We start from the raw sequence: 228,762 nt of genomic DNA on the forward strand, positions 1-228,762 counted from the left end.
TGAGGTCAAGGAACCCATGTTCGCCAATGTGCGGGGCTTTCAACTGGCAGGGCAGAACTATGCGCGGACGGTGATGGTCGCATCACGGGCCGATCAAGGTGCGACGCTATCGGGGAGCAAGCAATGAACGGCAACGCCAAGGTCAGTGGGGAACCGATCCGACTGGTGTTTGAACTGGCGCGTGCTGATCACCCCAGGCTGTACGACGATCTGATCCAGTTCCCCAAAGGAACCAAGAGGATCAATCGACTGCGGGTGCTTGCTTATGATGGCTTGCTCATTCAGAGCGGGCACATCGTCTCCATGGTGGCGTCTCACCCGGGTGGTGATCAACAAGGGGAGGAGGTAGGTCGCGGCGGACAGATCACCAATGATTTGTTTGGGCCGTCCATCGCGGACTGATCAGAAAGCTGTCGAAGAGGTTTCTCCGATGGGCGGCACGCAGCGCGTCAGGCGTTCTTCCTGAGGTGGTCGGCGTAGCTTGAAAATGAAGGTCTGCCTTTGCTGGTGTTCAGCTTGGCCAGACTTGTCTTGCTGATCCGCTGCTGAAGGTAGCTACATACCTCGTCGAACCTATCAACAGATAGGAGCCGCCAGGGCGCGCCGAGTTTGTGTTCAATGTTCTTGGAAATCACGCTGGGATTGAACGCTGTGGCGCGCCTTGGATCTGAGCCCGCGAACTCGTTGTAGCGGGAGATCAGGTACTGAACGTAGCGGCTGAGTTGCGCATCGGCACCAACAGTGTTTGGCGGAGGCGTGACCGCGACTGATTTGCGTGTGGTCTTGAGAACGACAGTGCCCGCTTGAATCGCTCCAGGGCTGTTGATCGCAACGTTGCCAGAGTTGTTGACCACCTCAATGCGATCCATATGGTTCAGAAGGATCTTGGCATAGACGCCATCAGTCGGTTGCTCGGGCCGACCTGCTGCACCTTCGTGAACAAACTTCATCTCCCTGAGGACGTCGGCAGAGTAAATGTCTGGCTGGGAATCAATGACTTTGTGGTGAGGGCCACACATCAAAATCAGGTTGTTGAAAGCCTGCCGTTCTTTCTCTGTCTGATCTGGGGCGAACCTCGGCCCGCCGCTTCGCCTTGCGTGGATGTGGCATATCTCGCCGGTGACGACGCCAGTGCCCTCGACCATGGGTAGCGAGCAACCGGGGAAGGCGCACAGGTTGCCAGACAGGGCGAATAAGCGCTTGACGGTTTGTTCGGTGGGTTTGCTCATCGGACACATTGGATCATGCGAGTCTTGGTGCGCTCACTCGCGTCGGGATAATGACTACCAAGTGGCCGAAGTATCTCTGAAAATCCACTTTGACCGGGCATCAGCACATTCACGCTCAATCCAATATGGAAGAGGATCGCAATCAATGAGCACATGGCAAATTGACCGTAGCGGCTCGGCAAGTAAGGATGCTGGTGCGGATGCGTCTGCGGTGCCGTTGAAGTGGGCGCACGACGCAAAAACTGGTCAGCCGCGCTACATACATGACTCGGACGTCGTCAGTCGGACCGCTGCCTGCATCTGCCCAGCTTGTGATTTGCCTCTCACTCCGGTTATGGCGGGTCAGCCCTTGCGGGTGAGACCAACGGCTCATTTCCGGCATCCTGATGGCGCGCACAAAGACGACTGTTCACTCGTTGCTGCCCGCGTAGCGGCAACTCGGCACTTGTTGGAGTTGGGGGTGCTGGTGTTGCCTAGGCGACGGATGAGTCGAACGGCACTTGGTTTTCTCGGGCATGGGTATGAGGTCTGGGTGGAACAACCCTCCGAGTTCATTTCAATCGTTAACGCGACGATGCACGACCACGCCACGGCGCTGCTGACCTTGGATGACGGGCGGCAGTTGCTGGTTGATCTGACGGGGGTGCGTGAGCCTGGGGCTGATGGACTGGGGCATGCCGTCGTGACTCTTTCGCTCTCAGATCCATCTCTTGCGATGATGGACCCGGAAGAGATCCGCGCGAGACTGCGAATCCTTCCTGATATGCACTGGTGTTCACACTGGAATGACGCCAGTCTGGCTGTTGAAGGTGATGCAGTCGCGGCCAAAGCTGCAAAGGATGCACTCGACAGTTGGGATGCGGCAGACGAAGCTGAATTTCTGGCACGGTTGCCGAAAGACGTGGAGCCAAGCCTCATTCCTGGTTTGAGGCGCGAGACGGTGCTGCACCGCGAGGTGAAAGCCATCCTTGAAAGTGCATCGTCCATTGCAACCCCGGGCCTGGAGGTTGTGGTGGAGCGGGATCCGCCAGATGAGTTCGCCGGAGAGTGGGAGACGGCCAGCATCCGCAAGATGTGGATGACAGGGCCTCGTCAACTCGACTTTGGCGATGTTCGTCTTGAAAAAAAGGTGGCGAGCATCGTTCCCGATGTCATTGCAGATCTGAATCCAGGCAAGGTTCACGGTTGGGGCGGGACCATGACTTGGGTTGCCGGGGACTTCGACGAAGACGAAGAAGACACGTACCCCTTCACTTGGCCTGCAGCCATCCTGGTCGAGGTGACTGTGACGCATGGCATCGACGACGAGAAGTTGCGGCGGATTCGGGATCTGGACATGCCGACACTGGAGATTGACATTGGCTCGCTGGGCGGGACGGTGACACGCGAGAATTTGCGTGACTTGGTGGTCAACCAGTTGCTCGGGAAGCGGTGGGTGCACCACCCCGTCCTGCGGGCCAAGCGCCGGGTGCTTGAATCAGCGATTGATGAACACCCTGTGACCTTGCGCTACCGCGAGCGACTCTTGGAGTTGCGCCGCCCCGCCTACCTTGCTCAACCCGCAGCGTACTGGGCCGCCAGGTACATCTCTGCGATGACGTCGTTTCACGACGCCAACGTCGGTATCAAGAGGGCAGGGCGAAAGCACGTGGGCAATGGCCCCAAGCCCCAATTCTTGGGCAGCGACAGCGAACTTTGGCAGCAAGTGGAGGAAGCTTCTGAGGCGCTTGCTGCGCATGGACTGCCAGGCGCTCTTGATCGGATGATGGTGGACGAATCCGGGATGGTTACCCGCATCCTGTCGATCCAGCAGAACCGAGGCGTGGGGTATGACATGAACACGGGTTACCAAGTGCTCAACGCCATCATGCAGAGCGGGCCTGACAACAAGCGTTGGCACACCATCTACACGATGGCTGTGAAGGCCTATGGTCTAGAGGCGCATTTCACAAAGGCACAGGCTGATAGCTATGCCAGATGGAGGCAATCCATCATTGATGGGGTCGACCTTCAAGACGTGACTTACCTGCGTCCGAGCACCTACGACAAGGTGCTCGGCGTTTTGTTTCCTGAGATGGCGCGGGGCATTGCGAAGAAATATGGGTTGCAACCGGAACCTTTGTAAGTGCATCAAGCCACGCGCCGTATAGGTTGCACATTCCAGGGGCGGCCAGTTTCGCAAGCCTCGATGAAGGCCGCCCATTTTTCCAAGGCTTGACGGCGCTCGGGGATCTCCTCGCGCACATCGTAGACAGCCTCCATGCCTTTGAGCGCGTGATTGAGTGCAATCTCGGTGATGTCGTTGGGGATCCCCATGTTTCGCATATGCCCCTTTGCCGTGCTACGGGTGTCGTGAGGGGTAAAGCGCCGCACGTCGATGTCGCCGCGATCAAAGGCCCGGGTGATTGCCGCCCAAAGCGTCGTTTTTCCCACATGAGTGTCACCCACACGTTTGCGGCGTCGATCCGTTCTGGCAGGCAAAACCCAAGGGGAGTCACCGGAGAGGCACTGGAGACTTTTGAACCACTCTGCAACTGTTGGTGTGATGGGGACCAAAAAGCCTGTGCGCGTTTTGACCGATTCGGCCGGCACCCACCAAGTACCAAGTTCGAAGTCGATGTGCTCCCATCTGGCTTTGGCCAGTTCGATGGACCGAACACAGGTGGCCAGCAAGATGCGGAAGGCCAGGCCGTTTTCAACGCCAATGTCGTTGATGTCCTTCAGGAGCGCACGCAGTTCGTCCTCGGCCAGCATCACGCGCTTGCGAATGGGTGGGCGTGCGCCCATCAAAGCAGTAAGGTCAATGCCCACGCATGGGTTCACATTGATCAGGCGCTTGCCGCACGCGTGTGCGAAAAGCAATTTCGCTGAAGTGAGCAAGCGTTTGCAGATCGTCCAAGAACGTTTGCTTGACTCAATCACGTGCACGATATCAGCAGGGGTGACGTTGCGTACTTCCATGGAGCCCAACTTGGGTCCGATGATCTTGTCCAGATCCCACTTTCGGTAGTAGACAGTTCCCTCCGCCAATGGCGGTGTGGTCAGCTTCTTTTCCTTGTAGTCCGAGATCAACTCCCGCACTGTCCAAGCCATCTGGGTCCTCATTTTCAGGACCTTCTTGTCTGCGGCAGGATCTTTGCCTTGGTCTACATCAACGCGTCGCTCACGAGCAAGCTTTCGGGCTGCTGCGAGTGTCAGGTCCGGATAGTTCCCAAGCGTGATTTCTTTGCGGCGCACACCAGACACTCGGTAGCGCAGAACCCACGTGGCGGTTCCTGCACTCGACAAGGTGAAAGTCAAGCCATCGCCATCAGATCGCGCGATGGCGGCGCCTTTTGCGACCCAGCGTCGAATCTGTACATCGTCCAGCAAATTTCCCCGGCGTGCCATGGCTCGTCCTCCATTGGGTAGCTAGGCGCAATTTTAGTCCGCTAGCTACCCAGCTAGCTACCCATTTTTGTTGTGCTTCAGTGAGACGTGATGGGACGCTATGGGAGGAAAGCTGTTTGTTGACAACAGCTTATGGTCGTTGCGTGGGATGTGTTGAACTCCCTTGAAAGGCTAGTTGAACTCGCAGGTGGCGAATTTCATGGGACAGGAGGGCTTTTGAGCGTGGATGCGTATTGTGCCTACATGGGGTGCCGATGCGTTCAAGGGGTGGTGCCCGCCAGGCACCATGGGGGCACCCACCCGCATGGGGCTTGACGCGAGCTCAGGGCGCAGGGCGGTTGATGAACTCGACAAGCGCCGGGATGGTCTGCTCCGGGGCTTCTTCCATCAGCCAGTGGCCCGAGCCCTTGATGACGCGGCCATCGACCTGCGTGGCCACCAGGCGTCCTTGCTGGATCAGGAACTCGCCAGAGGCCTTTTCACCGGCAAGCACCAGCATGGGCATGGGCAGCTTGGTCTGTGCGAAGCCGGCGAAATCACGGGCGTCTTGCTCGAAAGCCTTGAAGTACTCGAAACCTGCCCGCATGCCACCGGGCTGTGCATAGGCCTTGGCGTAGAACCGGCGATCGGCCTCGGGCACCGAGTGCTTGGGGTCTGCCGCGAAATCGTTCCAGAAGTGCTCGAAGTAGGTGCGCTCGCGGCCCTCGACCAGCTTGAGCGGCACCTCGCCATGGAAGTGGAAGTGCCACAGGTCACGCAGCAGCCAGACGGTGGTCCAGTCGCCCACGCCGGGCAGGAAGGCGTCCATCAGCACGATGCTCTCGACCTCGGCGGGGTACTGGGCCGCGTAGGCATAGGCCACCATCAGGCCGATGTCGTGCCCCACGATCTTCACCTTCTGGTGGCCCAGGCTGTGCACCAGGGCGTGGATGTCCTGCGCCAGGGTCTTCTTGTCGTAGCCGGACGCGGGCTTGGCCGAGCCGCCGGCCCCGCGCAGGTCGGGGGCGATGACCACGCGGCGATCAGCCAGCTGCGTGATCAAGGGGCGCCACATGCGGCTGGTCTCGGCATACCCATGAAGCAGCACGACGGGCGTGTCGCTGCCCTGGCCGGCCTGCAGGTAGTGCAGGGACACGCCGTTGGCGGTGGCGGTGTGGTCCTGGATGGTTGGAGCTTGAGCGGCGGAGCCTGCGGCGGCGTTCGCGTGCAGCGGCGCCACGCTGGCGATGCCGGCCAGCAGGAGCGTGGTCAAGGGCAGGGCGAGGCGGGTGATGAAAGCATTCATGGTGAACTCCTGGTCGAGATCGTGTTGGTGGTTTGCAGGCAGGGCAGATCAGAGCTGGCTCATGCCACCGTCGACGATGATTTCCGTGCCGACGATGAAGGCCGACTCGGGCGAGGACAGGTGAAGCACGGTCGACGCGATCTCTGCCGGGGTGCCGAAGCGGCCCAGGGGGATCTGGCTCTGGATCTGGGCGGCGGTGGCCTCCAGCGTGGCCGTGTCCAGGCCCAGCTTGCCGTACAAGGGCGTGGCGACCGGCCCGGGGCTGAGCACGTTGACGCGCACGCCGCGGGGCAGCAGTTCGGCCGACAGGGTTTTGGCCAGCGAGATCAGCGCGGCCTTGCTGGCGGCATACACCGATGAATTGGGCATGCCGATGTGGGCATTGATCGAACCGTTGAGCACGATGGATGCGCCTCGGTTGAGCACTGGCAGCAGTGCCTGGATCTGGAAGTAGGCACCCTTGACGTTGGTGCCGAAGGTGGCGTCCCACAGGGCTTCGTCCACATCGGGCAGGGCGGCGAAACGGGCCATGCCGGCATTGATGAACACGGCATCCAGCGTGATGCCTTGCTGCACCAGTGTGGCGGCCAGGGCCCTGGCGCCGGCCACATCGGCGGCGTCGTGGCGCAGGGCGATGGTGCCGGGGCCGATCTGGCGGGCGGCGTCGTCCAGGGCGGCCTGGCCGCGACCGGTGATGACGACGCGGGCCCCCTCACTGGCGAAGGCCTGGGCGGCCGCCAGGCCGATGCCACTGCTGCCGCCGGTGACGAGGATGGACTTGGTGTTGAAACGGGTCATGGTGATCTCCTTCGAATCCGGCGACTTGCCGTGGAATCAATATTGATCGGCTATGGCTCATTTGCCGTACCATGGCACCGATGAACTCGTTCGAAAGGATCGAACATGTTGTCCGAGGACGATCTGGCCCTGCTGGAGGCCATCCATCAAAGCGGCAGCCTGTCGCGCGCAGCGGCGCAACTGGGCAAGGCGCCCTCGACCGTCTCGCATGCGGCGCGCCAGCTGGAGGCCAAGTTCGATGCGCTGCTGTTCGATCGGCGTCGCTACCGGCTGCAGCTCACGCCCGCAGGGCAGTTGCTGACCCAGGAGGCCGCCCGCCTGATGCAGGATGTCTCCCGCCTGACCCGCCGCGTCAAGCAGGTGGCCGGTGGCTGGGAAGACCGGCTGTGGATCGTCACCGACGAGATCCTGGAGTTCGACACCCTGCTGCCGGTGATTCAGGCCTTCGACAAGCTCGAATCCGGCGTGAGTTTGCGCATCACGCACGAGGTGCTGGGCGGCACCTGGGAGGCCCTGCGTGACGGGCGCGCCGATCTGGTGGTGGGCGCGACCAATGAGCCGCCCGCCATCCCCAAGCTGCGCTGGGCCGAGTTGGGCGTGATGGAGTGGGTGTTCGCCGTGTCGCCACGCCACCCGCTGGCCAAGGTCGCCGAACCGCTGGAGCGCGAGACCGTGGTGCAGCACCGCAGCATCGTGGTGGCCGATTCATCGCGCCGCCCGGATGTGCGGGGCTATGGCTTGCTGGGGGGGCAGGCGGTGCTGGCCGTGCCCAGCATGCACGCCAAGATCCTGGCTCAGCGCGATGGGCTGGGGGTGGGGTGGCTGCCCAGGCAGCGTGTGGCCGGCTTGCTGGCCAGCGGGGCCTTGGTGGAAAAGCGCATGGCCGATCCGCGGGAGCCCAACACGCTCTATGTGGCCTGGCGAGGTGATCAGTCTGGACGGGCGCTGGCCTGGTGGCTGGAGCAGTTCAAGCAGCCGCGCCTGGCGAAGCGTTTGGTGCAGGGAATGGATCGCTTCGCCTGACAGTCCGGTCGAAGCTTCAGCTAGAATCTTCCCGTCGGGAAAACAGCCTCCCGGCCTGCAAAGACAGACGGTGTCCCGTCCAAGCGCTGGAAGCTCACCTGGAGTTTTTGTGGACACCGCTTTGCCAAAAGATGCCGTTCTGGCACGACCTCATCCCGTTTCCTTCTTCGAGGCCCTGTGCTTCTGGCTCAAGCTGGGCTTCATCAGTTTTGGTGGGCCCGCGGGGCAGATCGCCGTCATGCATGCCGAGCTGGTGGAGCGCCGCCGCTGGATCAGCGAGAAGCGCTTTCTTCACGCCTTGAACTACTGCATGTTGCTGCCCGGGCCGGAGGCTCAGCAGCTTGCGACCTACATCGGCTGGCTCATGCATCGGACCTGGGGAGGCATCGTGGCCGGGGCCTTGTTCGTCTTGCCGTCCCTGTTCATCCTCATCGCCCTGTCCTGGGTTTACCTGCGATTTGGCAGCGTGCCCCTGGTTGCCGGCGTCTTCTACGGCATCAAGCCGGCCGTGACGGCACTGGTGCTGCACGCGGCCCACCGCATCGGGACCCGGGCGCTGAAGAACGCATGGATGTGGGGCATCGCGCTGGCCGCATTCGTCGCCATATTCGCGTTCAACGCGCCGTTCCCTGCCATCGTTCTGGCTGCCGCACTGATTGGGCACTTTGGCGCGCGCAGGGCGCCACAGGTCTTTGCGCTGGGAGGTGGCCATGGGGGCGGCCAACCATCCTACGGCCCCGCGCTCATTGACGACGACACGCCAACGCCATCGCACGCGCGCTTTACGCGGGCCCGCCTGCTCAGGATTCTCCTGGTGGGGCTCGGGCTATGGGCCGCCGGCATGGCTGTCCTGGTTGCGACGCAGGGCGTGCAGGGCACCTTGACCCAGATGGGGTGGTTCTTCACCAAGGCAGCGATGCTGACCTTCGGAGGTGCTTACGCGGTGCTGCCCTATGTGTACCAAGGCGCGGTCGAGCAGCACGGATGGCTGTCGGGCACGCAGATGATGGACGGGCTGGCCTTGGGCGAGACCACGCCGGGGCCGCTCATCATGGTGGTCGCGTTCGTGGGGTTTGTGGGCGGCTGGCTCAAGGAGGTGATGGGCCCGGATGCGGTGTTCGCCGGGGCAGCCCTGGCAGCGAGCATCGTCACCTGGTTCACCTTCCTGCCGTCGTTCATCTTCATCCTTGCTGGCGGGCCCGCCATCGAGGCCACGCACGGCAAGCTTGGGTTCACGGCGCCCTTGTCGGCCATCACGGCCGCGGTGGTGGGGGTGATACTGAACCTCGCGCTGTTTTTTGCGTACCACGTGCTGTGGCCGAAGGGGTTCGATGGACCCTTCGATGCGGTGTCCGCGCTCATCGTGGCCGTGGCCACGGTGGCCCTGTTCCGCTTCAAGGTCGGTGTGATCACCTTGATCGCGGCCTGTGCCGCGCTCGGGCTCGTCATCCAATGCGTTCGCCCGCTGGGGCTTTGACGAGGCTGAACTCCCCGTGGATCAGATGACTGGTCGCCGCCGGTAGGTCACGAAGGCATAGTCGAAGTCGTTGGGCGCGGGCGAGTGATGCACTTCGCGGGCAACTTCTTCGAACGCGGCCTTGTCCCAGGGCGGGAAGAACACATCGCCCTCGAAGTCGCGGCCCACCTCGGTGAGCACCAGCTCGTCGGCATGGGGCAGGGCTTCGGCATAGACCTGCGCGCCACCGATGACGAACACCCGTGGCACATCCGCGACCAGGTGCAGCGCGGCCTCCAGCGAGTGCGCCACCTCGATGCCCGCCGCCAGCCAGCCCGTGTTGCGGGTGATGACGATGTTGCGCCGCCCAGGCAGCGGCTTGCCGATGGAATCGAAGGTCTTGCGGCCCATGATGATCGGGCTGCCGATGGTGGTGCGCTTGAAGAACTGCAGGTCTTCGGGCAGACGCCACAGCAGGGCGTTGTCCTTGCCGATGGCGCCATTGCGGGCCACGGCGGCGATGACGGTGACGATCATGGCCGATCCCCTGTTCAGACGGCCACCGGCGCCTTGATGGCGGGGTGGTGTTCGTACTCCAGCATCTCGAAGTCTTCGTAGGCATAGTCGAAGATCGAATCGGGCTTGCGCTTGATGTTCAGCACGGGGTAGGGGTGTGGCGTGCGGCTGAGCTGCAGCTCGACCTGCTCAGTGTGGTTGCTGTAGATGTGGCAGTCGCCGCCGGTCCAGATGAAGTCGCCCACGTCCAGATCGCATTGTTGCGCCAGCATGTGGGTGAGCAGGGCGTAGCTGGCGATGTTGAAGGGCACGCCCAGGAAGATGTCGGCGCTGCGCTGGTAGAGCTGGCAGCTCAGCTTGCCCTTGCCGCCGGGGGCGGTGGCAGGGGCCACGTAGAACTGGAAGAAGGCATGGCAGGGTGGCAGCGCCATCTGCTCGATCAGGCCCACGTTCCAGGCGCTGACAATGATGCGGCGCGAATCGGGGCTGGCCTTGAGCTGCTGCACGACCTGGCTGATCTGGTCGACATGGCCGCCATCGGGCTTGGGCCAATTGCGCCACTGCACGCCGTAGACAGGCCCGAGCGAGCCGTCTTCACGCGCCCATTCGTCCCATATGGTGACGCCATGGTCCTTCAGGTACTTGACGTTGTCGTCCCCGCGCAGGAACCACAGCAGCTCCACGATGATGGACTTCAGGTGCACCTTCTTGGTCGTGACCAGCGGAAAGCCTTCGGACAAATCGAAGCGCATCTGGTGGCCGAACACGCTGCGCGTGCCGGTGCCGGTGCGGTCGGTCTTGAGCACGCCCGTGGTGTACACGTGACGCATGAAATCTTCGTACTGGCTGCGGACGGGACGGCTCACCGGGTGACCTCTTTGGTAAAGGTGAAATCGGACAGTCGGAAAAAGCGACAGCCCGGATTATCCGGGCTGTGGCGGGCGCTGTCCGGCGAGGGGCCGGACAGCTGAAAGTTATCGCGTGCTATCAGCCGGCGGTGGCCGTGTCGCGCACGAAGATCTCGACGCGGCGGTTCTTGGCGCGGCTGGCTTCATCGCTGTTGCTGGCGATGGGCTCGCGCGAGCCACGGCCGTCGGCTTCCAGACGGTTGGAGGCCACGCCACGGTCCACCAGGAACTCGCGCACGCTGTTGGCACGAGAGACCGACAGGGGGTTGTTGATGGCGTCGCTGCCGGTGCTGTCGGTGTGGCCCACGGCCTTCACCACCAGGGTGGGGTTGTTGCGCAGGCTGGTGGCGAAGGTCTCGAGCACCGTGCGCAGCTCAGGCTTGAGGGCCGCGCTGTTGGTGGCGAACGAGATGTCGTTGGGGATGTTCAGCTTGAGCTGGTTGTCGGCCGTGCGGGTGACTTCGACGCCAGTGCCCTGCGTGGCCTGTTCCATGGCCTGCTTCTGCGATTCCAGGCGCTTGGACCACACGTTGCCGATGACGGCGCCAGCGGCACCGCCAACCACCGCACCGATGGTGCCGCTGTTGCCGGTGGCCTTGCTCAGCACGCCACCCAGCACGGCGCCTGCGGCAGCGCCGCCGGCGGTGCGCTTTTGCGTGTCGTCCATGTTGGCGCAACCGGTGATCAGCGCGGCGCCCAGAAGGGTGCTGGCCAGGAAGGCGTGGCGGCGGTACTGCTTGTTGTTCTGCGTCATGTTGTGTTTCTCCATAAACGGTCGTGCCTTGTGAGGCGATGGCTGCCAGTGTGTCCGGCAGGGTCTGCGGAGGCTATCGGCACTGCCTGATCCCCCTGTCAGCCGATGCTGACGGCGCGAGGGGCCTGTGGTTCGGCATCGAACTGGGCCGATGCCAGCCGCTGATAGAGATCGCATCGTGCCATGAGTTCCGCGTGGGTGCCAATGTCCACGAGCCGGCCCTGGTCCATCACTGCGATGCGGTCCGCATTGACCACGGTGCTCAGGCGGTGGGCGATGACGAGGGTGGTGCGGTCCTTCATGGCCTCCTGCAGGGCCGCCTGCACGGCGCGCTCGCTTTCGGTGTCCAGGGCGCTGGTGGCTTCGTCCAGCAGCAACAGGGGGGCGTTCTTCAGGATGGCCCGGGCGATGCTGATGCGTTGGCGCTGGCCGCCCGACAGGCGTACGCCGCGCTCGCCCAGGAAGGTATTGTAGCCCTCGGGCAGGCGCATCAGGAAGTCATGCGCATGCGCGGCGCGGGCGGCGGCCATCACCTCGTCGTCCGTGGCCTCGGGGCGGCCATAGCGGATGTTCTCCAGCGCGGTGGACGAAAAAGCGGTGCTGTCCTGCGGCACGATGCCCACGTGCTGGCGCAGGTCGTCCAGGCTCAGGCTGGCGATGGGGATGCCGTTCAGCAGCAGGGCACCACCTTGCGGATCGTAATAGCGCAGCAGCAGCTGGAACACGGTGCTCTTGCCGGCACCGCTGGGGCCCACCAGCGCCACGGTTTCGCCGGGGCGCACCTGCAGGCTGACATCGTCGAGTGCCAGCTGGCTCGGGCGCGAAGGGTAGTGGAAGCGCACGTCGCGCAGATCGAGCGCCAGGCCGCCGCGTGTGTCGGGCAGCGGCCGCGCTTGCGCGGGTGACTGGATCTCGGGCCGGGTGTTCAGCAGTTCGATCAGGCGTTCGGTGGCGCCGGCAGCGCGCAGGATCTCGCCATAGACCTCGGACAGGGCCGCCACCGAGCTGATCAGCAAAATCACATAGACCACGGTCTGGCCCATGTGGCCGGCCGTGATGCGCCCGTCGAGCACGGATTGCGTGCCCTGGTACAGCCCCCACAGCAGGGCGGCCGCCGTGGCGCTGATGATGAAGGCCACCAGCACGGCACGCGCGCTGATGCGTCGCTGCGCGGTGCGGAAGGCGTTCTCGGTGGAGTCGCCGAAGCGGATGGCTTCGCGGCCTTCGGCGTTGTAGCTCTGCACCACGGGGATGGCGCCCAGCACTTCGGCCGCGATGGCGCTGGTGTCGGCCACGCGGTCCTGGCTGGCGCGCGACAGGCGCTGCACACGGCGGCCATAGACCACGGCCGGCAGCACCACCAGCACCAGCGCGCCCAGCACCTGGGCCATCACGACGGGGTTGGTGATCACCAGCAGGACCAGGGCGCCCAGGCCCATGATGGTGTTGCGCAGGCCCATGGACAGGCTCGAGCCCACCACGGTCTGGATCAGGGTGGTGTCGGCGGTGAGGCGCGAGAGCACCTCGCCGGTCTGGGTGGTTTCGAAGAACACCGGGCTCTGGCGCAGCATGTGGCTGTAGACAGCGCGCTTGAGGTCGGCGGCCAGGCGTTCGCCCAGCCAGGTGACCGAGTAGTAGCGCAGCGCCGAAAACACCCCCAGCGCCACGCCGACACCGCCCAGTGCAAGGAAGTGCTCGCGCAGCGCCATCACGCGGTCGCCAGGGTCTGGCGACACCATGCCCTGGTCGATCAGGGCCCGCAAGGCGATGGGCAGCACCAGCGTGGTCAGCGCGGCCAGGATCAGAAAGACACCGGCCAGCACGATGCGCCCGCGGTAGGGGCGCAGGAAGGGGGCCAGGGCCCGCAGCGGGGCGGGTGAGCGGGCCGCTGCAGGGGCCTCGGTCTTGGCGACGATGGCGTTCATGGTGTTCGGGTCTTAACGGTGTCTGAATTATGCTGCCTTGACAATGATTGCTTAGGCAAATATATTTTGCGGCATGAGTACACCGACCTTCTATAAGGCGCAGGGCTACTGCAGTGATGACAGCGTGGGCTTCCTCATGCGCCGGATCATGCTGGGCCTGGTGACCGATATCGACCGCCGTCTGGATGTGTTGGGCCTGACCCACGCGCAGTGGACGCCGCTGTTCATGATCGCGCAAGGAAAGGCCGGCACGCTGGCCGAGCTGTCGCGAGAACTGCAGATCGATCCCGGTGCGCTCACGCGCACGCTGGACCGGCTGGAGGCCAAGGGCCTGTGCCGCCGCGTGCGCTCCACGGAAGACCGCCGCGTGGCGCGCCTGGAGCTGACCGACGAAGGCCGCTCGGTGGCCGCCGAGGTGCCCAAGGTGATGTCTGAGGTGCTCAATGCTTACCTGACGGGGTTCAGCCACGACGAGTGGCAGACCCTGTTGTCACTGCTGCGGCGCATGGTGTGCAACGCCGACGCATTCAAGGAAGCACACCAGCCCGGGAGTCAAGCGGGATGATGGACAAGAAGCGTGTGAAGGTGGCCGGTCTGGGCGTCGCCGTGATCGCGGCCCTGGGCGGCTGCGCGTCGCAGGGCGACCTGAAGGCCTCGGTGGCACCGGTCGAGGCCGGCCGCTATGGGCTGGCCGATGGCAAGGACCAGCCTGCCCCGCAGGCCGAATCCTGGTGGAGCCGCCTGGGTGACCCTGCACTGGATGCGTTGATCGGCCAGGCACTCAGCGAGCACCCGGACATGCAGGCCGCCAGTGCGCGCCTGGCCCGGGCCCAGTCTGCCGTGCAGACCCGGGAAGCCGCAGACATGCCGCAGCTGGGTGCCCATGCCGAGGCATCGCGCCAGCGCTTCACCGAGAACGGCCTGGTGCCCGCACCCATTGCCGGCAACACCTGGAGCATCGGCACCTTGCAGTTGCAAGGGCAGTGGGAACTGGACCTGTTCGGCCGCCATGGCGCTGAACTGCGCTCGGCCCTGGGCCAGGCCCGTGCCTCGCAGGCCGATGCACACGCTGCGCGCACCTTGCTGTCGGCCAATGTGGCCCGCGCCTATGTGCAACTGGCCCGCCAACTGGCCCAGCGCGAGGTGGCCGTGCGTTCGTTGGCCCAGCGCGACGAGCTGCTGTCGCTGGTGCGCCAGCGTGTGGACGCAGGGCTGGACACCAATGTCGAGCTGCGCCAGGGCGAGGGCGCCTTGCCCGAGACGCGTCAGCAGATCGAGGCGCTCAATGAGCAGATCGCGCTGTCGCGCCACTTGCTGGCCGCGCTGAGCGCGCAGCCCATGGGGGCCACCGCGAACGTGTCGCCCCAACTGGAGCGCATCAACCTCGATGCGCTGCCCGCCGAGGTGCCCGTGAATCTGCTGGCCCAGCGGGCCGACGTGATGGCGCAGCGCTGGCGTGCCGAGGCGGCCGGTGCCGAGGTCGATGCCGCGCGCACGCTGTTCTATCCCAACATCAACATCACCGGCTTCCTGGGCTTGAACGCCATCGGGCTGGACCGTGTGCTCAAGTCGAGCAGCCAGCAGTACGGCATCACCCCGGCCATCGACCTGCCGCTGTTCGATGCCGGCCGGCGCCAGGCCAACCTGAAGGGCCGCCTGGCCGAGCAGGACCTGGCCGTGTCGGCCTACAACGGCGCGGTGATCGAGGCCGTGCACGACGTGGCAGACCAGCTCACCACCGGCCAGTCGCTGGACCGCCAGGTGGCGCAGCAGGGGCTGGCGCAACGTGCCGCCGAATCTGCCTACGACCTGGCGCTGCAGCGCTACCGCGCGGGCCTGGGCCCTTACCTGACGGTGCTCAGCGCCGAATCGGCGGTGCTCAACCAGCGCCGCCTGGCGGTGGACCTGCGCGCCCGCGCCGTGGACAACCGCGTGTCCTTCATCAAGGCCCTGGGGGGACATTGGCCCGCTCCCACCGCCCTTGCAGGTCAGGACGGCACGCCCGTCGACACCACGGCCAAGCTTTCCCTGAAGTGATGTTCCCATGAGCAACCAGAACAACCCCGCGGCCGCCACGGCGGCCAACCCCAAGCGTCAGAAATCACTCAAGATCATCGGTGGCGTCGTCCTCGTGGCCGGCGTGGCCTGGGGCATCCACTGGTGGCTGGTGAGCAGCCGCATCGAGAGCACCGACAACGCCTATGTGCAGGCCAACGTGGTGCAGATCACGCCGCAGGTGGGCGGCACTGTGCTGGCCATCCAGGCCGATGACACCGACGTGATCAAGGCCGGCCAGTTGCTGGTGCGCCTGGACCCGGCCGATGCCCGCGTGGCCCTGGACCAGGCCGAGGCCCAGCTGGCTCAGACCGTGCGCGAGGTGCGCACCGTGTTCGCCAACAACGCCACGCTGGCGGCCCAGGTGGCCTTGCGCGAGGCCGATGTGGCCAAGGTGCAGAGCGATGTCGCCAAGGCGCAGGACGATGTGAGCCGCCGCGCACCGCTGGTGGCCACGGGTGCCGTGGGCAAGGAAGAGTTCAACCACACGCAGACCCAGCTGGCATCGACCAAAAGTGCCCTGGCGGCCGCGCAATCGGCACTGGCCGCCGCGCGTGAACAGGCCGTGTCCAACCGTGCCCTGACCGACGGCACCACGGTGCAGGATCATCCCAATGTGTTGCGTGCCGCGGCCCGTGTGCGCGAGACCTACCTGGCCCTCAAGCGTGTGGACCTGGTCGCGCCGGTGGATGGCATGGTGGCGCGCCGCAGCGTGCAGGTCGGCCAGCGCGTGCAGGCGGGCTCGCCACTGATGTCGGTGGTCACGCTGGACAAGGTCTGGGTGGACGCCAACTTCAAGGAAAGCCAGTTGCAGCGCATCCGTCTGGGCCAGCCGGTCACGCTCACCGCCGATGTGTATGGCCAGAAGGTCGAGTACCACGGCAAGGTGGCCGGCCTGGGGGCCGGCACCGGCGCCGCCTTCGCGCTGCTGCCTGCCCAGAATGCCACCGGCAATTGGATCAAGGTGGTGCAGCGCGTGCCCGTGCGCATCGCCCTGCAGGCCGAAGAGGTCAAGAAGCACCCGCTGCGCGTGGGCCTGTCGATGGACGCTGCGGTGGACGTGAGCAGCCAGGACGGCCCGCTGCTGGCCGAAGCCGGGCGCCCGCAGCCTGCGCTGCAGACGGCGGTGTTCGATGACGTACAGAAGGACGCCGATGTCATGGTGTCCCGCATCATCGCGGCCAACGCGGGTGCGGCATCGGCAGTGGTCCAGCACAACGTGGCGAGCACACGAACGGCTGCGCCTGAGCGCTCGGCCTCGCCGCAGCGCGCCAGCACCAAGCCTGCCATCGCTCCTGGCGCCTGATCATGAGCGGCGCTTCGTCTCCTGCCTCAGCGGCTCCGGCGCCGCTGACCGGCGGCACGCTGGCCCTGGGCACGCTGGCCCTGTCGCTGGCCACCTTCATGAACGTGCTGGATTCGTCCATCGCGAACGTGTCCTTGCCGGCCATCTCGGGTGATCTGGGTGTGAGCCCTACGCAGGGCACCTGGGTGATCACCAGCTTCGGGGTGGCCAATGCCATCTCGGTGCCTTTGACGGGCTGGCTCACGCAGCGCTTCGGCGCCGTGCGCCTGTTCGTGGCCAGTGTGCTGCTGTTCGTGCTGGCCTCGTGGCTGTGCGGCTTCGCGCCGTCGCTGGAGGCCCTGATCGGCTTTCGCGTGCTGCAGGGCCTGGTCGCCGGGCCGATGATCCCCCTGTCGCAGACCCTGCTGCTGGCCAGCTACCCACCGGCCAAGGCGGGGATGGCGCTGGCCCTGTGGGCCATGACCACGCTCGTGGCGCCGGTGACCGGGCCATTGCTCGGTGGGTGGATCACCGACAACGTGTCCTGGCCGTGGATCTTCTACATCAACGTGCCGGTGGGCCTGCTGGCCGCGGCGCTCAGCTGGCGCATCTACGCCAAGCGCGACACGCCCACGCGCAAGCTGCCAATCGATTCGGTGGGCCTGGGGCTGCTGGTGCTGTGGGTCGGCGCGCTGCAGATCATGCTCGACAAGGGCAAGGAGCTGGAGTGGTTCGAGAGTGGCCAGATCGTGGCACTGGCCGTGGTGGCGGCGGTCGGCTTCGTGGTCTTCGTGGCCTGGGAGCTGACGGAAGAGCACCCCATCGTCAACCTGCGGCTGTTCGCCGGGCGCAACTTCCTGTTGGGCACGCTCACACTGTCGGTGGCCTACATGCTGTTCTTCGGCAACGTGGTGCTGCTGCCGCTGTGGCTGCAGCAGTACATGGGCTACACGGCCACCTGGGCGGGCATTGCGCTGGCGCCGGTGGGGGTGCTGGCCATCATCCTGTCGCCCTTCGTGGGCAAGAACGTGGGCAAGGTCGATCCGCGCCGCCTGGCCACCGTGGCCTTCGTGGTGTTCGGCATCGTGCTGTGGATGCGCTCGAACTTCACCGTGCAGACGGATCTGGGCACGATCATGATCCCGACGATCATCCAGGGCGGTGCGCTGGCCTTCTTCTTCGTGCCGCTGAGCGCGATCACGTTGTCGGGATTGCGGCCGGATCAGATCCCTTCGGCCTCGGGCTTGAGCAACTTTGCGCGGATCACGGCGGGGGCCATGGGCACGTCCATCGTGACCACGCTGTGGGACAACCGCGCCACCATGCACCATGCCCACATGACCGAGAAGCTGGCCAGCACCGACCCGAGCATGGTCGGCGCGATGGACATGCTGACACGATCGGGCCTGAGCTTCGAGCAGGCCGCCGCGCAGATCAACCGCCTGATCGACCAGCAGGCCTTCACGATGGCGGCGGACGACGTCTTTCTGGTGTCGGCCTGGTTGTTCGTGGCGCTGATCCCGCTGCTGTGGCTGGCCCGGCCGGCGAAGGGCGGGGCTTCGGTGGACGCGGGCGGCGCGCATTGAAGGCTGCGCGGGCCGCTTGATGACAAAACGCCTGGCCGTGTGTCAGGCGTTTTTCTTGATGAGGTGCACCAGCGCATCCACGTCGATGCCCTGGTCGCAGGGCAGCACATGGCGCCAGGGCATGGAGCGCAGCCATGTGATCTGCCGCTTGGCCAGTTGGCGCGTGGCGGCGGCGCCGCGCTGGGCCATGTCGGCACGCACCTTGGGGTCGTGAGGGTCCAGGCCCTGGTCCAGCGCCTCCCACACCTGCCGATAGCCCACGCAGCGGATGGACGCCAGGCCCAGGTGAAGGTCGGGCCGCTGGCGCAGGCGCTGCACTTCTTCGATCAGGCCTTGGTCCATCATCTGCGTGAAGCGCAGGTTGATGCGCTCATGCAGCCAGGCACGGTGCGTGGGCTCCAGCGCGAGCAGCAGGCCGGCCGGTGCAGAGGGCTCGGTGCTGTCCGCATCGGCGCGGTGGCGCCGCTGGAAATCCGAGATCGGACGGCCCGCGGTGTGCCACACCTCCAGTGCCCGCTGGATGCGCTGGGCGTCGTTGGGCGGCAGGCGTGCGGCGGTGAGCGGGTCCACGCGGGCCAGTTCGGCGTGCAGGGCAGGCCAGCCTTCGGCCAGCGCGCGGGCGTCCAGCATGGCCCGCACCTCGGGCGAGGCCGACGGAATGTCGTCCAGCCCGTCCAGCAGGGCCTTGATGTACAGCATGGTGCCGCCCACCAGCAGGGGCAGGCGTCCTCGTGCGCGGATCTCTCCGCTCAGGCGCTGCGTGTCGGCCACGAAGCGCGCGGCGTTGTAGCTTTCGGCCGGGTCGATGATGTCGATCAGGTGGTGCGGCACGCGGGCCAGTTCTTCGGCGCTCGGCTTGGCCGTGCCGATGTCCATGCCGCGGTAGACCAGGGCCGAGTCGACACTGATGATCTCGATCGGCAGGTGCTCGGCCAGCGCCAGGGCGAGTGCGGTTTTGCCTGATGCGGTGGGCCCCGCGAGGATCAGGGGCGCGTGGTCGTGCGGTGCGTCGTTCATTGGAAGGGTCTGCGAAGGCGCCATGGTGCTCACGACACCGCGTGCTGTTCGACTGCCGGCCGGCCATGCCGCTGCACCAGGCCCAGGGCCACCCAGGCCGTGATCGCGCCGCCCAGGCCCACGCCCAGCGTCAAGGGGTGCAGCGTGCCGGCCATGCCGGGGGTCTTCATCCACACGGCCAGCACGGCGCTGATGCCAAAGGCGATCCAGCACATGATGAAGCCCGACAGGGCCGAGGCTGCGCCCGCCTGGTGCGGGAAGGACGCCACCACGCCGGCCTGGCTGCAGGGCTGGTGCAGGCCGTGGCCGATGGCGTAGATCCACAGGCCGGGCATCACGGCCCACGGCGAGGGCAGCGTGTCGGTGGCCAGGGTCCAGGCCGAAAGGCCGGCGCACCACAGCCCACCGGTGAGCGAGCACATCGCGCCCACGCGCACCGTGCCCGTCAGGCCGCGGTGGGGCAGCCAGCGGCGGCACAGCAGCGTGCCGCCCAGGTAGAACAGCGACATCGATGCCATCACCATGCCGAACACCGGCCGGCTGACCTGCAGCACCTCGATGAACGCAAAGGACGAAGCCGCCAGGAACACATACAGCCCGCCGTAGGTGGACGAGGTCAGCGTGGTGTAGGCACGGAACATGGGCTGGCGCACGATGCCGTGCCACTGCGCCAGGCGTTGCCGCGCGCTCAGGCCTTGCTGGCGGCGGTGCTGCGGCAGGGTCTCGGGCAAGCGCCGCCAGATGAAGACCAGTGACGCGAGGGCGAACACGCCGAGCAGGGCCAAGGTGGTGCGCCAGCCCAGGCTGGCCGCGGTGATGCCGCCGATGATGGGGCCCACCAGGGCGATCACGCCCAGGCCGCTCAGGCCCTGCGACAGCACGTGCGCACCTTGCTCGGGCGTGTAGAGGTCTCGGATCATGGCGCGGGCGCAGACCAGCGCGGCCGCCAGCCCCACCCCCTGCGCGGCCCGGGCCACCACCAGCACGCCCAGGCCGGGTGCCAGCACGGTGGCCACGCTGGCCAGCACGAACAGCGCGAGCCCGGCCATCAGCACGGGGCGGCGTCCCAGCCGGTCGGACACCGGGCCCCAGAACAGCTGGGCGATGCCGAAGGCCAGCACCAGGACGGACAGCGTCCATTGCACTGCGGCCGCGCTCACGCCCAGCGATGCGGGCATCTGCGGCAAGGCCGGCAGGTACAGGTCGGTGGCAACAGGCTGCAGGCCCAGCAGCAGCGACAGCGCGGTCACCACCACCCAGTGCGGTGGCAGCGCGCTCGCCTCGCGGGGGTCAGAAGCGCTCATGGGGGCCCAGGAAGCGCCACTGGCCCAGCGGCAGCTTGCCCAGCACCACCTGGCCCATGCGCACGCGCTTGAGCCCCACGACCTTCAGGCCGACCTGTTCGCACATGCGGCGGATCTGGCGCTTCTTGCCTTCGCGCAGCACGAAGCGCAGTTGCTGCTCGTTCTGCCACGACACCTTGGCCGGCTTGAGCGGCTTGTCGTCCAGCGACAGGCCGTGGCGCAGCAGTTCGAGCTGGTCTTCGGGCAGCACGGCCGACACGTTCTCGGCGTCGGGCTGCGCCATGCTCTGCACGCGCACCAGGTATTCCTTCTCGACGATGGCGTCCTCGCCGATCAGGTGGCGGGCGATGCGGCCATCCTGCGTGAGCACCAGCAGCCCGGTGGAGTCGATGTCGAGGCGGCCCGCGGGCGCCAGCTTGTGCAGGTGGCCGCGCGTGAGCTGCCAGGGCGTGGTGTCGCCCGACCAGCGGTTCTCGGGGCGCACTAGCACGACGGCCGGGTCGTAGCCATCCTCGGCCTGGCCGCTGACATAGCCGATGGGCTTGTTGAGCAGGATGGTGACGCGCTGCGATTGCTCGACCTTGGCCTGCGAATCGACCGTGATCGTCTGGTGCGGCCACACGCGTGTGCCCAGTTCGGTGACGACCTCGCCATCGACGCTGACCCAGCCCTGCACGATCCAGTCGTCGGCCTCGCGGCGAGAGGACAGGCCTTGCTCGCTCATCAGCTTGGACAGGCGCACACGGCCGTCTTCTGGCGCTTGGCGGGGCGTCTCGATGGGTGCGCGGCCGGCTGGGCGTTCGGGGTAGCGTTGATCGCGGGGGGCTTCGCTTCGGTAGCCGCCCTCATGGCCACGATGGTCGTCTCTGTAGTCGCCACGGGACTCACGCTGGGGTGGGCGCGGGTTCGACCGACCTGCAGGGCGCGCACCCTGCTCGCCACGGAGAGGGGGCCGAGGCGCGTCGTCGCGGGGGCGATCAGCGCGTTCACGGCGGTCACCGCGATCGCTTCGATCACTGCGCGGCGACGCATGGCGTTCTGCCGGCGCCTCCTGCGCAGCGGGTGTCTCGGCCTCGGGTTCGGCCCGGCGCACGCGGTCGCGCACGATGGGGGCATTGGGCCGCACGGGCTTGCGCCCCGTGGGGTTGGCGGCGGCCTCCTTGGCTTCGGGCGTCAGGCTCAGTTTGCGGCGTTCGCTCATGGTGGGGTCGGGAAAAGGCGCTCGTGGTGGGCGCTGGGCGTCATCAAGGGCCGATGAAGGGCGGGGTGCCGCTCAGCGGCCTCTGAGGAACAGGTTGTCGAGCTCGGCCACGGTGATCTGGCGCCAGGTGGGGCGCCCGTGGTTGCACTGGTCGGCGCGGTCGGTGGCTTCCATGTCGCGCAGCAGCGCGTTCATCTCGGCCAGGGTCAAGCGGCGGTTGGCGCGCACGGCGCCATGGCAGGCCATGGTGGCCAGCAGTTCATGCTGGGCGCGCTGCACCACGTGGCTGGCGTCGAAGCCGGACAGTTCTGCCAGCACCGAGCGGGTCAGCTCCACCAGGTCGGCCTGGTCCAGCGCCATGGGGCGTGAGCGCACGGCCAGCGTGTTGGGCCCCAGCGGCCCCACGTCCAGGCCCACGGCGTTCAGGGCGTCGCGGTGGCTTTCGGTGGTGGCCATCTCGGTGGGCGTGGCCGAGAAGGTGACCGGGATCAGCAACGGCTGCGAGGGCAGGGCATCTTGCGCGATCTGGCCCTTGAGCCGCTCATAGACGATGCGCTCGTGGGCGGCATGCATGTCCACGATGACCAGGCCCTTGGCGTTCTCGGCCAGCACGTAGATGCCACCGATCTGCGCGATGGCACGGCCCAGGGGCCAGTCTTCCGGCGCATGCGGGGCCAGCGCCGGTGATGGCTCGGCCGGGGCGCGCGGCGCCGTGTCGGGCACGGTCCGGGGCATCCAGCCCTCCAGCGGCTCGCGCTCGCGCGCCGTGATGGCGGGTTCGTCGTTGCCGGCCGTGTCGTGGCGCCGAGCTTCCGTGCTGGCGGCGCCATCGGCCAGGAAACTGGCAGTCGGCCAGCCGCCCCAGCGTTGCTGAGGCGCGGCGTCGGCGAAGCCGCCGGGCGCACGCCGCACGCCGGTCAGGGCCTGGGTGGTGGGGGCGATGGCACCCCAGGGCAGGCGGTCTTGCTGGCTGTTGGGTAGCGGTTCAACCACCGCAGGCCCGTCGGTGCCGGTGCCCGTGGCGGCATCGAGCTGGGCCACAGGCTCGGCCTGGCTGGTTGGTTCGTTGGCGGGGGGGGCGAGCCCGGCGCGCGACACCGCCAAGGCAGCCTCGACGGCCTTGCGCACGGCCTGGTGCACCTCGCGCCCATCGCGGAAACGCACCTCGATCTTGGTGGGGTGCACGTTGACATCGACCAGTTCGGGCGTGATCTCCACAAACAGGGCGTAGACCGGCTGGCGGTGGCCGTGCAGCACGTCTTCGTAGGCAGCGCGGGCGCCATGCACCAGCAGCTTGTCGCGCACGAACCGGCCATTGACGTAGCAGTACTGCTGGTCGGCGCGGGACCGGGCAGCATCCGGGATGCCGGCGCGGCCGGTCACGCGCACGGGGCCGATCTGCCATTCCACCGGGCGGCTGTCGCGCACGAAGGCCTCGCCCAGCACGTCGCGCAGGCGCTGCTCCTGGTCGCCCGCGCGCCATTGCTCGACCAGCTTGCCTTCGTGCCACACGGTGAAGGCCACGTCCGGCCGGGCCAGGGCATGGCGCCGCACGGCGTCCACGCAATGCGCCAGCTCTGTGTTTTCGGACTTGAGGAACTTGCGCCGGGCCGGCGTGTTGAAAAACAGTTCGCGCACCTCGACGCTGGTGCCCACGCCGCGCGCGGCCGGGGTCAACTCGCCCGAACGGGCGTCCAGCCGGTGGGCGTGCGCGTCGTTCGCGGTGCGGCTGGACAGTGCCATTTCGGCCACCGACGACACCGCGGCCAGCGCTTCGCCCCGGAACCCCATGGTCAGCACGCTTTCCAGGTCGTTCAGCGAGCGGATCTTGCTGGTGGCGTGGCGCTTGAGGGCCAGGGGCAGCTCGTCGATCGGGATGCCGCAGCCATCGTCCTCGATCAGGATCTGGCGGATGCCGCCGGCCAGCAGCTTGACGGTGATCTGGGTGGCGCCGGCGTCCAGGGCGTTGTCGACCAGTTCGCGCACCACGGACGCCGGGCGCTCCACCACCTCGCCGGCGGCGATCTGGCTGATCAGCTCGTCGGGCAGCTCACGGATGCTGACTCGGGGGGGGCGCTCTGGGGTCATGGGCTCGATTGTAAAAGGCGCGGTCATAATGCGGCGCCATGGACATTGCACTTTTCCTGATCGATTTCATCCTGCACGTGGACCAGCACCTGGCCGAGTTCGTGCGTGACTACGGCGTGTGGATCTACGCGTTGCTGTTCCTGATCGTGTTCGTGGAGACCGGTCTGGTGGTGATGCCGTTCCTGCCGGGCGATTCCCTGCTGTTCATGGTGGGGGCACTGGCCGGCACGGGCGTGATGAGCCTGCCGCTGGCGATCGCCGTGCTGCTGGTGGCCGCCATCCTGGGCGACCAGGTCAACTACACCATTGGGCGCACCATCGGGCCGAAGGTGTTCCAGTGGGAAAACTCCCGCTGGTTCAACCGCCGCGCCTTCGATGCGGCCCACAATTTTTACGAGAAGCACGGCGGCATCACCATCATCCTGGCGCGTTTCATGCCTTTCGTCCGCACCTTCGCGCCCTTCGTGGCTGGCGTGGCGCAGATGAACCGCGCTACCTTCACCGCCTTCAACGTGATCGGCGCGCTGATCTGGGTGGTGGGCCTGACGGTGGTGGGCTACCTGTTCGGCAACCTGCCGATCGTGCAGCAGCACCTGAGCAAGATTATCTGGGCGCTGATTCTGATTCCGGGCCTGATCGCCATCTTTGGCGCCTGGAAGGCCCGCCGGGCGCAGGCCGCCGGGGCCTCCTGACGAGGCCGGGAGAGCGTGAGCGTCAGAGGCTCAGAGGGCCTGGCTCACGGCAGCCAGGCGTCCTTCTTCTTGGGCTTCTTGCACAGGATGGTCGGGAAGCTCACCGGCAGCGTGCGCGGATAGTCGCGGCTGAAATGCAGCCCGCGGCTTTCCTGGCGTGACAGCGCCGAGCGCACGATCAGCTCGGCGCAATCGACCAGGTTGCGCAACTCCAGCAGGTCGCGCGTGACCTTGAAATTGGCGTAGTAATCGTCGATCTCGCTGCGCAGCAGCTTGATGCGGTGCAGCGCGCGCTCCAGCCGGCGCGTGGTCCGCACAATGCCCACATAGTTCCACATCACCAGGCGCAGCTCGTCCCAGTTGTGCGAGATGACCACTTCCTCGTCGGCATCGGACACCTGGCTTTCGTCCCAGCCTGGCAGCGTGGGGCGGTTGGCGGGCATGTGCTGCTCGATGTCCTTGGCGCAGGTGCGGCCCAGCACCACGCATTCCAGCAGTGAATTGCTGGCCAGTCGGTTGGCGCCGTGCAGGCCGGTGTAGCTGGTCTCGCCCACGGCGTACAGGCCGGGCAGGTCGGTGCGGCCGCTCAGGTCGGTGACCACGCCGCCGCAGGTGTAGTGCGCCGCCGGCACCACCGGGATGGGCTGGCGGGCGATGTCGATGCCCAATGACAGGCATCGCGCATGGATGGTGGGGAAGTGCTCTTTCAGGAAGGCTTCGCCCAGGTGGGTGGCGTCCAGCAGCACGTAGTCCAGGCCGTGCTTCTTCATCTCGAAGTCGATGGCGCGGGCCACGATGTCGCGCGGAGCCAGTTCGCCCCGTTCGTCGTGCGCGGGCATGAAGCGCGTGCCGTCGGGCAGCTTGAGGTGGGCGCCTTCGCCGCGCATGGCCTCGGTGATCAGGAAGCTGCGCTCTTGCGGGTGGTACAGGCAGGTGGGGTGGAACTGGATGAACTCCATGTTGCCCACGCGGCAGCCGGCCCGCCAGGCCATGGCGATGCCATCGCCCGTGGAGGTGTCCGGATTGCTGGTGTAGCGGTAGACCTTGCCCACGCCACCGGTGGCCAGCACCACGGCCGCGGCCGGCAGGGTCTCGACCCGCTGGCTTTCGATGTCGAGCGCGTACACGCCATGGCAGCGCTGCGCCTCGCCCTGGGCGACCACGCCGCTGCGCTTGAGGTGGCGGTTGGTGATCAGGTCCAGCGCCATCCATTTTTCACGCAGCGTGATGTTGGGATGGCGCTTGACCTCGGCCAGCAGCACGTCGTGGATGGCCTTGCCCGTGGCATCGGCCGCATGCGCGATGCGGCGCACCGCATGGCCACCTTCACGCGTGAGGTGCAGGCCCAGCGGGCCTTGCGGATCGGGCGAGAAGGGCACGCCGCGCGCCACCAGCCATTCGACGGCCTGTGCGCTGTGCTCGGCGATGAACTCGGCGGCGTTCTCGTCGACGAGGCCGGCGCCTGCATCCTGCGTGTCGCGCACGTGGGACGCGATGCTGTCGTCGCTGCCCAGCACGCCCACGATGCCGCCCTGGGCCCAGGCCGTGGCGGCTTCTTCGAGGTGGCGTTTGGCCAGCACGATCACCGGTTGTGTCTCGGCCAGGTGCAGGGCCACCGTCAGGCCGGCCAGGCCGGCTCCGATGATGACGACGGGAAGGGGCGCGGCCCCGTTGGAAGGTTCTCTCACCATATGGGGCGATTCTAGGGCCGCGGCGATGGCCGCGCCGTTCACGCAGCAGGCGCTGCGCTGCTAACATGCCCTGCCGGCCCATCCACCCCATCAGAACAAGGCGCCGGCGGTCTACGAGGAGTGCCCCATGCGCTGGCAAGGTCAACGGCAGAGCGACAACGTGGAAGACCTGCGCGGCGAGGGTTCGTCGGGCGGTGGGCGTGGCATCGGCCTGCCCATTGGCCGGGGGGGCCTCGGTGTGGGAACCATCGTGGTCGCGCTGGTGGCCAGCTATGTGCTGGGCGTGAACCCGCTCACCGTGCTGAGCATGCTCAGTGGCGGCGGGCCCGTGCAGACGCAGTCTCCTTCTCGCCCTGCACAGGCGCCGGGCGGGCAGGTGTCCGGCAAGGACGATCCACAGAAGGCCTTCGTGGCCACGGTGCTGGCCGACACCGAAGACGTGTGGCGTGCGCAGTTCCAGCAGGCGGGACGCGAGTACGAAGACCCGCGCCTGGTGCTGTTCCGCGGTGCCACGCAGACCGCCTGCGGCCAGGGCGAATCGGCCATGGGCCCTTTCTATTGCCCGGCCGACCACAAGGTCTACATCGACCTGGATTTCTACGACACGCTGCGTGACCGCTTGGGTGCGCCTGGTGATTTCGCGCAGGCCTATGTGATCGCCCACGAGGTGGGGCACCACGTACAGAACCTGCTGGGCACCTCGGCCAAGATGGAGCAGGCGCGTGGCCGTGTCAGCCAGGCCCAGTACAACGCGATGAGCGTGCGGCTGGAACTGCAGGCCGACTGCTTTGCCGGCGTGTGGGCGCACCATGCCGAGCGCAGCCGGCAGATCCTGGAGCAGGGCGACATCGAAGAGGCGATGAACGCCGCTGCGCAGATCGGCGACGACACCCTGCAGAAGAAATCGCAGGGGCGCGTGGTGCCGGAGAGCTTCACCCACGGCAGCAGCGAGCAGCGCGTGCGCTGGTTCAAGCGCGGCTTCGAATCAGGCGACACGGCGCAGTGCAACACCTTCACCAAGCAGCCGGTGTGACCCGGGCTGCATTTCCTTTCCCTACAACCTGAACGACGACTGGAGACCCTTCCCATGCAAGCCTGGTTCTGCGAGACCCTGGACGGCCCCGATGCCCTGAACTGGAAAGAAGCGCCCACCCCTGAGCCCGGCAAGGGCGAGGTGCGCGTGGCCATCAAGGCCGCCAGCCTGAACTTCCCGGATCTGCTGATCGTGCAGGGCAAGTACCAGATGAAGCCGCCGCTGCCCTTCGTGCCCGGCGCCGAATTTGCCGGCGTGGTCGAAGCGGTGGGCGAGGGCGTCAAGCACTTGGCCGTGGGCACCGCCGTGGCGGGCTTTGCCGGCACGGGCGGCTTCGGCACGCACACCATTGCGCCGGCCGCCGTGCTGATGCCGCTGCCGCCTGCCTTCAGCTTCGAGGATGGCGCCGCCTTCCTGTGCACGTATGGCACCACCTACCACGGCCTGATCGACCGGGCCCAGCTCAAGGCCGGCGAGACCGTGCTGGTGCTGGGCGCTGCCGGTGGCGTGGGCACGGCAGCCATTCAGATCGCCAAGGCCGCAGGCGCCAAGGTGATCGCCGCCGCCTCGACCGATGAGAAGTGCGCGCTGTGCAAGACCCTGGGCGCCGACGACACCATCAACTACAGCACGCAGAACCTGCGCGACGAACTCAAGACGCTGACCGGTGGCAAGGGCCCCGATGTGGTCTACGACCCCGTGGGCGGTGATTTCACCGAAGCGGCCTTCCGCTCCATCGCCTGGCGCGGCCGCTACCTGGTGGTGGGTTTCGCCAATGGCCAGATCCCGTCGCTGCCCTTGAACCTGACGCTGCTCAAGGGCGCGTCGGTGATGGGCGTGTTCTGGGGTGAGTTCGCCAAGCGCGAGCCGCAGAACAATGCCGCCAGCCTGATGCAGCTGGCCGCCTGGTACATGGAAGGCAAGATCAAGCCGCTGATCGAGCACAAGCTGCCGATGTCGCAGATCAAGGAGGCCTTCACCTTGATGGGGTCTCGCCAGGTGCGCGGCAAGCTGGTGTTGACGAACCAGGGTTGATCAGGCGGGGCGGGTGCTGGCCTCGGGCGTTCGTGACAGCGCCCAGCGCACGTGTTCGCCGACCAGATCGATGTCGGTGCCGTCTGGGGGGGATTGCAGCCAGGCGTGCAAGGCCCCGGTGACGCGCCGCACGCGCTCGTCGTCGCCCGCAACCCCCGCGTCTGACCAGGCCTGCAGCGCATTGCCCATGGCCACGGCGATGTTGCGCTGCCAGCGCGCAAAGCCGATGCGCCGGATCGGGCTGCCCTCGGTCAGCCGCAGGAAGCGCGCCTCGTCCCAGGCCCACAGGTCCAGCAGGCTCGGCCCGTCCAGCGCGGGCCGCACGTCGAAATCCGGCACGCTGGCGCGTTGCGCGAACTTGTTCCAGGGGCAGGTCAGCTGGCAATCGTCGCAACCGTAGATGCGGTTGCCCATCAGCGGGCGCAGCTCCAGCGGGATCGGCCCGCCATGCTCGATGGTCAGGTAGGAGATGCAGCGCCGGGCGTCCACCAGCTTCTCGCCGACGATGGCCTGGGTCGGGCAGATGTCGATGCAGGCCGTGCAGGCGCCACAGTGGGCGGTTTCGGGCTCGGTGATCGGCAAGGGCACGTCCACGAAGATCTCGCCCAGGAAGAACATGGAGCCCGCTTCGCGCGAGAGCAGCAGCGTGTGCTTGCCGCGCCAGCCCAGGCCGCTGCGGCTGGCCAGTTCCACCTCCATCACGGGCGCCGAATCCGTGAAGACACGGTAACCATAAGGCCCGATCAGCAGGGCCAGCTCGTCGGCCAGCTTCTGCAGCCGCGCGCGCAACACCTTGTGGTAATCGCGGCCCCGGGCATAGACGGACACGGTGGCCGCATCGGGCCTGGCCTGGCGTGCCCATTCGATGTTCTGCCATCCGGCGGGGACGCTGGCAGGCAGGTAGTTCATGCGCGCGGTGATCACCCGAACGGTGCCGGGCACCAGCTCTGCAGGGCGCGCGCGCTTGAGCCCATGGCTGGCCATGTAGTGCATGTCGCCGTGGAAGCCGTGAGACAACCAGTTCAGGAAAGCGGGCTCAGCACTTGACAAGTCCACCCCGGCTACGCCAATCTGAGAAAATCCCAGTGTCGCGGCCTTGTGCCGCAGTTGCGCCATCACATTCTGCGCATCCCAGCCAGCCTGAGCAGGCAGGACCTGGCCGGTCGATTGACCAGCCGGGGCAGCGGGGGATGGAGATGGGGCCGAATGCATGTGACGATCGTAGCAAGCCAGACGACCTCCGACTCCACCTTGTTCTCTGTGGTGCCCGATACCGCGGAGGTTGCCAGTGTGCGTCAGCACTGGCCCACGGAAGATGATTGCGCCCATGATGCGCGGACCCTGGCCCATGAACTGGCCCCGCGCCTGGCGCAGGGCGCCGCGGTGCTGATCGAGTTGCGCGGCACCCTGGGGGCCGGCAAGACCACCTTCACCAGGCACCTGCTGCGCGCCCTGGGCGTGCAAGGCCGCATCAAGAGCCCCAGTTACGCCGTGGTCGAGCCGTATGACCCTGATGGCCTGCCCGTGTGGCATTTCGATTTCTACCGCTTCGCCGATCCGCGCGAATGGGAAGACGCAGGCTTTCGCGACATCTTTGCGGCGCCTGGCCTCAAGGTGGTGGAGTGGCCAGACAAGGCGGCGGGTCTGTTGCCGCCTGCTGATCTGCTGATGGACATCGACACCGATGCCCAGGGCGGGCGCCAGGTGGCCTTGCGCACCCGCACGGCGCAGGGCGCCAGCCTGCTGGCCACCCTGCAGGTTTCGGCCCAACCCTCGACGGGAGGTAGCGCATGAGCCTCAAACCACCACGCAAGCCTGCCGAGCCTTCGTCGGGCCAGGGTCTGAGCCGGCGCGACGTGCTCGCCGCTGGCGCACGGGGCTCGCTGCTGCTGGCGCTGGGCCCGTCCCAGCTGGCCTGGGGTGCCGAGGTGCTGGCCGTGCGGGTGTGGCCGGCCAAGTCGTATACCCGCGTGACGCTCGAATCCGATGTGGCGCTCAAAGCCAAGCACTTTCTGATGCCCAACCCACACCGGCTGGTCATCGACATCGAGGGACTGGAGCTCAGCCCCCAGTTGCGTGACCTGGTGCGCAAGGTGCGCGCGGACGATCCCTTCATCGCCCACGTGCGAGTAGGGCAGAACAAGCCCGGCGTGGTGCGCCTGGTGGTGGACCTCAAGCAGGGCATCAAGCCGCAGGTGTTCGGCCTGGCGCCCGTGGCCGCCTACCAGCACCGCATGGTGTTCGATCTGTACCCCATGCAGGAGGCCGATCCGGCCCTGGCCTTGCAGGCAGGTGCCCCTGCTTCGCAACTGGGCACGCCGGAGAGCGGCACGGCCGCGGGGTCTGCCCCATCGAGCCCGGGCACCTTGCCTGGCAAGGGCGCCGCCTCGGCGTCGGTCCAGGCTGATCCCGTGCCCGATGGCAGCGCTGCCAGCGGTGGCGCCCAGCCATCACCGGGCTCCAGCATGGCCTCACGCGAGGCGGCCGAGGCCATGAACGACGCGCTGGGTGATTTCATCACCGACCTGCGCCGCAAGCCAGGTGACAAACCAGCCGACCGTGCGGGTGACAAGGGCCTGGCCAAGGTGGCGCCGCCACGCTCGACCAACAGCAGCACCGAAGCGCAAGAGGATGAAGCCGCTTCGCTGAAGTCAGGCGCCCAGCGCCTGGTGATCGTGGCGCTGGACCCAGGCCATGGCGGCGAAGACCCGGGCGCCATCGGGCCCTCGGGTCTGTACGAAAAGCACGTGGCCCTGGCGATCGCGATGAAGCTGCGCGCACGCATCAACGCGCAGCCTGGCATGCGGGCGATGCTCACGCGCGAGGCCGACTACTTCGTGCCCCTGCAGGATCGGGTGCGCAAGGCCCGGCGTGTGCAGGCGGACCTGTTCGTGTCCATCCACGCCGATGCCTTTCTGAACCCCCAGGCACGGGGGGCGTCGGTGTTCGCGCTTTCTGAAGGCGGTGCCACCAGCGCGGCGGCGCGCTGGATCGCCAACAAGGAAAACGCCTCTGACATGGTTGGTGGCGTCAACGTCAAGTCGAAGGATGCGCAGGTGATGCGCGCCATGCTGGACATGTCCACCACGGCCCAGATCAAGGACAGCCTGAAGCTGGGCAAGTCCGTGCTGGGTCACCTGGGCAAGGTGGGCAAGCTGCACAAGCCGCGTGTGGAGCAGGCCGGGTTTGCGGTGCTCAAGGCGCCGGACATCCCTTCGATCCTGGTCGAGACAGGGTTCATCTCCAATCCGGATGAAGAGCGCAAGCTGCACGATGAGGCCTACCAGAACGAACTGGCCGATGCCCTGGCGACGGGCATCGTGCGCTACTTCGCCCGCAACCCGCCCTTGGCGCGCAACCGCGCGCTCTGAGCGCTGCGTGTCAGGCAGCGTGTTCAGCGGCGGGCGCGCATCGCAAAACGCGCCTGCACAAACTCGAAGGCGTAGCGCACGGCCTCGTCGATCACGCGCTCGTTCTCTGTGCGTTCCTTTTCGGTCAGGTAGAAGGCCAGGTCCACCTCATGCCGGATGTAGCGCGGCGGCAGGCGATTGAGTGCCACGCAGGCCACGTCGGGGTGCTGCTCTTCGGTGAGCATGGGGTAGTTGAGGGCGTGGTCGTTCACGCATTCGATGACCTGGCGCTCGTAGTAGTTGCGCAGGGTATGGAAATCGGCGGGCATGGCTCGGGCAGCAATCCTGATGGCGGGATGCCATCAGTGTGCCCAGCCTTGCAGACGCCTTGCCGTGAAGAATGCGCGTTTTGACCGAAGTTGGCGCCAGCCCATCCAGTCAAGGGGGCATGGCGCTGATGCCACTGCCCTCAGGCGATGCGCTCGAGTACCCGCAATGAGAAATCCACCGCGCGCACGTCCTTGGTCAGCTTGCCGATGGAGATGCGGTCCACGCCCGTGGCGGCGATGCCGCGCAGCTGCTCCAGCATGACGCTGCCGGAGGCTTCCAGCAGGGCTTGCCCGCCCGTCAGCTCCTGGTTGATGGCCACGGCCTGGCGCATCAGGTCGGTGTCGAAGTTGTCCAGCAGGATGCTGGTGGCGCCGGCGCCCAGGGCTTCGCGCAACTGGTCCAGGGTCTCCACTTCGATCTGGATGCCGATCTGGTAACCCTTGGGGGTGGCCTGTTCGGCCACCAGGGCCTGCGCATTGCGCAGGGCGGCGCTCACGCTGCCGGCCGAGGCGATGTGGTTTTCCTTGATCAGGATGCCGTCGTACAGGGCCAGGCGCTGGTTGGCGCCGCCTCCGATGCGCACGGCGTACTTCTGCGCCAGGCGCAGGCCGGGCAGCGTCTTTCGTGTGTCGAGCACACTGCAGCCGCGTGGGTTGGGCGATGCGCCCTCGATGGCGTCCATGTGGCGGCGCGTGAGCGTGGCCACGGCCGACAGGGTCTGCAGGAAGTTCAGCCCGGGGCGCTCGGCGGTGAGCAGGGCGCGGGCGTCGGCCTCGATGGCACACACCGGGGTGTCGGCGGCCATCAGGTCGCCTTCGGCGTAGGACCAGTCGATGCGCGCCTGCGCATCAAGCGCGCGCAGGCAGCCTTCGAACCACTCGCGGCCACACAGCACGGCCTCTTCGCGCACCAGCAGGCGGGCCTTGACGCGCTGGCCGGGTTTGACGAGGGCGGCCGTCCAGTCACACACACCCACGTCTTCAAACAGGGCATCGCGGATGTTGCGGGCGCGGGCTTCGGCCAGGGTTTCGTTGTGGTCGAACATGGGAATCAGCAATTCAATGGCGAAAGAGCGGGCGACGCGGCAAGGCGCTCAGGCTGCGCCCACGTTGGGCACGAAGCCCTGGGCCGGTTTGGCCGTGGCCGAGGGGTTGCGTGCCACGAAATCCAGCATGCGGTCGATGCAGCCATGGGCCTGCACGCGGGTGGCTTCATCCACCTGAATCTCGCCGGTGCCGGCTTCCAGGCAGGACAGCACACCCTGCAACGCGTTCATCGCCATCCACGGGCAGTGCGCGCAGCTCTTGCAGGTGGCGCTGTTGCCGGCGGTGGGCGCCTCGATCAGCGTTTTGGTGGGCGCCAGTTGGCGCATGCGGTGCAGGATGCCGTTGTCGGTGGCCACGATGAAGACGGGTGCGTCCAGTTCGACCACGGCCTTGAGCAGTTGCGATGTCGAGCCGACCACGTCGGCCTGGGCCACGACGCTTTCGGGCGATTCGGGGTGCACCAGCACCTTGGCGCCTGGGTATTGCGCCTTGAGCAGATCCAGTTCCAGGCCCTTGAACTCGTCGTGCACGATGCAGGCGCCGTTCCACATCAGCATGTCTGCGCCGGTCTGCTGCTGGATGTAGCGGCCCAGGTGGCGGTCGGGTGCCCACAGCACCTTCTCGCCCTGGGCCTTCAGGTGGCTGACGATGGCCAGCGCGCAGGAGCTGGTCACCATCCAGTCGGCGCGGGCCTTCACGGCGGCGCTGGTGTTGGCGTAGACCACCACCTTGCGGTCGGGGTGCACATCGCAGAATTTGGCGAAATCGTCGGCCTCGCAGCCCAGGTCGAGCGAGCAGGTGGCGTCCAGATCGGGCATCAGCACGCGCTTTTCGGGGCTGAGGATCTTGGCCGATTCGCCCATGAACTTCACGCCGGCCACGATCAAGGTCTGGGCGGCGTGGTCGCGGCCGAAGCGGGCCATCTCCAGCGAATCGGAGACGCAGCCGCCGGTTTCCAGGGCCAGGTCCTGCAGGTCACCATCCACGTAGTAGTGGGCCACCAGCACGGCGTTCTGCGAGACCAGCAGCGATTTGATGCGGGCCTTGACGGCTGCTTTTTCGTCGGCGGGCAGGGCAGGTGGCACCTTGGCCCAGGCATGGGCGGTGCAACTGGCGCCGGATGCATCCTGGCGCGTGTAGTCAAAGAGAACAGACTCGGAAGACATAGGACGGAACGGGGTACGTCAGGACGCGGTGGGGGCGCGGGGTTGGGCTTGCCGACGCTGGTCGAAGCGCCGCATGCCGAAGGCTACCAGTTCGCACGACAGCCACACGGCGTAGAAGGAAAACACCACGTCGCTCAGGTAGTGGCCACCTTGCATGATGCGGCCCATGCCCACGGCGATGCCGGCGATCAAGCCGATCTGTACCCAGCGGCGACGCCAGGTGCGGCCGGCGAACAGGCCCAGGGTGATCAAGGTGAAACCGGCGGTGGCATGGCCGCTGATGAAGCTGCGGTGGCGCTCTGGTGTGGCACCGCGCTCGAACGCGGCATGGAAGGGCTGGTCGCCGCCGAACTCGATGGTCTGCACCGGGCGCGGACGGCCCATGAGGTTCTTCAGGCCCAGCTCGACGATCAGGCCCGAGCTGAGCACGGCCACGCACACCACGGCAATGGCCGTGCGGCGCCACAGCCCGAGCAACTGGGTGGCGGTGCTTTCGGCCCCGCGACGGCGGGCCAAGCGTGCCAGCCAGGGGGCTGCCACGGCCAGCAGCGCAGCCAGCACGAGCAGGGTGTTGCCCACCACCGGGGTGTACTGGTACAGCGCCTGCACCACCGGGTTGTTGGCCTGGAAGAAGCCGGTTTGCGGTGTGTAGTAGCGCTGTGAGAACAGGATGTCGACGCGTGGGGCCTTGGCGAACACGGCCAGGCTCACGAACAGCCCGGCCCAGATCAGCCGGGTGTCGAAGGTGTTGTCGTCGTCCTGGGCTGAATCATGTGGCGCGGATCGGGAACGGGAAGGACGGCTCACTTGCTGCTTTCCGCTGGCCTCTCGGTGAAGGGCACATCTTCGCCGCGCTCGTCGGCGGTACCGCTCTGGTCGAGGTAGGTCTGGTTGTCGTAGCCCACGAAACCGCGCGCCAGGTACAGGTACAGCGTGATCTGGCGGCCAGGGCCTGCCTGGACCACCGAACGGCCCAATTCGCGCTTGAAGGCAAAGCGGTCGAGGATGTGATCGGGGTTGGGCTTGTCGGTCAGCACCAGCACATCCTGGCCCACCGTGTTGGGCATGCTGTGCTGAAGCTGGTAGTGGTCGGTGTGCTCGCCGCGCGGGTTCCAGGCCATGATGCGCGGCTTGTGATCGCGCCACTGGTAGGCGGCCTGGGTCAGCATCAGGCGCTTGTCGGCCACGACGGGCAGGCCCTGGACACGTGGGTCATTGAGCAGCGAGCCCAGTTGGCCGAAGGCCGCGTCCCAGCCGCGCATGCGCACCAGCACATCGGCCTTGGCGGGCAGCTTGTCGCCCATCACGTCACGGGCATGCAGCACGATGCCCGTCAGCAGCAGGTTGCTGGCCAGCACCACCCAGAACCAGGTCACGGGGCGCGGGGCAGACAGCGGCACCAGCGGCAGGCTCAAGCGTGAGGCCAGCAGCAGGAACAGGCTGATCATGGCCGGCGCCGCCCAGTTCACGTGCGCATCGGCCATCACGGCCTGCACGACCGCGATCAGCAGCAGCGGTGCGCTCAGGGCCACCAGGTAGCGGTAAGACGTGACCGAGGCCAGGTAGTACGCCGAGTTGCGCGTTGATTTGACGCGGGGCTGTTCGCCTTGCGACAGCTGCGAGCTGGCCGGCTGGCTGGACGAGGGGGCCACCTGCGTGCTGGGCGCCCACTGGCTGGGGGGCAGCATCTGGCTGGAGGCCGCCCACTGGCTCTGGCCCGCCACCTCGTTGGTGCCGGCGTGCACGCGGCGGTGCAGCCACAGCCCGGCGATCACGGCCACCGGTCCCAGCATGGCGATCTGCCCCACCAGGAACACCAGCGCCGCCACCGGCCCGCCCGAGCGGCTGGATTTGGTGGTGATGTCGGCCGTGTGCTGCAAGGTGGGGAAGCCCCACTCGGCGTTCCAGGCGATGTTGGGGCTGAGCACCAGCAACGCTGCGGCCACCGCGGCCCAGGGACCGATGCGCAGCAGGCCGCGCTTGGGACCGTGCACGCCCCACAGCGCCCACAGCGCCGTGATGGCGAAGGCCGCCATCGTGTACTTGCTGAGCATGCCCACGCCGCACACCGCGCCGAACAGAAGCCACAGGCCCAGGCGGTTGGTGACCTGGGCGCGCCACAGCGCCCAGGCGGCCAGTGCCCAGCACAGGAGCAGCGGGCCATCGGTGCTGGCGAACATGCCCAGCATGCCGGCCATGGGCGAGGTGAGGAACAACGCCCCCGCGACGATGCCGGTGCGCACGCCGCTGGACGTGGGCCACAGCGCCCGGGCCAGGCCCACCATGGCCACGGCGGTGGCCACATAGGTGAGCATGGTGAGCAGTTTGACCCCCAGCACCCCGTTGCCGAACACGGCCGTGCTGGCCGCGATCAGGCCGGCTATCACCGGGGGCTTGGAGAAGTAGCCCCATTGCAGGTGCCGCGACCAGTCCCAGTACTGGGCCTCGTCGAAGAACAGGGAAATGCCGCTGTAGTGCACGACCCCGGCACGGTAGACCAGCAACACGGCGGCCAGGGCCAGCAGCAGCCACATGCGGCGGCCCCACAGGCGGGGCCAACGATGGGCAGGCCGGGCACCCTGGGTGCGCGCAATCTCGGGGGTGGGTACTGCCGCGGTCGGAGAGGTCGTGTTGGTCATGGCTAGCAGGAGGAAAGATCAGGTCCGGCGATGCCAGCTGTCGGCGTCGGACGTGGGGGCGGTGTGCGATGTGTGGTACGGCGCCACATCGCCACGGTCGTAGTAGATGCGGATGAGCAGCTCGGCCAGCACACCGGTGGTCAGGAACTGCAGGCCACCCAGCACGCAGAAAAAGCCCAGCCACAGCAGCGGGCGGCCACCGATGGATTCGCCCAGCAGCTTGAGCACGCCCAGGTAGGACAGGATCAGCGTGCCCACCAGGCCCACGCCCAGGCCCATGCCACCGAAGAAGTGGCCGGGGCGCCCGGCGAAGCGCAGGAAGAAGTTCACCGCCAGCAGGTCGAGCACCACACGCAGCGTGCGCGAGATGCCGTACTTGGATTCGCCGGCCGTGCGGGCATGGTGGCTGACGGGCACTTCGGACATGCGCGCAGGCGATGTGACCGTGGCCATCCACGCGGGGATGAAACGATGCATCTCGCCATACAGGCGCACGCGCTTGAGCACGTCGGCGCGGTAGGCCTTGAGGCTGCAGCCCAGATCCTGGAACTCCAGTCCGGTGATGCGGCGGATCAGGCGGTTGGCGATGCGCGAGGGGATCTTGCGCAGGATGAACGCGTCCTGGCGGTTCTGGCGCCAGCCGGCCACGAGGTCCAGATCGTCCTTCAGCAGCTTGTCGACCAGCGAAGGGATGTCCTTCGGGTCGTTCTGCAGGTCGCCATCGAGCGTGACGATGACATCGCCGCGCGCCGCGTCGATGCCGGCCTGCATGGCCGCGGTCTGGCGGAAGTTCCGCCACAGGTGGATGGGGCGCACATGAGGGCCGCGCAACTGGGCCTGTTTGTCCAGGGCCTGCTGGGTGCCGTCGCGGCTGCCATCGTTGACGATGATCAGCTCCCAGGGGTGGGGGTAGCTGTCGAGGGCTTCATGCACCGCGGTCACGAACGGCTCGACGTTGTCCACCTCGTTGTACATCGGCACGACGATGGACAGGCGGTGCGAGGGGAAACTGGTTGGAGCGTGGTCCATGGACTCGACAGACATGAGAAGGGGGTTGTAGCAAAAACGCGTGGGGGTCGTCAGTCGGGAAGACGAGGGGACGTCCACGAAGGGGTGGCCCAGGCGATGGCGCCTGCGGCCACGGCGCACAGCAGAAAACAAAGGTGCAGCGCCAATGCGGCGGGCACCGCCTGGCTCAGCCCGACCGATCCGGCCGGCATGCTCAAGGCGAAGCCGGCCCAGACACCGGCCTCATAGGTACCAAAACCTGCAGGACCCTGGATGGGCACCACGGCCGCCAGTTCACCACCCAGGGCGCCGGCCCAGCCTGCGCCCATGCCCGCACGGGTGATGGCCGACAGCAACAGCGCACCGGCCGTCAGCTTGATCGCCCAGTTGGCCCAGGTGAACAGCCAGGCCGTCGGCTGGTGATGATGAGGGTCGAGCAGTGCCGTGTGCAGACGTTGTAGCAGGGCCTTCCACTTGGCGCCAGAGGCCCCGTCCTGTTTATGGGCCGATGCATGCAGGGCATTCAGGGTCTTGATGCCCGCCTGCCAGCCCAGCACCAGCAGCGTCAGGCCGCCGGCACGCCAGGCCAATGGCAGACCAGGCCAGAGCATCAGACCCAGGGCCAGCAGCACAGCCAGGTCTTGCAGGCGCATCCACAGCAGGCTGGCCACGGCCTGCGCCAGCGGCATGCGCAACTGGGTCGAGGCCAGCCACGGAAAGCTCAATTCGCCTGCGCGCATCGGCAGCAGGTTGACGGCGGCGTTGTGCATCAGGATCACGCGCAGGGCATCGAGCCGCAGGCCCAGTGCGGTGCGCGCCGACGGTGCTTGGGGGCTGTCGGCCAGGCCGAGCACGATCTGCAGCCGGGCGGCCCGCATCAGGTAGCTCAGCAGCAGGCCCAGCAGGGTGCCGGCCCATACCCATGGCGAGGGCGCGGCCAGGGCCTCGCGCACCGTGTCCAGCGGCACATGGCTCAGCAACCAAGCCAGCAAACCGAGGCCCACGAGCCACGTCAGCGCCTGCTGCAGCCAGCGTCGCGTCGGGGTGTTGGGGGGCGTGGGGCTCATCAGGCAGCAGGGTGCGGACAGCCTTCCATTGTCCCCCATTCACGCGTCCCGGCCTTTCGAGGCCTTGCGGGCCGGTGACAATAAGCTTTGTAGCTTTACCCGACTTGAATTCCTGGAGCCTGCCATGACCGATTTCGTGACCTGCGACCTGTGCGACGACCACAAGAACGACACCGACGGCGCTTTCCGCGTGCTGCCGCCCGTATTCAAGGATTTTGGCAAGAAGCGCAAGTTCGCCGGCCCTGTCAGCACCGTCAAATGCTTCGAAGACAACTCCCTCGTGAAGGCTGCGGTCGATTCGCCGGGCAATGGCCGGGTGCTGGTGGTCGATGGCGGGGCCTCGCTGCGCCGTGCCCTGGTGGGTGGCAACCTGGGCAAGGCAGCGGCCAAGAACGGCTGGGCCGGCGTGGTGGTCGATGGCTGCGTGCGCGACGTGGCCGAGCTGGCCGAATGCGACACCGGCATCCGGGCTCTGGCCTCGATGCCCCTGCCCACGGAAAAGCGCAACGAAGGCCAGCGCGACGTGGCCGTGCAGATCCAGGGTGTGTGGGTTCGCCCGGGCGACTGGCTTTATGCCGATGAAGACGGGATCGTGGTGATGGCGGAGCCCGCATCGGCCTGATCCTGTCCTCAAATCCCCCCAAGCAGGGGTGTGTCGTGATTCGTCAAATGTCCATGGATCGCCGTACAGTGCCGATCCATGGACCGCACAACAATCGCACTTCAGGGAACACTGGCAGGCTTCATGGCTGAAATGGCCAAAGCCCAGCCCGCAGGGGCTGCCACTTCTTCAACCACACCCCGCCCGGCATCGCTGCTGGATCGGCTCAGCCCTCTGCCGTATGGCTGGGACATGCTGGATGATTTCAGCATCGACACCTTCGCCAAGCAGATCGTGGGCCCCGTGCTCACAAGGGCGCAGGCGCATGACCGGAAGGGGCGCCTGCTGGCCAGCGGCATCAACTTCGCCAGCCAGGACTATCTCTCGCTGGCCTGCCACCCGCAGATCCAGACGGCCGCGGTCGAGGCCATCGCGCGCTATGGCGTGCATTCGGCCGGCAGCCCGGCGCTGATGGGCAACACCACCTTGTCGGTGGAGCTCGAGCAGCGTCTGGCGTCTTTTCTGGGCATGCGCTCGTGCGCGCTGTTCCCCACCGGGTGGGGCGCGGGCTATGGCGCCATCCGCACGCTGGTGCGTGCAACCGACCACGTGGTGATCGACCACCTGTCGCATGCCTGCCTGTGGGAGGGGGCCCGTGGCGCCACCAGGAACGTGCACAGCTTCGCCCACCTCTCGGTCAAGGAGCTTGAAGAAAACCTGGTGCGCATCCGCCAGCAGGATCCGTCCGGCGGTATCCTGGTCGTGACCGAATCGCTGTTCTCGATGGACGCCGATTCACCCGATCTGCAGGCCCACCAGGACCTGGCCCGCCGCTACCACGCGACCCTGCTGGTCGATGTGGCCCATGACCTGGGCAGCATGGGCCCGACCGGCCTGGGCGCCATCGAAACCCAGAACATGGTCGGCAAGATCGACGTGGTCATGGGCAGCTTCTCCAAGACCTTCGCGGCCAACGGCGGCTTCGTGGCCTGCAACGAGCCCGGCCTGAAACTGGCGATCCGTTTCGGCTGTGGCCCCCACACCTTCACCAACGCGATGTCGCCCGTGCAGGCGGCGGTGGTGCTCAAGGCGCTGGACATCGTGCAGTCGCCCGAAGGGCAGGTGCGCCGCCAGAACCTGCTCAACAACGCCCTGCATCTGCGCCAGGTGCTCACGGGCACCGGCCACACGGTGCTGGGCCTGCCATCGGCCGTGGTGCCCCTGGTGGTGGGCGGCATCGGCCATTCGCGCCTGCTGACGCGCTTCATGCTGGCGGGCGGCATGCTGGTCAACCTGGTCGAGCACCCGGCCGTGGCGCGCGATGCGAGCCGCCTGCGCCTGCAGATCATGGCCGACCACACCTTTGAGCAGATCGACCAGTTCGCCGAGGTGCTGGCCGAGGCCACACGCCAGGCGGTCGATGAGCTGGGCCGCATCAACCAGGCGCGGCCAGAGGGCGAGCTGTTGCGCTGACGGCCAGGTGGAGCTTGCGCGTGCTCAGTTCAGCAGTTCGAGCACGCGGTCCAGCCCGCCTTCGTTGATGGCCACCATGGCCTGCTCGCGCACCTTGGGCTTGGCGTGGTAGGCCACGCTCATGCCGGCAGCGCCCATCATCGGCAGGTCATTGGCGCCATCGCCCACCGCAATGGCTTGCGAGGGCTCGCAGCCGATGCGTGCGCACAGGGCCAGCAGGTGCTGCCGCTTGGCTTCGCCGTCGACGATGTCGCCCAGCACCTGGCCGGTCAGTAGGCCGCCTTGCACTTCCAGCACGTTCGAGTGCGCCTCGTGCATGCCCAGGCGTTCGCGCACCCGGTCGGCAAAGAAAGTGAAGCCGCCTGACACCAGCAGCGTCTGCAGGCCGGCAGCCTTGGCCGCGTTGATCAGCTCGGGTGCGCCGGGGTTGAGCTTCAGGCGCTGGTCGTAGACCTGTTGCAGGGCCTCGGCCGGCACGCCCTGCAGCAGGGCCACGCGGCGGCGCAGGCTGTCCTTGAAATCGGTGATCTCGCCGCGCATGGCGGCCTCGGTGATGGCGGCCACCTCGGCCTTCTTGCCCACGGCATCGGCGATCTCGTCGATGCACTCGATGTTGATCAGCGTGGAATCCATGTCGAAAGCGATGGCCTTGAAGGCGCTCAGGCTCAGCGGCGGCGTGAAGCGCTGGACGACCAGACCGGGGGCGAATTCGAAAGGAGCACTCATGGCGAACATCAAAGCAGGGCTTGAAGGAGCCTGGATTATCCCTGGCTTCGGCCTGGGGCCTTCCGGCGAGGGGGAGATGGTCGGCCTGCTTGCCTCGGCTGCGCTGATCATGGATATTGGTGCCCGATCCTTTCAGGCCCCCTGACCATGTCCCGTGCCGCACCCGTGTCCCGCAAGCAGGCTTTTGCCGACCAGGTGGTCGAGCAGATGGATGCCTTCGCCCCCGTACAGGCCAAGCCCATGTTCGGCGGCTTTGGCATCTACCGGGATGGCCTGATGTTCGCGCTCATCGCGAACGACCAGCTGTACTTCAAGGCCGATGACCAGAGCGAAGGCGAATTCACCCGCGAAGGACTGCCACCGTTCACCTATGAATCTAAAGGCAAGACCGCACGCCTGCGCTACCACGAGGCCCCGCCCGAGGTGTTCGATGATCCGCAGCGCATGGCCTGGTGGGCACGGCTGGCCTATGACTGCGCGGTCCGCCAGCGCCCGGCGGCGCGCAAGGCCGCCCGCCTGCGCGACAAGCCTTCGAAAGGGGCATCCCCAGGGCGCGGCACGGGACAGGCTGCGGCCAGCCTGTTGGCCCTGCCCAACCTCGGGCCCAAAACCGTCGACATGCTGGTGGGGGTCGGCATTCGCTCGGAGAGCGTGTTGCGCAAGGCCGGGGCCGTCAAGGCCTTTGCGCGGGTGAAAGCCGCCCGCCCGGACACCACGCTGCACCTGTTGTGGGCACTCGAGGGGGCGCTGAGTGGCGTGCCGTGGCAGGACATCGGTGAATCAGACCGCGCCAGCCTGTTGATGGCCCTGGAGGATGTGACACGGAGCCAGCCGCACGTGCCTTCGCGCTGACATGGTGTCGATCTCGCTGACCCCTTGGGTGCAAGCCGTGGTGAATCACCAATTGGTGCTGGTCGTGGGCTTGATCCTGCTGGAAGGGGCTTGGTCTGCCTGGCATCGGCGGCCCACCCACACTGTGCGCATCACCCTGTCGAGCGGGGCCTTGGCGCTGCTGCATTTCGGGGCCTATGTGCTGACCACGGTGGGGCTGGCGCTGCCGGCGCTGGAGGCCGTGCGGCTGCACTTCAGTGTGTTTCAACTGCCCGCCGATGGGGTGGTGACCTGGCTGCTGTGCCTGCTGGCCACGGATTTCTGCGCCTACTGGCTGCACCGCACCCAGCACCACGTGCGCTGGTTCTGGGTGGGGCACAGCGTGCACCACACGGCGCCCGAGTTCAACCTCACCGTGGGGCCGCGCCTGGGCGTGCTGGACACGCTGGACCGCATCCCGTTCTTCCTGCCGCTGGCGCTGCTGGGTTTTCACGCCGAGATGATCGTGCTGTGCTACGCGCTGATCGAGTTGTGGTCCTTCTGGACGCACACGTCGTGGATTCCCCGGTTGCGCTGGCTGCCGGGCTTCGAATGGCTGTTCAACACGCCAGCCAACCACCGGCTGCACCATGGCCGCAACACCGTCTACCTGGACCGCAACTTCGGTGAGTTCACCATGCTGTGGGACCACGTGTTCCGCACCCATGTGCGGCAGACCGAGCCGGTGGACTACGGCGCCACGGTGATGCCGCCCAGGCAGGACCCGTGGACGGCCAACGTCTTCGAGCTCCGGCGCCTGTGGGCCGACATGCGTGCGGCCCCGACTTGGCGGGCGGCGCTGGCCTTGCCCTGGCGCGGCTTTTGAGTCGGCGGCCCCTTCGGGGGGCTGTGTGCGCCCCAAGAGGGCGTTTTGTGCCCTAAAATTGAGGGTTTCGATCTTTCACCCTCTGTACCGGAGCCACCATGGGCAACAAAATCATCACCGAAGCTTCCCGCCTCGCCACCCCCCGTCCCGTCGCTCCCAATGGCGTGACCCTGACCCGCGGCAAGGGCCAGAAGCGCAGCCTGGAGCGTGGTTCGCACACCCGCAGCAAAAAGAACGCCGGCAAGCGTTGCCACAAGGGCGGCTGATCGGGCCGTTGATTGCTCCTGCGCGTCGTCCATGCTGCGAATCACTGAACTGCGGTTGCCGCTGGACCATGCGCAAGACGCTCTGAGACCAGCCATCATGGCCCGCCTGGGCCTCAAGGCTGGTACCGAGCTCAAGGACTTCACGGTGTTCAAGCGCAGCTACGACGCGCGCAAGAAATCCGCCATCGTCCTGATCTACACGGTGGACTGCGAGCTGGCCGATCCGGCCGCGCAGGCCCGCCTGCTGGACGCCTTCCAGGGTGATCCGCACATCCGGCCCACGCCGGACACCAGCTACCACTTCGTCGGCCATGCGCCGGCCGATGGCAGTGCGGCGCGAACACCTCGCCCTTTGATCGTCGGGTTCGGCCCCTGCGGGCTGTTCGCCGCCTTGATCCTGGCGCAGATGGGCCTGCGCCCCATCGTGCTCGAACGCGGCAAGGAAGTGCGCCAGCGCACCAAGGACACCTGGGGCCTGTGGCGCCAGAGCGAGCTCAACCCCGAATCGAACGTGCAGTTCGGCGAGGGCGGGGCGGGCACCTTCTCCGACGGCAAGCTCTGGAGCCAGATCAGCGATCCGCGCCACCTCACGCGCAAGGTGCTCACCGAGTTCGTCAAGGCCGGCGCCCCTGAAGAGATCCTGTTCGTCAGCAAGCCCCACATCGGCACCTTCCGCCTGGTCAGCATGATCGAGAAGATGCGTGCCCAGATCGAGGCGCTGGGCGGCGAGATCCGCTTTCAGCAACGCGTCACAGGCGTGGAGATCGAAGACGGCCATGTGCGTGGCGTGACCCTGGCCAGCGGCGAGCAATTGCGCGCCGACCACGTCGTGCTGGCGCTGGGCCACAGCGCGCGCGACACCTTCCAGATGCTGCACGAGCGTGGCGTCTACATGGAGGCCAAGCCTTTCTCGATCGGCTACCGCATCGAGCATCCGCAGGGCGTGATCGACCGCGCCCGCTTCGGCCCCAACGCAGGCAACGAGATCCTGGGCGCCGCCGATTACAAACTGGTGCACCACGCCCGCAACGGCCGCTCGGTCTACAGCTTCTGCATGTGCCCTGGCGGCACGGTGGTGGCCGCCACGTCCGAGCCCGAGCGCGTGGTCACCAACGGCATGAGCCAGTACTCGCGCAACGAACGCAACGCCAACGCCGGCATCGTGGTGGGCATCTCGCCGCAGGATTACCGGCAGGATGGCCTGAGCGAGGGCCCCGTGAACCCGCTGGACGGCATGGCCTTCCAGCGCATCTGGGAATCACGCGCCTACGAGCTGGGCGGCGGGGCCTACATGGCGCCGGGCCAACTGGTGGGCGATTTCATCAAGGGCCAGCGCAGCACGGCGCTGGGCGATGTGATGCCGTCCTACAAGCCGGGCGTGCTCATGACGGACCTGGCCCAGAAGGGTCTTGGCAGCCTGCCCGACTATGCCCTGGCAGCCATCCGGGAGGCATTGCCCGCCTTCGAAAAGCAGATCAAGGGCTTCTCGATGCCCGATGCCGTGCTGACGGGTGTCGAGACACGCACCTCTTCGCCGTTGCGCATCACACGCGGCCGCGATTACCAAAGCCTCAATGTCAAGGGCCTGTACCCGGCAGGTGAGGGCGCGGGCTACGCCGGCGGCATCATGTCGGCCGGCGTCGATGGCATCGAGGTGGCCGAGGCGCTGGGCGCCTCGATCCTGGGCGTCAAGGCGCCGGGCATCAAGGACCTGGCCTGATCAGGCCAGTGGCCCTCAGGCCTTGATCGGCTGCCCCAGCGAACGCAGCAGGTCCCGCACGTACTGAGCACGGTCCTTCGGATCGCTCAAGGCCTTCTCGATGCGCAGCTTGTCGTTGCCGGCCAGCTTGATCTGCTTGTTCTTCTGCACCAGCTCGATGATGCGCATCGGCTCGATCGGCGGGTTGGGGCGGAAGGTCACGTTGATGATGCCCGGTGCCGCGTCGATCTTGGCCACGCCATAGGGCCTGGCCTGCACGCGCAGCTTGTGCGTGTCGAACAGCGTCTGCGCCTGTGGCGGCAGCTTGCCGAAGCGGTCCACGATCTCCTCCAGCATGGTCTCGATCTTGTCGAGCGAATCGGCCGTGGCCAGGCGCTTGTACAGGCTCAGGCGCACGTGCACATCGCCGCAGTAGGCGTCGGGCAGCAGCGCGGGGGCGTGCAGGTTGATGTCGGTGTTGCTGTTGCTGCCGAACATGCCCAGCGGCGACAGCAGGTCCGGCTCCTTGCCGTTCTTGAGGGACCGCACGGCCTCGGACAGCATCTCGTTGTAGAGCTGGAAGCCCACCTCCATCATGTTGCCGCTCTGGTTGTCGCCCAGCACCTCGCCGGCGCCGCGGATTTCCAGGTCGTGCATGGCCAGGTAGAAGCCGCTGCCCAGTTCTTCCATGTTCTGGATGGCGTCCAGGCGCTGCGCGGCCTGCTTGGTCAGGCCCTCCACATCGGGCACCAGCAGGTAGGCGTAGGCCTGGTGGTGCGAGCGGCCCACGCGCCCGCGCAACTGGTGCAGCTGCGCCAGGCCGAACTTGTCGGCGCGCGTCATCACGATGGTGTTGGCGCTGGGCACGTCGATGCCGGTCTCGATGATGGTCGAGCACAGCAGCACGTTGTGGCGCTGGGCCACGAAGTCGCGCATCACGCGCTCCAGCTCGCGCTCGGGCATCTGGCCGTGGGCGATGGCGATGCGCGCCTCGGGCAGCAGCTCGACCAGCTTGTCGCGCCGGTTCTCGATGGTCTCGACCTCGTTGTGCAGGAAGTAGACCTGGCCGCCGCGTTTCAGTTCGCGCAGCACGGCCTCGCGGATCACGCTGCTCGATTCGCTGCGCACGAAGGTCTTGATGGCCAGGCGGCGCTGGGGTGCGGTGGCGATCACGCTCAGGTCGCGCAGGCCTTCCATCGCCATGCCCAGGGTGCGCGGGATGGGCGTGGCCGTGAGCGTGAGCACGTCGATGTCGGCGCGCATCGCCTTGATGGCCTCCTTGTGGCGCACGCCGAAGCGGTGTTCTTCGTCGATGATGAGCAAGCCCAGGCGCTTGAACTTGACCGAATCGCTCAGCAGCTTGTGCGTGCCGATGACGATGTCGATGGTGCCGTCTTCCAGGCCCTGCATCGCGGCCTTGATCTCCTTGGCCGAGCGGAAGCGCGACATCTCGGCCACGCGCACCGGCCACTGCGCGAAGCGGTCGGAGATGTTGTTGTAGTGCTGCTCGGCCAGGAGGGTGGTGGGCGCCAGAAGGGCCACCTGCTTGCCGCCCGTCACGGCCACGAAGGCCGCGCGCAGGGCCACCTCGGTCTTGCCGAAGCCCACGTCGCCGCAGACCAGGCGGTCCATCGGGCGCGGGCTGATCATGTCCTGGATCACGGCGTGGATGGCGGCACGCTGGTCGGCGGTTTCCTCGAAGCCGAAACTGGCGGCGAAGGCTTCGTAATCCTGCGCGCTGAAGCGGAAGGCGAAGCCCTCGCGCGCAGCGCGTCGGGCGTACAGGTTCAGCAGCTCGGCGGCGGTGTCGCGCACCTGCTCGGCGGCCTTGCGCTTGGCCTTGTCCCACTGCGGCGAGCCCAGCTTGTGCAGCGGTGCTTCATCCGCACTGACGCCGGTATAGCGGCTGATCAGGTGCAGTTGCGACACGGGCACGTACAGGGTGGCCTTGTCGGCGTATTCCAGGTGCAGGAACTCGGATGGTCCGTCGCCCAGGTCCAGGTTGATCAGGCCCTGGTAGCGGCCGATGCCGTGGTTGCTGTGCACCACCGGATCGCCCACGTTCAGCTCGGACAGGTCCTTGATCAGCGAATCGACGTCGGTGGTCTGCTCGGCCTTCTTGCGCCGGCGCGCCGTGGGGCTGGCGTCGAACAGTTCGGTCTCGGTGATGAACTGCAGGCCGCCATCGGGCTGGTCGGCCTCCTGCCAGATGAAGCCGCCGGCCAGGGGGGCCACCACCATCGCACGGGCGTGGTCGCTCTCGGCGAAGGCCTGCAGCGACTCCACCGCGGGCAGGTCGATGCCGTGGTCGCGTAGCAGCTCCAGCAGGCTCTCGCGGCGGCCGGCGCTCTCGGCCACCACCAGCACGCGCTGGCGGGCGTTCTTGACGTGTGTCTGCAGCTTGCGCAGCGGCTCCTGCGCGCCGCGTTCGGTGGACAGATCGGGCAGCGGGCGGGCCCAATCGACCGGTTCGGTGCCCCGCACGGCCAGTTGCGCGTGCCCATTGGCCAGGGTGAAGAAATCCTCGGGCTTGAGGTAGATGTCTTCGGGTGGCAGCAGCGGGCGCTCCGGATCGTGCTGCAAGAAGCGGTGGCGCTCGCGTGTTTCGGTCCAGAAGCGGCGCAGGGCCTCGTCGATCTCGCCGTGCAGCACCAGCGCGGCGTCGGCGCCCAGGTGTTCGAACAGCGTGGAGGTCTCGTCGAAGAACAGCGGCAGGTAGTACTCGATGCCGGCCGTGGCCACGCCGCTGCCGATGTCCTTGTAGATGCGCGACTTGGTCGGGTCGCCCTCGATGCGTTCGCGCCAGCGGTTGCGGAAGGCGCCGCGCGCGGCGTCGTCCATCGGAAACTCGCGGCCAGGCAGCAGGCGCACCTCGGGCACGGGGTAGAGGCTGCGCTGGCTGTCGGGGTCGAAGGTGCGGATGGAGTCGACCTCGTCGCCGAACAGGTCCACGCGGTAAGGCACCAGCGAGCCCATGGGGAACAGGTCGATCAGGCCGCCGCGCACCGCGTACTCGCCGGGCGAGACCACCTGGCTCACGTGCGTGTAGCCGGCCAGCGTGAGTTGCGACTTCAGCGCGGCCTCATCGAGCTTTTGCTTCTGGCGGAACTGGAAGGTGTAGGCGGCCAGGAAGGAAGGCGGCGCCAGCCGTGTCAGCGCCGTGGTGGCGGGCAGCAGCACCACGTCCACGCCCACATCGCCCTCGGCCTTCACGCCCTGCTGCATGCGCCACAGGGTGGCCAGGCGCTCGGAGATCAGGTCCTGGTGGGGCGAGAAGGTGTCGTAGGGCAGGGTTTCCCAGTCCGGGAAGATGGCGCGGCGCAGCTCGGGCGCGAAGAAGCCGATCTCGTCGATCAGGCGCTGCGCATCGGCCGGGTCGGCCGTGACGATGGCCGTGAGCTGCCCCTGGGCCTTGCGCGCCTGCGCGAACCGCGCCAGCAGCAGGGCGTCGGCCGAGCCCAGCGGACGAGGCACGGTGTAGCGTTTGCCAGGGGCGATGGAGGGCAGGGGCAGGGCAGGCAGCATGGTCCGGAAATGACAAAGCGCCCGAACACGGGTGTGTGCGGGCGTTGAGGATCAGCTGGGGATTTTAGAGCGACGTGGCGGCGGGCCTCAGTGACCGGGTTCCACCACCTTGCAGGGCCAGGTGCTGCTCACCCATTCCAGCAGGGCGCGGGCCTGGGGAAAGACCTCTTCGCCCGCGAACAGGTTGGTGTAGAGCGTGGCCGGCCTGACCTCGAACAGCAGGACATAGGGGTATTTTTTCGGTCCTGCCGGGTCGAAGGTGTCGATGAAGGCCTGCCGTGCATCGTCCGAAGCGAAGACCAGCCAGACCTCTGGGCGCACAGGGTCATTCCACGCCGGGCCGATGCTGCTGATGCGCTGGCCGATGGCCGCGGTGTCGAAGGTGCCGCCCTCGGGGGCCAGCACCACCTCTTCCTGCTCAAGCAGTGCGTCGATGTCGATGGTCATCATGTCGTCTTGTTGATGCTGGGCGCCTTGTGCTCAACAGACAAGGCGCCGCGGCGACAATATCCCGATGTCCATGTCTTTCCAATCCCCTGATTTCAAACCACGTTGTTTTGCCGTTGTGCCCTGTGCCGGCATCGGCGAGCGGGCGGGCGTGGGCGGCCCCAAGCAGTACCACCCGGTGGCGGGCAAGGCCGTGGTGGCCCATACGCTGGCGGCCCTGGGGGCCGTGTCCCGGCTGGATGCCACGCTGGTGGTGCTGTCACCGCAGGACACGCAGTTCGAGCAGCACGCGCCCGGCTTCGAGGGCGAACGCGGCTGGGTGGTCCGCGTGGGCGGCGCATCGCGTGCCGAAAGCGTGGCCAATGGCCTGGACGAGTTGCTGGCACGCGGCGCCCAGCCCCACGATTGGGTGCTGGTGCACGATGCCGCCCGCTGCCTGCTGCGGCCGGAATGGGTCGAGCGCCTGATCCTGGCCTGTGAGGAGGACGAGGTGGGAGGCCTGCTGGCCCTGCCGGTGGCCGACACCCTCAAGGCTGCTCTGCCCGGCGGCGATGGCGAGGCCCGGGTGGCGGCCACGGTCGACCGCGCCGCCAAATGGGCCGCACAGACCCCGCAGATGTTCCGCCTGGGCCTGTTGCGCCCCGCGTTGGTGGGCGCCTTGAGCGATCCGGACCTGGCCGCCCGCATCACCGATGAAGCCAGCGCCATCGAGGCGCTCGGGCATCAACCGAGGTTGGTGCCTGGCGACTTCGAGAACTTCAAGCTCACTTGGCCGGGCGATTTCGCTTTGGCGGCGCGCCTGCTGGCGACGGTGCCACTGTCTTGAGCGACACGGGCGCCGAGCGTTTGGGACGCTCGGCCTTGGCTGCCGGTTTCAGGTCAGCGACGGGCCCGGCCGCAGGGGATACTGCGGCTTTTGCTTTGGGGCCTGTCTGCGGCTCGGGGCTGGCGGCCTGCAGCGACGCCTTCATGGCGGCCATCACCACCGGCTTGGCCCATTCAGGGGTGTCTGCCAACGCAGCCGCATCCTGAGGATGCCGCACGGCGCCGCGGCCAGCCTTGTCGCGCTGCCAGTGCAACAGCAACTGCGGCTTGGGCGCGATGCCCTTGTGCGGATCGGCTTCGGCCGTGTTGTCGTACACGCGCAGCTCGGTCAGCACCGGCAGCAACTGGATCAGCTGCAGACGGCTCTGGTCGAACCGGCGCCGGATGTCGGCCTCGGGGATGTCATGCCCGCCCTTGCGCACGCGGGCCTTCACCCGGGCCAGATGGTGCTCGGCACTGGCCAGGCCCACGTACCACACGCGCACCTCGAAGCCTTTGCTGGCGGCCTCTTCCAGCAGCTTGGCGAAGCTCTTGCCGCCCAGCGTGGTCTCGAAGTTGTAGTCCAGGCCCAGCGCGATGGCGTGCTGCAGGAGGCGCTTGCCCTCGTGCCAGGCCGCGCTGTTGGCCTGCGTGGCGCTCAGGTGCGGCTGCGCGCGCCGGATGGAGGCCGCCGCTTCGTCGGGGTTGAAGTACTGGGCGCCACGCGCCCGGATGGTGGCGCCGCCCACGCTGCTCTTGCCGGCGCCGTTGGTGCCGGCCAGGACGAAAAGGCGAGGGGTGTGGTCGGTGGAAGCCACGGCGTTGTCTCTCTGTCTTGTTTTATCAATAGGCACAGGCGCACCGAAGGGTGCGCCTTTCCGTGGGGATCGACGAGATCCCAGGGGTCGACTCTATAACGTCGGCGAGGGGGCGTGCCCCCAAAGGGCTGAGGTGTCAGCCCTTGACGGCGGCCACGGCCGCCAGACCCAGCTCATCAGGCGATGCATCGAAGGCATCGAGCATCGCGTCGCGGGCCGCAGGCCCCTGCATGCGTTGCAGCAGGGCGTCGAACTCGTGGCTCAGGGTGTCCAGCGGTTGCGCCTGCGCATCCAGCAGGGCCTGGTAGGCATCCAGCGAAAGCACCACGGCCGTGGGCCGGTCGCGCTTGGTGATGGCCACCATGCCTTGGCTGAAGGCCGTGTCCAGCACCTTGCCGAAACTGTTCTTGGCCTCGGTGGCTGAGAATTCAGCCACCGGCACGTCTTCGCCTCGGGCGTTGCGCAGTGTCAGAGCGGTCATGATGGAACATCCGTCGTCAGTGTGTGGTCCATTTTAGCTATTTTGGCCAAAATGTCCAGTTGCTCCTCGGGTCACCATGAGACTTCCTGCTCAGGGCTGGCCTTGATGCGGTGGATGGACAGGTCTGCCCCGTCGAATTCCTCTTCCTGCGACAGGCGCAGCCCCAGCACGCGGTGCAGCAGGCCGTAGACGGTAAACCCTGAGGCCAGCGCGAAGAACACCACGATCACGGTCCCCAGCACCTGCGTGCCCAGGTGCACGCCGCCCGCGCCACCCAGGGCCTGCTGCCCGAAGATGCCGGCTGCGATGCCGCCCCAGGCGCCACACAGGCCATGCAGCGGCCACACGCCCAGCACATCGTCGATCTTCCACTTGTTCTGCGTCAGCGTGAACATGGTGACGAAGATGGCCCCCGCAATGCCGCCGACCACCAGGGCGCCTGCAGGGTGCATCACGTCCGAGCCCGCGCACACGGCCACCAGGCCAGCGAGTGGGCCGTTATAGGCAAAACCCGGGTCGTTGCGGCCCATCAGCACGGCCACCAAGGTGCCACCGGCCAGCGCCATCAACGAGTTCACCGCCACCAGGCCGGAGATCTTGTCGATGGTCTGAGCGCTCATCACGTTGAAGCCGAACCAGCCCACCGCCAGGATCCACGAGCCCAGCGCCAGGAAGGGGATGGAGGAGGGCGGGTGTGCCGACATGGCGCCGTCCTTGCGGTAGCGGTTGCGGCGTGCGCCCAGGATCAGCACCGCCGGCAAGGCGACCCAGCCCCCAAAGGCGTGCACCACCAGCGAGCCTGCGAAGTCATGGAAGGCCCCGCCCGTCACGTGGGTCAGCCAATCGCCGAAGCCGAACTTGTTGCCCCACATGGCCCCCTCGCACAGCGGGTAGAACACCCCGACGATGAGCGCCGTGGCGATCAGTTGTGGCCCGAACTTGGCACGTTCGGCGATGCCGCCGGAGATGATGGCCGGGATGGCCGCGGCAAAGGTGAGCAGGAAGAAGAACTTCACCAGCGCGTAACCGTTGTTTTGCGCCAGGGTGCCCGCGCCGGCATAGAAGTCGACGCCATAGGCCACCGTGTAGCCCACGAAGAAATACACGATGGTGGACACACAGAAATCCACCAGGATCTTGACCAGCGCATTGACCTGGTTCTTGCCGCGCACGGTGCCCAGTTCCAGGAAAGCGAAGCCGGCATGCATGGCCAGCACCATCACGGCGCCCAGCAGGATGAACAGCGCGTCCGTGCCTTGTTTGAGTTGTTCCATCGTCGGTGACTTCTGAAAGAGCGTGCGGCGCACCGTATTGGGTTGAATGCGCCGACTTGGGTTGTTGATGCACCGAAATAAAGCAAAACACATGCCCGAATTTCGCCTTTTAAACGCCGATGTGGCGCGATGTGGCGGCCTTAGGCGCACTTAAAAGGTGCTTTCACACCCGCTTTTGATCAAGATTGGTGCATCCAATCGGGCGGCAACCGTCTGCGATACTTGCTGCATGACGACGTCTTCAACCCCCTCCTGGCCGGCCTTGCGCATCGGCGAAGGCTGGGACACCCATGCCCTGGTCACGGGCCGCCCGCTGGTGCTCGGCGGCGTGACCATCCCGCACACCCATGGCCTGCTGGGCCATTCGGATGCCGATGCCTTGCTGCATGCATTGACCGATGCCCTGCTGGGAGCAGCAGGCCTGGGCGACATCGGCCGCCACTTCCCTGACACCGACCCCACCTTCAAGGGCGCGGACTCCTTCGCATTGCTGGTAGAGGCTTATCGGCGCGTGGCCGAGGCCGGCTGGCAGGTGGTCAACGTGGACAGCACCATCGTGGCCCAGGCGCCGAAGATGGCGCCGCACATCCCGGCCATGCGCGAACGCATGGCCCAGGCCCTGGCTGTGGATGTGGACCGCGTCAATGTCAAGGCCAAGACTGCCGAGAAGATGGGGCCGGTGGGTGAAGGCCGCGCCATCGAGGCACGGGCGGTCTGCCTGCTGGCAGCCAGGGGCTGACAGGCCCAAAGCGGCGGATCAGGGCGCCCGCTTCAGCCTGATGTGCGCCAGCAGCCCGCCGCCGGGCGCATTGGCCAGTTCCAGCGCGCCACCCATGCGTTGCAGCGCCTTGTCCACGATGGCCAGGCCCAGGCCAGCCCCCGAGGCCGCCGTGCGTGCCGCATCCCCGCGGAAGAAAGGCGTGGTCAACTGCACCAGCTTTTCGGGGCTCACGCCCGGTCCGTGGTCGCGCACGCTCAGGATCACCCACGAGCCCGAGCGCGTGTAGTTCACCTCCACATTGGCCACGCCGGTGTAGGTGTTGCGGCCATAGCGCCGCGCATTCTCGAACAGGTTGCTCAGCACCCGCCCCAGTTCGGTCTCGTCGGCCATCACCTTGGTGTCGATGGGCAGCTTGGCCGCGATGCGGATGCGCTTGGTGTCGCGGAACTGGCTGATGGCCTTGTCCACCACGCTGGACACGTGCACCGGCACCAGGCTGACCTCGCCTGGCCGCGCGTAGTCCATGAACTTGTCGATGATGGCGTCGAGCTGGTCCACGTCGGCCGCGATGTTGCGGCGCGCTTCTTCATCGTGCACGCTCATCTCTGCTTCCAGGCGGATGCGCGCCAGCGGTGTGCGCAGATCGTGCGAGATGCCGGCCAGCATCACGGCGCGGTCTTCTTCCACCTTGGCCAGCTCGCGTGCCATGCGGTTGAAGCCCTGGTTCACCTCGCGGATCTCGCGCGTGAGCATGGATTCATCGAGGATCGAGTCGTATTCGCCCTCCCGGATGCGGCTGGCCGCGAAGGACAGTTCCTTGAGCGGCTGGTTGATCAGCCGCGCGATGGTGGCCGAACCCAGCACCGTGGCCACCACGGCAATGCCCACCCAGATGAACCATGTGCGCCCGGTCATGAGCTCCACGCGGGTGGGATCGGCCTGCAGCCAGTAGCGGTCGCCTTCGATCTGGAAGCCCACCCACAGCCCAGGCACCTTGTTCACGCTGCTGGCGATGATGGTGTCAGGCCCCAGCCGCGAGCGCAGCTCCGATGAGATGACCTCGGTGAAGCGGCTGATCTCGAAGCGCTCGTACTGGTCAGCCGGCTCTCGCGGTTTCAGGCTGATCGACTCCTGGTCGAAGATGGTCTTGACCAGCGTGACGCGGTTGATGCGATCGGCATATTGCAGGGCCGTGCGCGACAGGTTCACCAGCGAGGCGATCTGCTGCGCGGCCTGGATGGCCCGCGGCTCGAACTCGAGGGCGCGGAAGGTCTGCACCCACGCGACGATGCCCGCCGTCAGCAGCACGGCGAGCAGGATGAAGGTACGCCAGAACAGACTGAGTGCGAAGCGGTTGCGGGGCATTGGAATCGTTATGGAGAGATGAACAGCTTCACGAAGGCAGGGGCTCAGCGGCCCCCGGCTTCACTCAGCTGCCACCGTCCGGCACGAACACATAGCCCACGCCCCAGACCGTCTGAATGTAGCGCGGTTGCGAGGGATCCGGCTCGATCATCTTGCGCAGTCGCGAGATCTGCACATCCAGGCTGCGGTCGAAGGGCTCGAACTCACGGCCCCGGGCCAGTTGCGCCAGCTTGTCGCGCGACAGCGGTTGGCGTGGGTGGCGCACCAGGGCCTTGAGCATCGAGAACTCGCCGGTGGTCAGGGCGATGGGCTCGCCTTCCTTGCTCAGGCGGCGCAGCGCCAGGTCGAACTCGAAGGGCCCGAACAGCACGGTCTGGGCATCCTTGGCAGGCGCGCCAGGGGCTTCGGGCGATGGACGCCGGCGCAGCACCGCGTGGATGCGGGCCAGCAGTTCGCGCGGGTTGAAGGGCTTGGGCAGGTAGTCGTCGGCGCCCACTTCCAGACCGACGATGCGGTCGACATCCTCGACCTTGGCGGTCAGCATGATGATGGGGGTGACGTCATTGGCGGCACGCAGGCGCCGGCAGATCGACAAGCCGTCTTCGCCAGGGAGCATCAGGTCCAGCACGATCAGGTCGACGGTCTCGCGGGTCAGCAGGCGGTTCAGGGCCTTGGCGTCTTCCGCGAGCAGGACCTCGAAGCCTTCCTGGCTCAGGTAGCGGCGCAGCAGATCCCGGATGCGGGCATCGTCGTCGACCACCAGAACGCGGTCGTGGCGCTGATTGGCATTAAGAGTCATGGTTATGTCCTCAGCGATTTGTAACAGAGACGATTTTGAACAGTTTGTGGTGGGGATTCGTGCCACTCTGACTGCTTGTTACAAATCTTGCCTCCAGGTAAGAAATGCATGCGCTGTCGGCAGGGGCATGCGCTGGCGCGTTAGGCTGAGGTGTTTGTCACAACGAAACAGGACCCACTTGATGACCTCCTCCCACCGTGTTGCCGCCCTGTCCATGACTTCCAGCCCAGCCCGCCGCACGGCGTTTGCTGCTGCCAGCCTTGCGTTGCTGCTGGGTGCCTCGGCCCTCATGGCCACCCAGGCCCAGGCACAAAACGTGACGGCCGAACGGCGCAATGCAGTTTCCTTCACGGCCACCGCCACGCAAGAACTCACCCAGGATCTGCTGAGCGTGACCCTGCAGGCCAACAAGGAGGGCGCCCAGGCTGCCGAGGTGCAGACCGCGCTCAAGCAGCAACTCGATGCCGCGCTGGCCGAGGCCCGCAAGGCCGTGCAGCCCAATGGTGCCCTCGAGGTGCGCACGGGCTCGTTCTCGATCCACCCGCGCTACACCAACCAGGGCAAGACCAACGGTTGGCAAGGGCAGGCGCAACTGGTCATCGAGGGCACGGACATGGCGCGCATCTCGCAAGTCGTGGGACGTTTGAACCAGCTCAACGTCGTGAACGTGCGCTATGACCTCTCGCGCGCGCTGCGCCAGCAATACGAAGCCCAGGTCACCGCACAGGCCATCGCCACCTACCGCGCCAAGGCGGTGGAACTGGCCAAGGCTTTCGGCTACACCAACTACACCCTGGGTGAGGTGACGGTGCAGACAGGGGAGGGCTTCGAAGGTCGCCCCGTGCCCATGATGATGAAGGCGGCTCGCGCCGAAGCGGCTGATTCGGCGCCGCTGCCGGTCGAGCCTGGCAAGGGCACCGTCACGTCCACCGTGTCGGGCGTGGTCATCCTTTCGCCCTGAACGCGCTGATCAGCGTGAGCCGGTCAGCGTGATTTGCTGACCGGTGTCGGGACCGCAGGCGATGGTGCATCGCGGTGGTCCCGCCAGTGGCCTTGCTGCAGGATCTGGTAGGGCTTGAAAGAGGCCTTGTAGGCCATCTTGGGGCTTTGCTCGATCCAGTATCCCAGGTAGGCATAGGGCAGGCTCAATTGCCGTGCCTGCTCGATCTGCCACAGGATGTTGTAGGTGCCATAGCTGGCGTGTGGATCGGGCTCGTAGAAGGTGTAGACGGCCGATAGACCGTCATTGAGGATGTCCAGGATGGACACCATGCGCAAGATGCCGGGCTGGCCAGGCGTTCCGGGATCACGGAACTCCACCAGACGCGAGTTGACCCGGCTCTGGAGCAGAAACTGCGTGTACTGGTCCACCGAGTCCTGGTCCATGCCGCCGCCGCTGTGCCGGCTGGCCTGGTAGTTCAGGTAGAGGCGGTAGTGCTCCGGCGTGAAGCACAGGCGCGACACCCGCGCCTCGAGCCCCTGGTGGGCCTTCCAGGCCCGGCGCTGGCTGCGGCTGGGCTGGAACCGGTCCACTGGCACGCGCAAAGGAATGCAGGCCTGGCAGCCATCGCAATAGGGGCGGTAGGTGAACATGCCGCTGCGCCGAAAGCCGCTGGACACCAGGCCGGAATAGACGTCGGCGTTGATCAGGTGGCTGGGCGTGGCCACCTGCGACCGGGCCGTCTTGTCCCCCAGGTAGCTGCAGGGGTAGGGCGCCGTTGCATAGAACTGCAATGACGCCAGGGGCAGGTCTTTGAGGTGTGTCACGGCGGCGTGGGCAACTCAGGACTCGAAGGGCTCGGGGCTCGAAGAGGAGGCTTGGGCCAGCAGGGCCCATAGAGAATCATCATAGGCCCAAACCGCCGGCCTGGGTTGGTCCACCACCTGTTTCAAGTGCGCTTCGAAGCGTTCCCGTGACCAAGGCACGGCCCCGAGCGAGGCCAGGTGCTCGGTCTGCTGCTGGCAATCGATCACATCGATGCCATTGGCGCGGCAAAAGCAGACCAGTGCGGCCAGCGCAATCTTGGAGGCGTCTGTGCGGTGCGCGAACATCGATTCGCCAAAGAACATGCGGCCCACGTTGACGCCGTACAGGCCTCCCACCAGTTCACCGTCGATCCAGGTTTCGAACGAGTGCACCTGACCGGCGCGGTGCCAATGGGCGTAGGCCTCCTGGATGGGGGGCACGATCCAGGTGCCGTCCTGGCCCTCTCGCGGCTTGTCCGCACAGGCGCGGATCACGGCGGGGAAGTCATGGTCGATGCGCAGTTCCGTGTCAGGCGTGCGGCGAAAGCGGGCGATGGTCTTGCGCAGCGAGCGCGAGAGCTTGAACTGCGATACCGGCAGCACCATGCGGGGGGCGGGAGACCACCACATCACCGGCTGGCCCGGGCCGAACCACGGAAAGATGCCGCGCCGGTAGGCGGCCTGCAGACGTTCGATGCTCAGCTCGCCCCCTGCGGCCAGCAGGCCGGGGGCGTCGGTGTCCGGTCCCAGCGCGCGGTGCGTGTCCGGAAAGGGCGTGTGGGCCTGTAGCCAATCAATCATGGGTGACAAGCATAAACAAGCCTGGGCCAGGCAAAAAAAGGCCCGGTGGCAAGCCACCGGGCCTTAAGGTACCTTGAATGAGGATCGGAGGTACCGAGGAGACAACCTTTCAAGGAGTGCCGCTTGTCCAGAGCGGCATCCGTGGGAGTCAGCAGACTCCCGCAAAGTTCCGCAAGCTGTCGGGACACGGCGACGCCGCATCCCGGTCAGTGCGATCAGGCCGTCTTGCGGGGCTTGACGGCTTGCGAGGCCTTCACGGCGGTGTTGGTGATGGCCTGGAAGTTGGCTTCGGCCACGTCGGCGGCCTGCTTGGCAGCCTTCTGAACCGAATCGAACGCGTTGTTGGCGGCGGCCACGGCCGACTTCACCAGCACGACAGCGTTTTCGGTGCCGGCAGGGGCGTTCTTGACGGCGTTGTCGACCACCGACAGGAACTTCTGCTGGGCTTCAGAGGCTTGCGATTCGGCCAGCTTGCTCACTTCGGAGCTGGTGCTGGCAGCGATGTCATACACATGACGGCTGTAGGCAGCGACCTTCTCGGCATTGGGTTGCAGCAGGGCGGTCTGCAGGGCGACCAGTTCCTGGGCGTCCTTGACGGACAGCACCGCACGGGTGTGGTCAGCCACTTCGTCCAGCGTCGTCTTGGCCGTTTGCAGGTTCAACTCGACCAGCTTTTCCACGCCTTCGAAAGCTTTTTGACCCAGGGTGAACAGGGTTTCGATATTGGCTTTGTGGGTGGCCAGCAGTTGTTCGGCAGTCAGCATCATGATCTCCATCGTCGGTTTGGTGAATTGCCTGGGCGACTAGCGGTCGAGACTTCTGGTAGCCGCTATGTTGCGCTGCAACATGACTAAAGTATTAGGGAAGTTCGGCCACATTGCAAGCTTCTTTTGTGCGCTGCAGCAAACATTAGACCCATTGATCTAAACTGGCTTGGCCTACACTGGCGCCCTTGCGCCACGCGCACCCCCATTCGACGCTTCTTTCATCCAACCATACCGACGCACACCATGAGCCTGCTGAATGTCACTCCAGGGTCCAAGGCCCCCGACGTCTTCAACGTCATCATCGAAATCTCCGCCAATGCCGCCCCCGTCAAGTACGAGGTCGACAAGGACAGCGGCGCCGTGTTCGTGGACCGTTTCATGGGAACGGCCATGCACTACCCCTGCAACTATGGCTATGTTCCGCAGACCCTGGCACCCGATGGCGACCCGGTCGACGTGCTGGTCGTCACGCCGTTCCCGCTGCCCCCGGGCGTGGTGGTGGCCGTGCGTCCCCTCGGCATCCTGAAGATGGAAGACGAGGCCGGTGGCGATTCGAAGCTGGTGGCTGTGCCCACCGAGAAGCTGTGCCCCATGTACAAGAAGATCCAGTCGCTGGAAGACCTGCCTGAGCTGCTGCTGGCACAGATCAAGCACTTCTTCGAGCACTACAAGGACCTGGAGCCCGGCAAGTGGGTGAAGGTGGTCGGCTGGGCCGGAATCGACGAAGCCAAGGAAGAAGTCCGCTCCGGCCTGGAAGCTGTCAAGAAGGCCTGATGGGCGCTCTTTGCTGCCCATGAAGAAACCGCCCCGAGGGGCGGTTTTCTTTTGGGCCCTCGCCGGTCATTCCACCGTGGGGATCACCTCCGCCAGGGTGCTCACGATCTGGTCGATCTGGCTGTCATTGATGATCAGCGGCGGCGAGATGGCGATGTTGTCACCCGCCGCGCGCAGCAGCACGCCCTTGTTCCAGGCGCCCAGGAAGACCTCGAAGGCACGGCGGCCCGGTGCGGCGCCTGGGCGCGGTGCGAACTCCAGCGCGCCCACCAGCCCCGTGTTGCGGATGTCCACCAGGTTGGGCAGGCCCTTGAGGGTGTGCAGGGCCGATTGCAGCTTGCCTTCCATGCGGGCAGCACGGGTGAGGAGCTCTTCTTCGGCATAGGTGTCCAGCGTGGCCAGCGCGGCGGCGCAGGCCATGGGATGGCTGGAATAGGTGTAGCCATGGGCCAGCTCGATGCCCGGCGGGCCTTGCATGAAGGCGTCGTGGATCTCCTGCTTGGCGAAGACCACGCCCATCGGGATGGTGCCGTTGGTCACGCCCTTGGCCGCGGTGATCATGTCGGGCACGACGTCGTAGTGCTGCGCGGCGAAGGGCGAGCCCAGGCGGCCGAACCCGGTGATCACCTCGTCGAAGATCAGCACGATGCCGTGCTTGTCGCAGATCTGGCGCAGGCGCTGCAGGTAGCCCTTGGGCGGCAGCAGCACACCGGTCGATCCTGCCATGGGCTCGACGATCACGGCAGCGATGGTGGACGCGTCGTGCAGCGCCACCAGGCGTTCCAGGTCATCGGCCAGTTCGGCGCCATGCTCGGGCTGGCCTTGCGTGAAGGCGTTGCGCTGCAGGTCGTGCGTGTGCCGCAGGTGGTCCACGCCGGCCACGTGCGTGCCGAACATCTTGCGGTTGGGGCCCATGCCGCCCACGGCCGTGCCCGCAAAGTTCACCCCGTGGTAGCCGCGTTCGCGCCCGATCAGCCGCGTGCGCTGGCCTTCCCCGCGAAGGCGCTGGTAAGCGATCGCGATCTTCAAGGCCGTCTCGACCGATTCGGAGCCCGAGTTGGTGAAGAACACGCGGTTCAGCCCAGGGGGCGTGAGTTCGGTCAGCCGTTCGGCCAGTTCGAAAGCCAGCGGGTGGGCCATCTGGAAGGGTGGGGCGAAATCCAGCGTGGCGGCCTGGCGTGCGATGGCCTCGACGATGCGCGGGCGGGCGTGGCCGGCGTTCACGCACCACAGGCCGGCGGTGCCGTCCAGCACCTGCCGTCCCTCGGGCGTCCAGTAGTGCATGCCTTCGGCCCTGGACAGCAGGCGAGGGTTCTGCTTGAAGTCCCGGTTGGCCGTGAACGGCATCCAGAAGGCATCCATGCGAGGCGTGGTCATCTTGGCTCCTTGGCGGGTGGCATGTAGTTACCCCTTACCTTAGGCCCGATTGATGACCGGCGCCTGACGCGGGACATCGTGGTTTGCCCGAGGGTTTGTGTCTGTCCGCAACGCACTGCAGCCGTCCGGAATGTCAAAGACCCGCCAAAGATCCCCGCGTTTGGAGGATCAAGTCTTATATAAGACACAAGTCTTCCCTAATCGAGGGGAAACGAGATACACTCGCAGCCTTTCTAGCACCTCCCACCAACCCCGGAGATCGTCATGACTCAACTCACCCGTGAACAGCAAATCGCTGCCCTGGAAAAGGACTGGGCCGAAAACCCCCGTTGGAAGCTCGTCAAGCGCGGCTACTCCGCTGCTGACGTCGTGCGCCTGCGCGGCAGCCTGCAGCCCGAGTACACCCTGGCCAAGCGCGGCGCTGAAAAGCTGTGGGAAAAGGTCAACGGCGGTGCCAAGAAGGGCTACGTGAACGCTTTCGGCGCCATCACCGCCGGTCAAGCCATGCAGCAGGCCAAGGCTGGCCTGGAAGCCGTGTACCTGTCGGGCTGGCAAGTCGCCGCCGACGGCAACACATCGGAAACCATGTACCCCGACCAGTCGCTGTACGCGTACGACTCGGTGCCCACGATGGTTCGCCGCATCAACAACACGTTCAAGCGTGCTGACGAAATCCAATGGTCGCGTGGCATCAACCCCGGCGACGAAGGTTTCGTGGACTACTTCCTGCCCATCGTCGCTGACGCTGAAGCTGGTTTCGGTGGCGTCCTGAACGCCTTCGAACTGATGAAGAACATGATCGCTTCGGGCGCCGCTGGCGTTCACTTCGAAGACCAGCTCGCCGCTGTCAAGAAGTGCGGTCACATGGGTGGCAAGGTGCTGGTTCCCACGCAAGAAGCCATCGAAAAGCTGATCTCGGCCCGTTTCGCTGCTGACGTGATGGGCGTGCCCACCATCGTTCTGGCCCGTACCGACGCTGAAGCCGCCAACCTGATCACCTCCGATCACGACGCGAACGACAAGCCTTTCCTGACGGGCGAGCGCACGCAAGAAGGCTTCTACCGCGTCAAGAACGGCCTGGAGCAATCCATCAGCCGTGGCGTCGCCTACGCTCCCTACGCCGACCTGGTGTGGTGTGAAACCGGCGTGCCTGACATCGGCTTCGCCCGCGAATTCGCACAAGCCGTGCACGCCAAGTGCCCTGGCAAGCTGCTGTCGTACAACTGCTCGCCTTCCTTCAACTGGAAGAAGAACCTGGACGACAAGCAGATCGCCAAGTTCCAGCAAGACCTGTCGGACCTGGGCTACAAGTACCAGTTCATCACGCTGGCCGGCATCCACATCAACTGGTACAACACGTTCCAGTTCGCCCACGCCTACGCCCGCGGCGAAGGCATGAAGCACTACACCGAAATGGTGCAGGAACCCGAATTCGCCGCTCGCGAAAAGGGCTACACCTTCGTGTCGCACCAACAAGAAGTTGGCGCAGGTTATTTCGACGACGTGACCACCGTGATCCAAGGCGGTTCGTCTTCCGTGAAGGCCCTGACCGGCTCGACCGAAGAAGACCAGTTCCACTGATCTGCATGCTCTTCGAGCCGCCGCAAGGTTGGCTCGATGATTGCAAAGGCACCCACTGCGGGTGCCTTTTTTCGTTTCAGCCTGCAGCGTGAGTTGCAGTTACCTGTGCCCCCGTGGATCGGGGGTTGTGTTCTCGCGTCACTTACAAAGCAGTTGATCGAGAAGATTCCCCAAGATGTAAAAAAACTGCGTGATTTTTTCCGCTATATGGCTACATTGAGAACACGGAGGGGCGATCTTGTTGTCCGGAAAAGCGATACTTTCAACGGTGCGCGATCTGGTGAAGTCATGGGATCGACCGGTTCAATCGATACCCTTTAGAGGTTCATCATGGCAGTCAATGACATCCTGAAAATGATGTTGGTCTTCGTGCATTTCTTTGCCAGCGCGGTCGCCGTGGCAACGATTCTTCGAACCGACTTTCTCATCCTCTCGTACTACACCAGCACGCTCAGCCGCAAGGCGGTGGACCGCATCCACAGTGCCAAATCCGTTGTCAGTGCGTCGCTGATCGTGCTGTGGGTGTCCGGCCTGGCGATCTGTCTGCAGGGTTACCTGAGCGATCCGGCCTACCTGCTCAATCAGAAGCTGTGGCTCAAGGTGATGGTGGTGGTCACACTCACCGTCAATGGCTGGTTCCTGCATCGGTTCGCTTTCGGCGCGATCCAGCGGGGGGCGCGCCTCTGCGATGCCATGCCTCATCAGCGTGCGGTCCTGGTGCTGATGGCGGCCATCAGTTCCAGCAGCTGGATCTTCGCCTGCTTCCTGGGTATTGCCCGCGCCCTGAACAACAAGCACAACTTCGCCGGGCTGGTCAGCCTGTACCTGCTGCTGCTGGGGGTGTCGCTGATCGGGGCCCTGGTGTTGACGCATCTGCTGACGCGCATGGCTGGCAGCGGCTCCCGTGATGCTCAGCGCTGGCAGGCCCGTGTGAAGGCCTTCAAGCATCGGGTGGATGCTGGCCAGGAGAGCGAACTGCAGGTGTGAGCGGGGCCAGGGCAGGGGGCGCTCATGGTGCCCCGGGCCGGGATCGAACCGGCACGCCCCTTCTCAGGAAGCGGCGGATTTTAAGTCCGCAGTGTCTACCAATTTCACCACCGGGGCACGGGCACAGTGTAGCGGCGAACGGCTCGAAAATTTTTGCCGTGACTTGCAATGCGGTTTGAATCCGGTGTATAGTCTAGGTCTTCGCTGATCGCTGCTTGGCAACAACCAAGTCGCCAACAAGGCAGTATCAGGCCCACGAAGGTATGCGGGATTAGCTCAGTTGGTAGAGCGATACCTTGCCAAGGTATAGGTCGAGAGTTCGAGTCTCTTATCCCGCTCCAGCTTCTTCAAAAGGGAAGCCAACGCCAAGTTGGCTTCCCTTTTTCGAATCAGGATCCACGGGCCCCAGCTTGCTGCTGGGGTGCTGGCACCAGCGGCGCGGTAGCAAAGCGGTTATGCAACGGATTGCAAATCCGTCTAGCCCGGTTCGACTCCGGGCCGCGCCTCCACCTTCCTTCTTGTCTTGGTCTTGTCCCGCTGCAGTGGGCAGGCTCCGTGAGCCTGGCTGTCGCGGCCATGCGACATCAAATCGCACGGGCGGCTACAATACCAAAGAGCGTCGCATGTTGTGCATGCCTCGCCGCTGTGCAACGGTAAGGAACGGGAAAGGCATCTCTGGTTATGACACCGCGAACTCCGACCACCCCCTTCACCTCGACCGAGGTCTAGTCGGCTGGCCGCTGCTTTCGCATTCCTTCCTACCTACACAGAAAGCGCGGCGCTCCCCGCGCTTTTTTGTTGTCCGCGCACTTCATTCAACAGGCAGAACACCATGATTTCGATTCAGTTGCCCGACGGTTCCAAGCGTGAGTTTCCCGGCCCCGTGACCGTCGGTGAGGTCGCGGCCTCCATTGGTGCCGGGCTGGCCAAGGCCGCATTGGCTGGCCGTGTCGGGCAGGGCGATGCCGCGCGCCTGGTCGACACCAGCTACCGCATCGAGGCTGACACGCCCCTGGCCATCATCACGGAGAAGGATGCCGACGGCCTGGACGTGATCCGTCACTCCACTGCGCACTTGCTGGCCTACGCCGTGAAAGAGCTCTTCCCTGAGGCGCAGGTCACCATCGGCCCGACCATCGAAGACGGCTTTTACTACGACTTTGCCTACAAGCGTCCGTTCACGCCCGAAGATCTGGAGGCCATCGAAAAGAAGATGGCCGAGCTGGCCAAGAAGGACGAGAAGGTCGAGCGCCGCGTGCTGCCGCGCGATGAGGCTGTGGCCTATTTCAAGAGCCTGGGTGAGCACTACAAGGCCGAGATCATCGAGAGCATCCCGGCGGACCAGGATGTGTCGCTCTACAGCGAAGGCGCTTTCACCGACCTGTGCCGCGGCCCGCACGTGCCGAGCACGGGCAAGCTCAAGCACTTCAAGCTGATGAAGGTTGCGGGTGCCTATTGGCGCGGTGACCACCGCAACGAGCAGTTGCAGCGCGTCTACGGCACGGCCTGGACCACCAAGGACGATCTGCAGCAGTACCTGCACCGCCTGGAAGAAGCCGAGAAGCGCGACCACCGCAAACTGGGCCGCGAGCTGGACCTGTTCCACATCGACGAACACGCGCCGGGCGTGGTGTTCTGGCACCCCAAGGGCTGGACGGTGTGGCAAGCGGTGGAGCAGTACATGCGCGGGGTCTACCGCGACAACGGCTACCAGGAGGTCAAGGGCCCGCAGATCCTCGACAAGACGCTGTGGGAGAAGACCGGCCACTGGGACAAGTACCGCGAGAACATGTTCACGACGGAATCGGAAAAGCGCGACTACGCGCTCAAGCCGATGAACTGCCCTGGCCACATCCTGATCTTCAACCAGGGCATCAAGAGCTACCGCGATCTGCCCATCCGCTACGGCGAATTCGGCCAGTGCCACCGCAACGAGCCCACGGGTGGCCTGCACGGCATCATGCGCGTGCGCGGCTTCACGCAGGACGACGGCCATGTCTTCTGCACCGAAGATCAGATCCTGCAGGAATGCGTGGATTTCACGGCGCTGCTGCAGGCCGTCTACAAGGACTTCGGCTTCACCGACATCATCTACAAGGTGGCCACGCGCCCGGCGCAGCGCATCGGTTCCGACGAGGTGTGGGACAAGGCCGAGCAGGCCCTGATGGAAAGCCTGCGCGCCACGAACAGCGAGTTCACCATTGCTCCGGGCGATGGGGCCTTCTATGGTCCGAAGATCGAGTACACGCTGAAGGACGCCCTGGGGCGCCACTGGCAGTGCGGCACCATCCAGGTCGATTTCTCCATGCCGCAACGCCTGGGAGCCGAGTACGTGGCCGATACCAGCGAGCGCCGCCACCCCGTGATGCTGCACCGCGCCATCCTGGGCAGCCTCGAGCGTTTCATCGGGATCCTGATCGAGCAACACGCTGGCGCCCTGCCGATTTGGCTGGCGCCGGTGCAGGCGGTGGTGCTCAATATCACCGACGCGCAGGCGGATTACGCCCAGGAAATTACCAAATCACTGCAAAAACAAGGACTTAGGGTCCAGCTTGATTTGCGAAACGAGAAAATTACCTATAAAATCCGCGAGCATTCGTTGCAGAAGGTGCCGTACTTCATCGTTGTCGGTGACAAGGAGAAGGCTGATGGCACCGTCGCCGTGCGCGCCCGGGGCAACCAGAACCTCGGTGTGATGTCACTCGATGACTTCTCCCAGAAGATCTCTCAAGACATCGTCAGCAAGGCCTGAGGCGGGAGCGTGCTTTGCCTGTGCCGTAACGGCCAAGCACGTTCCAACCGGCGTTGACTGGGCGCGTGAACATTGTTAACTGGTGCGGTTGCCGCCGGGCAGCCGTGGCCTGAAGGAATTCGACATCGCTAACTTCTTTGACCGCCGTACGCGCAACGATGAGCGCAAGCATCGGCTGAACCGTGAAATCACTGCTCTTGAAGTCCGCCTGAATGGCGTCGAGAACGAGCCCCTGGGCATCGTCAGCATTCAGGACGCCTTGCGCATGTCTGCTGAGGCGGATGTGGATCTGGTCGAGATCGCCGCGACCGCGGATCCTCCTGTCTGCCGCCTGATGGACTATGGCAAGTTCAAGTATCAAGAGCAGAAGAAGGCGCACGACGCCAAGCAGAAGCAGAAGGTCATTGAAGTCAAGGAAGTCAAATTCCGTCCCGGCACGGACGAAGGCGACTACCAGATCAAGCTGCGCAACCTGCGCCGCTTCCTGGAAGAAGGCGACAAGGGCAAGGTTACGCTGCGCTTCCGCGGCCGCGAGATCACCCACCAAGAGTTCGGCATGCGCCTGCTCGAGCGTGTTCGCGATGACCTGACGGATGTCTCCGTTGTCGAGAACATGCCCAAGCTGGAAGGTCGCCAGATGATCATGGTGCTCGGCCCGAAGAAGAAAAAGTGATGCACAGACGGCTTCGGCCGTCGTAGAATGCGAGCTTCGCCCAGATTTTTTCTGGGTGAGCGAAGCCTGGTTGGTGGTTTGGTCGCCGCCTTCCACGGACAAGTGCCTTCATCGGCACTTGATAAGTTCCTGGGGGCCATCAAGGCGCGAAGAAGTTTCGCGACGCCTGGCAGGAACAAACTAAAAGGAGCAGAACATGCCCAAAATGAAGACCAAGAGCAGCGCCAAGAAGCGTTTTCGCGTGCGTCCGGGTGGTACCGTCAAGCGCGGCCATGCCTTCAAGCGCCACATCCTGACCAAGAAGTCCACGAAGACCAAGCGCCAATTGCGTGGCGCCGCCAACGTGCACGAGACCAACCTGGGCCACGTTGCCCAGATGCTGCCTTTCGCCGGCCTGTAATTGGCCGACCGGATCGCACACGTCTCGAATTTCTGGTTTTAGGTTTCAACGCCGAAGGAGTCATCCATGCCTCGCGTCAAACGTGGTGTAACAGCCCGCGCTCGTCATAAAAAAGTTCTCGCCCTGGCCAAGGGTTTCCGTGGTCGCCGCAAGAACGTCTATCGCATCGCCAAACAGGCGGTCATGAAGGCCGGGCAATATGCCTACCGTGACCGCCGCGCCAAGAAGCGCGAATTCCGCCGCCTGTGGATCGCTCGTATCAACGCCGGTAGCCGTGCACTGGGCCTGACTTACAGCAAGCTCATCGCCGGTATCAAGAAGGCGTCGATCGAGATCGACCGCAAGGTGCTGGCTGACCTCGCCGTCAACGACCCCGCTGCATTTGCCAGCATCGTTGAAAAGGCCAAGGCTCAACTGGCTGCTTGATTTTTTCAAGCGGGCAGCAAAAGATGCTGCTCCGGCCCGCGCCGGCCGAGGTTCGCCTCGGACGGCCAGGCCGGTGACTCAAAGGCCAACGGTTCGTTGGCCTTTTTTTTCGACACAAGACCATGAACGACCAGCCAAGCGACCTGCAGGCCCTGGTGCAATCGGCCCAGGAAGCTTTTGCCGCAGCCCTCACGCCCGCCGACCTCGAGAACGCCAAGGCGCGTTTCCTGGGCAAGTCCGGCAGCGTGACCGATTTGCTCAAGGGCATGGGTGCCCTCAGCCCCGAAGAGAAGAAGACCCGGGGCGCGGCCATCAACCAGGCCAAGCAGCAGGTCGAGGCGGCCTTGAACGCCCGCCGCCAGGCCCTGGCCGATGCCGAACTGGCGCAGCAACTGCAGGCTGAAAAACTGGATGTGACCCTGCCTGGCCGCCGCCGTGGCGAAGGTGGTCTGCACCCGGTGTCGCTCAGCATCGAGCGCATCGAGGGCATCTTCGGCTCCATGGGTTTTGACGTGGCCGACGGCCCCGAGATCGAGGCCGACTGGTTCAACTTCACCGCACTGAACACGCCGGAAGACCATCCCGCGCGGTCCATGCACGACACCTTCTATGTCGAGGGTGGCCACCTGCTGCGCACGCACACCAGCCCCATGCAGGTGCGCTACGCGGTTCAGCATGTCAAGCGCCACGCCGATCTGATCGCCCAGGGCGAACGCATGCCCGAGATCCGCGTGATCGCACCCGGTCGCACGTATCGCGTCGACAGCGATGCCACCCACTCGCCGATGTTTCACCAGTGCGAAGGCCTGTGGATCGGCGAGTCGGTCAGCTTCGCCGACCTCAAGGCCGTGCTGGGCGATTTCTTCAGCACCTTCTTCGAGACGGACGATCTGGAGATCCGCTTCCGCCCCTCGTTCTTCCCGTTCACCGAGCCCTCGGCCGAGGTGGACATCGCCTTCAGCAGCGGCCCGCTCAAGGGGCGCTGGCTGGAAGTGGGCGGGGCAGGGCAGGTGCACCCCAATGTGGTCCGCAACTTCGGGCTCGACCCGGAGCAGTACATCGGCTTCGCTTTCGGTCTGGGCCCGGACCGCCTGACCATGCTGCGCTATGGCGTGAACGATCTGCGCCTGTTCTACGAAGGCGACCTGCGCTTCCTGCAGCAGTTCCAGTGATCGCCGCCTGACCGAAAGAGAAGAACATCCCCATGAGCACCACCCACATCCGCGCCTGGGCTGCCCAGGAAGCCTCCAAGCCCCTGGTGAACTTCGAGTACGACCCGGGCCCGCTGGGCGCCGAAGAGGTCGAGATCCGCGTCGAGCACAGCGGCCTGTGCCACTCGGACCTGTCCCTGATCGACAACGAGTGGGGCTTCTCGAATTTCCCGATCGTGGGCGGCCATGAAGTGGTCGGCACGGTGCTGGCCCTGGGTCCGAACACGCGCGGCCTGAAGGTTGGCCAGCGCGTGGGCCTGGGCTGGATGGCCGAATCCTGCATGGCTTGCCGCAGCTGCCTCAATGGCGAGCCGCAGCTGTGCCGTGCCGGGCGCCCGACCATCGTCGGCCACCACGGTGGTTTTGCCGAACGTGTGCGTGCACATTGGCTGTGGGTGTGCCCGATCCCCGCGGGGCTGGATCCGGCCAAGGCCGGTCCGCTGCTGTGCGGTGGCATCACCGTGTTCTCGCCTTTCCTGAACTTCGGCATCAAACCGACGCACCGCGTGGGCGTGGTTGGCATCGGTGGCCTGGGCCATCTGGCGCTGAAGTTCGCGCGGGCCTGGGGTTGCGAGGTCACGGCCTTCACGTCGAGCGATTCCAAGCGTGACGAGGCCCTGCAACTGGGCGCGCACCAGGTGGTGTCCAGCGTGGACGCCAAGGCCATGAAGCAGGTGGCCGGCCGCCTGGACATGGTGCTGGTGACCGTGAACGTGATGCTCAACTGGAAGGCGCTGATGGGCACGCTGGCGCCCAATGGCCGCCTGCACCTGGTCGGCATCCTGCCGCAGCCGATGGAGGTCGAGGCCTTCCCGCTGATCGGTGGGCAGCGCAGCGTGTCGGGCTCGCCCACGGGCTCGCGCCAGGACATCGACACCATGCTCGAGTTCGCCGCGCGCCATGGCATCGAGCCGCAGACCGAGCATTACCCGATGAGCCGCATCAATGACGCGCTGGACCACCTGCGCGCCGGCAAGGCCCGCTACCGCGTGGTGCTGGATGCCGACTTCGATGCCGCGCCGTCTGCCTGAAGAACCGTTTAAAGAAGATTCCCGAGGATCCCGTCCATGCAATTCCCCGAGTCCTGGCTGCGCAGTTTCTGCAACCCCGACCTCGACACCCAGCAACTGGCCAACCTGCTGACCATGGCCGGGCTGGAGGTGGAGGAGCTGGAGCCCGTGGCCCCGCCCTTCACCGGCGTGGTCGTGGCCCAGGTGCTGGAGGTGGCCCGCCACCCCGATGCCGATCGCCTGAACGTCTGCAAGGTGGATGCGGGCACCGGCGCGGTGCTGCAGATCGTCTGCGGCGCACCCAATGTGCGTCCGGGCATCAAGGTGCCTTGCGCCACCGTGGGTGCCGAACTGCCCCCCGGTGCCGATGGCAAGCCCTTCAAGATCAAGCTGGGCAAGCTGCGTGGCGTCGAGAGCCAGGGCATGCTGTGCTCGGCCCGCGAGCTGGGTGTCTCTGAAGAATCGAACGGCCTGCATATCCTGGCCGATGACGCGCCGGTGGGCGAGAGCATCCGCACGCACCTCAAGCTGGACGACACCCTGTTCACGCTCAAGCTCACGCCCAACCTGGCGCATTGCCTCAGCGTGGCGGGCATCGCTCGCGAGGTGTCGGCTTTGACGGGCGCGCCCCTGGTGCTGCCCACCATCGCCGCCGTCAAGCCCTCGATCGACGATGGCCTGAAGGTGTCGGTGCAGTCCCAGGATCTGTGCGGCCGTTTCGGTGGCCGCGTGATCCGTGGCGTGAACCCCCAAGCCCCGACGCCGGCATGGATGGTCGAGCGCCTCGCGCGTTGCGGCCAGCGTTCGGTGTCCGCCCTGGTGGACATCTCCAACTACGTGATGTTCGAGCTGGGCCAGCCCTCGCACGTGTTCGACCTGGACAAGATCCATGGCGGGCTGACGGTGCGCTGGGGCCGCGCGGGCGAAACGCTCAAGCTGCTCAACGGCCAGACCATCACGCTCGATGAGCAGGTGGGCGTGATCGCCGATGAATCGCAGGTCGAATCGCTGGCCGGCATCATGGGCGGCGATGCCACCTCGGTGGGCGACGACACGCGCAACATCTACCTGGAGGCCGCCTTCTGGTGGCCCAAGGCGATTGCCGGCCGCGCGCGCCGCTACAACTTCTCCACCGATGCCTCGCACCGCTACGAGCGCGGCGTGGACCCGGCGCCCACGGCCCAGTACATCGAGCACATCACCCAGCTGATCCTGGACATCTGCGGTGGCGAGGCCGGCCCGCTGGACGATCAGCACCTGCAACTGCCCGAGCGCAAGCCCGTGACCATGCGCCTGTCGCGCGCCCAGCGCGTGATCGGCATGCCCGTGTCGCTGGTCGATTGCCAGACCGTGTTCCACCACCTGGGCCTGCACTACACCACCCAGGCGCTCAAGCACGACACCAACCTGATCGTGAACCCCCCGAGCTGGCGCTTCGACATCCAGATCGAGGAAGACCTGATCGAAGAAGTGGTGCGCGTGATCGGCTTCGACAAGCTGCCCCAGCGTGCGCCCAAGGCCCCGGTGACCAGCCGTGTCCGCCCCGAGCGCCAGCGTGGCCTGTATGCCGTGCGCCGTGCCGTGGCCGCGCGTGGCTATCAAGAGGCGATCACCTTCAGCTTCGTCGAAGAGCGCTGGGAGCGCGAACTGGCCGGCAATGCCGATCCGATCCGCGTGCTCAACCCCATCGCCAGCCCCTTGTCTGTGATGCGCTCCAGCCTGATCGGCAGCCTGGTCGAGGTGCTGCGCACGAACCTGTCGCGCAAGGCCGACCGCGTGCGTGTGTTCGAGATCGGCCGTGTGTTCAAGCGCGATGCCAGCGTGCAGGATGGCGATCAGACCGTGGCCGGTTTCGACCAGCCCGTTCGCGTCAGTGGCCTGGCCTATGGTCCAGCCGACGCCGCCCAATGGGGCGCGGCCTCGCGCCCGGTGGACTTCTTCGATGTGAAGGGTGATGTCGAGGCCTTGCTGGCGCCGCGCCAGCCGCGCTTCGTGGCGGCCGAGCACCCGGCCTTCCATCCGGGCCGCTGTGCCCGTGTGGAGCTGGACGGCCAGCCCGTGGGCTTCATCGGCGAGCTGCATCCGCAGTGGCGCCAGGCCTACGACCTGCCGCAGGCCCCTGTGCTGTTCGAACTGGACGCGCAGGCCTTGGTCACCCGTGTGGTGCCGGCCTTCACGTCCGTGCCCAAGATGCAGTCGGTGTTCCGCGATCTGGCCCTGGTGGTGAACGATGCCACCACGCATGATTCGCTGATCACGGCCATCGTGCAGGCCCCGGCCGACGGCCTGGTTCGTGGCGCGCGTCTGTTCGACATCTACAAGCCCAAGACACCGGTGGCCGGCATTGCCGAAAATGAACGCAGCCTCGCCGTGCGCGTGGAGCTGCGCGACGACGAGCAGACACTGACGGACGAGCGCATCGAAGCCTGCATGGCCTCGGTGGTGTCGGCCCTGTCGCAGGGCGTCGGCGCCCGCGTGCGTGCGTGACGGCCAAGGGGAGGGCCTGAAAGATGAACGACAAGATCCGTGACCTGACGGTGCTGCTGCCGGCCACGCTGGAGACACCGACGCTGACCAAGGCCGAACTCTCGGACATGCTGTTCGAGCGCCTGGGCCTGAACAAGCGTGAGTCCAAGGACATGGTCGAGGCCTTCTTCGAGCTGGTGCATGGGTCGCTCGTTCAGGGCACCGATGTGAAGCTGTCGGGATTCGGCAACTTCCAGATCCGCCAGAAGGCCCCCCGGCCTGGCCGAAATCCCCGCACGGGCGAGGCCATTCCCATCAAGGCCCGCCAGGTGGTGACCTTCCATGCCAGCCAGAAGCTCAAAAGCATGGTGCAGGGAGATGTTCCCTCCGAAGACGACTTGGAGTAAAGTTTGAAGTCCCTGGCTCATCGTCCTGATGACCCGGGGATTTTTACCTCCCTGCCCAAGCCCATGGAACGCACAGAGCAAGAATCACCGCCGCGTTCGGATTCACCCATGCCCGCGTCATCGCAGGGCGTGGCGTCGCCGCGCGCAGCGTCAAAGGCCTTGGCCCGGACGGATGCCAAGGGTGAGTCGCGTGGGGACGGGCGTGACGGAAGGGCAGAGGCTCGCTCTGAGGCCCGCACTGAAGTGCGCGTGCCCACGGGTGCCGTGGCACCGGTGAGCAGCCTGCCTCCCATTCCGGCCAAGCGTTACTTCACCATCGGTGAAGTGAGCGAGCTGTGTGGCGTGAAGCCCTATGTGCTGCGCTACTGGGAGCAGGAGTTCACGCAACTTCGGCCCATGAAGCGCCGCGGCAACCGCCGCTACTACCAGCACCATGAGGTGCTGCTGATCCGCCGCATCCGTGAGCTACTGTACGAACAGGGCTTCACCATCAGCGGCGCGCGCAACCAGTTGCAGGATCACGCACCTGCAGGTGGGGCACTGCCTGCCGCAGCGGGTGATGCTGCCGGCAAGCTGGCCCTGGCGCCGGATATGTCCTGGACGGGCCCTGACCTGGTGGCCCTGGCCCACAGCCATCCCCAGGCAGCGGCCGAGTTGCGCGAAGCCTTGCTGTCCATCCGCGACCTGCTGGCTTGAGCCGAGTGGTGGGGGCGCATCGCTTTGCGGTGCATGGTGGGTGCAAAAAGACACAAGCCCTTCAAAAGCAGCCTAAAGTCGTGCTATAGTCTAAGTCTTCGTCGGGGCGTAGCGCAGCCTGGTAGCGCACTTGCATGGGGTGCAAGGGGTCGCGAGTTCGAATCCCGCCGCCCCGACCAAGAGAATCACGAGGGTCAGCAGAGAAATCTGCTGACCCTTTCGTGTTTTCTGGCGTCAGTTCTTGGCGTCAGGTGCCTGCCACCTCATAGCCTTCTTCCTTGATCGCCTGGGCCACCGCTGCGGCGGGCAGCACCGTGTGCACGGTCACGCGCCCCTGGGGCAGATCGACGTCCAGTGTGGCTTGCGGATCCTGCGCCTGCACCGCCTGGGTGACGGCCTTGACGCAATGCTGGCAGCTCATGCCTTTGACGTTCAGTTGATGTGTTTGCGGGGTGCTCATGATGATTCTCCTTTTCTGCGTGCAGTATTGACCTTGCCATGATGTGAAGGTCAACAGTGGCGTCATTGATGGAGCCATGGAAAGAGCCCGAAATGAGTGAATCACCCACCGCATTGCCGGCCGAAGGCGGCGCTCTGCAACTGGCCGTGCGAGGCATGACCTGCGCGGCCTGTGTGTCGCGTGTAGAACGTGCGCTGCGCAAGGTGCCCGGTGTGGCGTCGGCCGATGTGAACTTCGCGACAGAGACTGCGTCGGTTCGGTTTGGCGAAACGCTGGCCCCTGGTGCCGATGCCCGGGCGGCCCTGCTGGAGGCCGTGGCCAGGGCGGGCTATGAAGCGCATGTGCAGGCCGCGGATGCGCCGCTGGCTGACGAGACCTCCACTTGCTGGTCCGTGTGGGGACATGTCACCCTGGGTTTGCTGGCCAGCGTGCCCTTGGTGTTGCCCATGCTGTGGGGTGATCACCACTTCTGGCCGGCCTGGCTGCAGTTCGCGCTGGCCACGCCGGTGCAGTTCATCCTCGGGGCCCGCTTCTACAAGGCAGGCTGGGCTGCCTTGAAGGACCGCAGCGGCAACATGGATCAACTGGTGGCGGTGGGCACGACCGCCGCCTGGGGGCTGTCGTGCTGGGTGTGGTGGTCGCATACTGGGGTGGCGGCACGCGGGCATGACCATGGTGCCATGCCGGACCTGTATTTCGAATCCTCGGCTGTGGTGATCACGCTGGTGTTGCTGGGCAAGGCGCTGGAGGCGCGGGCCAAGCGCCAGACCACGGCGGCCATCCGCGCCTTGCAGGCCCTGCGCCCCGACACCGTGCTTCGCCGTGGCCCGCAGGGCGAGGTCTTCGTGCCCTTGGCGCAGGTGGTGGTGGGCGACATGCTGGTGGTGCGCCCCGGTGAGCGCGTGCCCAGCGATGGCGTGGTGACTGAGGGCAGCAGCCATGTCGATGAGTCCATGCTCACCGGTGAGCCTTTGCCCATCGCCAGAACATCCGGTGAGCGCCTGACAGGTGGCTCGATCAATGGGGAAGGGCGTTTGCTGATGCGTGTGTCGGCGGTGGGCGGCCAGACCGTGCTGTCGGGCATCATCCGCAGCGTCGTTGAAGCCCAGGCGGGCAAGGCCCCCATCCAGCGCGTGGTGGACCGCGTGTCGGCCGTGTTCGTGCCGGCGGTGCTGCTGCTTGCCCTCGCCACCGGCCTGGGGTGGTGGCTGTGGGGCCTGGGCATTGAGGCGTCGCTGGTGCGTGCTGTGGCCGTGCTGGTGATTGCCTGTCCTTGTGCCTTGGGCCTGGCCACGCCGGCGGCCTTGATGGCCGGGACAGGCGCTGCCGCACGCCAGGGCATTCTCATCAAGGACCCGGAAGCACTGGAGACGGCGCATCGCATCGCTGTCGTGGCCTTCGACAAGACCGGCACGCTCACGGTTGGGCAGCCACGCTTGACGCACTGGCAGGTGATCGGCGGCGCTGACTTGAGCTCATCACAAGTGCTGCAGGTGGCGGCGGCCATGCAGTCGGGCAGCGAGCATCCTCTGGCGCGGGCCGTCGTGGCGGCCTGTGAGCAAGGCACTGTCGGGGTGGATGCCACCGAGGTCCAGGCCGTGCCTGGCCAAGGGCTGCAGGCGGTGGTGTCTGGTGGCGCGCTGGCGGACTGGTCGGGCCGGCAGTGGCGCCTGGGCAGCACACGCTGGATGGAGTCCCTGGTGCCTCTGCGAGACAGGCCCGCCGATCTGATGTCGAAGGCTGCTGAGCTGGCGGCGACAGGCGCATCGGTATCCTGGCTCATGCATGGTCAGGCGCAGGCCTGGCAGGTGCTGGCCTTGTTGGGTTTTGGCGACGAGCTCAAGCCCCAGGCCGCCGAGGCGGTGGCGCAACTGCACGCGCTGGGCATCGAGACCGTGATGATCTCGGGCGACAACCGGGGCGCGGCTGAAACGGTGGGTCGCGCGCTGGGAATCGGGCAGGTGCTGGCAGAGGTGTTGCCGGCCGACAAGGCTGCGCAAGTGCGCGCTCTGAAGGTCGACTCGGAAGGCCGCGCGCGCGTGGTGGCCATGGTGGGCGACGGCATCAACGATGCGCCCGCCCTGGCGGCGGCGGATGTGGGCATGGCCATGGCCAATCCCCATGGGGCGACCGATGTGGCCCTGCATGCCGCAGGTGTCACGCTGATGCGGGGTGATCCCGGCCTGGTGCCGGCCGCCGTGGACATTTCCCGTCGCACCTCGGCCAAGATCCGCCAGAACCTGTTCTGGGCCTTTGGCTACAACGTGATCGGCATCCCGCTGGCCATGGCCGGTGGGCTCAGTCCCATGCTGGCCGGGGCGGCCATGGCCTTCAGTTCGGTGAGCGTGGTGGGCAATGCGCTGTGGTTGTCACGCTGGCGAGCAGAGCGTTCACGCCCCGGGGCGGTGCAAAGCCATTAAACTCCGACGATCGCTGCCAGTAGCTCAGTTGGATAGAGCACCTGCCTTCTAAGCAGGCGGTCGGGGGTTCGACTCCCTCCTGGCAGGCCATCGTGCAACCAGAGCGGGGTCCTTGAATGATGTTGGACGCACTCAAGCGCTTGATCGGAGCGCGACAGCCTCAGGCCGCGGGTGAGGACCAGCACGTGCTGGCTGCCTGGGCCAAGGAAGAGGGACACAAGCTCAAGACCGTGTCCGGCCAGGCCGGCGGCGTGGTCGTTGACACCACGGCCGGCTGGCGGGTGGAGTGGGGCCCGGCCCAGCGCCCCTACTTTCCGGCGCAGGAGCTGCGTTTCCGCTTCGACGCAGGCATCCCTGCGGACGTGCAGATCCTGTTCCTCTCAAAGGTGCTGGCGCACACCCTGGAATCCGATGTGTTCCAGCGCTTCACCGACGCCATGCAGACCCGCGTGGACAACACCCTGCCTGAAGAGATGCGCTGGCTGGCCATGCACACCAAGGTGGCGCTGGCCGAGCACCCGGTGCTCAGCCGCCGCTTCCTGATGCTGTCCAACGCTGAGGGCGTGGCCAGGCAATGGCTGGATGCGGAGCTCGCCGCAGCCCTGGACGCCGCTGCGGCATCGTGGTGGACGGATGCGTTGGTGGCGGTCATGACTGTCAACCGCGGCATCCTGACCGTGCGCATGTCGGGCGACAAGCTCGAGGTCAACCAGTTGCGGCTGGTGTCCGCCTTGTTCGATCTGGCCGCTCGCAAGCTGGTCGACGCAGCCTGATCAGCTCTTCTTGCGCTGAAGGAAACGAGCGATCGCTTCGCCTGCTTCCGGGCGCATCAGGTTGACCAGAAAATGGCGCTTCTCGGCGGCCAGGTGCTCACTGAGCGGCGTCTGGGGCGCGTCATTGACCAATTCCTTCAGGCTGGACAGCACATTGATCGGTGTGGCGGCCAGCTCTTCGGCCAAGGTCAGGGCCGCATGCAACGCGGTGCCGGCCGGCTCGATCTGGTGGACCAGCCCCCACTGCTGCATCTGTTGGGCGGTGGCATCGCCCCCCGTCCACAGCCACTTGAGGGCCACGCCTCGCGGCAACTGGCGCGCCAGATGCCAGCTGCTGCCGCCATCGGTCGACAGGCCCACCTTGGCATAGGCGCTCACGAACCGCGCGTTGTCAGCGGCTACCAGCAGGTCGCAAGCCAGCGCCACGGACAGGCCACCGCCAGCCGCCACGCCCTCCACCGCGGCAATCACCGGCTTTGGAAAGGCCCGCAGGGCTTCGATCCATTGGTGGAACGCATCGACGTTGCCCGCCTGCTGGCTTGGATCCTGCTGACGGTTATGCGACAAACGTTGTAAATCCCCGCCACCGCAGAAATGTCCGCCAGCGCCGGTGACGATCACGGCGGCGACCGTGGGATCGGATTCCGCCATGTTCAGGGTTTCGATACCGGCTGCATACACCTGTGGCGACAGGGCATTGCGCGTGGCGGGCCCGGAAAGGGTCATGACCAGGACGGTGTCCTGGCGTTCGGTCAGTAGTTCGGTCGTCATGGCTCGGATCTGATGATTCCTGTTTCTCGATGTGAATGGGGGCTTATGATCAGAAAGACGGGTAACTTGACGTGCTAGAGTGAAAACTTGGCAGAAAACCGCACCGATATGATGAAATTCAAAGGAGTATCGGCGGCCATTGTCGTTGGTCTCTCGCTGGTGGGTTTGTCCGAATCTGCGATGTCGCTGGGGTTCGGGCGCTCTATCAGCCGCGCCGTTTTGGGAGAGACGCTCAGCCTGACCGTACCGCTTCATCTTGAAGCTGGCGAGGTCATCGCTGACGATTGTGTGGCCGCTGACGTTTATTTTGGGGATGACAAGCAGACTTCGCTGTCTGTGAAGGCATCCCTGCTGCCAGGCGATGGCCCGGAGCGCACCGTGCGTGTGGTGACCACCTCGCTCATCAATGAGCCCGTGGTGACGGTGTACCTGGGCGCTGGTTGCAAGGCGAAGATCACGCGCAAGTTCGTCGCGTTCGCCGATCCGCCTGGCATGGTCAATCTGCCTGATGGCGGGGCTGTTGGCGTACGCGGAGATGCATCCTCGGCAGCGCTGGACACGGCCTCCGTGCAGGGTGGTGGCGCTGGTGCGTCGGGTAGTGTTGAAGGCGCGAGGTCCTCATCCCGAACAGCCAAGTCGTCTGGTGCGCCCAAGGCAGCCCGTGCGCCTGTCAACCGCAAGGGCCCCAACAGCGCTGCCAACGCCGTGATCACCGAAGGAGCCTCAGGGGGCAGCGCCACGGTGCCGTTCAAGGTATCGCCCGACCACCGCTCGTCAACGCCGGCCAAGCCGGCGCTCAGCAAGGCTGCTCCCAAGGCCGAGACGGCACGCCTGGTGCTGGACCCGACTGAAGCCGACGCCCTGGTCATTCCCAACCTGCTGATGAGCTCTGCCATGGGCAGCCTGGCGGCCGACATCGACGCGCCCGAGGTGAAGGAGCGCCGGGCTGCGGCTGCGGCCCTGTGGGCTGCCATGAACTCGTCGCCCGAACAGCTGGCACGTGACCGGCAGCGCATGCAGGAGCTCGAGCAGCGCCTGGCGCGCCTGCAGCAGGAGTCCAGCGGTGCACAGAGCCGTGTGGCGGCCATGGAAGCACGCGTTCGCGAGGCCGAGGATCAACGCCTGCGCCATCCGTTGGTCTATGCCCTGGTGGCCCTGATCGTATTGCTGGCCGCCGCGGTGGCCTGGCTGTTCTCACGTCAACGCCGCCAGCAGGCCGATGCGCCGACGACCTGGTGGCAAGGCGAGCCCGGCGATGGTGGCGGCACTGGTTCTGCCGCGTCAGCCCCTGAGGCGCCGGCCATGGCCGAACCCGCGATGGCGCGCACTGCGGCCGAGTTCATGCCCAGGCGCGCGGTGCAGCCTTCAGCCGAGGCCGCGCCCGCTGTGGCCGAGCCGATAGCCACCCCTGTAGTCACGCCCACGGCGGTGGCTGCTGCGGCCGTGGCAGGTGGTTCGACCACCAACAGCCGCGCGCTGCTGATCAAGCCCGAGCCCCATGAAGCCCGCGAGATCACGGTCGAAGAGCTGATCGACCTTGAGCAGCAGGCCGAGTTCTTCGTGGTGCTGGGTCAGGACGATGCCGCCATCGAATTGCTCGAAGGCCATGTGCACAACACAGCCGGCGCCAGCCCGCTGCCTTACCTGAAACTGCTGGAGATCTACCAGCGGCTGGACCGCCGTGACGATTACGAGCGGGTGCGTGGCACGTTCAACAGCCAGTTCAACGCCTACGCGCCCTCGTGGGAGTCAGATCTCCAGCAAGGCCATGCCCTGGAAGACTATCCCGGCGTGATCGACCGCCTGCAGTCCCTGTGGTCCTTGCCGGCCAAGGCGATGGACGTGCTCGAGGTGTCGCTCACGCGCGCCGATGGCAGCAGTGAAACCTTCGATCTGCCGGCCTACCGTGAACTGCTGTTCCTCTACGGCGTGGCGCGTGATCTGTCCGAACGTGAATCCAGTGAGCGCACCCCCGTCGATCTGCTGCTGCCGGTGCAATCATCTGATGCCGACGCGGATGGCGATGTCGATGTGCCGACGATGCTGCAGCCCTTGATGGCCACCCGGCCCGTGAAGGCCTTGCCCGAGGTCACGCCAAGCCTGAGCCTGGACCTGTCGCTGGACGATCCGGTGCCCCCGGGATCCGATGGTGGCGCCTTGGTGGATTCGCATGAAGAAGCCCATGCCAGCAGCAAGCACTCAGGCGGCAACACCATCGATTTCGAGCACGTGGACCTGCCTCAGGACAAGCGCTGACCGAATCGGTGCTTGCTCAGTGGCTCACAGACCCTGATCACTGTCGGTGGTCTGTGCGCCAGGCCCGGTGGTGCTGTTGCCGGCCCCTTGCAGGGCCTGCAGGATCAGTTGCTTGGTGAGCCGTTCCGACAGCAGTTCGGTGAAGGTCAGCACGAACTGGCGCAGGTAGCTGCCGCGCTTGAAGGCGATGCGCGCCACGTTGCTGCCGAACAGGTGGCCCACGGGGCGCCAGGTCAGCTCGCCACCTTGGGCGAACAGGGGGTCGTCCTTCACCACCATGTCGGCCACCAGGCCGATGCCCAGTCCCAGCTTGGTGTAGGTCTTGATGATGTCGGCATCGATGGCCTCTAGCACCACATGGGGTGTCAGGTTGCGCTGCGCAAAGGCCTTGTCGATGCGCGAACGGCCCGCGAAAGACGGCTGGTAGCTGATCAGGGGCTCTGCAGCCAGTTGCTCCAGCGTCAGGCGGGGCACCTCGGCCAGCGGGTGGTCGTGGCGCATCAGTGCCACGTGCTGCCATTCGTACAGGGGCAGCGTGACCAGCTCGTCGTAATTGGCCAGTGATTCCGTGGCAAGGCCCACGTCGGCCACATCGTCCAGCACCATGCGGGCCACCTGCTCGGGGGTGCCCTGGTGCAGGCTGATCGACACCTTCGGGAAGCGCTTGCGCAGCGCCGCCACGGGTTCGGGCAGCGCATAGCGTGCCTGCGTGTGCGTGGTGGCGATCGACAGGGTGCCGGCATCCTGCAAGGCGTATTCGGCGCCGATGCGCTTGAGGTTGCTCACCTCGCGCAGGATCACGTCGATGGCCTGCAGCACCTTGTCACCTGGCTCGGTGATGCGCTTGAGGCGCTTGCCGTGCCGCACGAAGATGTCCACCCCCAACTCTTCTTCCAGCTCCAGGATGGCCTTGGAGATGCCGGGCTGCGAGGTGTGCAGGGCCTTGGCCGTTTCGGTGAGGTTGAGGTTGCGGCGGGCGGCCTCCCACACGAAGCGGAACTGGTGCAGGTTCATGCGGCGTCGCCTCCCGCCCCGGGTTGTTCGCGGGGGTGTGCCAGTTGCCAGGCGGCATCGGCCAGGGCGCGCACGAGGGTGTCGGTCTCGCCCACGGCCGGCGCCAGGCGCCAGGTGGTGCCGGGGTGCCGCAGGCGGATCTGGTCCATCAGCGCTGGCAGATCCTTGCGCACATGCCCGCCCGCGCCCAGGAACAGCGGCACCACGGTGACCTGGTCGCAGCCTTGGCGGGCCAGTTGCTCGCCGGCCTGCAGCAGCGTGGGGCTCATGAACTCCAGGAAGGCCAGCACCACCGGGGTGTCAGGCCCGTGCTGGGCGGTGATGTGATCCCGCGCCTGTTCGAACGGGCGGGCCCAGGCCGCATCACGGGCCCCATGGGCGAAGAGCAGCAGGCCGTGTGACATGAGGATCTTTCAGGTTCAGCGGTTGCGTACCAACCAGACAAAGGCCGACAGCGACAGCAGCAAGTAGGCGATGCTGGGGGCCGAGGCGGCCAGCCAGGGCTGCCACTGGTGCAGCAGGCCCAGGTGGCTGGTGATGTGGTTGACCAGCACGAAGCTGATGCCCAGCATCACGCCGCCGAAGACCTTCAGGTTCATGCCGCCGCTGCGCGATTGCAGGTAGGCGAAGGGCAGGGCCAGGGCCACCATCACCAGGCAGGTCAAGGGGGAGAAGGCTTTTTTCCAGAACTGCAGCTCGTACTTCTGGGCGGCCTGCGCATTGCGCGCCAGGTGGTGGGTGTAGCGCCACAGGGCGGAGGTGGACATGGTGTCGATGGGCAGCACCGAGGCGGCCACCACCTGCGGCGTCATCTGGCTGACCCAGTCCAGCTTGTCCAGACGTTGCTCGGTCACCAGCGACTGGCCGGTGGTTTCCTGTTCGGGCGTGACCTTGGCGGCCGATGCCCAGCGCGTGTCCGTCACGCCGCGCAAGGCCCATAGAGAGGCGCCGCCCGAGCCCTGCATGGCATGGGATATATCCGCATCTTGGGCGGTGATGCGGCGCACCATCCGACCCTGTCCGTCGAACTCGAAGATGCGCACGTTCTTGAAATGCGACTCGCCCGTGGCCGAGCCCACGTTGACGGTGAGCTGGTGTCCCTCAGGCGTGTCGGGCCCCGCGCTCTCGCGCAACCAGGCGCCACCCTTGCCCAGGTTCAGGGCCTGCCCCTTGCGGAAATCAGACGAGTTCAGCGAGGTCATCTGCTGGGTCCAGGGGGCGACGAAATCGCCGATGGCGAAGAGCATCACCGCGCTGCCCACACCCAGCGCGGCCAGCAGGGTCAGTGCACGCGCCGGGCCCAGGCCGCTGGTTCGCAGGATGGTGTATTCGGAGCTTTGCGCCAGTTGCGACAGCGCCATGATCGTGCCGATCAGCAGTGTGATCGGGAACACGTCGTACACATGGCCGGGCAGGGCCAGGATGCATGTCCACAGCGCATCTGTCAGGGTATAGCCGTTGCGGCCGATGTCCTGCAGCTCGTCGACCAGGTCGATGAAGAAGAACAGGGCGAGGAAGGCCAGGGTGACGAAGAGCACCGATGACAGGATCTGCCGGTAGAGCAGGCGGCGGACGGTTTTCATGAGGCGGCTCCTTGCGGCGCGGGCAGGGCGCTGCCACTGTCCTTGTCGCCATCACCGGCCTTGCGCCAGGCGCCGTCGCGCCACCACAGCGTGAGCAACGCGGCCACGGTGATCACGCCGTGGATGCCGAACAGGCCTGCGCTGTCGCTCAGCTTGCCAGAGGTGACCCAGGCCTGGCTGAGCGTGAGCACGTTGTAGTAGGCCACAAACACCAGCAGGGCCCATACCATGCTCCAGGCATTGCCGCGGCGCACCTGGGTGTTGACGGAGGCCAGCGCGATCAGCACCAGGTTGCCGGCGGACCACAGGCTGCCCAGGCGCCACACCAGTTCTGCCCGCATCTTGCGGTTGCTGGCGTTGAACAGATCCAGGGTGGGGGTGCCGCGTGCGCCCAGTTCTCCTGCGGCGCCCACGGGGGCATCGCCGACCAGGATCCGGGCCTGCTGGAAGCGGGAGCGGGTTTTTTCGCCGGTGGAGAGCTTGGTCTCGACGCGTTCGCCCTGGCGCAGGTTCAGGTAGCGCTGCGCGCCGATGGTCTCGATCTGGCCTTCGCGGGCGCTGACCACGGCCTCGATGTCGCCTTCGGTGAGCACGATGAACACGTTCTTGCCCGTGCTCTCGCCGTCGCTATGGCTGTCGATGAAGAACACGCGGTGGCCGTCAGCCGAGCTCTGGAACTGGCCTGGCGCCACGCGTGAGATGTCGGAGCGGCGCTCGAAGCGGTCTTTGAGCACCTGGGTCTGCTGCTGGCCCCAGGGGCGCGCCACCAGCAACAGCAGGGCCAGGGCCACCAGCACGGGCCAGGCCATCTGCCAGATCGGCTTGAGCAGGCGCGCCAGGCGCACCCCGCTGGCCTGCCACACCACCATCTCGCTGTCGCGGTGCAGGCGGGCCAGCAAGGCGACCACGGACACGAACAGCGCCAGGCTGATCAGGGTGGGCATCTGGCCGATCATGGTGTAGCCCAGCAGCAGGCTGACGTCGGCCAGGGCCACGCTGCCCTTGGCCGCCTGGCCCAGCACGCGGATCAGCACCATGGTCAGCACCACGGTCAGCAGCACCACCAGCGTCCCGACAAAGCCACGCCAGAGTTCTCGGCGGAGAGAGGAATCGAATAACATCAGTCAGATCAAACTCAATCCGTCCATTATGGACGTGGCAAGCATGGACTATCGCAACGTCGCGGGCACGGGCCCTGAACTCGCAGGTTTTTCAGCGGATGTGCTGCTGGTGGTGCTCACCCCCGAAGCACCGCGCACGGGGTGCCAGCCACTGGACGCGCTGGTGTCCGAGGCCCTGGCCGCGGGCGACCTGGAGCTCAAGGATGGGCAGACCTTGTACGTGCACCGTCCGGCGGGCCTGAAGGCGCTGCGTCTGGCCGTGGCCGTGGCCGGTGGCGACACGCCGCGCCAGTTCAAATCCGCCGTGGCGCGCCTGGCAGGCCATGCCAAGGGTGCCCGCCTGGCGCATGCCGGCGTGGCCGTGGCACAGGGGCTGGCCGTGACGGCCGCCCATGCCGAGGCCCTGGCCGCCGCGCTGGCCGATGCCACCTATGTCTACAGTCTGAGCAAACCCTCCGCACCCAAGCCGGCCGGGCTCAAGAAGGTGTCGCTGATCACCTCGGCCGCCGATGCGCCGGGTGCCCGCGAAGGCCTGGCCCGTGGGCAGGCCCTGGCCGCCGGCAGCACGCTGGCCCGTGAACTGGGCAACCGCCCGGGCAACTACTGCACCCCCACGTCGCTGGCCAACGAGGCGCGCCAACTGGGCAAGGCCTACAAGCATCTCAAGGTCGAGGTGCTCGACCGCGCCGCCATCGAAAAGATCGGCATGGGCTCTTTTCTGTCCGTGGCCAAGGGCTCGGCCGAGCCCCCGCGCTTCATCGTGCTGCGCTATGAAGGCGCGGGCAAGGACCAGGCCCCCGTGGTGCTGGTGGGCAAGGGCATCACCTTCGACACGGGCGGCATCTCCATCAAGCCCGCGGGCGACATGGACGAGATGAAGTTCGACATGGGCGGCGCGGCCAGCGTGCTGGGCACCTTCCGTGCCGTGGCCGAGCTCCGCCCCAAGGTCAACCTGATCGGCCTGGTGCCCACCTGCGAGAACATGCCCAGCGGCACGGCCACCAAGCCGGGCGACGTGGTTACCAGCCTGTCGGGCCAGACCATCGAGGTGCTCAACACCGACGCCGAAGGCCGTTTGATCCTGTGCGATGCACTGACCTATGCCGAGCGCTTCAAGCCTGCTGTGGTGGTGGACATCGCCACGCTGACCGGCGCCTGCGTGATCGCCCTAGGCCACATCCACAGCGGCCTGTTCTCAGCCGATGATGAACTGGCCGATGCGCTGGAGCAGGCTGGCAAGGCCTCCGGGGACACCGCCTGGCGCATGCCGCTGGACGACGAGTACGGTGAGTCGCTCAAGAGCAACTTCGCCGACATGGGCAACGTGGGCGGCCGCGCGGGCGGCGCCATCACGGCGGCCGTGTTCCTGGGCAAGTTCACCAAGGCCTACCGCTGGGCCCACCTGGACATCGCGGGCACCGCCTGGAAATCCGGTGGTGCCAAGGGCGGCACGGGCCGGCCTGTGCCTTTGCTGACGCACTTCGTGCTGTCGCAGCAGGGCAAGGGCGCGCTGGCACCCAAGGCCGTGACCAAGGCTGCCAACAAGCCTGCCGCGCGCAAGACGGTGGCCCGCCGCGCTGCCAAGGCCTGAGCACGCTGACCGCCGACCACGATGAAGCAGGTGGATTTTCATCACGGCATGGGCGACAAGCTGGTCTATGCTTGCCGCTTGTTGCGCAAGGCCTACCGCAGCGGCGCCAGCCTGGTCGTCACGGCCGACATGGCCACGCTGCGCCAGCTGGACCGCCAGCTGTGGGTGTTCGATGAGCAGGAGTTCCTGCCGCATGTGTGCACCAGCGCTGGTCAGGCCTGGCCGCCGCGCTGGAAGGACACGCCCGTGTGGCTGACCGATGCCCCCGAGCAGGCGCCCGAGGGGCGCCAGGTGCTGATCAACCTGGGCCGCACCCTGCCAGCGGGCATCGAGCGTTACGAGCGCTTCTTCGACGTGGTGTCGACCGAGCCTGACGACCGCCAATTGGGGCGCCAGCGCTGGCGCCAATACGAGTCCATGGGCTGGACGGTCAAGGCGCATCTGGCGCAGGAATGAGCAACATGAACCCGCCGCCGCGCCCAGCCCCATCGCACGTGCCCACGCTCACCGAGGTGATCGAGTTGCCCTCGGAGTTGCCGTCAGAGCGGGTGGCGGAAGAGGGCGCTGCCGTGCCCCAGGCGTTTGTTCAAGACACGCCTGTCACTGTTCCGCCACCCAACACACCGCCGCCGCAGCCAGCCGTGGCGGCGCCTTTGGGCGGCACGCCTGCACCGGTGCACGTGCCTGTGGTGCCCACGCCATCGGCCTGGCCTGAACCAGCCCCGCCTGTCAGCGTGCCTGCCGTGCCTGTGGCGATTCCGCCGTTGGCGGCCGCACCCTCACCGCAGATGCCTGCGTCGCTTCCCTTGGTGACTCCGCCGGCGCTGCCCCCCCGCGCAAGCAGTGGTGTCGATGAAGCGGCCATGGCGCAGCGCGTGCTGACCGAGGTGCAGCGCCAGATCGACGGCATGCTGGAATACCGCCTGCGCGAAGCCCTGACGCCCATCCTGGCACGCACCTCCGAAGCGCTGGTGCGCGAGTTGCGTCAGGAGCTGTCCAAGACCATGCGCGACGTCGTATCGCGGGCCGTGGCCCAAGAGGTGGCGCGCCAGCGCACCCGCCCTTGAGGGTCGTTTCACTTTCTTTTGACACAAGCAAGAGGCAGACAGACATGAAAGCGATCTTCCCGACCCTGGTGCCCGTGGGCCTGGCCCTGGCCGCCGCAGCCGCCACCCTGCCTGCACAGGCCCAGCAGGTGGTGCGCATCGGACACGTGGGCCCGGTGTCCGGCCCGCAGGCGCACTATGGCCGCGACAACGAGAACGGCGCCCGCATGGCCGTGGACGAGCTCAACGCGCAGGGCGTGACCATCGCCGGCAAGAAGCTGCGCTTCGAGCTGGTGGCAGAAGACGACGCGGCCGATCCAAAGCAGGGCACGGCCGCTGCGCAGAAGCTGTGCGATGCCAAGGTCAACGGCGTGGTCGGCCACCTCAATTCAGGCACGACGCTGCCTGCGTCGAAGATCTACAACGGCTGCGGCCTGCCGATGATCTCGCCCTCGGCCACCAACCCGCAGCTCACCGCGCTGGGCTACAAGAGCGTGTACCGCCTGCTCGCCAATGACAACGCCCTTGGCGCCGGCCTGGCGGAGCACGCCTTCAAGGTGCTCAAGCTCAAGAAGGTGGCCGTGATCGATGACCGCACGGCCTATGGCCAGGGCGTGGCCGAGGTGTTCAAGAACACGGCCCGCAAGCTGGGCATGGAGGTGGTGAGCGAGCAGTACACCAACGACCGCGCCGTGGATTTCACGGCCATCCTCACCGCCATCAAGAGCAAGAAGCCCGATGGCATCTTCTTTGGCGGCATGGACCCGCAGGCCGGACCGATGCTGCGCCAGATGCAGCAGCTGGGCCTGACCAAGGCCTACCTGTTCGGCGGCGATGGCATCTGTACCGAGAAGCTGGCGGATCTGGCCAGTGGTGCGCGCACGCTGAGCAATGTGGTGTGCGCCATCGGTGGCCTGGCCATCGACAAGCTGCCGGGCGGGCTGGAATGGCGCAAACGCTACGACGCCAAGTTCCCCAAGCAGTTTCAGGTGTACTCGCCCTACACGTACGACGCCACCATGGTGCTGGTGGATGCGATGAAGCGGGCCAACTCGACCGACCCGAAGGTGTACGCAGCCAAGATTGCCCAGACCGATTACCAGGGCGTGACCGCCAAGGTGCAGTTCGAGCCCAATGGCGAGCTGAAGAACCCGGCCATGTCGTTGTACACGTACAAGGATGGCAAGCGCATCAACGCCAATTGAGCGTTAAAAGCCTGCTACAATGGAGGGCTTCCGGAGAGGTGGATGAGCGGTTTAAGTCGCACGCCTGGAAAGCGTGTGTGGGTTAATAGCCCACCGCGGGTTCGAATCCCGCCCTCTCCGCCAGAACTAGGTTTCATGGCGTCTCACTGAGACTCAAAAACCACGCGAAAGCCCCGTCAATACGGGGCTTTTTGCGTTTTGGCGTCCCATACGGTTTCTTGACAGCCCAATTCCTTGGGGGTACGGTTAGGGGTACGGATTCCAGGAGGTTTCCATGCCTAAGAAGCTCATTGATGCCCTGAGTGATGTTGGCGTGCGTGGCGCCAAGCCTGCATTGCGCGATGGCGTGCCTGTTGACCGCAAGTTGCATGATGGCCGGGGCCTGTACCTGCTGGTGCGGGCCAGCGGTGCTAGGCATTGGCGCCTGAAGTTCTATCTGGCGGGGCGCGAACGGTTGCTGGCGCTGGGCGAGTACCCCGACGTGACGCTGGCCCGTGCGAGGCACAAGGCAGGCGAAGCCCGCAACCTGATCCGCGAGGGCATCGACCCGATTCAGAACGGCCGCGAGCAGAAGGCATTGCGCGTGAATGCAGCGCAGCAGACCTTTGCCGTGATCACTGAAGAGTGGCTGGGCAAGAAGGCCAAGAAATGGACCGAAGGCCACCTCGAACAAAACCTTCAAAGCCTGCGCGACTACGTGTTGCCCAAGATCGGCACGCGCGCCGTAGCCAGCTTGACAGCACAAGACATCATGCGTGTGCTGGAGCCATTGGAGGCCGCAGGCAAGCTGGAGACGCTGCGCAGGGTGCGCCAGCGCATTGGCTCTGTGCTGACCTACGCGGTGCAGACGGGGCGACGCACGGACAACCCGATCCGCGACACGCAAGGCGCTTTCCAGGCCCCTACACGCGAACATTTCGCCAGCATCGGCCCGAAGGGCTTGCCAGCCTTTTTGAATGCACTGGAGGGCTATGCAGGTCATCCCAACACCCTGGGCATCATCCGCATGATTTTGTGGACGGGCAGTCGCACGGGCGAGGTTCGTGGCGCCACGCCGGATGAATTCGATCTGGATGCCGGAGTGTGGCGCATTCCGGCCGAGCGCATGAAAAAGCGCCGGGTGCATGTGGTGCCCTTGCCCCGCCAGGCGGTGGCGGTGTTGAAGGAGTTGAAGAAGCTCAATGGCGCGTCGCGCTACATGTTCCCTTCGCCCATGAACCAGTCCATGGCCAGCGAAAACATCGTCCTGCAAGCGCTCAAGAAAATGGGATATGGCGGGAAGCTGACCGGCCACGGCCTGCGGGCCGCAGTGTCCACGGGCTTGGAGGAAATGGGATACCCCATCGAAATCATCAAGACGCAGCTTTCGCACGCCAAAGACAACCTGACCGATGCGGCCTACCTGCGCGGCGTTCATCTGGAGCGCCGGGCGGAGATGATGCAGGTTTGGGCCGACAAGCTGGATGTGATGCTTGCAGGCGCCAAGGTGCTGCCTCTCAAAGCCACCAGCGCGGCGGCGTAGTGGTGCGGCCATGCCTCAGCGGCCAAGGTAAACCGCCGTTATTTGCTCCCTCTCGTGGCCAAGCTCACGTGAGATGGTCAACCTGGCTTGCCGGTCGATGGCTTTTTGTTCGGGGCTCAACTGCTTGGATGTCGGCCCACCAGCGGCCGGCGCGTTCCAACCGGTCAACTCCGCGTAGCGTGCTTGTGCGTATGCATGGCGAAAGCCGTGAACACGGTCGATGCCAGCGAACGCGGTCTGGGCCTTGAAGCGATTGAGCTGGTCTTTGTAGGACATCGCAACGGGAATCAAGCTGCCCTGGTCTGCCAGTGCCTTGGCCTGGTTCACCACCGCCCGTTGCGCCTCATTGAGGATCGGAATCTCCCGCTCCTTGCCGCCCTTGGTCCATGTGGACTTGAGCACCAGCACGTCGCCACGGTCGGCCCATCCTGGCTGGATCTTGATGCTTTCCTCTCGGCGCAGGCCAAAGGCCTCTTGAAGCCGCAATGACATCACGGTGTATGGATCAGAGACCCTGCCCAGCTTGCCCTGGTCCAGCTCTTTCGCTTTGGACTCGTTCGTCACGAAACGCCGATCAGCAATGCCATAGGCCGCGTTGTGTCGGGCGACGATGTTTTCCTTGCCGATCTTCTCGGCCACCCAGCGCAGCGCCGACATGCGGTTCTTCATCGTGCCGGTGCTCGCGCCTTCGGCTTGCCAACGGCTCACCAAGTGCTCAATGTGTTTGGTGCGGATGCCCTGCGCCCGCAGGTTCTTGAACCCTCCTTCGTGAAGCTGGTTGGCCACCATGGTCAGCAACCGTTCGCGGTCGTGCTGCGTGGCAAAGGAGCCATCGCGGTTGCGCTGGCACATGAGCTTGAAATCGCGGTTGAGGGTGCGCATGGCCAAGTCCTTTCAAAGACTGTTCATCGATCCGCTTGCCGGGCTTTGGTGTCATTGAAAGCACGGACTTGTGTGTGGTGTGGAGAGGTCAGGTAAGTGTTTCTGTCCGCCCCTCACGCCGCAGCGCGATGGGGACTACAAGGGACGCGGGACACCACTCCCGGTTTGTGCAAGGTTGTTTACTGCTTGCCTGCGTTGCACGTCGCTGTGGCACTGCGCTGGCTTGCCTGTTGGCATAGCGCGATGCGCAGGGACCATTGACCCAGGGTCCAAGGAGTGTGTGTTTCACACACGTCCGGGGTGGCCATCTGACGGGTGGCCTGACGGTGCCTTGCGGTCGGGCCGCAAAGGCACGGCACAGTTGAATGTCAATGGGCTTGGAGCCCAGTGGATTCATGCTGTCAGTACGAATAGGCTCAAGGCCCAATGCATGCAGCAACTGACACTAGGCTTGCAGCCCAATGTCGGCATGCTGTGCCTGATGAATGGGCTCGGGCCCATCGGATCACTGAAGGTGGTCTGGCCATCCTTCGATCCACTTCGATCAACGCCCTTGACGTTGGTCGTTTTGCTGGCATCACTGCGCAGCATCACTGGCGCACGTCACGGTGGTTGACAAGGCGCTCTGTCGTGCTACTGGCGTCGTCACTGTCAGCAGGCTGCCAGTAACGACGCTGGCGACGAGTCGGCTTTGATGCAGTTCTCCGGCTGCCCCGCTTTGCTGCATGCGAACACTGCGAGGTGTCTGATGCGCTCAAGCCCGGGCGCGGTGGCTGCGCTTGCCAAGGGCAAGTGTTTGGGTACTGCAATGGCATGCCATCGAGGCGGCATGCGGCATGGCTGGGCGGTTGATCTGGTCAACGGCGCCAAGCCATGTGAACAAGATGCGGCAGGGCCGCATGGGAGCGCTGGATAGGCGGGTAACGACCGCAACGCCTTTTGATCCGCGATGGAGGGGACAAGGAGCCCTGGGAGAGTCATCAGTTGAACTCAGCCGCTGGTCTGCGTCAACGGCCGAACAGGCGGGGCACCGTTCTGACTTACGAAGTGGGCGCCATATCGAGATGTTTGTGGGTGGCTTTTCAGTTGCAGCCGGGCAGTGCGGAGGGGCGCACCGGACGTGCTGTAAATTCCACGGCTGTTCAGTTAACAAGTAGCCTGGAGGGCGTGGAGCCATGTTTTCTGCATTGCTGGAAGCTGTCGAAAGCCTCTGCCCAGGGGATCTTGCGACGAGGGTGAGCCCCGACGAGTATCAGGTGCTTGTGGATGCGGCGCTGGGTTGGCTATTGGATGACTCAAAGCCATTGTTGGGTGCGGCGCAGGCCGTTCTGGGTGACGACATCTTTGAGCCATCCGAAGTGGGCTTCGAATGCTCGGCAGCGAAACCGAACGCAAGCGGCACTGTTGCGGTACCAGTCGATTTGGCATGCATGTTTATCCGCCCCGGGGGTGTCAATCGCGCGCTGTCGTTGGATCTCACCGTGCTGCGGGGATACAAGAAGCATCCGAGGCTTCAACAAGCATCGGTGGAAATCGAATTGGACTTCAATGAACTCAGCACGAAGGCTGCCTTTGAGTCCATTTATCGCGATTACAAGGCGCAGACTTGCCGACTTCTGGATCAGGCACAACTGGCCTTTTTCACCTCGTATTGCTCAGACATCGTGGGCAAGACGAAAAGCGCCAAAGTGTCGGCCAAACTGGACGAGTATTTTTCTGACCCTGAGGCTGATTGCTCATTCACGCTCAGCAAGTCATGCCCACAGGGGACAGCACATTCAACCGGCATCCGCACTTTCCTGATTCTCTGCGTCTTGTATGTGGCGTGTCGCAATCAGGCCAACGGGAAGGCTTGGCGGGCAGGGTTTGAAAAAAGCCTCATGAGGCTGGTTTAGCTCCCCGGATTCGAATCAATAGTCCGCCTTATATATCGCGCAAGCTATCGATCTGCAACTCTGACGCTCTGGCGCAAGCGCAATGGCGAAGAAGGCGCGGGGTTGCTGCTCTTGCGGTCACCATCGACGCGGCGTGCAGGCCTGATCAAGTGCGCCAGCCCGGACAAAGTGATCGAGGGCATCACGATGATGCCCAAGTCCATTGCCCACGGACAGCCGACTGCCGCAGCGCAGCTACCAGCACATGGCGCTTGTTTGCACAGAAGACCGTCGTAAACAGGCATGCCGCTACGCTCCTTTGCCCCCTGAATGGGCAGTGGCGTTTTGCAGCATGATCGGTGACCATCGGCGAAGCAAAAAAGTCAACAATCGGAGGGGTGCCGTCGTGGAGTATGCGGTGTCGAATTGGATCTTCTGTTCGTTCCCACTGATTCACAGGGGTGCAAGCAAAAGCTCAGCATTTGAGCTTTTGCTTGGTCAGCATGAACTCCGTAACAACGATGGAGCAAACCATGCTGATTGAACGAGATTCCCCGATTGAACACCTCAAGGCGTTCGCGATTTGTTTTGTCGCCGGCTACCTGGCGAGCGAGGCCCTGTCGCTTTACAGGAGGTGGGTCGATGGTCGACATCTGGCCAGCGGCGCTGATCAGGCCTAACCAAGACCATGGCGACTCAAACAGCCCGTGTCACCCGGATTGAGGCCATGCTTCGCCTTAGGGGGCATATCAACTTTCAGGCCTTGGTTCAAGAGCTTGAAGTTTCCCCAGCCACGGTGAAGCGTGACCTTGCATTCCTGCGGGATCAACTTGGTTGCCCGATCAAGTACAACCGCGCCGAGGATGTCTATCGTCTGGATCCAGCGAAGGGCGTTGGAGATCGTTTCGAGATTCCCGGACTGTGGCTTAACCAAGAAGAAGTGCTTGCCTTGCTGATCTCGCATCAACTTTTGGCAGGGCTGGATCCTAATGGCGCGCTTGCTCGACATGTCGATCCGTTGCTTGAGCGGATCCGGCAGCTCTTGGGCGACCAGGAAGATCAGAGCATGGGCGTATCGCAACGCCTACTTGTGATGCCTACCTCGGGCCGACAAGCTGACGCCCAATATTTCGAAGCGGTTTGCGCTGCCCTGTTGCGCAGGAAACAACTGACGTTCAACTACTTCACCCGTTCGCGTGAGCAGGCATCTACTCGGCTCGTTTCACCGCAGCGCATGGTGCACCACCGCAATACCTGGTATCTGGATGCTTGGTGCCACGACAGGCAAGCCTTGAGGCGATTTTCGCTGGACGCCATCACAGATACGGCATTGCAAAAAGAGTCAGCGATCGAGTGCGCGCAGGATTCCGTAGAAGCATACTTCGACATAGGTTACGGTGTTTACGCCGGGGCAGAGTTGCGACATGCTCACTTGGTTTTCAGCCCATGGGCGGCAAAGTGGGTGGTCAAAGAGCAGTGGCATCGGAATCAGACGCAGCGTGTTTTAAGCGACAAGCGATTGGAGCTCGTTGTGCCCTACACCGATGCCGCTGAATTGAAGATGGACATCATGCGATACGGTGCTGAAGTCGAAGTGCTGGGGCCGCCAGAACTTCGAGAAGACCTCGCCTTGTCGCTGCGCTGTGCGGCAAATCAGTACGATGAGGCTCTACCGGCCACTTCGTCCTGAACGCTCTTAGTCAGTCAATGTGCTCACTCCCCGGTTCACCGCTACCGAGTACGCAGATTCCATTATTTAGAAGGGTGTACCTTGACTTTATCCACCATTGATCTGCCAACGCTCAAAGTAGTCCATGAATCCATTGAAGTGGAATATGATTTTTCGGTAAGTTCGGCTGAATATTCCTCAACCGAGATATCACTATCTGAACAGATCAGCGCGGGTTTGAGTCGCGTGGAGGGCGAGATCCAGGCAACGCAAGACGAGATCGATCGACTCAACCTGGATATTGATCGCCTGACCAATCACTCCGATCGAGTTGACAACCTTGTGGCTGTCGGCAGCGGATTGTTGGCAGGCCTTATCGATGCTTTTTGGGTGGGTGAATTCAATTTTGAGCGAGGCAAGGCATGGAGCAACCACACGGTCAACGACTTCGTCATGCGGACTGCCAAGGCGCAGGGCTATGAGGGTGAACGGTTGGATGGCGCCATCAAATTTTTGGAAAGCAAGTTCCCGGTTCCCAGTGACAATATATGGAAAGGAAAAGACCTAGGCATCTCCGCAAAAAGCCATCACCTTGATGACTTGGCTCACCACCCTACGCCAGTCGGTCTTTTTTTCTCTATCCTGACGCAGTTCACCAAGAAGGGATACTTTCAAAACGGCGAAGGCACATTCTTGCCTATCAGCATTGACGAGGACGGTTTGGAGTTGATCGGCGCAGATGTCAGTTCAAAATTCTTCTGCGGTACGGTCAATTGGTTCTTCCATTTGGTTAGCGACATGTCCGGTAGCAACAAGACAGCAGGTGTGGGGATGGGGATTCCGGGGCCCATCGTTTCTTTGCTGAAGGAGTTGTCAACCATCCCTGGTCTTGACAGAACTGGGTTGCCCGAGAAGTTGAAAGAAGTCTTCGTGAAGGAACGTTTCGACTTGCGCAGCGAAATGGCCGTCATGCACGAACTGGGGCGCCAAGCCGTGCCGGTGATGATCAACGAAGTGCTAGTGCGTGCCTTCTACTTCATTCGTCGCTTTGCCTCCGAATTGAAGGCCAAGCGTTCGTTCAGCGACATCGAGTGGAAGAAGACGCTGCCATGGAACAACCGAACCATGACACGGATGCTCACCATTGCCACTGGCACGTTCACTGTCGTGGACTTAGCTGATGCGGCCATTCGCGCAGGAATGAAATCTGGCGGGAACTTGGCGGCTTTTGGTGCGCAACTGGTCCTGCGTGTGAACTTCGTGGGCATTGGCCGCTTTGCCATCGCCGCGTACTCCGATGTTTCGATGGGTTCGCAGCGTGAAAGACTGCGCGATGAGCGCATCGCGGTGCTGAGCGAGCAACTTCACTGGGCTAACGCGAAGGTGGCCTACCTGCAAGCTGATGTCTGGCAAGCTGCGGAGCGCACCGAGGCAAGTTTGCAAGAGGCCGAGCAGATGATGCGCCAATCAGCTGAGATTTCTATGCGTGCTTGGGAGGCTAATCGCACCTCCCTTCGCCAGATTGGGCAAATGCAAGCCAAGATCCAAACTCACAATCCTCAGCTCATTAACGATATCCGTAATATTCTCTCGTAAGGGTTGCGCACATGACAGAAGCCACAGGCATGGACAATAAGATATTTGAATCGCAGCATATTCGACCTTCTTTTGATGAAAGGCTGCTGCCTGAATTGATTCAAGGTCAAATTGGTAAGCTTAACGAGCTGGATGGCCTCGTTAAAGCGGCGCTTGAGGGCGCAAAAGCGGCTGAAAATGAGGCGCGTAAGGCAAAGGAGCTGTCAGCTGGCCGAGGAATTTTCACCGATCATAAAAGAGCGGCGATTGAAGGGTTGCAGAAGGCGGGTGAGAAGTTGGCGGAGGCGGTGCAGTCAGGTGCAAAGGCTCAAAAAACGGCGTTTGATTTCCAAACACGACTAGCAGAGATTACCAAATATCTTTTCTCTTTGGGGGTAGGTAACGTTGCTGCCAATCGAGTCGTGGTGCGTGAATTGGAGGCGCGTCTTAGAGGCGCTTCTGAGGAGGAGTTGTCGGAGCTGGCGCACCAAGAAATATTGGCGGTGGTCATGCAGTTGAAGGAGCAAGAAGATTTGCTTAATAAGCAAGAGGAATTGCGAAAGAGACAAGAGCGGATGGCTGAGGGGCTGAAGGCGCACGATATAAAGATTGTGCATTTGCTGGCTCAGACCGATGATTTTGATCTCAGGCTTCGGGCGCAGGACGACCAGCAGCGAATTTTTGTCAGCTTGATTGATGGTCTTGGAATAGAGTCAAAGCAGCAAAATCAAGAAATTTCGGCCTTGCAGTTACAGTTTGCACAAGAGCAAATTCGGACGAATGACGAACTCAAAGACCATGACTCCAAAATCGGAGATGTGGTTGAGAAGACTGATGGCTTAAATCTCACCCTCAAGGATCAAGAAGCAAAGCAGCTAGCTTCTGTCCTCATGATCGATGGCCTTGGCGTAGCGTCGGCACAGCAAAAACAAGAGATCTCGACTTTGCAGCAACAAGTGTCGGAGCAGCAGGCGCGTTTAAATGCATTGAGTAGCGCTCTGACGTTGGCTGGGGCCAATGCCGAAAAAGCTACTTCGAGCCTACGTTCTGCCTTGAATCAACGAACGGTTCTGTTGGTAGTCTTGGTTATTGCTTTACCCGCTGTTGCCTACTTCACCCGCTGATGCCTCCACACTGACATCCGAAGTGGTTGGGGGTCCGTATGGGGGTACGAATTCACGGAATCGCCTGCTAAGCAAGGTATAGCAAGGAGGTTCGTATGACGCCCTCCCGCCAAGACGCTAGCAAAAACGGGCCTTCGAGGCCCGTTTTTTCATGGTGAACAGCGGCTCCGGGCCCCATTTCTTCGCGGCCATCCGCCGCAAGCCCCCACGGCTCGGAAACCTCTATATGCTGAGACCTCATCACGCGCCTCCGATCGGCAATAGGTTCTCCTAGACCACTTGGTCAGCCCATCAGCTGCGCGCCGAAAAGGCTTCAGATGTGGTTTCTCGTCCAGGTCGTCAAAGGCAGCAAGCACTATGAGGTCGACTCTCCGGTCGGCAACCAGGTGCTCATCTCCGACACCACGGAAATGGTGATATCGGCCAGGGCCATGGGGGCCGAGGGTTGCCGTTTCGAGGCCCGCAAGGGCAACGAGACCTTTGTCATCCGCGATTTCAAAGGCGCCCAGGCAGCAGGCTCGCTGGCGGCCAAGTTCGAGGCGCTGGCCAGGCAGATCAGTGCGCTGGCGATCACCAGCGATGCCTTGCTCAGCGACGCCGCGGGCGAGTCCTCAGCCTGAGGATCAGAAGCTGGCCCATTCTTCTTCGGACACGGCGGCCTGCGCCTGAGGGCGCGAAAGCACGGGTGAGGCGGCCTGGCGTGACGGCAATGCCGCCTTGGGTGTCCGTGCGACCATGGGTTTAGGTGCTGCTGCCGCGTGGGTGGGGCGCTTGGCGCTCACCGGGCGCTGCAGCGAGCCTGCTGACTGCACCAAGGCCTGCGCGCCCTGCTGCAACCTGAACACCGACACGGACTCCGCCAGGCGCAGCGCCTGCTGGGCCAAGCTGCTGGCAGCGGCTGCACTTTCTTCCACCAGGGCCGCGTTCTGCTGAGTGACCTGGTCCATCTGGGTCACAGCCTGGTTGACCTGGCCGATGCCGCTGCTTTGCTCCTGCACGGCACTGGCGATCTCGCCGATCAGGTCGTTGACCTTGCGCACCTGCGTGACGATCTCGCCCATGGCGTTGCCGGCCGCACTGACCTGCTGGCTGCCGGTTTCGACCTTGGCCACCGAGTCATTGATCAGGGTCTTGATTTCCTTGGCGGCATCGGCACTGCGGCGTGCCAGGGTGCGCACCTCGCTGGCCACCACCGCGAAGCCTCGGCCTTGCTCGCCAGCGCGGGCGGCTTCCACCGCGGCATTGAGCGCCAGGATGTTGGTCTGGAAGGCGATGCCATCGATCACGCCGATGATGTCGGCGATCTTGCTGCTGCTGTCCGTGATGGCGCTCATGGTGTCCACCACCTGTTGCATGACATCGCCGCCTCGGCCGGCCGAGAGGCAGGCTGCGGCGGCTAACTGGCTGGCCTGCTGGGCGTTGTCCGAGCTATGGCGCACCGTGCCGGTGATCTGCTCCATCGAGCTGGCCGTTTCCTGCAGGCTGGAGGCCTGCTGCTCAGTGCGGCTGGACAGGTCCTGGTTGCCTGCGGCGATCTGGTTGGAGGCGGTGGTGACCGAGTCCACGCCGCTGCGCACTTCGCTGACCACGCGGCGCAGGGCGATGACGGTGTCCGCCAGGGCGCGCTGCAGCTCGCCCACCTCGTCGCCGCGGTTCACGGCCACGTCCACGGTCAGGTCTCCCTGAGCCACGGTCTTGAGTGTGTCCACCACCTGGCGCACGGGGTGGGTCACGGAGCGGGTGACCAGCACGCCAGCGGCCACGGCCACCAGCATGCCCAGCACGGCGGCACCGATCATCGTGAGCGAGGCCTGCTTGACGCGCTCCGACGCTGCCAGGCCTGATTCGTTCATCAGCGCCTCCTGCTGGGTGGTGAGATCGCCCAGGGCCTTGACGTATTCCAGCTGCTCAGGGCGAAGCTTGTCCATCAACTGGCTCTTGGCACCGGCCAGGTCACCTTGTCGAACCAGCTCCAGAAAGGGGTCGAGCGTGGCCACGTACTCCCCGCGCTCTTTCATGGCCGCGGCCAGCAGGGCCTTGCCCGTATCGCTGGTGACCATGGGTTGGAGCTTCGCGTACAGGGCCCGGACGGCCTCGCGCGACGTCTGGATCAACTGGAGTTCTGGGGCGCGCTCTTCGGCGCTGTCCATGATGAGCAGGTTGCGCGCGGAGCGGGCCTGCTGGTTGAGTTCTTGGTCGATGCCGCTGACCAACTGGACCTTGACATAGCGGTCATGGACCAGGCTGTCGATGTCGCTGCCAATGGAGCTCAGGCCCAGTTTTGCTGTGGCAACGATGGCCAGCATCAGCGCCAGCAGGGCGACAAAGGAGGCGCCCAGGCGGGTGCCGATACGAAGGTTGGTGAACGAGCTCATGCGATTCCTCCCGGATGCTTGTTCTGTGTGGCGATGTGTCCACGTCAAGGCGACAAGCCTGCGAGCGAGACACGACGAAAGCGCCAGCACCATCGTCAGGAGTGGCCATGGCCGCAGCGGTGCGTGATCCTCACGGTGTCTGGCGCCCACCGTGGTGATGCCCTGTGGAGTCACAGGCACCGCGTCTGAGTCTGATGTGAGACTGATCTATCGGCCGTTTGTTACGCAACTGAACTGCAAATTAATCAGGCGCGGTCGAGGAGTTTCGGGTATTGAGACAGCGGGCCTCAAGGTGTCACCGGGAACAGGGTGGAAGCACGTGTGTGCACTTCGCGCCGGAACTCGCACACCTGCTCCGTCTTGCCCCGGCTGATCTGGAACAACCCTGGCCGGCCCTTGCGTGAGGCGGACAGGTAGAAGCGGCCATCGATCTTGTAGATGTCCAGGGCGCCTTCATCCAGCGCGCGGAGCTGGTCATTGAGCGGGCCACGCTGCACGCCACCCAAGTCGCCAGTCAGCACGGACCACCACACCTGGGTGGCGCCGCAGCCTGCGCCCGAGGTGTGCCGGAAGCGGGCGATGCGCTCGGCCTTGCCGTCGCGGTCGATGTCCGTGCGCAGCAGGCCGATGTCTTCCGCATCGTCGCCGTAGCGCTGGACGAACTCATCCCGATGGCCTTGCAGGCGGCGGCTGAAGGGAGGGATCTCAGCAGCATCCCGCCACTTGAGCGGCTTCACATCGCCCTGGGCCACGGCCTCGCACACGCGCGGCTGTCGGGCGGACACCACCTCCAACTCGCCCTGGCGACTCTTGAGCATGCACAGCGGGCGCGTGCGGCCGTCCGGCTTGACCCAGGAGATCATGGTGGCCTTGTCCGGGTTGGCCAGATCGGCCGTGACGATGAAGTTGCGGCCCTGGTGGAAGATGGGGTAGTCGCCGCCGCCCAGGTAGGCCCAGCGGAACAGCTCATCCCCATCGGTCACCTTGTCGATCCCGAGGTCGCCGTTCTTGGCCTCCAGCAGGTAGGGCAGGTTGAAGGTCTGGTAGGCCGGGCAACTGCCACCGGTGAAGAAGCTGGCGAAGCGGGTGGGCGTCGCACCAGGGGCCAGGCGCATCAGGTAGATGGTGCGGGCTTCGGCGGGCCAGCCCAGATCACGGGCCTGCAGGCGGGCTTTTTCCTGCGGGGTGTAGGCCGAATCGCTGGGGGGGGCAGTGTCTGCAAACGGCCATTGGTCCATGCCTGGCAGGGCCAGCGACGACAGGCGCTGGCGATCGGCCAGGCCGGCCAGTGCTTCGCAGGTGTTTTGCGCGTCCTGGTTGGACAGCGGCTGGTCATTGACTTTGGCCGAGTTGGCGATCACGCGGCCCAATGCTGCAGTGCGCGCCTGGTAGACCCGGAGCAGGCACTCGCGCCCAGAGCACTTGTCGCGCACGTTGCGTTGCCATTTCTGGTGTTGAAGCCTCAGCGCCTTGGGATCGGCCACGACCGTCAGTGCGAGGCGCAACGCGCGGTTCATGGCGTCATCGACCTCCTTGACGCGCAGGCCGGCGCAGAACTCGACGTCTTCGCGGCTGAGCTTGCTGGCCGAGCAGCGGTCACGGGCATGGGCCGTGGTGCTGCCCAGCACAAGGGGTAGCACAAGGGCCAGCAAGGGCAGCCACATCAGGATCAAACGGTGAAGCATCGCGATGTCGGATCGAACCAGGGGTAGCGCTGTGATCCTGCCGGGTGGCGAGGGTTCAGGCCAACCGCCATCTTGAGGCCAGAATGGCCGATCTTGTGTCGGCTTGTTGCTGTGATGCTCAAGCCTGCCGTGAGGCTTGGTACAGGCCAGGCCATCGCCCCGGTTCATTGCCCAGCCAGTGCTCCAGTGCGGCAGCCGGCATGGGCCGGGCGATCCAGTAGCCCTGGCCATGGTCGCACCCCCAGGCCGCCAGTGCTTCGTACGCCTCCCGGGTCTCGATGCCCTCGGCGACCACGATATGACGGATCTCGTGGGCCAGGCGCACCAGCGCGGGTACGATCGCCTGATCGGTGATGTCGTTCAGCAGGTTGCGCACGAAGGACTGGTCCACTTTCAAGGTGTCCGCCGACAAGGTCTTGAGGTAGGTCAGGTTGCTGTAGCCGGTGCCGAAGTCATCGATGGACACCTTCACCCCCAGGCCGCGGATGCGCAGCAGGTGCTGGCGCAGCCGCTCCGGGCGGTGGCTGATGGCGCTCTCGGTGAACTCCAGTTCGATGCGGTGCGGATCCACCGCATGGCGCTCCAGCAGGGCGCACAGCTCATCTGCGAAGCCTGGGCGATCCAGATCGACGGCGGACACGTTGAGGGCCACGGACAGGTTCAGCCCTTGGCGTTGCCACTTGCCGGCCTGGCGCAGCGCCTCGTCCATCACCCAGCGGGTGATGCGTTCGATCAGCGCGGTCTTCTCGGCCAGGGCAATGAACTCGGCTGGCGAGACCGTACCGAGCACGGGATGCTGCCAGCGCAGCAGGGCCTCGACCCCCACGCAGCGCCCGGTGCGCAGATCCACCTTGGGCTGGTAGTGCAGGCTGAGTTGGTTCGTGCCTTGAGGCGCCAAGGCTTCTGACAGCGTGGTGGACAGTGCAGACAGGATCTGGAAGGCACGGCGCTGGCCCTCGTGCTGGCTGCAGTCGTAGAAGCTCCAGTGGCCACCGTCCTGGCGCACAGCGTCGCAGGTGCTCACCAGGGCGCGAAGCACATCGGGGCCATTGAAGGTGTCCGGCAGGCGCAGGGCGCCCATGGTCGCGCAGGCGTTGTGCGGGATCTCGCCCAGCCACAAGGGTTCGGCGCAGGCCCGGCCGATGCTGCTGAGCAGGGTGCCGAGTTCATCGTCGCTGTGCCCCAGGATGAAGCCCAGGCGTGTGGTGCTGATGCGGTAGACGGTGGTGCCCGGTGGCAGCAGGCTCACCAGGCGGTCACGGGCCGCCAGCAGGTAGTCGTCTGCATAGCGGTAGCCCAGGGCCTTGACGGTGTCGTTGAAGTACTCGGCACCACACAGGTCCACCGCCACGGCGGTCAGGTGGCCCGACACGCAGGTCCCGAGCGCGCCGAGTTGCTCCAGGTCGTCGAGCAGGCGGGTGCGGTTGGGCAGCGCCATGGTGGCGTCCATGTAGCCGATGTTGCGCAGCGACTCGAGCCGCAAGGTGACCATGGCGGCCATGGTCAACAGCATCGCCTGCTCCTGCGGTCCGAAGGCCTCGTGCGGGACGCTGTCGATCAGGCACAAGGTGCCCAGGGTCAGGCCGTCGCGGCTGGTCAGGGGCGCGCCGGCATAGAAGCGGATATGAGGATCACCCGTCACGAGCGGGTTGCCGCGGAAACGTTCGTCCGTGTGGGCGTCCAGTACCACCATCACGTCGGCCTGCAGGATGGCGTAGGCGCAGAAGGCTTGATCGCGCGGCGTTTCCTGGATGTCCATGCCCACGCGCGATTTGAACCATTGCCGCCCCTGATCGATCAACGTGACCAGTGCGATGGGCACGCCGAACACCCGGCTGGCCAGGCGTGTGACCAGATCGAAGGCCTGGTCCGGTGGCGTGTCCAGGATGCGCAGTTCCTGCAGCAAGGCCAGGCGCCGGGTCTCGTTCAGGGGAATGGGAATCCTGCTCATGGCAGATGCACGGGGCGGACGAATCTGTGGTGTCCGATTGTGAAGGTGCATGACAAACCGATGCCATGACGCCCATGACCGTTTTGAGCCCGGTTGTGGGGTTTTTCGCGCAGTTTCAGTTTTTCCAAGTCCCTGGATGGGACGTGGTGGCAGGCCTGCAGGTGCCCCGGGCGGCCACAAGGACGCTGCCGTCGCGCGGGCAGGCATTGACCGGATCGATCCGAAGCTGGCAGGTTTTGATGCCTGTGGTGGCGAGTACTCAGTCGCGGCAATACCCTTCGCCCGCGCGCACGGTCAGGCAGTCGCGCTTGCCATCCAGCCATTTCATGCCGGTGGCGCGCCCATCGGTGGCGCGCAGTGTCTCGGTGTTGCCCTGGCGTTCGAACGCGATGTGATCGCCCACAGCCCGGCCGGTGTACTGGCGAGGGCCATCCAGATCCTGGATGGTGATGTCGTAGCGCCCCTGGCCGCCTGACAGCCGCAGGAAGGTGCCTTCAGGTCCGTTCCACTGGCCCGTCCAGCGGTCTGTGGGGGCCGAAGCGCTGCTGCTGTTGCTGGCGGCTGAGGCCGAGGAAGCCTGCTCGCCCAGCGGGTTCAAGGTGTGTTCGCGAGATTCAGGCACGGGCGCCTTGATCTCGTCGACACCCTTCGAGCAGGCGCCCAGGGCCAGCAGTGCAGCGAGGCAGCAGGGCGTGAAGGCGGTGATCCGTGTGCGTGATGCCATCCGCATCCTCATGCCACCAGCACGACGGTCACCAACGCAGAGGAGTCTTCCAATGCGTGCAAGGCGTGCTCTTCCTGGGCAGGCAGGTACAGCATCTGCCCGGGTTCCAGTGTCCTGGCACCTGCGGTGACCATCACATTCAGCCGTCCCTCGATGCATTGCACGGTCACTTCACCGGTCACGTGGTGCGATGGCATGGACTTGCCCGCCATCAGCACCACGCGCATCACCTCAAGCTGTTCCGATTTGAACAAGGCGTGGCTCTGCGCGCCTTCCAGTTCCGTCCCGAGTGGGCTGATGTCGATGGGTTGAGCGGGTTCGTGGTGCTGAAGTGCCATGGGGGTCTCCTGAGGTCACACACGCGGCGGATCGCTGTCGCGGGGAGTGTAGCGGTGCGCGCTCAGCTGGGCAATGAAGGCCGGCAGCACCGAGGCCACCTTGCTCGGCTGTGCCTTGATCAGGGCCTCGTCGGGCTGTCCGTCGGGCAGCGTGTCGGGGATGCCCGCTTTGGCCAGCAATTGTTCCGACAGGCCCAGGGCCAGGATGGGCTTGCAATGCCGGTACTGGTCCTTGATGTACTCCAGGGTGTGCCCGTTGGTCAGCAGGGTGTCGATGGCGTCCTGGCCACAGGGCAGCACCAATGCATCGAACAGCACAGACGGATGGTTCTCCAGCGTGGCGTGGACATCGAACGTTTCGCCTTTGACCGCAGTGACTTGGCCCAGGCGGATGCTCACCAGCCTTGGCACGGCGCCCTCTGCACGCAATGCCTTCTCCACAGCTGCCACCGAAGCGCCGTCGACACCGTTGGCCACGACGATACCCACTTGACGCGAGCGGATGCCCACCTCTCCGGGCAAAGCCGTAAGCGACAGCGCCGGCGACACCTTCACCTCGGGCTTGGGCGGGTTGTCCAGTGCGCGGGGCAGCCCTGGTGGCACCTCGATGCCCAGGCCTTCGGCCACCTTGGCCGCCAGTTCGGCTGACACGTGCACCAGCGAGGCCACCATGCGCTGGCGGATCGCCGGCACCGTGACCTTGCTCAGCTCGAAGCGGAAGGCCGCGGCGATGTGGGCCTTTTCGACCTCGGTCTGGCTGTTGTAGAACAGCGTGGCCTGGTTGTAGTGCTCGGCGAACTTCTCGGGCTTGCCCCGCACCTTGTCGTCCTTGATCGGTTGCGGGAAGGACACGAAGCCCTTCACACCGGCCTGGAAAGGGCAGCCGCCACCGAGCGAGTTGGGCTCGTAGGCCACACGACCGCGTGCGATGGCCTGGCGGTGCAGCCCGTCGCGCTGGTTGTTGTGCACCGGTGCGATCGGCGAATTGATCGGGATCTCGTGGAAGTTGGGGCCGCCCAGGCGGCTGATCTGCGTGTCCACGTAAGAATGGATGCGGCCTGCCAGCAGCGGGTCGTTGCTGAAGTCGATGCCGGGCACCACGTGGGCGGTGCAAAAGGCCACCTGTTCGGTTTCAGCGAAGAAATTGTCCGGGTTGCGGTTGAGCACCAGGCGGCCCACCGGTGTCACGGGGATCAGCTCTTCGGGGATGAGCTTGGTCGAATCCAGGATGTCGAAGCTGAACTTGTCGGCCTGCTCCTCGGTGAAGACTTGCAGGCCCAGCTCCCACTCGGGATACTCACCGGCCTCGATGGCGTCCCACAGGTCGCGGCGGTGGAAGTCAGGGTCGGCGCCCATGATCTTGACGGCCTCGTCCCACACCAGCGAGTGAGTGCCCTGCTTGGGCTTCCAGTGGAACTTGACGAACTGCGATTCGCCCTTGGCATTGACCAGCCGGTAGCTGTGCACCCCGAAGCCCTGCATCATCCGGTAGCTGCGGGGGATCGCACGGTCGGACATGGCCCACAGCAGCATGTGGGTGGATTCAGGCATCAGGGACACAAAATCCCAGAAGGTGTCGTGTGCCGAGGCTGCCTGAGGAATGCCGTTGTGGGGCTCAGGCTTGACCGCGTGGACCAGGTCCGGGAACTTCATCGCATCCTGGATGAAGAACACGGGGATGTTGTTGCCCACCAGGTCCCAGTTGCCTTCGTCGGTGTAGAACTTGACGGCGAAGCCGCGCACGTCGCGTGCCGTGTCGACCGAGCCGCGCTCGCCAGCGACGGTGGAGAAGCGCACGAACACAGGCGTGACCTTGCCCGCTTCCGCAAAGAGGCTGGCGCGCGTCAGGTCGGTGAGCGGGCCGTAGGCCTCGAAGAAGCCATGGGCGCCGGAGCCGCGCGCATGCACGATGCGTTCGGGGATGCGCTCATGGTCGAAGTGGGTGATCTTCTCGCGCAGGATGAAGTCTTCGAGCAGCGTGGGGCCACGCAGCCCGGCCTTCAGCGAGTTCTGGTTGTCGCCGACGGGCACACCCTGGTTGGTGGTGAGCACACGGCCGGTGCTGTCGACACGGACACGGTCCAGGGTGTCGATGGTGGCGTTGTGGCCCGGCACGGGGCCGTGCCCGGTCTTGCCGCTGGCATTGGGCTCGCTCAAGGTGCTGCCCACGGTGGCTGGCGACGGCGGCGTATGCGTCACGCCCTGCGGCGGCGACACGGCACTGTCGTAGCCGAACTCGCCGGCCTTGTTGGGATTGTGGTGGGTCTCACCAGCGAGCTGGTTGACCTCGGCATCGTGCCGGGCCACGGCTTCGATGCCCGTGGCCGGTTTGCCCTTGGGGCTGGTCTTTTTCATCTCGATCCTTTTGGCGCGGGGGGGAAGCGGTGATGGCGTGTTTGCCATCAACGGGTCGTGCCAGAGGATCGTAGGAGCGAGAGGGGGCGCGAGGCTGTCGGACGATGCCGGCAATGCGTGTCGGCTGCTGCTGACAATGGTTACGTGAGGTGTCAGGCCGAGGTGTTGACCATGCCCTTGTAGGTCAACGAACTGCTCTTGTTGGACACCGCGAACACCGCCGTGGTGCTGGTGCCTTGCTGCTGTTGCATCAGCGTGGTGTAGAGCGCCATCACCCCTGCGGAGTTCTTGGCGTGGCGCGCTGCCTGGGAGATGGCCGCGTGGGAGCGGTTGGTCGACTCCAGCTCGACGGCGTTCTTGGTCAGCGATGCCAGGCGCGAGGCGAGGGAGGGAGACGACTTGTCGGCTTTCAGGGCTGCGCTGATCGTGGCCTTGTCCGCATCACTGCCTGTGATCTTCAGGCCCGCGGCGCTGTCCAGTGAAAACGCCACTTCACCCTTGAGCGAGCCTCCCATCTTGGCCACGGCGTCGCGAAGGCTCTTGGCCAGGTCCTGCTGGGTCTTGTCCAGCTCCTGCCGGCCGCGTGTGGTCTTGTACGACGTGGAGGGGCTGGCGGCGACCACCTGCTCGGTGGCGGTACTGCCCTTGGCCGGGTCGGTGGCCGAAGTGCCCGTGCCCTTGGTGTTGTCGGTGGTGGCCGATTTCGAGGGCGTGGCCGTGGTCGAGTCGCTGTCTTCAGTCTTGGCCGCGGCAGCCGCGGCCTTGGCGCGCAGGCTGTCCGAGTAGGCCAGCATCGCGCTGCTCAGGTTGAAATTGTTGTTGGCAGAGATCACGTGCGCCCCCTGTGGCCGTGGCTGATAGGGGGATGGTGCCGCGATGGCGCAGCCGGTGCTCGCCGGAATCGGCCGGTATTTTACCGCCGTTTAGCCGTCAATTCAGACTCTGAAGGGGTCAGTGCCACAGGGGCCCGCCCTCGTCGGGACCGCTCAGACGCTCGCACAGCGAGACGATGGTGCGTGCCTCGTCGACGGTGAAATCGCCGCGGGTGGTCAGTTCCTGGTAAATCGCGTCGTGCGAGGCTTCGATGGCCACAGCGGTCTGCGACGGGGTGCGGGGCACGGCGCAGATGCGCACGTCTCCATCGCGGAACACATGGATCTCGACGCGGCGGCTGCCGATCTGGCCGATGAGGTGGCGATCAGACTTGTGCATGAAGGGCTCCCGTTGTTCTGGCATGTCCTGCACAGGTTAACGACGGGTTCATGCAAACCCTGAGAAAAATTGTGAGGCCTGGCGAGCGCTTATCCGGTGATATGTCACGCTGCGGCCAAGGCAGGGGCTCGGGCCACTCTCAATGCGTCGCGCCCTGCACCGCAGGCACCACCCTGGACAGAACATGCCGCACCATCGATCGCGCCAGTTCCTGCTCGCCCAGGAACACGACGCTGCCGGCCTCGCGGGCCAGCAACTCGGCCTCGTGTTCGTTGTGGCTGCGCACCACCACCTCGATGTCCGGGTTCAGGGTGCGCGCCGTCTCGATCATCTGCCGCACCGCATGGGGCTGGGCCGTGGCGATCACCAGCATGCGTGCCTCGGCAATGTGCGCCTGGATCAGCACGCCAGGATCGGATGCGTTGCCCGTGACGGCCGGGGTGCCAGATGCACGCAATTGCTCGACGGCCTCGCGGTTCTCATCGGCGACCACGAAGGGGATGCCTTGTTCGGTCAGGGCCTGGGCCACGCGCTTGCCGACCCGGCCATAGCCGACCAGCACCACCTGCTTGGACAGGTACTTGCGGTCGGTGCTCATGGGCAGCTCGGCCAGCGGGTCGTCCGGGCGCTCAAACAGGCGGGCCAGCGGTGAGCGTTGCCGGATCCAGTTCTGGATGGGCTCGATCGCCCCGAACAGCAGCGGGTTGATGGCGATGGAGATCAGCGCACCGGCCAGGATCAGGCTGTTGCCCTCGGCTGGCAGCAGCTTCAAGCTCATGCCCAGGCCGGCCAGGATGAAGGAGAACTCACCGATCTGGGCCAGGCTGGCCGAGACCGTGAGCGCGGTGTTGAGCGGGTAGCGGAAGGCCAGCACCAGGCCCGCGGCCGCCAGCGACTTGCCCACCACGATGATGGCCACCACCGCCAGCACGTGCAGCGGTTTGTCCACCAGCACATGCGGGTTGAACAGCATGCCCACCGAGACGAAGAACAGCACGGCGAAGGCATCGCGCAAGGGCAGGGTTTCTTCAGCAGCGCGATGGCTGAACTGCGATTCACGCAGCACCATGCCGGCGAAGAAGGCCCCCAGCGCGAAAGACACGCCGAACAGCTTGGAAGATCCGTAGGCGATGCTCACGGCCGCGGCGACCACGCACAGCGTGAACAGCTCGCGAGAACCGGTCCGTGTGACCTGCCACAGCACCCACGGAAAGAAGCGCCGGCCGACCACCAGCATGATGGCCACGAAGGCCGCCACCCGCGCCAGCGTGCCTGCCAGCGTGGCCAGCAGGCTGCCGGGTGCGGCATCTGGATTGGCTTGGGGGGCACCCAGCCAGCCGGCCAGCGGTGGCAGCAGCACCAGCACCAGCACCATGGCCAGGTCCTCGACCACCAGCCAGCCCACGGCGATGCGGCCATTGACAGAATCGAGCACGCCGCGGCTTTCCAGTGCCTTCAGCAGCACCACGGTGCTGGCCACCGACAAGGCCAGCCCGAAGACCAGGGCGCCGCCCATGGGCCAACCCCAGCCCCACATGGCCACCCCCATGCCCAGCGCCGTGGCGACCACCATCTGCAGGGCGGCACCCGGCAGGGCAATCCGGCGCACCGACAGCAGATCCCCCAGCGAGAAGTGCAGCCCCACGCCGAACATCAGCAGCATCACCCCGATCTCGGCCAACTGGCTCGCGATGTCCATGTCGGCCACGTAGCCGGGCGTGGTCGGTCCGATCACGATCCCGGCGAAGAGGTAGCCCACCAGAGCGGGCATCTTCAGATGGGTGGCGATGAAACCGAAGATCAGGGCCAGGCCGAAGCCCACCGCCAGGGTGGTGATCAGGCTGAGTTCATGGTGCATCTGGGGGAGGGTCCTTTCAAGCGCGAGGGCAAGCGCGCCTTGGGCCATGACAGGCCAAAGCGGGTCAGAAATGTGGGGTTCGTTTCGAATTTAACATTCGATTCAGTCTGTGCCGAGGCCCACCCGGCAATGGGCATGGAATCCGCAGGCCAACGGATGAGCCGGAACGCCTGAGGCCGGCGCTTGATCAGGCCGTCATCAGCCAGTGCCAGCGCTCTGCGCTCTCGATCGTCACGGGGTAGAAGGCCGGTGTCAGGCCCATCTGCCGCTGCAGCCGGAAGGTGCTGCAGGCATGTTCGGGGGCCAGGCCATGGTGCTCGTCGCTGTCTTCATCGTGCAGGGCCAGCACGTCGCCACCTTGGTGCCCGAAGATCGCCAGCACCGCCTTGTGGTGGCCGGGCCAGGCCACGCGGTTGTTGCGCAGCACCGCCGAGAGGGTTTCCAGGCGGACATCATCCGTCGCGGGGTGCCAGCTCAGACACCACACGCCGATGCAGGCGTCGCGGAATGTGACCATGCATACCAATGTACAGGTCAGGGACCGCGTGCGCCAGTGAAAAAGCGCCCCTGGGGGCGCTTTTCGCAACGAACCACACGATCGTGTGGTCAGGTGGGCAAGATCAGCGGTTGCTTTCCTTGAAGATCACCCACTCGCCGTTGATCGGGCGCCAGGTCAGCGTCTTCAGGGTGGTGTCCTCGAAGTCCTGCGATACGTAGACCTGCTTGAAGGACGTCACCACATACGGGCCTTGGGCCTGGGCCTTCACGTCTTCGACGCGGATCTCGATCGGGCCCTTCTTGCCGACCAGGCGGCGGCGCTCGGTGATCCACTTGGCCGACGACATGCGGGCCGGGGCGAAGTCCTTGGCGTAGAAGGTCATGTACTTGTCCACGTCCTTGGCCATCCAGGTGGCAACCCAGTCACGCAGGCGCTGCTCCACCGTCTGCACGGCGGCAGCGGGCGCCACGGGCTGGGGCGTCACGGCCGGGGTGGGCACGGCTTCGGCGGTGGCCGGGGCCACCAGGCGGCGGGCACGGGCGTCCAGCTCTTCCTTGGTGGCCGAGCTGACGGCCACGGTGGTGGCGGGGCAGCGCTGGGCGGCGTCGTCGGCGGCCTGCCAGTTGGACGCCAGTTGGCCAGTGCCGTCGTCGTTGCGGCTCAGGCCCAGGGTGGACACCAGGCCGTTCGTGGCGGCTTGCGTGCGGGCGTAGGCCAGCTGCAGATCACCTTCGGCGTTGGCGTAAGCGCGCTTGGCGGTGTAGAGCTCGTTCTCGGCGTTCAGCAGGTCCAGCAGGCTGCGCTGGCCGATGTCGAACTGTTGGCGGTAGGCGTCACGGGCCTTCTCGATGGCCAGCACGTTGCGGTCCAGGGCGGCCAGCTGATCCTGCAGCTTGCGGATGTCGTTGTGGGCGATGGCCACCGTCTGGCGCACGTCGCGGCAAGCCTTGTCGCGCTGGTCGGCGGCCTGGTTGATCAGGTCGGCGTACTGGCGCACGCGGGCCTGGTCGGAGCCGCCGTTGTACAGGTTCCAGTTCAGCACGATCTCGGCAGCGGCGTTGCGGCTCTGGTCGAGGTTGCCGTCGAGGTTGTTGCCGCCAGCGGCGCGGGCACGGGCTTCAACCTTCGGCTGGAAGGCGCTCTTGCGGCCAGCGGCCTGGGATTCCACGGAGCGCAGGTTCTCGATGGCGGCGCTCACAGCGGTGTTGCCTGCCAGCGCGCGGGCCACGGCATCGGCGTTGCTGGCGGGAACGCCACGGTCCAGCACGCCTGGGCCGAGGGCGGCCAGTTGAGGTGCGGGCGATTCACCGACCACCCGCAGGTAGCGCGACGCCACGTCGTGCAGGTTGGCGATTTCGGTGGTCAGGTTGGAATCGGCCAGGGCCAGGCGGGCATTGGCCTGCTCGGAGTCGACGCCGCGACCGACACCGGCCTTGACCTTGGAAGCCAGTTGGTCGAACACGTACTTGTGCTGAACGTAGTTGTCTTCGGCCAGCGAGACCAGGCGGCGGTAACGCTGCACGTCGATGTAGGCGCGTGCTGCTTCGAGCGCGGTGTCTTCGGATGCGCTCAGGAATTCGAAATAGCGGGTCAGGCGGGCATGGCCCAGGCGCTCGACCTCGGTCCGGACGGCTGCGCCGTCCCACAGCACCTGGTTGACACTCAAGGCGACGCCGGATTTATTGAAGGAGCGACCTTCGTCAGGTGTGCGCGTGTCGTACCGATTGTAGGCACGGCCGGCGTCGGCAGACAGGTTGACCTGGGGCAGGTAACCGCCGCGGGCCACATCGACCTCGTTGGCAGAAGCACGCAGGGCATTGAAACGCGCCGTCACTTCCGGGTTGTTGGCGATGGCCTTCTGGGCAGCAGCAGCCAGGCTGTTGGCAGCGGGCACTTGCTGCGTTTGCGCTTCAGCGGCCAGGCACAGCACGGCCAGCGTGGTGGCCGTCAGGGCGTTGCGAAAATGGATCTTGGTCACGGTTTTAGCCTCCGGCGATCGGACAACATGGACGAGTCAGGGCGACAACTGACACCTCGGGATGCCCCTTATTCATAAAAACTTATAGATTCTTGCATCAATTTGTACATTGGGGGGACGCCGGATCAGGGGGACCGGCAAATGAGCGGTGCCAGCCTGGGGCAGCCAGGCGCGGAGGTCAAGTTCACCGGCCGTCGGCCGATGACACGACGATGACCCTTTTGGCCTTGTCCGGAAACGCCGACTGCTGATGCGCATGCCCTCATGGCCCATGCTGAGCGCTACGTGGTACACGGCCCAAAAGGCCGGTATGCGCGTGGCCCTGGGCATGTGCGAGCGCTTGATCAGGCTGTTGAAAAGCCGGCTGCTTTGGCGCCATGGCCAAGCCTTGGGCGTGGTGGCCCTGCTGTGTCTGTTGCTGCATGGCAACGCTCTGGACTCGTCCAAGCTGCTGCAGTCGGCCCAGCGTTTCAGCCCTGCCGCCGTGCAGCGTACCCAGGCGCTGGTGCAGGAGATGGAAGCCGTGGGCAATGGTCCAGAGGACGAGAAACTCAAGGCCATCAACAACTTCTTCAACCGCACGGTGCAGTTCCGAGATGACCGCGATGCCTGGGGCATGGTCGATTACTGGGCCAGCCCGCTGGAGTTGCTCAACAAGGGGCAGGGCGATTGCGAGGATTACGCCATTGCCAAGTATTTCTCCTTGATCTCAATGGGCGTGGCGCCTGCCAAGATGAGAATGGTCTATGTCAGGGCCCAGCTGGGCGGGGGGGTGCAGGCGCACATGGTGTTGGCCTACTACCCAGAACCCACGGCCGAGCCTCTGATTCTCGACAACCTGATCACGGACATTCGTCCGGCTTCGCGGCGGCCTGACTTGGCACCGGTGTTCAGCTTCAATGCCGAAGGCTTGTGGCAGGGCGTTGGTGGGTCGTCTGCGGGGGACCCGGTGGCGCGCCTGTCGCGCTGGCGGGACATACTGAGCAAAGCCAAGGCCGAAGGATGGTGGTGAAAAAGATGCTTTGGCAGGAGGCGCTATGTCGCTGATTCGTCAGATCTGGCTGTTGCTTGCAGTGACCTTGTTGATGGCGTTCCTGGGCAGCTTCGGCGTCTGGATGGCGTCTGCGCGAGGCTATCTCGAAACCCAGTTGAGGCTCAAGAATGCGGACAACGCGCAGTCGTTGGCGTTGAGCCTGTCGCAGCAAAGAGGCGACATGTCGCTGATGGACCTGGCGGTGTCGGCCCAGTTCGACACGGGGTTCTACAAGCAGATCGTGCTCAAGGATCCGGCCGGGCATGTCATCTCCAACCACGAAGCCGATGCCCGGGCCGGCCTGGGGCATGCCCCCGCCTGGTTCGTCGGCTTCGTGTCGATCGACTCCACGCCCGGGGTGGCCCAGGTGACGGATGGCTGGCGGGCACTGGGTTCGGTCGAGGTCATCAGCCACTCGGGCTTTGCCTATGACCAGCTCTGGGACGGCAGCCTGAAGACCGCCATGTGGCTGGCCGTGCTGGGCGGTCTGGCCGGGCTGCTGGCCTCGCTGGGCGTGAGGGGCATCCGCCGTCCGCTGGACGCCACCGTGGGCCAGGCCCAGGCGCTGATGGAGCGCCGCTTCATCACCGTCGAAGAGCCGCGCGTGCCCGAGCTGGCCCGCCTGAGCCAGGCCATGAACATGGTGGTCTCGCGCCTGAAGTTCCTGTTCGAAGAGCAGGCCACGCAGGTGGAGCAGTTGCGCCAGCAGGCCCATTGCGACACCTTGACGGGCCTGTCGCACCGCAAGCACTTCATGGGACAGTTGCAGGCCTCGCTGTCCAGCGAGGATGGGCCGGCCAGTGGCGTGCTCTACCTGGTGCGCCTGATGGACCTGGCCGGTGTGAACCGCAATCTGGGCCACCGCCAGACCGATGCCTTGCTGCAGCGCCTGGCCCAGTTGCTGCTGGAGGTGACCCACGGCATCCCTGGCGTGGCCCTGGGGCGACTGAATGGTGGCGACTTCGCCGTGAGCCTGAGCGAGAGCGACACCCCACTGCCTCAGCCCGAGTACCTGGCCGATGCGCTCAAGCGCATGTTCTCCGAGCAGGCCATCAACGGCCAAGCCGTGGTCGGCGCAACGCCCTGGCTGCGTGGCATGCCCATGGCCCAGGTGCTGGCCTCGGCCGACTCGGCACTGGCCCGTGCGGAAAGCCGTGGCAACTTCTCGGTTGAGACCGCCGATCTGAGCGCGGCCCGCGCGGTGCCCACCATGGGCGAAGACGAATGGCGCCGCCGCTTGAACTCGGCCCTGGCCGGCCGCCGCGTCCAACTGGTGCGCTTCCCGGTGGTCGACCGCGATGGCCGCCTGGTGCACCACGAGTGCCCGATGCGCCTGCAGCTCGATCCGGGCGGCACCTACGAGGCCGCGGCGGTGTGGCTGCCCATGGCACTGCGCTGCGGCCTGATGTCGCAGATCGACGAGCAGGCCGTGCTGATGGCCCTGGAGCAGATCGCCCAGGATGGCATCCCGCGTGGCGTGAACCTGTCGCCCGCATCGCTGAGCGACAGCGGCTTCGTGCCGCGTCTGCGCGCCCATCTGCTGGCCGCGCCCCAGGCGGCCAATGCGCTGTGGCTGGAGGTGGCCGAGAGCGCCGCCCTTGACCGCTTCGAGCTGGTGCGCGAGCTGTGCAAGCAGCTCAGGCCGCTGGGCGTGCGCATTGGGCTGGAACATGCCGGCGAGCGCCTGACGCGCATCGAGTTCCTGTTCGAGGCAGGGCTGGACTACGTGAAACTCGATGCCTCGGTGGTGCAGGGCGTGGCGCATGACCTGGCCCGCAAGGCCTTCGTCAGCGGCACGGTGAGCATGTTGCGCAGCCTGGGCCTGAACGTTTACGCCGAGGGGGTGGGCGATGCCGAAGACATCGGGGCGCTGTGGCCTTGCGGTGTGGATGGGGTGACCGGCCCGGCGGTGAAGCTGGCCTAGTGGCCCTGCAGGCTGGCTTGAGCAGGCCGGCTTCTCCAAACAGCCTGACCATGAAAAAAGCCCGCCGGATGGCGGGCTTTTTATTGGGCGCTGCCGATCAGTGGTTGTCCACCAGCAGCTTGCCGCGGGTCATCAGCTCGGCGATCACCTGGTTGTCGCTGGCCGAGGCACCCAGGCCCAGGTCACCGCGCAGGTTCACGTTTTGCAGCACGATGGTCTGGTCTTCCGCCTTGGCATCGTAGCCGGCTGTGAAGCCGCCCGTGGTGCTGACGTGGACGACCGTCGAGCCGGGCTGGCTGGTGGTGTCGAAGTCCAGGAACTGGCTCAGGTTGCCCGTGCCACCGACGGTGTGCTCGCCGCTCAGCAGGTCGCGCAGGTCGAGCACGTCGCCACCGGCAGAGCGGGCCACGGTGTCGAAATCGACGATGGTGTCCACCGCGTGCGTGACGCCCACGGTCGTGCCGTTGGTGCCCGTGCTGGCCGTGGCGGTGCCCTGGTCGGACAGGCTCCAGGCGAACACGTCCGACGAGGCCGAGTGACCGGTCAGCGTCAGCGGGGTCGACACGCTCAAGCCCACGTCGATGGCGTGCGTGAACTCACCGGTCAAGGCGTCGTGGGTCAGCGTCACGGCCGAATCGACCGTGGCACTCAAGGACACATCGACCTTGGTGTCGAGCACGTCCTGGATGGTGTCCACGTGCACCGAGATCAGGCCGGCCGAGGCGGTGTCCGTGCTGGACAGGCCGTAGGCGTCGGTGGCCTTGATGGTCATGGTGGGCAGCAGGTCGGCCGACACGCCCAGCAGCTCGGCCGGGTCGTACACCAGCGTGGCCAGCAGCTTGTTGACCAGGGCGTAGTCCACCGTGCCGCCGGCCGTGGCCGAGGTGATCACGATGTGGCGCGTGTCATTGCCGCTGATGTTGAAGCCATAGCTCTGGGCCAGGGCCGTGTCGATGGTGAGCTTGCTGTGGTCGCCACCCAGGCCGATCAGCCCCAGGATGTCGTTGGCCAGGCCGCCCACCGACAGCAGGTTCTTGACCGACAGGTCGATGCGGGTGAGGTTGTTGTCCACATCGTAGACGCCCAGGTGCTGGTGGCTGCTGAAGTTCAGGATCGGATCGACCGAGACATCCACCAGGCCCAGCAGGCCGCCGTGCGAGGCGATGCGGGCGAGCGGCGCGTCGTTCACCGGCGTGACGTTGAAGGTCAGCGTGTTGGGCGTGGTGTCGTAGACCCCTGCGCGGTCGGCGACCGAGAAGGTCATCTTGGCGTAGGTGCTGCCGTTCTCGTTGGCATCGGGCTTGAACACCAGCGAGCCGATGTCCGAGGCGGCGATGACCTGGCCGGCCACCACGGCCTTGCCGTTGAGCGAGAGCTGGCCGTCGGTGGGCAGCGTGTCGATGCGCACCACGCTGAGGCGGTCACCGGTATCGCTGTCCTTGAAGCCGAAGTCCGACACCTGCAGGTGGTAGGTGGTGTCTTCTGCCAGGCTGACGGTGCCGTCGGTGCCTTCAGGTGCGTGATTGACGGTCGTCAGGGTGAGCGTGCCGCTGCCCTTGTCGCCGTCCTTGTCGACGATGGTGTAGCTGAAGGTGTCACCGGTGTTGCCGGCCGGGCGGGTGTAGGTGTACTCACCCGTGGCCAGGTTCAGCTCGATGCGGCTGCCGGAGCTGAGCGTGATGGTCTGGATGCCGGTGGCGGCGTCATAGGTGGACGAGGTCTGGTTGGTGGCCGAGAAGGCCGTGACAGCCTTCAGACCATCGGCACCGGCCAGGCCGGACAGGCTGCCGTGCTCCACGGTGACCACGCTGTTGTCCAGGTAGGTCTTGACCGCGGTGTTGCTGGTCAGGATGACGGCTGGGCGCTCGGTCTCGCTGGCACCGTTGTAGGCGATCGGCTCCAGGTACTTGAGGTTCGACGAGCTGGCACCGTTGATGCCCATGGCATAGCTGTCGATGTCGTTGGCCTTGAGGAAGGCTTCCCACTTCGTCTTGTCGCTGCCGGTGTCCACTTCACGGCCCTTGGTGGGTTCACCATCGGAGAAGAAGTAGGACACGTTCACCGCACCGGCCAGCTTGCCGGAGGCGTTGAAACCGGTCTGTGCCGAGGCCAGGGCCGCGTCGTAGTTGGTGCCGCCGTTGGCGCTCAGCTTGTCGACGAAGGTCTTGGCGTCGGACAGCGTCATCCAGGTGGCGCGGGCACTGGCCGAGTCGGAGAAGGTGACGATCTGCACGCGCACATCGCCCAGCTCGCCGTAGTGGTCCAGCAGGCCCTTGATGGTGGCCTTCAGGCCATTGACCGTCTTGTCGGCCAGCGCATTCTCCATGCTGCCCGACACGTCGACCACGAGCATCACGTTGGTCGACTGCGTGGCGGGGCTGATGTACTGCGTCTGGTTGCCGCTGGCGGGCGAGTCGTCCTCGACGTTGAGCGTGAGCGTGCTGGTCGAGGTGGACACGCCATTGCTGGCCTGCACCGTCAGCTGGATGCTGCGCACGTCTTCCGTGGTGGTGTTGGCGTGGTCGACCGGGCCTTGCAGGCTGACCTGGTAGTTGCCGTTGCTGTCGATGCTGGCGGTGATGATGGTCTTGCCGCTGGCCGAGCCGACCAGCGGGTTGTCCACCGTGCCGGTGCCGCTCCAGGTGATGGTTGAACCACCGCTGGTCAGGCCCGACGGGCCGGACAGCGTGATGGTGTTGTTGCCGCCGTCTGCATCGGTCACGGACAGCTTGCCCGAGGCGGAGGTGGCATTGGTGGTGTCGGGGCTGCCAGTGCTGTCGGCGATGCCGTTGGACAGGCCTTCTTCCGACAGGCTGGCCGAGCCGGAGCCGACCATGGCCACATCGTCCACCGGGGTGACATCGATGGTGATGGGTGCCTGGGCGGTGCCGCCGTGGCCATCGGAGAGGGTGTAGCTCAGCGACAGGGTGCCGTTGTAGTTGGGCGCCGGGGTGAAGGTGAGCGTGCCGTTGCCATTGAGGCTGATCGTGCCTTCGGGCAGGACCACGGGGGTCGTGGTGCTGATGGGGCTGCCATTGACAGCGGTGATGCTCAGGCTGTCGCCATCCACATCGCTGTCGTTGGTGCGTGGGTCGAACGTGACGATGCTGTCCTCGGCCACGGTGACGTGGTCGGGGGTGGCCGTCGGGTTGTCGTTGACGGGCGTGACACCGACCTTGACGGTCGAGGTGGCGGTGCCGCCATGGCCGTCGCTGATGGAGACGGTGAAGACGTCGGAGCCGTTGTAGTCCTTGCCGGGGGTGTAGGTCCAGGTGCCGTCCGTGTTGACGACCACCGTGCCGTGCGCTGGGGTTGTGCCGCCCAAGGTGTAGGTCAGCGGATCGCCATCGGCATCGGTGGCCTTGACCTGGCCCTTGACGGGCGTGTCTTCAGGCGTGGTGACGCTGTAGGTGCCTGTGACGGGGTCAAAGTTCGGATCGGTCGGGTCTTCGGGCTTGGGCGGGTCGTTCGCCGGTGTCACGCCGATGGTGACCGTGGACGTGGCGGTGCCGCCCTGACCGTCGCTCACCAGCACGGTGAAGACGTCGGAGCCGTTGTAGTCCTTGGCCGGGGTGTAGGTCCAGGTGCCGTTGGCGTTGACGACGACCGTGCCATGGGCCGGGCTGGTGCCGCCCAGGGCGTAGGTCAGCACGTCGCCATCGGCATCGGTGGCCTTGACCTGGCCGGAGACGGGCGTGTCTTCAGGCGTGATGGCCTTGTAGTTGCCGGTGGCCGGGTCGTAGCTGGTGCCCGGGCGGTTGGGGTCGGTAGGCGTATCAGTGATGACGGGCGGATCGTTGACCGGCGTCACACCGATCTTCACGGTGGAGGTGGCGGTGCCGCCATGGCCGTCATCGACCAGCACGGTGAAGCTGTCGTTGCCGTTGTAGTCCTTGGACGGGGTGTAGGTCCAGGTGCCGTCGGCATTGACGACCACGGTGCCGTGCGTCGGGGTGGTGCTGCCCAGCTTGAAGGTGAGCGTGTCGCCGTCCACGTCGGTGGCCTTGACCTGGCCCTTGACGGGCGTGTCTTCAGGCGTGGTGACGCTGTAGGTGCCGGTGGTCGGGTCGAAGTTCGGGTTGTTCGGATCTTGAGGCGTCGGGTTGTCGTTGACCGGCGTCACACCGATCTTCACGGTGGATGTGGCGGTGCCGCCATGGCCGTCATCGACCAGCACGGTGAAGCTGTCGTTGCCGTTGTAGTCCTTGTTCGGCGTGTAGGTCCAGGTGCCGTCGGCATTGACGACCACGGTGCCGTGTGTCGGGGTGGTGCTGCCGAGCTTGAAGGTGAGCGTGTCGCCGTCCACGTCGGTGGCCTTGACCTGGCCCTTGACGGGCGTGTCTTCAGGCGTGGTGACGCTGTAGGTGCCGGTGGTCGGGTCGAAGTTCGGGTTGTTCGGATCTTGAGGCGTCGGGTTGTCGTTGACCGGCGTCACACCGATCTTCACGGTGGATGTGGCGGTGCCGCCATGGCCGTCATCGACCAGCACGGTGAAGCTGTCGTTGCCGTTGTAGTCCTTGGACGGGGTGTAGGTCCAGGTGCCGTCGGCATTGACGACCACGGTGCCATGCGCCGGCTTGGTGCTGCCCAAGGTGTAGGTCAGCGTGTCGCCATCGACGTCGGTGGCCTTGACCTGACCGGAGACGGCGGTGTCCTCGGGCGTCGTGGCCTTGTAGTTGCCAGTGGTCGGGTCGTAGGTGGTGCCGGGATGGTTGGGGTCGGTCGGCGTGTCGGTGATGACGGGTGGGTCATTGACTGGCGTCACGCCGATGGTGATCGTGGACGTGGCCTTGCCGCCATGGCCGTCATTGACCAGCACGGTGAAGACATCGGAGCCGTTGTAGTCCTTGGCAGGCGTGTAGGTCCAGGTGCCATCGGTGTTGACAACGACGGTGCCGTGGGCTGGCGAGGTGCCGCCCAGGGTGTAGGTCAGTGTGTCGCCATCGGCGTCAGTGGCCTTGACCCGGCCGGACACGGGGGTGTCTTCGGGTGTCGCTGCCTTGTAGTTGCCTGTGGTCGGGTCGAAACTCTGGCCGGGCACGTCCGGATCGGTGAGCACCGGCACGTTGTTCTCCGCTGAACCGCTGCCTTGGGCGGTCACGCTGGAGACAGTGTCGTACACGGTGGCCGTGACGGTGACCTTGACATCCCCCACGTGGTCGCTGGGCAGTGTCATGACCAGGCCGGTGAGTGTGACGGCATGGGTGACCGGATCCACCGACACCTGGTAGTCACCGCTGCTCGACAGCGGCAGCGTCCAGGTACCGTCCGCGTTCTTCGTTCCCACCGACAGCGTGGCATCGCTGGGAACGGAGATCACCAACGCACTCACATGCTCGGAATGATCGATGTCGGTCGGCGTTGCCGTCACGGTGATCGGGATGCTCTCGCTCGCAACGTAGGTGACGTTGTTGATGATGTAGTCGTCGTGAGACCCCGGTGCCGTGAAGTCGATGCGGCTGATCGAGGCCCCGTTGTCTGCCTTGAGCGTGATCGCGGGGTCGATCTGGTCGGTGATCCCGGTGACCACGCCGCTGCCGATGACATTGCCGCTGGCGTCGTACAGGGTGTAGGCGGCATGCTCCGTCGGCGACAGCCATGAGAACTGGACCGTGGCGCTGCTGGCCGGGTGGTCCAAGGCAATGGACAGCTTCTCGGATGTCTGCGTGGCGCGGTCGTGTCCCAACTCGGGTGGTTCGCCATCGTTGCCAGTGTCTGCGGAGACGCTGCCAGCCACGCCGAAACCGGCCACATTGATACCGTTCACCGTGCTGACCGTGCCGACGGATCCGTCGAAATTGGTGGCCGTGACCTTGAAGCCAAGGTCTGTGGCCGTGGCATTGTCCTTGGTGATCGCCACCACGTCGGCACTGGCATTGCCGAGCGACACGGTGACCACCGGGATGTCGGCCACCGGGGCGATGTTCACTGTCACCGTAGAGCTGACCTTGCCGCCGTGGCCATCGTCCACCACCACGGTGAAGCTGTCGCTGCCACTGTAGTCCTTGCCCGGCGTGTAGGTGTAGCTGCCGTCGGCCGCGACCTCCACGGTGCCATGGGTCGGATCATTGCCCTTGGTGAAGGTCAGCGTGTCGCCGTCTACGTCCGTGGCGGCCACCTTGCCCACCACCGTTGCGTCCTCAGAGGTGGTGACCTTGTAGGTGTTCGTTGTCGGGTCGAAGTCCTGGCCCGGCACGTTCGGGTCGGTGAGCACGGGAGGGTCGTTCACCGGATTGATGCCAACATTGACGGTGGAGGTGGCGGTGCCGCCATGGCCGTCGGAGACGGTGACGGTGAAGACGTCGGAGCCGTTGTAGTCCTTGGATGGCGTGTAGGTCCAGGTGCCATCGGCGTTGACGACCACGGTGCCATGTGCGGGCGAGGTCTTGCCCAGGGTGTAGGTCAGCGTGTCACCGTCGGCATCGGTGGCTTTGACTTGGCCGGAGACGGGGGTGTCTTCGTCGGTGGTGACGTTGTAGTTGCCGGTGGCCGGATCGAACGTCGGGTTGTCCGGGTCTTCGGGCTTGGGCGGATCGTTCACCGGCGTGACGCCGATGTTGACGGTGGACGTGGCAGTGCCCCCGTTGCCGTCGGACACGAGCACGGTGAAGACGTCGGAGCCGTTGTAGTCCTTGGATGGCGTGTAGGTCCAGGTGCCATCGGCGTTGACGACCACGGTGCCATGTGCGGGCGAGGTCTTGCCCAGGGTGTAGGTCAGCGTGTCACCGTCGGCATCGGTGGCTTTGACTTGGCCGGAGACGGGGGTGTCTTCGTCGGTGGTGACGTTGTAGTTGCCGGTGGCCGGATCGAACGTCGGGTTGTCCGGGTCTTCGGGCTTGGGCGGATCGTTCACCGGCGTGACGCCGATGTTGACGGTGGACGTGGCAGTGCCCCCGTTGCCGTCGGACACGAGCACGGTGAAGACGTCGGAGCCGTTGTAGTCCTTGGATGGCGTGTAGGTCCAGGTGCCATCGGCGTTGACGACCACGGTGCCGTGCTCGGGGGAAGTCTTGCCCAGCGTATAGGTCAGTGTGTCGCCATCGACGTCGGTGGCCTTGACCTGGCCCGACACGGACGTGTCCTCGGGCGTGGTGACCTTGTAGTCTCCGGTGGTCGGGTCGAAGGTGGTGCCCGGGAAGTTCGGGTTGGTCGGGTCGTCGGTGATGACGGGTGGGTCATTGACCGGCGTCACGCCGATGGAGACGGTGGACGTGGCCGTGCCGCCCCTGCCGTCCGACACCAGCACGGTGAAGCTGTCTGCGCCGTTGTAGTCCTTGCCGGGTGTGTAGGTCCAGGTGCCGTCGGCATTGACGACCACGGTGCCATGAGCCGGCGCGGTGCCGCCCAGGGCATAGGTCAGCGGGTCGCCATCGGCGTCAGTGGCTTTGACTTGGCCGGACACCGGCGTGTCTTCGGGCGTCGTGACCTGGTAGTTTCCGGTGTTCGGGTCGAAGCTGGTCGTGGGGCGGTCGGGATCGGTCGGCGTGTCCGTGATGACGGGGGCGTCATTGGCATCTTGCGGCGGCTCGGCGGCTTGCACGGCTTGGGCTTGGGTTCGGTCATCGGTGCCGTAGGTGAACTCCTGCGGGTTGACACCTTCGTTGACGCGGTCCACGCGCAGGCCCTCGCCCAGCGTGCTGCCGCCGCCGCCACCGGCCAGACCGGCCGCGGTGGCATCGTCCGCATTGCCATTGTTCACTGCGGCGATCACATCGTCGATGTTGTCACCGGGGAGCACCGTGGCGGCCGCCTTGGTCTTCGCGGAGGTGGCATCGGCCTTCTGCTCGGCCAGCAGTGCTTCGGCCTGCGCGTTGTGCGCGGCGATGTCACGAGGGGTCCACAGGGCGCCCTGGGTGTCCGTCACCTGGATCTGGGCACCTGCGGCCGAGATGATGCGGTCACCAGGGTGGATGACATCGCCGACCTGCAGAGGGCGGGCCGGTCCGCCGTTGGCGGGGGTGACGCTGACATTGCCCTTCAGGCTGCTGACGGTGCCAACCGGCACTTGTGTGGTGGTGACCATGGAAATCCTCTCGAAACGTAACAACCGGCCGGGCTCTAGATTGAAGCCTGCACCCCCCGCGAGCAAGGGGTTGACCGGGGGCGTCCGAGAACTAATCCACTCCCCGACCGGATATTTATGCGCTTAAGCCCCTTCGTCAGGCCGTCCGCGGTTTCCGAAAGCCGGAGGCGCGCAAACCGACGAACGAACCCATGGCTCAAGCTGGCCGCTATTTCGACCGAATCGAACGGAAATGAAGGAATTGCGCACGGATTCGTGCCGCCGATGGGCCCATTGCGCCCAGAGCCTTCCCAGGCCCCGGGCTGCCGACATCAGCGCTCTCGCAGCGCGTAGTTCTTGGCCTTGAGAACCGGCTTGAGCAGGTAGGCCATCACGGTCTTCTTGCCCGTGAGAATGTCCACTTCGGCCGTCATGCCCGGGATGATCGGCATCTTCTCGCCGAAATTGGGCAGGGTGGTGCGCACCCGCACCACGTAATAGGTGTTGATGCCGCGCTCGTCCGTGATGGTGTCGGGGCTGATGTTCTCGACCTTGGCATCCAGGCCGCCATAGATGGAGAAATCGTAGGAGGTGAACTTGACGGTGGCGGCCTGACCCGGGTGGATGAAGGCAATGTCCTTGGGTTGCACGCGCGCCTCCAGCACCAGGGCGTCGTCCAGCGGCACGATCTCGACGATGTCCTTGCCAGGCTGCACCACGCCGCCCACGGTGTTGGCCATCAGGCGCTGCACCCGGCCCCGCACGGGTGATTTCACCTGGGCCTTGTCCACCTTGTCGACCAGCGCCACGGCGCCTTCATTCATGCTGTTGAGGCGGCTCAGCGTTTCGGACAGTTCCTTGCGGGCTTCGTTGCGGAAAGAAAGCTCTGTCTCCTGGATCTTGCGGGACGCCTCGGCGATGGAGGCCTGCACACGGGCGCTCTGGGCCCCGGCCTGCTCCATGTCGCCTCGGGACCGGGTCAGGTCACGCTCCAGCCGCAGGATCTCCACCTCGGAGACAGCGCCAGTGGTCAACAAGGGCTTGGTCTTGTTCAGTTCCTGTTGCGACAGCTCCAGGCTGCGGGTGGCCGATTCGCGTTTGGCGCGCACTTCGCTGAGCTCCTGCTGGCGTTGCGCCAGCTGCTGCTGGCTGATGCCGATCAGGGCCGACAACTCCGAGCGCCGGGAATCGTAGAGCTGGGTTTCTTCGTCGACGACACGCTGCTCTTCGGGGCCACTGGCGATCGGTGGCACGAAGCTCGTGCCCTCGGCCAGTGATTTCAGGCGGATGGCCTTGACCTTCAGCGAGAAGGTCTGCGCGGCGCTCTCGCGCACGCCGGAGGTGGCGCGCGTCTCGTCGATCTTGAGCAGCATCTGGCCAGCCTCGACCACCTGGCCTTCCTGCACCAGGATCTCGGTGACCACGCCGCCGTCCAGCGCCTGGATCACCTGCAGCTGCTTGGAGGGCACCACCTTGGCTTCGCCCTTGGTCACCTCGTCCACGTGGGCGAACGAGGCCCAGACGATCAGCAGCACCACGATCAGCAGGGCGGTGCGCACCAGGGTCTGGGCGCGGTAGGTGGTGGCGGTGGACATCACCGCGTCGGCCTCCATCTCGAAATTGCGCATGCCGGCCGCTTCGGCCGTGGCGGGCGAGATGCGGGGGCCCGTGATGCGGTCGAGGACGCGGTCGGTGATGGGTGCCAGGCGCAGGCGGATGGATTCGAGCAGGCCCAGGATCGACTTGCCGGCGTTCATGAGGATTTTCATGGTCGTGGGTTCCTCAGCTGGCGCGGGCGATGCGTCCTGCGGACAGTGCCTGCAGGATGCGCTCACGGGGCCCGTCGGCCACGATCTTGCCCTGGTCGACCACGATCACGCGGTCCACGAAGGCCAGCATGGAGGTGCGGTGCGTCACCAGCAGCACCGTCTTGCCCTGAGTGAACTCGGCCATGCGCTGCGTGACGAAGGCTTCGGTCGAGAAGTCCATCGCGCTGGTAGGTTCGTCCAGCAGCAGCAGCGGCGCGTTGTGCAGTACCGCGCGGGCGATGCCCACGCTCTGGCGCTGGCCGCCTGACAGCAGCTCGCCGCGCTCGCCCACCTGCATGTCAAAGCCTTGAGGATGGCGGTGCACGAAATCGGTCATGCCGGCCATCTCGGCCGCAGCCACCACGGATTCGTCCACCGCGTGGGGCATGCCGAAGGTGATGTTGTCGCGCAGCGAGCCGTAGAACAGGGTCACATCCTGCGAGACATAGCCCAGGTTGCGGCGCACGTCGGCCGGGTCCAGCTGGCGCATGTCGATGCCGTCCAGCAGCACCGAGCCTTCCTTGGGCTGGTACAGGCCCAGCACCAGTTTCTGGATCGTGGTCTTGCCCGAACCCACCTTGCCGATGAAGGCTACTTTCTCGCCCGCGTTGATCTTGAAGCTCAGGCCATCGAGGGCCGCATCCTGCCGATTGGGGTAGGCGAAGGACACGTTGCGGAACTCGATCTCGCCCTTGAGCTCGCGGCGCTGGATGAAGGTCTTGCCTTCGGGGCGCTCGACGGGCTTTTCCATGATCTGCTCGAGCGATTCGAGCGCGGTGCGCGCGCCCTGGTACTGCATCAGCAGGCCCACGATCTGCCCGGCAGGCGCCAGCGCACGGCCGGCCAGCATGTTGGCCGCGATCAGGCCCCCCATGGTCAGGCTCTTGTCGGTGATCAGGTACACGCCGATGATCACGATGGTGACCGAGACCAGTTGCTGCAAGGTCGAGGTGGTGTACATGGCGCTGGACGACAGCCCGCGCATCTTCACGTTGGTGGCGGCCAGGAACTCGTTGGCCCGCTCCCAGCGCGACTGGATCACGCCCTCGGCGCCCTGTGCCTTGATGGTCTCGATGCCGGTCAGGCTCTCGACCAGCGTGGCGTTGCGCTGGGCCGAGGCCTGGTAGGTGGTCTGCGACAGCTCGTGCAGGCGGTGTTGCAGCACGTAGCCGGCCACCAGCACGATCAGGAACACGGTGACCACGGGGATCACCAGCCAGGGCGAGATCCAGGCGATGACCGCCACGAACAGCAGGCCGAAAGGCAGGTCGATCAGCGCGGTGACGGTGCTCGAGGCGATGAAATCGCGCACCTGCTCGAAACCGCGCAGGTTGGATGCGAAGGAGCCGACCGACTGGGGTCGGTTCTCCAGCTTCATGCCCAGCACGCTTTCCATCAGCCGCGCCGAGATCTTGACGTCGATGCGGGCGCTGGCCTCGTCCACGAAGTGGCTGCGCAGCAGGCGCATGAACAGATCGCTGCCCAGCACCAGCGCCACGCCCACGGCCAGGGCCCACAATGTTTCGACCGCATGGTTGGGCACCACCCGGTCGTACACGTTCATCGAGAACAGCGGGAAGGCCAGCGCGAAGATGTTGACCAGCAGCGCGGCCCACAGCACATCCTTGTAGACGAAGCGCTGGGCCAGCACGGCGCCCCAGAACCAGTGGCCGGATTTGGTGGCCCGCACCTCTGGTGCGCGTTCGTCGAACCGGAAATGCGGCCGGGCGAACAGCACGGCGCCGCTGTAGCGACTGGTCAGTTCGTCGGGGCTCAGGGTGATGGCACCCTGTCCGGTTTCAGGGAAGAGCACGCGCAGGCGCCCATCGCTCTCGCGTCCCAGCAGCACGCAGGCATGGTGGCCGTGCAGCAGCAGGATGGCCGGCAGCGTCAACGGATCGATCTGGTCCACCGGCAGGCGCTGCACGCGCGTGGCCAGCCCGGCGCGGGCGGCGGCGCGTTCGGCCAGCGTGAGCGACAAGGGCCCCTTGTCCAGCGGCAGCCCGGCCGACAGCGATGCCCGCGAGGCGGACACCCCGTGCAGGCGGCACACCTCGATCAGGCAGTCGAGCAGGGGGTCGGGGCCGATCAGGTCTTCGCGCAGGCGCAGCGCGGTGGCAGCCTCTTGTGCGGAAGGATTTGAAGGGCTGGGAGGAGCATCGGTGGGCGCCAGCGGGCCTGCCTGTGGTTTATCGGGTGCGTTCATGAGCCTGTTGCGTGGCCTGTGTGGGGGCCGGCGCGCTGAGAGTCAACCGGGTCTTCAGCGGATATCGGCACAATGCACGCCGAATTGACCCGTGCTGCGGTCGGCAAAGAATCGTTCCAGCGTCAATTTCACTGTCCGGAAGGCCAACTCCTGCCACGGAATGTCGGCCTCGGAGAACAGCTTGGCCTCGATGGTCTCGGGGCCGGGGTTGAAATCGGTGTCCAGCAGGCGGGCGCGGTAGAAGAAATGCACCTGGCCGGCACTGACCACATCCATCACGCAATACAAGCCTTGCATCTCGATGCGGGCGCCGGCTTCCTCGTCGGTTTCCCGGCGGGCGCCTTCCTCGCAAGTCTCGCCCAGTTCCATGAACCCTGCAGGCAGGGTCCAGTAACCCTTGCGAGGCTCGATGTTTCGGCGGCACAGCAGCACCTGGTCACCCCAGACGGGCAGGGTGCCCACGACGTTCAGCGGGTTGACATACTGGATGTGCGCGCACGACGGACAGACGGCTCTTTCCCGGTTGTCGTCATCAGGGATGCGATGTTCGACCCGGGTGCCACACATGGGGCAATGCTCGATGCGCCGTGAAAAATGCATGGCCCCGAGTGTAGAGCATGGGCATGGCCCACCTCGGGCGCTCAGGGGGTGAAGCGCCTGCGCATCCCGGGCGAAAACGACTCCATCACCCGCAGCGGCAGGCCGTGGTGCCAGAACACCGATTGACGTGCCCAGCCGGGAGCGCGGCCAGCGCTTGCCGAAGGCGGCCGCCGATCCACTCGGTGCCAGTCTCGGCGCGCCCGGGCCTGCTCTGGCCCGGCTCTCCGCCAGGCGTGTTGTGTCAGGCGGCCTCGGCGCACACGGGCATGGCTGAACAGCAGTTCAGCCAGGGGGCGTGAACCCAGGCCCTTGAGCGCTTTCCAGGGCCCCTTGAGCGCGCGCTGGCTGGTGACGCTGCGCGCCCACACCACCGGCTGGCCGTCCAGGCACAGGATCACCTCGCGCACATGGCCGCTGGCCTGTTTCAGCAGTCGGCGTTCGGCTGGCCACAAGCGCCGGGTGCCCTGGCTCATCACTTCCACGTGCACGGTGCCCAGGGCCCGAAGGCGGGCCGTGAGCGAGCCGGGGGCCTTCAGCCAGCGGCGCAGGGCTGGCGACACCGGTTGTACGGGCCAGCTCACGGCACGGGCCTGTCGGGCCCGCGCGCCGGATACATGGGAAACGGAACGGGGTAGCATCGGGGCGGGATCATAGCCTCGCGCTTGTCGGGGCCTGTCCGCTTTCTGCTGTCATGGCGCTGCCGTTCCTGCATGAAGCCGGCGCCTTTTTGTCACCCTCCATGCCGATGACCACCCGTCTCGACCCTCCCGACGATGCCCTGGGGCCTTTGCAATGGCCCATGCAGGCCGGTGTGCGTGCCTGGATGAGCACGAGGCGCTGGCCGACCGGGCTGGCCGGGGCCGTGCCCATCCGGCCCAGCCTGCCTCCTTTCGACGATGCCAACCTGGGCGACCATGTCGGCGACGATCCGGCGACCGTTGCGGCACACCGGCTGGCCCTGGCCCAGGCGATGCAGGCCGACCCGGTCTGGCTGCGCCAGGTGCACGGCCACCGCGTAGTGCAACTGGGGCGGGACGGGGACGGGGGCGGGGGCTGGCAGGTTGATGGCCAAGCTTGGGATCCCGCACAGCCGGTCGAGGCCGACGGCAGCTGGACCACCGAACCCGGGGTGGTCTGCACAGTGATGGTGGCCGACTGCCTGCCAGTGCTGCTGGCCGCGCCCCAAGGCCGTGGCGTGGCGGCCCTGCATGCGGGTTGGCGCGGCCTGGCCGGTGCGGGCAGCCTGGCCGGGCAGGGCGTGCTGGAGTCTGGCGTGGCCGCCTTGTGTGCTGGTGCCAGCTGCGAGCCGGCCGAGCTGCAGGCCTGGCTGGGGCCTTGCATCGGGCCGCAATCTTTCGAAGTGAGCGAGGACGTGCTGCGTGGTTTCGGTGTTGACCCGGATGCTGCGGTGACGCCGCATTTCCAGCTTTTGCCTTCCACTGGCCAGCAGACGCCTCGGAAATGGCTGGCCGATCTGCCCGGCCTGGCCCGCCAGCGCCTGGCCGCTCAAGGTGTCAGCCTGGTGGCTGGCGGCCGCTGGTGCACCGTGAGCGATGCTTCACGGTTCTTTTCCTTCCGGCGCGATGGGGTCACCGGGCGGCAGGCCGCCTGCATCTGGCTGGAGCGGGGCAGCCGCTGAGGGGGCTGCGGCACCCTGCCGTTCGGCGGCTTCCTGTTCGCGCAGCCGGCGCCGACGCATCGGGGTGTTCATCAAATAGATCACCAGCGCCAGCGGCGCCACCCCATACAGCAGCAGGGTGATGATGCCGCCCAGGATGGATCCCTGCGGGCCGAAGGCCTCCGCCACGGCCATCATCACGGCCACATATATCCAGGCAATCACCACGATCCACATGGGGAGTATTGTGACTGTTGTCCGCGGTCATCAAACGGCCTGGCAAAACCGCGTAAAAACAGGGTCTGTGCCATGCCGTCTGGAAAAAACAGCCCAGAATAGGCGTGCATGCCGCGTCTCTCAACGACGCTGTCCACCGTTGAAAGAGCCCATAAGAGGAGACCTATGGCCGACACACCACGGCGCCGCGCATCCACCGCGGTCAAGAAGCCTGTTTCGTCCGACAAGACCGTGTCCTCGGGTGCCGGCAAGGTGCCCCTGAAGTCGGTGCCGCAGCCGCGCGCGCGCACTGCCGCCTCGCCCATCAAGGACAAGCCGGCCGGTACTGCGCGGGGCCGCGCCGCCAATGCATCGCAGGCGCCGGCGCCCGGGGCACAGGCCAGTGCTTTCGGCGTGCCGCCAGCGGCCGCCACCGCCGTGGATGCAGCAGAAACCGTGGCCCAAGAGGTCGGATCCCTGGCACAGTCGGTGGCCAGCCTGAGTGTGGCGCCGGACCGGCTGATCCAGATCCAGCAGGACTACCTCCAGCAGGCCTCCGATCTGTGGAACAGGGCGCTCTCACAGCCTGAGAGCCTGGCGCTGAAAGACAAGCGCTTTGCCTCGCCAGAGTGGACACGCCAGCCTGGCTCGGCCTTCATGGCCTCCATGTACCTGCTCAATGCCAGCACGCTCAAGCAGCTGGCCGACAGCCTGCAGGGCGATGACAAGACCCGCGAGCGCGTGCGCTTTGCTGTGCAGCAATGGGTGGATGCAGCGTCGCCATCCAACTTCCTGGCGCTGAACCCCGAGGCGCAGAAGCTGGCCATCGACACCCAGGGCGAGAGCCTCAAGCAGGGCATGCAGCACCTGCTGGGCGACATCCGCCAGGGCCACATGTCGCAGACCGACGAGTCCGTGTTCGAGGTGGGCCGCAATGTGGCCACCACCGAGGGCACCGTGGTCTTCGAGAACCCCTTCTTCCAGCTGATCGAGTACAAGCCACTGACCGACAAGGTGCACGAGCGGCCCTTCCTGCTGGTGCCGCCGTGCATCAACAAGTACTACATCCTCGATCTGCAGCCCGAGAACTCGCTGGTGCGCTATGCCCTGTCGCAGGGGCAGCGCGTGTTCATCGTCAGCTGGGTCAATGCCGACGAGAGCCTGGCGCAGGCCACTTGGGACGACTACACCGAGCAAGGTGTGATGCGTGCCATCCAGGCCGTGCAGGACATCACCGGTGTCGAGCAGATCAATGCCCTGGGCTTCTGCATCGGCGGCACCTTGCTGGCCTCGGCTCTGGCGGTGCTCGATGCGCGCGACGAACACCCGGTCGCCAGCCTGACCCTGCTCACGTCCTTCCTGGATTTCGTCAACACGGGCACCATCGATGTCTTCGTGGACGAGGCCCTGGTGCACATGCGCGAGCTGACCATCGGCGCGCAGAGCCCGCAGGGCGGCGGCCTGATGAAGGGCGGCGAGCTGGCCACCACCTTCTCATTCCTGCGCGCCAACGACCTGGTGTGGAACTATGTGGTGGGCAATTACCTCAAGGGTGAGACGCCTCCCGCATTCGACCTGCTGTACTGGAACAGCGACAGCACCAACCTGCCCGGGCCGATGTACTGCTGGTACCTGCGAAACACCTACCTGGAAAACAAGCTGAAACAGCCGAACGCGCTGAAGGTGTGCGGCACGCCGCTCGACCTGGGGCGCCTGCGCATGCCGACCTTCGTCTACGGCTCGCGCGAAGACCACATCGTGCCCTGGGACAGCGCCTATGCCTCCACGCAACTGGTGAAGGGGCCGACCACCTTCGTGCTGGGCGCCTCCGGGCACATCGCCGGGGTGATCAACCCGCCCGAGAAAAAGAAGCGCAGCTTCTGGCAGACCCGCTCAGGCGCCAAGGCCTTGCCGGCCAAGGCCGGCGACTGGCTTCAGACGGCTGAAGAGCAGCCTGGCAGCTGGTGGCCCACCTGGGCCGCGTGGCTGGAACAACACAGTGGCCGCCTGATCAAGGCCCCGACCTCGGCGGGATCTAAGGACTATCCCGCAATCGAGCCTGCGCCAGGCCGCTATGTGAAGCGCCGGGCGTGAATTTTGCGAGTTGCCTGCTATGGTTGGCCGCACAGGCCAGCGGGCTTGACCCCTGAAGGAGAACACCATGACCGACATCGTGATCGTCGCTGCCGCCCGCACTGCGGTGGGCAAGTTCGGTGGCACGCTGGCCAAGACGCCTGCGGCCGAGCTGGGCGCCGTCGTCATCCAGGACCTGCTCAGGCGCACGGGGCTCACCGGCGAGCAGATCAGTGAAGTCATCCTGGGCCAGGTGCTGCAGGCTGGCTGTGGCCAGAATCCGGCGCGCCAGGCGGTCATCAAGTCCGGCCTGCCGCAAGGCGTGCCGGCCTACACCATCAACAAGGTCTGCGGTTCGGGCCTGAAGGCCGTGATGCTGGCCGTGCAGGCCATCCGTGACGGTGATTCGGACATCATCATCGCCGGCGGCCAGGAGAGCATGAGCCTGGCGCCGCATGTGCTGCCCGGCTCGCGTGACGGCCAGCGCATGGGCAATTGGTCGATGATCGATTCCATGATCACCGACGGCCTGTGGGACGTCTACAACCAGTACCACATGGGCATCACCGCCGAGAACGTGGCCAAGCAGTACAGCATCAGCCGCGCCGAGCAGGATGCGCTGGCCCTGGCCTCGCAGCAGAAGGCGGCGGCCGCGCAGGAGTCCGGCCGCTTCAAGGACGAGATCGTGCCGGTGAGCATCGCGCAGAAGAAGGGCGATCCCATCGTGTTCGACGCGGACGAATACATCAACCGCAAGACCAACGCCGAGGCGCTGGCCGGCCTGCGCCCAGCCTTCGACAAGGCCGGCAGCGTGACGGCGGGCAATGCCTCCGGTCTGAACGATGGCGCCGCGGGCGTGGTCGTGATGAGCGCCAAGAAGGCCGAGCAACTGGGCCTCACACCGCTGGCGCGCATCGCCTCGTACGCCAGTGCCGCCCTGGATCCGGCCTACATGGGCATGGGCCCGGTGCCGGCCTCGCGCCGCGCGCTCGAGCGCGCCGGCTGGAAGCCCGCTGACCTGGACTTGCTCGAGATCAACGAGGCCTTTGCCGCACAGGCTTGTGCCGTGCACAAGGAAATGGGCTGGGACACCAGCAAGGTCAACGTGAACGGTGGCGCCATCGCCATTGGTCACCCGATCGGCGCCTCGGGCTGCCGCATCCTGGTCACCCTGCTGCACGAGATGCAGAAGCGCGATGCCAAGAAGGGCATCGCCTCTCTGTGCATTGGCGGCGGCATGGGCGTGGCCCTGACCGTCGAGCGGTGATCGGTCTCTGGCCGGCATCTTGCTCTTTGCATCCTGACAAGCCGGTGCCGCCCATTGAAAGGCGGCCGGCTTTCTCTTACCAACGATAGCGTTCACATCCCCAACGAGGAGTACTCAAAAATGGCTCAAAAAGTGGCTTACGTGACTGGCGGCATGGGTGGCATCGGCACGTCCATCTGCCAACGCCTGCACCGTGACGGCCTGGTCGTCATCGCCGGCTGTGGCCCCAGCCGTGACCACGTGAAGTGGCTGGATGAGCAAAAGGCCCTGGGCTACAACAACTTCTACGCCTCCGTGGGCAATGTGGCCGATTGGGATTCCACCGTCGAAGCCTTCAAGAAGGCCCGCGCCGAGCACGGCCCGATCGATGTGCTGGTCAACAACGCCGGCATCACGCGTGACGGCATGTTCCGCAAGATGAGCAAGGCCGATTGGGACGCGGTGATGGACACCAACCTCAACAGCCTGTTCAACGTGACCAAGCAGGTCATCGACGACATGGTGGAGCGTGGCTGGGGCCGCATTGTCAACATCAGCTCGGTCAACGGCGAGAAGGGCCAGTTCGGCCAGACCAACTACTCTGCCGCCAAGGCTGGCATGCACGGCTTCACGATGGCCCTGGCGCAGGAAGTGGCCAACAAGGGCGTGACGGTGAACACCGTGTCGCCGGGCTACATCGGCACGGACATGGTCCGCGCGATCCGCCAGGATGTGCTGGACAAGATCGTGGCCACGATCCCTGTGAAGCGCCTGGGCACGCCGGAAGAGATCGCGTCGATGGTCTCGTGGGTGTCCAGCGATGAAGCCGGGTTTGCCACGGGCGCTGATTTCTCGATCAACGGCGGGCTGCACATGGGTTGATGGTGTGTGGCGCTTGTTGGCCTTGGCTTTATGCCCTGGCAGGCGGCGTGCAACAAAGATTTGATCCCCATAGGCCGCTTGGTCTATGGGGATTTTCTTTGCCTGAGGTGGCGTGATCGCTTTGGCGTGGCAGCGCGGGGCGCGGGATGTGTGCGCATCCGGCCGGGCGCCTGTGTTGTCGGTCCTGCCTGCGGCAGGACTGCCTTGCGATGCTCGCGGCAAGGTGGGGTCGCAGAACTCGCTACGCGGCTTCGCCGCTGCGCTCAAACAGCTGCGACCAGTCAGTTGAATGAAGCACGCGCTGCGCGCCGCGTGCCCACCTCGCCGCTGCGCTTCTCAGCGCCAACGAAGGCGCCCGGCCGGCTGCCACCACATCCCTTGTTCGCCCCGCTGGTGGCGTGCGACGAAGGCGGGCTCGTGTACAGAATAGAAGGAGAGAAGGAGAGCGGCGAGGCCTTGCTCTGCAAGCCCAGGGCTTGGTGATGGGCCGAATGGCCAGCCGTCAGGCGGCAGCTTCCAGCTCGACGACCATGCGGTCGAGTGCGGCGCAGACATCGGCAAAGCGGCCGGCGATCATGGTGCGGCGGCCATCGGCCGGATCGCGGCGGATGCGCAGGTGGCCGACCAGGGGCATGAGCTGGGCGCTCGCCGCAGGTGCGCTGGGCGCGGCAGCTGCCGAAGGTGTGCGTTGAGCGGCAGACGCTTGGGCGCGGACCTGCTCACGAACAGCCAGGGCGCGTGCGAAGTGATGAATCATGGTGAACTCCGATCAGACTGGAAGTTCGGCAGGATTCCGGCAGAACCGTTGATGCTCAGGATCGCTCCGTGCTGGCCTGGCGGCCGGGACGGAACAAATGCCCGCCACCTGTGCATCAACGGGGGTGTCAGTGCCGCTGGGCTACAGCAGCATGTGGTTGCGGATCAGCCCGACCGCCAAGCCTTCGAGTTCGAACTCGGGGTGGTCGGGGGGGACGATGATGGGTTCGAAATCAGGGTTCTCTGGCAGCAGTGAAATGCCTTTGGGCGTGCGCTGGAAACGCTTGACGGTGACCTCGTCACCCAGGCGCGCCACCACGATCTGGCCATTGCGGGCCTCGCGGGTACGGGCCACGGCCAGCAGGTCGCCATCGAGGATGCCGATGTCCTTCATGCTCATGCCCTTGACGCGCAGCAGGTAGTCAGGGCGCTTGGCGAACATGCTGGCTTCGACGTTGTAGGTGCGCTCGATGGATTCCTGTGCCAGGATGGGGCTGCCGGCGGCCACGCGGCCGACCAGCGGCAGGGCCAGCTGTTCCAGGCCAGGCAGGGGAAGGCTCAGGCCGCCGAGCATCTGGCTGACCAGGCTGGGCTCATCGGCCGAGCGCTTGCGGACTTCGTTGACGGTGCGCAGGGTGCCGGCCTTGAGGCGGATGCCGCGTGAGGTGCCGCCCACGAGTTCGATGACGCCCTTGCGGGCCAGGGCCTGCAGGTGTTCTTCAGCGGCGTTGGCCGAGCGGAAACCCAGTTCGGCCGCGATCTCTGCCCGGGTGGGCGGCGCGCCGGTGCGCGCAATGGCACGCTGGATGAGCTCGAAGATCTGTTGCTGACGCGGTGTGAGTTTGGGTTTATCGTTCATGGCAACGCCCGTGGTTTGCTGTCATTTTATACAGGGCTGTTGCTTTGTCCAGTACTTTCGTGGCTTGATGGAGACGAACTCATGAATGACGTGGCCAATGCGGGCGTGAATGCCGGCGAAAATGCCGGCGTGATGGCGGACGTGGTGGTGGTGCTGGGCACCGGCGGTACGATCGCCGGCACATCCAGCACGGGGCAGGACCGGGATTACCGCGCTGCCCAGTTGGGTGTGGACGAACTCGTGGCGGCGGTGCCGGACAACGAGGGAGGCACCCTCGAGGCACGGCAGGTGGCCCAGATCGACAGCAAGGACATGGGCTGGCCCGTGTGGCGTGTGCTGCTGCAGGATCTGATCGAGGTGCTGGAGCGGCCCGAGGTGGCTGGTGTCGTCATCACCCATGGCACGGACACGCTGGAAGAAACCGCGTGGCTGCTGCACCTGCTGCTGCCGCCCGCCAAGCCGGTCGTGCTCACCGCGGCGATGCGCCCGGCCACGTCGGCCGAGGCGGATGGCCCTCGCAATCTGGACGATGCAGTGCACGTGGTGCGCTGGGCTGCGGACGCCGGGCTGGTGGGCGTCGTGGCGGTGCTGCAAGGGAACGTGTGGGCGGGCACCGAGGTGCGCAAGGCCCACAGTTGGCACATCGATGCCTTCGATGGCGGCGATGCACCGCCGCTGGCGCGGATCGAGGGCGGCCAGGTGTTGGGCACGCCGGACGTGGCCTGGGTGCCGCCCCGAGGGCAGTGGTCGCCGGCCTTCCTGGCACTGGATGGTCTGCCGCGCGTGGAGGTGGTCACCAGCCATGCGGATGCCGATGGCGCCGTGGTGGATGCACTGCTCCTGGCGGCAAGCGTGGACGGGGCCCGCCCGTTGCGGGGCCTGGTGGTGGCCTGCACAGGGCACGGCACCTGGCACCAGGGCCTGGAAGCCTCGCTGCTCAAGGCCCGTCGGGCCGGTGTGGTGGTGTGGCGCAGTTCGCGCGTGGCGCGGGGCGGCATCGAGCCCCGCCCCGACGACACCTGGCCGGTGGCCGGCCGGCTGACCCCGGCGCAGGCCCGTGTGGCACTGGCCGTGACGCTGGCCCTGCGGGATCTGGCCTGATCGCTTGCCAGGGCCGGTGGCCCGGGCTCACTTGCCCTTGAGCGTCACCGGCGCGCCGGTCCTGACCGGGATCTCGATGGGCGGTGTGGCCTCGCCCAGGGCGGGGTACCAGAGCTGGGCCTTGTGTTCGCCCGCCGGCACATCGATGGTCACCTTGCCTGCCGCATCGGTCGTGCCGAAGTAGGGAGTGTCCACCACGTGGATGTAGCCCACCATGGTGTCGTGGATGTTGCAGCCCAGTGTGGCCGTGCCCGGCTTGTCGAAGACCACCGGTGCGGCGGGGGTGCCCGCGTAGAGCTTGATCTCGAACTTGCGCGTGGGCGAGAACGAATAGACATGGTGCCGGACGGTGTCCAGGTTCGGGAAGTTCACCGCGGTGCCCGTCTGCACAGGCAGCACCGAGGGCGTGAAGCGCCGGTTCTTCTGGACCATGTCCACCACGGTGCCCGCAGGCGCGGTGGGCTTGCCCCCTTTCACGATCACCGACACGGCGGCCGAGGCGATGGGCTGTCCGGCGGCGTCCACCACGGTGAAGGTCTGGGGCGCGGCCATGGCATGGGCAGACAGCAGCGCCAGGGCGCCGATGGACAGGCTGTGCAGCAAGGGCAGGGGGTGTCGGGTGGTCGTCATGGCGTTTCCGTTTGCGCAAAGCCGCTGTGTTCAGGCCGGCGGCTGGGCCGTTGACTGGTGTCGTGGGTCGATCGACAGGGCCGGAGGCTCTCAATGCGTGACCATCTCGCGCCGGCTGGGGGCCAGGCGCCGCAGCAGTTCGTTCTTGGCGCCGTTGGGCACCCCGGCGGCGTCCATCTCTTCACGCAGCGTCTGCACGAGGGTATCGAATTCAGAGCCGCCCAGGTTCAGATCAGCGTGCGACTTCTGCATGTCCTGGCCCTCGTAGACGCAAGGGCCATCGGCCACCTTGCAGATGTAGTTGGCTACGCTGTCGATCAGGAAGGGCATCTTGATGCCCTTGAAGCTGCGCCCACGCACGGGATCGGCGGCGACGCGGCTCAGCGCCTTGCCGGTGAAGGTCTTGATCGTCTCTTCACCCCCGAGCTGCTGGTAGAGCGGCACATCGCTGCGGTAGGTGGTGGCGCAGCCGGTCCACAGCAGGGTGGCCAGGGCGGCGGCCAGCAGGGGGCGCATGGACAACAGGCGAGGGGTGGGGCGAGGTGGCATGACGTTCTCCATGATTTGGCGGCCATCTGCATTAATTTTCGCGGGATTGTGCCGATGACGATCTCAGCAATTGGGGGCCGGATGGTGGTTGTTTGTGCATTCCGACTCAATCGAGCGACCCTTACCTGGAACCCGGACATGAACAAGCCTCATCAACCCAAGGCCCCCTGGGATCATGATCCCGTCACCCCCCGTCTGGCAAGGGTGGTGGCTGCCCGCCGTGACAGCCGTCGGCTGGCCTGGCAGGGCTCGGTTCTGCTGGCCGGGGCGGTGGCGCTGTGGTGGGCCGATGCGGCACACGCCGGTGACCGCCTGCCGGCCACCTGGGGCGTCTCTTCCGTCGACGGCGCCGCTGGTGGGGGGCTGACGCCCTGGGCCGTGATCGGCGGCACGGGGTCCAGCGATCAGGTGGGCGGCTCGGTGGCCGTGACCGAGGTCAAGACGCGGGACCATCGTCTGCGTGTGGCTTCGGCCGCCGTGGGCATCAGGGACCGGGTGGAGCTCAGCATGGCCCGCTGGAGTTTCAAGGTCAGCGAGGACGTGATCCCGGGTGGCAAGTCGCTGGAGATGAGCGTGCTCGGCGCCAAGGTGAAGGTGGCTGGCAATGCCGTCTACGACCAGGACAGCTGGATGCCGCAGATCAGCGTCGGCGCGCTGTACAAGATGGCCGATGATGTCGACTTCCTGAAGGTGGTCGGTCTGCCCATCCGTTCCGACGAGGACGTCGAACTGTATGCCACTGCCACCAAGGTGTGGCTGGGAGCGCTGGCTGGCTACAACGTGCTGGGCAATGTCACCGTGCGCTGGACCCGCGCCAACCAGTTCGGCCTGCTGGGCTTTGGCAGTGAAGCCGAGCCCGACCACCACCTGGAGGTGGAGGGCAGCCTGGGCGTGATGCTGCGCGACGACCTGGTGCTGGGTGGCGAGTTCCGCAGCAAGCCTGACAACTTCGGCGCCGTGCCCGGCTTCGAGGAAGACAATGCCTACGACATCTTCCTGGCCTGGTTCCCGCATCGACACGTGAACATCACGGCCGCCTGGGTGGACCTGGGCAACATCGCCACGAAAGAGAAGCAGCGCGGCTGGTACCTGTCGGGCCAGTTGGCGTTCTGAGCACGCTTGTCCCAATTCCCTATCGGCAAGGCGGTCTCTTTACAGTAGATTTACCCGGACGCAACGGGCCGATAACAAGGATGCTTCACACTGCGTCGCATGAACGCATTGAAATCGAAGCGCTGGTGGACGAGTTGGAAATTCTGGGCCCTGCTGCTGGTGATCGCCGGCGCAGCCTGGTTCGTCAAGAAGAAGTGGTTCAGCCCCCCGCCCACACCGCAGGTGATCACCACCGAGGTGCGCCGGGCCGATCTGGAAGACAACGTGCTGGCCAGCGGCACGGTCGAGGCCATCAAGCAGGTCTCCGTGGGCGCCCGTGTATCAGGCCAGATCAAGAAGCTGTATGTGCAGCTGGGTGACCAGGTCAAGCAGGGCCAACTGATCGGCGAGATCGACGCCGACACCCAGACCAACACGCTGCGCAACGCCGAGGCTGCGCTGCGCAACGCGCAGGCCACGCTGCTGGCCCGCAAGGCCGCGCTGGTGCAGGCCGAGCTGACCTTCAAGCGAGAACAGCAGCTGCTGGCCCAGGACGCGACCTCGCGTGAATCGTTCGAGGCAGCCAAGGCCAGCCTGGACACACTCAAGGCCGAGATCACCGCACAAGAGGCGCAGATCGAGCAGAACCGCATCAGCGCCGACACCGCCCGCGTCACGCTGGGCTACACGCGCATCCTGGCGCCCATGGACGGCCGTGTGGTGGCTGTGGTGACGGAAGAGGGCCGCACCGTGAACGCCACGCAGTCGGCGCCGACCATCATCAAGCTGGCCAAGCTGGACACCATCACAGTAAAGGCGCAGATCTCCGAAGCCGATGTGGTGCGGGTCAAGCCGGGCCTGCCGGTGTACTTCACCATCCTGGGCGAGGCCGACAAGCGCTACGAAGCCAAGCTGCGCGCCATCGAGCCCGTGCCTGAATCCGAGCAGACGGATTCCAACACCTCCACCTCGACGAGCAGCAGTTCGTCGACCACCGCGGCGGTGTACTACAACGGCCTGTTCGATGTGCCCAACCCCGACGACAAACTGCGCGTGTCCATGACGGCGCAGGTGTCCATCGTGCTGGCCAACGCCAAGGACGCGCTGGTGGTGCCGTCCTCCGCACTGAGCGACCGGCGCGACAAGGATGGCCGCTACCAGGTCAGCGTGCTGGAAGGCGAAGGCAAAGACCAGCGCATCGTCAAGCGCAAGGTGCGCATCGGCCTGAACAACCGTGTGCAGGCGCAGGTGCTCGAAGGCCTGAACGAGGGCGACAAGGTGGTGGTGGGCGAGGCCCAGGCAGGCGAGTCCGGCAGCGTCGGCCGCGCAGGCCGCCGTGGCCCCGGCATGTTCTGAGCCAGGGGTGCTGCCCATGACCTCGGCAAGGCCTGATCCTCAAGCCGCTTACCAGCCGCTGCTCGAAGTGAGCGGGCTGTGGCGCGAATACCCCTCGGGCGACGGCACGGTGGCCGTGCTCAAGGATGTCAACCTGCGCATCGACGCCGGCGAGATGGTGGCCATCATCGGCGCCTCCGGCTCGGGCAAGTCCACCCTGATGAACATCCTGGGCTGCCTGGACCGGCCCACGCGCGGCCACTACCGCGTCAACGGCCAGAGCACCGCCACGCTGGAGCCCGACGAGCTGGCCCGCCTGCGCCGCGAGCACTTCGGCTTCATCTTCCAGCGCTACCACCTGCTGGGCGATCTCTCGGCCGTGGGCAACGCGGAGATCCCGTCCATCTACGCCGGCACGCCCCGCGAGGCACGGCGCGAGCGCGCCAGCCAGTTGCTGAGCCGGCTGGGCCTGGCCGACCGCCTGGCCAACCGCCCGGGCCAGTTGTCCGGTGGCCAGCAGCAGCGCGTGAGCATTGCGCGGGCGCTGGTCAATGGCGGCGATGTGATCCTGGCGGACGAGCCCACGGGGGCCCTGGACAAGACCTCCGGCCTGGAGGTGATGAAGATCCTGCGCGAGCTGCACGCCGAAGGCCACACCGTCATCATCGTGACGCACGATCCGCAGGTGGCCCGCAACGCGGAGCGCATCATCGAGATCAGCGATGGCGTGATCGTGTCCGACCAGGCCAACCCGGACTCTCCGCATGACAAGCCCGCGTCCGGCGATGAAGAGGCGGCACAGGCCGGGCATCCGGGCGGCATCAGGCAACCACGGCAGGCCCCGCCCGGCTGGATGGGCGCCCTGGCGTCGAACTGGGGGCGCCTGGGCGAGGCCACCAGCATGGCCTTGCGCGCCATGGCCGGCCACCGCCTGCGCACCTTGCTGACCATGCTGGGCATCATCATCGGCATCGCCTCGGTGGTGTCGATGGTGGCCCTGGGCGAAGGCTCGCGCCAGCGCGTGCTGGCCGACATCAGCGCCATGGGCACCAACACCATCGACATCTTCCCTGGCAAAGGCTTCGGCGACCGGCAGGCCGGGCGCATCCGGACCCTGGTGCCCGCCGATGCCGACGCGCTGGCCCAGCTCACCTACGTGGACAGCGTGACGCCTTCTGTCAGTACCAGCCTGACGCTGCGGCGCGGCAATGCCGAGGCCTCGGCCAGCGTGACGGGCGTGGGCGACCAGTTCTTCCGCGTCAAAGGCTACACGATGGACAAAGGCATGCCCTTCGATGCCGAGAGCGTGCGCCGCCAGACACAGGAAGCCGTGATCGATCCGAACACGCGGGATGCCTTGTTCAAGCCGGGCGAGGACCCGGTGGGGCAGGTGATCTTCCTCGGCAATGTGCCCGTGCGCGTGACCGGCGTGACCAAGGCCCAGGACGGCATGTTCGCCAGCGACAGCCTGAACGTGTGGATCCCCTACACCACGGCCATGCGGCGCCTGATGGGGCAGAACTACCTGCGCAATGTCACGGTGCGCATCAGCGACAACGTGTCCTCGGTGGCGGCGGAGAAGGGCATCACGCGCCTGCTCACACAGCGCCACGGGTCCGAGGATTTCTTCGTGCGCAACAGCGACAGCATCCGCCAGACCATCGAAACCACCACGCAGACCCTGACGCTGCTGATCTCGTCGATCGCGGTGATCTCGCTGATCGTGGGCGGCATCGGCGTGATGAACATCATGCTGGTGTCCGTCACCGAGCGCACACAGGAAATCGGCGTGCGCATGGCGGTGGGTGCGCGGCAAAGCGATATCCTTCGGCAGTTCCTGATCGAGGCGGTGCTGGTGTGCCTGCTGGGCGGTATCCTGGGGATCCTGCTGGCACTGGGCATCGGGCAGCTCTTCGACCACCTGGCGGGCGGCAACTTCAGGATGGTCTACTCGACCACCTCCATCGTGATGGCCTTTGGCGTGTCCAGCCTGATCGGTGTGGTGTTCGGCTACCTGCCGGCGCGCAACGCGGCCCGCCTGGACCCGGTGGAGGCGCTGGCGCGCCCCTGAGGCACCGTCAGGGCCTGTGTGGCCCGCAGGACAGACACAACAAGGACATGGACGAGATGAGCACAGCCTTTCAACGCCCCTGGGCGCGGCGCACCCTGTTGGCCACGGCGGCCCTGAGCAGCCTGCTGCTGGGGGCCTGCGCCACCCAGACGGCCGGCTTGAACGCGCCGCAGGCCGGCAATGCCCAGGTGCCTGCGCAGTTCCAGTACGCGGCGCCTGCCGCGAACCTGTCGAATGTGGCAGCAGTGGACGAAGCCTGGTGGAAGGGCTTCAACGATCCTGTGCTGGATGCCCTGATCGACCAGGCCCTGGCCCGCAACACGGATCTGGCGGTGGCCGCCCTGCGCGTCCGCCAGGCGCAGCTCTCCCTGCAGCAGGCCGAGAGCGATCGCCTGCCCAGTTTCTCCGGCTCGGTCAGTGCCAATGCCTCGCGCCGCATCGGCGAGTCCCAGCCCACCACACGCTCGGCCTCGGCCAGCGTGGGCGCCAGCTGGGAGCTCGATCTCTGGGGCCGTCTGGCCGCCCAACGCGATGCGGCCCAATGGGAGGCCTCCGCCACCGAAGCCGACCGCCGTGCCGTGGCCCTGAGCCTGGTGGGCACCACCGCCACGCTGTACTGGCAGCTGGCCTACCTGGACCAGCAGGTGGACACGGCCGAGCAGAGCCTGGCCTATGCGCGCAAGACACTGGACCTGGTGCTGGCCCAGCGCCAGGCTGGCAGCGTGTCCGGCCTGGAAGAAGCGCAGTCCCGCCAGAGCGTGCTCGCCCAGGAGGCGGCCCTGTCGCAGCTGGTGCAGCAGCGCGTCGTGGTGCGCCAATCCTTGGCCCTGCTGCTCGATGAGCCTGCGCAGAATGCCGATGCCGTGCTGCCCAAGCCCCAGTGGCCCGCCACGCCCTGGCCCGAGCTGGCGCCCGGCCTGCCTGCCGATGTGCTGGCCCGGCGCCCTGATCTGCGCGCGGCCGAAGCCCGCCTGCGCGGGTCCTTCGCCAATGTGGACGTGACGCGCACCTCCTACTACCCTTCGCTCACGCTCAATGGCAGCGTGGGCGGCAGCAGCCAGGCGCTCAGCAACGTGCTCGCCAATCCGGTGGGCACGCTGGGCGCCGCCCTGGCCTTGCCCTTCCTGAACTGGGGCGACATGCAGCGCAACGTGGCCATCTCGCAGGCGCAGGCCGATGCAGCGGTACTCGATTTCCGCAAGACGCTCTACCAGGCCCTGTCCGATGTGGACACGGCCTTGTCGGCGCAGACGCAACTGCAGCGCCAGGCCCAGCTGCAAGGCGATCGGCTGGTGCAGGCGCGCAAGGTCGAGCAGCTCACCGAGTTGCGCTATCGTTCCGGGGCTGAACCGCTCAAGACCTGGCTGGATGCGCAGGAGTCACGCCGGCAGGCCGAACTGGCCGCGGCCCAGGTGCGCTACAACCAGCTCGACAACTGGGTGGCCCTGGTGCAGGCCCTGGGCGGTGCCACCACCGCCCCTGTGAAAGACCCCGCATGATCACCGTCCACCACCTGGAAACCTCCCGTTCGCAGCGCGTGCTGTGGCTGCTCGAAGAGCTGGGCGTGCCTTACGAGATCAAGTTCTACAAGCGCGACCCGCGCACGCGCCTGGCCCCGCCCGAACTCAAGAAGATCCACCCCCTGGGCAAATCACCGGTGATCACCGATGGCGATCTGGTCGTGGCCGAATCCGCTGCCATCCTGGAGTACCTGGTGGACCGTTACGGCGCGCAGGCCCAGGGCGAGGCGGCCCAGCTGCTGCCGCAGCCTGGCTCGCCCGAGCAGCTGCAATGGCGCTTCTGGATGCACTTCGCCGAAGGCTCGCTGATGAACTGGCTGGTGATGAAGCTGGTGTTCATGAGCATCCCGCAGCAGCCCATGCCCTTCTTCGTCAAGCCGATCGCGCGCCAGCTGTGCGGGCAGGTGCAAACCAAGCTGATCGATCCCAACCTGGGCAACAGCCAGGCCTTCATCGAGAACCACCTCAGCACGCACACCTGGTTCGCAGGCGACCGCCTCACGTTGGCTGACTTCCAGATGAGCTTTGCCGTGGAGGCCTTGCTGGCGCGCAGCAAGCAGGCCGCTCAGCAATGCCCGCACCTGGTGGCCTACAAGGCCCGCATGGTGGCCAGGCCGGCCTACCAGCGCGCCTTGGCCAAGGGCGGCCCGGTGGTGATGGGCTGATCAGAACGACGCGCTCAGCGTCACACGCAGCGTGCGCGGCTCGACCGGGTGGATGTGCCGGTCGTCCACGCCTGCGGTATCACCCAGCAGGCGCGATGCATAGAAGTACTCGATGTCGTTGTCCTTGCGGTTGAACAGGTTGAACACATCGACATCGAGCTTGAGCGCAGGGCTGAAGCGGTAGCCCACGCGGGCATAGGCCAGCGTGGTCGAGCTCGAGCGCACGCTGTTGTCCTCGATCAGCGGGCGCGGCCCGAAATAGCGCAGCTGGAACTGGCCATGCCAGCGGCCCAGGTCGTTCACCGTCACGCCCAGCGAGGCCACCTTTTCAAGCGCGCCAGGGATGCGGTTGCCTTCGGGCGCATCCTGCGTGAACCGGGCTTGCGAGGCGGCCAGGTCCAGATCGAACTGCAGCCAGTTCGTGGCGACGTAGTGGTTGTTCCACTCGATGCCTTGGCGCTTGCTGGCGCGGTTGGCCTCGGTGGTGCCGGCATCCCCGACGAACACCAGCTCCGAGCCCAGCTTGAGTTGCCACCACGCCAATGAGCTTTGCAGGCCAGGCACGATCTCGGTGCGAAGGCCCAGTTCCAGGCCCTTGCTGCGCACGAGCGGGGGCACAGGGTCGACCGCGACCGTGGTGCCGCGGGCATCGTTGCTGTGAAAGCCCGTGCCGGCGTTGATGAAGTATTCCGTCTTCTCCCAGGGGCCCAGGATCAGCGACAACTTGGGTGAGGCCAGGCTGGCACTGGTCTGCCCGCTGTTGGCCGCCATGGCGCTGTCCACATCGGCCTGAAGATGGTCAGCACGCAGGCCGAGCACACTGCGCAGCCAGGGCTGCCACTGGGTGCTGCTCTCCGCGTACAGGCCCACGCTGCGCTGGCGCACGCGGCTTTCCTGGAGCACACCGGTGCGCTCGCCGCCCTCAGCCTCATACAGGCCCAGGGGGCGCATCCGGTCGTGGCGGGCCTGCAGGCCGATGACGTTGTTGGTTTCGAAGCCGCCCCACTGGGTGGTCCAGTGCTGGCTCATGGCCATGCCCACCACCTGGCGCCGCTCAGCCTGCTCGAACTGGCTGGCCCCGGCGTTGTCGGGTTCGTCGTCGTTGGCGTATTCGAAGTTGGAGAACAGCTTGAGCCGCGAATGGATGGCGTAGGCGTTGAACTTGAAAGTGCCCCAGGCGTTGGTGTGTTGCGTGTCGAGCGACAGGCTCTGGCGCGAGGTGCGGCCACCATCGCTTGGGTCCAGCGCGCCATAGCGGCCGACCAGTCCACCCTCGACGGCCCGCAGCGGGATCTGGTCGGTCGAGTTCCAGCGCGCGTCGTAGGCCATGGCCGTGAGGCTGGTGCGGTTGGCGCCAGCGCCCACGCTGTAGCGCAGCAGGCCATTGAGCTTGCGCAGATCTTCCGGGTGATCCCAGGGGCCGTCGTTGTGCACCGCTTCGAAGGCGTAGAGCAGGGTGCCTGTTGACAAGGGCGATGAATTGGCCACCAGCGCCCGGCGGTAGCCATCCTGCCCGGCGGTGACGTTGAGCACGCCTTGGGGCAGGCTGTCGACCAGGCGGATGCGGGCCGCGCCGGCCGATGAGAAGTCGCCTTCTTCCGCGAAATAGGGGCCCTTGCGGTAGTTGATGCGCTGCACCAGCTCCGGCATCAGCCAGTTCATGTCGCTGTAGCCCTGGCCGTGCGCATGTGTGGGCATGTTGATCGGCATGCCGTCGACATAGGTGGCGAAATCGGTGCCGTGGTCCAGGTTGAATCCCCGAAGGAAATACTGGTTGGCCTTGCCACCACCGCTGTGCTGCGTGACGATCAATCCGGGCACGAACTCCAGCACCTCGGCCGGACGCAGGGTGGGGCGGTTGGCCAGCAGGCTGGCGGTCACGGCTCCTTCGCTCGCCGCATCGGACGAGCCGACCGAATTGTCATAGTGGGCACGGACCACCACGTTGCCAAGCTCGGTGGGGGCCTGCTCTGAGGCAGGACTTGCCGTACGGGTGGCTGGCGGTGTTTGCGCCATGGCTCCCCAGGACAGTGTCATCACGGCCAGGGCCACGGCGTTCAAGAAGGGCCTGGGCTGCGAAGACAGGGTGGCGTGGCAGTGGGCGAGGGTGACCATGGCGGTGTGCGAGCGAGGTTCAAGGCAAACGCGGTATTGGATATGAAGTATGAACAATTGTGAATACTTCATACGTACGTCGTTTGGCGTATCGATGCGCCTGCGCCACGGGGCGAGCCACTGCTGCGGCACACTCCTGGTCGGAGGTGCACATGCAACGCCTGACGATTTCCATCGATGACGACCTTGCCGAGCGCTTCGAACGATGGTCGCAACGCAAGGGTTATGACAACCGCTCGGAGGCATTCCGCGATCTGCTGCGTCGCGAACTGGGCGATGAGCAGATCCAGTTCGATCCGCAGAGCCCCTGCGTGGCCACCTTGACCTATCTGTACGACCACCATGAGCGCACCTTGTCGCTGCGCCTGATGGACATGCAGCATGACCATCACGATCTGACCGTGTCGTCCATGCACGCGCATCTGGAGCATGACCTGTGCGTGGAGACCGTGATCCTCAAAGGCCCGGCGGGTGCGGTGCGTGATTTCGCGAACGCGGTATTGGCGGAGCGTGGTGTGCGCCAGGGACAGCTGCATCTGGTGCCGCTGCACCAGGTCTGAGGAGCCTGTTCAGGCCACTGATGTCTGCTGCTCGTCGTTGCGGTGGCGGGCGATGCTGATGCCGATCACCGACGCAGCGTTGCGCAGATCGACCTCGTCGACCTTGCTCCAGATGCGGGGAGTTTCTCGCTGTTCAATGCACAGCACGCCCAAGGGCTGACCGTTGATCTGGAAGGCCACATCCAGCAGCGCTCGCACACCCTGGGGCAGCAGGTAGCTGTCCTTCAGGCCCGCTAGGTGGGGGTCCTCTTGGGCGTCCGGCGAGTTGTAGACCTTGGTACGGATCAGCGTGTCGAAGTAGACCTGGAAATCCTTCTCATGCAGTTCGGTACCGGCCGCATTGAGCTCAGGGTTCTCGGAGAACGCCGCCACGCATTCGAGGAAGCGCCCGGCAGGGGCCTCGCGCAGCAGCCACAGGCTCGCCATCGAGCACTGAAAGCGCCTGTAAAGCGCTTCGGCAACGAGCTGGCGGTATCGGGTCAAGCCCTCAGGGCCTGCCAGGACATCCGCCGCCGCGCGCAACTCCGACATGAATTCGTGGCTTGGGGGCATGACTCTGGGCTATGGGTTTCACGCATTCTGGCCTGAAACCAGAGTTTGAAACGCAAGTAACAACCCGATGAGTTACGACTTCTCGCCTGACCTCGTCAAATCGGGAATAGGCAACGTTTCGCGCGGCGGCGATGCAACACCTTGTCCGCTTTCTCAAGCCTGCGGGGCTGCGGCCTGTTCCACATACCAGGACAGGCAATGCGCATTGGCCATGGCATCGCGGTTGACGACCTTGTCGATCGGCTGGCCCAGGAAGAGCTTCTTGATCGGCACCTCCTGCTTCTTGCCCGACAGCGTGCGCGGGACTTCGGGCGCCTGCAGGATGTCGTCGGGGATGAAGCGGGGCGACAGGGCCGTCTTGATGGCGCCCTGGATGCGCGCGGTGAGCGTGGCATCGAGCGTGAAGCCTTCGCGCAGCACCACGAACAGCACCATGCGGCTGGGCCGGCCCAGGTATTCCAGGTCGATCACCATCGAGTCAAGCACCTCGGGCAGTGCTTCCACCGCCGCGTAGATTTCGCTGGTGCCCATGCGCAGGCCATGGCGGTTGATGGTGGCATCGCTGCGGCCGAAGATCACACAGCCGCCGTCTTCATTGACCTTGATCCAGTCTCCGTGGCGCCACACGCCGGGGTAGACATCGAAGTAGCTCGACAGGTAGCGCGCGTTGCCCTGGTCGCCCCAGAAGAACAGGGGCATGGATGGCACGGGCTTGGTGCAGACCAGCTCGCCCACCTCGCCGACCACGGACTGGCCCTGCTCGTTCCAGGCCTCCACCGCATGGCCGATCTGGCGGCATTGCAGCACGCCGGGCTCGTTGGGCAGTTCGCGGTGGCCGCCCACGAAGATGCCGGCGAAATCGGTGCCGCCCGACAGGTTGTTCCACCAGATGCCGGGGGTGCCGATGCGCTCGAACTGCTCGGTGCCCCAGCGCTGCACGTCTTCGGACAGGGGCGAGCCGGTGGAGCCCAGCGCGCGGATGCGCGTCAGGTCGCCACAGGCAGGCAGGTCGATGCCGGCCTTCATGCAGTTGGCATAGAAGGCCGCGCCGGCGCCGAAGTAGGTGACCTTGTGGCGAGCCGCGAAGCGCCACAGCACGGTCCAGTCGGGGGCTTCCTTGCTGCCGCCCGGGCTGCCATCGAACAGGCAGATGGTGGCGCCGTCGAGCAGGCCGCTGAGCTGCGTGTTCCACATGATCCAGCCCGTCGAGCTGTACCAGTGGAAGCGCTCACCGAAGCTGTTGGCCGCGTAGCTCGGGCCGATGTCGTTGTGCTTGCCGATGGCCGCGACGATCATGATGATGCCGCCATGGCCATGCACCAATGGCTTGGGCAGGCCGGTGGTGCCGCTGGAGTAGACCACCCACAGCGGCTGGTCGAAGGGCAGCCATTCGGGCTCGAAGTCGCGCACGGCCTGGTCATCACGGGCGGTGGCCTGCGCGAAGGTGAGGTCGGCCTCGCGCACGCCGCGCGAATGGCCCAGCTGCAGCACGATGAGTTTTTCAACGCTGGGCAGCGAGGTGCGCAGGGCGGTGACCGTGTCGGCGCGGTCGATGGACTTGCCCGCGTAGTAGACCCCGTCTGCTGCGATCAGCACGCGCGGCGCGATCTGCTGGAATCGGTCCGTCACGGCCTGGGTGCCCATGTCGGGCGCGCACACGCTCCAGATGGCGCCGATGCTGGCGCAGGCCAGAAAAGCCACGATGGTCTCGGGCACGTTGGGCAGGTAGGCGGCCACGCGGTCGCCCCTGCCCACGCCCATCTCGCGCAAGGTCAGCGCGAAGGACGCCACCTGGCGCTTCAGTTCGGGCCACGACAGCTCGCGCGCCTCGCCCAGTTCGTTGTCGCTGATGATGGCCGGATGGCCTGCGCGGTGGGCTGCGTCGGCGTGGCGCAGCACACGCTGCGCATAGTTCACCTGCGTGCCCGGGAACCACTGGGCCCCCGGCATGCTGGCATTGGCCAGGGCCACGGTGGGTGGCACGGGCGAGTCGATCGCATCGTGCTCCCACAGGCTCATCCAGAACGCCTCCTGGTCCGTGACGGACCAGCGCCACAGCGCATCGTAGTTGTCGAAGGCCAGGCCATGGCGCTGCTCGAGCCACTGTTGGTACAGGCGAATGAGGGGGGTGTAGGGCGCGGGGTTCTTCATGCGAATCGATTGTGCCGTGCCCGCCGCCCCCCGCGCACGATGGGGATTCCCGATCAGGAATCAGGACGGCGGGCTCAAGAGGGCCAGAAGCCCTTGTGCAAGGCGGCCATGGCCTCTTCCACCTCGGGCACCGGGCCGATCACCTCGATGGGCTTCTGGCCGCGGGCGAACACGTCGCGGCAAGGCAGGCTCATGGTGGGGTTCTCGTCGGCGTTGCCGGTGAGCTCCAGCAGGCGGTGCTCGGTCATGCCATAGACCACGCGGCCGATGTTGGCCCAGTACTGCGTGCCGGCGCACATCACGCAGGGCTCGGCCGTGGTCACCAGCGTGCATTGCCACAGCACCTCGGGGCTGAAGTTCAACGCTGCCGTGCGGGCGAGCACCGATTCAGCATGGTTGACGGTGTCGACATTGCCCTGTTCGGCCAGCACGGTCTCGCCATCGGGCCCGACCAGAATGGCGCCAAAGGGATGGCGACCCAGGCCCATGGCGCGGCGCGCGACCTCGTTGGCACGGTGCAGGTGTTTGACGATCTGAGACGGGCTCAACGGGGGCAAGGCGGGGTAGGTGCTCATGGTGACTTCAATGGTCTGAACATGGGAAGGGGTGCCGGCCGATGCCTACATCGCGCATCGGCCAAGGCCGACAGCGGCACGGGAACAAAGGCGGTGCAATGCCATGACATTTGCTTTCATGACATCGCCATGCAATTTTGGAGAGACTTTCGCAAGTTCGTGACACGCGGCAATCTGGTGGATCTGGCCGTGGGCTTCACGGTGGGCGCGGCCTTCACGACCATCGCTCGCAGCATGGTCGACGACATCATCATGCCCCCGGTGGGGCTGCTGATGGGCCGCACCGATTTCAAGGATTTTTTCCTGGTGCTTCGGCCCGGGCCGACGGTCGGTGAGCCCTACCTCACGCTGGCCCAGGCCAAGGCGGCGGGGGCGGTCACGCTGAACTACGGCATGTTCATCAATGCCATGCTGGCGTTCATCCTGGTGGGGCTGGCCATGTTCGTGGTGAGCCGGCTGATGAGCCAGGCCGAAGCGAAGATGGATGCGCACTTCAAGGAGCCGCCGGCGCCACCGGGTGAGCCGACCGAAAAGAAGTGCCCTTACTGCCGCAGCATCATCCCGGCCAAGGCTTGCCGCTGTCCTCAATGCACATCGCACCTGTCGGTGCCGGACGAGCCGGACAAGGTGGCGCCGCCCGAGACCAACGACAAGGCGAAACCTGCCTGAGGCGCACACCGCATCAATGGCATCTGTTCTTGAAGCAGACGTGAGGAGGCCCGCCGGGGCGCTGCTCGAAAGCAGTTCCTCAGCGGGCCTGAAGGTCACCACGCCAGGGCGGTGGCCTGCGGGGCGCGTCGCAAACGTCACACCTCAGAGGGTATCCGGCTCGACCGGTTCCTGCACCGGCTCTCCATCAGAGGGTCTGTGCAAAGGAGTCGGGGTATCTTCCGGATCCGTCATGGGCGGTGTGCCGTGCACCGGGTTAGGGTGCGGCGGCGCATCCGGCGGGTTGGGCGGGGCGGCGAAAACGCCCTGGTTCACAAGGTGGTCTCGCATCGCCTCGCTCCGTCAACGGTCGATCTTCTTGGCGACGGAGTTCTTCGCGTCGCCATAGTTCGCCTGAGACTTGCCACGGGCCTGCTGGGCCACGCCCTTGGCTTGCAGTTTGGAGTTGTCGGTGGCATCACCGGCGACTTCCTTGGCCTTGCCGACGGCTTGGTGCACGCGGCCCTTCACTTGGTCCTTGTTCATGATAAAGCTCCTTTGTCATCTGTGGGAAGACATGAACGGCATGGGAGCGTCGTCCATGGCTTCACTGTGCGCCTGTTGGTGTGGACGCGCCAGTCGTCCCGTGCCGATTGCGGTGTAAGGGACTGATGGCATGAGCATGTGAGGGTTTTAGGCCATGGCGCGGCGCATGTGGTGCACAGCTTCGTCCGCATCGGCATGCAGGCGCTCCAGGTCCAGGCCGGGGATCGCGCCGTCATCAACGACCAACCGGCCCGCACACAGCACATGGCTGGGCCGGGCTGCGCCACAGGCCACCGGGGCCACGGCCGGGTCGTGCAGGCCCCACTGGCGCGGCTCGTTCAATGGCAGCACCACCAGGTCGGCCGCCTGGCCCGGTGCCAATGTGCCCACACCGTCCATGCCCAGCACCTGGGCACCGCCTGCCGTGCCAATGCGGATCACCTCGTCCGTGCTCAGGGCGCGGGGGCCCTTCACCGCACGGTGCACCATCCAGGCCGTGTGCGCCTCGTGGAACATGTCGGCCGCCTCGTTAGAGGCCGCGCCGTCCACGGCCAGCGAGACGCGCCCGCCAGCGCGCATCAGCTCAGGGGCCGGGGCCACGCCCGAGCCCAGGCGGCCATTGCTCTGCGGGCAGTGGGCCATGCCCGTGCCTGTTTCTGCCAGGGTGCGGATTTCGTCAGGAGTGAGGTGCACCAGGTGGGCGTACCAGACGTCCTCGCCCAGCCAGCCATGGCGGCCGACGAACTCCACCGGCGAGCAGCCATGCACCTCGCGGCAGAAGGTGACGTAGTCCTGCGTTTCACTGAGGTGGCTGTGAAGGCGGATGCCCAGCCGGCGAGCCTCTTGTGCCATGGGCTTGAGGTGGTCCACGGCCACCGACCAGGTCGGGGTGGTGGGGGCACTTACCACCTGGCGCATGGGGCGCGGGCCCGCCTGGTGGTAGCGGTGCACATCGCGCTCCACGCTGGTGAAGAACTGCTCCAGCGTTTCGGGGCGCACCTGGGGCGGCGGGTTCACATCGATGGTGCGCACGATGGTCTGGCCGCCCCGGCACAGCACGAAGCGCAGGCCCAGGGCCTCGGCCTCGTCGAACACCGCGGCCGAGGCGTCGAAGGGCATGCCCGGGTAGTAGTGGTACTGGTGGTCGGCCACGGTGGTGCAGCCCGACAGCAGCAGCTCGACCATGCCCAGCCGTGCGGCCAGGCGCATCACCTCGTCATGATCGAAGTGGCGGCGGTAGGCCACGGGCACGGCGCTGAGCCAGCCCATCAGCCCTTCATCGATGCCGGCCGGAATGCCCTTGAGCAGGCTCTGGAACAGGTGGTGGTGGGTGTTGACCCAGCCGGGCATGACCAGGCTGCGGCTGGCGTCGATCACACGCTCGCCGGGGCGGGGCTCGAGTGTGCCGATGGCCTCGATCAGGCCGTCGGCGACGCGGATGTCGGCACCGTGCACGGCCACGTCGTGGCGCATGGCATCGCCAGGCAGGCCGGTGAGGATGCCTTGGGCGTGGCGGATCAGCAGGGAGGTGGAGGTCGTCATAAGGGGGGAAGAATGGGTCAGCGGTTCATCTCGCTCTCGTGCCAGCCGCCCAGCGCCCAGCGCGACAGTGCCGACAGCACGGCGAACACGGCCACGCCGGTCAGCGAGATCAGCACCAGGGCGGCGAACATGCGCGGGATGTTGAGCTGGTAGCCCGATTGCAGGATCTGGTAGGCCAGGCCCGTGCCCGTGCCGCCGGTGCCGGCCACGAACTCGGCCACCACTGCGCCGATCAGTGCCAGGCCGCCCGAGATGCGCAGGCCCGCGAAGAAGTAGGGCAGGGCCGAGGGAATGCGCAGGCGCACCAGGGTCTGCCAGCGCGAGGCGCGCTGCAGCTTGAAGTAGGACGCCAGGCCGGGGTTCACGCTGCGCAGGCCCACCGTGGTGTTGCTGATGATGGGGAACAGCGCGACCAGGGTGGCGCACACCACCAGCGAGGCGGTCGGGTCCTTCACCCAGATGATGATGAGCGGAGCGATGGCCACCACCGGCGTCACCTGCAGCAGCACGGCATACGGGAAGAACGCCGATTCGATCCAGCGGCTCTGCACGAAGGCGAAGGCCACCAGCGAGCCCACCACGACCGACCCCAGAAAGGCCAGCACCGTGATCTTGACGGTGACCCACAGGGCGCCGCTCAGCAGGCCCCAGTCGGCCACCAGCGTGGTGGCAATCGCCCAGGGCGAAGGCACCAGGTAGGCGGGCACCTGGGCCACGACCGTCCAGCCCTGCCACGCGCCCAGCAGCAGGGCGGCCACCAGCAGCGGCAGCAGCCACTGGCGGGCGGCCTCCTGCTGGAGCAGCGGCGTGTGCCTGGGCTTGCGCGTGGCCGTGGGGGCGGTGGGGGGCGTTGCCATGGGGGATGTCCTGACAGGGGTGTGGGACGAGGTGATCGATGCGCTGCTCATGCGTGGGCCTCCGACAGGCTGTGCTGCAGGTGGCGCACCAGCTCGTTGAAACGCGGGCTGGTGCGGTAGTCGTCATCGCGGGGGATGCCGGGATCGATGGCGATGTCCTCGACGATGCGGCCAGGGCGGGCCGCCATCACGATCACGCGGGTGGACAGGAACACGGCCTCGCTGATGCTGTGCGTGACGAACACCACGGTGAGCCCCTGGCGGCGCCACAGTGCCAGCAGGTCGGCGTCCAGCTTGTTGCGCGTGAACTCGTCGAGCGCGCCGAAGGGCTCGTCCATCAGCAGCAGCCGGGGCTGGGTGACCAGGCCGCGTGCGATGGACACGCGCATCTGCATGCCGCCCGACAGCTCGCGCGGACGGTGCTTGCCGAAGGCGCCCAGGCCGACCATCTCCAGCGCCTGGGCCACGCGCGGCGTGGATTCGGCCTTGGGCACGCCGGCCAGGTCCAGCGGCAGGCGCACGTTGGCCTCCACCGTGGACCAGGGCATCAAGGTGGCCTCCTGGAACACGAAGGACAGCTCGTGCTCGGCGTTGGCATCCTGCACGGGCTTGCGCGAGAGCAGGATGCGGCCGTCGCTGGGCTCCAGCAGGCCCGCGACCATCTTGAGCAAGGTGCTCTTGCCGCAGCCCGAGGGCCCCAGCAGGGTCACGAATTCGCCAGGCTGGATGCTGAGCGACACCGGCGTCAGCGCGCGGGTGCCGTTGGGGTAGACCTGTTCGGCCGACAGGACTTCAATGGCTGGCACGGGTGCGTTCATACATCTCGATGATGTGCTGGCCCGCCGTGGTGGGCGGGTAGCGGGGTGGATCGGCGTCGTCGAAGCAGCCGGGCAGGGCGCTGACCTCGGCGTGGTAATCGATGTCGAAGAAGTAGGCGATGGAGTAGCGCTCTCGTCCCTGCGGGTTGAACACGCGGTGTGGCGTGGAGCGGTAGCGGTCGTTGGTCCAGCGGGCCATCATGTCGCCCAGGTTGACCACGAAGCTGCCTTCCACGGGCGGCGCGTCGAACCAGCTGCCATCGGCCGCCTGCACCTGCAGGCCACCGGCATCGTCCTGGGCCAGCAGGGTCACGCTGCCCCAGTCGGTGTGCGCGCCGCAGCCCAGCTGGCCCGGCAGCAGCGCCTCCGATGGGGGCTGCTCGGGGTAGTGCAGCAGGCGCAACACCGGCATCGGGTCATGCAGGTAGGCCTCGAAGTGATCAGGGGCCAGCCGCAGGCCCGCCGCCATCAGCGAGAGCAGCCGGTGCGACAGGCCATTGAGCGCCTGTTCATAGGCCTGCACCGCCTGCCTGAAGCCTGGCACCAGCGCTTCATCGGGCCACTGGTTGGGGCCCTGGTTGGGCGTGCCGGCTTTCACCAGCGGGTCATCGGCGCCTCGGTCCACGCCAAGGTAGAAGCTCTCCTTCAGATCGCCCGGCTGGCCGGGCTCGAGCGCCTGCCAGCCGATGGGATCGAAGCCGCGGTGGATGCCGCTGCGCTCGATGTGCCAGCGGGCCTTCTCCGCCTCGCTCAGTGCGAAGAAGCGCTGCGCCGCGTCGAACACGGCCGCGCGCAAGGCCGGGTCCACGCCATGGCCGACGAGGTAGAAGAACCCGCGGTCTCGGCAGGCCTGGTCGATGCGCTCGGCCAGGCCTTCGGTCTGACTCAAGTCGATGATGGGCAGGCTGTGCATGGTGCTGTGCTCCGTGGATGGACAGGGTCAGGGCATGACCTTGAGATCCTTGACGAACTGGGTGGTGTAGGTCTTCTTCACATCGACCTTGGCCGGGTCCACCAGCTTGTTGGCCACCATCATGTCGAAGGTCTTCTTCATGCGTTCGTCGGTCAGCACGCCGATGCCCAACTGGGCGGCGTCGCCGCCCAGGACCATGCCCTCGGACTTCATCTTGGCGATGCCGTTGGCGATGAGGTCGTCCGTCATGTTGGGGTTGTCCTTCTTGATGAGCGCATTGCCCGGTGCCGGATCGGCACTCAGGTAGCTCTTCCAGCCCTCCATCGAGGCCTTGACGAAGGCGGCCACGATCTTGGGCTTTTTCTTGACGGTGTCGGCCGTGCAGACCACGGTGGTGGCGTACGGGGGCCAACCCAGGTCGGACAGCAGGAACACGCTCGGCTTGATCTTGCCTTCCTTCTCGATGCTGTAGGGCTCGGAGGCCAGGTAGCCTTGCTGGGCGATGTCCTTGTCGGCCAGGAAGGGCTGGATGTTGAAGGTGTAGGGGCGCACCTGGCTGTCGGTGAAGCCGTACTTGCTCTTGACCCAGGGCCAGTAGGTGACCAGGCCCGCGCTGCCCACCAGGATGGTCTTGCCCTTGAGCTCTTCGAACTTCTTGACATGCGGGTGGGCGATGATCACGGCCGGGTCCTTCTGGAAGGCCGCGGCCACGGTGACGGCGGGGATGCCCTGCTCCCAGGCCTTGATGGTCTGCACGTCGTAACCCATGATGCAATCGGCCTGACCAGCCACCAGCAACTGCATCAGGTTCACTTGCGGGCCGCCCATCTTGATGGTCACGTCCAGGCCCGCCTTGCCGTACAGGCCGGTGGCCTGGGCCTGGTAGAAGCCGCCATGCTCGGCCTGCGCATACCAGTTGGTCAGGAAGGTGAACTTGTCGGCGGCCTGCGCGGGCAGGGCGCTGGCCAGCATGGCGGCCGAGGCCGCGGCGGACAGGGCCAGCTTGTTGAACTTGCTCAGCGACAGGTTGGTGCGTCGGATCATCGTCAAGGCTCCAGTGGGGTGAGGTCGGGGTGTGAAGTGAAGGGCGAAATGGTTCAAATGCGCTCAGGACAGCCGGCCCAGGCTCGTTTGAACCCGGGTCCGGAAGCGGTGGCGCTGCTCACGCGTGGCGTAGTTCATCGAATGCAGTTGCAGCCATTGGGCACGGCAGCGGCGGGCGAACAGGGGGCGCAGGCCGCGCATGAACAGGCTGCGGCCCGGGTCGCCGATCACGCGCAGCCACCACCAGGGCGAGCCCGAGGTGGTGATGCCGACGAAGTGGCGGATGTTGTCCAGGCAGCCGCGGATGGGCCGAAACCGGTGTCCGCCCAGGCGGAAGGCCACGCCGGGCAGCATCACGCGGTCCAGCCAGCCCTTGAGGATGGCGGGCGGGCCGTACATCCAGGTGGGATAGACCACGACCAGGGCCTCGGCCCACTGCAGCGGCTCGACATGGACGTCGAGCGCCTCGACGTTCACCTGCGTGTCGCCCATGTAGGTGGCCTTTTCGCTGGCACCCATCACCGGGTTGAAGCCCATCGCGTACAGGTCCAGATCACGCACCTCGTGGCCGGCCGCACGCAACGTGTCCACCGCGGCCTGGTGCAGCGCGGCGTTGAAGCTGTGCGGATCGGGGTGGGCGAACACGACGAGGCACTTCATGGTCAATGAGGCTCCCGTGTCGCGGGTGGGGGCGGAACGAAGGACAAGGCGTTCATGGCGAAAACTGCGTGTCTTGACATGGGGTTCCTGCCGCGGTGAGGCGGCAGGAACGGGATCCATCTCAAGAGCAATTTCCGGTCAATGGCACCGGGGAGGTGCCACTGGTGAACGCTTCTACTCTTGCCTGTTGATCAATGCAAACGGCGGGCCAGTTTGCTGATCCTGGTCAAACTTTCTGAAGAATCTGACGTGTCGATTTCAATGTCCCTGGCTGCCACGGTGGGCCCAGGCGGTGGTGCGCTTCTCGATGACGGAGAACAGCTCGTACATGACCATGGCCATGGCGCCCACGATGACCAGGCCGGCGAAGGCCAGCGCCATCTGCATGGATGAGCCGGCGCTGATCAGCAGGTAGCCGATGCCTTCGTTGGCGGCGGTCATCTCCGACACCGTGGTGCCGACGAAGGCCAGCGTGATCGCCACCTTGAGCGAGCCGTAGAAGTAAGGCATGGAGCGCGGCAGGCCCACCTTGACCAGCACGTCCCAGCGCTTGGCACCCAGCACGCGCAGCACGTCTTCGAGCTCGGGCTCCAGCGTGGCCAGGCCGGTGGCGATGTTCACCGTGATCGGGAAGAAGCTGATCAGGAAGGCCGTGAGCACCGCAGGGCCCACGCCGATGCCCAGCCACACCACCAGGATGGGGATGAAGGCCGCCTTGGGCAGCGCGTTGAAGGCCGTCATCAAGGGGTAGACGGCCGCATAGGCCGCGCGTGAGCTGCCGATCAGGAAGCCCAGCAGCACGCCCACCACGATGGCGATGCCGAAGCCCACCATCGTGACCCAGAAGGTGCGCCAGGCGTGCCGCGTCAGCTCTTCATGGAACTCGACCATCTGCTGTGCGATGCGGCTGGGGCTGGGGAACAGGTATTCGGGCACATCGAAGGCCACGCAGATGAACTGCCACACCAGCAGCACGATGGCCAGCAGGACCCAGGGAGACCAGCGCTCCATTTGTTTTTGACTGAACTTCATTGCGCGATGTCCGTGGTGCTGGAGGGAGCAGCGAGGTTGGTGGGCTTGCGCAGCGCGCCGATGTGGCCGCGCAGTTCATGCACGATGGCGGTGAACTCGGGGGCGTAGGTCACCTCCAGATCGCGCGGACGGGGCAGCTCGATCTCGCGCTGCGCCACGATGCGGCCGGGGCTGCGGCTCATCACGTACACCGTGTCGGCCAGGAACACGGCTTCGCGCAGGTCGTGCGTCACCAGGATCACATTGAACTTCTGCACGGCCTGCAGGTCGCGCAGGGCGCACCACAGCTCTTCACGCGTGAACGCATCGAGCGCGCCGAAGGGCTCGTCGAGCAGCAGCATCTTGGGCTCGTGCACCAACGCACGGCAGATGCTGGCGCGTTGCTGCATGCCGCCCGAGAGCTGCCACGGGAACTTGTCCTCGTAGCCGCCCAGGCCCACGCTCTGCAGCAGCGCGCGCGCCTTGGCTTCGTACTCCTTGCGCTTGGCCTTGAAGTTCGAGCGATAAGGCTCGACGATCTCCAGCGGCAGCATCACGTTGCTGACGACGGTGCGCCAGGGCAGCAGCGACGGGGCCTGGAAGGCCATGCCGGTGATCTTGAGTGGGCCGCTCACATGCTTGCCATCGATGAGGATGTGTCCCTTGGACGGCATCTTCAGGCCGGTGGTCAGCTTCATGAAGGTGGACTTGCCACAGCCCGAAGGGCCGACGATGGCGATGAACTCGCCCTCGCGGATCTTCAGGCTGATGTCCTCGACGGCGAACTGGCCCTTGGCCATCAACTCATCGTTGTAGGCCAGCCAGACGTTCTGGAAATCGACGAAGGTGCTCATGGCTGGGGAACCTTGTTCGTGTTGCGCATGGATGTTCAGCGGGGATCTTTGTTGTTGTGATTCAAGTCGCTGATCACTTCTTGGGCAGCACGTTCAGGTCGGCAGCCGAGGGCAGGTAAGCCGGTGTCCAGACCGCTTCTGGGTTGACGCGGGTCTTGGTGGCGAAGGCGTCACCCACCTGCGAGGCCATCAGCGACAGGCGAGGCAGCTTGACCTGGCCGAAGCCTTCGGCGCGGGCATCCGGGCTGTTGACGACCTGGTCCAGGGCCATCTTCAGGCGGCGCTGTTCCAGCTTCACGTTGATGATGCCGTCGCGGGCCTTGACGCTGTCGATGGAGGCATCGGGGTTGGCCAGCACGTCCTTGGCGCCCTTGGCGAAGGCCTTCAGGAAGGCTTTGGCGGCTTCGGGGTTCTCCTTCAGGAACTTGGGCGAGGCGATGATCACGTTGCCGTAGAGCTTCACGCCGTACTGGGCGTAGGGCAGCACCACCACATCCTCGGCCTTCGCGCCGCGGGCTTCCAGGTTCAGCAGCGAGGTGAAGGTGAAGCCGGTGATGACGTCGACATCGCCACGCACCAACATGGTTTCACGCAGCGGCGGGTCCATGCTGATCCAGGTCACTGCACCAAGTTTGTTCGCCTTGGCGAAAATCGGCCACGATTTGCGGCCCGAATCGAACACCGGTGCGCCCAGCTTCTTGCCCACCAGATCGGCCGGGGTCTTGATGCCCGACTTCTTCAGTGCGAAGGCGGCGGCCGGCGTGTTGTTGTAGACCATCATGATGGCCACGGGCTTGTTGGGCACGTCGGGGTTGTTGGCGTGGAACTCCATCAGGGCGGCCAGGTCGGCGAAGCCCATGTCGTAGGTGCCCGAGGCCACGCGGGTGACGGTGCCGCCCGAGCCGTTGCCGGCGTCGATGGTCACATCGAGGCCGGCCTGTTTGAAATAGCCTTTGGCGGCAGGTTGCAGGAACAGGGCGGAGGGGCCTTCGAAACGCCAATCCAGCTGGAACTTGATGGGGGTGTCGGCGCGCACCAATGTTGGGCTTGCGATGCCCAAAGTCAGTGCGGTGGCAGAAAGAGCAGTGCTGAGCAGGGCGCGGCGGGTGGACTTCATCACGGTCATGTCGAAAGGCTCCGGGGGGTAAAACTGTATACAGTTCTGTGTGCAGCAAGAACCGTGCACACCCCGTGGCGCCTTGTGCCGCGATGCTGGGAAATCAGGTCAATCCACGAAGCTGGCGCCCTTTACATGGGCTTGAACAGGTGGGCGTAGCTGCGGCTGACGATCAGGCGCTCGCTGCGGCCTTTCAGGTGCAGGTAGATCTTGCCCGCGTCTTCCCGCACGACCTTGTCGATCAGGGGCGTGCACACCACGATGCTGCGGTGGATCTGGGTGAACTGGCGTTCATCCAGGCGGGGCATCAGTTCGCGCAAGGGCGTGCGGATCAACAGGGATCGGTCTTGCGTTACGACGCGCACGTACTTGCTGTCGGCCTCCAGATAATGGATGTCGGCGGTGGCGATCATGTGCAGGGTGCTGCCGATCCCGGCCTGGATCATCGTGAGGGGCGGCTCCTGTGATGGCGGGCGTCGCAGCGCGTGCCAAGGTGCGTGGGCCACCGCGTCATTGCCCTGGCGCTCCAGCAGGCGCGATTTCAGGCGCTCGCACGTCAGCGTGAGTCGCTGGGGCTCCACAGGCTTGAGGACATAGTCCATCGCTGCGCGCTCGAAGGCATCGATGGCGAAACGGTCGAAGGCGGTCACGAACACGACCAGCGGCGCGGCACGGTCGGTGGGCCAGTCATCGATGATGTCTTCCACGGCATCCAGCCCGTTGCGCTCGGGCATCTGGATGTCCATGAAGAGGATGTCGGGCAGGTGCTGTCGGGCCGCTTCGATGGCGGCCTCACCGTCATGCACGATGGCCTTGATCTGAAGGCTAGGCCACAGCCTGGCCAACTCCCTGGACAGGACCCTGGCGAGCACTGGCTCATCCTCTGCGATCAAGGCTGTTGGGGGGGGCGCTTTCATGCACCTGCTTTCAGTGGGAGGGGCAGCCGCACTGTGACCTCGGTGGCGTCCTGCTCATCGAGGTGGGCGAGTTCGACATGCTCGCCAGGCCCGCACAGCATGGCCAGCCGGTCCTTCACGTTGTGCAGGCCGAAGCCACCTGGACTGAAGGCCTCTGGCTGCTGGTGTGCGCGGGTGCCGGAGTTGCGCACTCGCAGCACCAGATGATCTGCTTCTTGCGTGGCTGCCACGCTCAGCTCGCCCCCTTGCCGGCGTGGTTCCAGGCCATGCTTGATGGCATTTTCGATCAGGGGTTGCAGCAGCATGGCCGGGACGGGCATGCCTCGAAGGGGTTCGGGCAGGCTCAGCGTGGTGCGCAAGCGTTCTCCCATGCGGATCTGCATCAGCGCCAGGTAATCCGAGGCGAGTCTGAACTCGGCCTCCAGCGCGTGCTGCGGAGCGCGGCTGCCGTCGAGTGTCGACCGCAGGAAGCCGATCAGGTGCAGCAGCATGGCATGGGCCTGGCTCGGGCTTTCATCGATGAGGCCGCAGACATTGGACAGCGTGTTGAACAGCATGTGGGGATCCAACTGGGCGCGCAGCAGTTGCAGTTGCGCCTCGGTGGTGAGCTGGTGTGCCCGGCGCTCACGCGCTTCGCGGTGGGTCCAGCGGTCGTGCAGGTACTCGAAGAAGTAGGACGCCGTCACGCCGAAGAGCATGTTGAGCAGGGCGAGAGAGGCTGTGGGCCGCACCTGTGCCAGATGGGCCGTGCCCCAAGCGGAGGTCTGTATGCCGGCGAACGCCTGTTGAGCCACCCATGAGCTCAGCAGCGGGCACAGGGCCATGCCCAGTACCAGGCTTGCCACCGCCTTGGGTTGCAAGGCCTTGAACAGCCCGTGCTGCTCGTAGCGGGTCTGCGCGTCGGGCAGGCGCCGCCAGCCTGCTCGCATGATCAGCAGCCCACACGTGCCATTGATCAGCAGCCCGCACAGCACGATGAGTTGCATCCAGATGAAGAAGTACAGCCCGCCGTGCGTTGCAGCCTCGTGCGAGTACATCATCTCGATGGTCATGAGGGAGATGGCGCCCAGGTTGCCGATGACCTGGTTGAAGGCCAGTTGCCGCAGCCCGAAGCTTGGCCAGGTCAGCCGTGGTGGGTAGGGCGCATGGGGAGGGGGATGTACCGCGAGCCGGAGCATGGAAACTGCGTCGTGAGTCCGATCGGGCGAGCCTAACGCATGCCTCGGGGATCCGGACAGGCGGGGTGGTGTGAAACGCGGATCGGCGGCCTGAACCGCAGCGTGGCCCGAGCGGAATGCGGGCGGGGTTGGTGGTGGCATGTACATACGCCACTCAGGCACGCTGCCAGGCGGCCTGCTCCGATGTTCACGCGCTCTGTCCGATGCCGGTGGGCCACCGCGTCAGAGCCACCTAGATTGGCCCGCGATGTGACACGGGCCCCATCACCCCGGACAAACGCAAGGACACCACATGACTCATCCATGGACACGGCGGTCGATCCGGTTCGCCGCCTCCTGCGCCCTGGGCGCGCTCCTGATGACCTCGGCCCAGGCAACGCGCTTCACCCCAGCGCCACCGAAGGTCCAAATCAGCCAGGGCGAGCTCAGCGGCAAGCTGGCCGATGGCGTGCGCGCCTACCTGGGCGTCCCTTACGCTGCGCCCCCCGTCGGCGAGTTGCGCTGGCAATCGCCCCAGCCGCCAGCAGACTGGAGCGGCACTCGCGATGGCCGGGCGTTTCGCGACCGCTGTGCCCAGCCCTTGAGCTTTCTGTCGCCCAAGTCGGTCAACGAGGACTGCCTCTACCTCAATGTCCATGTGCCTGACGACATCGGCGGCGAGAAGTTGCCCGTGATGGTGTGGATCCACGGCGGGGCCTTCCTGTCCGGAGCCGCGGCCGACTACGACATGGTCCAGTTGGCCCGCAAGGCGCGCGCGGTCGTGGTCTCGATCAACTACCGCCTGGGCGCCTTCGGCTTCTTCCGGGCGCCGGAGCTGGCAGCGCAGCACCAATCCTCCAATCTGGGACTGCAGGACCAGCAGGCCGCGCTGCGCTGGGTGCAGTCCCAGATCGGCCAGTTCGGTGGCGACGCGTCGCGCGTGACGCTGTTCGGCCATTCGGCCGGTGGTGCCAGCGTGTGCCTGCACACGGTGTCGCCTCAATCGCAGGGACTGTTCCAGCGCGCCATCATGCAGAGTGGCACCTGCGGCCTGTTGACCTCGACGCCGCCTGAAGCGATGGCGGCGCAGTCGGCCAGGCTGGGTGTCCAACTGGGTTGTCCGAACGGGCCAGGCCAACTGGCCTGCCTGCGCGACAAGCCTGCTGCCGAGGTGCTGAAGGCCTCTGTGCCCAATGGCAATGAGGTCAAGGATGTGGAGGTCCGATGGGCCCCGGTGCGCGATGGCGTCACGTTGCTTGAGGATCCAGGCCAGCAGGTTCGGCAAGGGCGCTTCCACCGTGTGCCCATGATGATCGGCACCACCCGCGACGAGGGTGATCTGTTCGTCGGGACCGAGTACCACCTGGCGGCTTTCAGGACCATACGCCAGGCGGATGTCGAGTTCTACATCGGGCAGATCGCAGGCAGCGATACCAGCCGGGCTGCCCAACTGCGCAGCACCTACGCCGCACAGGCCTATGGATCCCTCGACCGTGCCTTCAGCGCGCTGCTGACCGACTACTTCTTCTCATGCGACTCATTGCAGGAAACTCAGGCCTTCTCCCGTCAGGTGCCGACCTACACCTATGAGTTTTCGGAAACGGGTCTGCCTTTCCTGTTTCAGGATCCCCTGATGCGCCTGGGCTCGCTGCATGGGGCAGAGCTGATCTTTCTGTTCCAGAGCAGCAAGCAGACCTGGCCCATGCTGTTCTGGAACAAGGCCCAGAAGCAGCTTTCGGATCAACTGATCGGCTACTGGGGCCGCTTCGCCGCGACGGGCAATCCCAACGGGCCGCATTTGCCCTCATGGCCCGCATTCAGCAGCCAGCGCGACAGCATCCTGAACATCCGAAGCAGTGGCAACTCCGTGCTCGGCACAGCTGAGTTTCGGCAGAGCCACCAGTGCAACGTGTTCGATCCCTCCTGATGCTGGAGCGTCCGGGGCCTATCTGCCGGTGGGCCCCGCCAGCAGCCACAGCGAGGTGATCAGCAGCATCCAGGCAAACGCCGCACGCAGGCGTTGTTCGGGCAGACGCTGCGCCAGCGCGACCCCGGCCGATACGGTGAACATGCCGGCCAAGGCCAGGGGCAGGCCCATGGACCAGTCCACCTGATGGGCGGTGGCGTAGGTGCTCAGGGCGATCACCGAGCTGGGGGCCACCAGGGCCAGGGCAAAGCTTTGCGCCATGGTCTGGCGTTGGCCGAACAGGCCGGTGAAGATGGGGGTGGCCACCAGGCCGCCCCCTATGCCCAGAAGGCCCATGCTGCTGCCACCAACCAGGCCCACCAGAGGCACGTAGCGCTGCGGTAGGCGTGCGTTGGACACCGCGTGCGTGGGGTCGGCCGGGGGCGTTGCCCCGATCTTTGCCCGGCGCGCGCGCCTTTGCTGGTGCAGCAGGTGCACCGACAGGCTCAGGAGAAACAAGCTGAAAAGTTGCCGAAGCCAGTGCGGCGGCATGCGCGTGGCCAGGTGCGCCACGGCCCATGTGGTGGCCGTGGCAACCAGACCCAGGGCGAGTGCCCGCTGCCAGGGCACGGGCTCGTGCCGGGTATAGCGCCACCAGCCGATCAGCAGGTTGGGCACCATCATCACCAGAGCAGTGCCCTGAGCCATGGGCTGGTCCATGCCATAGGCCAGCACCAGCAAAGGGATGGCGATGATGCCTCCGCCAATGCCAAACAGCCCCCCAAAAAAGCCCAGCAGGGCACCCAGGGCCAGGGCGGGCAGAAGGTGCGCTATCGACATCACGGACAAGGGCAACATGGATGCGATGATCATTGATGACCTGTATTTCATCAATGGTGACGAAATCATTTTATTATTAACTTAAGTGCAATAATTCATGTGGGCTGCGCTGTCCGATGAGCAACACACCCGACCTGGTCTTCTTCGCGGTTCTGGCACGCCACCCCAGCCTGGCCTCGGCCGCGCCCGAACTGGGCGTCACACCGCCGGCGGTCAGCCGCCGCCTCGCCGCGCTGGAAAAGCGCCTGGGCGTGCGGCTGTTCCACCGCACCACCCGGCGCCTGAGCCTCACCCCCGAGGGCGAGCGCTACCTGGAAGAGGGCGGCCGCATCCTGCGCGAGATCGACACGCTGGAGCGCTCGCTGGTCGCCAGCCGCGAGCAGCCACGCGGCCTGTTGCGCATCAATGCGACCTTCGGCTTCGGGCGCCGCCACCTGGCGCCAGCCATTTCTGATTTCGCGTGGCGCTACCCGGAGGTCGAGGTGCTGCTCGAGCTCACCGACAAGCCGCTGGACCTCACCGCCCACGCCATGGACATCGGCATCCGCTTCGGAGAGCCGCCAGACCGGCGCGTGCTGGCGCGCAAGATCGTGACCAATCGGCGGCTGCTGTGCGCGGCGCCGGGCTACCTGGTCCAGCATGGCGAGCCCGCCACGCCGCGCGATCTGGCCGGGCACCAGTGCATCGTCATCCGCGAGAACACCAGCGCCTTCAACAACTGGCAACTGTCGGACGGGCACCAGCAGACCCTGGTGAAGGTGCGCGGTCCGCTCAGCACCAACCACGGCGAGGTGGCGGTGGACTGGGCCGTGGCCGGCCACGGCATCCTGCTGCGCTCGGAATGGGACATTGCCCCGATGTTACAGGCGGGCCAGTTGCGGCAGGTGCTGCCCGACTGGGCCGACGTCTCGGCCGACATCCATGCCTTGTACCCGCAGCGCCACCATCTGTCGGCCAAGGTGCGCGTGTTCATCGACTTCCTCGTTGATCGCTTCGCTGCCTACAGGGCCACTGCCCCCTAGCTAGAATGGCGCCCTTCGCCAAACAACCGGGGTGTGCCTGTGTCTGACCGTCTTTTCGTGCTGTCGCAATACGTCCTGCCCAAGCAGGCCCTGACGGCCCTGGCGGGCAAGGCCGCATCCGCCAAGGGCGGGGCACTGACCACGGCGGTGATCCGCTGGTTCGTCAAACGTTACAGCGTGAACATGGCCGAGGCGGCCAACCCGGACATCACCGTCTACCCCACCTTCAATGAGTTCTTCACGCGGCCCTTGAAGGCGGGGGCGCGGCCGATCGCGCAGGCCGACCTGGTTTGCCCGGTCGATGGCGCCATCAGCCAGTTCGGCCGCATCGAACGCGACCAGATCTTCCAGGCCAAGGGCCACAGCTACAGCACCACCGCCCTGGTGGGTGGCGACAGCACGCTGGCCAGGCAGTTCGAGAATGGCAGCTTCGCCACCATCTACCTCAGCCCCCGCGATTACCACCGCATCCACATGCCCTGCGATGGCCGCCTGCTGCGCATGATCTATGTGCCGGGCGAGCTGTTCTCGGTGAACCCGGCCACGGCGCGCGGTGTGCCCGGCCTGTTCGCGCGCAACGAGCGCGTGGTGTGTGTGTTCGAGGGCCCCCGGGGACCCTTCGTGCTGACGCTCGTGGGCGCAACCATCGTCGGCAGCATGGCCACCACCTGGCACGGCGTGGTCAACCCGCCGCGCACGCGCGAGGTGCGCGAATGGCGATATGACGATCAGCAGATCGTGCTCCGCCAGGGCGAAGAGATGGGGCGTTTCCTGCTCGGCTCGACCGTGGTCCTGCTGTTTCCGCAGGGCCCACTGGCCTTTGATCCGACGTGGCAGCCGGCTGGTGCAGTGCAGCTTGGCAAGCCAATGGCCAGCGTTTGACAGGGCGCGATTAAGGGTATCCCCCGGTCTGTGGGGGGTGGAGACATTTGTCCTCAATTATGGGCAGATGGACGGAGATAATTCTTGCCAGATGAGATTCACCCTCCGTTGTTGAAGCCTTGCGGCATGCGCCAGCGGTCTCCGAAAGGTTTTCTGTGCCGCGCCTGTCTGGATTTCTGGTTTTATTGCTGTCCGCGATCCTGGTGTTGGCGCTGGGCACCGGTGCCTGGTGGGCTGCCGAGGCCCTGGTGATCTCCCGCACGGTGAGTGAAGGCCGCACGGTGGCCGACGTGGCCGAGAACGTGGGCCGCTGGGCCTCGCAATACGGCGGGGTGCATGTGCGCACCGAAGGCGCCGCCGCCAGCCTGCCGGGCACCTTCCTGACCCGTTCGGTGTACGCCATGAGTGGCGATGACGCCGCCTTCCTGCAGGGCGCGCGCTCCGATGACAAGGCTGCTGTGAAGCTGTCCGAGAAGGACGTGATGCAGCGCGTAGAGGCCTACCACTGGAAGAACCCTGCGCTGGTGCAGCGGGAACTGTCCGACGTGCTGCTGGCGGCCGGCAGCAAGGCCCAATACCGCCTGACGGCGCGCACGGTGCTCAACGAGAGCAACGCGCCCAATGCCTTCGAGCTGGAGGCGCTCACGGCCATGCAGGCCTCGGCAGAGCGCCAGACGCCGGCCAGTGCTGCACGTGCCGCGGCGCACCAGCCAGCGAAGCAGGCCAATGGACAGACAAGCACCCAGGCCACGGCCCCGGCCGCGGGCGAGCCGCTGGAATACTGGAAGGTAGAGGGCGGCCGCCTGCTGTACGCACGCGCCGTGGTGGCCCAGAAAAGCTGCCTCAAGTGCCACGACTCGGCCGCCAAGGCCCCGGAGTTCTTGCGCGTGAACAACCAGTTCAATGGCGGCGGCGGCTTCGGCTACGTGGCAGGCAAGCCCGCGGGCGTGATCAGTGTGACGGTGCCGGTGCCCGACACCTACACGCTGTTGAGCGATGGCCTGCCGGGCAAGGCCTGGCTGGCCTTTGCTGCGGCCGCGCTGGCGGGGCTGGCCGTGGTGGGCATCACCTTGCGGGGCATGTTCCAGCGCCGCGCGGGTGATGGTTCGCGCCCTGCACCGCCGCGCTCCGGCTTGCCGTCGGCACCGGGCACCGGCCCTGGCGTGGGCGCCTCGCGGCCGATGCCGCTTTGAGCCATGGCCGCTCTCGGCGGCCTTCTGCTCAGCCTTGCGTCCTGACCACGATGCGTCCCCGCACGTGGCCTTCCATCAGCTCGCGCGCAGCCTGGATGGCGCCGATCAGCGGGGCTTCTGACGTGATCTGCTCCAGCAGGCTCGGGTCCAGATCGCGGGCCAGGCGCGCCCAGGCCTCCTGGCGACGGGGCAGGGGGGCCATCACGCTGTCCACGCCCAGCAGGGCCACGCCCCGCAGGATGAAGGGCATCACGGTGGCCGGCAGGTCAAAGCCCTGGGCCAGGCCGCAGGCTGCCACGGCGCCGCCATAGCGCGTCTGGGCACAGGCGTTGACCAGGGTGTGGCTGCCCACGGCATCGACCACGGCCTTCCAGCGCTCCTTCTGCAGGGGCTTGCCGGCGTTCGACAGTTCGGCACGGTCGATGACCTGCCTGGCGCCCAGTTCCTTCAGGTAGGTTTCTTCGCTGGCCTTGCCGGTGGCGGCCACCACCTTGTGTCCCAGGCGGGACAGCAGGGCCACGGCCACCGAGCCCACGCCGCCGGTGGCGCCCGTGACCAGCACCTCACCATCGGCGGGTTGCGCCAGCGCCCCATGTCGCTCCAGGGCCATCACGCACAGCATGGCGGTGTAGCCGGCCGTGCCGATGGCCATGGCCTGGCGGGTGGTGAAAGCCTCGGGCAGGCGCACCAGCCAGTCGCCATGCAGGCGGGCCTTGCCGGCCAGGCAACCCTTGTGAGTTTCGCCCACGCCGAAGCCGTTGAGCACCACGCGGTCGCCGGCCTTCCAGGCCGGGTGATCGCTGTCCAGCACGGTGCCGGCCCCGTCGATGCCTGCCACCATGGGCCAGGTGCGCACCACGGGCGATTTGTTGGTGATGGCCAGGCCATCCTTGTAGTTGAGCGTGGAATGCTCAATGGCGACGGTGACGCCGCCGCCGTCCGGGAAGGTGGGCAGGAAGCTGTCGTCCACCTCGCGCAGTTCGGCGCTGAAATCGGGGTTCTTGTCGAGGACCAGGGCGTTGAACATGGTTGTCTCCTTGTGCCGGGCATCTTAGGGCCTGCATGGGCTGGTGTCGCCGGTTCGGCACCAAGGCCCTTCATGTGCTGCCAAGGCGGCCGAGGATCACAATGGAGCTCCCGCTGGAAAGACCACAAGGATCCAAGATGAGTGCCGCTTCACTGACCGAATTGCTGGGCGTCGACCTGCCTGTGATCCAGGCGCCGATGGCGGGTGTGCAGGGCAGTGCCATGGCGATTGCGGTGAGCGAGGCGGGCGGTCTGGGCTCGCTGCCGGCAGCCATGCTGGCTGACGAGGCGCTGCGCAAGGAACTGGGGGCCATCCGTGCGGGCACGTCCAGGCCTTTCAACGTGAATTTCTTCGCCCACCGCATGCCAGCGTCCGACGCAGCCCGGGAGGCCGGTTGGCGTGATGCGCTCAGCCCTTATTACAGTGAGTTCGGGGCTGACCAGGCCGACATCCCTCAGGGGCCGGGCCGTCGTCCGTTCAGCCCTGAAGTGGCCGAGTTGATCGAGGCGTTTCGCCCACCGGTGCTGAGCTTTCACTTCGGCCTGCCGGACGAGGCCTTGCTGGCGCGGGTGCGCAGCTGGGGCGCCAAGGTGATCTCGTCGGCGACCACGGTGGCTGAGGCGCGCTGGCTGGCCGAACGCGGCGTGGACGCCATCGTGGCCCAGGGCCTGGAGGCCGGTGGCCACCGTGGCCTGTTCCTGTCGGATGACATCGGCACGCAGGTGGGCTTGTTCGCCTTGCTGCCGCAGATCGTGCGTGCGGTGCGCGTGCCGGTGATCGCGGCCGGCGGTATTGCCGATGCGCAGGGTGTGGCCGCAGCGCGTGCGCTGGGTGCGGCAGGGGTGCAGGTGGGCACGGCCTACATGCTGTGCCCGGAGGCCACCACCAGTGCCTTGCACCGGGCGGCGCTGTGCAGCGACGGCGCGGTTGAAACGGCCCTGACGAACCTGTTCACGGGCAGGCCCGCGCGGGGCATCGTCAACCGGGCGATGCGCGAGCTGGGCCCGATCAGCTCCGCAGCACCGGCTTTCCCACTGGCCACAGGGGCCATCGCGCCCTTGCGCGCGCGGGCCGAGGCCGCGGGATCGTCGGATTTCAGCCCTTTGTGGGCAGGCCAGAACACCAGCGGGTGCCGCGAGTTGCCTGCCGCGCAGGTCACGCGTGCGCTGGCCGCGGGCTGGGCGGCCAGTCCAGTGAACGCTGGCTCGTGAAGGCGCGTGGCTGGCATGTCACCGGGTCTGTGAAGGCCAGGTGGCGAGCCAGCAGTTGCAGCGGGTGATCCCAGTTGGGCGTGGCATCTGGCGCATCCGCTGGCTGCAGCACGGGATAGATGCGGTCGTTCACGATGGGGATGCCCAGCGCATGGAGGTGGGCGCGCAACTGGTGTCGCTTGCCGGTGCGGGGGCTCAGCCTGTAGAGGCCCTGGCCATGGCGTGTGTCCAGCAATTCGATCAGCGTGTCCGAGTTGGGCTCACCGGGCACCTCGGTCATGGCCATGAAGTGATCGCTCTCGACCAGCCGGCTGCAGTGGCGCTGCGGCAAAGGCAGATCAGCCCGAAAAGGCGCAACGGCCTCGTAGACCTTGTGCACCTGCTGCTGGCGGAACAGCGCCTGGTAGGCATCGCGTGAAGCCGGTTGCACGGTGAAGGCCACCAGGCCGGCGGTTTCGCGGTCCAGCCGGTGCATGGGCACCAGCGTGTCGATGCCCAGGCGGCGCTTCAGGCGCACCAGCAAGGTCTCTTGCACATAACGGCCCTTGGGCGTGAGCGGCAGGAAGTGCGGCTTGTCGGCGATGACCAGGTGCGCGTCCTGGAAGACGATGTGCTCCTCGAACGGGATGGGGTGTTCGAAGGGCAGGGCACGCCAGTAGTGCAGACGGCTCTGCGGCCGGTAGGGCGCGTGGGGCGGCACGGGCTGGCCCTGGTCATCGACCACGTCGCCAATGGCCATGCGTTGCCGCCACCCGTCGCGTGACACCGCCGGCAGGCGCTCTGCCATGAAGTCGAGCACCGTGGCCCAGGGGCCGCTGGGCAAGGCCACGCTGCTGGGGCTGACGCCGTCGCGCGTGGGCAGGGGCGGGCGCGCTGGCCGGGTCATGGTCGGGTCAGCGGCGTCCCTTGGACGGCTTGGGGTCGACCGAATCGAGGCGCTGCGCACGTTCGAGCCGCCAGGCCTCGTCGTCGGTGTCGTTGTAGACCTCGTGCGCGGTGGTGTCGGTTTCCTGCAGATGCGCATCGAGCGCCACGCGGTTGTCGAAGACAAAGCATTCGCCCTGCCAGTCGCGTTCCGCATCGGGCAGGGTGTGCAGGAAATTGATGATGCCGCCGTCGAGCTGGTAGACGTCCAGACCCAGGTCGCGCTGCATCCAGGCACTGGTCTTCTCGCAGCGGATGCCCCCGGTGCAGTACATGGCCACGCGCTTGCCTTCGGCCTGCCAGCGGGGTGCCTGCTCGCGCAGGTAGCCCGGGAAATCACGGAAGTTGCCCACGCCGGGGTCGATGGCGCGCTTGAAGCGGCCCAGGCGGTATTCGAAGTGGTTGCGGTTGTCGATCAGTACCACGTCGTCCTGGGCGATCAGCTCGCGGAAGGCCTGTGGATCGAGGTGGTTGCCGGACGCCCGCTCGGGCACGACGCCGGTGACGCCCTCGACGCCCAGGGCGACGATCTCGTCCTTGCGGTGCACGCGCACCTTCCAGAAGGGGCGGGTGGCGCAGGCGCTGCGCTTGAAGGGCATGTCGCTGAACAGGCCTTGCAGCCGAGGATCGTGGTGCATGGCGTGCTCGAAGGCGTCGAGCAGGTCGGCCGGTGCGGCCAGCGCGCCGCTGATGCCCTCGGGGGCCACCAGCACGCTGCCGGTCAGGGGTGCGACGAGTTCACGCAGCAGCTCGGCCATCGCGTCCGCATCGGGCAGCGGGACGAACTTGTAGAAGGAGATGTGCAGCAGGGCTTGGGGCTCGGACATGGTGCCCCGATTGTCTCAAACCTCGGGGCCGGGCCCCGTGCGCTGCGTCAAGCCGCCTGCGCCAGCCTGAACACGGCCACGGCCGAGGCCAGCCGGTGGGCCTGCTCGCGCAGGCTTTCGGCGGCCGCAGCCGATTGCTCCACCAGGGCGGCGTTCTGCTGCGTCATCTGGTCCAGGTGGGTCACGGCGGTGTTGACCTGGCCGATGCCGTCCGACTGTTCATTGGCGGCGGTGCTGATCTCGCCGATCGTGTCGCTCATGCGCTTGACGTTGGTGACGATCTCGGCCATGGCGCCGCCGGCGTTCTGCACCAGGCTCGACCCGTTGGCGATCTGCTCGACGGAGCTGCCGATCAGGCCCTTGATCTCGCGTGCGGCGGTGGCCGAGCGCTGGGCCAGTGCCCGCACCTCGCCAGCCACCACGGCAAAGCCCCGGCCCTGCTCACCGGCCCGGGCCGCTTCCACCGCGGCGTTCAGCGCCAGGATGTTGGTCTGGCAGGCGATGCCGTCGATCACGCCGATGATGTCGGCGATCTTCTGCGACGAGCCGTGGATCTCCTGCATGGTGCTGACGACCTGGTCGACGATGTCGCCGCCCTTGCCAGCCGAATCGCTGGCCTGGCGGGCAAGCTGGTCGGCGTGGCGGGCCGCGTCGGCCGTGTGGCGCACGGTGCTGGTCAGCTCTTCCATGCTGGACGCGGTCTGCTGCAGGCTGGAGGCGGTCTGCTCGGTGCGGGCCGACAGGTCGAGGTTGCCGGTGGCGATCTGCGTGCTGGCGGTGCTGATGCTCTCGGTACCGGCACGCACTTCGCGCACCATGTGGGCCAGACCGTCACGCGTGCTGGCCACGGCGTGCAGCAGGCGGCCGATCTCGTCGTTCGAATCCAGGTGCAGCTTGGCGGTCAGGTCGCCGGCGGCCATGGCGGTCAGCGCCTCGGAGGCCGAATCCAGCCGGCGGCGCATCGAGCGGCCCATGAAGTGCACCTGCGTCAGCACGGCCAGGCCCACCAGCAGGCCCACGCCCACGCTGACGGCGGCGAAGCTGACCGCCTCGGCCTTGACGGCGTCCACGTACACGCCCGAGCCCAGCACCCAGCCCCAGGGCGCGAAGCCGCTGACGTAGGAACGCTTAGGTTCGGGCTTCTCCTGGCCGGGCTTTGGCCACTGGTAATCCACATAGCCCGCGCCGCTGCGCTTGACGGTGGCGACGAACTCCTTGAACAGGTAGACACCGGCCGGGTCCTTCATGTCGCTGAGGTCCTTGCCATCGAGCGCGGGCTTGATGGGGTGGGCGACCATGCGGGGTGTCATGTCGTTGATCCAGACGTACTCGCTGCCGTCGTACCGGATGGCCTTGATCTCGGCCATGGCCTTGGCCTGGGCTTCGGCGCTGCTCATGCGGCCGGCCTTGCTCTCGGCCTCGTAGCGCTCTGCGATGCTCTTGGACTGCTCCACGACCGCCCGGGTGGCTGCCAGGCGCTGGTCCATCGAGGCGTGGTAGTGGGCGATGCCGGTGTAGGCCGACAGGGCGAGCACGGCCAGGGTGATGTTGGCGGCCATCAGGCGCAGGCGCCCGACGATGCTCAGGTTCTTGAAAAACGACATGGCTTTCCCTCTGGGGTGGGCGCAGCCAGAGCCGTGTGCTTGTGGTGAGAGAAAGTGCGCCAGGGCAGGGCTGCGTGCAGCGCTGGCGCGGAGATCGGCTCCATTGGGAATTTCGGCAAGTGCTGCCGTGGATTTACCCCTCGACACCGAAAGGGGTCGACTTTTTTGAGGCGCCTCAAAACGGTGCGCGCCGGTTTGCGCTATGCCAGCAGATCCAGCAGCGTGCGGGCCACCACCTTGGTCGCCTTGCGCAGGTCGTCGAGCACCAGGTGCTCATCGGCCCGTTTGGCGTTGGATTCGAACACGGTGCGCGGCCCCGCACCGTAGATCACGGCCGGCACGCCTTGCGCACAGTACAGGCGCACATCGGTGTACAGCGGTGTGCCCATGGTGGGAATCGGCTGGCCGAACAGGGCTTGCCCATGCTTTTGAAGGGCGTCTACCAAGGGCTGGTTGCCCGGCAGCGGCTGCAGCGAGTTGGCCAGCAGCAGGCGCTTGATGTCCACCGTGATGCCGGGGAATGTGGCCGCAGCCTCGGCGATCACACGGCGGATGTCGGCCTCCACCGCCACCGGATCTTCTTCAGGGATCATGCGGCGGTCGAGCTTGAGCACCACCTTGCCCGGCACGACGTTGGTGTTGGTGCCGCCTTCGATGCGGCCCACGTTCAGGTAGGGGTGGGTGATGCCCGGCACCGTGGACGTGATGGCCTTGTAGGCGGTGTTCTGCGCGTACAGCGCATTGAGGATGGCGACGGCGCCCTGCAGGGCATCGACCCCCGTGTGCGGGATGGCCGCGTGGGCCATCACCCCATGCACGGTCACTTCCATCTGCAGGCAGCCGTTGTGCGCGGTGACGACCTCGTAACTGAAGCCCGCGGCGATCAGCAGGTCGGGCTTGGTCAGGCCTTGCTTGAGCAGCCAGCCGGGGCCGAGTTCACCGCCGAACTCTTCGTCGTAGGTGAAGTGCAATTCGACGCCGCCTTTGAGCTTGGGCGCGTCGGTCTGATTGGACAAGGCCTCCAGCGCACGCAGCGCGAAGCTGAAGGTGGCGAAGTCGCTCTTGCTGACGGCGCTGGCGCGGCCGTAGAGCTTGCCATCGACGATCTCGCCGCCGTAGGGCGGGTGGGTCCAGCCTTCGCCAGGGGGCACGACATCGCCATGGGCATTGAGCGCCACGGTGCGGCCTTGCTCGCTGAAACGGCGGCGCACGATCAGGTTGGTCAGGCTGGTCAGGCCGTAGTCGCGCACCTCGGCCTCGGGCACGGCGTGCTTTTCGGCCTGCCAGCCGAAGGCCTGCAGCAGCTCGGCCGTGCGTTCGGCGTGGGGGGCGTTGTTGCCCGGCGGGGTGTCGGTGGGCACCTGCACCAGCGCCTGCAGGAAGCGCACTTCCTCGTCGAAGTGGGCGTCGATCCAGGCGTCCAGGGCCTGGTAGTTCGAAGTCGAAGGAGAAGCAGCGGTCATAGACCTTCCAGCAAATGCATGAACGCGTCGACGCACAGCTGCGCGTCGTCGTTGGTGATGGTTTCGAGCGGGTTGTGGCTGATGCCGGCGTTGCCGCCACGCACGAAGAGCATGGCCTGCGGCATCACCTCGTGCAGCTTCATCGCGTCGTGGCCGGCGCCGCTGGGCAGCTTGACCACGGGCAGGCCCAACTGGTGCACGGCGGTTTCCCAACGGGCCTGCCAGGCCGGGTTGGAGGGGGCTGCGGCGGCGGTCAGGGTGCGCTCGAGCGTGTAGTCCACACCGCGCCGTGCGCAGATGGCGGCCAGGCGGGCTTCCACGTCGGCGGCCAGGCTGTCGCGCTGGTGGTCGAGCGGCGCACGCAGGTCCAGCGTGAACTGGCATCGGCCAGGCACCACGTTGATCGAGCCGCCCGGCACGTTCAGCACGCCCACGGTGCCCACCGAGGGGCCGCTGGATGCCTTCAGATCCTGCGCGGCGCGCTCTTCGACATACAGCACCAGCTCGGCCACGGCAGCCGCCGCGTCCTTGCGGCGGTCCATGGGCGTGGTGCCGGCGTGGCTGGCCAGGCCGATCACCTCGCCGGTGTAGCGCGCGCTGCCGTTGATGGCTGTGACCACGCCCAGGGGCTGGTCGATCTCGTCCAGCCAGGGACCTTGTTCGATGTGGACCTCGACGAAGCCCAGGTAATGCCCTGGATCCCGCTTGAGTTTGGCAATGTCGGCCAGGTCTCCGCTGTGGCCGGCGGCCTTCATCGCGTCGCGCATGGGGATGCCATCCGCATCGACCTGGTCCAGCCAGCGCGGGTCGAAATCGCCGGTCAGCGCGCCCGAGCCGAGGAAGGTGGCCTTGTAGCGCTGGCCTTCTTCTTCGGCAAAGCCGACCACCTCCATGCCGTGCTTCAGGCGCTTGCCGGCGCGGCGCAGTTCACGCACGCAGGCCATGGGCACGAAGATGCCCAGCCGGCCATCGTGCTTGCCGCCGTTGCGCACGGTGTCGTAGTGCGAGCCGGTCAGCAGCAGCGGGGCTGAGGCATCGGTGCCGTGATAGCGGGCGACGACGTTGCCGACCGCATCAATGCTCACCTCATCAAAGCCGCAGTCGTCCTTCATCCATTGCACCAGCTGCGCGGCGGCGGCCTGGTGCGCGGGCGTGAGGTAGGTGACGGTGAGCTGGCCCTGTTCGGCATAGGGCGGCTCGCTGTGCACGGCCAGCTCATCGGCCCAGCCCAGCACCAGGTTGCCCTGCAACGGCTCTGCACCGAACTTGTCGTTCAGGCGGATCTCGGCGATGCGGTGAATGTTGCGCAGGCATTCGGCCAGCTCGAAATCGGCCGGCAGGCGCAGGCGGCGCGCGAAGGTGTCGATGATCTGCTGGCGGCTCAGGCCGGCGCCACGTGGCCCGCGCACCGCCAGGATGAAAGGCCAGCCGAAGCGGTCCTTGTAATCGGCGTTGAGCTGCTGCAGGCGCGCAAACTCATCGGGCGTGCAGTGCGTGAGGCCAGCCTTGCTCTGCTCATTGGTCGATTCGGCCGTGAGCTGCCCGGCCACGGCGGCCTTGCCGGCGAGCTCGGGGTGGGCGCGGATCAGGCCGAGTTGCGCATCGCGCGAAGCTTGGCGCACCACCTGGGCCAGCGCGTGCTTCAGGCCGGTCAGGCTGGTGAAGGGGCGCTGCGCCCACGCCTCGTGCGCGATCCAGGGCGAGTGCTCGTAGATGCCGTCCAGCGCCTGCGTGAAGGCGTCGATGTCCAGCGCATTGAGCTGGGGTATGGTCAGGGCAGGGGCGGGCATGGGTGCGTGGTTTTCCAATGGCGGGCGATGTCGATGCGGCGGCAGACCCAGACGTCACGGTGCGCCTGCACGTGGTCCAGGAAGCGCTGCAGGCCCTTGAAGCGGCCGGGCCGGCCCAGCAGGCGACAGTGCATGCCGATGCTCAGCATCTTGGGGCGGTCCAGGCCTTGCGGATCACCCTCGGCGTACAGCACGTCGAAGCTGTCGCGCAGGTAGTCGAAGAAGTGGTCGCCGGTGTTGAAGCCCTGCGGCGAGGCGAAGCGCATGTCGTTGGCGTCCAGCGTGTAGGGAATCACCAGCTGCTGCGCCTTGCTGCCGTCGGACTTGTCCACCGTCATCCAGAAGGGCAGGTCGTCGCCGTAGTAGTCGCTGTCGTAATCGTAGCCGCCGTGGTCGACCAGCAGGCGGCGCGTGTTGGGGCTGTCGCGGCCGGTGTACCAGCCGTGGGGCCACAGGCCGCCGGTCATCTGTCTGATGATGGCGGTGCCGCGCTCGATGTGCTGGCGCTCGGTGGCCTCGTCCATGTTCTGGTAGTGGATCCAGCGCCAGGAGTGGCAGGCGATCTCGTGGCCCAGGTCGACGAAGGCCTGGGTGAGTTCGGGGTGGCGCTCCAGGGCCATGGACACGCCGAACACTGTGAGTGGCAGGCCACGCTTCTCGAACTCGCGCAGCAGGCGCCACACACCGGCGCGAGAGCCATATTCGTAGATGCCGTCCATGCTCATGTGGCGGGCCGGGAAGCTGGCCGCGCCGATGATCTCGGAGAGGAACTGCTCCGAGCCCGGATCGCCGTGCAGCACGTTGTTCTCGCCGCCTTCCTCGTAGTTCAGCACGAACTGCACGGCGATGCGGGCACCGCCCGGCCAACGGGCATGGGGCGGGTTGTGGCCGTAACCGACCAGGTCACGGGGATAGGGCTGGGTGCTGTCGTAGGTCATGGAGGCAACAGGATCAAGGACTACCGAGGGCATCTTCCAGGCGCAAGCTGGGCACACGGCGACGTTCTGTCAGCTGGCGGGCCACCGTCAGCAGGTGCTCATCGATCAGGGCCGCGGCCCGTTCGGCGTCGCGGGCCTCGATGGCGGCGAGGATGTCGGTGTGTTCGGCGTTCGAGGCCTCGGCGTCGTCGGCCGACTGGTACATCAGCGTGATCAGCGAGCAGCGCGAGACCAGTTCCTGGATGAGTTCGACCAGCACCTGGTTGCCCACCACCTCGGCCATGCGCACGTGGAAATCGAACAGGAGCTTGGTGCGCGTGGCCACGTCGATGCGCTCCACGGCCTGGCGCTCTTCCTTCACGTGGGCCTTGAGCAGGCGCAGGTCGGCCGGCTTGAGCTGGGCGATCAGCTGGCGCACCATCTGGCCCTCGACCATGCGGCGCACGGCGAACACCTCGCGCGCTTCTTCGATCGACGGCTCGGCGACGAACGCCCCCCGCGCCGGTTCAAGCCGAACCAGCTTCAGCTGCGACAGCCTGAACAGGGCCTGACGCACGATCGTGCGGGACACGCCGAATCGATCGCCCAGCTTCTGCTCGACCAGCTTGGCGCCGGGCAGCAGTCGGTGCTCGACGATGGCGCGGGTGACCGCGACCACGATGTGTTCGGTGCTGGAGCCCGAGGGCGCGTCGTCTTCGGTGTCGTTGGCTGGCATGGCGGTGGATGACACGGCTCGCACGGAAGCGCGTGTTGTTTGGGCCACCTCGTCGGTGGCCTTTGTGGCAGATTTCTTGCGTGCGACACTCATCGTGGTTAAAGTGTATACAGTTTTGTGAACCGCTTGCAACCCAGTGATTGGATCCTTTCGTGTCTCAAGCAAATTCCCAGCCCGGCAGCACGCCTGAGGCCCATTCTGGTCGATTGACGACCCATGTGCTCGACACCGTGCTCGGCGGACCCGCGGTGGGCATGCGCATCGAGCTGTACGTGCGTGAAGCCACCTCCGAAGGCTGCGCCGATGGCCGCTGGCTGTCGCTGCGCAGCGTGACCACCAACGACGACGGCCGCATCGACGGCCCGCTGCTCAGCGGCGATGACTTCAAGCCCGGCTGCTACCGCCTGGTGTTCGACGTGGACGGCTACTTCCGTGCGCGTGGCACCCCCTTGCCCACGCCGCCCTTCCTGGGCAAGGTGCCGCTGGATTTCGGCATCGCCGATGGGCAATCGCATTACCACGTGCCGCTGCTGGTGAGCCCGTGGTCGTATTCCACCTACCGTGGCAGTTGATCGGAAGCGTTCGTGATGATGGAGATGTCTCCCCTGCTGGGTTATGCGCTCGACTGGGCCAACCTGCTGCTGAAATGGGCCCATGTGATCGTGGCGGTCGCGTGGATCGGCTCGTCGTTCTATTTCGTCATGCTGGACAACAGCCTGACGCCGCCCACCGACCCGGCCCTGCGCGACAAGGGCGTGGGCGGTGAGCTGTGGGCTGTGCACGGCGGCGGTTTCTACAACCCGCAGAAGTACCTGGGTGCGCCGAAGAACCTGCCCAGCAACCTGCACTGGTTCTACTGGGAAAGCTATTCCACCTGGCTGACCGGCTTCGCGCTGTTCACGGTGGTGTACCTGTTCAACGCGGGCACCTTCCTGATCGACAAGTCGGTGTACGACTGGTCGCCTGGCGTGGCGGTGGGCGCTGCCCTGGGCTTCCTGGCCGGCTTCTGGATCGTCTACGACCTGGTGTGCCGCACCTTGGGCAAGGGCCCCAAGGGCGACGAGGTGGTGGGCATGGTGCTGTTCGCGGTGGTGGTGTTCGCCGCGTGGCTGGCCTGCCAGCTGTTCGCTGGCCGCGCCGCCTTCCTGCTGGTGGGCGCGATGATGGCCACGAGCATGAGCGCCAACGTGTTCTTCTGGATCATCCCTGGCCAGCGCAAGGTGATCGCATCGATGAAGGCGGGCCAGCCGGTGGACCCGGTGCATGGCCAGCGCGGCAAGCAGCGCAGCGTGCACAACACCTACTTCACGCTGCCCGTGCTGTTCGCAATGCTGAGCAACCACTACAGCTGGGCCTACAGCCACCCGCAGAACTGGTTGGTGCTGGTGTTGATCATGCTGGCCGGCGCCTTGATCCGCCAGTTCTTCGTGGCACGCCACAAGACGGAGGTGGCCGGTGTGGCCGCGCCGTGGCATTGGGCCGTGGCCGGCGTGGTGGTGCTGCTGGGCGTGGCGGTGTGGCTGGCGCCCAAGCCGGCGCCCGTGGTGCCTGCCGCAACGCCTGCCGTGCCAGCGGTGGCGGTGGCGGCTGCACCTGCGGCATCCGGGGCATCCGCGTCAGGCGATGCGGCCTCATCGGCTGCACAGGCCGTGCCGGCCGCGGTGCCAGCCGCGCCCTTGTCGCAGTTCCAGCAGGTGCAGGCCATCGTGGCCCAGCGCTGCGTGATGTGCCACAGTGCCGCGCTGGCCAACAAGGGGGTGATGCTTCACACGCCCGAGCTGGTCAGCCAGCATGCGCAGCAGATCTACCAGCAGGCGGTGGTGCTCAAGGCCATGCCGCTGAACAATGCCACGCAGATCACCGATGCTGAGCGGGCCGAGCTGGGCAAGTGGTACCAGGCCGGCGCGCCCAAGTGAGGCCGGTGTGAGGCCGGTGTGATGCCGTGGTGATGAGGTAGGCTTGGTGCATGAGCACCGAGCCTTCATCCACGCCTGTCGCCGAACCCTTGTACCGGGGCAGCTGCCTGTGTGGCGGCATCCGCTTCACCGTGCACGGTGCGATGCCGCCGGTCCAGGTCTGCCACTGCAGCCAATGCCGCCGTGCGCAAGGTGGGCCGTTTGCAACCAACCTGCCGATCCAGACCAGCCAGCTGCACTGGCTGAGTGGTGAGGATTTGGTCCAGGTCTACGACTCGTCCGAAGACAAGCAGCGCTGCTTCTGCCGGCGTTGCGGTTCACCCTTGTTCAGCCGACGGGCCTCGCTGCCTGGCGTATTGCGGCTGCGTGCGGGTTTGCTGGAAGGGGATGTCGGCAGCCGCGTGGGCCTGCACATGCACTGGGCCTCGCGTGCACCCTGGTGGGCAGAGGATGACGACGGCACGCCGCATCACGACGCGGGCATCTGACCGAGGGGCTCTGCGCCGATTCAGATGCCGGCCAGCCGCCGCGCCAGCTTGTTGTGCCGCTCCACCATCGGCCCCTGGTCGATCAAGGTGAGTTCGCCATGGTCGGCCACGACGCGGCCATTGACGATGGTCCACGCGGTGCTGACGCTGTGGCAGAACAGCAGCGATGCCACCGGGTCATGCACCGCACCGCCAGCCATCGCCAGCGTGCGCAGATCGAATATGGCCAGGTCCGCTGCCAGGCCCGGTGCGATCTGGCCGATGTCGTCGCGGCCCAGCACCTCGGCGCCACCCCGCGTGGCCAGGCGCAAGGCATCGCGCGCACTCATGTCAGAAGGTCCATGGTCACAGCCGAAAGGCGCCAGGCTGCGGCCCACGCGCGCCAGCAGCATGGCCTGGCGCGCCTCGGCCATCAGGTGGCCCGCATCGTTGCTGGCCGATCCATCCACCCCCAGGCCCACGGGCACGCCCGCATTGACCATGCTCCGCACTGGCGCGATGCCCGAGGCCAGCCGCATGTTGCTGCAGGGGCAGTGCGCCACGCCCGTGCGGGTGGCAGCGAAGCGGCTGATGCCGTGGTCGTCGAGCTTCACGCAGTGGGCATGCCACACGTCGTCGCCCAGCCAGCCCAGTGATTCGGCGTACTCGGTGGGCGTGAGCTTGAAGCGCTCCAGGCTGTAGGCCACGTCGTGGTCGTTCTCGGCCAGGTGGGTGTGCAGGCGCACGCCGCGCTTGGCCGCTCGGGCCAGCACGGCGGATTCGCGCATCAGATCGGGGCTGACCGAGAACGGCGAGCACGGCGCCAGTGCGATGCGCACCATCGCGAGGCGGTCGCTGTCGTGGTGGGTGTCGATCAGGCGCTGCGAATCACGCAGGATGTCGGCCTCGCGCTCGACCAGACGGTCTGGTGGCAGGCCGCCTTCACTCTCGCCCACGCTCATCGACCCCCGGCTGGCGTGAAAGCGCATGCCGATGGCCTGGGCCGCCGCGATGCTGTCGTCCAGCCGAACGCCGTTGGGGTAGAGGTAAAGGTGATCGCTGCTGGTGGTGCAGCCGCTGTGCAGCAGCTCGGCCATGGCCAGCTGGGTGGACGTGTGCACCATGTCGGGCGTGAGGCCTGACCAGATCGGGTAGAGCGTGCGCAGCCAGCCGAACAGCTCCGCGTTCTGCGCGGCCGGGATGGCGCGCGTCAGGCTCTGGAACATGTGGTGGTGGGTGTTGACCAGGCCGGGGATCACGACATGGCCACGCGCGTCGATGGTGCGCGTGGCGCGGGCCAGCAGTTCGGCAGGCAGGGTGTGCGTGGGCCCCGCGGCGATGATCTCCTTGCCCCGGATCAGCACGCTGGCCTGGCGCCATTCGGTGCCCTGGTCGTCCATGGTGGCGACGCACTCGGCGTCCTTGATCAGCAGGGTCGGGGTGTCGTCGGGCGAGGTCATGCGGGCTTGTTGGCGTTGTGGTCCGCGGCTGGTGGAGCCAGTTGCAGCAGTTGGGCGACCACCGACACGGCGATCACGGCGGGCTCCTTGCCGACGATGCCCGGCAGGCCGATGGGGCAGGCGATGCGGGCGATCAGCTCGGGCGCATGGCCTCGTGCCTGAAGGCGGTGCTCGAAAGCCGCACGCTTGGTACGGGAACCGATCAGGCCGATCCAGGCACGGCCCTGGCGCACGTCTTCGCGGCGCAGCAGTGCATCGACGATGGTCAGGTCCAGGTCATGGCGGTGGGTGAGTACCAGGTGCAGGCTGGCTGGTGGCGCATGGGCGACCTCGGCGGCGGCATCTTCGGTAGGCAGGCAGCGGATGTGCGCTGGCAGGTCGGCCAGCGCTCGGCCGCTCGGCAGGCCCAGCGTGGCGTCGTCGCCAGGCAGGGCTTGCGGCGAATCGTCCAGGCGCTGATCGATCCAGCGCACCTCGCAGTCGATGTCGGCCAGCAGCTTGACGATGGCCTGGCCGACATGGCCGGCGCCATGCAGGTCCAGCCGAAAGCGTGGGGCCACGGCGGGCCAGCATGCGAGTGCTGCAGGATCCAGTGGCTCGAAGGCCAGCACCACGACACCGCCGCAGCACTGGCCCAGGGTGGGGCCCAGCGCGAAGGTGTGCGTCCAGGCGGCGAGTGCCATGCCTTGTGCCTTGCCCTGAGCGTGCTCACGCAAGGCCTGGCGCGCCATCGCGATGGCCTGCCATTCCAGATGGCCCCCACCGATGGTGCCCTGGGCGTCGTCGGTGCTCACCAGCATGCGCGCGTCGGTTTCGCGCGGGGTGGAGCCGCGCACCTCGCGCACCTGCACCACCAGCGCGGGCGTGCCATCGGCCAGCCATTGGCGTGCGGCCTGGTGCAAGGCGGTGTTGCTGAGGGCGTTCATGGCAGGCCCGCCAACCTCAGGCCTTGGCTTGAGCCGCCTTCACGGCATCGATCGCATCCAGCAGGGCTTCCGATGTGGCCGGCGCCCGCAGCGGCGGGTTCACCTTGTGCCCGCCCACGCTGGACACCGCATCGCGCAGCGCGAAGAACACCGAGAAGGGCAGCAGCAATGGCGGTTCACCCACCGCCTTAGAGCGGTACACGGTGTCCTCCACATTGCGGTTGTCGAACAGCTTGACGCGGAAGTCTTCAGGGCAGTCGCTGGCGGTCGGGATCTTGTAGGTGGAGGGCGCGTGTGTCAGCAGCTTGCCCGTCTTGGGATGCCAGTAGAGCTCTTCGGTGGTCAGCCAGCCCATGCCCTGGATGAAGGCGCCCTCGACCTGACCGATGTCCAGCGCGGGGTTGATGGACTGGCCGACGTCATGCAGCACGTCGGCGCGCAGCAGCTTCCATTCGCCGGTGAGCGTGTCCACCAGCACCTCGCTGCAGGCCGCGCCATAGGCGAAGTAGTAGAACGGGTGGCCCTGCATGGTCTCGCGGTCCCAGTGCAGCTTGGGCGTGGTGTAGAAGCCGTCGGACCACAGCTGCACGCGCGCCATGTAGGCCTCCGTCACCACCACATTGAAGGGCAGGGCGTTGCCGGCCACTTCGACACAGTCGTTGGCGAACTGGATGCTCTCGGCCGGCACCTGGTGCCTGTCGGCCAGGAACTGCGTCAGGCGCTTGCGGATGGTCAGCGCGGCATCCTGCGCGGCCTTGCCGTTCAGGTCGGTGCCAGTGGAGGCGGCCGTGGCCGAGGTGTTGACCACCTTGTGCGTGTCGGTGGCGGTCACGCGCACGCGGCCAAGGCTCAGGCCCAGCGTGTGCGCCACCATCTGCGCCACCTTGGTGTTCAGGCCTTGCCCCATTTCGGTGCCGCCGTGGTTCACCAGCACGCTGCCGTCGGTGTACACATGCACCAATGCGCCGGCCTGGTTCAGGTGCACCACGTTGAAGGAGATGCCGAACTTCAGCGGCGTGAGCGCCAGGCCCTTCTTGAGCACGGGGCTGCCCGCGTTGAAGGCGGCGATGGCCTCGCGGCGCGCGCGGTAGTCGCTGCTGGCGATCAGCTCGCCCAGCAGGGGCTGCAGCACGTTGTCCTCGACCACCTGGCCATAGGGCGTGACGTTGTTGGTGTCCACGCCGTACAGGTTGGCCAGTCGCACATCGAGCGCGTCCTTGCCCAACTGGCGGGCGATGGAATCGAGCGCGTACTCGATGGCGAAGGCGCCTTGCGGGCCGCCGAAGCCGCGGAAGGCCGTGTTGCTCTGCGTGTGCGTGCGGGCGCAGAAGCCGTGCATGGCCACGTGGGGCAGCCAGTAGGCGTTGTCGAAGTGGCACAGCGCGCGGCCCATCACGGGGGCGGACAGATCGGCCGAGAAGCCCGCGCGCGACACCATGCTCACCTCGGTGCCCAGCACGCGGCCCTCGTCGTCATAGCCCAGGGCCATGTCGTGATAGAAGCAGTGGCGCCTGCCGGTGATCATGAAATCGTCGTCGCGGTCAGGCCGCAGCTTCACGGGGCGCTTGAGCTTGCGGGCCGCCACCGCGGCAATGCACGCGAACACGCCCGATTGCGACTCCTTGCCGCCGAAGCCGCCGCCCATGCGCCGGCATTCGATCTGCACGTGGTGCGAGTGCAGGCCCAGCGCCACGGCGATGTGGTGCTGCATCTCGCTGGGGTGCTGAGTGGAGCAGTACACCAGCATGCCGTCGTTCTCGCGCGGCACGGCGTAGGAGATCTGGCCTTCCAGATAGAACTGCTCCTGCCCGCCCAGGTCCACGTGCAGGTCCATGCGGTGGGGGGCGGCGGCCAGCGCGGTGGCGGCATCGCCCCGCACCATGTGCATGGGCGGCACCACGTAGTCCTGGGCCGCGTGGCCTTCCTGCGGGGTCAGCAGCGCGGGCAGTTCCTTGAAGCGGATCACCTTGGCGGCCGTGGCGGCGGCGCGGCGCGCGGCCTCGCGGTCGGCCGACAGCACGGCGAACACGGGCTGGCCCAGGTACATCAGCTCGCCATCGGCCAGGATGGGGTCGTCGTGCGTGATGGCCCCGCAATCATTGCGGCCCGGGATGTCGGCGGCGGTGATCACGGCCACCACGCCGGGCATGGCCTTGACGGCATCCAGGTCGATGCCCAGCAACTGCCCGTGCGCCACGGGGGACAGGCCCAGGGCGCAGTGCAGGGTGCCGGTCAGCTCGAGGATGTCGTCTGTGTAGGGCGCGCTGCCGGTGACGTGCAGGTGCGCGGATTCGTGTGGCTTGCTCTGGCCGGCCGCGGTGGCGGCCTGTTTCAGGAAGGGTTCGACGGTCTGGTTCATGGTGGGTGCCTTTCGCGCTCAGACCGTGGCGGGCCAGACCTGGATGACATCGGCCCGCAGCGGCGAGGCCGGGCGGGTTTCGAGCCACCAGCGTTCCAGCAGGTTGGCCGCCACACGCTGACGATACGCCGCCGAGGCGCGCATGTCACTCAGGGGGGTGAAATCCTGGGCCAGTGCGGCTTGGGCGGTGCGCATCGTGGCCTCCGTCCACGGCTGGCCGACCAGGGCGGCCTCAGTCTTCAGGGCGCGGCGCGCGGTGGCTGCCATGCCGCCGAAGGCCACGCGGGCCTCGGCGATGGTGTCCCCCTCCAGGCGCAGCCACAGGCCGGCGCACACGGCAGAGATGTCGCTGTCGCGGCGCTTGCTGACCTTGTAGGCGCGCAGGGCAGAGCCGGCAGCGGGCAGCGGCACGCGCAGCGCCTGCACCAGCTCGCCCGGCTGCAGCGCGTTCTTCATGTAGTCCAGGTAGAACTCGGACAAGGGCATGGTGCGTGTGGCATCGCCGTGGCGCAGCACGATCTCGGCACCCATGGTCAGCAGCACCGGGGCACTGTCGCCGATCGGGGAGCCGTTGGCGATGTTGCCGCCCAGCGTGCCGGCGTGGCGCACGGGTGGCGAGGCGAAGCGCAGCCAGATCTCGCGCAACGCGGGCACGTGCCTGGCCAGCAGGCGCCAGGCGTCTTCCAGCGAGGCGCCCGCGTTGATCTCCAGCCCTTGCGGGGCCTCAGGAGGGCCCCAGGGGTTGATGGCCTTCAGTTCTTCAACACGGCCCAGGTAAAGGATGTCGCCCAGGGCGCGGAACTGCTTGGTCACCCACAGGCCGATGTCGGTGGCGCCGGCCAGCAGACGAGCCTCGGGCAAGGCAGCTCTCCAGCGGGCCAGTTCAGGCAGCGTGCGCGGTGCGATGAAGCGCACCTTGCGGCCTGGATCGGCCGCATCGCGCGCTTCGTAGAAGAAGGTGCCGGTGTCCTCGGCTGCCAGACGTTGCAGGGCGTCGGCCACGGGCGCCAGGTCCAGCGCGATGCGGGGCGCCTTGTACATCTGATCGGCGGCGTCCAGGATGGGGCGGTAGCCGGTGCAGCGGCACAGGTTGCCGCTGAGCGCGTCGGCCGCGTCCTCGCGCGAGACAGGGTGCTCGTGGTGCTGGTACATGTGCCACAGCGACATCACGAAGCCGGGCGTGCAGAAGCCGCATTGCGAGCCATGGCAATCGACCAGGGCCTGCTGGCAGGGGTGGGCCTGGCCGCCGTTGGTGGCCGCCACGTCTTCCACAGTGAACAGGGCCTGGCCATTGAGCGTCGGCAGGAACTGGATGCAGGCGTTGACGCTTTTGAGCGCCACGCCGCCGGGTGCGCTGGCATCGGGCTGGCCGAGCACCACGGTGCAAGCGCCGCAGTCTCCCTCGGCGCACCCTTCCTTGGTGCCGGTGCAGTGCGCATGTTCACGCAACCATTGCAGCACCGTGGTGGTGGGGGGCAGGCCTTGGACGGTGTGGACCTCACCTTGGTGCATGAAACGCACCGGGCGGGTGGGGGATTCGAGGGGGGGCAAGGGGGTGGGGGCGCTCATGGCGAAACTCCAGCAAACGTCATTCCAGCGTGGCCGGTGGAGGCGCGGCCATCACCCTTCGGAGGGTATCGCCGCCAGGGGGCTTCGGTATAGCATCTTGCTGATGTGTGGTATCAGGGTGATCATATGACCAAGCAAGCTGTTTTCGAAAAGATCGACATTTCCCTCATCCGAGTCCTGCACACCGTGATCACCGAATGCAGCGTGTCGCGGGCGGCCATCCGCCTGCAGTCCAGCCAGCCTGCCGTCAGCGCGCAGCTCAAGCGCCTGCGCGAGCTCACGGACGACCCGTTGCTGGTGCGCTGTGGCCAGGCCATGGCGCCCACCGATGTGGCCCTGAGCCTGCTGGAGCCGGCGTCGATCATCCTGCACAACGCCCAGGCGATGTTCGGCCACAAGAACAGCGTGCGCGAGTTCGATCTGGCCACCACCTCGCTGACCTTCCGCATCGCGGCCACCGATTACCTCGACCCCTTCTTTCTGCCAGAACTCACGCTGCACCTCAAGCGCCTGGCGCCCAACCTGCGCATCGAATGCGTGCCCCTGTCGGCCGATCTGGACTACCGCCGCAGCCTGGCGCGCGGCGAGGTCGACCTGGTCATCGGCAACTGGCTTGAACCGTCGGATGAGCTGCACCTGGGCCGCCTGATGAGCGACGAGGTGGTCTGCCTGGTGTCCGAAGACCACCCCGCGGCACGCCTGCCGCGCGAGGGCAAGCGGGCCTGGTCGGTGGATCAGTACCTGGCGGCCGAGCATGTGTCGCCCCCGGCCCTGCACCCGGGCGGCATCGGCATCATCGACGAGCACCTGGCGATGCAGGGCCTGCGCCGCAACGTGGTGGTGCGAAACCCGCACTTCGCGCAATTGCCCTACATGGTGGCGGGCTCGCTGCTGGTGCTCACCACCGGCCGGCGCTTTTGCGACCGGTATGCCCAGCAGCTCAAGGTGAAGATCATCCGCTGCCCGGTGAGCTTTCCTACCATGAACTACTATCAGCTCTGGCACGACCTGACGCACCACTCCGCTGCCAGCCGCTGGCTGCGTGAACAAGTGCGCGAGGTGGTACGCAATCTGCAGCATGTCCGTCCACCCTGGCGCGCTGAGACCTTGCCGGTGGTCCGGGCGCCCTGAAGCCCCCTACAATCCCGCCCGTCGCATGCCCCAGCCGTCCTCCGCCCCCACCTCCAGCGCCATGCCCGGCGCCGTGTCCAACAGCCCTCGCAGGGTCCTGCGCGGCGATGTCCTGGATTTCACGGCCGACCCTGGTTTCAACCCGCCCGGCGAATCGCCCGGCGTGCGTTTCCGGCCCGACCACCTCGTGCTGATCGAGGGCGAGCGCATCGCCGCCGTGCAACCGGCCGATCAGCCCTTGACCCCCGACTGGCAGATCGCCGAGCAACTGGATCACCGTGGCCGGCTGATCATGCCGGGCTTCATCGACACCCACGTGCACTGCCCGCAGCTGGACGTGATCGCCAGCTACGGCACCGAACTGCTGGACTGGCTCAACACCTACACCTTCCCGGCCGAGCGACGCTACGTGGATGAGTCGGTGGCCGACGAGGGCGCGGAGCGCTTCCTGGAAGCCCTGTGGGCCCATGGCACCACCAGCGCCGTGATCTTCGCGACGGTGCACAAGACCAGCGCCGAGGCCCTGTTCCGCCGGGGCTCCGAGGCCCGCATGCGCCTGGTCACCGGCAAGGTGCTGATGGACCGCCACGCGCCCGACGGCCTGCGCGACGACGTGGCCCAGGCCGAGCGCGATTGCGTGGACCTGATCCAGCGCTGGCATGGCAAGGACCGGCAAAGCTACGCCGTGACCGTGCGCTTCGCGCCGACCAGCACCTCCGAGCAGCTCGTCATGGCCGGTCAACTGGTGCAACACCACCATGGCGTCTACATGCAGACCCACGTGGCCGAGAACCGCGACGAGGTGCGCTGGGTGGCCGAGCTCTTCCCCGATGCACGCAGCTACCTGGACGTGTACGACCGCGACGGCCTGATCGGCCCGCGCGCCGTGCTGGCCCATGGCATCTGGCTGGACGACAACGACCGCGCGGTGCTGCGTGATCATGGCGCGCAGATCGCGCACAGCCCGTCGTCGAACCTGTTCCTGGGCAGCGGCCTGTTCGACTGGCGTCTGGCCGAGCAATCCGGCGTGAACGTGAGCCTGGCCAGCGACGTGGGCGGCGGGACCAGCCTGTCCATGCTGCGCAACATGGCGGACGCCTACAAGATCCAGGCGATGCAGGGCGTGCGCCTGAGTGCCTGGAAGGCGCTGCACACGGCCACGGCCGGCGCAGCGCAGCATTTGGGGCTGCACGATGAAATCGGACGCGTCGAGCCCGGACTGATGGCCGACCTGGCCGTGTGGGACACCGCCGTGGGCCCGGTGGCCCTGCATCGCAATGGCCTGGCCCGGGATTTGCACGAGAGACTCTTTGCCTGGATCACCCTGGGCGACGAGCGCAACCTCGCGGCCACCGTGGTGGCAGGACAACCCCGGTTTGTCCGCCCTTGACGGCCGCGACGCTTGTCGTATCGTGGGCCCCGCAGTCCTGATCCAGCGCACCGAACACAACGCAACACCATGACCTGGCGGCTCGAACTCCAACACATCACCAAGCAGTACCCGGCGGTCAGAGCCAACGACGATGTCAGCCTGAAGGTCGCACCCGGCGAGATCCACGCCGTGCTGGGCGAGAACGGCGCGGGCAAGTCCACGCTGATGAAGATCATCTTCGGCGCCGTCAAGCCCGATGCGGGCGAGATCCTGTTCAACGGTGAGCGCGTGCACATCAAGTCGCCTCAAGAGGCGAGGGCGCTGGGCATCAGCATGGTGTTCCAGCACTTCTCGCTGTTCGACACGCTCACCGCGGCCGAAAACGTGTGGCTGGGCCTTGATAAATCGCTGAGCCTGGCCGAGGTCACCGAGCGCATCAAGAAGGTGTCCAGCGAATACGGGCTGGAGGTCGATCCGCAGCGGCATGTGCATTCGCTGACGGTGGGCGAGCGCCAGCGCATCGAGATCGTCCGCGCGCTGATGACCAACCCGCAGGTGCTGATCCTCGACGAGCCCACCTCGGTGCTCACGCCCCAGGCGGTCGAGAAGCTCTTCGTGACCTTGCGCCAACTGGCCGACAAGGGCTGCTCCATCCTCTACATCAGCCACAAGCTCGACGAGATCCGCGCGCTGTGCCACCGCTGCACCGTGCTGCGCGGCGGCAAGGTCACCGGCGAGGTCGATCCGCGCCAGGAGACCAATGCCAGCCTGTCGCGCCTGATGATCGGCGCCGAACCGCCCGCGCTGGAGCGCCACACGCCCACGCTGGGCGAGGTGGCCCTGCACGTGCGCGCCCTGGACCTGCCGCGGGTAGACCCGTTCGGTGTCAGCCTGCGCGGCATCGACCTGCAGTTGCGCGCCGGCGAGATCGTCGGCATCGCCGGCGTGTCGGGCAACGGGCAGCAGCCCTTCATGGCCGCGCTCAGCGGCGAAGACCCCCGTTGCGCACCCGGCTGCGTCACCCTGTTCGGCGTGGACATCAGCCGTGCCCCGCCCGGCGTGCGCCGCCGCATGGGCCTGCACAGCGTGCCTGAAGAGCGCCTGGGCCGTGGCGCCGTGCCGACCATGTCGCTGGCCCAGAACACCCTGCTCACGCGCAACGACGAGGTCGGCGTGGGTGGCTGGCTGCGCCTGACCGGCATCCAGGCCATGGCCTCGGCGCTGATCGAACGCTACAAGGTCAAGGCCGGCGGCCACCCGGCGTTGGCGCGCAGCCTGTCGGGCGGCAACCTGCAGAAGTTCATCATGGGGCGCGAGATCGATGCGCGCCCGAAGGTGCTGCTGGTGTCCCAGCCCACCTGGGGTGTCGACGTGGGCGCCGCGGCCCAGATCCGCGGCGAGTTGTTGAAGCTGCGCGATGCCGGCTGTGCCGTGCTCGTGGTCAGCGAGGAGCTGGACGAATTGTTCGAGATCTGCGACCGCCTGATGGTCATGGCCCAGGGGCGCCTGTCGCCCAGCATCCCGGCCGCCGAAGCCACCATCGAACGCGTGGGCGCCTGGATGAGCGGCCTGTGGGACACGGATGCTGCAGCAGCGGCCAAGCAGGGGAGCGCGCATGTTCAAGCTTGAACCGCGTCCGGCGCCCTCGAAGGTGCTGACGCTGGCCTCGCCGCTGATCGCGCTGGCGATCACGGTGCTGGTGGGCATCGCCCTGTTCATGTCGCTGGGCAAGGACCCGCTGGCCGGCCTGCAGATGTTCTTTGTCGAACCGCTCAAGAGTGGCTACGCCTTGTCCGAGCTCAGCCTCAAGGCCACGCCGCTGATCCTGATCGCGCTGGGCCTGTCGGTGTGCTTTCGTGCCAACCTGTGGAACATCGGCGCCGAAGGCCAGTTCATCCTCGGCGCGATCTTCGCTGGTGGGGTGGCCATGCGCGCCACGCCCGAGACGGGCCACTGGATCTTCGTGCTCGTGCTGCTGGCCGGCATGGTGGGCGGCATGCTGTGGGCGGCCATCGTGGCCCTGCTGCGTGACCGCTTCAATGCCAGCGAGATCCTGGTCAGCCTGATGCTGGTGTACGTGGCCGAGATGCTGCTGAGCTACCTGGTCTACGGGCCCTGGAAAGACCCTGCGGGCTACAACTTCCCGCAGACCATCACCTTCCTGGATGCCACGCGGGTGCCCAAGCTGGTCCAGGGCTTCCGCCTGAACGTGGGGGTGTTCATCGCGCTGGTGGCGGTGGTGGGCTTCACCATCTTCCTGTTCCGCACCTTCGCCGGCTTCCAGCTGCAGGTGGGTGGCCTGGCACCCGCTGCGGCACGCTATGCGGGCTTCTCGTCGCGCAAGGCGCTGTGGACGGCGCTGCTGCTGTCGGGCGGCATGGCCGGCCTGGCGGGCGCCCTGGACGTGGCCGGGCCGCAAGGCCAACTCACGCCCTATGTGCCGCTGGGCTATGGCTTTGCGGCCATCATCGTCGCCTTCGTGGGACGGCTGCACCCGGTGGGCATAGTGTTCTCGGCGGTGCTGATGAGCATGTTCTACATCGGGGGCGAACTGGCCCAGTCCCGCCTGGGGCTGCCCAAGGCGCTCACGGGGGTCTTCCAGGGCTTGCTGCTCTTCGCGCTGCTGGCCTGCGACACCTTCATCCATCAACGTCTGCGCTGGGTGGCTTCCAAATGACGGGTTTGACTGCGGATTCGTGGGCGCTGCTGATCGCCGCCACGCTCAATGCCGGCACGGTGGTGGCGCTGGCCTCGCTGGGCCTGTTGATCAATGAACGCTCGGGGGTGGTCAACCTGGGCGCGGAAGGCATGATGCTGGTGGCTGCCATCGCGGGCTTCGCCACGGTGGTCCACACCGGCAGCGACTGGGCGGGCTTTGCGGCCGGTGCCCTGGCCGGGGCCGGCATGGCCGCGCTGTTCGGTGTGCTGGTGATCTGGCTCAACACCAACCAGTACGCCACCGGCCTGGCGCTCAGCCTGTTCGGCGCGGGGCTCAGTGCCTTCGCCGGCATCAAGTACACGCAGGAGAAACTGCCCGAGCGGCCGCACTTCGACATCCCGGTGCTGTCGGACATCCCCTTCGTCGGGCCGGCCTTCTTCAAGCACCACCCGCTGGTCTACATCGCCATCGTGCTGGCCATCGGCATGACCTGGTTCCTGATGCGCTCGCGCGCCGGCCTGGTGCTGCGCGCCGTGGGCGAATCACCTGAATCGGCGCATGCGCTGGGCTACCGTGTGCGGCCCATCCGCCTGGCGGCGGTGATGGCCGGTGGCGCGCTGTGCGGCCTGGCCGGGGCCTTCATCTCGCTGTCGTACACGCCGCTGTGGGTCGAGGGCATGGTGGCCGGCAAGGGCTGGATCGCCCTGGCCCTGACCACCTTCGCCACCTGGCGGCCGGCCCGAGTGCTGCTGGGCGCCTACCTGTTCGGCGGCGTGACCATGCTGCAGTTCCAGATGCAGGGGCAGGGCATCCAGATCGCCAGCCAGTGGCTGACCATGCTGCCCTATGTGGCCACCATCGTCGTGCTGGTGCTGATCTCGCGCAATCCGACGTGGATACGCATCAACATGCCTGCCTCACTGGGTAAACCCTTCCATCCTGGCGCATGACGGTGCATCATCGCCGTTGGCGTCCGTCTGTATACACATTTCTACCCCCTTGGAGATGACATGAGCTCTCGTCCGAACCTGTCCAAACGTTCGATGTTGAAGCTGGCCGGCTGGGCCAGCCTGGCCGCCACGGCCGCCCTGGTCGGCTGTGGCAAGAAGGAAGAAGCCGCCGCGCCGGCCGCTTCCGAAGCTTCTGCCGCAGCGCCAGCCGCTGTCGCCGCCAGCGGCCCGCTGAAGATCGCCTTCGCCTACATCGGCCCTGTGGGTGATGCCGGCTGGACCTATGCGCACGACCGCGGCCGCCTGGAAATGGAAAAGGAACTGGGCGACAAGGTCAAGACCACCTTCGTCGAGAAGGTGCCCGAGGGCCCTGAGGCCGAGCGCGTGATCCGCGATCTGGTCGGCCAGGGCAACACCCTGATCTTCGGCACCACCTTCGGCTACATGGAGCCCATGCTCAAGGTGGCTGCCGACAACCCGAACGTGAAGTTCGAGCACGGCACGGGCTACAAGACGGCGCCCAACATGCGCACCTACGATGCCCGCACCTATGAAGGCGCCTACATGGCCGGCGTGATCGCCGGTGGCATCACCAAGTCGAACACCCTGGGTGTCGTGGGCTCGATCCCCATCCCCGAGGTGATCCGCAACATCAACGCCTTCACCCTGGGCGCTCAGAGCGTCAACCCCAAGATCAAGACCAAGGTCGTGTGGGTCAACGCCTGGTTCGATCCTCCCAAGGAAACCGAAGGCGCTCAGAGCCTGCTGAACCAGGGCGCCGACGTGCTGTTCCAGAACACCGACTCCAGCGCCGTGCTGCAGGCCGCTGAAAAGGCCGGCAAGCACGCCTTCGGCTGGGACTCGGACATGAGCAAGTTCGGGCCGAAATCGCACCTGGCCTCGGCCGTGATCAACTGGGGCCCGTACTACACCAAGGCCGCCAAGGACGCGCTGGAAGGCACCTGGCAGACCGGTGGCGTGTGGTGGGGCGTGAAGGAAGGCGCCATCGACCTGGTGTCCATCTCCGACGCCGTGCCGGGCGAACTCAAGGCCAAGGTGGAAACCGTCAAGAATGGCCTGAAGGACGGCAGCTTCGTGATCTGGAAGGGCCCGATCGTGGGCCAGGACGGCAAGGAAGTCGTGGCCAAGGACACCGTGGCCGATGACAAGTTCCTGGGCGGCATCAACTTCTACGTCAAGGGCGTGGAAGGCTCGGTGCCTTCGGGCAAGTGATGAAGGGCATCACGCCGCCACGGTGAATCCTCGCCGCGCGTGATGTCAAAGGCCGCCGCTGATCCCGGCGGCCTTTTGTTTTGATCGATGATGGTTTCCCGTTCCCCCTGATCGTGATTGAAAGAGAGCCTCCCCCATGAGCGCCGCCACCGTGTCCCCCATGCCCGTCGCCGGCATCCCCGCCGCGCGCCTGCCCGAGCTGCTCCAGGCCATGCCCAAGGCCGAGCTGCACATGCACATCGAGGGCTCGCTCGAGCCCGAGCTGATCTTCGCGCTGGCCCAGCGCAATGGCGTGGCGCTGAGCTACCCGAGCGTCGAGGACCTGCGCAAGGCCTACGCCTTCACGGATCTGCAGAGCTTCCTGGACATCTACTACGCCGGTGCCTCGGTGCTGCTGAAAGAGGATGATTTCCACGACATGGCCTGGGCCTACCTGCTCAAGGCGCAAGAGGACAACATCCGCCACACCGAGTTGTTCTTCGATCCGCAGACGCACACCGACCGGGGCGTGCCCTTCGAGGTGGTGATCAAGGGCCTGAGCCGTGCCTGTGCACGTGCCAAGACCGAGCTGGGCGTGAGCGCCTCGCTGATCATGTGCTTCCTGCGGCATCTGTCGGAAGAGTCCGCCTTCGAGACGCTGCAAGCCTCGCTGCCCTACCGTGAGCACTTCATCGGTGTCGGCCTGGATTCGGGTGAGCGTGGCAACCCGCCCGAGAAGTTCGCGCGCGTGTTCGCCAAGTGCCGCGAGCTGGGCCTGCACCTGGTGGCGCATGCGGGTGAGGAAGGCCCGGCCGCCTACATCGTCGATGCGCTGGACGTGCTGCACGCCGAACGCATCGACCACGGCGTGCGCTGCGTCGAAGACCCGGCCCTGGTGGAACGCCTGGCGAAGCAGGGCACCGCGCTGACCGTGTGCCCGCTGTCCAACATCAAGCTGTGCGTGTTCGACAAGATGGATGCGCACAACCTGGGACACCTGCTGGAGCAGGGCCTGAAGGTGACGATCAATTCGGACGACCCGGCCTACTTCGGCGGCTACCTGAACCAGAACTTCCTGGAGACCTTCGAGGCGCTGGACCTGGATGCGCAGGCAGCCTACACACTGGCGCGCAACAGCTTCGAGGCCAGCTTCGTATCTGAAGCGGACAAGGCCCGCTGGATCGCGGAGCTGGACGACACCTTCCGGCGTTTCGCGCAGTGAGCGTGGCTCAGGTGCTGGCCGATGCGGCCAGCGTGTGCGCCAGCGCACCGGCGCCCGGCCCGAAAGCGTAGGCGTCCAGCGCCAGGCAGCCGAACTCCACGGCCTGGTGCAGGCGCACGGCGGCTCCGGGCTCGGCTTGGGCCTGTGTGGCACCCATGCCCGCGGCCAGGTAGAAGGGCCGCCAGTGCTCGTCGGTCGGGTGCATCTCGACGGCGTACGGGGCCAGGCGACGGTAATCCCACAGCGCCGGCCAGTCGCCGGCCGTGGCGTGCTGGAACACCCATTGGCGGAAGGCCGCGCTCTCCGGGTCTTCGGGCAGGTTGACCAGGCCCGCCTGCAGCCGGCCGCTCTGGAACACCCGCCGCAGGTTGTGCGTGAGGCTGCCCGTGCCGATCACCTGGATGTCGGGCGGCAGGCCCTTCAAGGCCTGGCCCATGCGCCACAGCGATTCGGGCGTGGCGGTGGCCGGCAGGCTCAGCGGCACCACGGGGATGTCGGCCTGAGGCCAAAGGTGCATCAGCGCTGTCCAGATGCCGTGGTCCAGGCCACCCTCATCCAGCACGGGCACGTCGAATCCTGCCTGGGCCAGGCAGGCCTGTGCCTGCTTCGCAAGCAAGGGATCGCCCGGCGCGTCATAGCGCAGCTCGTAGAGCGCGGGTGGGAATCCGCCGAAATCATGGATGGTGTGGTGGCGGGCCGAGCCCAGCAGCACTGCACCGCGGGCCATCGTGTGGGCGCTCATCACCAGCACGGCGCGGGGCCGTCCGGCGGTGCGCTCGATGGCCGGGCCCAGGGCTTTGAGGAAGTCCTGCGTGGGGCTGGGCTCGATGGCGATCATCGGTGAGCCGTGCGACAGGTACAGCGGGGAGAAGGGCGTGGCCATGGCATGGGCGCGTGAGGGTACGACGCCTCCACGATAGCAGCGCAGGTTCGATCATGCTGGCGCCGGGGCATCCGCGATGGCGCCCCGCGAGGCCGTGATGCTGTCCCAAATCCGTGCGCGGCCGCAGGCCTTGCTGCGCCACGTTGGTGGAAAACCCCTCGCCAGGGCTTACCCTTGCGGATCGCGCGGCTGCTTCGCGCATGTGTCCATCGTTCAAGGCTGCACAGATGAAATCGTGGGTATGGCAACAGATATGGCGTGACTTGCGTTCGGGCACCCTGCGTTGGCTGCTGCTGGCGGTGGCGCTGGCCGTGGCGGCGCTGGCGTCGGTGGGCCTGTTCGCAGACCGCATCGAGCGTGGCCTGCACCGCGATGCCGCGCAACTGATCGGCGGTGATGCGGTGGTGCTGGGAGATCAGCCCGTGCCCGATGCCCTGGTCGAGCTGGCCAAGGCGCAAGGCCTGCGTACCGCGCGCACGGCCGTGTTTCCCAGCATGGCCCGCGCCACGGACGAGCAGGGCGGCGAGACCCGACTGGTGGCCGTGAAGGCGGTCGATGGGCCCTACCCACTGCGTGGCCGGCTGACGCTGGGCCGGTGGACCGGCGGTGTGGTCGAGCCGGGCGATGCGGCGCCCGCCGGTGGACCGGCACGGGGCACGGTGTGGGTCGAGGCCGGTGTGTTGCAGGGCCTGGGCCTGAAGGTGGGCGATGCCTTGCTGCTGGGCGATGCCAGCTTCCGCATTGCCGCGGTGATCGCCGCAGAACCCGACCGTGGCAGCGGCTTCGTGAGCTTCTCGCCGCGCGTGATGCTGCCCTGGGCCGACCTGCCTTCCACGGGACTGATCCAGCCGGCCAGCCGAGTGACCTGGCGCCTGCAGGTGGCCGGTGTTGCCCGCGCAGGGGATGCGGCCTACGACGGCGTCGCCCCACGCTCTCAGGAGCGCGCCACCAGCGATGCCACCATGGCCCGCTTCACGGCCCAGGCCCGTGAAGAGGCCAACAAGACCCGTGGCGTGCGCGTCGAGACGCTGGACGACGGTCGCCCGGAGATGCGCTCCACCATCGACCGTGCTGGCCTGTTCCTGCGGCTGGTGGCCTTGCTGGCCGCGCTGATGGCCGCGGTGGTGGTGGCCATGGTCTCGCGCGATTTCGCGATGCGCCGGCTGGACGATTGCGCGCTGCTGCGCGTGCTGGGGGTGTCCCAGCGCGACATGATGAAGGCCTATGCGCTCGAACTGCTGGTGGTGGGGCTGCTGGCCTCGCTGCTGGGGCTGGCCGTGGGCGGGGCCTTCCACCAGGTGTTCGTGTGGCTGCTGTCCGATCTGGTGAAGGTGGAGCTGCCGCCGCCAGGCTTGTGGCCGGCCCTGCTGGCCCTGGGTGTGGGCCTGGCGCTGACCATGGGCTTCGGCCTGCCGCCGCTGCTGCAACTGGCCCAGGTGCCGGCCTTGCGCGTGCTTCGGCGCGAGCTGGGCACGCCCAAGGCCGCGTCGGTGGGCGTGATGGTGGGCGGGGTGCTGGCCATGGTCGTGCTGCTGGCCCTGGTGGTGCGCGATGCGCTGATGGCCTCCATTGCCCTGGGCGGTGTGCTGGCGGCCGTGCTGGTGCTGTCATTGGTGGCAGGCCTGGTGCTGTGGGCGCTGCGGCGCTGGCTGGAGCGGCCTTCGGCCGCGAACTTGCCCGTGGTGTGGCGCCAGGCCATCCGGTCGCTGGTGGCACAACCCGCGGCCACGATCACCCAGGTGTCGGCGCTGTCGCTGGGCCTTTTGGCCGTGTTCCTGCTGATCCTGATCCGCACGGACCTGATCGCCAGCTGGCGCAATGCCACGCCGCCGGACGCGCCCAACCGCTTCGTCATCAACATCCAGCCGGACCAGACCGAGGCCTTCCGCCAGACGCTGCGCCAGGGCGGTGTCGAGCGCTTCGACTGGTACCCGATGGTGCGCGCGCGCCTGGTGGGCATCAACGGCAAGGGCGTGCGCCCGGAGGACTACACCGAAGACCGGGCCAGGCGCCTGGTCGACCGCGAGTTCAACCTGAGCTATGCCACCCAGGCCCCGGGCCACAACGAGGTGGTGGCCGGCACTTTCCGCAGCACGCCCACCGGGGCGGGCGAGATGAGCGTGGAAGAGGGCATCGCCAAGACCCTGGGCCTGAAGCTGGGCGACCGGCTGCTGTTCGATGTGGGCGGCCAGCAGTCCGAATCGCGCATCACCAGCCTGCGCAAGGTCGACTGGGGATCGATGCGGGTGAACTTCTTCGTGATGGCGCCGGTGGCCGACATGCCCGAATGGCCGGCCACCTTCATCTCGGCCTTCCGCGTGCCGGAGGGCAGTGCGCTCGACCGGGCGCTGGTGAACCAGTTCCCCAACGTGACGGTGGTGGACGTGACCATGTCCATCGGCCAGGTGCAGCGCGTGCTGGACCAGGTGATCCGCGCGGTAGAGTTCCTGTTCCTGTTCACGCTCACCGCCGGGGTGCTGGTGTTGCTGGCCGGGCTGTGGTCCTCACGTGAGCGGCGCGCGGGCGACTGGGCCGTGATGCGGGCGCTGGGCGCCAGCCGGGAGCACCTGGCCCGCGTGCAGCGTGTGGAGCTGGCCAGCCAGGGCCTGCTGGCCGGCGGCATGGCCTCGCTGGCCGCGCTGGCCATCGGCGGCGCGCTGGCCTTCAAGGTGTTCGATTTTCCGTGGGCGCCGCCCTGGTGGGGGCCGCTGGGCGGTGCCGCCGTGGGCGCGCTGCTGGTGATGCTGGCCGGGTGGTGGAGCCTGCGGGGCCTGCTCAACCGACCAGTGCTGGCCACCTTGCGCCGGGCCGATTGACGCAAAAAAGCCGCCCGGCGTGCGCGGGGCGGCTGGTCGGCGGTGAAGCCGCTCTGGCTCAGTGCTCTGCCAGGCTGTTGATCAGCCCCATTTCAGAGCTGCTCATCAGCGATTCAATGTCCATCAGGATCAGCAGGCGGTCGCTGACATTGGCGATGCCGGTGATGTAGGACGTGTCCACGGCGCTGGCGCTCATTTCGGGCGCGGGCTGGATGGCCTGGTCGTTGAGCTGCATCACGTCGCTCACCGAATCGACCACGGCACCGACGACGCGGCCCTTGACGTTCAGCACGATGACGACGGTGAAGCTGTTGATCTCGGCCTCACCCTGCTCGTTGAGGCAGTTGAACTTCACGCGCAGATCGACGATGGGCACGATCACGCCACGCAGGTTCACGACGCCCTTGAGGTAGGAGGGTGCGTTGGCGATCTTGGTGGGCGGCTCGTAGGAGCGGATCTCTTGCACCTTCAGGATGTCGATGCCGTATTCCTCGCTGCCCAGGCGGAAGGTCAGGAACTCGCGGCCGGAGTTGGCCTGGCGGGTGGACTGCTTGGGCGTGAGGCCCTTGGGGCCGAAGCCGGAAAGGCCGGAGGCGGCGCGGGGTGCGCTGGCTGGGGTCTCTTGTGCGGTGTCCATGAGGGAAGGCCTCGTGTTGGGGTGATGTGAAGGGCCGTCAACAGGGCGCGGCCGACCCGTGTGAAACGCCCGCCACGGGCACCCTGGGGGCGCCGGCGGCAGGCTCTGATCTGACTATCGGACGGCGCCTGGAAAACTGAAGGCCCGTTTCACAGCGCGAAAGAAGAGATGGAGCGGCTGAGCCGTTCGGCCTGTTCCCTCAGGCTGGCGGCCGCGGCGGCGGACTCTTCCACCAGGGCGGCGTTCTGCTGCGTCGTCTGGTCGAGCTCGTTCACAGCCTGGTTGACCTGGCCGATGCCCTGGCTCTGCTCGTTCGACGAGGTGGTGATCTCCGTGATGATCTTGCTCACGTGCTCCACGCTGCTCATGATCTCGTGCATGGCGGCGCCGGCGTCGTTCACCAGGCGGGTGCCGGAGTCGACCTTCTCGCCCGAGGCGCTGATCAGCGTCTTGATCTCCTTGGCGGCGTTGGCACTGCGCTGGGCCAGCGAGCGCACCTCGCCCGCCACCACGGCGAAGCCACGGCCCTGCTCACCCGCGCGGGCGGCTTCCACCGCGGCATTGAGCGCCAGGATGTTGGTCTGGAAGGCGATGCCGTCGATCACGCCGATGATTTCGGTGATGCGGCGGCTGGCGCCATCGATTTCGCCCATGCTGGTGACCACTTCGTCCATCAGGCTGCTGCCACGGCGCGCGGCGTCTGCGGCCTGTCCGGCCAACTGGTTGGCCTGGCCGGCCGCCTGGGCGCTTTGCTGCACCGTGCCGGTCAACTGGTCCATGGAACTGGCGGTCTGCTGCAGGCTGGAGGCGGTGCTCTCGGTGCGGCTGGACAGGTCCATGTTGCCGCTGGCGATCTCGCTGGAGGCCGTCGAGATGGATTCGGCCGATTCGCGCACCTCGCCCACCAGGATGCGCAGGGCGCCCTGCATCTCGCCCAGGCTGCGCAGCAGCTGGGCAGCCTCGTCTTGGCCACTGGCATCGACGCGGTTGTCCAGGTGGCCCTGGGCAATTCGGGTGGCCAGCGACTGGGCCTCCAGGATGGGGCGGCAGATCGACACCTGGTTGAGCAGGGTCAGGGGCACCACGACGACCACGGCCACCACCACGGCCGCGACGAACAGTGCCTCGGTGAGCTTGACGGCGGCCTGCTGCTCGGTGAGGGCCTCGTTGGCCTCGTCCTGCAGCACCTTTTCGATGTCGGCGACCATGGTGTCCAGGCCGTCGGCCTTCTGAACCGCGTCCTTGAGGCGGGCGATCGCATCGGCGGCGCTCAGCGCACCGCTGGACAGCTCTGCCTGCACCCCTTCGATGGCCTGCTGGTAGGCGGCGATGTGGGGCGCGCTGGCCCGCAGGATGGGGTTGTCGTCGTCCTCTTCGCCCTGGAGCATCTGGGCCGACAGGGCCTGCAGCTGCTTGCCGGATTCACGCCAGGCCTGGAGCGAGCGCTGCACCTCGTCCGCGCGGCCCGACATCATCAGCATCTGCTTTTCGTGCCGACGCATCTGTCCGATCACCTCGCGCAGCTGCGACAGTGTCTGCGTCTCCGCGAAAGCATGGTGTCTGAAGTCGTCGCTCAGGTGCTGAATCCTGAACATGCCGTACAGGCCGGCACCGCCCACCATCGAGAGCAGCAAGAGCACTGTCACGATGGCGCCCTGCATGCGCAGGCGGATCGTGAAGCGTCGCATCAATTCCATCACAAACATGGTTGTATCCCCGGGGCACAGGGCCCCCGTCATCGTCCGCGCCTAGCCGCCGAACGCTGCCTGCTTTTCGACCTGTGGGAGCGCGACTTGAGCGGCGCAGCGGGCCACCCATTGAAATGAGGATGAAATCGGCCGGGGAGATGATGCAGATCAAGCCGATGCGGTCATGGCGGGCAGGGCGGCGGCGCCCATCTGGTCGATCAGGATGTCGACCAGAGTGTCGATGTCCTCGCCGAACTTGTCCAGTTGCCCGTCGAGAACAAGGTGACTCAGGCCATGCACGAAGCTCCAGGCTGCCAGAGCACGCAGCCTGACGGCAGGGTGGTCGGGCGGCAACTGGGCATGGCTGGCCGCCAGCCCCATCAGCCCCGAGAAGGCGGCTTCCGAGGCGTCGATCAACTCGGCGCTGCGCCCTTCAGCCGGAAAGCGCGCGAACATCAACTGGAACAGGGCCGTGTGCGCGCGGGCAAAGCGAACGTAGGCCTGCCCGCTGCGCTGGAACATGGCGCGCGGGCTGTTGTCACCATGGACCACGGCATCGACCTGCGCCTGCGAAAACCGGCGGAACCCTTCGGCTGCCAGGGCCATCAGCAGGGCTTCCTTGTCAGCGAAATGGCGGTAGGCGGCATTGGCCGACACGCCCACCTGGCGCGCCAGGTCGCGCAGGCTGAGTTCGTGCGCTGGCCTGCTCTGCAAGGCCTGCAGGCCGGCGTCGATCAATGCGGCCCGCAGGTTGCCGTGGTGGTAGGCGCCGGCAGGAGCGGGCTTTTCGACAGGGGGCTCGGCCAGGGGTGAGACAGCTTGGTTTGTCATGTTGACAACGTATACATTGCGGGACTACAGTGTTGTCACTGTACACATCCGTGTCCTTCAGGTCACGCTTCCACTTTCAGGAGACCGCGCCCATGTCACGCAACCTTGCCGAACGCACTGTGGGATGGATCAGCCGCTGGGCGCGCCAGCGCCAGCCCTACCAGGCCTCCAACATCTACCTGGAAGGCCCTTTCGCGCCCGTGCATGACGAAGTGACCGAGACCCAACTGAGGATCACGGGCGAGCTGCCTCGCGAACTCAACGGCCTGTATGCCCGCATCGGCCCCAATCCCACGCATGTGGACAACCCCGGCCTGTACCACTGGTTCGCGGGCGACGGCATGGTGCACGGCCTGCGTCTGGCCGAAGGCCAGGCCCTGTGGTACCGCAACCGCTGGATCGGCAGCAACAGCGTGCGCCGTGCGCAGGGCAAACCCGTGGCGCCGGGCCCTCGCCGTGGCGTGTCCGACGTGGTCAACACCAATGTGTTCGGCCATGCAGGGCGGGTGTGGGCCTCCGTCGAAGCCGGCATGCTGCCCGTGCAGCTTGATGATCAGCTGGAGACCGTGCGCCACGGCTACTTCGACAGCGAAGTGTCGCGCGCCTTCAGCGCCCATCCGCACCGCGATCCGGACACCGGCTCCCTGCACGCCGTCTGCTACGACGCGCTGGACCAGCGCCGCGTGCACCACGTCGAGATCGACGCCACGGGCCGTGTGGCCCGCCTGGTCGACATCCCCGTGAGCCACGGGCCCATGGTGCACGACTGCGCCATCACGCGCAGCCAGGTGGTGGTGCTGGACCTGCCCGTCACCTTCTCCCTGGGGCGCGTGCTGCGCGGCAACAGCATGCCCTACGCCTGGAACGACCGGCATGCGGCGCGCGTGGGTCTGCTGCCACTGAAGGGCGACACCTCGTCGCGTGACATCCGCTGGTTCAATGTCGAGCCGTGCTTTGTCTTTCACACCTGCAACGCGCAGGACACGGCCGATGGCGGCGTGCTGCTCGACGTGGTGGTGCACCACCGCATGTTCGACCGTTCAAGCGTGGGTCCCGAGACCGACCAGCAACGCATCACCTTCGAGCGCTGGACGCTCAGCCCCCACCGCAGCGATGTGGTGCGCGAGGTGGTGGCCGAGGGCCAGCAGGAGTTCCCCCGCTTTGATGAACGCCTGACCGGCCGCTCCTACCGCCACGCCTACACCGTGGGCTTCAGCTTCGATTTCGCGAAACAGCAGCAACTGCACGCCTATGACCTGGCCACGGGCCGCCATGCCGTGCACAACTTCGGCCTGGGCCGAGTGCCTGGTGAAGCGGTGTTCGTGCCCCGCACGCCCGATGCCGCCGAGAACGATGGCTGGCTGGTGTGTTACGTGAGCGACATGAACACGGGCTTGAGTGATTTCGTGGTGCTCAATGCGGCCGACGTGTCCGGTCCGCCACAGGCCGTGGTGCACCTGCCGGCGCGCGTGCCGCTCGGCTTTCACGGCAACTGGATCCCTGATCCGGCCTGAGCGCGAGGCATGGCCCCGGCCACGGCCTCGCAACGCTGCCTGAGCAACTGGTGCAGCAACTGCACCGCCGGCGAGAACTGCTGGCGGTGCGGGCACACCAGGTGCAGCGGCGTGTGTTCCCCGGTCAGTTGGGGCAGCAGTGTCACCAGGCGCCCGGTGCGCACGTGTTCGGCCACGTCCAGCCACGATTTGTAGACGATGCCTTCGCCTTCCAGTGCCAGCCGGTGCACCACATCCGCATCGTCGCTTTGCAGCGGGCCGCGCACGTGCGCCACCACGCGCTGTTCACCCTGGTGGAAGGCCCACTTGTCGTAGACGCGCCCGCCCAGCAAGTAGGTCAGGCAATCATGCCGCGACAGATCGGCCAGGGTCTCGGGCCGGCCATGGCGCTCCAGGTAACCCGGCGAGGCGACCAGCACACGGCGGTTGTCGGGCGCCAGCGGCAGCGCCACATAGCTCGCATCCTGCGGCGTGCCATAGCGGATGGCCACATCCACCGGTTCGCGGAAAACATCGGCCACGCGGTCTGACAGGAACAGGCGCAGCGTCAGCTGGGGATGCTGCCTGCGAAAGGCCGTGAACCAGGGCAGCAGCACATTGCGCCCCAGATCCGATGGCGCGGCGATCTGCAGCAGCCCGCGCAACTCGCTGCGCTCTTCATGCAGTTGCGCGTGCCCTTCCTTCAAGGCCTGCAGCACCTGCCGGGCGTAGGGCAGGTAGCGCTCACCCTCGGCCGTGAGGCGCAGGCTGCGGGTGGAGCGGGCGAACAGTCGGATCTCCAGTTCGCGCTCCAGCCGCTTGATGGCCGCGCTGACCTGGCCTGGCAACAGGCCCGCCTCGCGGGCCGCCTCGGAAAAGCCCCCCAGCACCGCCGAGCGCACGAACAGGGCCAGATCGTCCACGCGGACCATTTTCACTCCAGCAGAGAAAGTGTTGATTGATTTTGCATCTTTTCAACAGGTATGGGCGGGCGGATCATGAAGGCATACCAAGCGACACCACAACACAGCCACCGGACACCACCATGAAAGCCATCGCCTACACCCAGCACGGTCTGCCCATCGACGATCCGCGCTCATTGATCGACGTCGACCTGCCCATGCCGCTGCCCGGCCCCCGTGACCTGCTGGTGCAGGTGCATGCCGTCTCCGTCAACCCGGTGGACACCAAGATCCGCGCCAATTCGCCCACCGATGGCTGGCGCGTGCTGGGCTGGGACGCCGTGGGCGTGGTGCATGCCGTGGGCACCGATGTGACGTTGTTCAAGCCGGGCGATGAGGTCTTCTACGCCGGCGCCCTCAAGCGCCCAGGCACCAACAGCGAGTACCACGTGGTGGACGAGCGCGTCGTGGGACACAAGCCCCGCAGCCTGAACGCGGCCCAGGCCGCCGCCTTGCCGCTCACCGCCATCACCGCGTGGGAGTTGCTGTTCGACCGCCTGGGCGTGCCCGAAGGCGGTGGCGAAGGCCAGAGCCTGCTGATCGTGGGCGCGGCCGGCGGTGTGGGCTCCATGCTGACGCAACTGGCGCGGCAGCTCACCCGGCTCACCGTGATCGGCACCGCCTCGCGGCCCGAGACGGCCGACTGGGTGCGCCAACTGGGCGCCCACCACGTGATCGACCACCGCCAGCCGCTGGCCGACGAACTGCGCAATGCCAACCTGCCGCCGGTGGACATGGTGGCCAGCCTGACCCACACCGACACGCACTACCCGCAGATCATCGAAGCCCTGCGCCCGCAGGGCCGCCTGGCCCTGATCGATGACCCGGCCACGCTGGACGCGGTGCCGCTCAAATCCAAGAGCCTGTCGCTGCACTGGGAGCTGATGTTCACGCGTTCATTGTTCGAGACGCCCGACATGGTCCGCCAGCATGAGCTGCTGGAGCGCGTTTCCGCACTGGTGGACGAAGGCGTGCTCAAGACCACGCTCAGCGAAGACCTGGGGCCCATCAACGCCGCCAACCTGCGCCGCGCGCATGCCCTGATCGAAAGTCACCGAGCGCGCGGCAAGGTCGTGCTGTCGGGCTTCTGACAAGCCACGACTGCTTCGGTATCGTCCAGCCCTTCTTTCCTTTGTTGTTCCAGGAGCCCCGGCCATGAGCCTCGTCACCGTTTCCCAGACCCGCTACACCGCCAAAGCCTATGACGCTTCCCGCAAGGTTCCACAGGCCCAGGTGGAAGAGTTGCTCACCCTGCTGCGCAACAGCCCGTCGTCGGTGAACTCGCAGCCCTGGCACTTCGTGGTCGCCTCCACCGACGAAGGCAAGGCCCAGGTGGCCAAGGGTGCGCAGGGCGGCTTCTCGTACAACGAGCCCAAGATCCTGAACGCTTCGCACGTGGTCGTGCTGTGCGCCCGCACCGACCTGTCTGACGACTACCTGGAAGCGCTGCTCGATCAGGAAGAGCGCGATGGCCGCTTCACCGCCGAAGGCGCGCGAGCCAACCAGCGCAAGAGCCGCCAGGGCTATGTGGACATCCACCGCTACCAGACCAAGGACCTGCAGCATTGGATGGAGAAGCAGCTCTACCTGGCGCTGGGCACCTTGCTGCTGGGCGCCGGCACGCTGGGCATCGACGCCACGCCGATGGAGGGCATCGACAGCAAGGCCCTGGATGAGGCGCTGGGCCTGCGCGAACGCGGCTTCACCGCCGTGGTGGCCTGCGCGCTGGGCTACCACGCCGAGAACGATTTCAACGCCAAGCTGCCCAAGTCGCGCCTGGCCGAGCTGGCCACGCTGACGCGGATCTGATCAGCCCAAAAAAAATCCCCGCAGGCGCCAGGCTTGCGGGGATTTCAGCGTCGGGGGCTATGAAGGATCAGACGTTGAACAGGAAATTGAGCACGTCACCGTCCTTGACGATGTACTCCTTGCCTTCGGCGCGCATCTTGCCCGCGTCCTTGGCACCTTGCTCACCCTTGTAGCTGATGAAGTCATCGAAGGCGATGGTCTGCGCACGGATGAAGCCGCGCTCGAAATCCGTGTGGATCACGCCCGCGGCCTGAGGGGCGGTCGCACCCACCGGCACTGTCCAGGCGCGCACTTCCTTCACGCCCGCCGTGAAGTAGGTCTGCAGCCCCAGCAGCTTGAAGGCGGCGCGGATCAGGCGGTTCAGGCCTGGCTCGTCCTGGCCCATCTCCGCCAGGAACATGGCGCGGTCTTCGTCTTCCATCTCCGACAGTTCGGCTTCCGTCTTGGCGCAGATGGCCACCACGGGGCCTTTCTGGGCGGCGGCGTACTCTTTCAGGCGATCGAGCAGCGGGTTGTTCTCGAAACCGTCTTCCGACACATTGCCCACGAACATGGCCGGCTTGGCCGTGATCAGGCACAGGGGCTTGAGGATGGCCAGCTCTTCCTTGCTGAAATCGATCGTGCGCACGGGCTTGGCCTGGTCCAGCGCGGCCTGGCACTTCTCCAGCACCTTGACCAGGGCCGCGGCTTCCTTGTCGTTGCCTGAGCGCGCCGCCTTGTTGTAGCGGTGCAGGCTTTTCTCGACCGTGCCCATGTCGGCCAGGCACAGCTCGGTCTGGATGACCTCGATGTCGGCGATCGGGTCGACCTTGCCGGCCACGTGGATCACGTTGTCGTCTTCGAAGCAGCGCACCACATTGACGATGGCGTCGGTTTCGCGGATGTGCGAGAGGAACTGGTTGCCCAGGCCTTCCCCCTTGGAGGCGCCTGCCACCAGGCCGGCGATGTCCACGAACTCGACGATGGCCGGCAGGATGCGCTCGGGCCCGACGATGTCGGCCAGGGCCTGCAGGCGCGGATCGGGCACTTCCACCACGCCCACATTGGGTTCGATGGTGCAGAAGGGGTAGTTCTCTGCCGCGATGCCGGCCTTGGTCAGCGCGTTGAAGAGTGTGGATTTGCCCACATTGGGCAAGCCCACGATGCCGCATTTGAGGCTCATGGTCGGTCCTGGTCAGGTCGCAAGGGGAATCAACCCGCCATTTTAAGTGACGCGGCCATGCGCCGGTGTCACGATGCGGTTTTCAGCAGGGATTCATGCGCCCGGGGCGGGCGGCGCCAGTGTTCCACGGCCTCGATCAGCTGGCGCCGCTCGATGGGCTTGGTGAGCACCTCGCTCATGCCGGCCGCCAGGCATTGCTCGCGGTCTTCGGTGTGGGCGTTGGCGGTCAGGCCCAGCACGGGCAGGTCCAGGGCGCCTGGGCCGGCCTCGCCGTGGCGGATGCGGCAGGTGGCTTCCAGTCCATCCATGCCCGGCATGCGGAAATCCATCAGCACGATGTCCACGGGGTGCTCGCGCAGGTAGAGCAGGGCGGCTTCGCCGCTTTCCACGGCCTCGGCCTGGGCGCGCACCCCGCAAAGCACCTCGCAGGCCAGCATGCTGTTGACGGGGTCGTCCTCGACCACCAGCACGCGGGTGCCGGCCAGGTGGTCGGGGCGCAGGGCCCGTGGCGGCACCACCGGGGCCGTGTCCTGCGAGGGCGGCAGGGGCAGCACCACACTCACCGTGGTGCCCTGGCCCAGGCGGCTGTGCAGGCTCAGCGTGCCGCCGGCCAGCGCGACCAGCTCCTGCGTGATCGTGAGCCCCAGCCCCACGCCGCCATTGCGGCGCGTGCTGTCGTGCTCCACCTGGTAGAACGCATCGAACACCCGCTGCTGGGCTTCTTCCGACAGGCCTGCGCCCGTGTCGACGATGTCGAAGCGCACGCTCTCGGTGCCGGAAGGCGACACGTCCAGCCGGATGCCGCCGCGTTCGGTGAACTTGGCGGCGTTGGCCAGCAGGTTGATCAGCACCTGGGACAGGCGCAGCGCGTCACCACGCCGCTGCAGCACCAGGTCGGACGCGATGTTCAGGTGCAGCGTCAGGCCCTTGCGCTGGGTGATCGGCGAGACGGCCTCGGTGGCGCGCCGGCAGGCGGTGACGACGTCCATGGGCTCGTGCACCATCGACATCTTGCCGGCCTCGATGCGCGACAGATCGAGCACCTGGTCGATCAGCGCCAGCAGGTGCTTGCCGCTGCTCTGGATGGTGGACACCAGGCGGGTGTTGCGCTCCTGCGTCGTGGCCGCATCGGTTTTTTCTGCCAGCAGGTCGGCCGACACCAGCATGGCGTGCAGCGGGGTGCGCAGTTCGTGGCTCATCACCGCCAGGAACTGGCTCTTGGCGCGTGAGGCGGCCTCGGCGGCATCGCGGGCCTCTGCCAGGGTGTTGGTTTTTTCGTGAAGCCAGCCTTCCAGCGCCTTGCGCGCATCGGCCGGCCCCACCGGGCCGCCCGTGGCCAGGATCTGCATCACGCCATGGCGCAGCCGTGACACGCTCATCAGGCTCATCAGCATGGCCAGTTCCACCAGCAGTGCATTGAGCATCAGGGGCGCGAACTCGGCATCCCAGCGTTCGATCGGCACGTGCCAGCGCGCGATCAACGGGGGAATGGACACAACAAGGGCCAGCGAAATGGACCACAGCAGGGCCTCTCGCTGTGGCCAGGTCATGTGCAGCAACAGGGTGATCAGCACCGTCCACATGTAGGTGGAGGCCATCCAGTAGGTGTCGATCTGCCCCGGGGCGAAGACACTGAGATGCACCACCCCGCTGACGAAGTACAGCTGCAGGCAGGCCACGGCCAGCCGCTGGGTGGTGACCAGGGTTTCGGGACGCCGGTGCAGGCGCAGGAACAGCCAGAACAGCGCCAGCACCAGGAAGGGCTGCACCCAGCGGTCCAGCGTGGTGTTGGCGGCGGTGAGTGATTCGATGGTGTAGAGCACCGCCGTGGCCAGCGCCCCGATGCCCAGCACCGCCAGGCTGGTCTTGCGCTCCAGCATGGCAATCACCGGTCCGCCACTGCCCTGTTCTTGCGTCGTCATTGACATGGTTTGTTGGCGGGCTGGTGCTGCGAGGCGCCGGTCCGCGGGATCGTCAAAGCCATGGCCTTTTAGGCAGGACATGGTCCGATTGCCCGAACTGTAGAGGCAATTGACGCGTTCGTCAGTCAGGCACAGCCCTGATCCGAGGGGCTGGCAGATGGCGCTCTAGAATGTCCCATCATGAAATCAGCTGTTTTCGACGTCTGCGTGAGCGGCAGTGGTGCTGTGGCGCGGGCCCTGGCGTTGGCCTTGTCCGGCCAGGGATGGCGGGTGGCGCTGGCCTGCGAGCCAGGATCCCTGGCGCCCCGTGAGCATGACATCCGCACCTACGCGCTCAACGCACGCGCCATCGCCGTGCTCGAGCGCTTGCGCATCTGGCCACAGTTGAAACAATTCGCGTCGCCCGTGCATGAAATGTGTGTGAAAGGCGACAAAGGGGGCGAGCTCTCGTTCTCGGCCTGGCAGCAGTGCGTGAGCGAGCTGGCCTGGATCGTGGACGCAGGCGCCCTGGAGCGCCTGCTGGGCGATGCCATCCGCTACGCTCCTCACGTGACGCAGATCGATGCGGTGGAGGGCGAAGCCCTACCCGTGCAGGCCGCCTTGCTGGCCGTGTGCGAAGGCAAGCATTCCCGCACCCGGGAGGCCCTGGGGGCCTCGTTCTCACGCCGGGAGTATGGGCACTGGGGCCTGGCTGCGCGCCTGAAGGCCAGCCGCCCGCATGCCGGCGTCGCCCGACAGTGGTTCCGCTCGCCCGATGTGCTCGCGCTGCTGCCTTTCCATGATCCGGAGCCGGGCGCTTCCTACGGTCTGGTCTGGTCGCTGCCTCAGGAACGGGCCCGCCAATGGCTGGCCGAGCCGGCCGAGGTTTTCGAAGTCGGGCTCATGGAAGCGATCCGTGAAAGCGATCCCGCAGGCGCTGCGCAAGTGGGCCAATTGCGATTGCACGGGACGCCCGCAGCCTGGCCGCTGGCCGTGGCCCAGGCGTCGCCCTGGAGTGGCCCGGGCTGGGTACTGCTGGGCGATGCGGCCCACCAGGTGCACCCACTGGCCGGCCAGGGCCTGAATCTGGGGCTGGCCGATGTCGACACCTTGGCCGCGGTCCTGCGCGAGGCCCGTGAGCGCGAGCCCTGGCGCTCACCGGGTGACGAGCGCCTGCTCCGGCGTTACGAACGAGCGCGCTGGATGCCCACACGCGCCATGGCCGGCCTGACAGACGGGCTGCTGCATCTTTTCGCACAGGACCAGGGCGTGGTGCGGGAACTCCGCAACACGGGCATGGGTCTGTTGAACCAGTGGAGCCCCCTCAAACGGTGGCTGGTCGGGCAGGCGCTCGACCGTTGACGAGAGCAAAAGGATCCCCCATGCAAGTTTTCGCGCGCCCCATGCGGGGTACTTTCATCGCTGTTGCGCTGGCCGCTCTGGCCGCCGTGCCGGCGTTGGCTCAGAACGCTGTGCCCGCAGCCCAGCAGGCTGCGCTCAAGCAGAAGCTGGCCCAACGTCTGCCTTCCCTGCCAGCCGTCGAAGAGATGCGGCCTGCGCCGCTGGCTGGGCTGATCGAGGTCCGCGCCGGCGATCACCTGATCTATACCGACGCCAAGGGTGATTACATCCTGGACGGCAGCCTCATCGACACCCAGTCCAAGCGCAACCTCACCGAAGAACGCCTGGAGCAGATCAACCGCATCGATTTCGCCACCTTGCCGGTCAAGGATGCCGTGGTGTGGAAGAACGGCAATGGCCAGCGCAAGCTGGTGGTGTTCGCCGATCCCAATTGCGGCTATTGCAAGCACCTCGAGAAATCACTGCAGCAGATCAAGGATGTGACCGTGTACACCTTCGTCATTCCCATCCTGGGTGATGACTCTAAGGCCAAGACGGAGAACGTCTGGTGCGCGAAAGACCGCACCCAGGCCTGGCGTGACTGGATGCTTGATGGGCAAGCCCCTCCGCGTGCGCTCGGCCTGTGCGCTTCACCGACGCAGCGCAATTTGGCCATGGCACAGCGCCTGCGCGTCAACGGCACGCCGGCCATGTTCTTCGAAGACGGCAGCCGGCTGGCGGCCGCAGCACCAGCCAATGTGGTCGAGCAGCGTCTGGTCAAGGCCGCCAAGGGCGGCGGCTGATCATCTTTCTCATGGCGGGGCCACCGGTGCGGGGGCTGCCGCCTGCTGCGGCATCTTGTCCATCTTCATGTCCACATAGTTGACCTTGCCCTGGCGCAGCAGCATGCGGATGGGCAGGTACTGCAGGCTGGGGGCGATCCAGATCTCGGCCAGCACTTCGCCTCTTTCCTTCTCCCTTTCCTTCTGGCTTGCCAGCGGCCGGGGCTTGAGCCTGAAGGTGTCGATCTTGCCCAGCGGGGTGTCCAGCGCCTCCTGCGCCTCGATGTCGTAGACGACGGTGTCCTGTTGGTTGGTCCAGGCCAGGGGCATCGACAAGGTGCCCCCCACTTTCAGCGTGTCGGGCTTGAGCAAGGCCATGTAGGCCAGCTGGATGTAGTGGCTGGCGGGATCTTGCACCAGGGGCAGCTTGGGCTCGCGGTGCCCATCGGACAGCTCTATCTCGTCGGTATGGAAGGTCACACGGCGCGGCGTGCCGCTGCTGATCAACAGCTTGTTGATGGACTCGAATCGCCTTGGCACCAGGCCTGCCGGCGTGATGTCGCCTTCGCTCGTCCAGCGCTGTGATCCCAGCGGTGCGAAGCTGGGCCCCACCGAGGCATCCACGCGCACCTGGTAGCGCATGTCCTGGCGCACCCATTCCACCTGCGCCTGTCCGTAGATGGGGCCACGGATGTAGCCCTCGGCCTTGAAGGTCACGCGGGTGGCCAGGGGCCATTCGAAAGGCTTGGCATCGTCGATGGTTGCGCTGGCGGCGGTGGCGACGACCGGCGCGAAGGCCTCTGGCGAGCTCGCGGCTGAGGCGGATTCTGCTGCGGCCACCAGCGTTTCGCTCGCGGCGGGCTCTGCGGCTTGCGAGGCAGCAGCAGCCTGGGTCTCGGGCAAAAGCTCTTCGCTGGCGGCGTTGTCGGGCGCCGGGGCAGAAGCCGGTTTGGAAGCGGCAGAGGCGGCTTGCGGGGCGGCTGGTGACGCAAGCGCGGCAGGAGGATGCATCGGCGGCGGGGCTGCCACCACCGGCGGAGCGCTCAAGCGCATGTCGGCCACCATCACGGCCTCCATCCGCTTGATTGTGGGCCCGTCCGCGCCCATCGACTCCATCTGCCCCATCACACCACGTGTGACGAGGGCATGGGCCAGCAGCACGCCGGCCACGACCGCGACCAGGGCCGCACGGCGACGCCACGCGGACGGTGGGCGCGAACCAGACCCTTGTGCCATGCCTGCCTGGTCAGTGGCCCAGCCACAGGCGTCGGCGCGCCTCGGCCGCCGAGCCGGCCGCACCGCCCAGGCTCAAGGCCACCAGCTGTGCCCCGTTCCCTGCTTGCGCAGCTGGCACGGTCAGGGTCTGCAGTTGCTGGTCCCGGCAGATCAGCAGGGACTGAGCCTTGTCGGCGCGTCGCCATTGCGACAGGTCGTCGATGCGGCGCAGGCGCCAGTTGTCCAGCGCAATGAGTTCATCGCCGGCACTGATCCCGGCAGACTCGGCCTGGCTGCCGTGCATCACCGCCTGGGCCTTCAGGCTGCCGGCGGACTCCTGCACGCGCAGGCCCAACTGCTGCGCGGCGGGGCCTGCGCGCGTGGTCCATTGCACGCCGAATTCAGCCAGCAACTCCTGCAAGGGCAGGTCACCGGTGCCGTGCACCCAGGCGGCCAGCAGGGCGTGCCAGTCGGCGGCATGCCGTGGTGGGCTTGAGGCCTCATCGCTCAGGGCCGTGGTCACGTCGTCTTCGGTGATGGGCCGCTGCAAGGCCCACAGGCGGTGCATCACGCCATCCAGGCTGGGCTGCGTGCCATCGGGCCGTGCCGGGGTCAGCCGCAGCGACAGGTCCAGCGCCAGGGCCACCAGCGAGCCCTTGGTGTAGTAGCTCACCGTGGCATTGGCTGTGTTCTCGTCGGGGCGGTAGTAGCGTGTCCAGGCGTCGAAGCTGGCCTGGGCCACGCTTTGCAGGTGGCGCCCGGGTGTGGACAGCACCTGGTTGGCCGGCTTGGCCAGCAGGCGAAGGTACTGCGCGGCATCGATGCGTTGTGTGCGCAGCAGGAACTGGTCGTCGTAATAGGACGTGAAGCCCTCGAAGAACCACAGCATGCGTGTGTAGTTCTCCTGCGTGTAGTCGTAGGGCGCAAACTCGCGGGGCTTGAGCCGCTTGACGTTCCAGGTGTGGAAATACTCGTGGCTGATCAGGCCCAGCAAGGTGGTGTAGGCCTCGCTGGGTGCGGTGTCCTGCCCACGGCGCGGAATGTCGCGGCGCGCACAGATCAGGGCGGTGCTCTCGCGGTGTTCCAGCCCACCGTAGCCGTCTTCCACCACATTGAGCAGAAACACGTATCGATCGAAGGCAGGCTTGCGGCGGCCATGCCAGAAGGCAATCTGGGATTCGCACAGGCGCTGGGTGTCTGACATCAGGCGCTCCAGGTCTGCATCGTCGGCCGCTCCGGTCACCACCAGCTCATGCGGCACGCCCTTGGCGGTGAAGCGTCCCCGCCAGAAGCGGCCCAGCTCGACGGGGTGGTCCACCAGTTCGTCGTAGTGGGCAGCCTCGTACCAGCCCTGGCCCTGCTGGTCGACCTCGGCGGGGCGCAGGGCGGTGGCAACAGCCCAGCCCTTGGGCAGGCCGGCGATGCGCACGCGGTGTGGCTGCGCTTCGCGGCCTTCAACGCGCAGGAACACGCTGGTGCCGTTGAAGAAGCCGCGGCGTGCATCCAGGAAGGCTGCCCGCACCGAGGTGTCGTTGGCATACACCTCGTAGCGCACGCTCAAGGCGCCGCGGCCGGGGGCGTGCACCAGCCAGGTGGTCTTGTCCTCCTGCACCAATTGGCAGGGTGTCTTGCCCTGCGATGCCTGCAGGCCCATCACGTGGCGTGCGAACTCGCGCACCAGGTAGCTGCCCGGGATCCATACCGGAAGGCTCAGGCGCACCGGGCCATCGGGCCGGGGCAGCTTGAGCGTGACGGTGTAGCGATGGGCGTTCGTCTGGGCCGGTTCGATGAGGTATTCGATCATGCGGGTCGTGGTCAAAGTTGGGCGGCGGCCAGGAAGCAGCTCAGGCTGGCCACGATCGTCAGGCGAAAGCGCAAGGTCAGCCATCCGCTGGCACCCAGCAGCGGGTACAGGCGCCGGTCGATCAGGTAGCCGACGATCAGCAGGGCACCCAGCACGACCAGTCCGGCGTGCGGCGGCATGTTCACCGCGATCCAGGCGGTCACCAGGCGGATCAGGCCCGTCCACAGCGTGCGCTGCACCAGGGCATGGTCGGTGTCTTCAGGGCGCACGCGCACGGCCAGGCCCCAGGGCAGACCGCCCAGGAAGGAGATCACCAAGGCGGCATAGCTGGTCAGCGCGCCCACCAGAAAGAAGAAGGGCTCTGCCTGCACCCGCCCGGACAGCAGCCAGATGAACACCACCCCCGCCACGAAGGGCAGCAGGCTGGCATGACTCAGTTGCGTGGCCAGGCGCCCTGGCAGGGTGTGCGAGGTGGACGGGTCGAGTGACAGGGTGCTCACGGTGCGATCAGGCTGGTGTTGAAGAGCGTAGGCGAGGGCGCTCAGCGGCCTCTGCCTGGATTGTGTCAAGAACGGCGCCGCGTCGGGGGGCGGAAGGCCTTGTTCAAGCGGCCAGCCACGCAAAGACGGCCGGAATGTGGTCCGGCAGGGACAGCGCTTGCTGCCGCCAGTGCGACACGAGGTGGGTCTGGCACCAGCCGTTCTCCAGCGTGAGGCCGCAACTGATGGACAGCAGGGTGTCGGGCTGCAAGGTCTGCACCAAGGCCTGGGCCAGGGCGGTGTTGCGGTATGGCGTCTCGATCACCAGCTGTGTCTGGCGCTGCTTGCGGGAGTATTGCTCCAGCTCTCGCACGCGTTGCGCGCGGGCCGCCGTGTCGGTCGGCAGGTAGCCGACGAAGGCGAAGCTCTGGCCGTTCAGGCCGCTGCCGGCCAGCGCAAGCACCAGTGAGCTGGGCCCCGAGATCGGCAGCACGGGCACACCGGCCTTGTGGGCGGCCAGCACCAGGCCTGCGCCCGGATCGGCCACACCGGGCAGCCCGGCCTCCGAGATCAGGCCCACATCGTGCCCCTGCAGGGCCGGCGCCAGCAGCGCATCCCATGCTGCTGTCGGGGTGCCCGCGGGCGCGCCGCCCTTGGGTGGACGGGGCAGCACCTCGATGTGCAGTTGCTGCAGCGGTGTCTGCAGCCGCGCCACCGCGTCCACCCGCTTGAGAAAGGCGCGGGTGGTCTTGGCGTTCTCCGCCACCCAGTGCTGCAGCCTGGCGGCTGCCTGCAGCGCCCCCAGCGGCAGCACGGCCTGCAGATCCGGCAAAGGCTGGCCTTCGGGAACGCTGCCCAGGTCCAGCGTGTTGGGGATCAGCAGCAGGCGTCCAGTAGCGCGGCGGGCGGTTTGGTCATTCATGGCAAGCATCGGAAGAAATTCAGGGAGGGGCGGTCACGGCTGGGCGGCGGCGCGTTGCGCCAGCACATCCAGCCCGGCCTCGCGCAGCAGGCGGGCCACGGTGATCAACGACAGGCCGACCAGGGTGGTCGGGTCGTCGGATTCGATGCGGTCGATCAGCACAATGCCCAGCCCTTCCACTTTTGCGCTGCCCGCGCAGTCATAGGGCTGCTCCAGCCGCAGGTAGGTCTCGATGTCCTGTGCGCTGAGAGGGCGCATGTGAACCTTGACCGTGTCGACGGCCTGCCAGCACTGTCCGGTGGCGGGGCGCGCCACGGCCACCGCCGTGTGGAACAGCACTGTGCGCCCGCTCATGGCGCGCAACTGGGCGGTGGCCTTGTCGTGTGCGAGGGGCTTGCCCAGTGCGAGGCCATCCAGGTCGGCCACCTGGTCCGAGCCGATCACTACCACATCCCGCATCGTCGCATCCGTGCCAGCGAATGAGGCTGCCACGGCGGCTGCCTTGGCTTCGGCCAGCCGCACGGCCAGGGCCAGAGGGGCTTCGCCGGCGTGCGGTGTCTCGTCCACCTCGGGGGCGCGAATCTCGAAGGGCAGGCCCAGTCGCTCAAGCAGCTCGCGACGGTACCGCGAGGTCGAGCCGAGCACCAGTGCGGGGGAGGGCAACTTGTCAGGCATGTCGCCATTGTCGTCTGTGCGGGGTGCGGCCTTGCGCCTACACTGCGCGCATGAAACCGCGTCAGTACCAACCCCGCAAGATCGACATCGGGGCCTTCATCGACACAGAGGCTCCCCTGGACGGCCTCTCCCCCCTGGACGAGCTGCCCCGCATGGCCGAGGGCGTGCCCCCTGAGGTGGCTCTGGACACGATCGAGCCGGTCAGCTGGCAGGCTCAGGGCCGGCTGGTGCCCCAGCGTGTGGGTGAGCCCCAGCGCTGGCTCGACCTGAGTGCCCACGCCATGTTGCCGTGGGTGTGTCAGCGTTGCCTGCAGCCGGTGGTGTTGCCGGTAGAGTTCGAGCGCAGCATCCGTTTCGTGGCCGACGAATCCCTGGCTGCCGAGCTGGACGCCGACATGGACGACGACGTGCTCGTCACCAGCCGCAGCTTCGACCTGCTCGATCTGGTCGAGGACGAACTGATCATGGCTTCGCCCCTGGTGCCCCGCCATGAAGAGTGTCCTCAGCCGCCCAAGATGTCCGTGTCGGATCCCGGCGCGGACGATGACGAGGCCGAGGAAGGCCCCGAGGGCTCTCTCTCCGAGGGAAGCCCCCGCAAAAACCCTTTTGCCGTGCTGGCCCAGCTTAAAAAGAGCGGCAACAGCGGCCCTTCAGGTGACAAATCTTGAGCACCTTGGGTATCGCGTGCTAGAATCTCGGGTTTTCCGGGTATTCATTTATCCGGAGAAGTCAACTGAATTCAACCCGCGCAGGGTTCGATGCTGATGCGTCATGTGGTCGCCGCCTCGTTTTAGGGGCAGGCCGGTCTTGATGCAGCGCCCCAGATCATGGCTGCCAAGCCGTGCATTGAGGGGTGTGATGGCAGTGGATCCCGCGCCCCTGCTTCGGGCCTTGCCCGATATTGGAGTCCAACATGGCCGTTCAGCAGAACAAAAAGTCGCCTTCCAAGCGTGGCATGCACCGCTCGCACAACGCCCTGGTCACCCCGGGTACCGCCATCGAGCCCACCACCGGCGAAGTGCACCTGCGTCACCACATCAGCCCGACCGGTTTCTACCGCGGTCGCAAGGTCCTCAAGACCAAGGCTGACGCCTGACGCTGTCCGGCGGCCGCGCCCGGCGCGGCCCGTTGGGTCGAACTCTATTTCCGTATGAGGCTGGCTTCACCAGTCGTCATGCTCGACGGGCTGGTCGCGCTGGCAATTGCCAGACTTCCGGCCCATAGTCTGTTCAGGCCCACCCCGCATGCCGCCATTCGTGCGTCACGGGTTCGCGCCTGATCCGGTGCCCCTTCATGAATTCTTCTGCGCTTCCTGCCTCTGCTTCCCCGGTGGCGGGCCGCCATCCCCTGCCTGATTTGCAAGGTCCCGTGCGCATCGCCGTGGACTGCATGGGCGGGGACAACGGTCCGTCCATCACGCTGCCTGCTTGCAAGGCCTTCCTGGAGCACCATCCCGACGCGGAGTTGGTGCTGGTGGGCCTGGCCGATGCCATCGCACCCGCCAAGGGCTGGTCACGCGTCACGCTCGTTGAGGCCACCGAGGTCGTCTCGATGGACGATCCGGTCGAGGTGGCCCTGCGACGCAAGAAGGATTCGTCCATGCGCGTGGCCATCAGCCAGGTCAAGCTGGGTGAAGACGGTGCATCCAAAGCGCATGCGTGCGTGTCCGCCGGCAACACCGGCGCACTGATGGCCGTGGCCCGCTACCTGCTCAAGACGGTGCAGGGCATCGACCGCCCAGCCATCGCCTCGGTGATGCCCAACCAGCACGATGGCTACACCACGGTGCTGGACCTGGGGGCCAACGTCGATTGCAGCGCCGAACACCTGCTGCAGTTCGCCGTGATGGGCTCTGCGCTGGTGGCTGCCGTCGATGGCAAGGAGAACCCCACGGTGGGTCTGCTCAACATCGGCGAAGAGATGATCAAGGGCAACGATGTCATCAAGCAGGCCGGCGAACTGTTGCGTCAGGCCGATGCCCGGGGTGCCATCAACTTCCACGGCAACGTCGAAGGCAACGACATTTTCAAGGGCACGACCGATCTGGTGGTGTGCGACGGCTTCGTCGGCAACGTGGCGCTCAAGACGGCCGAAGGCCTGGCCACGCTGTTTGCGTCAGTCATCAAGCAAGAGTTCACTCGTAACATCTTCACCAAGCTTGTGGCCATCGTCGCGCTTCCGGTTCTATCGCACTTCAAAAAGCGCATGGATCACCGCCGTTACAACGGTGCTGCCTTGCTGGGTTTGAGGGGGCTGGTGTTCAAAAGCCATGGCTCGGCGGATGCCTTTTCTTTCGAGCAGGCCCTCAACAGGGCCTATCATGCGGCCCGGCACCGTCTGCTGGACCGTGTCCACGACCGCATCGCGGCCACCGTGGGCAGTCTTCCAGCGGAGGGTGCACAACCTTCCGTAGACAACCCACAAGGTGATGGTGTCACGTCAACCCCGCATACCCCCGTGGGGCGCGTGGCCTGACCTCTACTCGATGACCCAAACATCCCCCGTGTCCGGCGGGGCGGCGGCGCGAACCACGTACGCCCGCATTGCCGGAACAGGCAGCTACCTGCCACCCAGGCGTCTGAGCAACCAGGCGCTCGCCGAGCAACTGGCCCGAGACGGTGTCGAGACATCCGATGACTGGATCGTGGAGCGCACCGGCATCCGCTTCCGGCATTTCGCCGACGAGGGCGTCACCTCCAGTGATCTGGGGGTGCAGGCCGCGCGCCAGGCCATCGAGGCCGCCGGCTGCGAGCCGTCTGACATCGACCTCATCATCTGCGCAACGTCCACGCCGGACATGGTGTTTCCCTCCACCGCCTGCCTGATCCAGCACAAGCTGGGTGTGGCTGGCTGCGCCGCCTTCGACGTGCAGGCCGTGTGCTCCGGTTTCGTCTATGCACTTGGCGTGGCCGACAGCATGATCCGCTCGGGCGCGGCGCGCAAGGCGCTGATCATCGGCGCAGAGGTGTTTTCGCGCCTGCTGGATTTCAAGGACCGCACCACCTGTGTGCTGTTCGGTGACGGTGCCGGCGCGGTGGTGCTCGAAGCCAGTGACCAGCCCGGCATCCTGGCCTCGCGCTTGCATGCCGATGGCCGCCACGCCGACATCCTGTGCGCACCTGGCGCCATCGCGGGCGGGCACGTGCTGGGCGATCCCTTTCTCAAGATGCAGGGCCAGGCCGTGTTCAAGCTGGCCATCAGCGTGATGGACAGCGTCACCAGCGAGGTGTTGTCTGCCGCGGGCGTCGATGCGGGGTCGGTGGACTGGCTGGTGCCCCACCAGGCCAACATCCGTATCATGCAGACGGCCGCACGCAAGCTGGGCATGCGCATGGACCAGTTGGTGGTCACCGTGGACCAGCACGGCAACACCTCGGCTGCCTCGATTCCCCTGGCGCTGGACCACGCCGTTCGGCAAGGCCAGGTCCAGCGCGGCCAACGGCTGTTGCTCGAAGGCATGGGCGGCGGCTTCACCTGGGGCGCCGTCCTGCTGGATTACTGAGCGCCTGCGCCGCAGCATCTCCCCCACAACATCAACACAACAACACGCCATGACCGCTTTCGCATTCGTGTTTCCTGGACAAGGCTCGCAGTCGGTGGGCATGCTCGACGCCTGGGGTGATCACCCCGCCGTGCGCGCCACGCTGGTTGAAGCGTCCGACGCCCTGGGCGAAGACATCGCTGCCCTGATCGCGCAGGGCCCCAAGGAGCAACTGGACCTGACCACCAACACACAGCCTGTGATGCTCACCGCTGGCGTGGCGTGCTGGCGCGCCTGGCAGGCCGACACGGGCCTGGTGCCCGCTGCTGTGGCTGGCCATTCGCTGGGCGAGTACACCGCCCTGGTGGCCGCCGGCGTGCTCACATTGAAAGATGCGTTGCCGCTGGTGCGTTTCCGTGCCCAATCCATGCAAGAGGCCGTGCCCGTGGGCACAGGCGGCATGGCTGCCATCCTGGGGATGGACGCTGAGGCTGTGAAGGCTGGTTGCCTGGAGGCGGCCAGGCTGTCCGGTGAGGCGGTCGAAGCGGTGAACTTCAACGATCCGAAGCAGACGGTGATCGCCGGCACCAAGGCCGGTGTCGAAAAGGCCTGCGAGGTGCTCAAGGCGGCTGGCGCCAAGCGCGCACTGCCATTGCCTGTGTCCGCGCCGTTCCACTCCAGCCTGATGAAGCCTGCCGCGGAGCGCCTGAAGGAAAAGCTGGCCGCCACGCCCTTTGCCGTGCCGGCCATCCCGGTGATCAACAACATCGATGTGGCCGCAGCGACCGAGGCCGATGCGATCCGTGATGCCCTGTATCGCCAGGCCTTTGGGCCGGTGCGCTGGGTGGAAACCATCCAGGCGCTCAAAGCCCGTGGCCTCACACACGTGATCGAGTGTGGCCCTGGCAAGGTGCTGGCAGGCATGGTCAAGCGCATCGACGGCGATCTCGTGTCGGCCGCTGTGTTCGATCCTGCCTCGCTGCAAGAGGCGAAAGGGCTGCTGGCATGAGCGAGAACACCCCCCCGATTGCGCTGGTCACCGGCGCCAGCCGCGGCATCGGCCAGGCCATTGCCCGCACCCTGGCCCAGCGGGGCTTCACCGTGATCGGCACGGCCACCTCCGAAGCCGGTGCCCAGGGCATCTCGGAGGCGCTCGCCGCCTTCCCGGGCAGCCGTGGCGCGGTGCTCAACGTCAATGACGCCGCTGCGGCCGATGCGCTGATCGAGGGAATCGTCAAGGAATTCGGTGGGCTGCATGTGCTGGTCAACAACGCGGGCATCACCCGCGACACCCTGGCCATGCGCATGAAGGACGAAGACTTCGACGCGGTGCTCGACACCAACCTCAAGTCCGTGTTCCGCCTCAGCCGCGCAGTGATGCGCCCGATGATGAAACAGCGCCACGGCCGCATCATCAATGTCACCTCGGTGGTGGGCGCCACCGGCAACGCCGGCCAGGCCAATTACGTGGCGGCCAAGGCCGGTGTGGCCGGCATGAGCCGTGCGCTGGCGCGCGAGCTGGGCAGCCGCAACATCACCGTCAACTGCGTGGCGCCGGGTTTCATCGACACCGACATGACCCGCGCCCTGTCTGAAGAGCAGCACGCTGCCCTGAAGGCACAGATACCGCTGGGCCGCCTGGGGCAGCCGCAAGACATTGCTGAAGCCGTGGCCTTTCTGGCCTCGCCGGCTGCCGCCTACATCACTGGCAGTGAAATGCACGTGAATGGCGGCATGTTCATGAATTGAAGAAGTATTGAGATCTGTTGGGGCATCTCAATTTCCCGTCCTGCGGGCTGAAACCAAATTGTCGCGTTTCCGCCGGTAGAATCTGCCCCTTGTTACCACCTCCTGGAGGAGTCATGAGCGATATCGAAGCACGCGTCAAAAAGATCATTGCCGAGCAACTGGGTGTTGCCGAATCGGAAGTCACCAACGAAAAGGCCTTCGTGGCCGACCTGGGCGCCGATTCCCTGGACACCGTTGAACTGGTGATGGCTCTGGAAGACGAGTTCGGCATCGAGATCCCCGACGAAGAAGCTGAGAAGATCACCACCGTGCAATTGGCGATCGATTACGCCAAGGGCCACGTGAAGGCCTGAGCTTTCCAGCCGTGAACAAGGCCCTTCGGGGCCTTGTCCGTCTTCTCTCCGAACATCAGCCATTACCCAAGCATGACCCGTCGTCGCGTCGTCGTCACCGGCCTGGGCCTCGTCACCCCCGTGGGCAACACGGTCGATGAGTCCTGGAAGAACCTCATTGCTGGCAAGCCCGGCATCGCCAACATCACCAAGTTCGATGCGTCGGGCCTGGCGGCCAAGTTCGCCGGTGAGGTCAAGGGCTTCAACATCGAAGACTACATCTCGGCCAAAGAAGCCCGCCACATGGATACCTTCATCCATTACGGGCTCGCGGCCAGCATGCAGGCGGTGCGCGATTCGGGCCTGCCCACGGGCGAGGTCCTCAAACCCGAGGTGGCCGAGCGCATTGGCTGCCTGGTGGGCTCGGGCATTGGCGGCCTGCCGCTGATCGAGGAGACCCACAAGGAATACACGGAGAAGGGCGCGCGCCGCATTTCTCCATTCTTCGTGCCGGCCTCGATCATCAACATGATCTCGGGCCACGTGTCGATCCAGTACGGCTTCAAGGGGCCCAACCTGGCCATCGTCACGGCGTGCACCACCGGCCTGCACAGCATCGGCCAGGCCGCGCGCATGATCGAGTACGGTGATGTGGATGTCATGGTGGCCGGCGGTGCCGAATCCACCGTGTCGCCGTTGGGCGTGGGTGGTTTTGCGGCTGCCCGCGCGCTGTCCACCCGCAACGACGATCCGGCCACCGCGTCCCGCCCCTGGGACAAGGACCGTGACGGCTTCGTGCTGGGCGAAGGCGCCGGCGTGATGGTGCTCGAAGAGTACGAGCACGCCAAGGCGCGCGGCGCCAAGATCTACGCCGAACTGGTCGGCTTCGGCATGAGCGCCGATGCCTATCACATGACCGCTCCCGATGTGGACGGCCCCAGGCGCTCCATGCAGAACGCGCTGCGCAACGCCGGGATCAATGGTGATGAGGTGCAGTACCTCAACGCGCATGGCACGTCCACCCCGCTGGGCGATACCAACGAGACCAATGCGATCAAGCTGGCCTTCGGTGACCATGCCAAGAAGCTGGTGGTCAACTCCACCAAGTCGATGACCGGCCACCTGCTGGGTGGCGCCGGCGGCATCGAATCGGTGTTCACGGTGCTGGCCATCCACCACCAGATCTCGCCACCGACCATCAACATCTTCAACCAGGACCCGGAGTGCGACCTGGATTACTGCGCCAACACGGCGCGCGAGATGAAGATCGACGTGGCCCTGAAGAACAACTTCGGCTTCGGCGGCACCAACGGTTCGCTGGTGTTCAAGCGCATTTGAGTTCTTCGCGCCGCCACCGCCCGCATCCCGGCCACGCATGGCTGATGCCGCCGTCACCCAGCCATGGTGTGGTGGCAGGTCGGTGTGTGGCCGTGGTCATGGCCTGCCTGGCGTTGGTCTGGTGGGGTTCGCTGGCATTTGATGCTTCGCTGGGGCGGGCAAGCTGGTGGTCCGTGCTGTTGGCCGCTGCACCCTTGCTGGCCTGGCTGGTGCCCGTGTACCGCTGGGCAAAGGCGCTCGAGCCTCAAGCCGAGCGCCTCGTGTACTGGCATCCACCAGCCTTGCGGCATGCTCTCGATGATCCATCCCGCCAGCGGGCGCCCGTTCGCTGGACCGATGAAGAGGGCATTCCCTTAGACCTCCGTGTCGAGATGGACTTCGGTGCCGGAGTGCTGGTGCGCGTGCAGACCGCTGATGCTGGCGCGTGCCGTACTGCTCAAATGCAATGGCGCTGGATCGATGGCCGGTCCCTGCGCGGACCATGGCGCTGGCGCCTGATGTCAGCCGGCCGGCTCAGCCCCGCGCCCGCCGACGAGTGCGGGACGGCTGAGGCGATGGTGGCATCATGGGCACAGACGTCATCACAGAAAGCCATATTGCCCAAACCAGCCAGGAGGTCGGCATGACACCGCCCGACCGATCCCCTCCGGATGCCGATCAGCCCTCGGGTGTGACAGGGCCGGTGGCGCCTGCCCAGACCTCCGTGGATGTCGATGCCGCGCTCGTGGCCCGGGTGCAGCAGGGCGACCAGCGCGCCTTCGAGATGCTGGTGATCAAGTACCGCCGCCGCATCGAGCGCCTGGTGGCACGGATGGTTCGCGATGTGGACCTGGTCGAGGACATCGCCCAGGAAACCTTCATCCGCGCCTACCGGGCCCTGCCGCAGTTCCGGGGCGAGAGCGCCTTCTACACCTGGCTCTACCGCATCGCCGTCAACACCGCCAAGAAGGCGCTGATGCAGCTCAAGCGCGATCCGCTGGTGTCTGAATCGGCGCTGGCCGGCTCGGGCGATGACGACGATGAAACTTCCCGCGTCGAAAACGAACTCACCGATGGCGAGACACCCGAATCGGTGCTCGCCAGCCGGCAGATTGCCCGGACGGTGAACGAGGCCATTGAGGCCCTGTCTGACGAATTGCGCCAGGCCATCACCCTGCGGGAGATCGAAGGGCTGAGCTACGAAGAGATCTCCGAGATGATGAACTGCCCGATCGGAACGGTGCGTTCGCGGATCTTCCGGGCCCGCGAAGCCATTGCCCAGCGGCTCAAGCCTTTGCTTGACACCCGCGATGGCAAGCGCTGGTGAACCCTTGTTCGAGGGGTATTTCGTGCTCTTGTGCACAGGCTGGCAAGGCAATGTGAACTTTTCTTGCTGTACGGTGTCTCTTGAATCGACGATCTGTCTGAACCGGGGTATGCGTCATGTCTGATCACCCATTTGACGACGAAGCAAAATCTTACGAAGCTCTCTCGGCGCTGGCCGATGGGCAGGCGGCCGACCATGAGATCGCGCGGGCTTGTGCAGCCTGGCGCGGCCAGGAAGACGCGCGTGAGCGCTGGCATGCCTATCAGCTGATCGGTGATGTGATGCGCTCGGACAGTCTGGCCCAGCCCGCTGGGTCTGATCAGGCCTTCCTGGACGCTTTCCGGGCCCGTCTGGCCCAGGAGCCCGTGGTGCTGGCGCCCGCCGCACTGGCAGCTGCCGTGATGCCCCCGGTGGTCGAACCTGCAGTGGCCAACTTGTCCTATCCGCTGCACCGCCGGCGTTGGGCGGGCCCGGTGGCCGTGGCCGCAGGCTTCGTCATGGTCCTGGGGGCCGTGGTCACCACGCTGAACCCTGAAATGGGCCCGGCAGGTTCCCCCAATGCTCCGCAGCTGGCGCAGGGCGGGCGAGACGCCGTGGTGCCCGTGGCAGCCCAGGGCTGGGTCGGCCAGGAGGCTGCGCTGGCGCCCGCCTTGCGCTCCGGCTTGGTGGCCGACAGCTCGATGACCCGCCAGCCTGTCGAGGCCGCCCAGTCGTCATTCACCCGCAATGCCAACGAAGCAGCCGCCGAGCGCGCCGGCCACTTGGTCATCATCCGCGATCCGCAACTCGACGAGTTCCTGGCAGCCCATCGTGAGCTGGCCTCGCCGGGCACCTTCGTGCCGCCCGCCGGGCTGGTGCGCAGCGTCGCGTTCGAGGCGCCCGCAGGGCGTTGAGCAGCCCTCGGAGGGCCCGAGTGACACGAGCGCTGCGCCACCTGATGCCAAACAAGTCTCTGCCGCATGGCGCGCGCGCCTGCGGTGTGGCGTTGGCCCTCTCGGTCACGATGGCCCATGCCGCCAGCAACGAGGCCAGCGTCCCGGGGGCGGCACATGTTCCTGCGGCTGGGGCCTCCACGCCCGCGCACTGGCTGCGTCTGATGGGGCAGGCTGCTCAGAAGAGCAGCTACGAAGGCACCGTCATGATGAGCACGGCCGGCCGTTCCGGCAGTGTTCAGGTCAGCCACCGTGTCCAGGGCCATGAGCAGTTCGAGCGCATGGAGCCGCTCGATGGCCCCGTTCGCCAGATCTACCGCCACAACGACGACATCCAGATCCTGTGGCCGCAGAAAAAGACCGTGCTCGTTCAGCAACGGGGTGCCTTGCTGGGTGTGCCGCGCCCCTGGGCCCAGCTCGACGATCGCGTGGCCGATGTCTATCAGATCGACCTGGTGGGGCAGCAGCGCTGGGCCGGCCACTCGTCCATGGTGCTCTTGCTGCGTGCCCGTGACCAGTTCCGTTATGCGCAGCGGGTGTGGGCAGAGCAGCGCTCCGGCCTGGTACTGCGCACCGAAACCCTGGCGTCCAACGGCCAGGTGCTGGAGTGGACTGCCTTCACGCAGGTGAACCTAGAACCCCCGGCTGCACGGGGCTGGGCCCTGCCCGATGCCAAGTCCCTGGTCGGATGGCGCTGGCTGCGCAGTGACCTCAAGAAAACCACATTGCCGCAGGAAGGGTGGCAGGTCAACGATCTGCCGCCGGGATTCCGCCTGCTGACGTGCGTGCGCCGTGGTGCCTCAGGCGTGCCGCCTTCATTGGCCGCCAGTGAGCCGGCCGCTCAGGGGCCTGATGTCGTGCAGGCCGTCTTCGGCGACGGCGTCACCCACGTGTCCGTGTTCATCGAGCCGTTTGACGGCAAGCGCCATGAGCGCGAACTGATGCTGGCACAAGGCGCTACGCAGACACTCAAGCGGCGCGTCGGTGACTGGTGGCTGACGGTGGTGGGCGATGTGCCGGCCGCCACCGTGGTGCGCTTTGCATCGGCATTCCAGCGACCATGATGGGCGCGACGCGCCTCATGCGATTGGCGCATGAGCAAGCTACCTTCACGGCCTGTTTACCTGCTGCGACGATATCCGAGTCGTGCAAGCCCTGAACTGTCGGTCACACTCCTGTCCCAGATATTTTTCTGTCCTTCACGTCATCCATTGATCAACCTTCGAGGCCTCTCGTCCATGACCTTGTCGATTTCTTCCATGCTGCTGCGTTCACAGTTCCCTCTGTCGCGCATGGGCGCCATGATGTCGCTGGCCAGTGTGCTGGTGGGCGCCGCATTGCTGCCCTTGCCGGCGCAGGCTCAGCAGGCCCCCGTGGCCGCAGCTCAGCCCGCCCCGATCGTGCGTGGCCTGCCCGACTTCACCGAACTGGTCGACAAGGTCAGCCCCTCTGTCGTCAACATCCGCACCACGCAGCGCGTGCAGGTGGGGGGGCAGGGCGAGGAGATGGACGAGCAGATGCAGGAGTTCTTCCGCCGCTTCTTCGGCATGCCCATGCCGGGCCAGCCCGTGCCCAAGCAGAACAGGCCCAAGGGCAAGGGCGGCAAGGAAGCCGAGCCGCAAAGTGAAGAGCGTCCGCGCGGCGTGGGCTCCGGCTTCATCCTCACGGCCGATGGGTTCGTGATGACCAACGCCCATGTGGTCGATGGTGCCGATGATGTGTACGTCACCTTGACGGATCAGCGCGAGCTCAAGGCCAAGGTCGTGGGCATCGACAAGCGCACCGATGTTGCGGTCGTCAAGATCGATGCCTCCAACCTGCCGGCCGTGCGTGTGGGCGATGTGAGCAAGCTCAAGGTGGGTGAATGGGTGATGGCTATCGGGTCGCCCTTCGGTCTGGAGAACACCGTCACAGCCGGCATCGTGAGCGCCAAGGCGCGCGACACCGGTGAAGAGATCCGCTTCATTCAGACGGATGTGGCCGTGAACCCCGGCAACTCCGGCGGGCCGCTGATCAACATGCGCGGCGAGGTCGTCGGCATCAATTCGCAGATACTCAGTCGCTCGGGCGGCTTCATGGGCATCTCATTCTCGATCCCCATCGACGATGCGCTGCGCGTGGCTGACCAACTGCGGGCCAGTGGCAAGGTGGTGCGTGGCCGCATCGGCGTGGCCATCGAGCCTGTGAGCAAGGAAGTGGCCGACTCGCTCGGGCTGGCCAAGCCTCAGGGCGCGGTGGTGCGCATGGTCGATCCGGGTGGTCCGGCCGACAAGGCAGGTGTCGAGGCCGGTGACATCATCACGCGCTTCAACGGCGTGGTAGTGGACAAGGCGGGCGATCTGCCGCGTCTGGTGGGTGTCACGAAGCCCGGCACGAAGGCCACGCTGCAGGTGTTCCGCCGCGGTGCCTACAAGGATCTGCCGGTCAATGTGGTTGAGCTTGATGACAAGCCCAAGCAGCAGGCTGCGGCGGGGTCATCCGGCACGCCAGGCAAGACCGAAGGCAAGCTGGCCGCATCGGCCCTGGGCCTGGAGCTGTCCAGCCTGACTGCGGAGCAGAAGCGCGAGCTCAAGATCAACAGCGGCGTGCTGGTGGTCGATGCTGACGGGCCTGCCCAGCGCGCCGGTCTGCGTGAGGGTGACGTGATCTTGGCCATTGCCAACGTGCAGGTGGCGGACGTGAAGCAGTTCGAAGCCGTACTTGGCAAGGTGGACCGCAGCCGCCCTGTGAGCGTGCTGGTGCGCCGTGGCGAGTGGGCCCAGTACGCGGTGATCAGGCCCAACAACTGAGCTGCCCGACAAGGCTAAGAGCCGCCGGGGCGACCCTGATGTCGTCCTGGTTTTTTGCTTTGTGAAAAAACCAACATTTTTTCAGGTTGGCGCAACGCGTCATCAGACCCCGGTGCCATG

General features: G+C 66.1%; 199 protein-coding genes and 6 tRNA genes. 102 read left to right on the forward strand and 103 right to left on the reverse strand.

The genetic code is table 11. From position 1 onward, the window contains the following. Positions 1-123 precede the first annotated feature (123 nt). Complete coding sequence (locus EIP75_RS11355) at positions 124-402, forward strand: hypothetical protein (protein ID WP_125243396.1); 279 nt, start codon at positions 124-126, stop codon at positions 400-402. Positions 403-449: 47 nt separating this feature from the next. Here the strand turns inward: EIP75_RS11355 and EIP75_RS11360 are convergent, their stop codons facing one another. Beyond that, the gene (locus tag EIP75_RS11360) at positions 450-1,229 is read right to left on the reverse strand and encodes an HNH endonuclease (protein ID WP_125243397.1); all 780 of its coding nucleotides are present in this window, start codon (positions 1,227-1,229) and stop codon (positions 450-452) included. Between the two features lie 532 nt (positions 1,230-1,761). On the opposite strand from EIP75_RS11360, the gene EIP75_RS11365 reads away from it, so the two are divergent. Beyond that, entirely contained in the window at positions 1,762-3,354 is a 1,593-nt protein-coding gene (locus EIP75_RS11365; RefSeq protein WP_125243398.1) for a hypothetical protein, read from the forward strand. A 5-nt stretch (positions 3,355-3,359) separates the two neighbouring features. Here the strand turns inward: EIP75_RS11365 and EIP75_RS11370 are convergent, their stop codons facing one another. The 3 genes from EIP75_RS11370 to EIP75_RS11380 form a co-directional block, all read right to left on the reverse strand. Beyond that, positions 3,360-4,619 carry a tyrosine-type recombinase/integrase gene (locus tag EIP75_RS11370; protein ID WP_125243399.1) on the reverse strand — a complete coding sequence of 420 codons (1,260 nt, stop codon included), beginning with the start codon at positions 4,617-4,619 and terminating at the stop codon, positions 3,360-3,362. Between the two features lie 322 nt (positions 4,620-4,941). After that, positions 4,942-5,904 carry an alpha/beta fold hydrolase gene (locus EIP75_RS11375; RefSeq protein ID WP_125243400.1) on the reverse strand — a complete coding sequence of 321 codons (963 nt, stop codon included), beginning with the start codon at positions 5,902-5,904 and terminating at the stop codon, positions 4,942-4,944. A 48-nt stretch (positions 5,905-5,952) separates the two neighbouring features. Then, positions 5,953-6,702, reverse strand: a complete 750-nt coding sequence (locus tag EIP75_RS11380) for an SDR family oxidoreductase (protein WP_125243401.1) — start codon at positions 6,700-6,702, stop codon at positions 5,953-5,955. Between the two features lie 105 nt (positions 6,703-6,807). On the opposite strand from EIP75_RS11380, the gene EIP75_RS11385 reads away from it, so the two are divergent. Together EIP75_RS11385 and chrA are read left to right on the forward strand one after the other, a co-directional pair. Continuing rightward, positions 6,808-7,725 (forward strand): LysR family transcriptional regulator, encoded by a 918-nt coding sequence (locus EIP75_RS11385; protein ID WP_125243402.1) that lies wholly within the window; start codon positions 6,808-6,810, stop codon positions 7,723-7,725. Between the two features lie 109 nt (positions 7,726-7,834). Continuing rightward, positions 7,835-9,202, forward strand: coding sequence for a chromate efflux transporter (gene chrA / locus EIP75_RS11390; protein ID WP_125243607.1), 1,368 nt, complete (start codon positions 7,835-7,837; stop codon positions 9,200-9,202). A 21-nt stretch (positions 9,203-9,223) separates the two neighbouring features. Here chrA and EIP75_RS11395 read toward each other — a convergent pair whose 3' ends face one another. The 4 genes from EIP75_RS11395 to EIP75_RS11410 form a co-directional block, all read right to left on the reverse strand. Continuing rightward, complete coding sequence (locus EIP75_RS11395) at positions 9,224-9,718, reverse strand: dihydrofolate reductase (RefSeq protein ID WP_125243403.1); 495 nt, start codon at positions 9,716-9,718, stop codon at positions 9,224-9,226. Positions 9,719-9,732: 14 nt separating this feature from the next. Further along, positions 9,733-10,527 (reverse strand): thymidylate synthase, encoded by a 795-nt coding sequence (locus EIP75_RS11400; protein ID WP_125243608.1) that lies wholly within the window; start codon positions 10,525-10,527, stop codon positions 9,733-9,735. Between the two features lie 157 nt (positions 10,528-10,684). After that, positions 10,685-11,359, reverse strand: a complete 675-nt coding sequence (locus EIP75_RS11405; protein ID WP_125243404.1) for a YiaD family glycine zipper/OmpA-like lipoprotein — start codon at positions 11,357-11,359, stop codon at positions 10,685-10,687. A gap of 98 nt (positions 11,360-11,457) precedes the next feature. Next, a complete protein-coding gene (locus EIP75_RS11410) occupies positions 11,458-13,284 on the reverse strand; it encodes an ABC transporter transmembrane domain-containing protein (RefSeq protein WP_125243405.1) in 1,827 nt (608 codons plus the stop codon). A 73-nt stretch (positions 13,285-13,357) separates the two neighbouring features. Here EIP75_RS11410 and EIP75_RS11415 point away from each other — a divergent pair, with 73 nt between their 5' ends. The 4 genes from EIP75_RS11415 to EIP75_RS11430 are packed head-to-tail and all read left to right on the forward strand — an operon-like array spanning position 13,358 to position 18,210. Beyond that, positions 13,358-13,849, forward strand: coding sequence for a MarR family winged helix-turn-helix transcriptional regulator (locus EIP75_RS11415; RefSeq protein ID WP_125243406.1), 492 nt, complete (start codon positions 13,358-13,360; stop codon positions 13,847-13,849). Beyond that, the gene (locus EIP75_RS11420; protein ID WP_125243407.1) at positions 13,846-15,321 is read left to right on the forward strand and encodes an efflux transporter outer membrane subunit; all 1,476 of its coding nucleotides are present in this window, start codon (positions 13,846-13,848) and stop codon (positions 15,319-15,321) included. The genes EIP75_RS11415 and EIP75_RS11420 overlap by 4 nt, the downstream gene beginning before the upstream one ends. A 7-nt stretch (positions 15,322-15,328) precedes the next feature. Beyond that, on the forward strand, positions 15,329-16,645 hold the full coding sequence (locus EIP75_RS11425; protein WP_125243408.1) for an HlyD family secretion protein: 1,317 nt from the start codon (positions 15,329-15,331) through the stop codon (positions 16,643-16,645). A 2-nt stretch (positions 16,646-16,647) separates the two neighbouring features. Then, complete coding sequence (locus EIP75_RS11430) at positions 16,648-18,210, forward strand: DHA2 family efflux MFS transporter permease subunit (protein WP_125243409.1); 1,563 nt, start codon at positions 16,648-16,650, stop codon at positions 18,208-18,210. Positions 18,211-18,252: 42 nt separating this feature from the next. Here EIP75_RS11430 and miaA read toward each other — a convergent pair whose 3' ends face one another. The 4 genes from miaA to mutL form a co-directional block, all read right to left on the reverse strand. Beyond that, entirely contained in the window at positions 18,253-19,251 is a 999-nt protein-coding gene (miaA, locus tag EIP75_RS11435; RefSeq protein WP_233584834.1) for a tRNA (adenosine(37)-N6)-dimethylallyltransferase MiaA, read from the reverse strand. Positions 19,252-19,256: 5 nt separating this feature from the next. Then, entirely contained in the window at positions 19,257-20,531 is a 1,275-nt protein-coding gene (locus EIP75_RS11440) for a multidrug effflux MFS transporter (RefSeq protein WP_125243410.1), read from the reverse strand. Further along, the gene (locus EIP75_RS25025; RefSeq protein WP_125243411.1) at positions 20,518-21,732 is read right to left on the reverse strand and encodes a pseudouridine synthase; all 1,215 of its coding nucleotides are present in this window, start codon (positions 21,730-21,732) and stop codon (positions 20,518-20,520) included. Before EIP75_RS25025 ends, EIP75_RS11440 begins: the two co-directional genes overlap by 14 nt. A 72-nt stretch (positions 21,733-21,804) precedes the next feature. After that, a complete protein-coding gene (mutL, locus tag EIP75_RS11450; protein WP_420797158.1) occupies positions 21,805-23,847 on the reverse strand; it encodes a DNA mismatch repair endonuclease MutL in 2,043 nt (680 codons plus the stop codon). 11 nt (positions 23,848-23,858) lie between these two features. On the opposite strand from mutL, the gene EIP75_RS11455 reads away from it, so the two are divergent. Beyond that, positions 23,859-24,512: a DedA family protein gene (locus EIP75_RS11455; RefSeq protein WP_125243413.1), complete on the forward strand. Its 654-nt coding sequence runs from the start codon at positions 23,859-23,861 to the stop codon at positions 24,510-24,512. 44 nt (positions 24,513-24,556) lie between these two features. On the opposite strand, the gene nadB is transcribed toward EIP75_RS11455, so the two are convergent. Further along, positions 24,557-26,203 carry an L-aspartate oxidase gene (nadB, locus tag EIP75_RS11460; protein WP_125243414.1) on the reverse strand — a complete coding sequence of 549 codons (1,647 nt, stop codon included), beginning with the start codon at positions 26,201-26,203 and terminating at the stop codon, positions 24,557-24,559. 127 nt (positions 26,204-26,330) lie between these two features. Here nadB and ypfJ point away from each other — a divergent pair, with 127 nt between their 5' ends. Together ypfJ and EIP75_RS11470 are read left to right on the forward strand one after the other, a co-directional pair. Further along, the gene (ypfJ, locus tag EIP75_RS11465) at positions 26,331-27,236 is read left to right on the forward strand and encodes a KPN_02809 family neutral zinc metallopeptidase (protein WP_125243415.1); all 906 of its coding nucleotides are present in this window, start codon (positions 26,331-26,333) and stop codon (positions 27,234-27,236) included. A 54-nt stretch (positions 27,237-27,290) separates the two neighbouring features. Further along, positions 27,291-28,271 (forward strand): NADPH:quinone oxidoreductase family protein, encoded by a 981-nt coding sequence (locus tag EIP75_RS11470; protein WP_125243416.1) that lies wholly within the window; start codon positions 27,291-27,293, stop codon positions 28,269-28,271. Here the strand turns inward: EIP75_RS11470 and queG are convergent, their stop codons facing one another. Continuing rightward, positions 28,272-29,387, reverse strand: coding sequence for a tRNA epoxyqueuosine(34) reductase QueG (gene queG, locus EIP75_RS11475; protein ID WP_125243610.1), 1,116 nt, complete (start codon positions 29,385-29,387; stop codon positions 28,272-28,274). A 102-nt stretch (positions 29,388-29,489) separates the two neighbouring features. Here queG and tsaE point away from each other — a divergent pair, with 102 nt between their 5' ends. Both tsaE and EIP75_RS11485 read left to right on the forward strand, forming a co-directional pair. Then, a complete protein-coding gene (gene tsaE, locus EIP75_RS11480; protein WP_420797163.1) occupies positions 29,490-30,065 on the forward strand; it encodes a tRNA (adenosine(37)-N6)-threonylcarbamoyltransferase complex ATPase subunit type 1 TsaE in 576 nt (191 codons plus the stop codon). Further along, positions 30,062-31,642 (forward strand): N-acetylmuramoyl-L-alanine amidase, encoded by a 1,581-nt coding sequence (locus EIP75_RS11485; RefSeq protein WP_125243417.1) that lies wholly within the window; start codon positions 30,062-30,064, stop codon positions 31,640-31,642. Before tsaE ends, EIP75_RS11485 begins: the two co-directional genes overlap by 4 nt. Before the next feature lie 23 nt (positions 31,643-31,665). Here the strand turns inward: EIP75_RS11485 and EIP75_RS11490 are convergent, their stop codons facing one another. From EIP75_RS11490 to EIP75_RS11520, 7 genes are all read right to left on the reverse strand, one after another. Further along, the gene (locus EIP75_RS11490) at positions 31,666-31,950 is read right to left on the reverse strand and encodes a late competence development ComFB family protein (protein WP_125243418.1); all 285 of its coding nucleotides are present in this window, start codon (positions 31,948-31,950) and stop codon (positions 31,666-31,668) included. Between the two features lie 140 nt (positions 31,951-32,090). Further along, entirely contained in the window at positions 32,091-32,996 is a 906-nt protein-coding gene (gene nadC, locus EIP75_RS11495) for a carboxylating nicotinate-nucleotide diphosphorylase (protein ID WP_125243419.1), read from the reverse strand. Positions 32,997-33,044: 48 nt separating this feature from the next. Then, positions 33,045-34,163: a quinolinate synthase NadA gene (nadA, locus tag EIP75_RS11500; RefSeq protein ID WP_125243420.1), complete on the reverse strand. Its 1,119-nt coding sequence runs from the start codon at positions 34,161-34,163 to the stop codon at positions 33,045-33,047. An 18-nt stretch (positions 34,164-34,181) separates the two neighbouring features. Beyond that, entirely contained in the window at positions 34,182-34,970 is a 789-nt protein-coding gene (locus EIP75_RS11505; protein ID WP_158622823.1) for a phosphatase PAP2 family protein, read from the reverse strand. After that, entirely contained in the window at positions 34,967-36,802 is a 1,836-nt protein-coding gene (locus EIP75_RS11510) for an ArnT family glycosyltransferase (RefSeq protein ID WP_125243422.1), read from the reverse strand. Before EIP75_RS11510 ends, EIP75_RS11505 begins: the two co-directional genes overlap by 4 nt. A gap of 18 nt (positions 36,803-36,820) precedes the next feature. Continuing rightward, positions 36,821-37,831: a glycosyltransferase family 2 protein gene (locus EIP75_RS11515; protein WP_233584810.1), complete on the reverse strand. Its 1,011-nt coding sequence runs from the start codon at positions 37,829-37,831 to the stop codon at positions 36,821-36,823. A 50-nt stretch (positions 37,832-37,881) separates the two neighbouring features. Further along, a complete protein-coding gene (locus tag EIP75_RS11520) occupies positions 37,882-38,877 on the reverse strand; it encodes a lysylphosphatidylglycerol synthase domain-containing protein (RefSeq protein WP_158622824.1) in 996 nt (331 codons plus the stop codon). A gap of 124 nt (positions 38,878-39,001) precedes the next feature. On the opposite strand from EIP75_RS11520, the gene rraA reads away from it, so the two are divergent. Then, complete coding sequence (rraA, locus tag EIP75_RS11525; protein WP_125243425.1) at positions 39,002-39,499, forward strand: ribonuclease E activity regulator RraA; 498 nt, start codon at positions 39,002-39,004, stop codon at positions 39,497-39,499. A gap of 78 nt (positions 39,500-39,577) precedes the next feature. Further along, the gene (locus EIP75_RS11530) at positions 39,578-40,951 is read left to right on the forward strand and encodes an aminotransferase class I/II-fold pyridoxal phosphate-dependent enzyme (protein WP_125243426.1); all 1,374 of its coding nucleotides are present in this window, start codon (positions 39,578-39,580) and stop codon (positions 40,949-40,951) included. Positions 40,952-40,975: 24 nt separating this feature from the next. Here EIP75_RS11530 and serB read toward each other — a convergent pair whose 3' ends face one another. Beyond that, the gene (gene serB / locus EIP75_RS11535) at positions 40,976-41,677 is read right to left on the reverse strand and encodes a phosphoserine phosphatase SerB (protein WP_125243427.1); all 702 of its coding nucleotides are present in this window, start codon (positions 41,675-41,677) and stop codon (positions 40,976-40,978) included. Between serB and EIP75_RS24130 the strand changes: the two genes are divergently transcribed. The 5 genes from EIP75_RS24130 to EIP75_RS11550 all read left to right on the forward strand — a co-directional run bounded on the left by EIP75_RS24130 (position 41,676) and on the right by EIP75_RS11550 (position 45,359). Next, complete coding sequence (locus EIP75_RS24130) at positions 41,676-41,822, forward strand: hypothetical protein (protein WP_158622825.1); 147 nt, start codon at positions 41,676-41,678, stop codon at positions 41,820-41,822. The two genes, serB and EIP75_RS24130, sit on opposite strands and share 2 nt — an antisense overlap. Positions 41,823-41,824: 2 nt before the next feature. Continuing rightward, complete coding sequence (locus tag EIP75_RS24135; RefSeq protein WP_158622826.1) at positions 41,825-42,529, forward strand: TfoX/Sxy family DNA transformation protein; 705 nt, start codon at positions 41,825-41,827, stop codon at positions 42,527-42,529. Positions 42,530-42,569: 40 nt separating this feature from the next. Beyond that, on the forward strand, positions 42,570-43,373 hold the full coding sequence (locus tag EIP75_RS11545; RefSeq protein WP_125243428.1) for a sterol desaturase family protein: 804 nt from the start codon (positions 42,570-42,572) through the stop codon (positions 43,371-43,373). 98 nt (positions 43,374-43,471) lie between these two features. After that, positions 43,472-43,639: a hypothetical protein gene (locus EIP75_RS24325; RefSeq protein WP_199758565.1), complete on the forward strand. Its 168-nt coding sequence runs from the start codon at positions 43,472-43,474 to the stop codon at positions 43,637-43,639. Positions 43,640-43,670: 31 nt separating this feature from the next. Beyond that, entirely contained in the window at positions 43,671-45,359 is a 1,689-nt protein-coding gene (locus EIP75_RS11550; protein ID WP_125243429.1) for an NAD(P)/FAD-dependent oxidoreductase, read from the forward strand. A 15-nt stretch (positions 45,360-45,374) separates the two neighbouring features. Here EIP75_RS11550 and mfd read toward each other — a convergent pair whose 3' ends face one another. Both mfd and EIP75_RS11560 read right to left on the reverse strand, forming a co-directional pair. Beyond that, the gene (gene mfd, locus EIP75_RS11555; RefSeq protein ID WP_420797159.1) at positions 45,375-48,863 is read right to left on the reverse strand and encodes a transcription-repair coupling factor; all 3,489 of its coding nucleotides are present in this window, start codon (positions 48,861-48,863) and stop codon (positions 45,375-45,377) included. 87 nt (positions 48,864-48,950) lie between these two features. Continuing rightward, entirely contained in the window at positions 48,951-49,313 is a 363-nt protein-coding gene (locus EIP75_RS11560; RefSeq protein WP_125243430.1) for a hypothetical protein, read from the reverse strand. Positions 49,314-49,383: 70 nt separating this feature from the next. Between EIP75_RS11560 and ispD the strand changes: the two genes are divergently transcribed. Next, positions 49,384-50,136, forward strand: a complete 753-nt coding sequence (gene ispD, locus EIP75_RS11565) for a 2-C-methyl-D-erythritol 4-phosphate cytidylyltransferase (RefSeq protein WP_233584811.1) — start codon at positions 49,384-49,386, stop codon at positions 50,134-50,136. Here the strand turns inward: ispD and EIP75_RS11570 are convergent. From EIP75_RS11570 to EIP75_RS11580, 3 genes are all read right to left on the reverse strand, one after another. After that, complete coding sequence (locus tag EIP75_RS11570; RefSeq protein WP_125243432.1) at positions 50,075-50,932, reverse strand: ATPase; 858 nt, start codon at positions 50,930-50,932, stop codon at positions 50,075-50,077. The genes ispD and EIP75_RS11570 overlap by 62 nt on opposite strands. Positions 50,933-51,068: 136 nt before the next feature. Further along, entirely contained in the window at positions 51,069-51,413 is a 345-nt protein-coding gene (locus EIP75_RS11575) for a type II toxin-antitoxin system Phd/YefM family antitoxin (RefSeq protein WP_125243433.1), read from the reverse strand. A gap of 71 nt (positions 51,414-51,484) precedes the next feature. Further along, complete coding sequence (locus EIP75_RS11580) at positions 51,485-52,687, reverse strand: ammonium transporter (RefSeq protein ID WP_125243434.1); 1,203 nt, start codon at positions 52,685-52,687, stop codon at positions 51,485-51,487. Between the two features lie 229 nt (positions 52,688-52,916). Between EIP75_RS11580 and ispF the strand changes: the two genes are divergently transcribed. Next, positions 52,917-53,426 carry a 2-C-methyl-D-erythritol 2,4-cyclodiphosphate synthase gene (gene ispF / locus EIP75_RS11585; protein WP_125243435.1) on the forward strand — a complete coding sequence of 170 codons (510 nt, stop codon included), beginning with the start codon at positions 52,917-52,919 and terminating at the stop codon, positions 53,424-53,426. Positions 53,427-53,444: 18 nt separating this feature from the next. Here ispF and EIP75_RS11590 read toward each other — a convergent pair whose 3' ends face one another. Together EIP75_RS11590 and ompR are read right to left on the reverse strand one after the other, a co-directional pair. Then, a complete protein-coding gene (locus EIP75_RS11590; RefSeq protein ID WP_125243436.1) occupies positions 53,445-54,773 on the reverse strand; it encodes a sensor histidine kinase family protein in 1,329 nt (442 codons plus the stop codon). Between the two features lie 64 nt (positions 54,774-54,837). Continuing rightward, complete coding sequence (gene ompR, locus EIP75_RS11595) at positions 54,838-55,572, reverse strand: osmolarity response regulator transcription factor OmpR (RefSeq protein ID WP_125243437.1); 735 nt, start codon at positions 55,570-55,572, stop codon at positions 54,838-54,840. A 181-nt stretch (positions 55,573-55,753) separates the two neighbouring features. Here ompR and EIP75_RS11600 point away from each other — a divergent pair, with 181 nt between their 5' ends. Then, positions 55,754-56,533 carry an SIMPL domain-containing protein gene (locus EIP75_RS11600; protein ID WP_233584812.1) on the forward strand — a complete coding sequence of 260 codons (780 nt, stop codon included), beginning with the start codon at positions 55,754-55,756 and terminating at the stop codon, positions 56,531-56,533. Positions 56,534-56,556: 23 nt separating this feature from the next. Here EIP75_RS11600 and EIP75_RS11605 read toward each other — a convergent pair whose 3' ends face one another. The 3 genes from EIP75_RS11605 to EIP75_RS11615 all read right to left on the reverse strand — a co-directional run bounded on the left by EIP75_RS11605 (position 56,557) and on the right by EIP75_RS11615 (position 58,886). Then, a complete protein-coding gene (locus EIP75_RS11605; RefSeq protein WP_125243438.1) occupies positions 56,557-57,339 on the reverse strand; it encodes an arginyltransferase in 783 nt (260 codons plus the stop codon). Positions 57,340-57,354: 15 nt separating this feature from the next. Continuing rightward, entirely contained in the window at positions 57,355-58,119 is a 765-nt protein-coding gene (gene aat, locus EIP75_RS11610) for a leucyl/phenylalanyl-tRNA--protein transferase (RefSeq protein WP_125243439.1), read from the reverse strand. A 215-nt stretch (positions 58,120-58,334) separates the two neighbouring features. Beyond that, complete coding sequence (locus EIP75_RS11615) at positions 58,335-58,886, reverse strand: phasin family protein (protein WP_125243440.1); 552 nt, start codon at positions 58,884-58,886, stop codon at positions 58,335-58,337. A 243-nt stretch (positions 58,887-59,129) separates the two neighbouring features. Here EIP75_RS11615 and ppa point away from each other — a divergent pair, with 243 nt between their 5' ends. Continuing rightward, positions 59,130-59,660 (forward strand): inorganic diphosphatase, encoded by a 531-nt coding sequence (gene ppa, locus EIP75_RS11620; RefSeq protein WP_125243441.1) that lies wholly within the window; start codon positions 59,130-59,132, stop codon positions 59,658-59,660. A gap of 66 nt (positions 59,661-59,726) precedes the next feature. On the opposite strand, the gene aptA is transcribed toward ppa, so the two are convergent. Beyond that, on the reverse strand, positions 59,727-61,037 hold the full coding sequence (aptA, locus tag EIP75_RS11625; RefSeq protein ID WP_125243442.1) for an omega-aminotransferase AptA: 1,311 nt from the start codon (positions 61,035-61,037) through the stop codon (positions 59,727-59,729). Positions 61,038-61,301: 264 nt separating this feature from the next. Between aptA and aceA the strand changes: the two genes are divergently transcribed. Both aceA and EIP75_RS11635 read left to right on the forward strand, forming a co-directional pair. Continuing rightward, on the forward strand, positions 61,302-62,618 hold the full coding sequence (gene aceA / locus EIP75_RS11630) for an isocitrate lyase (protein WP_125243443.1): 1,317 nt from the start codon (positions 61,302-61,304) through the stop codon (positions 62,616-62,618). 330 nt (positions 62,619-62,948) lie between these two features. Further along, positions 62,949-63,605, forward strand: a complete 657-nt coding sequence (locus tag EIP75_RS11635) for a DUF2214 domain-containing protein (protein WP_125243444.1) — start codon at positions 62,949-62,951, stop codon at positions 63,603-63,605. A 25-nt stretch (positions 63,606-63,630) separates the two neighbouring features. On the opposite strand, the gene EIP75_RS11640 is transcribed toward EIP75_RS11635, so the two are convergent. Beyond that, positions 63,631-63,722, reverse strand: a tRNA-Leu gene (locus tag EIP75_RS11640). Between the two features lie 148 nt (positions 63,723-63,870). Here EIP75_RS11640 and EIP75_RS11645 point away from each other — a divergent pair. The 12 genes from EIP75_RS11645 to EIP75_RS11700 all read left to right on the forward strand — a co-directional run bounded on the left by EIP75_RS11645 (position 63,871) and on the right by EIP75_RS11700 (position 73,825). Next, positions 63,871-63,946 (forward strand) — tRNA-Gly (locus tag EIP75_RS11645). A gap of 94 nt (positions 63,947-64,040) precedes the next feature. After that, a tRNA-Cys gene (locus EIP75_RS11650) sits at positions 64,041-64,114 on the forward strand. A gap of 323 nt (positions 64,115-64,437) precedes the next feature. Further along, the gene (gene thrS, locus EIP75_RS11655) at positions 64,438-66,357 is read left to right on the forward strand and encodes a threonine--tRNA ligase (protein ID WP_125243445.1); all 1,920 of its coding nucleotides are present in this window, start codon (positions 64,438-64,440) and stop codon (positions 66,355-66,357) included. Positions 66,358-66,466: 109 nt separating this feature from the next. Then, the gene (gene infC, locus EIP75_RS11660; protein WP_420797164.1) at positions 66,467-67,030 is read left to right on the forward strand and encodes a translation initiation factor IF-3; all 564 of its coding nucleotides are present in this window, start codon (positions 66,467-66,469) and stop codon (positions 67,028-67,030) included. Between the two features lie 196 nt (positions 67,031-67,226). Beyond that, entirely contained in the window at positions 67,227-67,430 is a 204-nt protein-coding gene (gene rpmI, locus EIP75_RS11665) for a 50S ribosomal protein L35 (RefSeq protein WP_125243446.1), read from the forward strand. Positions 67,431-67,496: 66 nt separating this feature from the next. Continuing rightward, positions 67,497-67,856, forward strand: a complete 360-nt coding sequence (gene rplT / locus EIP75_RS11670; RefSeq protein WP_125243447.1) for a 50S ribosomal protein L20 — start codon at positions 67,497-67,499, stop codon at positions 67,854-67,856. Positions 67,857-67,978: 122 nt separating this feature from the next. Beyond that, complete coding sequence (gene pheS / locus EIP75_RS11675) at positions 67,979-69,028, forward strand: phenylalanine--tRNA ligase subunit alpha (RefSeq protein WP_125243448.1); 1,050 nt, start codon at positions 67,979-67,981, stop codon at positions 69,026-69,028. A 32-nt stretch (positions 69,029-69,060) separates the two neighbouring features. Further along, on the forward strand, positions 69,061-70,098 hold the full coding sequence (gene ahr, locus EIP75_RS11680) for an NADPH-dependent aldehyde reductase Ahr (RefSeq protein WP_125243449.1): 1,038 nt from the start codon (positions 69,061-69,063) through the stop codon (positions 70,096-70,098). Positions 70,099-70,134: 36 nt separating this feature from the next. Continuing rightward, on the forward strand, positions 70,135-72,564 hold the full coding sequence (gene pheT, locus EIP75_RS11685; protein ID WP_125243450.1) for a phenylalanine--tRNA ligase subunit beta: 2,430 nt from the start codon (positions 70,135-70,137) through the stop codon (positions 72,562-72,564). A 23-nt stretch (positions 72,565-72,587) separates the two neighbouring features. Beyond that, on the forward strand, positions 72,588-72,950 hold the full coding sequence (locus EIP75_RS11690) for an integration host factor subunit alpha (RefSeq protein WP_125243451.1): 363 nt from the start codon (positions 72,588-72,590) through the stop codon (positions 72,948-72,950). Between the two features lie 273 nt (positions 72,951-73,223). Beyond that, the gene (locus tag EIP75_RS11695; RefSeq protein ID WP_125243615.1) at positions 73,224-73,646 is read left to right on the forward strand and encodes a MerR family transcriptional regulator; all 423 of its coding nucleotides are present in this window, start codon (positions 73,224-73,226) and stop codon (positions 73,644-73,646) included. A gap of 102 nt (positions 73,647-73,748) precedes the next feature. After that, positions 73,749-73,825, forward strand: a tRNA-Pro gene (locus EIP75_RS11700). Between the two features lie 68 nt (positions 73,826-73,893). Here the strand turns inward: EIP75_RS11700 and EIP75_RS11705 are convergent. After that, the gene (locus EIP75_RS11705; protein ID WP_125243452.1) at positions 73,894-74,106 is read right to left on the reverse strand and encodes a heavy-metal-associated domain-containing protein; all 213 of its coding nucleotides are present in this window, start codon (positions 74,104-74,106) and stop codon (positions 73,894-73,896) included. Between the two features lie 92 nt (positions 74,107-74,198). Here EIP75_RS11705 and EIP75_RS11710 point away from each other — a divergent pair, with 92 nt between their 5' ends. From EIP75_RS11710 to EIP75_RS11720, 3 genes are all read left to right on the forward strand, one after another. After that, the gene (locus EIP75_RS11710) at positions 74,199-76,526 is read left to right on the forward strand and encodes a heavy metal translocating P-type ATPase (protein WP_233584813.1); all 2,328 of its coding nucleotides are present in this window, start codon (positions 74,199-74,201) and stop codon (positions 76,524-76,526) included. Between the two features lie 13 nt (positions 76,527-76,539). Then, positions 76,540-76,616 (forward strand) — tRNA-Arg (locus EIP75_RS11715). 26 nt (positions 76,617-76,642) lie between these two features. Continuing rightward, the gene (locus tag EIP75_RS11720; RefSeq protein WP_125243453.1) at positions 76,643-77,299 is read left to right on the forward strand and encodes a hypothetical protein; all 657 of its coding nucleotides are present in this window, start codon (positions 76,643-76,645) and stop codon (positions 77,297-77,299) included. Here EIP75_RS11720 and EIP75_RS11725 read toward each other — a convergent pair whose 3' ends face one another. Further along, a complete protein-coding gene (locus EIP75_RS11725; RefSeq protein WP_125243454.1) occupies positions 77,300-78,070 on the reverse strand; it encodes an oxepin-CoA hydrolase, alternative type in 771 nt (256 codons plus the stop codon). A 336-nt stretch (positions 78,071-78,406) separates the two neighbouring features. Between EIP75_RS11725 and EIP75_RS11730 the strand changes: the two genes are divergently transcribed. Further along, positions 78,407-80,326, forward strand: coding sequence for a hypothetical protein (locus EIP75_RS11730; RefSeq protein ID WP_125243455.1), 1,920 nt, complete (start codon positions 78,407-78,409; stop codon positions 80,324-80,326). 24 nt (positions 80,327-80,350) lie between these two features. On the opposite strand, the gene EIP75_RS11735 is transcribed toward EIP75_RS11730, so the two are convergent. The 4 genes from EIP75_RS11735 to lptF are packed head-to-tail and all read right to left on the reverse strand — an operon-like array spanning position 80,351 to position 84,044. Further along, on the reverse strand, positions 80,351-81,340 hold the full coding sequence (locus EIP75_RS11735; protein WP_125243456.1) for a CysB family HTH-type transcriptional regulator: 990 nt from the start codon (positions 81,338-81,340) through the stop codon (positions 80,351-80,353). Then, positions 81,337-81,744, reverse strand: a complete 408-nt coding sequence (locus EIP75_RS11740; protein WP_125243457.1) for a sirohydrochlorin chelatase — start codon at positions 81,742-81,744, stop codon at positions 81,337-81,339. The genes EIP75_RS11735 and EIP75_RS11740 overlap by 4 nt, the downstream gene beginning before the upstream one ends. A 15-nt stretch (positions 81,745-81,759) precedes the next feature. Beyond that, complete coding sequence (lptG, locus tag EIP75_RS11745; protein WP_125243458.1) at positions 81,760-82,923, reverse strand: LPS export ABC transporter permease LptG; 1,164 nt, start codon at positions 82,921-82,923, stop codon at positions 81,760-81,762. Next, entirely contained in the window at positions 82,920-84,044 is a 1,125-nt protein-coding gene (lptF, locus tag EIP75_RS11750) for an LPS export ABC transporter permease LptF (RefSeq protein WP_125243459.1), read from the reverse strand. The genes lptG and lptF overlap by 4 nt, the downstream gene beginning before the upstream one ends. Before the next feature lie 43 nt (positions 84,045-84,087). Here lptF and EIP75_RS11755 point away from each other — a divergent pair, with 43 nt between their 5' ends. From EIP75_RS11755 to EIP75_RS11780, 6 genes are all read left to right on the forward strand, one after another. Then, positions 84,088-85,635: a leucyl aminopeptidase gene (locus EIP75_RS11755; RefSeq protein WP_125243460.1), complete on the forward strand. Its 1,548-nt coding sequence runs from the start codon at positions 84,088-84,090 to the stop codon at positions 85,633-85,635. A gap of 30 nt (positions 85,636-85,665) precedes the next feature. Further along, a complete protein-coding gene (locus tag EIP75_RS11760; protein ID WP_420797160.1) occupies positions 85,666-86,091 on the forward strand; it encodes a DNA polymerase III subunit chi in 426 nt (141 codons plus the stop codon). A 5-nt stretch (positions 86,092-86,096) separates the two neighbouring features. Continuing rightward, complete coding sequence (locus EIP75_RS11765) at positions 86,097-86,702, forward strand: hypothetical protein (RefSeq protein ID WP_125243462.1); 606 nt, start codon at positions 86,097-86,099, stop codon at positions 86,700-86,702. Positions 86,703-86,746: 44 nt separating this feature from the next. Further along, on the forward strand, positions 86,747-87,886 hold the full coding sequence (locus EIP75_RS11770) for a branched-chain amino acid ABC transporter substrate-binding protein (protein ID WP_125243463.1): 1,140 nt from the start codon (positions 86,747-86,749) through the stop codon (positions 87,884-87,886). 32 nt (positions 87,887-87,918) lie between these two features. Then, a tRNA-Ser gene (locus EIP75_RS11775) sits at positions 87,919-88,009 on the forward strand. A gap of 151 nt (positions 88,010-88,160) precedes the next feature. Next, complete coding sequence (locus EIP75_RS11780) at positions 88,161-89,408, forward strand: tyrosine-type recombinase/integrase (protein ID WP_125243464.1); 1,248 nt, start codon at positions 88,161-88,163, stop codon at positions 89,406-89,408. A 15-nt stretch (positions 89,409-89,423) separates the two neighbouring features. On the opposite strand, the gene EIP75_RS11785 is transcribed toward EIP75_RS11780, so the two are convergent. Continuing rightward, a complete protein-coding gene (locus EIP75_RS11785; RefSeq protein WP_125243465.1) occupies positions 89,424-90,290 on the reverse strand; it encodes a phage integrase N-terminal domain-containing protein in 867 nt (288 codons plus the stop codon). A 1,175-nt stretch (positions 90,291-91,465) separates the two neighbouring features. Between EIP75_RS11785 and EIP75_RS11790 the strand changes: the two genes are divergently transcribed. From EIP75_RS11790 to EIP75_RS11810, 6 genes are all read left to right on the forward strand, one after another. After that, positions 91,466-92,185 (forward strand): hypothetical protein, encoded by a 720-nt coding sequence (locus tag EIP75_RS11790; RefSeq protein WP_125243466.1) that lies wholly within the window; start codon positions 91,466-91,468, stop codon positions 92,183-92,185. Positions 92,186-92,697: 512 nt separating this feature from the next. Next, positions 92,698-92,844 (forward strand): hypothetical protein, encoded by a 147-nt coding sequence (locus EIP75_RS24140; protein WP_158622827.1) that lies wholly within the window; start codon positions 92,698-92,700, stop codon positions 92,842-92,844. A gap of 8 nt (positions 92,845-92,852) precedes the next feature. Beyond that, on the forward strand, positions 92,853-93,854 hold the full coding sequence (locus tag EIP75_RS11795; RefSeq protein ID WP_125243467.1) for a helix-turn-helix transcriptional regulator: 1,002 nt from the start codon (positions 92,853-92,855) through the stop codon (positions 93,852-93,854). Positions 93,855-93,935: 81 nt separating this feature from the next. Then, positions 93,936-95,429 carry an SNARE domain-containing protein gene (locus EIP75_RS11800; protein ID WP_199758566.1) on the forward strand — a complete coding sequence of 498 codons (1,494 nt, stop codon included), beginning with the start codon at positions 93,936-93,938 and terminating at the stop codon, positions 95,427-95,429. A gap of 11 nt (positions 95,430-95,440) precedes the next feature. Beyond that, positions 95,441-96,532: a coiled-coil domain-containing protein gene (locus EIP75_RS11805; protein WP_125243468.1), complete on the forward strand. Its 1,092-nt coding sequence runs from the start codon at positions 95,441-95,443 to the stop codon at positions 96,530-96,532. 317 nt (positions 96,533-96,849) lie between these two features. Further along, positions 96,850-97,152: a hypothetical protein gene (locus EIP75_RS11810; protein WP_125243469.1), complete on the forward strand. Its 303-nt coding sequence runs from the start codon at positions 96,850-96,852 to the stop codon at positions 97,150-97,152. A gap of 3 nt (positions 97,153-97,155) precedes the next feature. Here EIP75_RS11810 and EIP75_RS11815 read toward each other — a convergent pair whose 3' ends face one another. The 11 genes from EIP75_RS11815 to EIP75_RS11865 form a co-directional block, all read right to left on the reverse strand. After that, positions 97,156-98,907, reverse strand: coding sequence for a methyl-accepting chemotaxis protein (locus EIP75_RS11815; RefSeq protein WP_158622829.1), 1,752 nt, complete (start codon positions 98,905-98,907; stop codon positions 97,156-97,158). Positions 98,908-99,194: 287 nt separating this feature from the next. Beyond that, positions 99,195-100,592, reverse strand: a complete 1,398-nt coding sequence (locus tag EIP75_RS11820; protein ID WP_125243471.1) for a lysozyme inhibitor LprI family protein — start codon at positions 100,590-100,592, stop codon at positions 99,195-99,197. Positions 100,593-100,710: 118 nt separating this feature from the next. Continuing rightward, complete coding sequence (locus EIP75_RS11825) at positions 100,711-102,543, reverse strand: putative bifunctional diguanylate cyclase/phosphodiesterase (RefSeq protein WP_125243472.1); 1,833 nt, start codon at positions 102,541-102,543, stop codon at positions 100,711-100,713. A gap of 259 nt (positions 102,544-102,802) precedes the next feature. After that, entirely contained in the window at positions 102,803-103,267 is a 465-nt protein-coding gene (locus EIP75_RS11830) for a hypothetical protein (RefSeq protein ID WP_125243473.1), read from the reverse strand. Between the two features lie 8 nt (positions 103,268-103,275). Continuing rightward, positions 103,276-103,605 (reverse strand): cupin domain-containing protein, encoded by a 330-nt coding sequence (locus EIP75_RS11835; protein ID WP_125243474.1) that lies wholly within the window; start codon positions 103,603-103,605, stop codon positions 103,276-103,278. Between the two features lie 15 nt (positions 103,606-103,620). Continuing rightward, on the reverse strand, positions 103,621-105,960 hold the full coding sequence (locus EIP75_RS11840) for a catalase (RefSeq protein WP_233584814.1): 2,340 nt from the start codon (positions 105,958-105,960) through the stop codon (positions 103,621-103,623). A gap of 152 nt (positions 105,961-106,112) precedes the next feature. After that, the gene (locus tag EIP75_RS11845) at positions 106,113-106,793 is read right to left on the reverse strand and encodes a hypothetical protein (protein ID WP_125243476.1); all 681 of its coding nucleotides are present in this window, start codon (positions 106,791-106,793) and stop codon (positions 106,113-106,115) included. 118 nt (positions 106,794-106,911) lie between these two features. Further along, the gene (locus EIP75_RS11850) at positions 106,912-107,172 is read right to left on the reverse strand and encodes a hypothetical protein (RefSeq protein WP_125243477.1); all 261 of its coding nucleotides are present in this window, start codon (positions 107,170-107,172) and stop codon (positions 106,912-106,914) included. 139 nt (positions 107,173-107,311) lie between these two features. Further along, positions 107,312-109,030 carry a cation:proton antiporter domain-containing protein gene (locus EIP75_RS11855; RefSeq protein WP_125243478.1) on the reverse strand — a complete coding sequence of 573 codons (1,719 nt, stop codon included), beginning with the start codon at positions 109,028-109,030 and terminating at the stop codon, positions 107,312-107,314. Between the two features lie 187 nt (positions 109,031-109,217). Further along, complete coding sequence (locus EIP75_RS11860) at positions 109,218-109,547, reverse strand: hypothetical protein (RefSeq protein ID WP_125243479.1); 330 nt, start codon at positions 109,545-109,547, stop codon at positions 109,218-109,220. A gap of 103 nt (positions 109,548-109,650) precedes the next feature. Then, positions 109,651-111,507 (reverse strand): TolC family outer membrane protein, encoded by a 1,857-nt coding sequence (locus EIP75_RS11865; protein ID WP_233584815.1) that lies wholly within the window; start codon positions 111,505-111,507, stop codon positions 109,651-109,653. 256 nt (positions 111,508-111,763) lie between these two features. Here EIP75_RS11865 and EIP75_RS11870 point away from each other — a divergent pair, with 256 nt between their 5' ends. Beyond that, complete coding sequence (locus EIP75_RS11870) at positions 111,764-112,519, forward strand: transglutaminase-like cysteine peptidase (protein ID WP_233584816.1); 756 nt, start codon at positions 111,764-111,766, stop codon at positions 112,517-112,519. A gap of 25 nt (positions 112,520-112,544) precedes the next feature. Further along, positions 112,545-114,464 carry a bifunctional diguanylate cyclase/phosphodiesterase gene (locus EIP75_RS11875; RefSeq protein ID WP_125243480.1) on the forward strand — a complete coding sequence of 640 codons (1,920 nt, stop codon included), beginning with the start codon at positions 112,545-112,547 and terminating at the stop codon, positions 114,462-114,464. Positions 114,465-114,561: 97 nt separating this feature from the next. On the opposite strand, the gene EIP75_RS11880 is transcribed toward EIP75_RS11875, so the two are convergent. From EIP75_RS11880 to EIP75_RS11900, 5 genes are all read right to left on the reverse strand, one after another. After that, positions 114,562-122,487 carry a tandem-95 repeat protein gene (locus EIP75_RS11880; protein WP_125243481.1) on the reverse strand — a complete coding sequence of 2,642 codons (7,926 nt, stop codon included), beginning with the start codon at positions 122,485-122,487 and terminating at the stop codon, positions 114,562-114,564. 311 nt (positions 122,488-122,798) lie between these two features. Further along, positions 122,799-124,235 (reverse strand): HlyD family type I secretion periplasmic adaptor subunit, encoded by a 1,437-nt coding sequence (locus EIP75_RS11885; RefSeq protein ID WP_199758567.1) that lies wholly within the window; start codon positions 124,233-124,235, stop codon positions 122,799-122,801. A 13-nt stretch (positions 124,236-124,248) separates the two neighbouring features. Continuing rightward, positions 124,249-126,480 carry a type I secretion system permease/ATPase gene (locus tag EIP75_RS11890; protein ID WP_125243482.1) on the reverse strand — a complete coding sequence of 744 codons (2,232 nt, stop codon included), beginning with the start codon at positions 126,478-126,480 and terminating at the stop codon, positions 124,249-124,251. A 54-nt stretch (positions 126,481-126,534) separates the two neighbouring features. After that, positions 126,535-127,080 (reverse strand): NUDIX hydrolase, encoded by a 546-nt coding sequence (locus EIP75_RS11895; RefSeq protein ID WP_125243483.1) that lies wholly within the window; start codon positions 127,078-127,080, stop codon positions 126,535-126,537. 41 nt (positions 127,081-127,121) lie between these two features. Beyond that, on the reverse strand, positions 127,122-127,661 hold the full coding sequence (locus EIP75_RS11900; RefSeq protein ID WP_158622830.1) for a chorismate--pyruvate lyase family protein: 540 nt from the start codon (positions 127,659-127,661) through the stop codon (positions 127,122-127,124). A gap of 158 nt (positions 127,662-127,819) precedes the next feature. Here EIP75_RS11900 and pgeF point away from each other — a divergent pair, with 158 nt between their 5' ends. Continuing rightward, a complete protein-coding gene (gene pgeF, locus EIP75_RS11905) occupies positions 127,820-128,719 on the forward strand; it encodes a peptidoglycan editing factor PgeF (protein ID WP_233584817.1) in 900 nt (299 codons plus the stop codon). Here the strand turns inward: pgeF and EIP75_RS11910 are convergent. Continuing rightward, complete coding sequence (locus EIP75_RS11910) at positions 128,639-128,935, reverse strand: hypothetical protein (RefSeq protein WP_125243485.1); 297 nt, start codon at positions 128,933-128,935, stop codon at positions 128,639-128,641. The genes pgeF and EIP75_RS11910 overlap by 81 nt on opposite strands. 165 nt (positions 128,936-129,100) lie before the next feature. Between EIP75_RS11910 and phaC the strand changes: the two genes are divergently transcribed. The 3 genes from phaC (at position 129,101) to phbB (ending at position 133,115) form a co-directional block, all read left to right on the forward strand. Beyond that, complete coding sequence (gene phaC / locus EIP75_RS11915) at positions 129,101-131,008, forward strand: class I poly(R)-hydroxyalkanoic acid synthase (RefSeq protein WP_125243486.1); 1,908 nt, start codon at positions 129,101-129,103, stop codon at positions 131,006-131,008. Positions 131,009-131,075: 67 nt separating this feature from the next. Further along, on the forward strand, positions 131,076-132,254 hold the full coding sequence (locus tag EIP75_RS11920) for an acetyl-CoA C-acetyltransferase (RefSeq protein ID WP_125243487.1): 1,179 nt from the start codon (positions 131,076-131,078) through the stop codon (positions 132,252-132,254). Between the two features lie 120 nt (positions 132,255-132,374). Then, on the forward strand, positions 132,375-133,115 hold the full coding sequence (phbB, locus tag EIP75_RS11925; RefSeq protein WP_125243488.1) for an acetoacetyl-CoA reductase: 741 nt from the start codon (positions 132,375-132,377) through the stop codon (positions 133,113-133,115). A gap of 502 nt (positions 133,116-133,617) precedes the next feature. On the opposite strand, the gene EIP75_RS11930 is transcribed toward phbB, so the two are convergent. Beyond that, entirely contained in the window at positions 133,618-133,872 is a 255-nt protein-coding gene (locus EIP75_RS11930; RefSeq protein WP_125243489.1) for a hypothetical protein, read from the reverse strand. 141 nt (positions 133,873-134,013) lie between these two features. Next, on the reverse strand, positions 134,014-134,730 hold the full coding sequence (gene lexA, locus EIP75_RS11935) for a transcriptional repressor LexA (RefSeq protein WP_125243490.1): 717 nt from the start codon (positions 134,728-134,730) through the stop codon (positions 134,014-134,016). Between the two features lie 81 nt (positions 134,731-134,811). On the opposite strand from lexA, the gene EIP75_RS11940 reads away from it, so the two are divergent. Next, positions 134,812-135,831, forward strand: coding sequence for an asparaginase (locus tag EIP75_RS11940; protein ID WP_233584818.1), 1,020 nt, complete (start codon positions 134,812-134,814; stop codon positions 135,829-135,831). Positions 135,832-135,858: 27 nt separating this feature from the next. Here EIP75_RS11940 and EIP75_RS11945 read toward each other — a convergent pair whose 3' ends face one another. Both EIP75_RS11945 and EIP75_RS11950 read right to left on the reverse strand, forming a co-directional pair. Further along, positions 135,859-136,461 carry a methylamine utilization protein gene (locus EIP75_RS11945; protein ID WP_125243491.1) on the reverse strand — a complete coding sequence of 201 codons (603 nt, stop codon included), beginning with the start codon at positions 136,459-136,461 and terminating at the stop codon, positions 135,859-135,861. 90 nt (positions 136,462-136,551) lie between these two features. Beyond that, positions 136,552-137,010 (reverse strand): group I truncated hemoglobin, encoded by a 459-nt coding sequence (locus EIP75_RS11950; RefSeq protein WP_158622831.1) that lies wholly within the window; start codon positions 137,008-137,010, stop codon positions 136,552-136,554. Positions 137,011-137,148: 138 nt separating this feature from the next. On the opposite strand from EIP75_RS11950, the gene EIP75_RS11955 reads away from it, so the two are divergent. From EIP75_RS11955 to EIP75_RS11975, 5 genes are all read left to right on the forward strand, one after another. Next, entirely contained in the window at positions 137,149-138,123 is a 975-nt protein-coding gene (locus EIP75_RS11955) for a DUF3034 family protein (RefSeq protein ID WP_125243493.1), read from the forward strand. Between the two features lie 99 nt (positions 138,124-138,222). Continuing rightward, positions 138,223-139,458, forward strand: coding sequence for an efflux RND transporter periplasmic adaptor subunit (locus tag EIP75_RS11960; RefSeq protein WP_125243494.1), 1,236 nt, complete (start codon positions 138,223-138,225; stop codon positions 139,456-139,458). 16 nt (positions 139,459-139,474) lie between these two features. Continuing rightward, on the forward strand, positions 139,475-141,508 hold the full coding sequence (locus EIP75_RS11965; protein ID WP_125243495.1) for a MacB family efflux pump subunit: 2,034 nt from the start codon (positions 139,475-139,477) through the stop codon (positions 141,506-141,508). Between the two features lie 56 nt (positions 141,509-141,564). After that, positions 141,565-143,007 (forward strand): efflux transporter outer membrane subunit, encoded by a 1,443-nt coding sequence (locus EIP75_RS11970; protein WP_158622832.1) that lies wholly within the window; start codon positions 141,565-141,567, stop codon positions 143,005-143,007. Further along, complete coding sequence (locus EIP75_RS11975) at positions 143,004-143,693, forward strand: glutathione S-transferase family protein (protein WP_125243497.1); 690 nt, start codon at positions 143,004-143,006, stop codon at positions 143,691-143,693. The genes EIP75_RS11970 and EIP75_RS11975 overlap by 4 nt, the downstream gene beginning before the upstream one ends. Here EIP75_RS11975 and EIP75_RS11980 read toward each other — a convergent pair whose 3' ends face one another. After that, positions 143,694-145,808, reverse strand: a complete 2,115-nt coding sequence (locus EIP75_RS11980; RefSeq protein WP_199758568.1) for a TonB-dependent receptor — start codon at positions 145,806-145,808, stop codon at positions 143,694-143,696. Positions 145,809-145,960: 152 nt separating this feature from the next. On the opposite strand from EIP75_RS11980, the gene nikR reads away from it, so the two are divergent. Continuing rightward, positions 145,961-146,368: a nickel-responsive transcriptional regulator NikR gene (gene nikR / locus EIP75_RS11985; RefSeq protein ID WP_125243498.1), complete on the forward strand. Its 408-nt coding sequence runs from the start codon at positions 145,961-145,963 to the stop codon at positions 146,366-146,368. Between the two features lie 9 nt (positions 146,369-146,377). Here the strand turns inward: nikR and EIP75_RS11990 are convergent, their stop codons facing one another. The 3 genes from EIP75_RS11990 to EIP75_RS12000 form a co-directional block, all read right to left on the reverse strand. Further along, positions 146,378-146,920 carry a GAF domain-containing protein gene (locus tag EIP75_RS11990; RefSeq protein ID WP_125243499.1) on the reverse strand — a complete coding sequence of 181 codons (543 nt, stop codon included), beginning with the start codon at positions 146,918-146,920 and terminating at the stop codon, positions 146,378-146,380. Positions 146,921-147,073: 153 nt separating this feature from the next. Further along, positions 147,074-149,071, reverse strand: coding sequence for an acetoacetate--CoA ligase (locus EIP75_RS11995; protein WP_125243500.1), 1,998 nt, complete (start codon positions 149,069-149,071; stop codon positions 147,074-147,076). 74 nt (positions 149,072-149,145) lie between these two features. Continuing rightward, complete coding sequence (locus tag EIP75_RS12000) at positions 149,146-149,646, reverse strand: nucleoside deaminase (protein ID WP_199758569.1); 501 nt, start codon at positions 149,644-149,646, stop codon at positions 149,146-149,148. Between the two features lie 129 nt (positions 149,647-149,775). On the opposite strand from EIP75_RS12000, the gene mscL reads away from it, so the two are divergent. Next, on the forward strand, positions 149,776-150,315 hold the full coding sequence (mscL, locus tag EIP75_RS12005) for a large conductance mechanosensitive channel protein MscL (RefSeq protein WP_125243501.1): 540 nt from the start codon (positions 149,776-149,778) through the stop codon (positions 150,313-150,315). A 342-nt stretch (positions 150,316-150,657) separates the two neighbouring features. Here mscL and EIP75_RS12010 read toward each other — a convergent pair whose 3' ends face one another. From EIP75_RS12010 to EIP75_RS12065, 12 genes are all read right to left on the reverse strand, one after another. Then, positions 150,658-150,840: a CsbD family protein gene (locus EIP75_RS12010; protein WP_125243502.1), complete on the reverse strand. Its 183-nt coding sequence runs from the start codon at positions 150,838-150,840 to the stop codon at positions 150,658-150,660. A gap of 147 nt (positions 150,841-150,987) precedes the next feature. Beyond that, positions 150,988-152,382, reverse strand: coding sequence for an amidohydrolase family protein (locus tag EIP75_RS12015; protein ID WP_125243503.1), 1,395 nt, complete (start codon positions 152,380-152,382; stop codon positions 150,988-150,990). Between the two features lie 17 nt (positions 152,383-152,399). Beyond that, positions 152,400-153,239, reverse strand: coding sequence for an ABC transporter permease (locus tag EIP75_RS12020; protein WP_125243504.1), 840 nt, complete (start codon positions 153,237-153,239; stop codon positions 152,400-152,402). Between the two features lie 47 nt (positions 153,240-153,286). Then, complete coding sequence (locus tag EIP75_RS12025) at positions 153,287-154,057, reverse strand: ABC transporter ATP-binding protein (RefSeq protein WP_125243505.1); 771 nt, start codon at positions 154,055-154,057, stop codon at positions 153,287-153,289. Further along, complete coding sequence (locus EIP75_RS12030) at positions 154,032-154,970, reverse strand: isopenicillin N synthase family dioxygenase (protein ID WP_125243506.1); 939 nt, start codon at positions 154,968-154,970, stop codon at positions 154,032-154,034. The genes EIP75_RS12025 and EIP75_RS12030 overlap by 26 nt, the downstream gene beginning before the upstream one ends. A gap of 27 nt (positions 154,971-154,997) precedes the next feature. Next, the gene (locus tag EIP75_RS12035) at positions 154,998-156,014 is read right to left on the reverse strand and encodes an ABC transporter substrate-binding protein (RefSeq protein ID WP_125243507.1); all 1,017 of its coding nucleotides are present in this window, start codon (positions 156,012-156,014) and stop codon (positions 154,998-155,000) included. A gap of 63 nt (positions 156,015-156,077) precedes the next feature. Next, positions 156,078-156,674, reverse strand: a complete 597-nt coding sequence (locus tag EIP75_RS12040) for an NAD(P)H-dependent oxidoreductase (protein ID WP_125243508.1) — start codon at positions 156,672-156,674, stop codon at positions 156,078-156,080. Between the two features lie 258 nt (positions 156,675-156,932). Further along, positions 156,933-157,706 (reverse strand): ABC transporter permease, encoded by a 774-nt coding sequence (locus EIP75_RS12045; protein ID WP_125243509.1) that lies wholly within the window; start codon positions 157,704-157,706, stop codon positions 156,933-156,935. Continuing rightward, a complete protein-coding gene (locus EIP75_RS12050) occupies positions 157,703-158,539 on the reverse strand; it encodes an ABC transporter ATP-binding protein (protein WP_125243510.1) in 837 nt (278 codons plus the stop codon). The genes EIP75_RS12045 and EIP75_RS12050 overlap by 4 nt, the downstream gene beginning before the upstream one ends. A gap of 73 nt (positions 158,540-158,612) precedes the next feature. Continuing rightward, positions 158,613-159,665: an ABC transporter substrate-binding protein gene (locus EIP75_RS12055; protein WP_233584819.1), complete on the reverse strand. Its 1,053-nt coding sequence runs from the start codon at positions 159,663-159,665 to the stop codon at positions 158,613-158,615. Positions 159,666-159,787: 122 nt separating this feature from the next. Then, positions 159,788-160,573, reverse strand: a complete 786-nt coding sequence (locus EIP75_RS12060) for a LytR/AlgR family response regulator transcription factor (protein ID WP_125243511.1) — start codon at positions 160,571-160,573, stop codon at positions 159,788-159,790. Beyond that, positions 160,570-161,751: a sensor histidine kinase gene (locus tag EIP75_RS12065; protein ID WP_233584820.1), complete on the reverse strand. Its 1,182-nt coding sequence runs from the start codon at positions 161,749-161,751 to the stop codon at positions 160,570-160,572. The genes EIP75_RS12060 and EIP75_RS12065 overlap by 4 nt, the downstream gene beginning before the upstream one ends. Before the next feature lie 292 nt (positions 161,752-162,043). Between EIP75_RS12065 and EIP75_RS12070 the strand changes: the two genes are divergently transcribed. Then, positions 162,044-163,657: a carboxylesterase/lipase family protein gene (locus tag EIP75_RS12070; RefSeq protein ID WP_125243512.1), complete on the forward strand. Its 1,614-nt coding sequence runs from the start codon at positions 162,044-162,046 to the stop codon at positions 163,655-163,657. Between the two features lie 18 nt (positions 163,658-163,675). Here the strand turns inward: EIP75_RS12070 and EIP75_RS12075 are convergent, their stop codons facing one another. Beyond that, positions 163,676-164,509: a sulfite exporter TauE/SafE family protein gene (locus tag EIP75_RS12075; RefSeq protein ID WP_233584821.1), complete on the reverse strand. Its 834-nt coding sequence runs from the start codon at positions 164,507-164,509 to the stop codon at positions 163,676-163,678. Positions 164,510-164,592: 83 nt separating this feature from the next. On the opposite strand from EIP75_RS12075, the gene EIP75_RS12080 reads away from it, so the two are divergent. The 3 genes from EIP75_RS12080 (at position 164,593) to EIP75_RS12090 (ending at position 167,573) form a co-directional block, all read left to right on the forward strand. Next, positions 164,593-165,498, forward strand: a complete 906-nt coding sequence (locus EIP75_RS12080; protein ID WP_125243513.1) for a LysR family transcriptional regulator — start codon at positions 164,593-164,595, stop codon at positions 165,496-165,498. 39 nt (positions 165,499-165,537) lie between these two features. After that, positions 165,538-166,380: an archaetidylserine decarboxylase gene (gene asd / locus EIP75_RS12085; protein ID WP_125243514.1), complete on the forward strand. Its 843-nt coding sequence runs from the start codon at positions 165,538-165,540 to the stop codon at positions 166,378-166,380. A gap of 185 nt (positions 166,381-166,565) precedes the next feature. Then, on the forward strand, positions 166,566-167,573 hold the full coding sequence (locus EIP75_RS12090; protein ID WP_125243515.1) for a c-type heme family protein: 1,008 nt from the start codon (positions 166,566-166,568) through the stop codon (positions 167,571-167,573). A gap of 28 nt (positions 167,574-167,601) precedes the next feature. Here EIP75_RS12090 and acuI read toward each other — a convergent pair whose 3' ends face one another. Further along, positions 167,602-168,600, reverse strand: coding sequence for an acrylyl-CoA reductase (NADPH) (gene acuI / locus EIP75_RS12095; RefSeq protein WP_125243516.1), 999 nt, complete (start codon positions 168,598-168,600; stop codon positions 167,602-167,604). A 137-nt stretch (positions 168,601-168,737) separates the two neighbouring features. Here acuI and EIP75_RS12100 point away from each other — a divergent pair, with 137 nt between their 5' ends. After that, positions 168,738-169,811, forward strand: coding sequence for an NAD(P)H-dependent flavin oxidoreductase (locus tag EIP75_RS12100; RefSeq protein WP_125243517.1), 1,074 nt, complete (start codon positions 168,738-168,740; stop codon positions 169,809-169,811). Here the strand turns inward: EIP75_RS12100 and EIP75_RS12105 are convergent. The 7 genes from EIP75_RS12105 to EIP75_RS12135 all read right to left on the reverse strand — a co-directional run bounded on the left by EIP75_RS12105 (position 169,756) and on the right by EIP75_RS12135 (position 178,072). After that, positions 169,756-170,697: a pseudouridine synthase gene (locus EIP75_RS12105; RefSeq protein ID WP_125243518.1), complete on the reverse strand. Its 942-nt coding sequence runs from the start codon at positions 170,695-170,697 to the stop codon at positions 169,756-169,758. The two genes, EIP75_RS12100 and EIP75_RS12105, sit on opposite strands and share 56 nt — an antisense overlap. A gap of 7 nt (positions 170,698-170,704) precedes the next feature. Then, a complete protein-coding gene (gene trhO, locus EIP75_RS12110) occupies positions 170,705-171,562 on the reverse strand; it encodes an oxygen-dependent tRNA uridine(34) hydroxylase TrhO (RefSeq protein WP_125243519.1) in 858 nt (285 codons plus the stop codon). A gap of 47 nt (positions 171,563-171,609) precedes the next feature. Next, the gene (locus tag EIP75_RS12115) at positions 171,610-173,166 is read right to left on the reverse strand and encodes a methyl-accepting chemotaxis protein (RefSeq protein ID WP_148100968.1); all 1,557 of its coding nucleotides are present in this window, start codon (positions 173,164-173,166) and stop codon (positions 171,610-171,612) included. 200 nt (positions 173,167-173,366) lie between these two features. Further along, entirely contained in the window at positions 173,367-174,629 is a 1,263-nt protein-coding gene (locus EIP75_RS12120; protein ID WP_125243520.1) for a M20 family metallopeptidase, read from the reverse strand. Next, positions 174,626-176,419, reverse strand: a complete 1,794-nt coding sequence (gene uraD, locus EIP75_RS12125) for a 2-oxo-4-hydroxy-4-carboxy-5-ureidoimidazoline decarboxylase (protein ID WP_125243521.1) — start codon at positions 176,417-176,419, stop codon at positions 174,626-174,628. Before uraD ends, EIP75_RS12120 begins: the two co-directional genes overlap by 4 nt. Then, on the reverse strand, positions 176,401-177,357 hold the full coding sequence (gene puuE, locus EIP75_RS12130) for an allantoinase PuuE (protein WP_125243522.1): 957 nt from the start codon (positions 177,355-177,357) through the stop codon (positions 176,401-176,403). Before puuE ends, uraD begins: the two co-directional genes overlap by 19 nt. A 13-nt stretch (positions 177,358-177,370) precedes the next feature. Further along, on the reverse strand, positions 177,371-178,072 hold the full coding sequence (locus EIP75_RS12135) for a GntR family transcriptional regulator (protein ID WP_125243629.1): 702 nt from the start codon (positions 178,070-178,072) through the stop codon (positions 177,371-177,373). 152 nt (positions 178,073-178,224) lie between these two features. On the opposite strand from EIP75_RS12135, the gene uraH reads away from it, so the two are divergent. From uraH to EIP75_RS12150, 3 genes are read left to right on the forward strand one after another with little or no spacing between them, the layout of a single operon-like run. Further along, positions 178,225-178,644, forward strand: a complete 420-nt coding sequence (gene uraH / locus EIP75_RS12140; protein ID WP_274379812.1) for a hydroxyisourate hydrolase — start codon at positions 178,225-178,227, stop codon at positions 178,642-178,644. 15 nt (positions 178,645-178,659) lie between these two features. Continuing rightward, positions 178,660-179,988, forward strand: a complete 1,329-nt coding sequence (locus tag EIP75_RS12145; RefSeq protein WP_420797161.1) for a urate hydroxylase PuuD — start codon at positions 178,660-178,662, stop codon at positions 179,986-179,988. Between the two features lie 50 nt (positions 179,989-180,038). Continuing rightward, the gene (locus EIP75_RS12150; protein WP_125243523.1) at positions 180,039-180,476 is read left to right on the forward strand and encodes a GFA family protein; all 438 of its coding nucleotides are present in this window, start codon (positions 180,039-180,041) and stop codon (positions 180,474-180,476) included. A 20-nt stretch (positions 180,477-180,496) separates the two neighbouring features. Here the strand turns inward: EIP75_RS12150 and EIP75_RS12155 are convergent, their stop codons facing one another. Genes EIP75_RS12155 through xdhA form a run of 4 tightly spaced genes read right to left on the reverse strand, consistent with a single transcriptional unit; the run spans position 180,497 to position 186,769 of the window. Continuing rightward, positions 180,497-181,915, reverse strand: a complete 1,419-nt coding sequence (locus EIP75_RS12155) for an 8-oxoguanine deaminase (protein ID WP_125243524.1) — start codon at positions 181,913-181,915, stop codon at positions 180,497-180,499. Next, the gene (xdhC, locus tag EIP75_RS12160; protein WP_125243525.1) at positions 181,912-182,841 is read right to left on the reverse strand and encodes a xanthine dehydrogenase accessory protein XdhC; all 930 of its coding nucleotides are present in this window, start codon (positions 182,839-182,841) and stop codon (positions 181,912-181,914) included. Before xdhC ends, EIP75_RS12155 begins: the two co-directional genes overlap by 4 nt. A 16-nt stretch (positions 182,842-182,857) precedes the next feature. Next, positions 182,858-185,200 (reverse strand): xanthine dehydrogenase molybdopterin binding subunit, encoded by a 2,343-nt coding sequence (xdhB, locus tag EIP75_RS12165; protein WP_125243526.1) that lies wholly within the window; start codon positions 185,198-185,200, stop codon positions 182,858-182,860. Between the two features lie 18 nt (positions 185,201-185,218). Continuing rightward, complete coding sequence (xdhA, locus tag EIP75_RS12170) at positions 185,219-186,769, reverse strand: xanthine dehydrogenase small subunit (RefSeq protein ID WP_125243527.1); 1,551 nt, start codon at positions 186,767-186,769, stop codon at positions 185,219-185,221. Positions 186,770-186,895: 126 nt separating this feature from the next. On the opposite strand from xdhA, the gene EIP75_RS12175 reads away from it, so the two are divergent. From EIP75_RS12175 to EIP75_RS12205, 7 genes are all read left to right on the forward strand, one after another. Then, positions 186,896-187,900 carry a LysR family transcriptional regulator gene (locus EIP75_RS12175; protein WP_125243528.1) on the forward strand — a complete coding sequence of 335 codons (1,005 nt, stop codon included), beginning with the start codon at positions 186,896-186,898 and terminating at the stop codon, positions 187,898-187,900. A gap of 25 nt (positions 187,901-187,925) precedes the next feature. After that, positions 187,926-189,290: a guanine deaminase gene (gene guaD, locus EIP75_RS12180; RefSeq protein WP_199758571.1), complete on the forward strand. Its 1,365-nt coding sequence runs from the start codon at positions 187,926-187,928 to the stop codon at positions 189,288-189,290. Positions 189,291-189,359: 69 nt separating this feature from the next. Beyond that, entirely contained in the window at positions 189,360-190,901 is a 1,542-nt protein-coding gene (locus tag EIP75_RS12185; RefSeq protein WP_125243529.1) for an ABC transporter ATP-binding protein, read from the forward strand. Continuing rightward, a complete protein-coding gene (locus tag EIP75_RS12190; RefSeq protein ID WP_125243530.1) occupies positions 190,888-191,949 on the forward strand; it encodes an ABC transporter permease in 1,062 nt (353 codons plus the stop codon). Before EIP75_RS12185 ends, EIP75_RS12190 begins: the two co-directional genes overlap by 14 nt. After that, on the forward strand, positions 191,946-192,881 hold the full coding sequence (locus EIP75_RS12195) for an ABC transporter permease (RefSeq protein ID WP_125243531.1): 936 nt from the start codon (positions 191,946-191,948) through the stop codon (positions 192,879-192,881). The genes EIP75_RS12190 and EIP75_RS12195 overlap by 4 nt, the downstream gene beginning before the upstream one ends. 60 nt (positions 192,882-192,941) lie before the next feature. Next, the gene (locus tag EIP75_RS12200) at positions 192,942-194,114 is read left to right on the forward strand and encodes a BMP family ABC transporter substrate-binding protein (protein ID WP_125243532.1); all 1,173 of its coding nucleotides are present in this window, start codon (positions 192,942-192,944) and stop codon (positions 194,112-194,114) included. Positions 194,115-194,250: 136 nt separating this feature from the next. Further along, positions 194,251-195,315: an adenosine deaminase gene (locus EIP75_RS12205; RefSeq protein WP_125243533.1), complete on the forward strand. Its 1,065-nt coding sequence runs from the start codon at positions 194,251-194,253 to the stop codon at positions 195,313-195,315. 7 nt (positions 195,316-195,322) lie between these two features. Here the strand turns inward: EIP75_RS12205 and EIP75_RS12210 are convergent, their stop codons facing one another. Then, positions 195,323-196,198, reverse strand: coding sequence for a DODA-type extradiol aromatic ring-opening family dioxygenase (locus EIP75_RS12210; protein WP_125243534.1), 876 nt, complete (start codon positions 196,196-196,198; stop codon positions 195,323-195,325). Positions 196,199-196,425: 227 nt separating this feature from the next. On the opposite strand from EIP75_RS12210, the gene EIP75_RS12215 reads away from it, so the two are divergent. Beyond that, positions 196,426-199,014, forward strand: a complete 2,589-nt coding sequence (locus EIP75_RS12215) for an ABC transporter permease (RefSeq protein ID WP_125243535.1) — start codon at positions 196,426-196,428, stop codon at positions 199,012-199,014. A 58-nt stretch (positions 199,015-199,072) separates the two neighbouring features. Here EIP75_RS12215 and EIP75_RS12220 read toward each other — a convergent pair whose 3' ends face one another. From EIP75_RS12220 to EIP75_RS12230, 3 genes are all read right to left on the reverse strand, one after another. Then, complete coding sequence (locus EIP75_RS12220) at positions 199,073-199,651, reverse strand: chemotaxis protein CheW (RefSeq protein ID WP_125243536.1); 579 nt, start codon at positions 199,649-199,651, stop codon at positions 199,073-199,075. Positions 199,652-199,800: 149 nt separating this feature from the next. Further along, positions 199,801-201,348: a methyl-accepting chemotaxis protein gene (locus EIP75_RS12225; protein WP_158622833.1), complete on the reverse strand. Its 1,548-nt coding sequence runs from the start codon at positions 201,346-201,348 to the stop codon at positions 199,801-199,803. A 159-nt stretch (positions 201,349-201,507) separates the two neighbouring features. Next, positions 201,508-202,170 carry a TetR/AcrR family transcriptional regulator gene (locus EIP75_RS12230; protein ID WP_125243538.1) on the reverse strand — a complete coding sequence of 221 codons (663 nt, stop codon included), beginning with the start codon at positions 202,168-202,170 and terminating at the stop codon, positions 201,508-201,510. 92 nt (positions 202,171-202,262) lie between these two features. Here EIP75_RS12230 and EIP75_RS12235 point away from each other — a divergent pair, with 92 nt between their 5' ends. Next, positions 202,263-203,684 carry an 8'-apo-carotenoid 13,14-cleaving dioxygenase gene (locus EIP75_RS12235; RefSeq protein WP_125243539.1) on the forward strand — a complete coding sequence of 474 codons (1,422 nt, stop codon included), beginning with the start codon at positions 202,263-202,265 and terminating at the stop codon, positions 203,682-203,684. On the opposite strand, the gene EIP75_RS12240 is transcribed toward EIP75_RS12235, so the two are convergent. Then, positions 203,654-204,595 (reverse strand): LysR family transcriptional regulator, encoded by a 942-nt coding sequence (locus EIP75_RS12240; RefSeq protein ID WP_125243540.1) that lies wholly within the window; start codon positions 204,593-204,595, stop codon positions 203,654-203,656. The two genes, EIP75_RS12235 and EIP75_RS12240, sit on opposite strands and share 31 nt — an antisense overlap. 113 nt (positions 204,596-204,708) lie before the next feature. On the opposite strand from EIP75_RS12240, the gene EIP75_RS12245 reads away from it, so the two are divergent. After that, positions 204,709-205,716: a zinc-binding alcohol dehydrogenase family protein gene (locus EIP75_RS12245; protein WP_125243541.1), complete on the forward strand. Its 1,008-nt coding sequence runs from the start codon at positions 204,709-204,711 to the stop codon at positions 205,714-205,716. Between the two features lie 64 nt (positions 205,717-205,780). Next, complete coding sequence (gene nfsB / locus EIP75_RS12250; protein ID WP_125243542.1) at positions 205,781-206,434, forward strand: oxygen-insensitive NAD(P)H nitroreductase; 654 nt, start codon at positions 205,781-205,783, stop codon at positions 206,432-206,434. Between the two features lie 67 nt (positions 206,435-206,501). On the opposite strand, the gene ychF is transcribed toward nfsB, so the two are convergent. Beyond that, the gene (gene ychF, locus EIP75_RS12255) at positions 206,502-207,596 is read right to left on the reverse strand and encodes a redox-regulated ATPase YchF (protein ID WP_125243543.1); all 1,095 of its coding nucleotides are present in this window, start codon (positions 207,594-207,596) and stop codon (positions 206,502-206,504) included. Positions 207,597-207,664: 68 nt separating this feature from the next. Continuing rightward, complete coding sequence (locus EIP75_RS12260; protein WP_158622834.1) at positions 207,665-209,518, reverse strand: ATP-binding protein; 1,854 nt, start codon at positions 209,516-209,518, stop codon at positions 207,665-207,667. Positions 209,519-209,698: 180 nt separating this feature from the next. On the opposite strand from EIP75_RS12260, the gene EIP75_RS12265 reads away from it, so the two are divergent. Together EIP75_RS12265 and EIP75_RS12270 are read left to right on the forward strand one after the other, a co-directional pair. Further along, positions 209,699-210,859 (forward strand): FAD-dependent monooxygenase, encoded by a 1,161-nt coding sequence (locus EIP75_RS12265; protein ID WP_125243545.1) that lies wholly within the window; start codon positions 209,699-209,701, stop codon positions 210,857-210,859. A 20-nt stretch (positions 210,860-210,879) separates the two neighbouring features. Then, positions 210,880-211,641 (forward strand): DsbC family protein, encoded by a 762-nt coding sequence (locus EIP75_RS12270; RefSeq protein WP_233584822.1) that lies wholly within the window; start codon positions 210,880-210,882, stop codon positions 211,639-211,641. 9 nt (positions 211,642-211,650) lie between these two features. Here the strand turns inward: EIP75_RS12270 and EIP75_RS12275 are convergent, their stop codons facing one another. The 5 genes from EIP75_RS12275 to EIP75_RS12295 form a co-directional block, all read right to left on the reverse strand. After that, positions 211,651-212,856: a DUF3108 domain-containing protein gene (locus EIP75_RS12275; protein ID WP_125243546.1), complete on the reverse strand. Its 1,206-nt coding sequence runs from the start codon at positions 212,854-212,856 to the stop codon at positions 211,651-211,653. 10 nt (positions 212,857-212,866) lie between these two features. Beyond that, positions 212,867-214,639, reverse strand: a complete 1,773-nt coding sequence (locus EIP75_RS12280) for a M61 family metallopeptidase (protein ID WP_125243547.1) — start codon at positions 214,637-214,639, stop codon at positions 212,867-212,869. 11 nt (positions 214,640-214,650) lie between these two features. Then, positions 214,651-215,139, reverse strand: coding sequence for a DUF3429 domain-containing protein (locus EIP75_RS12285; RefSeq protein ID WP_233584823.1), 489 nt, complete (start codon positions 215,137-215,139; stop codon positions 214,651-214,653). Between the two features lie 103 nt (positions 215,140-215,242). Then, positions 215,243-216,040 carry an SAM-dependent methyltransferase gene (locus tag EIP75_RS12290; RefSeq protein ID WP_125243548.1) on the reverse strand — a complete coding sequence of 266 codons (798 nt, stop codon included), beginning with the start codon at positions 216,038-216,040 and terminating at the stop codon, positions 215,243-215,245. A 33-nt stretch (positions 216,041-216,073) separates the two neighbouring features. Beyond that, a complete protein-coding gene (locus EIP75_RS12295) occupies positions 216,074-216,715 on the reverse strand; it encodes a Maf family nucleotide pyrophosphatase (RefSeq protein ID WP_125243549.1) in 642 nt (213 codons plus the stop codon). A gap of 50 nt (positions 216,716-216,765) precedes the next feature. On the opposite strand from EIP75_RS12295, the gene EIP75_RS12300 reads away from it, so the two are divergent. From EIP75_RS12300 to EIP75_RS12360, 13 genes are all read left to right on the forward strand, one after another. Continuing rightward, positions 216,766-217,383, forward strand: a complete 618-nt coding sequence (locus tag EIP75_RS12300) for a YceD family protein (RefSeq protein WP_233584824.1) — start codon at positions 216,766-216,768, stop codon at positions 217,381-217,383. A gap of 245 nt (positions 217,384-217,628) precedes the next feature. Further along, entirely contained in the window at positions 217,629-217,811 is a 183-nt protein-coding gene (gene rpmF, locus EIP75_RS12305) for a 50S ribosomal protein L32 (protein ID WP_009552540.1), read from the forward strand. A gap of 272 nt (positions 217,812-218,083) precedes the next feature. Beyond that, positions 218,084-219,190 carry a phosphate acyltransferase PlsX gene (gene plsX / locus EIP75_RS12310; RefSeq protein WP_420797165.1) on the forward strand — a complete coding sequence of 369 codons (1,107 nt, stop codon included), beginning with the start codon at positions 218,084-218,086 and terminating at the stop codon, positions 219,188-219,190. Between the two features lie 10 nt (positions 219,191-219,200). Further along, a complete protein-coding gene (locus EIP75_RS12315) occupies positions 219,201-220,217 on the forward strand; it encodes a beta-ketoacyl-ACP synthase III (RefSeq protein ID WP_125243551.1) in 1,017 nt (338 codons plus the stop codon). A 49-nt stretch (positions 220,218-220,266) separates the two neighbouring features. Continuing rightward, positions 220,267-221,205: an ACP S-malonyltransferase gene (fabD, locus tag EIP75_RS12320; protein WP_125243552.1), complete on the forward strand. Its 939-nt coding sequence runs from the start codon at positions 220,267-220,269 to the stop codon at positions 221,203-221,205. Then, positions 221,202-221,945 carry a 3-oxoacyl-ACP reductase FabG gene (gene fabG / locus EIP75_RS12325; RefSeq protein ID WP_125243553.1) on the forward strand — a complete coding sequence of 248 codons (744 nt, stop codon included), beginning with the start codon at positions 221,202-221,204 and terminating at the stop codon, positions 221,943-221,945. Before fabD ends, fabG begins: the two co-directional genes overlap by 4 nt. Before the next feature lie 113 nt (positions 221,946-222,058). Continuing rightward, a complete protein-coding gene (gene acpP, locus EIP75_RS12330) occupies positions 222,059-222,298 on the forward strand; it encodes an acyl carrier protein (RefSeq protein WP_125243554.1) in 240 nt (79 codons plus the stop codon). Positions 222,299-222,370: 72 nt separating this feature from the next. Then, a complete protein-coding gene (fabF, locus tag EIP75_RS12335; RefSeq protein WP_125243555.1) occupies positions 222,371-223,615 on the forward strand; it encodes a beta-ketoacyl-ACP synthase II in 1,245 nt (414 codons plus the stop codon). An 86-nt stretch (positions 223,616-223,701) separates the two neighbouring features. Next, on the forward strand, positions 223,702-224,241 hold the full coding sequence (locus EIP75_RS12340) for a hypothetical protein (RefSeq protein ID WP_125243556.1): 540 nt from the start codon (positions 223,702-223,704) through the stop codon (positions 224,239-224,241). Further along, on the forward strand, positions 224,238-224,921 hold the full coding sequence (gene rpoE, locus EIP75_RS12345) for an RNA polymerase sigma factor RpoE (RefSeq protein ID WP_125243557.1): 684 nt from the start codon (positions 224,238-224,240) through the stop codon (positions 224,919-224,921). Before EIP75_RS12340 ends, rpoE begins: the two co-directional genes overlap by 4 nt. A 116-nt stretch (positions 224,922-225,037) precedes the next feature. Then, entirely contained in the window at positions 225,038-225,814 is a 777-nt protein-coding gene (locus EIP75_RS12350; RefSeq protein WP_125243558.1) for a sigma-E factor negative regulatory protein, read from the forward strand. A 44-nt stretch (positions 225,815-225,858) separates the two neighbouring features. Then, positions 225,859-226,917 (forward strand): MucB/RseB C-terminal domain-containing protein, encoded by a 1,059-nt coding sequence (locus EIP75_RS12355; RefSeq protein ID WP_125243559.1) that lies wholly within the window; start codon positions 225,859-225,861, stop codon positions 226,915-226,917. A gap of 195 nt (positions 226,918-227,112) precedes the next feature. Further along, positions 227,113-228,642, forward strand: coding sequence for a DegQ family serine endoprotease (locus tag EIP75_RS12360; protein WP_125243560.1), 1,530 nt, complete (start codon positions 227,113-227,115; stop codon positions 228,640-228,642). Positions 228,643-228,762 lie beyond the last annotated feature (120 nt).

The sequence above is a fragment of the Aquabacterium soli genome, from assembly GCF_003933735.1.
GTDB lineage: Bacteria > Pseudomonadota > Gammaproteobacteria > Burkholderiales > Burkholderiaceae_C > Aquabacterium > Aquabacterium soli.

Bases quoted from the DNA above. Each gene is read 5' to 3' on its own strand.
- EIP75_RS11355 (WP_125243396.1), top strand. From the start codon at position 124: ATGAACGGCAACGCCAAGGTCAGTGGGGAACCGATCCGACTGGTGTTT.
- EIP75_RS11360 (WP_125243397.1), bottom strand. From the start codon at position 1,229: ATGAGCAAACCCACCGAACAAACCGTCAAGCGCTTATTCGCCCTGTCT.
- EIP75_RS11370 (WP_125243399.1), bottom strand. From the start codon at position 4,619: ATGGCACGCCGGGGAAATTTGCTGGACGATGTACAGATTCGACGCTGG.
- EIP75_RS11375 (WP_125243400.1), bottom strand. From the start codon at position 5,904: ATGAATGCTTTCATCACCCGCCTCGCCCTGCCCTTGACCACGCTCCTG.
- EIP75_RS11380 (WP_125243401.1), bottom strand. From the start codon at position 6,702: ATGACCCGTTTCAACACCAAGTCCATCCTCGTCACCGGCGGCAGCAGT.
- EIP75_RS11385 (WP_125243402.1), top strand. From the start codon at position 6,808: ATGTTGTCCGAGGACGATCTGGCCCTGCTGGAGGCCATCCATCAAAGC.
- EIP75_RS11395 (WP_125243403.1), bottom strand. From the start codon at position 9,718: ATGATCGTCACCGTCATCGCCGCCGTGGCCCGCAATGGCGCCATCGGC.
- EIP75_RS11400 (WP_125243608.1), bottom strand. From the start codon at position 10,527: ATGCGTCACGTGTACACCACGGGCGTGCTCAAGACCGACCGCACCGGC.
- EIP75_RS11405 (WP_125243404.1), bottom strand. From the start codon at position 11,359: ATGACGCAGAACAACAAGCAGTACCGCCGCCACGCCTTCCTGGCCAGC.
- EIP75_RS11410 (WP_125243405.1), bottom strand. From the start codon at position 13,284: ATGAACGCCATCGTCGCCAAGACCGAGGCCCCTGCAGCGGCCCGCTCA.
- EIP75_RS11415 (WP_125243406.1), top strand. From the start codon at position 13,358: ATGAGTACACCGACCTTCTATAAGGCGCAGGGCTACTGCAGTGATGAC.
- EIP75_RS11420 (WP_125243407.1), top strand. From the start codon at position 13,846: ATGATGGACAAGAAGCGTGTGAAGGTGGCCGGTCTGGGCGTCGCCGTG.
- EIP75_RS11425 (WP_125243408.1), top strand. From the start codon at position 15,329: ATGAGCAACCAGAACAACCCCGCGGCCGCCACGGCGGCCAACCCCAAG.
- EIP75_RS11430 (WP_125243409.1), top strand. From the start codon at position 16,648: ATGAGCGGCGCTTCGTCTCCTGCCTCAGCGGCTCCGGCGCCGCTGACC.
- miaA (WP_233584834.1), bottom strand. From the start codon at position 19,251: ATGGCGCCTTCGCAGACCCTTCCAATGAACGACGCACCGCACGACCAC.
- EIP75_RS11440 (WP_125243410.1), bottom strand. From the start codon at position 20,531: ATGAGCGCTTCTGACCCCCGCGAGGCGAGCGCGCTGCCACCGCACTGG.
- EIP75_RS25025 (WP_125243411.1), bottom strand. From the start codon at position 21,732: ATGAGCGAACGCCGCAAACTGAGCCTGACGCCCGAAGCCAAGGAGGCC.
- mutL (WP_420797158.1), bottom strand. From the start codon at position 23,847: ATGACCGCGCCTTTTACAATCGAGCCCATGACCCCAGAGCGCCCCCCC.
- EIP75_RS11455 (WP_125243413.1), top strand. From the start codon at position 23,859: ATGGACATTGCACTTTTCCTGATCGATTTCATCCTGCACGTGGACCAG.
- nadB (WP_125243414.1), bottom strand. From the start codon at position 26,203: ATGGTGAGAGAACCTTCCAACGGGGCCGCGCCCCTTCCCGTCGTCATC.
- ypfJ (WP_125243415.1), top strand. From the start codon at position 26,331: ATGCGCTGGCAAGGTCAACGGCAGAGCGACAACGTGGAAGACCTGCGC.
- EIP75_RS11470 (WP_125243416.1), top strand. From the start codon at position 27,291: ATGCAAGCCTGGTTCTGCGAGACCCTGGACGGCCCCGATGCCCTGAAC.
- queG (WP_125243610.1), bottom strand. From the start codon at position 29,387: ATGGCGCAACTGCGGCACAAGGCCGCGACACTGGGATTTTCTCAGATT.
- EIP75_RS11485 (WP_125243417.1), top strand. From the start codon at position 30,062: ATGAGCCTCAAACCACCACGCAAGCCTGCCGAGCCTTCGTCGGGCCAG.
- EIP75_RS11490 (WP_125243418.1), bottom strand. From the start codon at position 31,950: ATGCCCGCCGATTTCCATACCCTGCGCAACTACTACGAGCGCCAGGTC.
- nadC (WP_125243419.1), bottom strand. From the start codon at position 32,996: ATGTTCGACCACAACGAAACCCTGGCCGAAGCCCGCGCCCGCAACATC.
- nadA (WP_125243420.1), bottom strand. From the start codon at position 34,163: ATGTCTTCCGAGTCTGTTCTCTTTGACTACACGCGCCAGGATGCATCC.
- EIP75_RS11510 (WP_125243422.1), bottom strand. From the start codon at position 36,802: ATGACCAACACGACCTCTCCGACCGCGGCAGTACCCACCCCCGAGATT.
- EIP75_RS11515 (WP_233584810.1), bottom strand. From the start codon at position 37,831: ATGGACCACGCTCCAACCAGTTTCCCCTCGCACCGCCTGTCCATCGTC.
- EIP75_RS11520 (WP_158622824.1), bottom strand. From the start codon at position 38,877: ATGAGCCCCACGCCCCCCAACACCCCGACGCGACGCTGGCTGCAGCAG.
- rraA (WP_125243425.1), top strand. From the start codon at position 39,002: ATGACCGATTTCGTGACCTGCGACCTGTGCGACGACCACAAGAACGAC.
- EIP75_RS11530 (WP_125243426.1), top strand. From the start codon at position 39,578: ATGGACCGCACAACAATCGCACTTCAGGGAACACTGGCAGGCTTCATG.
- EIP75_RS24130 (WP_158622825.1), top strand. From the start codon at position 41,676: ATGGCGAACATCAAAGCAGGGCTTGAAGGAGCCTGGATTATCCCTGGC.
- serB (WP_125243427.1), bottom strand. From the start codon at position 41,677: ATGAGTGCTCCTTTCGAATTCGCCCCCGGTCTGGTCGTCCAGCGCTTC.
- EIP75_RS24135 (WP_158622826.1), top strand. From the start codon at position 41,825: ATGTCCCGTGCCGCACCCGTGTCCCGCAAGCAGGCTTTTGCCGACCAG.
- EIP75_RS24325 (WP_199758565.1), top strand. From the start codon at position 43,472: ATGGGCAACAAAATCATCACCGAAGCTTCCCGCCTCGCCACCCCCCGT.
- EIP75_RS11550 (WP_125243429.1), top strand. From the start codon at position 43,671: ATGCTGCGAATCACTGAACTGCGGTTGCCGCTGGACCATGCGCAAGAC.
- mfd (WP_420797159.1), bottom strand. From the start codon at position 48,863: ATGCTGCCTGCCCTGCCCCTGCCCTCCATCGCCCCTGGCAAACGCTAC.
- EIP75_RS11560 (WP_125243430.1), bottom strand. From the start codon at position 49,313: ATGATGACCATCGACATCGACGCACTGCTTGAGCAGGAAGAGGTGGTG.
- ispD (WP_233584811.1), top strand. From the start codon at position 49,384: ATGTCTTTCCAATCCCCTGATTTCAAACCACGTTGTTTTGCCGTTGTG.
- EIP75_RS11575 (WP_125243433.1), bottom strand. From the start codon at position 51,413: ATGACCGCTCTGACACTGCGCAACGCCCGAGGCGAAGACGTGCCGGTG.
- EIP75_RS11580 (WP_125243434.1), bottom strand. From the start codon at position 52,687: ATGGAACAACTCAAACAAGGCACGGACGCGCTGTTCATCCTGCTGGGC.
- ispF (WP_125243435.1), top strand. From the start codon at position 52,917: ATGACGACGTCTTCAACCCCCTCCTGGCCGGCCTTGCGCATCGGCGAA.
- EIP75_RS11590 (WP_125243436.1), bottom strand. From the start codon at position 54,773: ATGCCCCGCAACCGCTTCGCACTCAGTCTGTTCTGGCGTACCTTCATC.
- ompR (WP_125243437.1), bottom strand. From the start codon at position 55,572: ATGACTCTTAATGCCAATCAGCGCCACGACCGCGTTCTGGTGGTCGAC.
- EIP75_RS11600 (WP_233584812.1), top strand. From the start codon at position 55,754: ATGACCTCCTCCCACCGTGTTGCCGCCCTGTCCATGACTTCCAGCCCA.
- aat (WP_125243439.1), bottom strand. From the start codon at position 58,119: ATGATTGATTGGCTACAGGCCCACACGCCCTTTCCGGACACGCACCGC.
- EIP75_RS11615 (WP_125243440.1), bottom strand. From the start codon at position 58,886: ATGATGCTGACTGCCGAACAACTGCTGGCCACCCACAAAGCCAATATC.
- ppa (WP_125243441.1), top strand. From the start codon at position 59,130: ATGAGCCTGCTGAATGTCACTCCAGGGTCCAAGGCCCCCGACGTCTTC.
- aptA (WP_125243442.1), bottom strand. From the start codon at position 61,037: ATGACCACGCCTCGCATGGATGCCTTCTGGATGCCGTTCACGGCCAAC.
- aceA (WP_125243443.1), top strand. From the start codon at position 61,302: ATGACTCAACTCACCCGTGAACAGCAAATCGCTGCCCTGGAAAAGGAC.
- EIP75_RS11635 (WP_125243444.1), top strand. From the start codon at position 62,949: ATGGCAGTCAATGACATCCTGAAAATGATGTTGGTCTTCGTGCATTTC.
- thrS (WP_125243445.1), top strand. From the start codon at position 64,438: ATGATTTCGATTCAGTTGCCCGACGGTTCCAAGCGTGAGTTTCCCGGC.
- rpmI (WP_125243446.1), top strand. From the start codon at position 67,227: ATGCCCAAAATGAAGACCAAGAGCAGCGCCAAGAAGCGTTTTCGCGTG.
- rplT (WP_125243447.1), top strand. From the start codon at position 67,497: ATGCCTCGCGTCAAACGTGGTGTAACAGCCCGCGCTCGTCATAAAAAA.
- pheS (WP_125243448.1), top strand. From the start codon at position 67,979: ATGAACGACCAGCCAAGCGACCTGCAGGCCCTGGTGCAATCGGCCCAG.
- ahr (WP_125243449.1), top strand. From the start codon at position 69,061: ATGAGCACCACCCACATCCGCGCCTGGGCTGCCCAGGAAGCCTCCAAG.
- pheT (WP_125243450.1), top strand. From the start codon at position 70,135: ATGCAATTCCCCGAGTCCTGGCTGCGCAGTTTCTGCAACCCCGACCTC.
- EIP75_RS11690 (WP_125243451.1), top strand. From the start codon at position 72,588: ATGAACGACAAGATCCGTGACCTGACGGTGCTGCTGCCGGCCACGCTG.
- EIP75_RS11705 (WP_125243452.1), bottom strand. From the start codon at position 74,106: ATGAGCACCCCGCAAACACATCAACTGAACGTCAAAGGCATGAGCTGC.
- EIP75_RS11710 (WP_233584813.1), top strand. From the start codon at position 74,199: ATGAGTGAATCACCCACCGCATTGCCGGCCGAAGGCGGCGCTCTGCAA.
- EIP75_RS11720 (WP_125243453.1), top strand. From the start codon at position 76,643: ATGATGTTGGACGCACTCAAGCGCTTGATCGGAGCGCGACAGCCTCAG.
- EIP75_RS11725 (WP_125243454.1), bottom strand. From the start codon at position 78,070: ATGACGACCGAACTACTGACCGAACGCCAGGACACCGTCCTGGTCATG.
- EIP75_RS11735 (WP_125243456.1), bottom strand. From the start codon at position 81,340: ATGAACCTGCACCAGTTCCGCTTCGTGTGGGAGGCCGCCCGCCGCAAC.
- EIP75_RS11740 (WP_125243457.1), bottom strand. From the start codon at position 81,744: ATGTCACACGGCCTGCTGCTCTTCGCCCATGGGGCCCGTGATGCGGCC.
- lptG (WP_125243458.1), bottom strand. From the start codon at position 82,923: ATGAAAACCGTCCGCCGCCTGCTCTACCGGCAGATCCTGTCATCGGTG.
- lptF (WP_125243459.1), bottom strand. From the start codon at position 84,044: ATGTTATTCGATTCCTCTCTCCGCCGAGAACTCTGGCGTGGCTTTGTC.
- EIP75_RS11755 (WP_125243460.1), top strand. From the start codon at position 84,088: ATGGACTATCGCAACGTCGCGGGCACGGGCCCTGAACTCGCAGGTTTT.
- EIP75_RS11765 (WP_125243462.1), top strand. From the start codon at position 86,097: ATGAACCCGCCGCCGCGCCCAGCCCCATCGCACGTGCCCACGCTCACC.
- EIP75_RS11770 (WP_125243463.1), top strand. From the start codon at position 86,747: ATGAAAGCGATCTTCCCGACCCTGGTGCCCGTGGGCCTGGCCCTGGCC.
- EIP75_RS11780 (WP_125243464.1), top strand. From the start codon at position 88,161: ATGCCTAAGAAGCTCATTGATGCCCTGAGTGATGTTGGCGTGCGTGGC.
- EIP75_RS11785 (WP_125243465.1), bottom strand. From the start codon at position 90,290: ATGCGCACCCTCAACCGCGATTTCAAGCTCATGTGCCAGCGCAACCGC.
- EIP75_RS11790 (WP_125243466.1), top strand. From the start codon at position 91,466: ATGTTTTCTGCATTGCTGGAAGCTGTCGAAAGCCTCTGCCCAGGGGAT.
- EIP75_RS24140 (WP_158622827.1), top strand. From the start codon at position 92,698: ATGCTGATTGAACGAGATTCCCCGATTGAACACCTCAAGGCGTTCGCG.
- EIP75_RS11795 (WP_125243467.1), top strand. From the start codon at position 92,853: ATGGCGACTCAAACAGCCCGTGTCACCCGGATTGAGGCCATGCTTCGC.
- EIP75_RS11805 (WP_125243468.1), top strand. From the start codon at position 95,441: ATGACAGAAGCCACAGGCATGGACAATAAGATATTTGAATCGCAGCAT.
- EIP75_RS11810 (WP_125243469.1), top strand. From the start codon at position 96,850: ATGTGGTTTCTCGTCCAGGTCGTCAAAGGCAGCAAGCACTATGAGGTC.
- EIP75_RS11815 (WP_158622829.1), bottom strand. From the start codon at position 98,907: ATGAGCTCGTTCACCAACCTTCGTATCGGCACCCGCCTGGGCGCCTCC.
- EIP75_RS11820 (WP_125243471.1), bottom strand. From the start codon at position 100,592: ATGCTTCACCGTTTGATCCTGATGTGGCTGCCCTTGCTGGCCCTTGTG.
- EIP75_RS11825 (WP_125243472.1), bottom strand. From the start codon at position 102,543: ATGAGCAGGATTCCCATTCCCCTGAACGAGACCCGGCGCCTGGCCTTG.
- EIP75_RS11830 (WP_125243473.1), bottom strand. From the start codon at position 103,267: ATGGCATCACGCACACGGATCACCGCCTTCACGCCCTGCTGCCTCGCT.
- EIP75_RS11835 (WP_125243474.1), bottom strand. From the start codon at position 103,605: ATGGCACTTCAGCACCACGAACCCGCTCAACCCATCGACATCAGCCCA.
- EIP75_RS11840 (WP_233584814.1), bottom strand. From the start codon at position 105,960: ATGAAAAAGACCAGCCCCAAGGGCAAACCGGCCACGGGCATCGAAGCC.
- EIP75_RS11850 (WP_125243477.1), bottom strand. From the start codon at position 107,172: ATGCACAAGTCTGATCGCCACCTCATCGGCCAGATCGGCAGCCGCCGC.
- EIP75_RS11855 (WP_125243478.1), bottom strand. From the start codon at position 109,030: ATGCACCATGAACTCAGCCTGATCACCACCCTGGCGGTGGGCTTCGGC.
- EIP75_RS11860 (WP_125243479.1), bottom strand. From the start codon at position 109,547: ATGGTCACATTCCGCGACGCCTGCATCGGCGTGTGGTGTCTGAGCTGG.
- EIP75_RS11870 (WP_233584816.1), top strand. From the start codon at position 111,764: ATGCCCTCATGGCCCATGCTGAGCGCTACGTGGTACACGGCCCAAAAG.
- EIP75_RS11875 (WP_125243480.1), top strand. From the start codon at position 112,545: ATGTCGCTGATTCGTCAGATCTGGCTGTTGCTTGCAGTGACCTTGTTG.
- EIP75_RS11880 (WP_125243481.1), bottom strand. From the start codon at position 122,487: ATGGTCACCACCACACAAGTGCCGGTTGGCACCGTCAGCAGCCTGAAG.
- EIP75_RS11885 (WP_199758567.1), bottom strand. From the start codon at position 124,235: ATGAAAATCCTCATGAACGCCGGCAAGTCGATCCTGGGCCTGCTCGAA.
- EIP75_RS11890 (WP_125243482.1), bottom strand. From the start codon at position 126,480: ATGAACGCACCCGATAAACCACAGGCAGGCCCGCTGGCGCCCACCGAT.
- EIP75_RS11895 (WP_125243483.1), bottom strand. From the start codon at position 127,080: ATGCATTTTTCACGGCGCATCGAGCATTGCCCCATGTGTGGCACCCGG.
- pgeF (WP_233584817.1), top strand. From the start codon at position 127,820: ATGCCGATGACCACCCGTCTCGACCCTCCCGACGATGCCCTGGGGCCT.
- EIP75_RS11910 (WP_125243485.1), bottom strand. From the start codon at position 128,935: ATGTGGATCGTGGTGATTGCCTGGATATATGTGGCCGTGATGATGGCC.
- phaC (WP_125243486.1), top strand. From the start codon at position 129,101: ATGGCCGACACACCACGGCGCCGCGCATCCACCGCGGTCAAGAAGCCT.
- EIP75_RS11920 (WP_125243487.1), top strand. From the start codon at position 131,076: ATGACCGACATCGTGATCGTCGCTGCCGCCCGCACTGCGGTGGGCAAG.
- phbB (WP_125243488.1), top strand. From the start codon at position 132,375: ATGGCTCAAAAAGTGGCTTACGTGACTGGCGGCATGGGTGGCATCGGC.
- EIP75_RS11930 (WP_125243489.1), bottom strand. From the start codon at position 133,872: ATGATTCATCACTTCGCACGCGCCCTGGCTGTTCGTGAGCAGGTCCGC.
- lexA (WP_125243490.1), bottom strand. From the start codon at position 134,730: ATGAACGATAAACCCAAACTCACACCGCGTCAGCAACAGATCTTCGAG.
- EIP75_RS11940 (WP_233584818.1), top strand. From the start codon at position 134,812: ATGAATGACGTGGCCAATGCGGGCGTGAATGCCGGCGAAAATGCCGGC.
- EIP75_RS11945 (WP_125243491.1), bottom strand. From the start codon at position 136,461: ATGACGACCACCCGACACCCCCTGCCCTTGCTGCACAGCCTGTCCATC.
- EIP75_RS11950 (WP_158622831.1), bottom strand. From the start codon at position 137,010: ATGCCACCTCGCCCCACCCCTCGCCTGTTGTCCATGCGCCCCCTGCTG.
- EIP75_RS11955 (WP_125243493.1), top strand. From the start codon at position 137,149: ATGAACAAGCCTCATCAACCCAAGGCCCCCTGGGATCATGATCCCGTC.
- EIP75_RS11960 (WP_125243494.1), top strand. From the start codon at position 138,223: ATGAACGCATTGAAATCGAAGCGCTGGTGGACGAGTTGGAAATTCTGG.
- EIP75_RS11965 (WP_125243495.1), top strand. From the start codon at position 139,475: ATGACCTCGGCAAGGCCTGATCCTCAAGCCGCTTACCAGCCGCTGCTC.
- EIP75_RS11970 (WP_158622832.1), top strand. From the start codon at position 141,565: ATGAGCACAGCCTTTCAACGCCCCTGGGCGCGGCGCACCCTGTTGGCC.
- EIP75_RS11975 (WP_125243497.1), top strand. From the start codon at position 143,004: ATGATCACCGTCCACCACCTGGAAACCTCCCGTTCGCAGCGCGTGCTG.
- EIP75_RS11980 (WP_199758568.1), bottom strand. From the start codon at position 145,808: ATGGTCACCCTCGCCCACTGCCACGCCACCCTGTCTTCGCAGCCCAGG.
- nikR (WP_125243498.1), top strand. From the start codon at position 145,961: ATGCAACGCCTGACGATTTCCATCGATGACGACCTTGCCGAGCGCTTC.
- EIP75_RS11990 (WP_125243499.1), bottom strand. From the start codon at position 146,920: ATGCCCCCAAGCCACGAATTCATGTCGGAGTTGCGCGCGGCGGCGGAT.
- EIP75_RS11995 (WP_125243500.1), bottom strand. From the start codon at position 149,071: ATGAAGAACCCCGCGCCCTACACCCCCCTCATTCGCCTGTACCAACAG.
- EIP75_RS12000 (WP_199758569.1), bottom strand. From the start codon at position 149,646: ATGAGCACCTACCCCGCCTTGCCCCCGTTGAGCCCGTCTCAGATCGTC.
- mscL (WP_125243501.1), top strand. From the start codon at position 149,776: ATGCAATTTTGGAGAGACTTTCGCAAGTTCGTGACACGCGGCAATCTG.
- EIP75_RS12010 (WP_125243502.1), bottom strand. From the start codon at position 150,840: ATGAACAAGGACCAAGTGAAGGGCCGCGTGCACCAAGCCGTCGGCAAG.
- EIP75_RS12015 (WP_125243503.1), bottom strand. From the start codon at position 152,382: ATGACGACCTCCACCTCCCTGCTGATCCGCCACGCCCAAGGCATCCTC.
- EIP75_RS12020 (WP_125243504.1), bottom strand. From the start codon at position 153,239: ATGGCAACGCCCCCCACCGCCCCCACGGCCACGCGCAAGCCCAGGCAC.
- EIP75_RS12025 (WP_125243505.1), bottom strand. From the start codon at position 154,057: ATGAACGCACCCGTGCCAGCCATTGAAGTCCTGTCGGCCGAACAGGTC.
- EIP75_RS12030 (WP_125243506.1), bottom strand. From the start codon at position 154,970: ATGCACAGCCTGCCCATCATCGACTTGAGTCAGACCGAAGGCCTGGCC.
- EIP75_RS12035 (WP_125243507.1), bottom strand. From the start codon at position 156,014: ATGATCCGACGCACCAACCTGTCGCTGAGCAAGTTCAACAAGCTGGCC.
- EIP75_RS12040 (WP_125243508.1), bottom strand. From the start codon at position 156,674: ATGAAGTGCCTCGTCGTGTTCGCCCACCCCGATCCGCACAGCTTCAAC.
- EIP75_RS12045 (WP_125243509.1), bottom strand. From the start codon at position 157,706: ATGAAGTTCAGTCAAAAACAAATGGAGCGCTGGTCTCCCTGGGTCCTG.
- EIP75_RS12050 (WP_125243510.1), bottom strand. From the start codon at position 158,539: ATGAGCACCTTCGTCGATTTCCAGAACGTCTGGCTGGCCTACAACGAT.
- EIP75_RS12055 (WP_233584819.1), bottom strand. From the start codon at position 159,665: ATGACCGTGATGAAGTCCACCCGCCGCGCCCTGCTCAGCACTGCTCTT.
- EIP75_RS12060 (WP_125243511.1), bottom strand. From the start codon at position 160,573: ATGAAAGCGCCCCCCCCAACAGCCTTGATCGCAGAGGATGAGCCAGTG.
- EIP75_RS12065 (WP_233584820.1), bottom strand. From the start codon at position 161,751: ATGCTCCGGCTCGCGGTACATCCCCCTCCCCATGCGCCCTACCCACCA.
- EIP75_RS12070 (WP_125243512.1), top strand. From the start codon at position 162,044: ATGACTCATCCATGGACACGGCGGTCGATCCGGTTCGCCGCCTCCTGC.
- EIP75_RS12075 (WP_233584821.1), bottom strand. From the start codon at position 164,509: ATGATCATCGCATCCATGTTGCCCTTGTCCGTGATGTCGATAGCGCAC.
- EIP75_RS12080 (WP_125243513.1), top strand. From the start codon at position 164,593: ATGAGCAACACACCCGACCTGGTCTTCTTCGCGGTTCTGGCACGCCAC.
- acuI (WP_125243516.1), bottom strand. From the start codon at position 168,600: ATGTTCAACGCCCTGGTCCTCGACAAGAACCCCGATTTCAGCGCCGAA.
- EIP75_RS12100 (WP_125243517.1), top strand. From the start codon at position 168,738: ATGAGTGCCGCTTCACTGACCGAATTGCTGGGCGTCGACCTGCCTGTG.
- EIP75_RS12105 (WP_125243518.1), bottom strand. From the start codon at position 170,697: ATGACCCGGCCAGCGCGCCCGCCCCTGCCCACGCGCGACGGCGTCAGC.
- trhO (WP_125243519.1), bottom strand. From the start codon at position 171,562: ATGTCCGAGCCCCAAGCCCTGCTGCACATCTCCTTCTACAAGTTCGTC.
- EIP75_RS12115 (WP_148100968.1), bottom strand. From the start codon at position 173,166: ATGTCGTTTTTCAAGAACCTGAGCATCGTCGGGCGCCTGCGCCTGATG.
- EIP75_RS12120 (WP_125243520.1), bottom strand. From the start codon at position 174,629: ATGACCGCTGCTTCTCCTTCGACTTCGAACTACCAGGCCCTGGACGCC.
- uraD (WP_125243521.1), bottom strand. From the start codon at position 176,419: ATGCCCGCCCCTGCCCTGACCATACCCCAGCTCAATGCGCTGGACATC.
- puuE (WP_125243522.1), bottom strand. From the start codon at position 177,357: ATGACCTACGACAGCACCCAGCCCTATCCCCGTGACCTGGTCGGTTAC.
- EIP75_RS12135 (WP_125243629.1), bottom strand. From the start codon at position 178,072: ATGCCAGCCAACGACACCGAAGACGACGCGCCCTCGGGCTCCAGCACC.
- EIP75_RS12145 (WP_420797161.1), top strand. From the start codon at position 178,660: ATGATGGAGATGTCTCCCCTGCTGGGTTATGCGCTCGACTGGGCCAAC.
- EIP75_RS12150 (WP_125243523.1), top strand. From the start codon at position 180,039: ATGAGCACCGAGCCTTCATCCACGCCTGTCGCCGAACCCTTGTACCGG.
- EIP75_RS12155 (WP_125243524.1), bottom strand. From the start codon at position 181,915: ATGACCTCGCCCGACGACACCCCGACCCTGCTGATCAAGGACGCCGAG.
- xdhC (WP_125243525.1), bottom strand. From the start codon at position 182,841: ATGAACGCCCTCAGCAACACCGCCTTGCACCAGGCCGCACGCCAATGG.
- xdhB (WP_125243526.1), bottom strand. From the start codon at position 185,200: ATGAACCAGACCGTCGAACCCTTCCTGAAACAGGCCGCCACCGCGGCC.
- xdhA (WP_125243527.1), bottom strand. From the start codon at position 186,769: ATGAGCGCCCCCACCCCCTTGCCCCCCCTCGAATCCCCCACCCGCCCG.
- EIP75_RS12175 (WP_125243528.1), top strand. From the start codon at position 186,896: ATGACCAAGCAAGCTGTTTTCGAAAAGATCGACATTTCCCTCATCCGA.
- guaD (WP_199758571.1), top strand. From the start codon at position 187,926: ATGCCCCAGCCGTCCTCCGCCCCCACCTCCAGCGCCATGCCCGGCGCC.
- EIP75_RS12185 (WP_125243529.1), top strand. From the start codon at position 189,360: ATGACCTGGCGGCTCGAACTCCAACACATCACCAAGCAGTACCCGGCG.
- EIP75_RS12190 (WP_125243530.1), top strand. From the start codon at position 190,888: ATGTTCAAGCTTGAACCGCGTCCGGCGCCCTCGAAGGTGCTGACGCTG.
- EIP75_RS12195 (WP_125243531.1), top strand. From the start codon at position 191,946: ATGACGGGTTTGACTGCGGATTCGTGGGCGCTGCTGATCGCCGCCACG.
- EIP75_RS12200 (WP_125243532.1), top strand. From the start codon at position 192,942: ATGAGCTCTCGTCCGAACCTGTCCAAACGTTCGATGTTGAAGCTGGCC.
- EIP75_RS12205 (WP_125243533.1), top strand. From the start codon at position 194,251: ATGAGCGCCGCCACCGTGTCCCCCATGCCCGTCGCCGGCATCCCCGCC.
- EIP75_RS12210 (WP_125243534.1), bottom strand. From the start codon at position 196,198: ATGGCCACGCCCTTCTCCCCGCTGTACCTGTCGCACGGCTCACCGATG.
- EIP75_RS12215 (WP_125243535.1), top strand. From the start codon at position 196,426: ATGAAATCGTGGGTATGGCAACAGATATGGCGTGACTTGCGTTCGGGC.
- EIP75_RS12220 (WP_125243536.1), bottom strand. From the start codon at position 199,651: ATGGACACCGCACAAGAGACCCCAGCCAGCGCACCCCGCGCCGCCTCC.
- EIP75_RS12225 (WP_158622833.1), bottom strand. From the start codon at position 201,348: ATGGAATTGATGCGACGCTTCACGATCCGCCTGCGCATGCAGGGCGCC.
- EIP75_RS12230 (WP_125243538.1), bottom strand. From the start codon at position 202,170: ATGACAAACCAAGCTGTCTCACCCCTGGCCGAGCCCCCTGTCGAAAAG.
- EIP75_RS12235 (WP_125243539.1), top strand. From the start codon at position 202,263: ATGTCACGCAACCTTGCCGAACGCACTGTGGGATGGATCAGCCGCTGG.
- EIP75_RS12240 (WP_125243540.1), bottom strand. From the start codon at position 204,595: ATGGTCCGCGTGGACGATCTGGCCCTGTTCGTGCGCTCGGCGGTGCTG.
- EIP75_RS12245 (WP_125243541.1), top strand. From the start codon at position 204,709: ATGAAAGCCATCGCCTACACCCAGCACGGTCTGCCCATCGACGATCCG.
- nfsB (WP_125243542.1), top strand. From the start codon at position 205,781: ATGAGCCTCGTCACCGTTTCCCAGACCCGCTACACCGCCAAAGCCTAT.
- ychF (WP_125243543.1), bottom strand. From the start codon at position 207,596: ATGAGCCTCAAATGCGGCATCGTGGGCTTGCCCAATGTGGGCAAATCC.
- EIP75_RS12260 (WP_158622834.1), bottom strand. From the start codon at position 209,518: ATGACGACGCAAGAACAGGGCAGTGGCGGACCGGTGATTGCCATGCTG.
- EIP75_RS12265 (WP_125243545.1), top strand. From the start codon at position 209,699: ATGAAATCAGCTGTTTTCGACGTCTGCGTGAGCGGCAGTGGTGCTGTG.
- EIP75_RS12270 (WP_233584822.1), top strand. From the start codon at position 210,880: ATGCAAGTTTTCGCGCGCCCCATGCGGGGTACTTTCATCGCTGTTGCG.
- EIP75_RS12275 (WP_125243546.1), bottom strand. From the start codon at position 212,856: ATGGCACAAGGGTCTGGTTCGCGCCCACCGTCCGCGTGGCGTCGCCGT.
- EIP75_RS12280 (WP_125243547.1), bottom strand. From the start codon at position 214,639: ATGATCGAATACCTCATCGAACCGGCCCAGACGAACGCCCATCGCTAC.
- EIP75_RS12290 (WP_125243548.1), bottom strand. From the start codon at position 216,040: ATGAATGACCAAACCGCCCGCCGCGCTACTGGACGCCTGCTGCTGATC.
- EIP75_RS12295 (WP_125243549.1), bottom strand. From the start codon at position 216,715: ATGCCTGACAAGTTGCCCTCCCCCGCACTGGTGCTCGGCTCGACCTCG.
- EIP75_RS12300 (WP_233584824.1), top strand. From the start codon at position 216,766: ATGAAACCGCGTCAGTACCAACCCCGCAAGATCGACATCGGGGCCTTC.
- rpmF (WP_009552540.1), top strand. From the start codon at position 217,629: ATGGCCGTTCAGCAGAACAAAAAGTCGCCTTCCAAGCGTGGCATGCAC.
- EIP75_RS12315 (WP_125243551.1), top strand. From the start codon at position 219,201: ATGACCCAAACATCCCCCGTGTCCGGCGGGGCGGCGGCGCGAACCACG.
- fabD (WP_125243552.1), top strand. From the start codon at position 220,267: ATGACCGCTTTCGCATTCGTGTTTCCTGGACAAGGCTCGCAGTCGGTG.
- fabG (WP_125243553.1), top strand. From the start codon at position 221,202: ATGAGCGAGAACACCCCCCCGATTGCGCTGGTCACCGGCGCCAGCCGC.
- acpP (WP_125243554.1), top strand. From the start codon at position 222,059: ATGAGCGATATCGAAGCACGCGTCAAAAAGATCATTGCCGAGCAACTG.
- fabF (WP_125243555.1), top strand. From the start codon at position 222,371: ATGACCCGTCGTCGCGTCGTCGTCACCGGCCTGGGCCTCGTCACCCCC.
- rpoE (WP_125243557.1), top strand. From the start codon at position 224,238: ATGACACCGCCCGACCGATCCCCTCCGGATGCCGATCAGCCCTCGGGT.
- EIP75_RS12350 (WP_125243558.1), top strand. From the start codon at position 225,038: ATGTCTGATCACCCATTTGACGACGAAGCAAAATCTTACGAAGCTCTC.
- EIP75_RS12355 (WP_125243559.1), top strand. From the start codon at position 225,859: ATGCCAAACAAGTCTCTGCCGCATGGCGCGCGCGCCTGCGGTGTGGCG.
- EIP75_RS12360 (WP_125243560.1), top strand. From the start codon at position 227,113: ATGCTGCTGCGTTCACAGTTCCCTCTGTCGCGCATGGGCGCCATGATG.